At 70.4% G+C, this 223,149-nt stretch carries 227 protein-coding genes, 3 tRNA genes, 2 pseudogenes and 1 riboswitch (1 of these 233 only partly in view); of the genes and pseudogenes, 106 read left to right on the top strand and 126 right to left on the bottom strand.

The features are described 5' to 3' along the window. Both arfA and JOF43_RS04065 read left to right on the top strand, forming a co-directional pair. Window positions 1-1,482: the 3' portion of an arabinosylfuranosidase ArfA gene (gene arfA, locus JOF43_RS04070; protein WP_209899459.1), read on the top strand. It extends 57 nt beyond the left edge of the window; the window shows 1,482 of its 1,539 coding nt (coding positions 58-1,539); its start codon lies beyond the left edge, outside the window; the stop codon is at window positions 1,480-1,482. A 59-nt stretch (window positions 1,483-1,541) separates the two neighbouring features. Then, window positions 1,542-2,726, top strand: coding sequence for a sialidase family protein (locus JOF43_RS04065; protein WP_209899456.1), 1,185 nt, complete (start codon window positions 1,542-1,544; stop codon window positions 2,724-2,726). Window positions 2,727-2,744: 18 nt separating this feature from the next. Here JOF43_RS04065 and JOF43_RS04060 read toward each other — a convergent pair whose 3' ends face one another. Further along, window positions 2,745-3,506 (bottom strand): TSUP family transporter, encoded by a 762-nt coding sequence (locus JOF43_RS04060; protein ID WP_209899454.1) that lies wholly within the window; start codon window positions 3,504-3,506, stop codon window positions 2,745-2,747. Continuing rightward, a complete protein-coding gene (locus JOF43_RS04055) occupies window positions 3,506-4,741 on the bottom strand; it encodes an MFS transporter (RefSeq protein ID WP_209899451.1) in 1,236 nt (411 codons plus the stop codon). Before JOF43_RS04055 ends, JOF43_RS04060 begins: the two co-directional genes overlap by 1 nt. 50 nt (window positions 4,742-4,791) lie before the next feature. Between JOF43_RS04055 and JOF43_RS04050 the strand changes: the two genes are divergently transcribed. After that, on the top strand, window positions 4,792-5,370 hold the full coding sequence (locus JOF43_RS04050) for a sugar O-acetyltransferase (RefSeq protein WP_209899448.1): 579 nt from the start codon (window positions 4,792-4,794) through the stop codon (window positions 5,368-5,370). A 99-nt stretch (window positions 5,371-5,469) separates the two neighbouring features. Here the strand turns inward: JOF43_RS04050 and JOF43_RS04045 are convergent, their stop codons facing one another. Next, a complete protein-coding gene (locus JOF43_RS04045) occupies window positions 5,470-6,804 on the bottom strand; it encodes an aminotransferase class I/II-fold pyridoxal phosphate-dependent enzyme (protein WP_209899445.1) in 1,335 nt (444 codons plus the stop codon). A gap of 120 nt (window positions 6,805-6,924) precedes the next feature. Between JOF43_RS04045 and pdxS the strand changes: the two genes are divergently transcribed. Together pdxS and pdxT are read left to right on the top strand one after the other, a co-directional pair. Then, window positions 6,925-7,815 (top strand): pyridoxal 5'-phosphate synthase lyase subunit PdxS, encoded by an 891-nt coding sequence (gene pdxS / locus JOF43_RS04040; protein WP_209899442.1) that lies wholly within the window; start codon window positions 6,925-6,927, stop codon window positions 7,813-7,815. A 68-nt stretch (window positions 7,816-7,883) separates the two neighbouring features. Beyond that, on the top strand, window positions 7,884-8,414 hold the full coding sequence (gene pdxT / locus JOF43_RS04035; protein ID WP_245354236.1) for a pyridoxal 5'-phosphate synthase glutaminase subunit PdxT: 531 nt from the start codon (window positions 7,884-7,886) through the stop codon (window positions 8,412-8,414). On the opposite strand, the gene JOF43_RS04030 is transcribed toward pdxT, so the two are convergent. Beyond that, window positions 8,404-8,898 carry a flavodoxin domain-containing protein gene (locus tag JOF43_RS04030; protein ID WP_209899439.1) on the bottom strand — a complete coding sequence of 165 codons (495 nt, stop codon included), beginning with the start codon at window positions 8,896-8,898 and terminating at the stop codon, window positions 8,404-8,406. The genes pdxT and JOF43_RS04030 overlap by 11 nt on opposite strands. A 1,008-nt stretch (window positions 8,899-9,906) precedes the next feature. On the opposite strand from JOF43_RS04030, the gene JOF43_RS04025 reads away from it, so the two are divergent. Beyond that, a complete protein-coding gene (locus tag JOF43_RS04025) occupies window positions 9,907-11,256 on the top strand; it encodes an IS256 family transposase (protein WP_209898137.1) in 1,350 nt (449 codons plus the stop codon). A gap of 22 nt (window positions 11,257-11,278) precedes the next feature. Further along, the gene (locus JOF43_RS22905; RefSeq protein WP_209899436.1) at window positions 11,279-12,919 is read left to right on the top strand and encodes an HNH endonuclease signature motif containing protein; all 1,641 of its coding nucleotides are present in this window, start codon (window positions 11,279-11,281) and stop codon (window positions 12,917-12,919) included. Window positions 12,920-13,044: 125 nt separating this feature from the next. Here the strand turns inward: JOF43_RS22905 and JOF43_RS04015 are convergent, their stop codons facing one another. The 4 genes from JOF43_RS04015 to sigJ form a co-directional block, all read right to left on the bottom strand. After that, a complete protein-coding gene (locus JOF43_RS04015; RefSeq protein WP_209899433.1) occupies window positions 13,045-13,935 on the bottom strand; it encodes an SRPBCC family protein in 891 nt (296 codons plus the stop codon). Further along, complete coding sequence (locus tag JOF43_RS04010; RefSeq protein ID WP_209899430.1) at window positions 13,932-14,255, bottom strand: ArsR/SmtB family transcription factor; 324 nt, start codon at window positions 14,253-14,255, stop codon at window positions 13,932-13,934. The genes JOF43_RS04015 and JOF43_RS04010 overlap by 4 nt, the downstream gene beginning before the upstream one ends. Before the next feature lie 67 nt (window positions 14,256-14,322). After that, window positions 14,323-15,477: an NAD(P)/FAD-dependent oxidoreductase gene (locus JOF43_RS04005; RefSeq protein WP_209899427.1), complete on the bottom strand. Its 1,155-nt coding sequence runs from the start codon at window positions 15,475-15,477 to the stop codon at window positions 14,323-14,325. A gap of 81 nt (window positions 15,478-15,558) precedes the next feature. Beyond that, a complete protein-coding gene (sigJ, locus tag JOF43_RS04000; protein WP_209899424.1) occupies window positions 15,559-16,503 on the bottom strand; it encodes an RNA polymerase sigma factor SigJ in 945 nt (314 codons plus the stop codon). A 55-nt stretch (window positions 16,504-16,558) separates the two neighbouring features. Here sigJ and JOF43_RS03995 point away from each other — a divergent pair, with 55 nt between their 5' ends. Beyond that, window positions 16,559-17,284, top strand: coding sequence for an AraC family transcriptional regulator (locus JOF43_RS03995; protein ID WP_209899421.1), 726 nt, complete (start codon window positions 16,559-16,561; stop codon window positions 17,282-17,284). Window positions 17,285-17,294: 10 nt separating this feature from the next. Next, window positions 17,295-18,146: a hypothetical protein gene (locus tag JOF43_RS03990; protein ID WP_209899419.1), complete on the top strand. Its 852-nt coding sequence runs from the start codon at window positions 17,295-17,297 to the stop codon at window positions 18,144-18,146. A 2-nt stretch (window positions 18,147-18,148) separates the two neighbouring features. On the opposite strand, the gene JOF43_RS03985 is transcribed toward JOF43_RS03990, so the two are convergent. Together JOF43_RS03985 and soxR are read right to left on the bottom strand one after the other, a co-directional pair. Next, a complete protein-coding gene (locus tag JOF43_RS03985; protein ID WP_209899416.1) occupies window positions 18,149-18,778 on the bottom strand; it encodes a superoxide dismutase in 630 nt (209 codons plus the stop codon). Window positions 18,779-18,848: 70 nt separating this feature from the next. Next, window positions 18,849-19,319, bottom strand: a complete 471-nt coding sequence (gene soxR / locus JOF43_RS03980) for a redox-sensitive transcriptional activator SoxR (protein ID WP_209899413.1) — start codon at window positions 19,317-19,319, stop codon at window positions 18,849-18,851. A 77-nt stretch (window positions 19,320-19,396) separates the two neighbouring features. Between soxR and fdxA the strand changes: the two genes are divergently transcribed. Beyond that, entirely contained in the window at window positions 19,397-19,726 is a 330-nt protein-coding gene (fdxA, locus tag JOF43_RS03975) for a ferredoxin (RefSeq protein ID WP_209899410.1), read from the top strand. A 4-nt stretch (window positions 19,727-19,730) separates the two neighbouring features. On the opposite strand, the gene JOF43_RS03970 is transcribed toward fdxA, so the two are convergent. Next, the gene (locus JOF43_RS03970; protein ID WP_209899407.1) at window positions 19,731-21,218 is read right to left on the bottom strand and encodes an FAD-binding oxidoreductase; all 1,488 of its coding nucleotides are present in this window, start codon (window positions 21,216-21,218) and stop codon (window positions 19,731-19,733) included. Window positions 21,219-21,446: 228 nt separating this feature from the next. Here JOF43_RS03970 and JOF43_RS03965 point away from each other — a divergent pair, with 228 nt between their 5' ends. Beyond that, entirely contained in the window at window positions 21,447-21,836 is a 390-nt protein-coding gene (locus JOF43_RS03965) for a MerR family transcriptional regulator (RefSeq protein ID WP_209899404.1), read from the top strand. 8 nt (window positions 21,837-21,844) lie between these two features. Further along, window positions 21,845-22,123 (top strand): hypothetical protein, encoded by a 279-nt coding sequence (locus JOF43_RS03960; RefSeq protein ID WP_209899401.1) that lies wholly within the window; start codon window positions 21,845-21,847, stop codon window positions 22,121-22,123. A gap of 5 nt (window positions 22,124-22,128) precedes the next feature. Here JOF43_RS03960 and JOF43_RS03955 read toward each other — a convergent pair whose 3' ends face one another. Together JOF43_RS03955 and JOF43_RS03950 are read right to left on the bottom strand one after the other, a co-directional pair. Then, a complete protein-coding gene (locus JOF43_RS03955) occupies window positions 22,129-23,727 on the bottom strand; it encodes an ABC-F family ATP-binding cassette domain-containing protein (protein ID WP_209899398.1) in 1,599 nt (532 codons plus the stop codon). A 257-nt stretch (window positions 23,728-23,984) separates the two neighbouring features. Then, complete coding sequence (locus tag JOF43_RS03950) at window positions 23,985-24,380, bottom strand: hypothetical protein (protein WP_209899395.1); 396 nt, start codon at window positions 24,378-24,380, stop codon at window positions 23,985-23,987. A 230-nt stretch (window positions 24,381-24,610) separates the two neighbouring features. On the opposite strand from JOF43_RS03950, the gene JOF43_RS03945 reads away from it, so the two are divergent. Beyond that, the gene (locus JOF43_RS03945; protein WP_209899392.1) at window positions 24,611-25,480 is read left to right on the top strand and encodes a TolB family protein; all 870 of its coding nucleotides are present in this window, start codon (window positions 24,611-24,613) and stop codon (window positions 25,478-25,480) included. A 40-nt stretch (window positions 25,481-25,520) separates the two neighbouring features. Here the strand turns inward: JOF43_RS03945 and JOF43_RS03940 are convergent, their stop codons facing one another. Further along, window positions 25,521-26,660: a sensor histidine kinase gene (locus JOF43_RS03940; protein WP_209899389.1), complete on the bottom strand. Its 1,140-nt coding sequence runs from the start codon at window positions 26,658-26,660 to the stop codon at window positions 25,521-25,523. Next, complete coding sequence (locus JOF43_RS03935) at window positions 26,657-27,346, bottom strand: response regulator transcription factor (RefSeq protein ID WP_209899386.1); 690 nt, start codon at window positions 27,344-27,346, stop codon at window positions 26,657-26,659. Before JOF43_RS03935 ends, JOF43_RS03940 begins: the two co-directional genes overlap by 4 nt. A 156-nt stretch (window positions 27,347-27,502) precedes the next feature. Here JOF43_RS03935 and JOF43_RS03930 point away from each other — a divergent pair, with 156 nt between their 5' ends. From JOF43_RS03930 to JOF43_RS03905, 6 genes are all read left to right on the top strand, one after another. Next, window positions 27,503-28,126 (top strand): SipW-dependent-type signal peptide-containing protein, encoded by a 624-nt coding sequence (locus JOF43_RS03930; RefSeq protein ID WP_209899385.1) that lies wholly within the window; start codon window positions 27,503-27,505, stop codon window positions 28,124-28,126. After that, window positions 28,126-28,791, top strand: a complete 666-nt coding sequence (locus JOF43_RS03925) for a SipW-dependent-type signal peptide-containing protein (protein WP_209899382.1) — start codon at window positions 28,126-28,128, stop codon at window positions 28,789-28,791. The genes JOF43_RS03930 and JOF43_RS03925 overlap by 1 nt, the downstream gene beginning before the upstream one ends. 44 nt (window positions 28,792-28,835) lie before the next feature. Continuing rightward, window positions 28,836-29,402 carry a signal peptidase I gene (locus tag JOF43_RS03920; RefSeq protein WP_209899379.1) on the top strand — a complete coding sequence of 189 codons (567 nt, stop codon included), beginning with the start codon at window positions 28,836-28,838 and terminating at the stop codon, window positions 29,400-29,402. Beyond that, a complete protein-coding gene (locus tag JOF43_RS03915; RefSeq protein WP_209899376.1) occupies window positions 29,402-30,292 on the top strand; it encodes a hypothetical protein in 891 nt (296 codons plus the stop codon). Before JOF43_RS03920 ends, JOF43_RS03915 begins: the two co-directional genes overlap by 1 nt. Then, the gene (locus JOF43_RS03910; RefSeq protein ID WP_209899373.1) at window positions 30,289-30,846 is read left to right on the top strand and encodes a hypothetical protein; all 558 of its coding nucleotides are present in this window, start codon (window positions 30,289-30,291) and stop codon (window positions 30,844-30,846) included. Before JOF43_RS03915 ends, JOF43_RS03910 begins: the two co-directional genes overlap by 4 nt. 78 nt (window positions 30,847-30,924) lie before the next feature. Continuing rightward, window positions 30,925-31,254, top strand: a complete 330-nt coding sequence (locus JOF43_RS03905; RefSeq protein ID WP_209899370.1) for a nuclear transport factor 2 family protein — start codon at window positions 30,925-30,927, stop codon at window positions 31,252-31,254. Window positions 31,255-31,274: 20 nt separating this feature from the next. On the opposite strand, the gene JOF43_RS03900 is transcribed toward JOF43_RS03905, so the two are convergent. The 5 genes from JOF43_RS03900 to JOF43_RS03880 all read right to left on the bottom strand — a co-directional run bounded on the left by JOF43_RS03900 (window position 31,275) and on the right by JOF43_RS03880 (window position 33,312). Further along, window positions 31,275-31,994: a class F sortase gene (locus JOF43_RS03900; protein ID WP_209899367.1), complete on the bottom strand. Its 720-nt coding sequence runs from the start codon at window positions 31,992-31,994 to the stop codon at window positions 31,275-31,277. Between the two features lies 1 nt (window position 31,995). Further along, complete coding sequence (locus JOF43_RS03895) at window positions 31,996-32,766, bottom strand: CHRD domain-containing protein (RefSeq protein ID WP_245354008.1); 771 nt, start codon at window positions 32,764-32,766, stop codon at window positions 31,996-31,998. A 168-nt stretch (window positions 32,767-32,934) separates the two neighbouring features. Continuing rightward, window positions 32,935-33,007, bottom strand: a tRNA-Ala gene (locus JOF43_RS03890). A 52-nt stretch (window positions 33,008-33,059) separates the two neighbouring features. After that, window positions 33,060-33,218, bottom strand: coding sequence for a DLW-39 family protein (locus tag JOF43_RS03885; protein ID WP_209899364.1), 159 nt, complete (start codon window positions 33,216-33,218; stop codon window positions 33,060-33,062). Between the two features lie 20 nt (window positions 33,219-33,238). Then, a tRNA-Ile gene (locus JOF43_RS03880) sits at window positions 33,239-33,312 on the bottom strand. 207 nt (window positions 33,313-33,519) lie between these two features. Here JOF43_RS03880 and JOF43_RS03875 point away from each other — a divergent pair. The 4 genes from JOF43_RS03875 (at window position 33,520) to JOF43_RS03860 (ending at window position 37,288) form a co-directional block, all read left to right on the top strand. Next, window positions 33,520-34,182: a fasciclin domain-containing protein gene (locus JOF43_RS03875; protein ID WP_209899362.1), complete on the top strand. Its 663-nt coding sequence runs from the start codon at window positions 33,520-33,522 to the stop codon at window positions 34,180-34,182. 99 nt (window positions 34,183-34,281) lie between these two features. After that, window positions 34,282-34,887 (top strand): sigma-70 family RNA polymerase sigma factor, encoded by a 606-nt coding sequence (locus JOF43_RS03870; protein ID WP_245354007.1) that lies wholly within the window; start codon window positions 34,282-34,284, stop codon window positions 34,885-34,887. Then, window positions 34,884-35,753: an anti-sigma factor gene (locus JOF43_RS03865; RefSeq protein WP_209899359.1), complete on the top strand. Its 870-nt coding sequence runs from the start codon at window positions 34,884-34,886 to the stop codon at window positions 35,751-35,753. Before JOF43_RS03870 ends, JOF43_RS03865 begins: the two co-directional genes overlap by 4 nt. Further along, window positions 35,753-37,288 carry a molybdopterin-dependent oxidoreductase gene (locus JOF43_RS03860; RefSeq protein ID WP_209899356.1) on the top strand — a complete coding sequence of 512 codons (1,536 nt, stop codon included), beginning with the start codon at window positions 35,753-35,755 and terminating at the stop codon, window positions 37,286-37,288. The genes JOF43_RS03865 and JOF43_RS03860 overlap by 1 nt, the downstream gene beginning before the upstream one ends. Before the next feature lie 6 nt (window positions 37,289-37,294). Here JOF43_RS03860 and JOF43_RS03855 read toward each other — a convergent pair whose 3' ends face one another. Then, on the bottom strand, window positions 37,295-38,086 hold the full coding sequence (locus JOF43_RS03855) for a hypothetical protein (RefSeq protein WP_209899353.1): 792 nt from the start codon (window positions 38,084-38,086) through the stop codon (window positions 37,295-37,297). A 64-nt stretch (window positions 38,087-38,150) separates the two neighbouring features. Between JOF43_RS03855 and JOF43_RS03850 the strand changes: the two genes are divergently transcribed. Further along, a complete protein-coding gene (locus JOF43_RS03850) occupies window positions 38,151-38,627 on the top strand; it encodes an aminoacyl-tRNA deacylase (protein ID WP_209899350.1) in 477 nt (158 codons plus the stop codon). A gap of 115 nt (window positions 38,628-38,742) precedes the next feature. On the opposite strand, the gene JOF43_RS23115 is transcribed toward JOF43_RS03850, so the two are convergent. From JOF43_RS23115 to dnaA, 12 genes are all read right to left on the bottom strand, one after another. Beyond that, window positions 38,743-39,300, bottom strand: a complete 558-nt coding sequence (locus JOF43_RS23115; protein WP_209899347.1) for a DUF3566 domain-containing protein — start codon at window positions 39,298-39,300, stop codon at window positions 38,743-38,745. Between the two features lie 3 nt (window positions 39,301-39,303). Then, window positions 39,304-42,099: a DNA gyrase subunit A gene (gene gyrA, locus JOF43_RS03840; RefSeq protein ID WP_209899344.1), complete on the bottom strand. Its 2,796-nt coding sequence runs from the start codon at window positions 42,097-42,099 to the stop codon at window positions 39,304-39,306. A gap of 31 nt (window positions 42,100-42,130) precedes the next feature. After that, complete coding sequence (gene gyrB, locus JOF43_RS03835) at window positions 42,131-44,233, bottom strand: DNA topoisomerase (ATP-hydrolyzing) subunit B (protein ID WP_209899341.1); 2,103 nt, start codon at window positions 44,231-44,233, stop codon at window positions 42,131-42,133. 403 nt (window positions 44,234-44,636) lie between these two features. Then, window positions 44,637-45,113: a 6,7-dimethyl-8-ribityllumazine synthase gene (gene ribH, locus JOF43_RS03830; RefSeq protein ID WP_209899337.1), complete on the bottom strand. Its 477-nt coding sequence runs from the start codon at window positions 45,111-45,113 to the stop codon at window positions 44,637-44,639. After that, entirely contained in the window at window positions 45,110-46,351 is a 1,242-nt protein-coding gene (locus JOF43_RS03825; protein WP_209899334.1) for a bifunctional 3,4-dihydroxy-2-butanone-4-phosphate synthase/GTP cyclohydrolase II, read from the bottom strand. Before JOF43_RS03825 ends, ribH begins: the two co-directional genes overlap by 4 nt. Further along, on the bottom strand, window positions 46,348-46,962 hold the full coding sequence (locus JOF43_RS03820) for a riboflavin synthase (RefSeq protein ID WP_209899331.1): 615 nt from the start codon (window positions 46,960-46,962) through the stop codon (window positions 46,348-46,350). The genes JOF43_RS03825 and JOF43_RS03820 overlap by 4 nt, the downstream gene beginning before the upstream one ends. 15 nt (window positions 46,963-46,977) lie before the next feature. Further along, complete coding sequence (gene ribD, locus JOF43_RS03815) at window positions 46,978-48,003, bottom strand: bifunctional diaminohydroxyphosphoribosylaminopyrimidine deaminase/5-amino-6-(5-phosphoribosylamino)uracil reductase RibD (RefSeq protein ID WP_209899328.1); 1,026 nt, start codon at window positions 48,001-48,003, stop codon at window positions 46,978-46,980. A 99-nt stretch (window positions 48,004-48,102) separates the two neighbouring features. Beyond that, a riboswitch (FMN riboswitch) is annotated at window positions 48,103-48,232 on the bottom strand. Between the two features lie 111 nt (window positions 48,233-48,343). Further along, complete coding sequence (locus JOF43_RS03810; RefSeq protein WP_209899325.1) at window positions 48,344-49,285, bottom strand: phosphotransferase; 942 nt, start codon at window positions 49,283-49,285, stop codon at window positions 48,344-48,346. A gap of 10 nt (window positions 49,286-49,295) precedes the next feature. Continuing rightward, complete coding sequence (locus JOF43_RS03805; protein WP_209899322.1) at window positions 49,296-49,967, bottom strand: DciA family protein; 672 nt, start codon at window positions 49,965-49,967, stop codon at window positions 49,296-49,298. Next, the gene (gene recF / locus JOF43_RS03800) at window positions 49,964-51,223 is read right to left on the bottom strand and encodes a DNA replication/repair protein RecF (RefSeq protein WP_209899319.1); all 1,260 of its coding nucleotides are present in this window, start codon (window positions 51,221-51,223) and stop codon (window positions 49,964-49,966) included. The genes JOF43_RS03805 and recF overlap by 4 nt, the downstream gene beginning before the upstream one ends. Before the next feature lie 19 nt (window positions 51,224-51,242). Beyond that, window positions 51,243-52,367 (bottom strand): DNA polymerase III subunit beta, encoded by a 1,125-nt coding sequence (gene dnaN, locus JOF43_RS03795; RefSeq protein ID WP_209899316.1) that lies wholly within the window; start codon window positions 52,365-52,367, stop codon window positions 51,243-51,245. A 474-nt stretch (window positions 52,368-52,841) separates the two neighbouring features. Next, on the bottom strand, window positions 52,842-54,506 hold the full coding sequence (dnaA, locus tag JOF43_RS03790) for a chromosomal replication initiator protein DnaA (RefSeq protein WP_209899313.1): 1,665 nt from the start codon (window positions 54,504-54,506) through the stop codon (window positions 52,842-52,844). Between the two features lie 365 nt (window positions 54,507-54,871). Between dnaA and rpmH the strand changes: the two genes are divergently transcribed. The 8 genes from rpmH (at window position 54,872) to JOF43_RS03750 (ending at window position 61,224) form a co-directional block, all read left to right on the top strand. Next, window positions 54,872-55,009, top strand: a complete 138-nt coding sequence (gene rpmH, locus JOF43_RS03785; RefSeq protein ID WP_209899310.1) for a 50S ribosomal protein L34 — start codon at window positions 54,872-54,874, stop codon at window positions 55,007-55,009. Window positions 55,010-55,051: 42 nt separating this feature from the next. Beyond that, the gene (gene rnpA, locus JOF43_RS03780; RefSeq protein ID WP_209899308.1) at window positions 55,052-55,420 is read left to right on the top strand and encodes a ribonuclease P protein component; all 369 of its coding nucleotides are present in this window, start codon (window positions 55,052-55,054) and stop codon (window positions 55,418-55,420) included. Continuing rightward, window positions 55,417-55,713, top strand: a complete 297-nt coding sequence (yidD, locus tag JOF43_RS03775) for a membrane protein insertion efficiency factor YidD (protein ID WP_209899305.1) — start codon at window positions 55,417-55,419, stop codon at window positions 55,711-55,713. The genes rnpA and yidD overlap by 4 nt, the downstream gene beginning before the upstream one ends. An 85-nt stretch (window positions 55,714-55,798) precedes the next feature. Then, window positions 55,799-56,905, top strand: a complete 1,107-nt coding sequence (gene yidC, locus JOF43_RS03770; protein WP_209899302.1) for a membrane protein insertase YidC — start codon at window positions 55,799-55,801, stop codon at window positions 56,903-56,905. Window positions 56,906-56,978: 73 nt separating this feature from the next. Further along, complete coding sequence (locus tag JOF43_RS03765; protein ID WP_245354005.1) at window positions 56,979-57,650, top strand: Jag family protein; 672 nt, start codon at window positions 56,979-56,981, stop codon at window positions 57,648-57,650. 8 nt (window positions 57,651-57,658) lie between these two features. Then, window positions 57,659-58,324: a 16S rRNA (guanine(527)-N(7))-methyltransferase RsmG gene (rsmG, locus tag JOF43_RS03760; RefSeq protein WP_209899299.1), complete on the top strand. Its 666-nt coding sequence runs from the start codon at window positions 57,659-57,661 to the stop codon at window positions 58,322-58,324. 52 nt (window positions 58,325-58,376) lie between these two features. Beyond that, the gene (locus JOF43_RS03755; RefSeq protein WP_377784709.1) at window positions 58,377-59,240 is read left to right on the top strand and encodes a ParA family protein; all 864 of its coding nucleotides are present in this window, start codon (window positions 58,377-58,379) and stop codon (window positions 59,238-59,240) included. Between the two features lie 88 nt (window positions 59,241-59,328). Beyond that, window positions 59,329-61,224: a ParB/RepB/Spo0J family partition protein gene (locus tag JOF43_RS03750; protein ID WP_209899296.1), complete on the top strand. Its 1,896-nt coding sequence runs from the start codon at window positions 59,329-59,331 to the stop codon at window positions 61,222-61,224. A 2,973-nt stretch (window positions 61,225-64,197) separates the two neighbouring features. Here JOF43_RS03750 and JOF43_RS03745 read toward each other — a convergent pair. The 6 genes from JOF43_RS03745 to JOF43_RS03720 form a co-directional block, all read right to left on the bottom strand. Continuing rightward, window positions 64,198-64,611 carry a hypothetical protein gene (locus tag JOF43_RS03745; protein ID WP_209899293.1) on the bottom strand — a complete coding sequence of 138 codons (414 nt, stop codon included), beginning with the start codon at window positions 64,609-64,611 and terminating at the stop codon, window positions 64,198-64,200. Between the two features lie 29 nt (window positions 64,612-64,640). Continuing rightward, window positions 64,641-65,732, bottom strand: coding sequence for a thioredoxin-disulfide reductase (gene trxB, locus JOF43_RS03740; protein ID WP_209899290.1), 1,092 nt, complete (start codon window positions 65,730-65,732; stop codon window positions 64,641-64,643). A gap of 102 nt (window positions 65,733-65,834) precedes the next feature. Next, window positions 65,835-66,290, bottom strand: coding sequence for a hypothetical protein (locus JOF43_RS03735; protein WP_245354004.1), 456 nt, complete (start codon window positions 66,288-66,290; stop codon window positions 65,835-65,837). Window positions 66,291-66,463: 173 nt separating this feature from the next. Beyond that, window positions 66,464-68,965, bottom strand: coding sequence for a hypothetical protein (locus JOF43_RS03730; RefSeq protein ID WP_209899287.1), 2,502 nt, complete (start codon window positions 68,963-68,965; stop codon window positions 66,464-66,466). Between the two features lie 54 nt (window positions 68,966-69,019). Next, window positions 69,020-70,759 carry a murein biosynthesis integral membrane protein MurJ gene (gene murJ / locus JOF43_RS03725; RefSeq protein WP_209899285.1) on the bottom strand — a complete coding sequence of 580 codons (1,740 nt, stop codon included), beginning with the start codon at window positions 70,757-70,759 and terminating at the stop codon, window positions 69,020-69,022. After that, window positions 70,756-73,191: a DUF6049 family protein gene (locus tag JOF43_RS03720; RefSeq protein WP_209899282.1), complete on the bottom strand. Its 2,436-nt coding sequence runs from the start codon at window positions 73,189-73,191 to the stop codon at window positions 70,756-70,758. Before JOF43_RS03720 ends, murJ begins: the two co-directional genes overlap by 4 nt. A 93-nt stretch (window positions 73,192-73,284) precedes the next feature. Between JOF43_RS03720 and JOF43_RS03715 the strand changes: the two genes are divergently transcribed. The 3 genes from JOF43_RS03715 (at window position 73,285) to JOF43_RS03705 (ending at window position 80,079) form a co-directional block, all read left to right on the top strand. Continuing rightward, window positions 73,285-74,811, top strand: a complete 1,527-nt coding sequence (locus tag JOF43_RS03715; protein ID WP_209899279.1) for a CCA tRNA nucleotidyltransferase — start codon at window positions 73,285-73,287, stop codon at window positions 74,809-74,811. Between the two features lie 205 nt (window positions 74,812-75,016). Then, window positions 75,017-77,761 carry a transglycosylase domain-containing protein gene (locus JOF43_RS03710; RefSeq protein ID WP_209899276.1) on the top strand — a complete coding sequence of 915 codons (2,745 nt, stop codon included), beginning with the start codon at window positions 75,017-75,019 and terminating at the stop codon, window positions 77,759-77,761. Between the two features lie 98 nt (window positions 77,762-77,859). Next, entirely contained in the window at window positions 77,860-80,079 is a 2,220-nt protein-coding gene (locus JOF43_RS03705) for a catalase (RefSeq protein WP_209899273.1), read from the top strand. Here JOF43_RS03705 and JOF43_RS03700 read toward each other — a convergent pair. Beyond that, complete coding sequence (locus JOF43_RS03700; RefSeq protein ID WP_209899270.1) at window positions 80,006-80,677, bottom strand: TetR/AcrR family transcriptional regulator; 672 nt, start codon at window positions 80,675-80,677, stop codon at window positions 80,006-80,008. The two genes, JOF43_RS03705 and JOF43_RS03700, sit on opposite strands and share 74 nt — an antisense overlap. Window positions 80,678-80,713: 36 nt before the next feature. On the opposite strand from JOF43_RS03700, the gene JOF43_RS03695 reads away from it, so the two are divergent. The 14 genes from JOF43_RS03695 to JOF43_RS03630 all read left to right on the top strand — a co-directional run bounded on the left by JOF43_RS03695 (window position 80,714) and on the right by JOF43_RS03630 (window position 90,656). After that, complete coding sequence (locus tag JOF43_RS03695; RefSeq protein WP_209899267.1) at window positions 80,714-81,250, top strand: GNAT family N-acetyltransferase; 537 nt, start codon at window positions 80,714-80,716, stop codon at window positions 81,248-81,250. Window positions 81,251-81,448: 198 nt separating this feature from the next. Further along, on the top strand, window positions 81,449-82,498 hold the full coding sequence (locus JOF43_RS03690; protein WP_209899264.1) for an iron-siderophore ABC transporter substrate-binding protein: 1,050 nt from the start codon (window positions 81,449-81,451) through the stop codon (window positions 82,496-82,498). Window position 82,499: 1 nt separating this feature from the next. Further along, window positions 82,500-83,582, top strand: coding sequence for a FecCD family ABC transporter permease (locus tag JOF43_RS03685; RefSeq protein ID WP_342592079.1), 1,083 nt, complete (start codon window positions 82,500-82,502; stop codon window positions 83,580-83,582). Beyond that, entirely contained in the window at window positions 83,579-84,580 is a 1,002-nt protein-coding gene (locus tag JOF43_RS03680; protein WP_209899262.1) for a FecCD family ABC transporter permease, read from the top strand. The genes JOF43_RS03685 and JOF43_RS03680 overlap by 4 nt, the downstream gene beginning before the upstream one ends. Further along, window positions 84,577-85,377, top strand: a complete 801-nt coding sequence (locus JOF43_RS03675) for an ABC transporter ATP-binding protein (protein WP_209899259.1) — start codon at window positions 84,577-84,579, stop codon at window positions 85,375-85,377. The genes JOF43_RS03680 and JOF43_RS03675 overlap by 4 nt, the downstream gene beginning before the upstream one ends. A 341-nt stretch (window positions 85,378-85,718) precedes the next feature. Then, complete coding sequence (locus tag JOF43_RS03670; RefSeq protein ID WP_209899256.1) at window positions 85,719-86,021, top strand: putative quinol monooxygenase; 303 nt, start codon at window positions 85,719-85,721, stop codon at window positions 86,019-86,021. Window positions 86,022-86,249: 228 nt separating this feature from the next. Then, complete coding sequence (gene rpsF, locus JOF43_RS03665) at window positions 86,250-86,540, top strand: 30S ribosomal protein S6 (protein WP_209899253.1); 291 nt, start codon at window positions 86,250-86,252, stop codon at window positions 86,538-86,540. A gap of 56 nt (window positions 86,541-86,596) precedes the next feature. Further along, entirely contained in the window at window positions 86,597-87,148 is a 552-nt protein-coding gene (locus JOF43_RS03660) for a single-stranded DNA-binding protein (RefSeq protein ID WP_209899250.1), read from the top strand. 122 nt (window positions 87,149-87,270) lie between these two features. After that, the gene (gene rpsR, locus JOF43_RS03655; RefSeq protein ID WP_209899247.1) at window positions 87,271-87,507 is read left to right on the top strand and encodes a 30S ribosomal protein S18; all 237 of its coding nucleotides are present in this window, start codon (window positions 87,271-87,273) and stop codon (window positions 87,505-87,507) included. A 17-nt stretch (window positions 87,508-87,524) separates the two neighbouring features. Then, a complete protein-coding gene (rplI, locus tag JOF43_RS03650; protein ID WP_209899244.1) occupies window positions 87,525-87,995 on the top strand; it encodes a 50S ribosomal protein L9 in 471 nt (156 codons plus the stop codon). Window positions 87,996-88,271: 276 nt separating this feature from the next. Further along, window positions 88,272-88,556: a ribosomal protein L7/L12 gene (locus JOF43_RS03645; RefSeq protein ID WP_209899239.1), complete on the top strand. Its 285-nt coding sequence runs from the start codon at window positions 88,272-88,274 to the stop codon at window positions 88,554-88,556. 129 nt (window positions 88,557-88,685) lie between these two features. Continuing rightward, complete coding sequence (locus JOF43_RS03640) at window positions 88,686-88,922, top strand: hypothetical protein (protein WP_209899237.1); 237 nt, start codon at window positions 88,686-88,688, stop codon at window positions 88,920-88,922. A gap of 173 nt (window positions 88,923-89,095) precedes the next feature. Continuing rightward, window positions 89,096-90,454 carry an amino acid permease gene (locus JOF43_RS03635; RefSeq protein ID WP_209903057.1) on the top strand — a complete coding sequence of 453 codons (1,359 nt, stop codon included), beginning with the start codon at window positions 89,096-89,098 and terminating at the stop codon, window positions 90,452-90,454. Window positions 90,455-90,572: 118 nt separating this feature from the next. After that, a tRNA-Leu gene (locus JOF43_RS03630) sits at window positions 90,573-90,656 on the top strand. Window positions 90,657-90,805: 149 nt separating this feature from the next. Here the strand turns inward: JOF43_RS03630 and JOF43_RS03625 are convergent. After that, the gene (locus JOF43_RS03625) at window positions 90,806-91,258 is read right to left on the bottom strand and encodes a MarR family winged helix-turn-helix transcriptional regulator (RefSeq protein WP_209899235.1); all 453 of its coding nucleotides are present in this window, start codon (window positions 91,256-91,258) and stop codon (window positions 90,806-90,808) included. A gap of 103 nt (window positions 91,259-91,361) precedes the next feature. Here JOF43_RS03625 and JOF43_RS03620 point away from each other — a divergent pair, with 103 nt between their 5' ends. From JOF43_RS03620 to JOF43_RS03605, 4 genes are all read left to right on the top strand, one after another. Then, on the top strand, window positions 91,362-92,351 hold the full coding sequence (locus JOF43_RS03620; protein WP_209899232.1) for an SDR family NAD(P)-dependent oxidoreductase: 990 nt from the start codon (window positions 91,362-91,364) through the stop codon (window positions 92,349-92,351). Window positions 92,352-92,499: 148 nt separating this feature from the next. Then, a complete protein-coding gene (locus tag JOF43_RS03615) occupies window positions 92,500-92,736 on the top strand; it encodes a hypothetical protein (protein WP_209899229.1) in 237 nt (78 codons plus the stop codon). A gap of 5 nt (window positions 92,737-92,741) precedes the next feature. Continuing rightward, entirely contained in the window at window positions 92,742-92,975 is a 234-nt protein-coding gene (locus JOF43_RS03610) for a hypothetical protein (RefSeq protein WP_209899226.1), read from the top strand. Between the two features lie 88 nt (window positions 92,976-93,063). After that, on the top strand, window positions 93,064-93,888 hold the full coding sequence (locus JOF43_RS03605) for an alpha/beta fold hydrolase (RefSeq protein ID WP_209899223.1): 825 nt from the start codon (window positions 93,064-93,066) through the stop codon (window positions 93,886-93,888). Window positions 93,889-94,140: 252 nt separating this feature from the next. On the opposite strand, the gene JOF43_RS03600 is transcribed toward JOF43_RS03605, so the two are convergent. Continuing rightward, the gene (locus JOF43_RS03600; protein WP_209899220.1) at window positions 94,141-95,517 is read right to left on the bottom strand and encodes an NAD-dependent succinate-semialdehyde dehydrogenase; all 1,377 of its coding nucleotides are present in this window, start codon (window positions 95,515-95,517) and stop codon (window positions 94,141-94,143) included. A gap of 140 nt (window positions 95,518-95,657) precedes the next feature. Between JOF43_RS03600 and JOF43_RS03595 the strand changes: the two genes are divergently transcribed. Next, window positions 95,658-96,602 carry an NADP-dependent oxidoreductase gene (locus tag JOF43_RS03595; protein ID WP_209899217.1) on the top strand — a complete coding sequence of 315 codons (945 nt, stop codon included), beginning with the start codon at window positions 95,658-95,660 and terminating at the stop codon, window positions 96,600-96,602. 33 nt (window positions 96,603-96,635) lie between these two features. On the opposite strand, the gene JOF43_RS03590 is transcribed toward JOF43_RS03595, so the two are convergent. From JOF43_RS03590 to JOF43_RS03570, 5 genes are all read right to left on the bottom strand, one after another. Next, window positions 96,636-97,184 carry an NYN domain-containing protein gene (locus JOF43_RS03590; RefSeq protein ID WP_209899214.1) on the bottom strand — a complete coding sequence of 183 codons (549 nt, stop codon included), beginning with the start codon at window positions 97,182-97,184 and terminating at the stop codon, window positions 96,636-96,638. 212 nt (window positions 97,185-97,396) lie between these two features. Continuing rightward, entirely contained in the window at window positions 97,397-98,623 is a 1,227-nt protein-coding gene (gene fdhA / locus JOF43_RS03585; RefSeq protein ID WP_209899211.1) for a formaldehyde dehydrogenase, glutathione-independent, read from the bottom strand. A gap of 114 nt (window positions 98,624-98,737) precedes the next feature. After that, window positions 98,738-99,799 (bottom strand): Gfo/Idh/MocA family protein, encoded by a 1,062-nt coding sequence (locus tag JOF43_RS03580; protein WP_209899208.1) that lies wholly within the window; start codon window positions 99,797-99,799, stop codon window positions 98,738-98,740. 113 nt (window positions 99,800-99,912) lie between these two features. Continuing rightward, a complete protein-coding gene (locus JOF43_RS03575; protein WP_209899205.1) occupies window positions 99,913-100,809 on the bottom strand; it encodes a sugar phosphate isomerase/epimerase family protein in 897 nt (298 codons plus the stop codon). Window positions 100,810-100,876: 67 nt separating this feature from the next. Continuing rightward, window positions 100,877-102,073 carry an ROK family protein gene (locus JOF43_RS03570; RefSeq protein ID WP_209899203.1) on the bottom strand — a complete coding sequence of 399 codons (1,197 nt, stop codon included), beginning with the start codon at window positions 102,071-102,073 and terminating at the stop codon, window positions 100,877-100,879. Between the two features lie 146 nt (window positions 102,074-102,219). Between JOF43_RS03570 and JOF43_RS03565 the strand changes: the two genes are divergently transcribed. The 4 genes from JOF43_RS03565 to JOF43_RS03550 all read left to right on the top strand — a co-directional run bounded on the left by JOF43_RS03565 (window position 102,220) and on the right by JOF43_RS03550 (window position 106,716). Continuing rightward, complete coding sequence (locus tag JOF43_RS03565) at window positions 102,220-103,752, top strand: protein adenylyltransferase SelO (protein WP_209899200.1); 1,533 nt, start codon at window positions 102,220-102,222, stop codon at window positions 103,750-103,752. Window positions 103,753-103,955: 203 nt separating this feature from the next. Then, a complete protein-coding gene (locus JOF43_RS03560) occupies window positions 103,956-105,407 on the top strand; it encodes a mechanosensitive ion channel (RefSeq protein WP_342592077.1) in 1,452 nt (483 codons plus the stop codon). Between the two features lie 277 nt (window positions 105,408-105,684). Further along, entirely contained in the window at window positions 105,685-106,239 is a 555-nt protein-coding gene (locus tag JOF43_RS03555) for a type 1 glutamine amidotransferase domain-containing protein (RefSeq protein WP_209899197.1), read from the top strand. A 66-nt stretch (window positions 106,240-106,305) separates the two neighbouring features. Continuing rightward, window positions 106,306-106,716, top strand: coding sequence for a hypothetical protein (locus JOF43_RS03550; protein ID WP_209899194.1), 411 nt, complete (start codon window positions 106,306-106,308; stop codon window positions 106,714-106,716). A gap of 49 nt (window positions 106,717-106,765) precedes the next feature. Here JOF43_RS03550 and JOF43_RS03545 read toward each other — a convergent pair whose 3' ends face one another. Continuing rightward, window positions 106,766-108,493, bottom strand: coding sequence for a glycoside hydrolase domain-containing protein (locus JOF43_RS03545; protein WP_342592076.1), 1,728 nt, complete (start codon window positions 108,491-108,493; stop codon window positions 106,766-106,768). 445 nt (window positions 108,494-108,938) lie between these two features. Between JOF43_RS03545 and JOF43_RS03540 the strand changes: the two genes are divergently transcribed. The 6 genes from JOF43_RS03540 (at window position 108,939) to ppsA (ending at window position 116,650) form a co-directional block, all read left to right on the top strand. After that, window positions 108,939-109,634, top strand: a complete 696-nt coding sequence (locus JOF43_RS03540) for an alpha/beta hydrolase (RefSeq protein WP_209899188.1) — start codon at window positions 108,939-108,941, stop codon at window positions 109,632-109,634. A gap of 297 nt (window positions 109,635-109,931) precedes the next feature. Further along, complete coding sequence (locus JOF43_RS03535; protein WP_245354003.1) at window positions 109,932-111,398, top strand: hemolysin family protein; 1,467 nt, start codon at window positions 109,932-109,934, stop codon at window positions 111,396-111,398. Beyond that, the gene (locus JOF43_RS03530; RefSeq protein WP_209899185.1) at window positions 111,395-112,435 is read left to right on the top strand and encodes a hemolysin family protein; all 1,041 of its coding nucleotides are present in this window, start codon (window positions 111,395-111,397) and stop codon (window positions 112,433-112,435) included. Before JOF43_RS03535 ends, JOF43_RS03530 begins: the two co-directional genes overlap by 4 nt. A gap of 73 nt (window positions 112,436-112,508) precedes the next feature. Then, window positions 112,509-113,192 carry a class I SAM-dependent methyltransferase gene (locus tag JOF43_RS03525; protein WP_209899182.1) on the top strand — a complete coding sequence of 228 codons (684 nt, stop codon included), beginning with the start codon at window positions 112,509-112,511 and terminating at the stop codon, window positions 113,190-113,192. A 186-nt stretch (window positions 113,193-113,378) separates the two neighbouring features. Continuing rightward, a complete protein-coding gene (locus JOF43_RS03520; protein WP_209899179.1) occupies window positions 113,379-114,206 on the top strand; it encodes a pyruvate, water dikinase regulatory protein in 828 nt (275 codons plus the stop codon). A gap of 53 nt (window positions 114,207-114,259) precedes the next feature. Then, window positions 114,260-116,650, top strand: a complete 2,391-nt coding sequence (gene ppsA, locus JOF43_RS03515) for a phosphoenolpyruvate synthase (RefSeq protein ID WP_209899175.1) — start codon at window positions 114,260-114,262, stop codon at window positions 116,648-116,650. Window positions 116,651-116,778: 128 nt separating this feature from the next. Here ppsA and JOF43_RS03510 read toward each other — a convergent pair whose 3' ends face one another. Then, the gene (locus JOF43_RS03510) at window positions 116,779-117,237 is read right to left on the bottom strand and encodes a cupin domain-containing protein (protein ID WP_209899172.1); all 459 of its coding nucleotides are present in this window, start codon (window positions 117,235-117,237) and stop codon (window positions 116,779-116,781) included. Between the two features lie 43 nt (window positions 117,238-117,280). After that, on the bottom strand, window positions 117,281-118,996 hold the full coding sequence (gene larC / locus JOF43_RS03505) for a nickel pincer cofactor biosynthesis protein LarC (RefSeq protein WP_209899169.1): 1,716 nt from the start codon (window positions 118,994-118,996) through the stop codon (window positions 117,281-117,283). A gap of 82 nt (window positions 118,997-119,078) precedes the next feature. Between larC and JOF43_RS03500 the strand changes: the two genes are divergently transcribed. Then, window positions 119,079-119,861, top strand: a complete 783-nt coding sequence (locus tag JOF43_RS03500) for an SDR family oxidoreductase (protein WP_209899167.1) — start codon at window positions 119,079-119,081, stop codon at window positions 119,859-119,861. A gap of 93 nt (window positions 119,862-119,954) precedes the next feature. Continuing rightward, the gene (locus JOF43_RS03495; RefSeq protein WP_209899165.1) at window positions 119,955-120,953 is read left to right on the top strand and encodes an HD domain-containing protein; all 999 of its coding nucleotides are present in this window, start codon (window positions 119,955-119,957) and stop codon (window positions 120,951-120,953) included. 22 nt (window positions 120,954-120,975) lie between these two features. Here the strand turns inward: JOF43_RS03495 and JOF43_RS03490 are convergent, their stop codons facing one another. Continuing rightward, on the bottom strand, window positions 120,976-121,467 hold the full coding sequence (locus tag JOF43_RS03490; protein ID WP_209899163.1) for a GNAT family N-acetyltransferase: 492 nt from the start codon (window positions 121,465-121,467) through the stop codon (window positions 120,976-120,978). A 111-nt stretch (window positions 121,468-121,578) separates the two neighbouring features. Then, window positions 121,579-121,956 carry a TraR/DksA family transcriptional regulator gene (locus JOF43_RS03485; protein WP_209899160.1) on the bottom strand — a complete coding sequence of 126 codons (378 nt, stop codon included), beginning with the start codon at window positions 121,954-121,956 and terminating at the stop codon, window positions 121,579-121,581. A gap of 170 nt (window positions 121,957-122,126) precedes the next feature. Between JOF43_RS03485 and JOF43_RS03480 the strand changes: the two genes are divergently transcribed. Further along, entirely contained in the window at window positions 122,127-122,843 is a 717-nt protein-coding gene (locus JOF43_RS03480; protein ID WP_209899158.1) for a ribonuclease FAU-1 family protein, read from the top strand. Between the two features lie 12 nt (window positions 122,844-122,855). Here JOF43_RS03480 and JOF43_RS03475 read toward each other — a convergent pair whose 3' ends face one another. Continuing rightward, window positions 122,856-123,416: a GNAT family N-acetyltransferase gene (locus JOF43_RS03475; protein ID WP_209899155.1), complete on the bottom strand. Its 561-nt coding sequence runs from the start codon at window positions 123,414-123,416 to the stop codon at window positions 122,856-122,858. A 67-nt stretch (window positions 123,417-123,483) separates the two neighbouring features. Continuing rightward, entirely contained in the window at window positions 123,484-124,620 is a 1,137-nt protein-coding gene (locus JOF43_RS03470; protein WP_209899152.1) for an SGNH/GDSL hydrolase family protein, read from the bottom strand. 206 nt (window positions 124,621-124,826) lie between these two features. On the opposite strand from JOF43_RS03470, the gene JOF43_RS03465 reads away from it, so the two are divergent. Beyond that, window positions 124,827-125,249: an NUDIX domain-containing protein gene (locus tag JOF43_RS03465; protein ID WP_209899150.1), complete on the top strand. Its 423-nt coding sequence runs from the start codon at window positions 124,827-124,829 to the stop codon at window positions 125,247-125,249. Between the two features lie 42 nt (window positions 125,250-125,291). Here the strand turns inward: JOF43_RS03465 and JOF43_RS03460 are convergent, their stop codons facing one another. The 3 genes from JOF43_RS03460 to JOF43_RS03450 form a co-directional block, all read right to left on the bottom strand. Further along, entirely contained in the window at window positions 125,292-125,720 is a 429-nt protein-coding gene (locus JOF43_RS03460) for a VOC family protein (protein ID WP_209899147.1), read from the bottom strand. 113 nt (window positions 125,721-125,833) lie between these two features. Further along, window positions 125,834-126,505, bottom strand: coding sequence for a cation diffusion facilitator family transporter (locus JOF43_RS03455; protein WP_209899144.1), 672 nt, complete (start codon window positions 126,503-126,505; stop codon window positions 125,834-125,836). Beyond that, on the bottom strand, window positions 126,502-126,837 hold the full coding sequence (locus JOF43_RS03450; protein ID WP_209899141.1) for an ArsR/SmtB family transcription factor: 336 nt from the start codon (window positions 126,835-126,837) through the stop codon (window positions 126,502-126,504). The genes JOF43_RS03455 and JOF43_RS03450 overlap by 4 nt, the downstream gene beginning before the upstream one ends. Window positions 126,838-126,976: 139 nt before the next feature. Between JOF43_RS03450 and JOF43_RS03445 the strand changes: the two genes are divergently transcribed. Continuing rightward, window positions 126,977-127,966: a GNAT family N-acetyltransferase gene (locus JOF43_RS03445; RefSeq protein WP_209899137.1), complete on the top strand. Its 990-nt coding sequence runs from the start codon at window positions 126,977-126,979 to the stop codon at window positions 127,964-127,966. Window positions 127,967-128,000: 34 nt separating this feature from the next. Here the strand turns inward: JOF43_RS03445 and JOF43_RS03440 are convergent, their stop codons facing one another. After that, window positions 128,001-128,294, bottom strand: coding sequence for a hypothetical protein (locus JOF43_RS03440; protein ID WP_209899135.1), 294 nt, complete (start codon window positions 128,292-128,294; stop codon window positions 128,001-128,003). A 189-nt stretch (window positions 128,295-128,483) separates the two neighbouring features. On the opposite strand from JOF43_RS03440, the gene JOF43_RS03435 reads away from it, so the two are divergent. After that, window positions 128,484-128,894 carry a VOC family protein gene (locus JOF43_RS03435; protein ID WP_209899132.1) on the top strand — a complete coding sequence of 137 codons (411 nt, stop codon included), beginning with the start codon at window positions 128,484-128,486 and terminating at the stop codon, window positions 128,892-128,894. 103 nt (window positions 128,895-128,997) lie between these two features. Beyond that, a complete protein-coding gene (locus JOF43_RS03430) occupies window positions 128,998-129,639 on the top strand; it encodes an NADPH-dependent F420 reductase (protein WP_209899130.1) in 642 nt (213 codons plus the stop codon). Between the two features lie 102 nt (window positions 129,640-129,741). Here JOF43_RS03430 and JOF43_RS03425 read toward each other — a convergent pair whose 3' ends face one another. Then, window positions 129,742-130,752 (bottom strand): IS481 family transposase, encoded by a 1,011-nt coding sequence (locus JOF43_RS03425; RefSeq protein ID WP_209899127.1) that lies wholly within the window; start codon window positions 130,750-130,752, stop codon window positions 129,742-129,744. A gap of 124 nt (window positions 130,753-130,876) precedes the next feature. Between JOF43_RS03425 and JOF43_RS03420 the strand changes: the two genes are divergently transcribed. After that, the gene (locus tag JOF43_RS03420) at window positions 130,877-131,575 is read left to right on the top strand and encodes a DJ-1/PfpI family protein (protein ID WP_209899124.1); all 699 of its coding nucleotides are present in this window, start codon (window positions 130,877-130,879) and stop codon (window positions 131,573-131,575) included. Between the two features lie 91 nt (window positions 131,576-131,666). Here JOF43_RS03420 and JOF43_RS03415 read toward each other — a convergent pair whose 3' ends face one another. The 8 genes from JOF43_RS03415 to JOF43_RS03380 form a co-directional block, all read right to left on the bottom strand. Beyond that, window positions 131,667-132,629 (bottom strand): aldo/keto reductase, encoded by a 963-nt coding sequence (locus JOF43_RS03415; protein WP_209899121.1) that lies wholly within the window; start codon window positions 132,627-132,629, stop codon window positions 131,667-131,669. 219 nt (window positions 132,630-132,848) lie between these two features. Then, on the bottom strand, window positions 132,849-134,000 hold the full coding sequence (locus JOF43_RS03410) for a Gfo/Idh/MocA family protein (RefSeq protein WP_209899119.1): 1,152 nt from the start codon (window positions 133,998-134,000) through the stop codon (window positions 132,849-132,851). Beyond that, the gene (locus tag JOF43_RS03405; protein WP_209899116.1) at window positions 133,997-134,311 is read right to left on the bottom strand and encodes an EthD family reductase; all 315 of its coding nucleotides are present in this window, start codon (window positions 134,309-134,311) and stop codon (window positions 133,997-133,999) included. Before JOF43_RS03405 ends, JOF43_RS03410 begins: the two co-directional genes overlap by 4 nt. Window positions 134,312-134,315: 4 nt before the next feature. After that, window positions 134,316-135,179: a phosphoenolpyruvate hydrolase family protein gene (locus tag JOF43_RS03400; RefSeq protein ID WP_342592075.1), complete on the bottom strand. Its 864-nt coding sequence runs from the start codon at window positions 135,177-135,179 to the stop codon at window positions 134,316-134,318. Window positions 135,180-135,192: 13 nt separating this feature from the next. After that, window positions 135,193-136,413: a Tm-1-like ATP-binding domain-containing protein gene (locus JOF43_RS03395; protein WP_209899111.1), complete on the bottom strand. Its 1,221-nt coding sequence runs from the start codon at window positions 136,411-136,413 to the stop codon at window positions 135,193-135,195. 7 nt (window positions 136,414-136,420) lie between these two features. Continuing rightward, window positions 136,421-137,224, bottom strand: coding sequence for a carbohydrate ABC transporter permease (locus tag JOF43_RS22900; RefSeq protein ID WP_209899108.1), 804 nt, complete (start codon window positions 137,222-137,224; stop codon window positions 136,421-136,423). Between the two features lie 20 nt (window positions 137,225-137,244). Beyond that, window positions 137,245-138,174, bottom strand: a complete 930-nt coding sequence (locus JOF43_RS03385; RefSeq protein ID WP_209899105.1) for a carbohydrate ABC transporter permease — start codon at window positions 138,172-138,174, stop codon at window positions 137,245-137,247. Beyond that, window positions 138,168-139,430: an ABC transporter substrate-binding protein gene (locus tag JOF43_RS03380; RefSeq protein ID WP_209899101.1), complete on the bottom strand. Its 1,263-nt coding sequence runs from the start codon at window positions 139,428-139,430 to the stop codon at window positions 138,168-138,170. The genes JOF43_RS03385 and JOF43_RS03380 overlap by 7 nt, the downstream gene beginning before the upstream one ends. A gap of 203 nt (window positions 139,431-139,633) precedes the next feature. Here JOF43_RS03380 and JOF43_RS23260 point away from each other — a divergent pair. The 3 genes and pseudogenes from JOF43_RS23260 to JOF43_RS03370 all read left to right on the top strand — a co-directional run. Further along, window positions 139,634-139,813: pseudogene (locus JOF43_RS23260) on the top strand (helix-turn-helix domain-containing protein); the annotation flags it as partial. Between the two features lie 24 nt (window positions 139,814-139,837). After that, entirely contained in the window at window positions 139,838-140,863 is a 1,026-nt protein-coding gene (locus JOF43_RS03375) for an ROK family protein (protein ID WP_245354002.1), read from the top strand. A gap of 729 nt (window positions 140,864-141,592) precedes the next feature. Then, the gene (locus JOF43_RS03370) at window positions 141,593-142,273 is read left to right on the top strand and encodes a DUF2306 domain-containing protein (RefSeq protein ID WP_209899094.1); all 681 of its coding nucleotides are present in this window, start codon (window positions 141,593-141,595) and stop codon (window positions 142,271-142,273) included. Here the strand turns inward: JOF43_RS03370 and JOF43_RS03365 are convergent. Then, window positions 142,206-143,501 carry an AAA family ATPase gene (locus JOF43_RS03365; protein ID WP_209899091.1) on the bottom strand — a complete coding sequence of 432 codons (1,296 nt, stop codon included), beginning with the start codon at window positions 143,499-143,501 and terminating at the stop codon, window positions 142,206-142,208. The genes JOF43_RS03370 and JOF43_RS03365 overlap by 68 nt on opposite strands. Window positions 143,502-143,593: 92 nt before the next feature. Continuing rightward, entirely contained in the window at window positions 143,594-144,169 is a 576-nt protein-coding gene (locus tag JOF43_RS03360) for a HEAT repeat domain-containing protein (RefSeq protein WP_209899089.1), read from the bottom strand. Window positions 144,170-144,312: 143 nt separating this feature from the next. Here JOF43_RS03360 and JOF43_RS03355 point away from each other — a divergent pair, with 143 nt between their 5' ends. Beyond that, complete coding sequence (locus JOF43_RS03355; protein ID WP_209899085.1) at window positions 144,313-145,137, top strand: sugar phosphate isomerase/epimerase family protein; 825 nt, start codon at window positions 144,313-144,315, stop codon at window positions 145,135-145,137. A gap of 28 nt (window positions 145,138-145,165) precedes the next feature. On the opposite strand, the gene JOF43_RS03350 is transcribed toward JOF43_RS03355, so the two are convergent. Next, window positions 145,166-145,876, bottom strand: coding sequence for an ArsR/SmtB family transcription factor (locus tag JOF43_RS03350; RefSeq protein ID WP_209899082.1), 711 nt, complete (start codon window positions 145,874-145,876; stop codon window positions 145,166-145,168). A gap of 30 nt (window positions 145,877-145,906) precedes the next feature. Here JOF43_RS03350 and JOF43_RS03345 point away from each other — a divergent pair, with 30 nt between their 5' ends. Continuing rightward, window positions 145,907-147,172 (top strand): MFS transporter, encoded by a 1,266-nt coding sequence (locus tag JOF43_RS03345; protein ID WP_209899079.1) that lies wholly within the window; start codon window positions 145,907-145,909, stop codon window positions 147,170-147,172. A 37-nt stretch (window positions 147,173-147,209) separates the two neighbouring features. Here JOF43_RS03345 and JOF43_RS03340 read toward each other — a convergent pair whose 3' ends face one another. The 3 genes from JOF43_RS03340 to JOF43_RS03330 are packed head-to-tail and all read right to left on the bottom strand — an operon-like array spanning window position 147,210 to window position 149,071. After that, entirely contained in the window at window positions 147,210-147,944 is a 735-nt protein-coding gene (locus tag JOF43_RS03340; RefSeq protein WP_209899076.1) for a phosphotransferase enzyme family protein, read from the bottom strand. After that, a complete protein-coding gene (locus JOF43_RS03335) occupies window positions 147,937-148,590 on the bottom strand; it encodes an HAD family hydrolase (protein ID WP_209899073.1) in 654 nt (217 codons plus the stop codon). Before JOF43_RS03335 ends, JOF43_RS03340 begins: the two co-directional genes overlap by 8 nt. Before the next feature lie 10 nt (window positions 148,591-148,600). Then, window positions 148,601-149,071: a nuclear transport factor 2 family protein gene (locus tag JOF43_RS03330; RefSeq protein ID WP_209899070.1), complete on the bottom strand. Its 471-nt coding sequence runs from the start codon at window positions 149,069-149,071 to the stop codon at window positions 148,601-148,603. 161 nt (window positions 149,072-149,232) lie between these two features. On the opposite strand from JOF43_RS03330, the gene JOF43_RS03325 reads away from it, so the two are divergent. Continuing rightward, window positions 149,233-151,701 carry a family 78 glycoside hydrolase catalytic domain gene (locus JOF43_RS03325; RefSeq protein WP_209899067.1) on the top strand — a complete coding sequence of 823 codons (2,469 nt, stop codon included), beginning with the start codon at window positions 149,233-149,235 and terminating at the stop codon, window positions 151,699-151,701. 18 nt (window positions 151,702-151,719) lie between these two features. On the opposite strand, the gene JOF43_RS03320 is transcribed toward JOF43_RS03325, so the two are convergent. The 4 genes from JOF43_RS03320 to JOF43_RS03305 all read right to left on the bottom strand — a co-directional run bounded on the left by JOF43_RS03320 (window position 151,720) and on the right by JOF43_RS03305 (window position 155,141). Beyond that, window positions 151,720-152,514, bottom strand: a complete 795-nt coding sequence (locus tag JOF43_RS03320; protein ID WP_209899064.1) for an ABC transporter permease — start codon at window positions 152,512-152,514, stop codon at window positions 151,720-151,722. Beyond that, window positions 152,511-153,350, bottom strand: a complete 840-nt coding sequence (locus JOF43_RS03315) for an ABC transporter permease (RefSeq protein ID WP_209899061.1) — start codon at window positions 153,348-153,350, stop codon at window positions 152,511-152,513. Before JOF43_RS03315 ends, JOF43_RS03320 begins: the two co-directional genes overlap by 4 nt. Further along, entirely contained in the window at window positions 153,347-154,375 is a 1,029-nt protein-coding gene (locus tag JOF43_RS03310) for an ABC transporter ATP-binding protein (RefSeq protein ID WP_209899058.1), read from the bottom strand. Before JOF43_RS03310 ends, JOF43_RS03315 begins: the two co-directional genes overlap by 4 nt. 235 nt (window positions 154,376-154,610) lie before the next feature. Further along, window positions 154,611-155,141 (bottom strand): GNAT family N-acetyltransferase, encoded by a 531-nt coding sequence (locus tag JOF43_RS03305; protein WP_209899055.1) that lies wholly within the window; start codon window positions 155,139-155,141, stop codon window positions 154,611-154,613. A 154-nt stretch (window positions 155,142-155,295) separates the two neighbouring features. Between JOF43_RS03305 and JOF43_RS03300 the strand changes: the two genes are divergently transcribed. The 6 genes from JOF43_RS03300 to JOF43_RS03275 all read left to right on the top strand — a co-directional run bounded on the left by JOF43_RS03300 (window position 155,296) and on the right by JOF43_RS03275 (window position 162,284). Beyond that, window positions 155,296-156,561: a metal-dependent hydrolase family protein gene (locus JOF43_RS03300; protein WP_209899052.1), complete on the top strand. Its 1,266-nt coding sequence runs from the start codon at window positions 155,296-155,298 to the stop codon at window positions 156,559-156,561. A gap of 49 nt (window positions 156,562-156,610) precedes the next feature. Beyond that, on the top strand, window positions 156,611-157,342 hold the full coding sequence (locus JOF43_RS03295) for a phosphotransferase family protein (RefSeq protein WP_209899049.1): 732 nt from the start codon (window positions 156,611-156,613) through the stop codon (window positions 157,340-157,342). A 391-nt stretch (window positions 157,343-157,733) separates the two neighbouring features. Continuing rightward, complete coding sequence (locus JOF43_RS03290; protein ID WP_209903053.1) at window positions 157,734-158,870, top strand: Gfo/Idh/MocA family protein; 1,137 nt, start codon at window positions 157,734-157,736, stop codon at window positions 158,868-158,870. Window positions 158,871-159,112: 242 nt separating this feature from the next. After that, a complete protein-coding gene (locus tag JOF43_RS03285; protein WP_209899046.1) occupies window positions 159,113-160,453 on the top strand; it encodes an extracellular solute-binding protein in 1,341 nt (446 codons plus the stop codon). Next, entirely contained in the window at window positions 160,450-161,334 is an 885-nt protein-coding gene (locus JOF43_RS03280; RefSeq protein WP_209899043.1) for a carbohydrate ABC transporter permease, read from the top strand. Before JOF43_RS03285 ends, JOF43_RS03280 begins: the two co-directional genes overlap by 4 nt. Continuing rightward, the gene (locus tag JOF43_RS03275) at window positions 161,331-162,284 is read left to right on the top strand and encodes a carbohydrate ABC transporter permease (protein ID WP_209899040.1); all 954 of its coding nucleotides are present in this window, start codon (window positions 161,331-161,333) and stop codon (window positions 162,282-162,284) included. Before JOF43_RS03280 ends, JOF43_RS03275 begins: the two co-directional genes overlap by 4 nt. 46 nt (window positions 162,285-162,330) lie before the next feature. Here the strand turns inward: JOF43_RS03275 and JOF43_RS03270 are convergent, their stop codons facing one another. The 7 genes from JOF43_RS03270 to JOF43_RS03240 form a co-directional block, all read right to left on the bottom strand. Continuing rightward, a complete protein-coding gene (locus JOF43_RS03270; protein WP_209899037.1) occupies window positions 162,331-162,960 on the bottom strand; it encodes a hypothetical protein in 630 nt (209 codons plus the stop codon). 221 nt (window positions 162,961-163,181) lie between these two features. After that, window positions 163,182-163,523 (bottom strand): SPW repeat domain-containing protein, encoded by a 342-nt coding sequence (locus JOF43_RS03265; protein ID WP_209899035.1) that lies wholly within the window; start codon window positions 163,521-163,523, stop codon window positions 163,182-163,184. A gap of 19 nt (window positions 163,524-163,542) precedes the next feature. Further along, window positions 163,543-164,013, bottom strand: a complete 471-nt coding sequence (locus tag JOF43_RS03260; RefSeq protein WP_209899032.1) for a hypothetical protein — start codon at window positions 164,011-164,013, stop codon at window positions 163,543-163,545. Window positions 164,014-164,038: 25 nt separating this feature from the next. After that, on the bottom strand, window positions 164,039-165,970 hold the full coding sequence (locus JOF43_RS03255) for an MDR family MFS transporter (protein ID WP_209899029.1): 1,932 nt from the start codon (window positions 165,968-165,970) through the stop codon (window positions 164,039-164,041). Further along, a complete protein-coding gene (locus JOF43_RS03250; protein WP_209899026.1) occupies window positions 165,967-166,632 on the bottom strand; it encodes a TetR/AcrR family transcriptional regulator in 666 nt (221 codons plus the stop codon). Before JOF43_RS03250 ends, JOF43_RS03255 begins: the two co-directional genes overlap by 4 nt. Before the next feature lie 235 nt (window positions 166,633-166,867). Further along, a complete protein-coding gene (locus JOF43_RS03245) occupies window positions 166,868-168,142 on the bottom strand; it encodes an MFS transporter (RefSeq protein ID WP_209899023.1) in 1,275 nt (424 codons plus the stop codon). Next, window positions 168,139-168,810, bottom strand: coding sequence for a GntR family transcriptional regulator (locus JOF43_RS03240; protein WP_209899019.1), 672 nt, complete (start codon window positions 168,808-168,810; stop codon window positions 168,139-168,141). Before JOF43_RS03240 ends, JOF43_RS03245 begins: the two co-directional genes overlap by 4 nt. 262 nt (window positions 168,811-169,072) lie before the next feature. Here JOF43_RS03240 and JOF43_RS03235 point away from each other — a divergent pair, with 262 nt between their 5' ends. Further along, the gene (locus JOF43_RS03235; protein ID WP_209899016.1) at window positions 169,073-170,497 is read left to right on the top strand and encodes an Nramp family divalent metal transporter; all 1,425 of its coding nucleotides are present in this window, start codon (window positions 169,073-169,075) and stop codon (window positions 170,495-170,497) included. Here the strand turns inward: JOF43_RS03235 and JOF43_RS03230 are convergent. Genes JOF43_RS03230 through JOF43_RS03220 form a run of 3 tightly spaced genes read right to left on the bottom strand, consistent with a single transcriptional unit; the run spans window position 170,467 to window position 172,660 of the window. Continuing rightward, window positions 170,467-171,363 carry a DMT family transporter gene (locus JOF43_RS03230; protein WP_465251458.1) on the bottom strand — a complete coding sequence of 299 codons (897 nt, stop codon included), beginning with the start codon at window positions 171,361-171,363 and terminating at the stop codon, window positions 170,467-170,469. The genes JOF43_RS03235 and JOF43_RS03230 overlap by 31 nt on opposite strands. A 35-nt stretch (window positions 171,364-171,398) precedes the next feature. Continuing rightward, window positions 171,399-171,968 (bottom strand): TetR/AcrR family transcriptional regulator, encoded by a 570-nt coding sequence (locus JOF43_RS03225; protein WP_209899009.1) that lies wholly within the window; start codon window positions 171,966-171,968, stop codon window positions 171,399-171,401. Continuing rightward, entirely contained in the window at window positions 171,965-172,660 is a 696-nt protein-coding gene (locus JOF43_RS03220; protein WP_209899007.1) for an HAD-IA family hydrolase, read from the bottom strand. Before JOF43_RS03220 ends, JOF43_RS03225 begins: the two co-directional genes overlap by 4 nt. On the opposite strand from JOF43_RS03220, the pseudogene JOF43_RS23255 reads away from it, so the two are divergent. Together JOF43_RS23255 and JOF43_RS22435 are read left to right on the top strand one after the other, a co-directional pair. Next, window positions 172,580-173,257, top strand: a pseudogene (locus tag JOF43_RS23255) (alcohol dehydrogenase catalytic domain-containing protein); the annotation flags it as partial. The gene JOF43_RS03220 and the pseudogene JOF43_RS23255 sit on opposite strands and share 81 nt — an antisense overlap. Before the next feature lie 139 nt (window positions 173,258-173,396). Further along, on the top strand, window positions 173,397-173,885 hold the full coding sequence (locus JOF43_RS22435) for a zinc-binding dehydrogenase (protein WP_342592074.1): 489 nt from the start codon (window positions 173,397-173,399) through the stop codon (window positions 173,883-173,885). A 57-nt stretch (window positions 173,886-173,942) separates the two neighbouring features. Here the strand turns inward: JOF43_RS22435 and JOF43_RS03210 are convergent, their stop codons facing one another. The 4 genes from JOF43_RS03210 to JOF43_RS03195 form a co-directional block, all read right to left on the bottom strand. Next, window positions 173,943-174,119, bottom strand: coding sequence for a hypothetical protein (locus JOF43_RS03210; protein WP_209899005.1), 177 nt, complete (start codon window positions 174,117-174,119; stop codon window positions 173,943-173,945). Between the two features lie 371 nt (window positions 174,120-174,490). Next, the gene (locus JOF43_RS03205; RefSeq protein WP_209899002.1) at window positions 174,491-175,186 is read right to left on the bottom strand and encodes an alpha/beta fold hydrolase; all 696 of its coding nucleotides are present in this window, start codon (window positions 175,184-175,186) and stop codon (window positions 174,491-174,493) included. Then, the gene (locus JOF43_RS03200) at window positions 175,183-175,818 is read right to left on the bottom strand and encodes a LysR substrate-binding domain-containing protein (protein ID WP_209898999.1); all 636 of its coding nucleotides are present in this window, start codon (window positions 175,816-175,818) and stop codon (window positions 175,183-175,185) included. Before JOF43_RS03200 ends, JOF43_RS03205 begins: the two co-directional genes overlap by 4 nt. Further along, complete coding sequence (locus JOF43_RS03195; protein ID WP_209898997.1) at window positions 175,791-176,147, bottom strand: LysR family transcriptional regulator; 357 nt, start codon at window positions 176,145-176,147, stop codon at window positions 175,791-175,793. Before JOF43_RS03195 ends, JOF43_RS03200 begins: the two co-directional genes overlap by 28 nt. A gap of 82 nt (window positions 176,148-176,229) precedes the next feature. On the opposite strand from JOF43_RS03195, the gene JOF43_RS03190 reads away from it, so the two are divergent. Continuing rightward, window positions 176,230-176,784 carry a sugar O-acetyltransferase gene (locus JOF43_RS03190; protein ID WP_209898994.1) on the top strand — a complete coding sequence of 185 codons (555 nt, stop codon included), beginning with the start codon at window positions 176,230-176,232 and terminating at the stop codon, window positions 176,782-176,784. A 41-nt stretch (window positions 176,785-176,825) separates the two neighbouring features. Here the strand turns inward: JOF43_RS03190 and JOF43_RS03185 are convergent, their stop codons facing one another. Further along, complete coding sequence (locus JOF43_RS03185) at window positions 176,826-177,752, bottom strand: cation diffusion facilitator family transporter (protein ID WP_209898991.1); 927 nt, start codon at window positions 177,750-177,752, stop codon at window positions 176,826-176,828. Next, entirely contained in the window at window positions 177,752-178,126 is a 375-nt protein-coding gene (locus JOF43_RS03180; protein ID WP_209898988.1) for an ArsR/SmtB family transcription factor, read from the bottom strand. Before JOF43_RS03180 ends, JOF43_RS03185 begins: the two co-directional genes overlap by 1 nt. Before the next feature lie 131 nt (window positions 178,127-178,257). On the opposite strand from JOF43_RS03180, the gene JOF43_RS03175 reads away from it, so the two are divergent. Continuing rightward, window positions 178,258-180,486 (top strand): heavy metal translocating P-type ATPase, encoded by a 2,229-nt coding sequence (locus JOF43_RS03175; protein ID WP_245354001.1) that lies wholly within the window; start codon window positions 178,258-178,260, stop codon window positions 180,484-180,486. A gap of 21 nt (window positions 180,487-180,507) precedes the next feature. Here the strand turns inward: JOF43_RS03175 and JOF43_RS03170 are convergent, their stop codons facing one another. From JOF43_RS03170 to JOF43_RS03075, 20 genes are all read right to left on the bottom strand, one after another. Then, on the bottom strand, window positions 180,508-181,059 hold the full coding sequence (locus tag JOF43_RS03170; protein WP_209898986.1) for a hypothetical protein: 552 nt from the start codon (window positions 181,057-181,059) through the stop codon (window positions 180,508-180,510). 77 nt (window positions 181,060-181,136) lie between these two features. Then, the gene (locus JOF43_RS03165; RefSeq protein WP_209898983.1) at window positions 181,137-181,610 is read right to left on the bottom strand and encodes a prepilin peptidase; all 474 of its coding nucleotides are present in this window, start codon (window positions 181,608-181,610) and stop codon (window positions 181,137-181,139) included. A 112-nt stretch (window positions 181,611-181,722) separates the two neighbouring features. Then, entirely contained in the window at window positions 181,723-182,376 is a 654-nt protein-coding gene (locus tag JOF43_RS03160; RefSeq protein ID WP_209898980.1) for a hypothetical protein, read from the bottom strand. Between the two features lie 188 nt (window positions 182,377-182,564). Further along, entirely contained in the window at window positions 182,565-183,125 is a 561-nt protein-coding gene (locus tag JOF43_RS03155; protein WP_209898977.1) for a hypothetical protein, read from the bottom strand. 86 nt (window positions 183,126-183,211) lie between these two features. Then, window positions 183,212-184,141 carry a hypothetical protein gene (locus JOF43_RS03150; RefSeq protein ID WP_209898974.1) on the bottom strand — a complete coding sequence of 310 codons (930 nt, stop codon included), beginning with the start codon at window positions 184,139-184,141 and terminating at the stop codon, window positions 183,212-183,214. Between the two features lie 95 nt (window positions 184,142-184,236). Further along, entirely contained in the window at window positions 184,237-184,791 is a 555-nt protein-coding gene (locus tag JOF43_RS03145) for a hypothetical protein (RefSeq protein WP_209898971.1), read from the bottom strand. Between the two features lie 8 nt (window positions 184,792-184,799). Beyond that, window positions 184,800-188,072: a LysM peptidoglycan-binding domain-containing protein gene (locus JOF43_RS03140; RefSeq protein ID WP_209898968.1), complete on the bottom strand. Its 3,273-nt coding sequence runs from the start codon at window positions 188,070-188,072 to the stop codon at window positions 184,800-184,802. After that, the gene (locus tag JOF43_RS03135; protein ID WP_209898965.1) at window positions 188,069-188,494 is read right to left on the bottom strand and encodes a pilus assembly protein TadG-related protein; all 426 of its coding nucleotides are present in this window, start codon (window positions 188,492-188,494) and stop codon (window positions 188,069-188,071) included. Before JOF43_RS03135 ends, JOF43_RS03140 begins: the two co-directional genes overlap by 4 nt. Then, on the bottom strand, window positions 188,491-188,922 hold the full coding sequence (locus tag JOF43_RS03130) for a pilus assembly protein (RefSeq protein WP_209898962.1): 432 nt from the start codon (window positions 188,920-188,922) through the stop codon (window positions 188,491-188,493). The genes JOF43_RS03135 and JOF43_RS03130 overlap by 4 nt, the downstream gene beginning before the upstream one ends. Window positions 188,923-188,980: 58 nt before the next feature. After that, window positions 188,981-189,358, bottom strand: coding sequence for a TadE/TadG family type IV pilus assembly protein (locus tag JOF43_RS03125; RefSeq protein ID WP_209898959.1), 378 nt, complete (start codon window positions 189,356-189,358; stop codon window positions 188,981-188,983). Window positions 189,359-189,396: 38 nt separating this feature from the next. After that, a complete protein-coding gene (locus JOF43_RS03120; RefSeq protein ID WP_209898956.1) occupies window positions 189,397-189,594 on the bottom strand; it encodes a hypothetical protein in 198 nt (65 codons plus the stop codon). A gap of 110 nt (window positions 189,595-189,704) precedes the next feature. Next, window positions 189,705-190,595 carry a hypothetical protein gene (locus JOF43_RS03115; protein WP_209898953.1) on the bottom strand — a complete coding sequence of 297 codons (891 nt, stop codon included), beginning with the start codon at window positions 190,593-190,595 and terminating at the stop codon, window positions 189,705-189,707. Beyond that, on the bottom strand, window positions 190,595-191,440 hold the full coding sequence (locus JOF43_RS03110) for a type II secretion system F family protein (protein WP_209898950.1): 846 nt from the start codon (window positions 191,438-191,440) through the stop codon (window positions 190,595-190,597). The genes JOF43_RS03115 and JOF43_RS03110 overlap by 1 nt, the downstream gene beginning before the upstream one ends. 13 nt (window positions 191,441-191,453) lie before the next feature. Continuing rightward, entirely contained in the window at window positions 191,454-192,923 is a 1,470-nt protein-coding gene (locus JOF43_RS03105; protein WP_209898947.1) for a TadA family conjugal transfer-associated ATPase, read from the bottom strand. Then, window positions 192,920-193,705, bottom strand: a complete 786-nt coding sequence (locus tag JOF43_RS03100) for a MinD/ParA family ATP-binding protein (protein WP_209898944.1) — start codon at window positions 193,703-193,705, stop codon at window positions 192,920-192,922. Before JOF43_RS03100 ends, JOF43_RS03105 begins: the two co-directional genes overlap by 4 nt. A gap of 1 nt (window position 193,706) precedes the next feature. Next, window positions 193,707-194,399: an SAF domain-containing protein gene (locus tag JOF43_RS03095; RefSeq protein WP_209898941.1), complete on the bottom strand. Its 693-nt coding sequence runs from the start codon at window positions 194,397-194,399 to the stop codon at window positions 193,707-193,709. A gap of 420 nt (window positions 194,400-194,819) precedes the next feature. Next, entirely contained in the window at window positions 194,820-195,566 is a 747-nt protein-coding gene (locus JOF43_RS03090) for a hypothetical protein (protein ID WP_209898939.1), read from the bottom strand. Window positions 195,567-195,676: 110 nt separating this feature from the next. Further along, entirely contained in the window at window positions 195,677-195,982 is a 306-nt protein-coding gene (locus tag JOF43_RS03085) for a glutaredoxin family protein (RefSeq protein ID WP_209898936.1), read from the bottom strand. Window positions 195,983-196,132: 150 nt separating this feature from the next. Next, window positions 196,133-197,026 (bottom strand): hypothetical protein, encoded by an 894-nt coding sequence (locus JOF43_RS03080; protein ID WP_209898933.1) that lies wholly within the window; start codon window positions 197,024-197,026, stop codon window positions 196,133-196,135. A gap of 56 nt (window positions 197,027-197,082) precedes the next feature. Further along, window positions 197,083-198,051 carry a WXG100 family type VII secretion target gene (locus JOF43_RS03075; RefSeq protein ID WP_209898930.1) on the bottom strand — a complete coding sequence of 323 codons (969 nt, stop codon included), beginning with the start codon at window positions 198,049-198,051 and terminating at the stop codon, window positions 197,083-197,085. A 137-nt stretch (window positions 198,052-198,188) separates the two neighbouring features. Here JOF43_RS03075 and JOF43_RS22430 point away from each other — a divergent pair, with 137 nt between their 5' ends. Beyond that, window positions 198,189-198,593, top strand: coding sequence for a PH domain-containing protein (locus JOF43_RS22430; RefSeq protein WP_209898927.1), 405 nt, complete (start codon window positions 198,189-198,191; stop codon window positions 198,591-198,593). A gap of 55 nt (window positions 198,594-198,648) precedes the next feature. Then, on the top strand, window positions 198,649-199,050 hold the full coding sequence (locus tag JOF43_RS03065; RefSeq protein ID WP_209898924.1) for a PH domain-containing protein: 402 nt from the start codon (window positions 198,649-198,651) through the stop codon (window positions 199,048-199,050). A gap of 92 nt (window positions 199,051-199,142) precedes the next feature. Here the strand turns inward: JOF43_RS03065 and JOF43_RS03060 are convergent, their stop codons facing one another. Both JOF43_RS03060 and JOF43_RS03055 read right to left on the bottom strand, forming a co-directional pair. After that, a complete protein-coding gene (locus JOF43_RS03060; protein ID WP_209898921.1) occupies window positions 199,143-199,589 on the bottom strand; it encodes a hypothetical protein in 447 nt (148 codons plus the stop codon). 97 nt (window positions 199,590-199,686) lie between these two features. Beyond that, the gene (locus JOF43_RS03055) at window positions 199,687-200,253 is read right to left on the bottom strand and encodes a CGNR zinc finger domain-containing protein (RefSeq protein WP_209898918.1); all 567 of its coding nucleotides are present in this window, start codon (window positions 200,251-200,253) and stop codon (window positions 199,687-199,689) included. Between the two features lie 193 nt (window positions 200,254-200,446). Between JOF43_RS03055 and JOF43_RS03050 the strand changes: the two genes are divergently transcribed. After that, window positions 200,447-201,619 (top strand): epoxide hydrolase family protein, encoded by a 1,173-nt coding sequence (locus JOF43_RS03050; RefSeq protein WP_209898915.1) that lies wholly within the window; start codon window positions 200,447-200,449, stop codon window positions 201,617-201,619. Window positions 201,620-201,660: 41 nt separating this feature from the next. Then, complete coding sequence (locus JOF43_RS03045; protein ID WP_209898912.1) at window positions 201,661-202,245, top strand: phosphotransferase-like protein; 585 nt, start codon at window positions 201,661-201,663, stop codon at window positions 202,243-202,245. A 49-nt stretch (window positions 202,246-202,294) separates the two neighbouring features. Here JOF43_RS03045 and JOF43_RS03040 read toward each other — a convergent pair whose 3' ends face one another. Further along, complete coding sequence (locus tag JOF43_RS03040) at window positions 202,295-202,672, bottom strand: winged helix-turn-helix transcriptional regulator (RefSeq protein ID WP_209898909.1); 378 nt, start codon at window positions 202,670-202,672, stop codon at window positions 202,295-202,297. A gap of 78 nt (window positions 202,673-202,750) precedes the next feature. Between JOF43_RS03040 and JOF43_RS03035 the strand changes: the two genes are divergently transcribed. Next, entirely contained in the window at window positions 202,751-203,161 is a 411-nt protein-coding gene (locus tag JOF43_RS03035; protein WP_209898906.1) for a RidA family protein, read from the top strand. Window positions 203,162-203,302: 141 nt separating this feature from the next. On the opposite strand, the gene JOF43_RS03030 is transcribed toward JOF43_RS03035, so the two are convergent. From JOF43_RS03030 to JOF43_RS03015, 4 genes are all read right to left on the bottom strand, one after another. Beyond that, complete coding sequence (locus JOF43_RS03030) at window positions 203,303-204,223, bottom strand: class I SAM-dependent methyltransferase (protein WP_209898903.1); 921 nt, start codon at window positions 204,221-204,223, stop codon at window positions 203,303-203,305. Between the two features lie 116 nt (window positions 204,224-204,339). Further along, window positions 204,340-204,750, bottom strand: a complete 411-nt coding sequence (locus tag JOF43_RS03025; RefSeq protein WP_342592073.1) for a hypothetical protein — start codon at window positions 204,748-204,750, stop codon at window positions 204,340-204,342. A 4-nt stretch (window positions 204,751-204,754) separates the two neighbouring features. Next, window positions 204,755-205,840 (bottom strand): LacI family DNA-binding transcriptional regulator, encoded by a 1,086-nt coding sequence (locus tag JOF43_RS03020; RefSeq protein ID WP_209898898.1) that lies wholly within the window; start codon window positions 205,838-205,840, stop codon window positions 204,755-204,757. A 78-nt stretch (window positions 205,841-205,918) separates the two neighbouring features. After that, window positions 205,919-206,665 (bottom strand): phosphotransferase family protein, encoded by a 747-nt coding sequence (locus tag JOF43_RS03015; RefSeq protein WP_245353999.1) that lies wholly within the window; start codon window positions 206,663-206,665, stop codon window positions 205,919-205,921. 81 nt (window positions 206,666-206,746) lie between these two features. Here JOF43_RS03015 and JOF43_RS03010 point away from each other — a divergent pair, with 81 nt between their 5' ends. Both JOF43_RS03010 and JOF43_RS03005 read left to right on the top strand, forming a co-directional pair. Further along, window positions 206,747-207,331, top strand: coding sequence for a pyridoxamine 5'-phosphate oxidase family protein (locus JOF43_RS03010; protein WP_209898892.1), 585 nt, complete (start codon window positions 206,747-206,749; stop codon window positions 207,329-207,331). 280 nt (window positions 207,332-207,611) lie between these two features. Beyond that, a complete protein-coding gene (locus tag JOF43_RS03005) occupies window positions 207,612-208,112 on the top strand; it encodes a hypothetical protein (protein ID WP_245353998.1) in 501 nt (166 codons plus the stop codon). Window positions 208,113-208,206: 94 nt separating this feature from the next. Here JOF43_RS03005 and JOF43_RS03000 read toward each other — a convergent pair whose 3' ends face one another. Then, window positions 208,207-209,001 carry a helix-turn-helix transcriptional regulator gene (locus JOF43_RS03000; protein ID WP_209898889.1) on the bottom strand — a complete coding sequence of 265 codons (795 nt, stop codon included), beginning with the start codon at window positions 208,999-209,001 and terminating at the stop codon, window positions 208,207-208,209. A 478-nt stretch (window positions 209,002-209,479) separates the two neighbouring features. Between JOF43_RS03000 and JOF43_RS02995 the strand changes: the two genes are divergently transcribed. The 4 genes from JOF43_RS02995 (at window position 209,480) to larB (ending at window position 213,406) form a co-directional block, all read left to right on the top strand. Then, complete coding sequence (locus tag JOF43_RS02995; RefSeq protein WP_209898885.1) at window positions 209,480-210,262, top strand: GH25 family lysozyme; 783 nt, start codon at window positions 209,480-209,482, stop codon at window positions 210,260-210,262. A gap of 120 nt (window positions 210,263-210,382) precedes the next feature. Beyond that, window positions 210,383-211,717, top strand: a complete 1,335-nt coding sequence (locus JOF43_RS02990; RefSeq protein ID WP_209898882.1) for a lactate racemase domain-containing protein — start codon at window positions 210,383-210,385, stop codon at window positions 211,715-211,717. After that, complete coding sequence (gene larE / locus JOF43_RS02985) at window positions 211,714-212,697, top strand: ATP-dependent sacrificial sulfur transferase LarE (RefSeq protein ID WP_342592072.1); 984 nt, start codon at window positions 211,714-211,716, stop codon at window positions 212,695-212,697. The genes JOF43_RS02990 and larE overlap by 4 nt, the downstream gene beginning before the upstream one ends. Further along, window positions 212,690-213,406, top strand: a complete 717-nt coding sequence (gene larB / locus JOF43_RS02980; RefSeq protein WP_209898879.1) for a nickel pincer cofactor biosynthesis protein LarB — start codon at window positions 212,690-212,692, stop codon at window positions 213,404-213,406. The genes larE and larB overlap by 8 nt, the downstream gene beginning before the upstream one ends. A gap of 38 nt (window positions 213,407-213,444) precedes the next feature. Here the strand turns inward: larB and JOF43_RS02975 are convergent, their stop codons facing one another. Beyond that, a complete protein-coding gene (locus tag JOF43_RS02975) occupies window positions 213,445-213,594 on the bottom strand; it encodes a hypothetical protein (protein ID WP_245353997.1) in 150 nt (49 codons plus the stop codon). Window positions 213,595-213,656: 62 nt separating this feature from the next. Here JOF43_RS02975 and JOF43_RS02970 point away from each other — a divergent pair, with 62 nt between their 5' ends. The 6 genes from JOF43_RS02970 to JOF43_RS02945 all read left to right on the top strand — a co-directional run bounded on the left by JOF43_RS02970 (window position 213,657) and on the right by JOF43_RS02945 (window position 218,906). Next, window positions 213,657-214,247 (top strand): TetR family transcriptional regulator, encoded by a 591-nt coding sequence (locus JOF43_RS02970; RefSeq protein WP_209898875.1) that lies wholly within the window; start codon window positions 213,657-213,659, stop codon window positions 214,245-214,247. Continuing rightward, on the top strand, window positions 214,244-214,591 hold the full coding sequence (locus JOF43_RS02965) for a DMT family transporter (protein WP_209898872.1): 348 nt from the start codon (window positions 214,244-214,246) through the stop codon (window positions 214,589-214,591). The genes JOF43_RS02970 and JOF43_RS02965 overlap by 4 nt, the downstream gene beginning before the upstream one ends. Then, window positions 214,588-214,908 carry a DMT family transporter gene (locus tag JOF43_RS02960; RefSeq protein ID WP_209898869.1) on the top strand — a complete coding sequence of 107 codons (321 nt, stop codon included), beginning with the start codon at window positions 214,588-214,590 and terminating at the stop codon, window positions 214,906-214,908. The genes JOF43_RS02965 and JOF43_RS02960 overlap by 4 nt, the downstream gene beginning before the upstream one ends. 163 nt (window positions 214,909-215,071) lie before the next feature. Then, entirely contained in the window at window positions 215,072-216,073 is a 1,002-nt protein-coding gene (locus JOF43_RS02955) for a LacI family DNA-binding transcriptional regulator (RefSeq protein WP_209898866.1), read from the top strand. A 116-nt stretch (window positions 216,074-216,189) separates the two neighbouring features. Then, window positions 216,190-217,629 (top strand): glucuronate isomerase, encoded by a 1,440-nt coding sequence (gene uxaC / locus JOF43_RS02950; RefSeq protein WP_209898863.1) that lies wholly within the window; start codon window positions 216,190-216,192, stop codon window positions 217,627-217,629. Next, window positions 217,629-218,906 (top strand): mannitol dehydrogenase family protein, encoded by a 1,278-nt coding sequence (locus JOF43_RS02945; protein WP_209898860.1) that lies wholly within the window; start codon window positions 217,629-217,631, stop codon window positions 218,904-218,906. The genes uxaC and JOF43_RS02945 overlap by 1 nt, the downstream gene beginning before the upstream one ends. A gap of 39 nt (window positions 218,907-218,945) precedes the next feature. Here JOF43_RS02945 and JOF43_RS02940 read toward each other — a convergent pair whose 3' ends face one another. The 4 genes from JOF43_RS02940 to JOF43_RS02925 form a co-directional block, all read right to left on the bottom strand. Then, window positions 218,946-219,611 (bottom strand): response regulator, encoded by a 666-nt coding sequence (locus tag JOF43_RS02940; protein ID WP_209898857.1) that lies wholly within the window; start codon window positions 219,609-219,611, stop codon window positions 218,946-218,948. Further along, a complete protein-coding gene (locus tag JOF43_RS02935; RefSeq protein WP_209898854.1) occupies window positions 219,608-220,921 on the bottom strand; it encodes a sensor histidine kinase in 1,314 nt (437 codons plus the stop codon). Before JOF43_RS02935 ends, JOF43_RS02940 begins: the two co-directional genes overlap by 4 nt. Continuing rightward, window positions 220,918-221,952: a CPBP family glutamic-type intramembrane protease gene (locus JOF43_RS02930; RefSeq protein ID WP_209898851.1), complete on the bottom strand. Its 1,035-nt coding sequence runs from the start codon at window positions 221,950-221,952 to the stop codon at window positions 220,918-220,920. Before JOF43_RS02930 ends, JOF43_RS02935 begins: the two co-directional genes overlap by 4 nt. A gap of 197 nt (window positions 221,953-222,149) precedes the next feature. Continuing rightward, window positions 222,150-223,079, bottom strand: coding sequence for an alpha/beta fold hydrolase (locus tag JOF43_RS02925; protein ID WP_209898848.1), 930 nt, complete (start codon window positions 223,077-223,079; stop codon window positions 222,150-222,152). Window positions 223,080-223,149: the final 70 nt, after the last annotated feature.

Below are 223,149 nucleotides of genomic sequence, written 5' to 3'. Positions count from 1 at the left end.
CGTCGCACCTTCGGCAGCTTCGTCGAGCACATGGCGCGCTGCGTGTACACCGGGATCTACGAGCCCGGTCACCGCTTGGCCGATGCCGACGGCCTGCGCACCGACGTCCTCGCGCTGACCCGTGAGCTCGGCGTCAGCTCGGTGCGCTATCCCGGCGGCAACTTCGTCTCCGGCTACCGCTGGGAGGACGGCGTCGGCCCGCTCGAGGACCGGCCCCGACGCCCGGACCTCGCCTGGCACTCCACCGAGCCCAACACCTTCGGCCTCGATCAGTTCATGACCTGGGCCGAGCGTGCCGGCGTCGAGCCGATGTACGCCGTGAACCTCGGCACCCGGGGAGCGCAGGAGGCCCTCGACGTGCTCGAGTACGCGAACGCCGCCGTCGGCACCGAGCTCGCCGACCACCGGGCGGCGAACGGCCACGCCGCGCCGTACGACATCCGCATGTGGTGCCTGGGCAACGAGATGGACGGGCCCTGGCAGATCGGGCACCGCCCCGCCGAGGAGTACGGACGGCTCGCGGCGCGGACTGCGCGGGCGATGCGCCGGCAGGATCCCGATCTCGAGCTCGTGGCCTGCGGCTCCTCCCACTCGGCGATGCCCACCTTCGGCAGCTGGGAGCAGGCGGTGCTCGAGGCCGGGTACGACGCGATCGACATGCTCTCGGCCCATGTGTACTACCGCGAGGAGGACGGCGACTCGGCCTCCTACCTCGCCTCGGCCGAGGACATGGACGCCTACATCGACGCCGTCGTGGCCACCAGCGACCACGTGCGGACGCTCGGCGGCCACCGGAAGCGGATCATGATCAGCTTCGACGAGTGGAACGTCTCCGGCTCCGGAGGGGGCGACCCCGGGAAGGAGCCGACGGGGGACGACTGGCCCGAGGCGCCCCGCTTCGCCGAGGTCACCTACACCGCGCAGGACGCCGTGGTGGTGGGATCACTGCTGATCAGCCTGCTGCGGCACACCGACCGCGTGGCCTCGGCCTCCCAGGCGCAGCTGGTCAACGTGCTGGGCCCGATCCGCACCGAACCCGGGGGCCGGGCCTGGCGCCAGAGCATCTTCCACCCCTTCGCGCTGACCTCCGCCCATGCGCGGGGGCAGGTGCTGACCGCCGCGATCGACTCCCCCACCGTCGAGACCGCGAAGCACGGCCCCAGCACCGCGCTCGATGCCGTGGCCACCTGGGGCGAGGGGCCCGGGGACCTCACGGTGTTCGCGGTCAACCGAGCCCCGGACGAGCACCTCGAGCTCTCGGTCCCGCTCGAGGCGTTCGGGACCGCTGACGGGGCCGGGCGGTTCGAAGTCGTCGACGCCGTCCTCCTGCACGAGGAGGACCCCTACGCCGTCAACACCGCCGATGACCCCGACCGCGTCGTGCCGCGCCCCCTGACCGGGGTGCAGCTCGAGGCCGCCACCCTGGCCACCGCCCTCCCCCCGATCAGCTGGGCCATGATCCGCCTCCGGGCACGCTCCTGACACCGCTTCCGTCCACCCACCCTGCAGAAAGTGACGACACGACCATGCGACGACGCACGATGACCACCGCCCTGACCGCGGCCCTGACCGGCACCGCCGCCGCCGGCGTGACCGCTCCCTCCCTCGCCGACGGCGGCCCCGGTCGCCCGGGCGGAACCGGCCACGGCCGGGACCGCGAGGATCGGCCCCCGCAGCTGCTAGTCGACGGCACCGGCCTGTACCCGCGGGTGATCCGCTTGGCCCACCAGGGCGAGGCGGACGATCGACTGCTCGCCTCCGTGGTCTCCTTCGACGGCCCCTCGGGGTACGGCGCGATCTGGGAGTCCACCGACGGCGGCGCCACCTTTGCGCAGATCAGCAGCGTCTCCGACCAGGCCACCGAGACCGGGGAGGGACTGTGCTGCGCCACCCTGTACGAGCTGCCGCGCGCCGTCGGCGATCTCCCGGCGGGCACCCTGCTGTGGAGCGCCTCCGTCGGCGCCGACGTCGCGGAGCGCCGGATGTCGATCCGGATCTGGGCGAGCACGGACGTCGGCCGCAGCTGGGAGCGGATCGCGATCACCGCCGTCGCCGAGAACGACGGCGGCCTGTGGGAGCCGGAGTTCGCCGTCACCGATGACGACACCCTCGTGCTCTGGTTCTGCGATGAGACCGACGGGGACAATCACTCGCAGAAGATCGTCCAGCAGACCTCGACCGACGCCCTGACCTGGACGGACCGGGAGCCGATCGTCGAGCTCGAGGACCCGGCGGCGCGGCCCGGCATGCCGAACGTGCGCCGGCTGTGCACGGGGCAGTGGGCGATGAGCTACGAGATCTGCGGGCCGCAGGACCTCTGCCGCACCTACCTGCGCACCACCGACGATCCGCGTCGGTGGGGAGCGGTCACCTCGCGCGATCCGCTGATCCAGGCGGCCGACGGCACCGAGCCCCGCCACACGCCGACCCTCACGATCGACGAGGACGGCTCGGTGCTCCTCGGCTCCCAGATGCACTACACCGCCGACGGCGCGGTCGCGACCGACAACGGACAGGTGGTGCTGCGCACGCACGACCGTTCTCTGCAGGGGAAGGTCCACTGGGTCACGGAGCCCGCGCCGGTGCCGGTCGAAGACCCCTGGAACAACTACTGCCCCAACTACTCCCCGACCTTCGTGCGCACCGGCACCGGGCACCTGCTGGAGATCACCTCGGCCCCCACCCAGGACGACGTCTGCCGGCCCTGGTACGGGTCCCTCGCCTGAGTCCGGGGCCCGGGAAGTTCACGGGACGGAGGCGCCGAGCACCTGGCCGAGGCCGCGCACGAGGGTCGCCGTCGACCCGAGCACGACGACCACCACGGCAGCCCACCGGGCCGCCCGCGCCGGGACCCGGCGGGCGACGGCTCCACCGACCAGCACGCCCAGCGGGACGGAGCCGACGGCGGCGAGGATCAGCGGCCACGGCGGAGGCTGCGCGGCTCCGGCGCCGCCCACCAGCAGCTTCGTCACCACCGAGGTCACTCCCATGGCGAGGAAGATCGGCTGGAGGGTGGCGGCGAAGGGCTTCTGCTCCCAACGGGTCACCTGCGCGTAGGCGAGCATCGCGGCGGCCGCGACACCGACGGCGGTGTTCAGGAAGCCGCCCAGCAGCCCGGCGACCAGCCCTGCGCGCCGTGGCGGCACCTCGGTCAGCCGGTGCAGCAATGGGGTGGCCGCGAGGGAGAGCAGCAGGGTCGCGCCGATGATCACCTCGAGCCATCCGGATGCGGTCCGATGCACCAGGAGGGCAGCTGGCACCGAACCGAGCACGATGGCCGGCGCGACCCGGGCGTAGCGGCCCCAGTCGATGTCCGCCCGCACGGCGACGGTCAGGAAGATGGCCGAGACGACGGTCGTCATGTTGGTCAGCAGCACCCCGGCGACCGGGCCGATCGCCAGCACCAGCGTCGGCGAGAGCACGAGGCCGGTGCCCATACCGCTGGTGCGCTGGAGGGTCACGCCGAGCACGACCGCGCCGATCACGACCACGAGTGCGAGCTCCATCAGCTCCTCCCGCTCTCCAGCGACCGGGTGCGTCGCAGCAGCAGCGCCAGCACGACGACGATCCCGGTCAGCGTCAGGGTGAGCGTCATGACCCCGGACCACCCGCCGGCGGACCAGACGAGGCCGGCGAGGCTGCCGAACACGGAGGACCCCAGGTAGTAGGCGAACAGATACACCGAGGCCGCCGGCCCGGGGGCGAGACCCGCGGCGTGGGCGCGCACCGGGACCCAGCCACTGGCGACCCCGTGGACGGCGAAGAACCCGCCGGTCATCACGGCCACCCCGACCACCAGCACGAACAGGTTCTCCGGGATCGTCAGCGCCAGACCCGCGGCCAGCACCGCGCTCGCGATCGGGACCACCAGGCGGCGCGAGGAGGCGTCCGCGAGGCGGCCCGCCACGATCGAGCCGACGGTCCCGACCGGGTAGACCAGGAACACCAGTCCCGCGGCGCCGAGGCCGAGCGAGAAGGGTTCGGCCACCAGGCGGAAGCTCAGGGCGTTGTAGGCGGCGACGAACGCGCCCATCCCACATCCGCCGATCGCGTAGAGGGCCAGCAGCGCAGGGTCCCGCAGCGCGCCACCCATCATCCGCGCGAGCCGGAGCGGACGGGCGGGGGCGGGCACGAAGTTCCGCGACGCCGGCAGCAGCAGGCGGACGGCGAGGGCGCAGCCGAGGCCCACCAGGGCGATGGTGCCGAGGGCCCAGTGCCAGCCCAGACTCTCGCCGATCCCGGCGGTGATCAGTCGTCCGGTCATCCCGCCGAGGGCGGTGCCGCCGATGTAGAGGCCGGCTGCGCGGGCCGTCACCCGGGCGTGGATCTCCTCGCGCAGATAGGCCGTCGCCACCGCGGGCAGCCCCGCGAGCGCGATCCCCTGCAGCAGGCGCAGGCCGAGCAGCGTCTCCCAGGTGGGGGCGAGTGCGCAGGCCACGCCGACCAGGGCCGACGCGGTCAGCGAGAGGTGGATCAACCGGGTGCGCCCGTAGGCCTCGGACAGGGCGCCGGCGACGAGCAGGGCCGCCCCGAGGCCGATGGTCGCGACCGACAGCGAGAGCGTGGCCTGGCCGGGGGTGACGGCGAAGGCGGCGGCGAGCTCCGGCAGCAGAGCCTGGGTGCTGTACAGCGTGGCGAAGGTGGCGATCCCCGCGAAGAACAGGGCGAGCGTGATGCGGCGGTACTCCGGGTCGTCGGTGCGGTATCCCGGGAACGGGGTCGGGTCCGGCGGCGCACTCACCCCCTCAGTCTGCACCTCGCGGCCCCGGCGCCGCCCGCTAGGCTCGATCCATGCACAGCGTCCCGGACCCGGCCGATACCCGCACCCAGCGTGAGCGCATGCTCGCGGGCGACTGGTACGTCTCCGACGCGGAGCTCGGCGAGGCCCAGCATCGGGCCGCCCGGCTGACGGACCGCTACCACCGGGCGTGGCTCGCCGAGGCGGCCGAGGCCCGGGAGCTGCTCGCCGAGCTGCTGGGCGGCCTGGGGGCGGGGACCGTCGTGCGGCCCCCGCTGGCCCTGGACTACGGCAGCAACCTGGTCCTGGGTGAGCGCACCTACGTCAACTATCACCTCACGGCGGCCGACGTCGCGACCATCACGATCGGGGACGACTGCCAGATCGGCCCCAATGTCCAACTGCTGACCCCGATCCATCCCACCGAGCCGGGCCCCCGCCGCGACCAGTGGGAGCGGGCCGCGCCGATCACGATCGGCGACAACGTCTGGCTGGGCGGGGGCGCCACCGTGCTGCCAGGGGTCACGATCGGTGAGAACTCGGTGATCGGTGCGGCCTCGGTGGTCACGAAGGACGTGCCGGCGAACGTGGTCGCCGTCGGCACTCCGGCCCGGGTGATCCGGCAGCTCTGAGCACGGCGGCTCAGCAGGCCTCGTCCACCGCGGCGGCGAGGAACGTGGTCGCCGTCGGCACTCCGGCCCGGGTGATCCGGCAGCTCTGAGCACGGCGGCTCAGCAGGCCTCGTCCACCGCGGCGGCGAGGTCGGAGGCGAGGGTCCTCGCCGCCTGCTGGTCCAGGTCGTGCACGGTCAGGCGCAGGTGGCGAGAGGGCTCGTCGGTCGGCTCGAGCCGGAACTCGTCGCCGGTGCGGACCAGCCAGCCGCGGCGCATGAGGCGCTCGGCGACGTCCCGGGCGGGCACCGGCACCGGCACCCAGAGGCTCAGGCCGTCCCCGGGCGGGGCCTCGAGCCCGTGGTCGGCCAGGCGTTCGGCGAAGGCGGTGTTGCGCTCGGCGTAGTGCGCACCGGCCTGCTCGATGAGGGCGAGGGCGCCGGCGTCGGTCATCACCCCGTGCGTGAGCCGCTGCAGCAGGTGGCTGACCCAGGTGGTGCCGGGGCTGAGGCGCAGCGCCAAGCGGGCGGCGGTGTCGGGGTCGGAGGCGGTCACGGCCAGGCACATGTCGGGGCCGGCGAACTTGGACACGGAGCGGATCAGCGCCCAGCGCCGGTGCTCGGGGCCGATGATCGAGAAGAACGGCCGACGGGAGAGGAACGAGAAGTAGTCGTCCTGGACGACGAGCACGTAGGGGTGATCGGCCAGCACCTCGCGCAGCTGGGCGGCGCGCCGCGGCGTGAGCGATGCCCCGGTGGGGTTCTGGGCCCGCGGCGTGCTCACCACCGCGCGGACGCCCTGGTCGAGCGCATGGCGGAGTCCGTCGACGGTCATGCCCTCGGCGTCGACGGGCACGGGAACGGCCCGATAGCCGCCGATCCGGGAGAGATGGATGCTGGCCAGGAAGCACGGGTCCTCGAGGGCCACGGCGTCGTCGCGCAGGAGGGCCTGGGCCAGCAGGCGCTCGACGGCGTCGACGGCACCGCTGGTCAGCGTCAGACGCAGGTCGTCTGCATCCCCCGGCAGGTCGGACCCGACCCAGACCCGCGCCCAGCTCTCCAGGTCGCGGTCGATGACCGGTTCGCCGTAGAGCACGGGGCGCCCGACGGCCGCTGCGAGCGCGGGGCGCAGATCGGGGATCAGCGACGGATCGGGGTTGCCGGTCCCGACGTCGCGCAAGGAACCGGCGGCGGCGAAGCCCTCCTGCGGGACGCGGGAGCGCTGGGCGACGCGGGTGCCGGCGCGACCCTGGGAGACGACGACGCCGGAACGGGCGAGCGTGCGGTAGGCGGCCACGGCGGTGTTGCGGTTGACGCCGAGCTGCTCCGCCAGAGCGCGCACGGAGGGAAGGGGGCTCCCCGGGGCCAGGGCACCGCGCTCGACGAGGCCGCGCACGCTGTCGGCGATCTCCGCGGCGGTGCCGCCGCTGATCACCTGCTCCTGGTCCGTGCTCACGCCCTCGAGTCTAGGTGGCGCCGTCCCGGATCGCGGACCGGTCGGCGGCGGCCTCGAGTACTGGCATGCGCCATGCTAGTTTTTGGCATAGGTCAATATCAGAAGGATGGGACGAGAGCCATGAGCACAGCCACCACCGGAACCGGCACGGTCAAGCGCGGCCTGGCCGAGATGCTGAAGGGCGGCGTCATCATGGACGTCGTCACCGCCGAGCAGGCGCGGATCGCCGAGGACGCGGGCGCGGTCGCCGTCATGGCCCTCGAGCGCGTCCCCGCCGACATCCGGGCCCAGGGCGGCGTCGCCCGCATGAGCGACCCGGACCTCATCGACGCCATCACCGCCGAGGTCTCGATCCCGGTGATGGCCAAGGCCCGGATCGGCCACTTCGTCGAGGCGCAGGTGCTGCAGCAGCTGCGGGTCGACTACGTCGACGAGTCCGAGGTGCTCTCCCCCGCCGACTACGTCAACCACATCGACAAGCACGCCTTCACCGTGCCCTTCGTGTGCGGCGCGACCAACCTCGGCGAGGCCCTGCGGCGGATCACCGAGGGCGCGGCGATGATCCGCTCCAAGGGGGAGGCCGGCACCGGTGACGTCTCCGAGGCGACCCGGCACATCCGCACCATCACCGCGGAGATCCGGGCGCTGGCGGCCAAGAGCGAGGACGAGCTCTACGTCGCCGCCAAGGATCTGCAGGCCCCGTTCTCCCTGGTCAAGGAGGTCGCCGAACGCGGGTCCCTGCCGGTCGTGCTGTTCACCGCCGGTGGGGTCGCGACGCCGGCGGACGCCGCGATGATGATGCAGCTCGGGGCCGACGGGGTCTTCGTCGGCTCCGGCATCTTCACCTCCGGGGACCCTGCGGCGCGCGCCGCGGCGATCGTCAGGGCCACCACCTTCCACGACGACCCCTCCGTGGTCGCCGAGGTCTCGCGCGGGCTCGGCAAGGCGATGGTCGGGATCAGCGTCGCCGACGTCCCCGCACCGCACCGTCTGGCCGATCGCGGCTGGTGAGCGGCCCCGGCGCGAGACCTCGGGTCGGGATCCTCGCCCTCCAGGGCGACGTGCGCGAGCACGCACGGATGCTCGCGGAGCTCGGCGCCGAGGTGGTGCGGGTGCGCCGCGCCGAGGAGCTCGCGGGCGTCCACGCCCTGGTGCTGCCCGGCGGCGAATCGAGCGTGATCGACCACCTGGCCAGGGCCTTCGGGGTGCGTGACCCGCTGCGTGCGGCGATCGCGGAGGGGCTCCCGGTGTACGGGACGTGCGCCGGCATGATCCTGCTGGCGGACCGCCTCGAGGACGCGATCACCGGTCAGCTGACCCTCGGCGGTCTCGACGTCACGGTGCGGCGCAATGCCTTCGGTCGCCAGAACGAGTCCTGCGAGACCGACCTCGCCGTGCCGGCGCTCGGGGCACGACCGGTCGCGGCGAGCTTCATCCGCGCTCCGGAGGTGACGGACGTCGGCCCGTCCGCCGACGTGTTCGCCCGCCTGGGCGACGGCCGCATCGTCGCCGTCGAGCAGGGGAACCTGCTGGCCACGGCCTTCCACCCGGAGGTCACCGGAGAGGACCGCTTCCACCGTCGGCTGCTCGAGCGCGCCCTCAGCCGCTGAGCCCCGGTGCGATCTCCCGGGCCCAGGCGGCGACGGCCGGCAGGTCGCGGAAGTCGCCGGTAGGCGTGCGCATCGACTTCAGCAGCAGCTGCTCGTGCACCGGGATCCTGTCCATGAGAACCCACCCGGGAAAGTTCTTCACCGCGACCGGGGCGATGCCGGTGCGCTCGAGGAAGTCGTCGGTCGCCTTCTGCCGGCCGCCCTTGGCCGGATCAGCGGCGGAGCCGGAACAGGAGAACAATGCAACTGGGACCTCATCGATCCGCGCGCGATGCCTGGACACCCAGGTCACGAAGGACTTCTCGAAGGACTCGACGCGCACGGCGGACCCGAGGATCGCGGCGTCGTGGCCAGCGGGGTCCGGGTCCTCCGCAACGTCGGCGAGCACAGGGTCCAGGCCCTCCGCGCGCAATGTCTCGACGAGGGTCTCGGCCACGGTACGGGTGGCTCCGGAATGGGTCGCGTAGGCGACGAGCACGGTCATGGTGGACATCCTCGCAGAGCCGGGCAGTCAGCTCCCGGGACGGAGGTCACGGTCGGGTGTCGGGTCGAGTGTGTCGTTCGGAAAGGGGTTTGTGTGCCCGACGATGTTCGGGATGTCGATCTCGGTGGTTCTATTCTTCCTCCCCAGTGGGTGGTTATCCCCATTCATCTCGCCGCAGCGGGCAATCGTGGTCTTTCCTCCCCCATGGGCGCTTATCCACAATGGGCAGGTTGCGGCGTCTGGCGCGGCGCATGTCATGGTGCGCGGGGCATTGCGCGCCACTCCACCTCCGCACTCGGGAGGATCGCCGGCTCCGCCCGAGGGTGTGCCAGGCGCTGCGTGCGGCGCGCCGACCCCCTCTCGGGCAATCACAACGCAGCACACCACAGCGCAGCGCAGCGGGGCGGCGCGAAGTTTCACGGCCTGGGCTCGGGTGTCCAGCACCAGCACCAGCGCTGGCGCCGGCACCGGCGCGTGCTTCAGTGTCGAGCTCCAGGTATCGCGCGCCGGGCTCCAGACTTCGGGCTTCAGGGTCCGGGGGTATCTTTCCTCCACAGAGGGTGGTTATCCACATTCTCGCGTGATCGGCGGTGGGGTCTTTTATCGGCGTGTTCGATGTTCTAGAATGGAAGGAACACGCCGGTACTGATGCTGGTGATTTCGTCGGCATCGCGGCTGGCGTGATTCGTGGGATGGAGGGGATTGTGGTGGGTGACGAGCTGGACTCCAGCAGCACCCCGGGCCGGTCTCGCCCCGGCGGCGGCGACCAGTCCGCCCCCTCGCCCTCCAGTCAGAGGCCGCCAGGTGGCGCTGCCAGCACGTCCGCCAGCTCGCCCGGCCCCTCCCCCACGGCCAGCACCGCGGCCAGCTCCGCGGGCAGTGGCGCGGGTGGGGAGGTGCCGGGGGTGGCGTCTTGGCCGGTGTTGGCCCAGGCCCCGCTTACTGCGCAGCGGGCGTGTCAGATGGTCTGTGTAAGCCGTACCGAGAGGAACGGTAAGAATCATGACCATGACCGATGAGAAGCAGCAGCCGAGTGACGAGCCCTCGGGCCAGGACCTGGTCGAGCAGCTGAAGGCCTCGGGACAGCTCGATGCCCTGTTCGAGCAGATCGATGACGGAAATGTCGAACTCACTGGTGACGGTGGATTCGTGCCAGCACTGGTCAAGGCCGCGCTCGAGCGGGGCCTCCAGGCAGAGCTGACCAGCCATCTGGGTTATGAGAAGGGCTCCGCGCGGGCGTCGGAGCACGCCAACTCGCGCAATGGGAAGACACCGAAGACGGTCGCCTCCGAGGTCGGGCCGATCGAGTTGGACATCCCCCGCGACCGGGGCGGGTCGTTCATCCCGCGCCTGGTCCCCACGGGCCAGCGGCGCCTCGGTGGGCTCGATGACATGATCATCAGCCTCTACGCGGGTGGGATGACGATCCGCGATATCCAGCACCACCTTGCCTCCACGATCGGCACGGACCTGTCTCACGAGACGATCAGCAACATCACCGATGCCGTCAGCGAGGAGGTCCTGGCCTGGCAGTCACGGCCGTTGGAGGAGTTCTATCCGGTGATCTACCTCGACGCGATCCGGATCAAGATCCGGGAGAACAACCAGGTGATCAACCGCGCCGCCTACATCGCCGTCGGAGTGGATCTCGAGGGGATCAAGCACGTGCTGGGGATCTGGGTCCAGGACACCGAGGGATCGGCGTTCTGGGCCCACGTCTGCGCGGACCTCGCCAACCGGGGCGTGAGGGACGTGCTGATCGTGTGCTGCGACGGGCTGAAAGGCCTCCCCGAGGCGATCGAGGCGACCTGGCCGGACTCGATGGTCCAAACCTGCGTGGTCCACCTGATCCGAGCCTCGATGCGGTTCGTCGCCTACCAGGACCGCAAGAAAGTCGCCGCTGCGCTCAAGCCGATCTACACCGCGCCCAGCGAGGACGTCGCCCGGCAGGCGCTGGCCGAGTTCGAAGCCTCCGACCTCGGACAGAAGTACCCCTCAACCGCTGCGACCTGGGCAAACTCGTGGGAGCGGTTCATTCCGTTCCTGCAGTTCCCGCCGATGCTCCGCAAGGTCATCTACACGACCAACAGCATCGAGTCGCTGAACTTCCAACTACGGAAGGTGACCAAGAACCGCGGCCACTTCCCCTCCACGGACGCGGCGGTGAAGCTGCTCTGGCTAGCGATCTGCAACATCGAAGACAAACGCGCTGCCGAACGCGCTCGGGACCACGGCAAGCCCGCCGGCCAGCGCAAAGCCCAGGGCCGACTCGTCGAGGGCCAGATCGTCACGAACTGGAATCAAGCCCTCGCCCAACTCGCCGCGGCCTACCCCGACCGAATCAACCCCTACCTGTGACCACCCCGCTTACACAAACAAATTGACAGGCCCTGCGCAGCGGATCCTCGCCAAAGCCGACACCGCCCCTGGTAGTGACCAGGCCGAGCGGGTCCTCGCGTTGCACGAGACGATGCGTGAACGAGGTCTGCTCTACGCTCGCCAGCAGGAACTGTTGGTCGCGTTTTTCACCCACGACCCCGCGACCGACGGGTTGATCGACGAGGCCGACATCTCCGCGATGAAGATCGCCACCGGACTGCGGGTGACGACGAACCAGGCCGAACGCCTCCTGCGCGATGCCCACCGGTCCGTCGACCTCCTCCCGGCCACGTTCCAGGCCCTCACGACCGGGGTGATGCCCGAAGGATTCCACCACTACCTCCTGCGCCACATCCGCTCCCTGACCGATCAACAGGTCCGGGCTATCGATGAGCACGTCGCCGGATGGGACCTCGCCTCGATCTCCCGCCACAAATTCGAAACCCACCTCAAAACCCTGATCGTCCGCATCACCGCCAGGACCCTGCCCTCCCCACCGCGGACGCAGCGACGAGTGGATCTAGAGATCGCCGACCCCACCTGCGGGCTGGCCACCCTCTCAGTCACCGGGCCCATCCCCGAGATCAAAACCCTCGCCCACCGCCTGGATATCTCCGCCCGCACCGTGCAGAAAGCCCAACGCGCCGCCCTCCAGGACGACGATCACGCCGAGATCCCCTTCGACCTCGATCAGACCGTCCGCGACCACGGCCGCCCCCTGTCGCTGAAAGCCCTGCACTACGCGATCCTCACCCACACCCTCCTGGACACCGACCCCGTCCCCGACACCACCAAGGCGTACCGGATGCTGGTGACCGTCCCGGCCATGACCCTCCTCGGACTCGAAAACGCACCCGGCCTGATCGACGGCCTCACCCCGATCCCCGCCGACCAAGCCAGAGCCCTCGCGGCCGGGGAGGTGACGTGGCAGCGGATCCTGACCGACCCCACCACCGGTGCCTACCTCCCCGTGACCGCCGGCACCTACACCCCCTCCGCGCAGATGCGGCTCCAACTCCGCCTGCGCCACCCCGTCTGTGCCGCACCCGGCTGCACCCGCCCCACCGTCCTGGCCGCAGAGGACGACCACATCGAAGAGTTCAACCACCACGACCCCACCACCGGCGGCCCGACCGACCTGGCGAACCTGCACCGACTGTGCTGGCTACACCACAAAATCAAAACCGCCGGCCACATCGACCCCCAACGCCCCGACACCGAAGCCACCCCCGGGGCAGAGACCACGGCCGAGGCCGCGGCCGGCTCGTCGGAGAACAACCCCGACCCCGCTACCGGAACCCCGCCCCCACCGACCGGCACCGCTACCCCGGCGGTGGTCGAACCGACCGTGACCTGGTGGAGCATCGATGGTGACATCCACGCCACCACCCGAGAGAACGTCGACCTGCTGACCCCGCACCTCGCCCAAGCCCTCGACGCGGCCTGGAGCACCCACCAACACGCCCACGACGACGCCCTCCGCCTCCGCGAGACCGAAGCAGCCCGCCCGAAACGCGACCGCGTCCTCGAACAACGCCACCGCGAACACCAACGATTCACCCACCGCAACCGCCCTAGCCAGCACCCCCGCGACGACGCCCCACCACCCCGGCACAACTACGACCAACCCCCACCGTTCTGAGCAGCGCGAGGGCTCACGCAGGTGCCACAGCCACTGTTCGCGGCGTTCTTCTCGTCTCCGGCCAGCGGCCCGGTCACCCTGGCTTTGACCAATCTCGCCATCGGCACATGGCGGGGCAGGGCGACCTACGCCCCTACGCTCGCCTCGAGCGCTGCCTCGGCGATGGCGTCCACGGCGCCGAGTCCCCACTGCTCCAGTGCGGCCTCCTTCTGGGCCGGGTCGGCCCCGCGCACCGTCAGCAGAAGACGGGCGCCGTGCCCGGTCCCCTCGACCAGCTCCAGGCGCACGTGGTCGCCGGGTTCTCCGGGGCCGGTGTCGAAGGCGAGCAGCGTCGGCGCCTGCACCTCGGTGACGGTGCCGAGCACGACCTCGGGCGCCTGCGGGGCGCGGAGCTGTTCACCGATGGCCGGCACGGGGTGGACGATGTCGGGCTCCGCCGCGCCGCCCAGGAACAGCTCCCACGCGGTCCCCGCAGAGCAGACGAGCTGACGCTCGAAACGGGCGGACCAGCCCTCGGCAGCGGTGGTCACCGTAGGCCGGCCGAGTCGGAAGCGGCGGGCCAGCTCCTCGTGCCGCTCCCGGCGGGGGCCGGGATCGGGGACGTCCTCCTGTGCGATCACCGCGGTGAGGCCGACGAGGCAGGCTTCCCATCCCGTGGCGAAGCTCGCCGCCCCGGCAATGTCGTCGAAGGCGTGTGTGAGCACGAGGCGCGTCCCGTCGGCGTCCCCGGACAGCTCGAGCAGCAGTTCGTCGGTGTCCCAGCTGAAGCGGAGCCGATGCGGGATCTCGCACTCGAGGACGGTGCCGGATTCCGCGGGCCTGCCGGCGAAGTCGGGGAAGCGCACCGAGCCTCCCGCGTGGAGCTCGAACTCCGGGGATCCCGGGAACCAGTGGGCGAGATGCTCGGGCTGTGTGACGGCCTGCCACACGCGCTCGACGGGGTGGGGGAAGTGGCGTTCGACGACGACGGCACCACGTCCGCCGTCCTGGGTGAGCGTGGGATCAGGGGTGGTCATGTCTGCTCCTCGTCCTGCATCGTCTCGAGCCGGTCGCCGAGTCGGTCGAGCCGGTCCTCCCACAACCAGCGATACGGCTCCAGCCAGTCCGCGACCTCGGCGAACGCCTCGGGACGCAGTGAGTACCAGCGACGCTGGGCCTCCGCGCTGACCTGCACGAATCCGACCTCCCGCAGCACCCGTAGCTGCTTGGAGACGACGGCCTGGGGCAAGTCGGTCGCCTCCGCCAGGTCCCCCACGGTCGAGGGTCCCGGGCGGAGAGCATCGAGGAGATCACGTCGCAGGGGGGGCAGCGAGAGCGCGGTGTAGGCGGTGGGCACGACCCCTGTCTACCGCAGACGGTATATTCCAGTCAAGGGATATACAATCCGCGGCGCCGACAGGGCCTCATGCCGCGATCGCCAGGGCGCGGGCGGGCACCGGGAGGCCGAGCGTCGGGTTCGCGGCGCCCCACGCGGCACCTCGGCAGACCATCTCTTTGTCCCAGGCGCCGAGGCGACCCGTGAGCACCACGTCCAGCGGAGTGTCGTCGGGACGGACCACCTGGATCAGCCCGTCGCGCCGGCCCAGACTGATGCACCGGGTGACATAGGCGAGCGGGAACTTCGGCGCGGGCTTCCCCCGCAGATCCGCCAGCACGGCCTCGGCCGCCTGCCATCCCATCGCCGTGCCGGAGGCACAGGACATCCGCAGCGGCTTGTCCCCGTGACCGATCGCCCGGGCAGCGTCCCCGACCGCGTAGACGCCCGGATGGGACACCGAGCGCATGGCACGGTCGACGACGATGCGTCCGTCCTCGTGGGTCTCCAGCGCGCTCGCCTGAGCGAGCGGGTTGGTCACGTAGCCGGTCGTCCAGATCACGAGGTCCGCGGGGAGGCCAGCTCCGGTATCGGTGAGCACGGATCCAGGCGTGACCTGCTGCGCCCGCACCTGCTCCTGGACGGTGATCCCGAGACGTTCGAGCGCACGTCGCACGTGCCGAGCCCCGCGCGGGGAGAGATCGGCGCCGACCCGTCCTCCGTCCAGGAGGGACACGTCGAGGTCGGGCCGGGATTCCGCGATCTCGGTGGCGGTCTCGAGCCCGGTCAGGCCACCGCCGACGACGACGACGGATCTCCCGGGGCCGAGCCCGCGCAGCTCGTCCCGCAGGCGCAGGGCCTCCTCGCGGTCGGCGACGGTGCGGACCGTGCCGCCGGAGATCTCGGCGGCCGGCGGCGACTGGCTGCTGCCGAGCCCCACCACCAGGGAGTCGTACCCGAGCACGTCGCCCCCGGCGAGGGTCACCTGCTGGGAATCGACGTCGAGGGAGGTCACACGATCGATGACCACGTCCACGGCGGTCTTCGCGAACATCTCCCGCAGCGAGCGCTCGGGCACCGACTGGCCCACGGCGAGTTGGTGCAGGCGCACCCGCTCGACGAAGTGCGAGGCGGCATTGACGAGGGTGATCCGCGCGTCCGCGGCGCGGAGCCGGCGGGCGAGCATGCCGGCGGTGAGAGCACCGGAGTAGCCGGCGCCGAGGATGAGGATGCGGTGCGTCATGATGGACCTCCTGTGTCCGAGGGTGTACCTGTCTGACGACGCAGCCCGCCAGAACCTGACGTGATCCCAGGTACTGGCCCCTCACCAGGCACTGGAGAGCGGCTCCCCAGGGTTCGAGGCGCGCCAGCGCTGTTCCAGGCGCACGAGCTTGCCGGGGTTGGCCTGGATGCGGATGTCGCGGATCCGGCCGTCGGCCCTCTCCAGGACGATCACCCCGACCAGGCGGCCGCCGGAACTGGCGAGCAGGGCCGGGGATCCGTTGACGAGGTCGGCGTAGAGCTCGAGCGGGCCCCCGAGGAAGTTGCGCTTGGCGGGTGTGGGCCGGAAGGCACCACGCAGGAGGGTCGCGATCTTCTCGGCGCCGATGATCGGCCTGCGGGCCGCCGGCACCTTCCCGCCGCCGTCGGCGATGCTCACCGCGTTCTCGCTGAGCATCCCGACGAGCTGCTCGAGGTCGCCGCCCGCGGCGGCGTTCAGGAACGCCTCGACGACCTCCCGCGAGGACTCGGGGGTGGCCTCGGCGCGGGGCTCGCCCTCCCGCAGTCGGCGTCTCGCGCGCGCGAAGGCCTGCTGACTGCCGGCCACGGTGGTCCCGAGGGTCTCCGCGATCTCGGCATGCGGGTAGCCGAACGCCTCCTTGAGCACGAAGACGGCCCGCTCCTGCGGTGCCAGGTCCTCGAGCAGTCCGAGCATCGCGAGCGAGACGGAGTCGCGCTGCTCCACGGTCTCGGCGGGGCCCAGCAGCGGGTCCCCGTCCAGCAGAGGCTCGGGCAGCCACTGGCCGACGTACTCCTCGCGCCGGGCCCGAGCGGAGGTGAGCTGGTCGAGGCAATGGTGGGTGAGCACCCGGGTCAGCCAGGCTCTGGGAACCTCGATGTCGTCCCTGTTCGCGGCGGCCCAGCGCAGGTAGGTCTCCTGGACGGCGTCCTCGGCGTCAACGGGCGAGCCCAGCAACCGGTAGGCGACGGCACCCAGGTGGTACCTCGCAGCTTCGAAATGGTCGAGATCCTTCAGCGGAACCGTCACGCGGTGAGCGTAACCACGTCGTCAAGGCGCGGCGCGATGGGTCAGACTCGACGCCATGACCGGCTATCGCGAGATCGCCCCGCCGAGGGTGCTGCACCCGGTGGTCGCCTGTCTGTGGGAGCACCGGGGGCGCGCGTCGGAGCAGCGGGTCATCCCCGACGCGTGCGTCGACCTGATCTGGCGCGACGGTCGTCTCGTCGTCGTCGGCGCCGATACCGGACCGGTGATGTTCGCCCCCACCGGCGACGGGGAGCCCGTCACCGGCATCCGGCTCCGGCCCGGGGCGGCCGGGTCCGTGCTGGGGCTCCCGGCCTCGGAGGTGCGCGATGCCCGCGTGCCCGTGCTCGACCTCTGGTCCGAGGCGGCCTCGGTGCTGAGTGAAGAGCTCGGGTCGGCCACGCCGCAGCGCCGCCTCGAGCTGCTGGCGGGCGCCGTGGAACGTCGGCAGGGCGAGGCGGACGCCCTCGTCGTCGCCGCGTCTCACCGGCTGGCGGCGCCGGACGCGCGGGTCGCCCTCGTCGCCTCCGGCCTCGGGGTCAGCGAGCGCCATCTGCATCGCCGCACCGCCGCCGCGATCGGGTACGGGCCCAAGATGCTCGCGCGCGTCGCCCGACTGCGGCGTCTCATCGCTTTCTCGCAGCGGTCGGACGCGCTGCCCCTCGCCGAGCGTGCGGGCGCAGCGGGTTATGCGAGCCAGGCCCACATGTCCGATGAGGTGCGGCGGCTGACCGGCCTGACCCCGGTCCGATTCCTGGAAGACGCGACGCTCACCGCCGCCTAGTCTCGGCGCCATGAGCACCGACGTACGCGCCGCCCGCACCTTCCTCCTGACCGATGCCCGCCTGCTGGAACGGCACCTCGCCGCGGTGCTGTTCGACGACGCCCCGGTCTCCCGGGTCGTCACCGCTCTGCAGGGCTTCCGCACCGACGACGGCGGCTGGGGCCACGCCCTCGAGCCCGACCTGCGCGGCCCCGACAGCCAGGTCTCCGCCGCCATGACGGCGCTGGGAGTGCTAGCCCAGGTGGGCGCCTCGGGGCACGAGCTGATCGAGGAGACCCTCGACTGGCTGCGGACGGCGACCCTTCCCGACGGAAGCGTGCCGCAGGTGCTGGCCACTGCCGCCGAGCATCCCCGGGCCCCGTGGATGCAGCCGAACGACGCGGGCTTCCTCACCTATCTCACTGCGGCGCATCTCTGGAGTCTCGGGGTCGAGCATCCCTGGCTGGACTCCGCCACCGCGTGGTGCTGGACTCGGATCGAGGCCACGGAGCTGGTCGGATACGAGATCATCTTCGCCCTCCACTTCCTCGACGAGGTGCCGGACCCCGGACGGGTCGCCCGCGCGCTGGAGCGCTTCCGCTCGAGCCTCGCGCCCGACGGATCGCTCCCGATCCCGGGCGGGGTCGACGGGGAAAAGGCCACCGCGCTCCAGCTGTCCCCGCGGCCGGACGCGCCGAGCCGAGCGCTCTTCCCCGAGGAGGTCATCGCCGAGGGCCTGGACGCGCTGGAGGCCGAGCAGCTCGAGGACGGCGGCTGGGACTTCGATTTCCTGCACTGGTCCACCGGGCAGGTCGTCGAGTACCGCGGGATCGTCACCGTCGCGGCCCTGGACACCCTGCGCGCCCACGGGCGCCTCGCCTGAGGTCAGGCCTGGGGGATGACCAGCGAGGAGCCGGTCGCGCGAGCGGTCTCGAACCGCTTCTGGACGTCGGCCCAGTTCACGATGTTCCAGATCGCCTTGACGTAGTCCGCCTTCACGTTCTGGTAATCGAGGTAGAACGCGTGCTCCCACATGTCCAGCTGGAACAGCGGCACCGTGGCCACCGGGACACCGTTCTGCTGATCGTAGAACTGCTCGATCACGAGCTTTCCACCGATCGGCTCGTACGCCAGGATCGCCCAGCCCGAACCCTGGATACCCAGCGCCGCAGCCGTGAAGTGATCGCGGAACGCATCGAAGGACCCGAAGAACTCATCGATCGCCTGCGCCAGCTCACCGGTGGGCTTGTCCCCACCCTCCGGCGAGAGGTTCTTCCAGAAGATCGAGTGGTTCGTGTGCCCACCGAGGTTGAACGCCAGATCCTTCGAGAACTGGTTCACCGTGGCGAAATCACCGGCCTCCCGGGCCGCCGCCAGCTTCTCCAGCGCCGTGTTCGCACCCTTGACATAGGTCGCATGGTGCTTGGAGTGATGCAGCTCCATGATCTTCCCGGAGATCGAAGGATCGAGCGCCCCGTAGTCGTAGTCGAGATCCGGAAGCGTGTAGTCCGCCATGATCAGTCCTTTCGTCGTGTCGATGAGTCGACCCTAAAACCTCAAGCGCGCTTGAGGGCAAGGCGTCCCGTCATCCGTCGTCATCCGGGAGGTCCGCGAGCCGGCGCGGTCCGGCGCCGGTGGCGGCCAGGGCGTCGTCGGGGTTCAGCAGCGCACAAGCCTTCAGCGACAGGCAGCCGCAGCCGATGCAGCCGGTGAGCTCGGCCTCGAGGCGCTCGAGTCCGCGCCGGCGCTCCTCGAGCTGCGTCTTCCAGCGGCGGGAGGCGCGCTGCCAGTCGGCATGGGAGGGGGTGGAGTCCATCGGGACGTCCCCGAAGGCCTCGTGCACGTCCGCGAGCGGGACCCCCAGGCGCTTCGCGACCGAGATCAGGGAGACGCGGCGCAGCATGTGCCGGGCGTATCGACGCTGGTTGCCGCTGGTGCGCACCGACGCGATGAGGTGGAGGTCCTCGTAGTAGCGCAGCGCGGACGGGGCGACGCCGGTGCGTCGGCTCATCTCACCGATCGTCAGCAGCTCGTCGGGCTCGTGCGGCGCGTTCATCGGCGTTCCCTCCGCTTGACGTCAAGGGCACTTGAGATCTTACGGTCACAGCACGATCGATCGGGAAGGAACGCCTCGTGACCTATGTGATCGCCCTGCCGTGCGTGGACGTGAAGGATCGCGCCTGCATCGACGAGTGCCCCGTGGACTGCATCTACGAGGGCAACCGAATGCTGTACATCCAGCCCGACGAGTGCGTGGACTGCGGTGCCTGCGAACCCGTGTGCCCGGTCGAGGCGATCTTCTACGAGGACGACACCCCCGACCAGTGGGCCGAGTACTACGACGCCAACGTCGACTTCTTCGACGACCTGGGATCTCCCGGGGGCGCGGCGAAGATGGGCGTGATCGACAAGGACCATCCCCTCATCGAGGCACTGCCCCTGCAGCCGAACCCGCTGGAGTGACCTCTCAGCCGACGGCGGGCGGGATGTTGTGGGTCAGACGGAACATGTTCGAGCCGTCCACCGCGGTTTTGACGCCCACCAGGCGGTCATAGATCTCCGGGACGTACGCGTCGCGCACGTCCTCGGGGTCCGACTCGTCGCTGGAGAGGAAGTTGACATAGGCACCGCCGGTGCTCCACGCGACCATGGAGCCGATCAGCCGCTCCCCGTAGGAACGGACGTCCTCAACCTGCTCGGGCGGCGCCACGCCGATGGTGAAGAAGGTGTAGGCCGCCTCGCGATGGCCGACGGCGTTGCCCACCTCGGGCTCCCTCGCCAGCGCCCCGCCGAGCTGGCGCACTTCGACCAGGCTCATCGGCGACTCGGACTCCGCGCCGGCGAGGTTGATGATCGCCTGCAGCGCCTCGTCGGGCAGCTCCGCCAGCAGGGTGGTCCGCTCGTAGGCGGGGAGCGGGCCCTCCGGATCGTTGTGGATCGCGCCCCAGTCGGTGAACGGGATCTCGGCGACCGAGTCCACGAGGACGGGAGCGACCTCGCGCAGCGGATCGACGAGACGTCTCCCGTCGGCCGCATCCCCGTCATAGGAGACCCGCAGACTCACCACGCGCTTCCCGCGCACCGGCTCCGGGAGCGGTGCGTCCGGCGGCACCTGGACGAAGGCGGCCGACGTGGTGACCTCCTCCGGTGCCTCCGCGGCCCAGTCCCGCCAGGCCGGCAGCACGTCCTCGGCAGCCTCGGCGGAGAACATCAGCGCGCCGGCGTACAGCGTCGGCACCGCGAACAGGCCGAAGTCCATCGAGGTCACGATGCCGAAGTTGCCCTTGCCCCCACGGGCGGCCCAGAAGAGGTCCTCCTCGCACTCGGGGGTCGCCCGTCGCAGCTCTCCGTCGGCGGTGACGATGTCGAACCCTTCCACGTGATCGGCGGCGTAACCGTGGAGACGGCCGAGGGCGGGGCTCAGGCCGCCGCCGAGGGTGTAGCCGACCACGCCGACGCTGCCGGAGGACCCGGCCAGCCCGGCCAGACCGTGGTGGGCGGCCTTCTCGGCGACCTCGCTCCAGCGCACGCCGGGTCCGACGCCCGCCGTCGAGCGCCGCGGGTCGATCCGCACCCCGTCCATCCCCGCGGTGCTGACGAGGATCCCGTCGTCGAAGGGGACCGAGGCCTGGTGCCCGGTGGCCATCACGGCGACCGGCAGGTCCTGGCCGTCCGCATAGCGCACGGCCTCCTGGACGTGCGAGGAGTGCTGGGCGAGGACGACCGCCTCGGGCCGGTGGGTGATCGACACGTTGAACCGTGCCATGGACTCCTCGTATCCGGGATCACCGGGGCGGAGCCAGTGCGCGGGCGGTCCCTCGGCGAGCGCGGGCGCGGCGTGCAGCGCGGCGGCGCCGGCCGTGCCGGCGGCACCGAGGATCCCACCTGCTCGCAGCAGGGTCCTCCGTCTCAGGGCAGGGGTGGTGGGGCTGGTGGCGTACTCGTGCGACGTCATCGTGCGGTGCCTCTTCCTCGACGCGAGCGGTGGTGCTCGACTGCGCGCGACGGGGAAGACCTGCGCGCGGGGCCATGTGCTGCGCTCCGGCGGAGCGCAATTCGGGCGACGTTACAAGAAGCCCGCGTGGCTACCCAAGGGTCAGCTGGAGTCCTCTGACGTCGATCCGTACTTGACACCCGTGTGAGGTTCCCTCGGACGCGCGGCGACGCGTCATACACTGCGTCCATGTCCGTATCTGACATGCATGTGAGAGCTACGTCCGGACCCCTTCTCAGCATCGGGGATCTGGGCGGGGCCACCGGCGCGAGCGCGCGATCCCTGCGCTACTACGAGGAGCAGGGGCTGCTGAGCCCGCACCGCACCCGGGCCGGGCATCGCCGCTACGAGCGCGAGGCCGTCGACCGGGTGGCCCTGGTCCAGCGCCTGTTCGCCGCCGGGATGACGAGCGCCGAGATCCGGCCGGTCCTGCCCGGGATGATCGCCGAGGAGCACCGCACCGGGGATCTGGTGGAGTCGCTGCGCGGCTACCGCGAGCGTCTGCGGCAGGAGATCGCACGGCAGCTGGACACGATCGACATCCTGGAGGAGGTCATCGACGCGCACGTGGGGGCATGATGGGGCCCATGCGCGAGGAGCCGACGGGGCGACGCCGGTACACCGCCGGAGATTATGCACTGACCTTCGGTCTCGCGGCCGTGGCCTGCGTGCTCATCCCGGTGATCGGTGACGTCGTCGCCGCTCCGGTCGCCGTGCTCGCCGTCGTCTTCGGCGGCATCGGGATCAGCCGCTACGACACCGGCCGCGCCGCGAAGGTGCTGCCGGCCGCCCTCGGCACGGGCCTCGGCGCGCTCTCGCTCTTCCTGGTCGTGCTGATGCTGATCGTCACCGGCATCAGCCCCTGAAAGTTCTACTCCCGGGTCAGTCCGTCGGCCCCGAGCGCGATCCAGGTGTCGATGCGCAGCCGGTCCAGGAACGCATCGTCGTGGCTGACCACGAGCACGCCTCCGCGATAGGAGTCCAGGGCGTCGACCAGCTCGTCGATGCTGCGCAGGTCCAGGTTGTTGGTCGGCTCGTCCAGCAGGAGCAGCTGTCGGGGCGGCTGGGCGAGCAGCAGCGTGGCCAGGGCGGCCCGGAACCGCTCACCACCGGAGAGATCGCCGATCCGCCGGTGCACGGCGTCGGCGCGCAGCAGGAAACGGGCCAGCTGCGCCCGGATCTCGTGGGGCGAGGGCTGCGGCGCCGCGGCGCGCACGGCCTCCAGGACGCTCTCGTCGTCATCGAGGTGGTCGAGCCGCTGCGGGAGGTAGCCGAGGAGGTCGGTGTGCGCCACCCCGTGCACGGTTCCCCCGGGAGCCGGCGACGGAGTCAGGAGCGTCTCGAGCAGCCGGGTCTTCCCGATGCCGTTGGGGCCGGTCAGCGCTGCTCGCTCCGGGCCCTGGAGGATGACGGGGGCGCCGCGGCCGTCGTGCAGTTCTGCGAGGCGCCGGCCGGCGGGGACTCCCGGATCGGGCAGGTCGATGTGAATGCGGTCCTCGCGCCGCAGACGCCGCTCCTGCTCCTCGACCGCGTCGTGGGCGGTCTGGATCTTCTCGTCGAGCTCTACTCGCAGCTTTCCCGCGCTGACCTGTGCTTCCTGGGCCCTAAGTTTCATGATCACCTTGGGGCGGCGCGTGTTCTCGAAGTCGGTGCGGGCGTACCGCCGGCGGCGGGCGAGCTTGGTCTGCGCCTCGATCCGCTGGCGCTTCTCGATCTTCTCCGTCTGCTCGGCGCTGCGCAGGGCCTGCTCCGCGGCGGCCTGCTCGCGGGCCACGTGATGCTGGTAGGCGGTGTAGTTCCCGCCGTACACGGTCAGGTCGCCGCCTCGCAGCTCGGCCGTGTCGTCCATGAGGTCCAGGAGCGCGACGTCGTGGCTGACCACGATCAGGGTGCCGCGCCAGGCGGTGATCGTGTCGTAGAGCCGGTGGCGCGCCCCGCGGTCGAGGTTGTTGGTGGGCTCGTCCAGCAGGACGATCTCACGGCCCGCCCACCGCAGTCCCGTGAGGGCGAGCAGCACCGTCTCCCCGCCGGAGAGTGTGCCGACGGGGCGATCGAGATCGACCGTCGCGAGCCCCATCCCGTCGAGCGTCGCCCGCGCCCGGGACTCGACGTCCCAGTCGTCGGCGATCACGTCGAAAGTCTCGGCCGAGGCGTCGCCGGCCTCGAGGGCGCGCACGGCCGTGAGGCGCTCGGACACCCCGAGCAGCTCTGCGACGGTGGCGCCGGTGCGCAGGGAGAGCTGCTGAGGAAGGTATCCGACCAGGCCGTGCGCGGAGATCGTGCCGGTGGTGAGCACGAGCTCCCCGGCGATCACGCGCAGGAGGGTGGTCTTCCCGGTGCCATTCGCGCCGGTCAAGCCGGTGCGGCCGGTGCCGAACGCGGCGGTGAGCCCGGTGAGGGCTTCGGTGCCGTCGGGCCACGCGAAGGATGCGTCGGCGAGGACGACGGCAGGTTTCTGGGTGAGGGACATGAGGACTCCGATGCGGTCAGCGGGGCGCTGATACCGGAGCCCTGGGCAGGGCGGTCGACGGCGTCAGCGCAGAGCGAGTGCGCGGTGGCTCGAGTCGATCAGCACGATGCTCAGTCCTCACGTCGGGTCGGGGTGTTCGGCGAACGTACCAGTGCGCCGGGTCGAGGGGCGAGGGAATTGCCCCCGGAGCGATGCCTCGGAGGGTTGCCAGCGCGGCGCCGCCGGACGGCCGACGGCGCCGCGCTGCTCATGCCCGCTCAGGCGGCGAGCTTGACCGAGTTGAACCGGGTCAGATCCGGGAACTCCGTGGCCGGGGCGGGCCGCGGGTCGATGCAGTTCGTCCCATCGGCCCCCTCGCACAGCGTCATGGTCGCTCCCCCGGTCTGGTTGTTGACCAGCGCGTGTGTCCCGTACTCGTCGTAGAGCTTGTGCGGCCCGTACGACCAGTACATGTGCTCCGGCTGCTTGGCTTCCCAGGCGGCGTCGTCGTATATGCAGACCGCCCCGGACGGGCAGCCGTGGAGGGCCTTCGCCTCCGCATCGCTGGTTCCCGTCGCGGATGCGCTCGCTGCCATCCCGCCGACCGCGGTCGCCGACAGAGCGGCGGTCGCGACGGCGCACATCCCGGCCCGAAGGATTCTCTTCCTGGCCATTGTTCTCACTCCTCATCGAGGTGTTGGTGTCGCCGGATCTCCGGAGGACTCCGTGGAATCCCGATCCGGCCCGAGAGACGCTACGGCCGGTGCACAGGGCTACTGAAGGGTCACCGTCGGACCTCCCCCGAACGTACGGTCTTCCGGAGCGGAGGATTCCGGTTCTCCGCATACCCGGGCGCACAGCCCTCGTCATCGACGCCGACTGAGCGTGGTGACAGACTTCGCCCATGAGCGACAGCGTGCCGTGGCGACACCTTCTGCCGGACCAGAGCTCCCGGATCCGCGTCTGGGACCGGGCGAGCGGTGCCGTGACCACGGTGCACGAGTCCGCCGAGCGTCTCTACGAGGCGCCGAACTGGACGGACGACGGACGCCTGCTCGTCAACGGGGACGGGAAGCTCTGGTTCCTGCCGGCGGACGGCTCGGCCGATCCGGAGCTGCTGGATGTGCCGGGGCTGCCACCGGTGAACAACGACCACGTGCTCGCCCCGGACGGCAGCGGGGTGTTCGCCTCCGCGAGCGACCACCACATCTGGCACGTCAGCTTCGAGGGCGCCCCGCTGCGCCGCGTGACCCGCGAGGACGGTCCCCTCCACTTCCTGCACGGCGTGAGCCCGGACGGGAAGCAGCTGGCCTACGTGCGGCTGGAGGCGTCGGCCACGATCCACCTGCTGGATGTCGAGGGCGCGAACGACCGGGCGCTCACCACCGCTCCCGGCCCGGCCGACGGACCCGCGTGGACCCCCGACGGCAGCTGGATCCTGTTCAACACCGAGCAGTTCTCGGCCACGCCCGGGCATGCGCAGCTGGCGCGGATCCGCCCCGACGGCACCGGGCTCGAGCAGCTCACCGACGACGAGCGGGTCAACTGGTTCCCCCATGTCGCCCCCACCGGGGACGTCCTCGTCTACGTGAGCTTCCCGCCCGGCACCGTCGGCCACCCCGCGGACCGGCCCGTCGAGCTGCGCCTGGTGCGGTTCGGGGCGTGGCGGGAGCCGACGACGCTGGTCGCGCTGCACGGCGGTCAGGGGACGATGAACGTCCCCAGCTGGGCACCGGACGGTTCGGCTTTCGCCTTCGTCGACTACCCGGTGTAGGTCACCCCGGACGGCGGTCGTACGCCGACTTCCTCCAGCGTCATGCACCGACGACGGGGGTGAAGGGCAGCACCAGGTGCAGCCGGCCGCCGCCATCGGGAGCGTGCCCCAGCTCGAGCGACCCACCGCGGGCCTCGGCACGGGCCCGGTGCCGGGCGAGGCCCGACAGGGCAGGTTCCGCGGTCTGCGGGCCGTGACCGTCGTCGTCGATGACCACGTCCAGGACCCAGGGGGCCTCGGTGTGCTGCTCGACCTCGACCTGCACGGTGACGGTCTCGGCGCCGCCGTGCTTGATCGCATTGGTCACGGCCTCCTCGACCGTGTACACGACCACCAGTCGGTCCACCAGAGTCAGCGGCGCGTGGTGGGCGTGGACCAGCTCCTGCATCCGCGGCCCGAGCACCACCGAGGCCGCGACGCTCGCGGGCAGGCGGTCCAGCAGGGCCCGGATCGCCTCGTACGCGCCGAGATCCGCGCCGGAGGGGAAGAGGCTGTGGCTCAGCACCCGCACGTCCTCCTCCCGCAGCTCGTCGAGGTCCTGCGCCCAGTCGCGCAGGGTCGGCGCCCAGCGGGTGGCCGTCGGGCCGTCCAGCTCGGCGGCTGCCCGGTCCAGACCGCTCGCGATCACCACCAGCCGGTGTTGCACGGCCCCGTGCAGCTTGTCGGCGACCAGGCGTCGCACCCGCAGCTCCTCCCCCTCCAGGTCCGAGATCGCCTGGCGGGCCTTGCCCTGCTCGGCCTCGCGGCGGGCCCGCTCCCGGTCCTCGCGCGCCAGCAGGGCGACCACCAGGTATCCCGCTCCGAGGGCGACCGTGTAGCCGATCATCCCGGTGCCCCAGATGACGGCCACCCGGGGACTCGCGGATCCGGCCTCCGTGGCGGGCAGCAGCAGCGAGGTGCGCACCAGCGCCTGAACAGCGGTGAGGACCACGGCGAGGCCGACGCGCACCCACCAGATGCGGATCACCGCACCCAGGGCCGTCACGACCGCCACCAGCACGAGCCCGATCACCAGGGTGGTCCCGCCCACCCACCAGATCAGGGAGGCAGCGGTCCAGGAGCTGCTCCATTCGACGGCCTGCTCGGCCACGACCGCGGCGAAGCCCACCACGTTGACGGTCGCGACCAGAGCCGCGATGCGTGCCCTCCGCCACCAGATCGCGCGCTCGATGCCGGTCATCGCTGCCACGTGCGTCCGGTCTGCTCCAGGAAGACCAGCACCGCCCGCACCCGTCGGTTCGCGCCCTCGCCGTCGACGCCCAGGCGGCGGTAGATGGCCAGCAGGTGGCTCTCCACCGAGCGTTCGGAGAGATGCAGCCGCCCGGCGACCGCCTCATTCGACAGGCCCTCGGCCACCAGTCTCAGCACGTCGAACTGGGCCGTGGTGAGGCCGGCCACCGGGGTGCCGGCCCGGGGTCGGGAGCGCTGGACCAGGCTGGGATCGATGACGACCTCGCCGTCGGCGGTCGCCTCGATCGCCCCGAGCAGCACGTCGCGCGTGAACGAGGACCGCTTGGACAGGTAGCTCCACGGCTCGCTGACCTCGTCCTGGACGGACAGGAACAGGCCCATCACATCGAGGCTGGACAGCAGCATGATCGCGATCCGGGGGTCGGCGCGCTGCAGCTCGAGGCCGAGCTTGACCCCGTTGCCGTCGCCGAGGTTGACGTCGAGCAGGGCGACGTCGGTGCTGCGCGGCGAGATCGCGAGCCGCGCGGCCGCCGCACTGTCGAGCTCGTGGACGACCCGCATCCCCTCGGCCTCGTCGACCGTCCGGGCCAGCATCGAGCGCATCAGGGCCTCGTCCTCGACGACGCTCACGCGCAGCGGACGAGCGCGCCGCCGAGCAGCATCTGCGCTGCGCATGGCCTCTCCTCCCCGGTCCCGCGCGGTGCACGGGAGCTGGCACCACAGTATCTGCGTGTTTCCACGCATGGTCGCCGACGACCCGGCCGTTCCTGTCGCTTACTGGTCTCACCAGCATAAAGGGCCGGGCACAACCGGCAGGACGGAGCAGGGGCCATGAACACTCAGAACACCGAGAACACCCAGACCATGACCGAGGAGCGCGAGCCCTCCCAGCGTCGGCGCAAACTGCTGGCGATCACCGCCGGCGGGCTCGTGCTCGGGCTCGGCGGGGTCCTGACCCTCGCGTCGTGGACCGATCAGGAAGCCGCCCAGGGCAGCTTCGCCGCCGGCTCCTTCGCGCTCGAGAGCAGCACCGACGGCACGAACTTCAACGCCACCGCCCCGGAGTCCCCGCTGACGCTGAACTTCAGCGAGCTGGCGGGCAACCTCTCGCCCCACGACTCGGCCACCGCCGTGTACGCGGTGCGTCTGAACCAGACCTCCGACTACGCGGCGAGCGTGGACGGTGCCGTGTCGGCGACCGGCGACGCTGCGGACAACCTGACCTATCAGATCCAGCAGGTCAACGACATCAAAGGCACCGAAACGATCGACACGATGATCAGCTCGGAGTCCGTCACCTCGGGCGCCACCCACGACGGAATCTTCGAACTCGACGCGCTCGATGACGTGGTGTACATGAAGGTCACCGTCACCGCCGACTCCGAGCTCGACCAGGGCGAGAAGGCCGACGTCACCTGGACGCTGACCGGCACCTCGGGCAGCTCGCTGGCCTGATGTCCCCGCGCCAGGAGACCCGAGAGGGCACGGCCCGTCCCGCCAGGGTGCTCGGCATCCTGGCGGGCGGGCTCGCCCTCGGCATGGCGAGCGCCGTGACCGTGGCCGCCTGGCACGATCCGGAGGCGGCCACGGCCACGTTCACCGCCGGCACCTTCGAGACGCAGTCCCAAGCAGCCGGCACCGGCTGGGCCCACCACGGCCCCGGGGATCCCGCGACTCTCGCGGCGGACCTCACCGGACTCGCGCCGGGCGGGACCTACGAGGCCCCCACCGCGGGCGAGTCCCACTACGGCTGGCTCAACCTCCGTACCGCCTCGGGCTCCACCCGGGGCGGCCAGGTGCTGCTCGAGGACGTCTCCGCCGACGGCGCCCTCGCGGGGGTGCTCGAGTACCGGGTGGTCGCCCGGGAGGCCTCGACCGCCCAGTGCACCGCCACGGACTTCAGCGCCGGAGCGACCTACCTCGCCGGCGGGCCGGACTCCTACCTGGGGGTCGGCAGCGGAACGGACGGGGTGAGCACCGAGATCGGTGCGGACTCCCAGGACGCCCTGGGCCTCTGCCTGGACCTGCGGGTGGCCGCTCCCGGCGACGGCGACGCCGGCAAGGACGTGCAGGGCACAGGCTCACAGGTGGGCCTGTCCGTCTCGGCCTCCCAGCTCTGACCGACCATTCCCCGCCCATAGACTCACCCCGGAGAGGACTCGCCATGACACAGACCGTCACGACCGCCGAGAACATCGTCCTTCGTCCGCGTCGTCCGCGCACCCGAACCCGCGGTGCGGTGCGAGTCCTCGGCGATGTGCTCCTGTGGGCCGCCGCGGCGCTCGGTCTGCTGTGCGCCGTCGTCGCCGTGCTCACCTCGTTCCTCGGGTTCCAGGTGATGCTGTTCAGCTCGGGGTCGATGGAGCCGACGATCCCCGTGGGCTCCGCCGCCCTGGTGAGCTCGGTCGAGGCCGCCGACGTGGAGGTGGGCGACATCGTCACGGTGGAACGTGGGGCCGGCGAGCTGCCGGTCACGCACCGTGTGGTCGCAGTCGAGCCGGCCGACACCGCGGACGCACGGCTTCTCACCTTGCGCGGTGATGCCAACGACCAGGACGATCCCGCTCCGTACGAAGTCACCGAGGTCGGCCGCATGGTCTTCTCCGTGCCCGGCGTCGCTCCCCTGGTCGCGCAGCTGGGCACCTCCAGGATGTTGGCCCCCCTCGGTGTGGTCGCCGCCGCGTTCGTGATCTGGGGCCTGTGGCCCCGGTCGCCGGCGAGGAGCCGGTGATGACCGCGAACCGCCGGATCGCCGTCGTCCTCGGCGCCGCCCTCGTTCTCCTGCTCGCCATGTCCACGATCGCGCGCGCCGAGGGCACCGAGCAGGTCGTGCAGGGCCGCTACCTGGAACTGCTCTCGGTGACCTCCGACGGGGCGGAGAACCTCTCCCCCGGTGACACCATGCGCTGGGCCGTGAAGGTCTCGGCCCCGGACGTCGAGGACGGGACGATCTCGCGGGCCCTGGTGGTCGGCGGTGCCCTCGCCGAGCACGTCGAGGTGAGCGTCGAGGCCTGCGCGTCTCGGCCGACCTCCACGGAGTGTGCCGGCGGGAGGACCCTGCTCGAGGACCGCGGGGCCACCTCCGGTCAGTCCTACGACCTCGGTACCCAGGCGGCCACCGACCAGAAATGGCTGCTGGTGCAGGTGAGACTTCGCGCCGACGCGCCACAGAGCGCCCAGGCCCGGGCGGGGACGCTGAGCCTGCAGGCGCGGGGTGCGGGCGAGGGTCTCGGGGTCTCGCCGGGTGGGGGCACCGGCGGCGGGTCCGATGGGGGCTCGGCCGACGAGTCAGAGGGCTCGCCGGGGGCGACTGACGGCGCCGCCACGGGGTCCAACGGCTCTGCTGGTGGTTCCCCCAAGCCCACCGCCGGATCCGGCACGTCCACCGGCGGATCCACCGGGTCCGATGGCTCCACCGGCGGGTTCGACTCGAGCACCACCGGGGTTGCGGACAACACGACGGATGATCAGGTGCCACGCGGTTTTCTCGCCGCCACCGGTATGGCCGTGGCCGTCTGGCTGCTCGCCGCAGCGGCCTTCCTCCTGCTCGGCGCCGCGCTGCGTCGAGGACGGCTCGCACTGACCACGAAGGACGAGCACGACAAGGACTCCCGGCCATGACCACCACGAACTCTCGACGGACCGCACGCCGGCGCCTCGCGCTGGCCGCCTGTCTGGTGCTCGCCATCGCCACCGGCTTCGGCGTCGCGACCGCCGTTCCGCTCGACGTGGCGTCGCCCCGGCAGACCGACGCCGCCTGGGTGTCCGAGGAGACGGGCACGCTGACGGCGAGCGCCGGGACCGTGTCCCCCGCCGCGACCACGTGCGAGGGCCGCAATGGGGCCCCGAATCTGCTGCATCTGGCTGCGTCCGAGGACGGTCTTCCCGTCTCGGGGTATCTGGTGACCATCACTGTCGATCAGGCCGAGCCGAACGGCTGGGACAGCGGGCAGACTTCTGAGGGCTATCCGTTGATCCCCGCGAACACGCCGACCTACGTACCGGCCACAACGTCGACGGCAGCCTGGGGCATCACGGGTGGTTGGAACGCGACCTGGACGGGGGACGTGAGTGTCGAGGCGATCGGCCCCGGCGGGTGGACGTCCTCTGCCGTCAGCCACGACTGGTCGATAGGGTTCGACTTCCTCGGCGCCGGGTACGGCGCCTGCACCTGAAGCACGGGCCTGGCGTACTACTCAGCTGGCATGCCATGCTCGCACCCTGAGTGATCGCGAGCAGCAAGGAGATCCACCATGGCCCAGCCCGAGATTCCCGAGCCCGTCGCTTCCTTCGTCGAGGCCGTGAACCGGCACGACGAGCAGGCCTTCCTCGACGCCTTCACCGCCGACGGCGTGGTCGACGACTGGGGGCGGGTGTTCCCCGACCGCGACTCCATCAAGACCTGGAGCGACACCGAGTTCCTCGGTGCCCGGGGCGTGCTCACCCCGGAGGAGGTCACCGTCGACGGCACTCAGGTGACGGTGATCGGGGACTGGCGCAGCAACCACGCCAACGGCCGCAGCTCCTTCACCTTCGAGGTCGACGGGGGCCGTGTCGCGCGGATGACCATCCGCGAGGGGTGAGACGACCGGCCGCGACGGCGTCAGGTCGCGACGAGCCGGGCGAAGACGACGGTGTTGTCGAGGTGGTGGCCGTCCTCGCCGAGGTCGCCACCGCAGGTGATCAACCGCAGCTCGGGGCCCTGGGTGCGCCCGTACACGGCGAGGGTCGGGAACTCGTCCTTGGGATAGCGGGCCGAGTCGTAGACCTCGAAGGTCGCCGTGGTGCCGTCCTCCCGCTCGGCCTCGAGGCGATCACCGGTCTCGAGCCCGCCGAGCTCGAAGAACACGGACGGCTCCTCACCCCAGGTCACGTGACCCTCGATGACCGAGGGGCCGTTCTCACCGGGAGTCGGGGAGCCCTCGAACCAGGCCGGCTGGTGCGCACGATCCCCCCGTGGGGCGAGCAGCTCACCGTTCTCGCCGAGGCCGATCGGGAAGACACGCTCGTCGACGCCGAGCGAGGGGATCCGCAGACTCGTCGGCTCGGACGGCGCGAGTGGATCCGCGACGGCGGAGGTGGTCTCGTCCTCGGCCGTGGGCTGCTCGGTGGGCTCTGACGAGCTCGCGTCGTCCTCGGGAGCCGCACCCCCGCCATCGGAGGCGGCGGAACCGGCCGAGCGCAGCTCGGGCTCCGGGGGCGCCCCGACCTGACTGGTCAGCGAGAACACCAGCAGTGCCGCGCCGACCAGGGCGAGAACCGCCAAGACGGCGGCCGTCACGCGACGGCCGCCGCCCCGGCGGGATGACACCTTCGAGGTCATGTCACTTCTGGGCGTGGCGCTTGCGCAGTGCGAAGGCACCGGCGGCGGCAGCGGTCAGCAGGCCACCACCGGCGAGCAGGGCACCGGAGTTCTCGATGCCGGCCGTGGTGCCGTCACCGGTCTCGGCGCCGCCCTCGGGCATCGCCTCCATCTGACCCATCTCGAGCACGCCGCAGGCAGCGGGATCGGTCGCCTCGGACGGCAGGCTCGGATCCAGATCTGACATCTGGTCACCGTCGTAGGTGCCGTTGCCGTTGTGGTCGACGCCGTGCAGGACCGCGGAGCCGTCACCGTGGCGCAGGTTCTCGGCCACCTCGTCGCTCACCTCGAAGGTGCGCTCGTAGGACGCGTCACCGGTGGGGAACCGGTCCACGGCCAGCGCGCTGTCCGGGCTGGTGTCGCCGTCGTTGGTCAGGGACACCTGCACGGCGCCGTAGTCGCCCGCGGCGTCCATGGTGCGGATCGCGCCGTCGGCGCCCGTGCCCTCCATCGACGGATCGGGGCACTGGTTCTTGCCACCGATGTGGATGTGCTGGGCGTGAGGTGAGTCGGTCAGCATCCCCGAGCTATCGAGCTTGACGTGGACCTCATTGCCCTCGACCGTGACCCAGGCGGTACCGGAGGCTCCCGAGTCGTTCAGCTGGGTCAGGTTCGCCTCGAGGGTCGTGGTGTCCGGTCCCTCCGCCAGCGCAGCGCCGGAGGCACCGAACGTGCCGAGCATGGCGGTGGCCGCGAGGAGGGGCAGCATTCGCTTCGTCTTCGTGCGCATCATGACTCCTTCGTCGGACGCCGGACGGCCCTGCGGCCGTCGGGGGCGGCGATCCAGGAGTGGTTCGGAGCACACGGGGCATCGGATTGGGTGGAGTTCGACGATGTGAGGCAAACGGACGAGAAGAGACCCTCTCCCGTTTCGGGAAAGGGCCTCTGACCTGATGTTTCGTGGAGACTAGGGGGATCGAACCCCTGACCTGAAGCTTGCAAAGCTACCGCTCTACCAACTGAGCTAAGTCCCCGTATCGAGTTGTCACCCTCTGCGTGAGGCAGATGCGGGTGGGAGCGGCCGGGTCAGCCGCGGGCCTCGGTGGCGTCCTGTTCCTCGGAGATCCGCTCGGCCTCGGTCCACAGATCGTTGCGCGTGCGGTCCGATTCGACCTTCCGCCAGACGAGGAGACCGGCGACGGTCGAGCCGATCAGGACGGCGGCGTAGCTGACGAGCTTGTTCACGAGTCCTCCGATCCTCGAAGTGGGCCTAACTGGACTTGAACCAGTGACCTCTGTCTTATCAGGACAGCGCTCTAACCGACTGAGCTATAGGCCCATGGGGACTGATCTCCGGCCACGACCGGACTCATCCACCGACGAGCAACAGTACAGCGCCCCGGCCTACCGCGTCCAACCGCCCCGAGCGGTTGTACGGGAGGTCACAGCCCGTCCCCGGATCCGCTCCAATCCGGCTCGGCTCCCGTTCCGAACTCCTGGCGTGACGCCGCTCCGGTGTCAGCACAGGATCACGAAGGAGACTGTCATGACCACTCGCACGATGACGCTTCCGAAGCTCGGGGCGCTCGCGGCCACCGTCGCGTTGATGAGCGCCTGCTCGAGCGGCATGGGCGGAGAGGGCTCCACCGAGGAGGGCGGTCAGGCGTCCGACGGCGGGGGCGAGATGGCCATGGATCCGGCCGCGGACCTCGTCGGCCCCGGCTGCGCCGACTATGCGGAGATGGTGCCGGACGGCGCCGGCTCCGTGGAGGGCATGGCCCAGGACCCGCTGAGCGTCGCGGCCTCGAACAATCCGATGCTCACGAAGCTGACCTCGGCCGTCTCGGGCGAGCTGAATGCCGACGTGGACCTCACCGGAACTCTGGACGGTGACGAGTTCACCGTGTTCGCCCCGGTCGACGACGCCTTCGCGGAGATCCCCGAGGAAGACCTCGGCGCGCTGGCCGAGGACTCCGAGGCCCTCACGGACGTGCTCACCTACCACGTGGTGCCCGGACAGATCGGCCCCGACGAGATCGCCGGCACCCACACCACGGTGCAGGGCGAGGATGTCGAGGTCACCGGCGAAGGCGACGACCTCAAGGTGGGCGATGCCGCCGTGATCTGCGGCGGCGTGCAGACTCAGAACGCCACCGTCTACCTGGTCGATACCGTTCTGATGCCCCCGGCGATGGCGGACGCCGCCTGAACAGAGCACACTGCACTGAGGTGCCGAGCGGGCGGGCGGTGGGGACGATCGCGACCGCCATCGCCCGCTCTGCTCCCTCCCTCACCGAAGGAGCTGTGAATGCCTCCCGACACCTCGGGTGATCCCGGTATGAGGGCGGTCGGCGCGGCCGAGAGCGCCGACCCACCCCTCGCCGATCTGCTGCGCCGCGTCGCCCTCGGCGACGAAGGTGCGTTCTCCCGCCTCTACGACGAGACCTCCTCGCTGCTGTTCGCGCTCATCAAGCGCGTGGTGAGGGATGTGTCCATCAGCGAGGAGGTGCTGCAGGAAGTGTTCGTGGAGATCTGGAAGCAGGCCACCCGGTTCGACGGCCGACGCGGCTCGGCCCACGGGTGGATGTGCACCATCGCCCACCGTCGTGCGGTGGACACCGTCCGGAGCAGCGATGCCTCGCGGCGTCGCGACTCCGACGAAGGGCTGAGAATCATCGAGGAGAAGGTCGTCGACGTCCAGGAGGAAGGCATCGTGAGAGTGGAGGCACAGCGGGTGGAATCGGCGATGCGTTCGCTGACACCGCTGCAGTCCGACGCGATCCGACTGGCCTACTTCGGGGGCTACAGCCACCGCGAGGTGGCGACCCTGCTCGACATCCCCGTCGGGACCGCGAAGACTCGGATCCGAGACGGCATGATCGTCCTGCGGGACAGAATGGGGGTGACCTCGTGAACGAGCGGCAGTACGACATGACCGGTGCCTGGGCGCTGAACGCCCTGGACGAGAGCGAGCGCGCCCGGGTCGAGGGATATCTCGACCAGGATCCGGCGGCAGCCGACGAGGCCCGCTCCTTCGAGGAGACGGCCGGTGAGCTGGCCCGTGGGCTGGAGCCCGTCACACCGCGACCGGAGCTCAAGGACTCGCTGATGGCGCGGATCGCGCAGACCCGTCAGCTGCCCCCGGAGCCCGCACAGGACTCCCAGGACACTCCGCACGACGCCCCCCGACCGGTCCACACCCATCGTGCGGCGGAATCGCCCGCTGACCCGTCGTCCGAGGGCGTGCGGGACGGGGACGTCGTGTCCCTGGACCGTTATCGGTCCTCCGCGCGGCGCACGCGCTGGCTGGCCGTCGCCGCCGCCGCGCTGATGGTCACGACCGTCACCGGCGTCGGGCTGTGGAGCACGGAGCGAGCCGCCCAGGAGGACTCGCAGGCGACCATCGAGGCCATGGAGTCCGCGCAGGCGGAGGCCGAGCAGGAACAGCAGATGGTCTCGACGATCATGGCGGCCGACGACGCCGCGCACATGACGGTACCGGCCGAGACGGGCGGCGCCCTGAACCTGATGTACTCGCGGGCCGAGCAGGCAATGCTGGTCCAGCCCGCCGACCTGCCGGACCTTCCCAGCGACAGCACGTACCAGCTGTGGCTGATCGACGACGAGGGCGCACGGAGCGCTGGACTCGTCACCGGATCCGATCAGGCGGTGATGGTCAGCGATGAGATCCCGGCGGACGGGCAGCTCGGCCTCACCGTCGAACCGTCCGGGGGCTCTGAGCAGCCGACCCTCCCCGTGGTCGCGGCCGGAGACCTGTGATGGACGCCGGTGCCCGCCCGCTGCGCTGGTGGTCCGTGGTGGCCGGCGTGGTCGCGGGCCTCGTGCTGGTGGCCGTCGCGGAGCTCGTCTCCTTGGCCTTCAGCTCCTCCTCAGCGCCCTTCGTGGCCGTCGGCGGCGGCTTCATCGACATCATCCCGCCCTGGGTGAAGGACCTGGCCATCAGCCTGTTCGGCACGCGGGACAAACTGGTCCTGTTCGCCTCGATGGGCCTCGTGTACGTCCTGCTGACCGGTCTCACCGGCGCCCTCGGCGCCCGTCGGCCCCGGCTCGCCGCCGCCCTGCTGGCCGCGCTCGGGCTCTTCGCGACGATCATCGTGCTGACCCGGGCGGGCAACGGCGCGCCCGACGCGATCCCCACCGCGAGCGGGACCGTGATCGCGGTGCCGCTGCTGGTCGTGCTGCTCCGTGCCGTCAGCCCCGCGGCGGACGGGACGGCCTGGGGGCGCCGCCGCACGCTGGTCGGCGTGGGGGCGCTCGGCGTCGTCGCGGTGATCGGCGCGGCCATCGCCCGGGGCGCGAACGCGAGTCGCGAGATCACCCGTCGGGCGGCGCAGTACGTGCTGCCCGAGCCCGCGAGCACGGCGACGCCGATCCCGCAGGACGCCCAGGTGGACCTCGAGGGGATGCCGCCGTACGTCACCCCGAACGAGGACTTCTACCGGATCGACACGGCACTCGCCGTGCCGCGCGTGGACCCCACCAGCTGGCAGCTGAGGATCCACGGACTGGTGGATCGCGAGCTGACGCTGGACTTCGAGGAGCTGCTCGCCGAACCGATGATCGAGAAGCATGTGACGCTGGCCTGCGTGTCCAACTCCGTCGGCGGGGATCTCGCCGGGAACGCGACCTGGCTGGGCGTGCCCGTGCGCACCCTGCTCGAGCGGGTCGGGGTGAAGGACGGGGCCGACATGGTCCTCTCTCGCTCCGTCGACGGGTTCACCGCCTCCACGCCGCTCGAGGCGCTCACCGATGAGCGGGACTCGCTGATCGCCGTCGGGATGAACGGGCAGCCGCTGCCGCGCCAGCACGGCTACCCGGTGCGCATGGTCGTGCCCGGGCTGTACGGATACGTCTCGGCGACAAAATGGCTGACCGAGCTCACGGTGACCCGCTTCGCGGACGACACCGCCTACTGGTCCACGCGCGGCTGGTCCGAACGGGGCCCGATCAAGATCGCCTCCCGGATCGATGTGCCGCGCTCCTTCGCGACGCTCACGCCCGACGCGGAGGGCGCCGTGATGCTCGGCGGCACCGCCTGGGCGCAGCAGCGGGGCATCGCCCACGTCGAGGTGCGGATCGACGACGGGGACTGGCGGGAGGCGGAGCTGGGCGCCGAGGTCAGCGACGACACCTGGGTGCAATGGTCCCTGCGCTGGGAGGATGCGACCTCAGGCGATCACGCGGCCACGGTGCGCGCGAGAGACGGTGAGGGCGAGCTGCAGACCGACGAGGAGGCCCCTCCGGCACCGAACGGCGCGAGCGGCTGGCACCGGATCGACTTCACGGTGGGATGAGGCCGTTCAGGTGGGTCGGGGCAGTCCGTCGTCGGCCACCAGCGAGTGCTCGCGCACCAGGGTCCGGAGGGCCTCGGGGTTCGCCTCGAGCCGGCCGCAGATCTCCGCCGCGTCCCCTCGCAGCAGGTCGGACCCGGTGAGAGCCACCAGCTCGTCGAAGATCTCCTGCTGGCGGTGACGCAGCGGGATCGGCTGCTCATGGGCGAGGACGCCCCACCGCGAGGCGTAGACGTCGACGTGCTTCGGCCGCTCCCCCGTCGCGAGGGTCACCGGGAAGCTCTCCGCCTCGAGGCGGAGGCGGTCGTAGTTGGGCTCGGTCTCGTCGACGACGGCGAGCTGCCCCGGGTCGAACCAGGTGGCCACGAGCTCCATCCGCTCCCCCTCGGCGCGGTACGGCGCGGCGGGGACGTAGCCGCGCGCGGAGATGTGGGCGCAATGGCCGACGGCGAGATGATGCATGGTGCAGCGCACGAACGGCGTGGCCGGGTGGAGGTCCCGGCCGGAGCGGGCGTACTTGCGGGCGATGGTCGCCGGGGTCTGGTTGGAACCGACGGCCACCACCAGGGTGCGCTCGGCCAGCGGGGCCGCGCCGTCGGCGGCGAGCCCCGCGTCGAGTGCGGCGACGTCCACCAGCGGTCGCGCCTGCTGCTCGGCGGGGGCGTCCGCACCGCCGGGCGGATCGAGGTCCGCGATCCCCGTGCTGAGCAGCAGTGCGGAGCCCACCGCCCGCCCGGTCCAGGGGTAGTCCTCCGGGGCGTCCGGAACGGTGGGGGCGTGCAGTGTCGAGGAGGAGGACATGCCTTGACCATAGCGAGCACGCCGCCGAGGCGTCGCGCCCGGCCGACGCGCTTATCGTGGTGGAATGAGCGAGCAGCGCGCGATCGCGGCCCTGGAGGCCTCCGGACTGGACGTCGAGATCACCCGGCACGGCCGCGTGGGCTCCCTCGCGGAGGCGGCGGCCGCCCGCGGCATCGAGCCCCGCGACCTGGTCAAGACCCTGGTGGTCCGCCGCGGCGAGGGCGATTACCTCTTCGTGCTGGTACCGGGGGACCGGGAGATCTCCTGGCCGCGGCTGCGCGCACTGCTCGGGGTGAACCGACTGTCGATGCCGGACAAGGAGGTCGCCCGGGACGTCACCGGGTACGAGTGCGGCACCATCACCCCGTTCGGCGCCACCACCGCCTGGCCCGTGGTCGCCGATGCCTCGCTGGCCGGGGACGCGGCACGACGGATCTCGATCGGCGCCGGCGCCCACGGTGTGGCGGCCACGGTGAACGCCGAGGCCGCCCTCGCCCACCTCGACGCGCGGATCGCCGACGTCGCCGAGCTCCACGGCTGAGCGGCGCCAGACGCGTCCCTCCTCGCAGTAATGCACCGGCACGACCGGTGCGCGGGCGCAGATCGGTCGTGCCGGTGCATTACTCGAGGGCCGGGCGCCTCAGCGGCGCCTGCGGTCACTCGTCGGTGAAGGTCATCTTCAGTCCGCCCAGCAGCGCCGCCACCAGGTTGTAGAGGAAGGCCAGGAGCGTGCCCAGCGCCGTGATGATCACGACGTTCACCACCGCGACGATCGTGCCGTAGCTGACCATCTTGGAGAACTGGAAGAACTCCATGAACGGCAGCGGCTCCCCGCCGTTGAGATCACGACCGAGCTGGTCGACCTGGGACCACAGGCCGATCGCGTCCACCAGGTTCCACAGCAGCACCACGGCCACCACGGTCGCGATCCCGATGGCAATGGCCACCAGGAACGACAGCTTCATCACCGAGAACGGATCGAGCCGGGCCAGGGTCAGGCGCACCCGGCGCGGGCCGCGCTTCTCGGTCTCGGCCGGCCTGTCCGAGGACTGCTTCTTCGGGCTGCGGCTCGCGCCCTTGGCGGCGGAGCCCGTGCCGGAGCCGATCGACTGCTGCTCCGAGGCGGGCGACTCCTCCTGGAACGACGGGAGCTTGGTGGTCGATTCCGGAGGCGCGGACGTGCCGGTGGCCGTCCTCGAATCACTCGTGCTCACGGATCACTCCTCGTTCGGGTCGTCATCGCCGGACGGCGACGGGTCGGATGCGTCCGAGCCTAGATCATCCGACAGGACGGACCCTGGCTCCGACCCCTCGGCGTCGGCGATCTCCACATCTTCAGCGCCCTCGGTCAGCTCCGGCGCCGCGCCGTCCTCGGCGACGCTCTCCTCGTCCTCCTCGAGCTCGGACTCGGGGCTGGTGGTCACGAGCAGGATGCGGTCGCTCTTGCCGGGCTTGGCGAACACGACGCCCATCGTGGTGCGCCCCTTCGAGGGGACCTCGGCGACACGGGAGCGGACCACACGGCCCTTCTCCATCACCACCAGCAGCTCGTCGCTCTCGTCGACAGCAGCGGCACCGACAAGGTGGCCACGGTCGTCGGGCAGCTTCGCGACCCGGATACCCAGTCCGCCACGGCCCTGCACCCGGTACTCGTCGATCGTGGTGCGCTTGGCGTAGCCGCCGTCGGTCACGGTCACCACGTACTGCTCGGGACGGACCACGTCCATGGCCAGCAGCTCGTCGTCGTGCCGGAACTTCATGCCGGTCACGCCGCTGGTGGCGCGTCCCGTCGGGCGCAGCACGTCGTCGGCGGCGGGGAACCGCACCGACTGGCCGTTGCGGGAGACCAGCAGCAGGTGGTCGTCGGCGTCCACGGAGCGGGCCGCGATCACACGGTCCGGCTCCGGACCGTCCACGCCGTCGATGTCGCGCAGGTTGATCGCGATGATGCCGCCGGTGCGGTTGGAGTCGAAGGCCGTCATCGGGGTCTTCTTGACCAGGCCGGACCGCGTGGCGAGCACGAGGTACTGGGCGTCCTCGTAGGTGTCGATCGCGAGCACCGAGGCGATGTGCTCGTCGGGCTGGAACGCCATCAGGTTCGCCACGTGCTGACCCTTGGCGTCGCGCGGTGCCTCGGGCAGCTCATAGCCCTTCGCCCGATAGACGCGCCCCTGGTTGGTGAAGAACAGCAGCCAGCGGTGGGTGGTGGTGGTGAAGAAGTGCTCGACCACGTCGTCCGCGCGCAGGGAGGCCCCGCGCACGCCCTTGCCGCCGCGCTTTTGGGCGCGGTACTGATCGGCACGGGTGCGCTTGACGTACCCGCCGCGAGTGATGGTGACGACCACGTCCTGCTCGGGGATGAGGTCCTCCATCGACATGTCGCCGTCGAAGGGCATGATCTGCGTGCGGCGGTCGTCGCCGTACTTGTCGACGATCTCCTGCAGCTCCTCGGAGACGATCTCGCGCTGGCGCTCCGGCGAGGCCAGGATCGCGGTGTACTCCTCGATGAGGGCCTGGAGCCGGTCGTGCTCCTCGATGATCTTCTGGCGCTCCAGGGCGGCCAACCGGCGCAGCTGCATGGCCAGGATCGCATTGGCCTGGATCTCGTCGATCTCCAGCAGCTCGATCAGACCGTCGCGGGCCTGGTCGGCATCCGGGGAGCGCCGGATCAGCGCGATGACCTCGTCGAGCGCGTCGAGCGCCTTGAGGTAGCCGCGGTAGATGTGGATCTGCTCCTCGGCCTTGCGCAGGCGGTACCGGGTGCGGCGGACGATGACGTCGATCTGGTGCTTGGTCCACTCGCGCACGAAGGAGTCGATCGACAGCGTGCGCGGCACGTCGCCGGCCAGGGCCAGCATGTTGGCGGAGAAGTTCTCCTGCAGCTGGGTGTGCTTGTACAGGTTGTTCAGCACGACCTTGGCGACGGCGTCGCGCTTGAGCGTGATGACCAGGCGCTGACCGGTCCGTCCGGAGGTCTCGTCGGTGATGTCGGCGATGCCCTGGATCTTGCCGAGCTTGACCATCTCGGCGATCTTGCGCGCCAGGGTGTCGGGGTTGACCTGGTACGGGAGCTCCGTGACCACGAGGGACATGCGCCCGTTGATCTCCTCCATGGAGACGACGGCGCGCTGGGTGATGGAGCCGCGACCGGTGCGGTACGCGTCCTCGATGCCCCGGGTGCCGGCGATGGTGGCGCCGCTGGGGAAGTCGGGGCCCTTGATGAACTGCAGGCAGGCCTCGAGCAGCTCCGGCTTCGTGGCCTCATGGTTCTTCAGCAGCCACTGGACGGCGTCGGCCACCTCGCGCAGGTTGTGCGGCGGGATGTTGGTGGCCATGCCCACGGCGATGCCGGCGGAGCCGTTGACCAGCAGGTTCGGGAAGCGGGCGGGCAGCACGACGGGCTCGTCGACCGTGTTGTCGTAGTTGCCCTGCATATCGACCGTCTCCTGGTCGATGTCGCGCACCAGCTCGAGGGCCAGCGGGGCCATCTTGCACTCGGTGTATCGCGGGGCCGCGGCGCCGTCGTCGCCGGCGGAGCCGAAGTTGCCCTGGCCGAGGATCAGCGGGTAGCGCATCGACCACGGCTGCACGAGACGCACCATGGCGTCGTAGATCGCGCTGTCGCCGTGGGGGTGGTAGTTGCCCATGACCTCGCCGACGACCTTCGCGCACTTGGAGAAAGAGCGGTCGGGGCGGTAGCCGCCGTCGAACATCGCGTAGACGATGCGCCGGTGGACGGGCTTGAGGCCGTCGCGCACGTCGGGCAGCGCGCGGGCGACGATCACGCTCATCGCGTAGTCGAGGTAGGAGCGCTGCATCTCCTGGTTCAGGTCGACCTGGGTGATGCGGTCGACCTCGCCCTCGTCGAGGGGGTCGACGAGGGTGACGGTGCGCTCGGCCGCCTCGGCGCCGGAGATCTCCTGGCTGCCCTCGGGGGTGACCTGACCGGGGACGGCGTCGGGCAGCTCCGGGGTCTCGTCGGGGTTGTGGGGGTCCTGCGGGGTGTCGCTCATGGTGCGGAAGGCCTTTCGAAAGGGGCCGAGATCAGATGTCGAGGAAGCGGACGTCCTTGGCGTTCTCCTGGATGAAGCGGCGCCGGGACTCGACGTCGTCGCCCATCAGGACGGAGAAGATGGTGTCGGCGTCCGCGGCCTCGTCGACCGTGACCTGCTTCAGCGTGCGCGAGGCGGTGTCCATCGTGGTGGTCTGGAGTTCCTTCCAGTCCATCTCGCCCAGACCCTTGTAGCGCTGGATGCCGTTGTCCTTGGGGATGCGGCGACCGGCGGCGCGGCCGGCCTCGAGGCGCTCGTTGCGCTCGTCGTCGCTGAACACGTACTCGTGCGGGGCGTTGGACCACTTCAGGCGGTACAGCGGCGGCATCGCGATGAACACGTGGCCCAGCTCGATCAGCGGCCGCATGTAGCGGAACAGCAGCGTCAGCAGCAGGGTGCAGATGTGCTGGCCGTCGACGTCGGCATCGGCCATCAGGATGATCTTGTGGTACCGAAGCTTGGTGGCGTCGAAGTCGTCGCCGATGCCGGTGCCGAAGGCGGTGATCAGCGAGCGGACCTCCTGGTTGTCCAGGGCGCGGTCCAGCCGTGCCTTCTCCACGTTCAGGATCTTGCCGCGGATGGGCAGGATGGCCTGGGTGTGCGGGTCGCGGCCCTGCACGGCGGAGCCGCCGGCGGAATCGCCCTCGACGATGAAGATCTCGGACTCGGAGGGGTTGCGCGAGGAGCAGTCGCGCAGCTTGCCGGGCATGCCCCCCGTCTCCAGCGGCGACTTGCGCCGGGTGGCGTCACGGGCTTTGCGGGCCGCCTCGCGGGCGGCCGCGGCAGCCTGGCCCTTGAGCACGATCGACTTGGCCTCTGCCGGGTGGGACTCGAACCAGTCCTGCAGCTGGTCGGTCATCACCTTGACCATGAAGGTGCGGGCCACGGTGTTGCCCAGCTTGGTCTTGGTCTGGCCCTCGAACTGCGGCTCCCCGAGCTTCACTGAGATCACGGCGGTCAGGCCCTCACGGATGTCCTCGCCCGTGAGGTTGGCGTCCTTCTCCTTGATGAGGCCCTGGGAGCGCCCGTAACGGTTGACGATCGAGGTCAGCGACGAGCGGAAGCCCTCCTCGTGGGTGCCGCCCTCGTGGGTGTTGATCGTGTTGGCGTAGGTGTGCACCGATTCCGAGTACGCCCCGGTCCACTGCATGGCGACCTCGACGGAGATGTGCACCCCGGTGTCCTCGGACTCGAAGGAGATGATCTCGGGATGGATCACCTCGGCCCGCTTGGCCGTGTTGATGAACTCGACGAAGTCCTGCAGGCCTCGCTCGTACAGGTAGGAGACGGAGCGGGGACCGGAGTCCTGCTCCACGCCCTCGGCCTCGAGCTCGACGTCGACCAGATCCTCGTCCTCGGTCTCGTCCTCCTCCACCGGGCGCTCGTCGGTCAGCGTCAGGCGCAGCCCCTTGTTGAGGAACGCCATCTGCTGGAACCGCTTGCGCAACGTCTCGAAGTCGTAGACCGTCTCGTCGAAGATGTCCTCGTCGGCCCAGAAGCTGATCGTGGTGCCGGTCTCGTCGGTCTCCTCGCCCTGGGCGAGCGGGGCCTCGGGCACGCCGCGCGAGTAGGACTGGCGCCACACGTGGCCCTTCTGCCGGATCTCCACCTCCATGCGGATGGACAGCGCGTTGACCACGGAGGAGCCCACGCCGTGCAGGCCGCCCGAGACGGCGTAGCCGCCGCCGCCGAACTTGCCGCCCGCGTGCAGCACCGTGAGCACGAGCTCGACGGCGGGCTTGCCCTCGGTGGGGTGCATGTCCACGGGGATGCCGCGGGCGTGGTCGACGACGCGCACGCCGCCGTCGGCCAGCAGCGTCACCTCGATGGTCTCGCCGTGGCCGGCCATCGCCTCGTCCACGGAGTTGTCGACGATCTCCTGGACCATGTGGTGCAGGCCGCGCTCACCGGTGGAGCCGATGTACATGCCGGGGCGCTTGCGGACCGCTTCGAGGCCCTTGAGGACGGTGATGTCCGACGCCTCGTAGTGCTCCGGGGCGTGCGCCGCGCGCTCCCCGGCGGTCTCGCCGGGCGACGGGTCCGGGACGGCCGGAGGCGCGTCCTGGTCGGGAAGGGGTCGGTCGCTGTCGCTCACCTGATGTGGCTCCTCGCAGTCCTGGGGTCCCTCGGCCCGGAGAGCGCCGAGGGTGGTCCGGCCGGCCGCGGGGACGAATCCTCCGGCTCAGCACACATGCGGCCCACGGAGGCGCCTCGCGCGCGCACGCGCGAGCGGCACCCGTAGGCCACAGCGATCGAGCCGACGGCTTCGAAGTCCGCGAGGACGTCGGAAGACGTCGGTCGAACTGGCTCATATTCTAGCCGATGGAGGCCTCTGAACCTATTAACCTCGGCGATTCTGTGGACAACGCGACGCGGATCGGGCATCAGGCGGCTCGCAGCGGCCTCTGGAAGCCGTTCCCGGGGAGTCGGACGGGGCCCCGTACGCCTCCCCGGGTGATATCGCGCCACAGCGCCGTCTGGCGACCCCGGCTCCGCGCTCAGGACACGGGGAGACCGTTCAGCACCTCCACCGTCGTCAGCGCGGCCGCCGCGGCCTCGTGCCCCTTGTCCTCGACGGAGCCGGGAAGACCGGCCCGATCCAGCGCCTGTTGCTCGTCATCGCAGGTCAGAAGGCCGAATCCGAGGGGGACCCCGTGGTCCAGCGCGACCCGGCCGAGCCCTTCGGTGGCGGCCTCGCACACGTACTCGAAGTGCGGGGTGCCGCCACGGATGACGACGCCGAGGGCGATCACGGCGTCGTGGGTGCGGGCCAGGCGGTCCGCGATCACCGGCAGCTCGAAGGAGCCGGGGGCCCGCACCACGGTGGGCTCGTCGATGCCGGCCTCGGCGCAGCCGCGCAGCGCGCCGTCGAGCAGGCCGTCCATGACCTGCTGGTGCCAGCTGGCGGCGACGATCGCGACGCGCGCGGTGGGCAGGTGCGGGATCCGGGGGGTGGGGCTTCCGTGTCCGCTCATGAGGACTCTCCGTTCGGGTCGGTGGTGGGCAGGCCGACGAGGTGGTGTCCCAGTCGGTCCCGCTTGGTGGTGAGATAGGCGAGGTTCTCGGCGGTGGCGTGCGTGTCCAGCTCCACCGCGGAGACCACCTCGACGCCGCCGGCACGCAGGGCGCCGGTCTTGACGGGGTTGTGGGTCAGCAGGGAGATGGAGCCGACGCCGAGGTGGTCGAGGATCCGCGGGACGATCGCGAAGGAGCGGGCGTCGACAGGCAGGCCCAGGTCGAGATTGGCGTCGACCGTGTCGCGGCCCGTCTCCTGCAGGGCGTAGGTGCGCAGCTTCTCGACCAGTCCGATGCCGCGTCCCTCGTGGCCGCGCAGCAGGATCAGCACGCCCCTCCCGGCGGCGTCGATCCGGGCGAGGGCCTCCTGCAGCTGGGGGCCGCAGTCGCAGCGGCGGGACCCGAACACGTCGCCGGTCACGCACTCGGAGTGGATGCGGGTCAGGACCGGTTCGGCGGTGGTGACGTCCCCGCGCACCAGGACCAGGTGCTCCGCGGTGCCGTCGCGGACGGCCAGCGCGCCGAAGGTGCCGTGGGCGGTGGGCAGGGTGACCGGCGCGGTGATCTCCAGCGGCTCGGGATCGTGACGGTGCCGGTGGGCGGCGAGCTCCTCGATGGAGATCATCACCAGGTGGTGCTCGTCGGCGAAGGCGCGCAGCGCGGGTCCGCGCATCATGGTGCCGTCGTCGTGGATCAGCTCGACGATCATGCCCACCGCGGGCAGTCCGGCCAGGCGCGTGAGGTCGACGGCCGCCTCGGTGTGGCCGCGGCGCTCGAGCACCCCGCCGTCCCGGGCCCGCAGGGGGAGCACGTGTCCGGGGCGGATCAGGTCGGCGGGGGTCGACTGCTCGTCGGCGAGGACCCGCAGGGTGCGGGCGCGGTCGGCGGCGCTGATGCCGGTGGTCACGCCCGTGCTCGCGTCGACGCTCACGGTGTAGGCGGTGCGCAGGGGGTCGGCGTTCTCGGCCACCATCAGCGGCAGCTGCAGGGCGTCGGCGCGGGCGGCGGTCATCGGAGCGCACAGCAGCCCGCTGGAGTACCGCACGGCGAAGGCGAGCAGCTCGGGGGTCGCGGTGGACGCGGCGAGGATGAGGTCGCCCTCGTTCTCGCGGTCCTCGTCGTCGACGACGACCACCGGCTGACCGGCGGCGATCGCGGTGAGCGCCTCCTCGACGGGGTCAAGGCGCAGCGCGGTCATCGCCGGTCCTCCCGCCCGGGCAGCAGCGAGGCGCTGAGCTTCTCGACGTACTTGGCCAGCACGTCGACCTCGAGGTTCACCTCGTCGCCGACCCCCTTGGTCCCGAGGGTGGTGCGCTCGAGGGTCTCGGGGATCAGGCCGATGGTGGCGACCTCACCGTCGAGCCCGGCGACGGTGAGGCTGATCCCGTCCACGGCGAGGGAGCCCTTGTCGACGACGTAGCGCTCGAGCCCGGCGGGCAGGGCGAGACGCAGCAGCGTGGTGCCGGAGCTCTCCTCGCGACCGATGATCTCGGCGACGCCGTCGACGTGACCCTGGACGATGTGACCGTCCAGGCGCCCGTCGGCCCGCACGCAGCGTTCGAGGTTGACGCGGTCGCCCGGCTCCAGGGCACCCAGCGAGGTGGCCTCGAGGGTGGTGGTGATGACGTCGGCCGTCCAGCTCCGGGTGTCATGGGCGGTGACGGTGAGGCAGCACCCGCTGACCGCGATCGAGTCGCCGAGGGAGATGCCCTCCAGGACGCGCGGGGAGCGCAGGGTCAGTCGCGCGGAGCCGGCGCGGTGGTCGAGGGACTCGACGGTGCCGAGCTCCTCGATGATTCCGGTGAACATGAGGGTCCTTCCAGGTCAGGCGGTGCGGGGCCGCAGGGTGAGGCGGAGGTCGGGGGGCAGCGGCGCGACGTCGACGAGATCGAGGTCGAGGCGGTCGGCGATCGTGGTGATGCCGAGGTCGGCCAGGCCCGGGGGTCCGGCGCCGAGCAGGGTGGGGGCCAGATGGACGATCAGCTCGTCGATGCACCCGGCGCGCAGGAAGGCGGCGGCCAGGGTGGGTCCGCCCTCGAGCAGCACGTGCCGCAGGCCGCGCTCGAAGAGGGCTGCGAGGGCGTCCGACGGGTCGTGGGTGCGCAGGGTGAACGCCTCCCCGGCCCCCTCGGGGGAGGGCAGCTCGGGGACGGCCCCGGTGCCCATGGCGGCGCGCACGGGCTGGCGGGGGTGGAGGGTGCCGTCGTGGCGGCGCGCGGTGAGGGTGGGGGCGTCGAGACGGGCGGTGCCGGCGCCGACAAGGACGACGTCGCAGGTGGTGCGCATCGCGTGGACCTCGGCGCGGGCGGCCGGCCCGGTGATCCAGCGGCTGGTGCCGTCGGCCGCGGCGGCCCGTCCGTCGAGAGTGAGGGCGAGCTTCGCCGTGACCAGGGGCCGCTGGTGCCGCAGCCCGTGCTCCCACCCGCGATTCAGCTCCGCGGCCGCGGCGGCGAGGTGCTCGGGAACCGCGAGCTCGACGTCGACACCGGCGGTGCGCAGTCGTTCGAGGCCGCCGGTGGCGACGGGGTTCGGGTCCCGCCGGGCGATGATCACGCGGGAGATGCCGGCGGCGATCAGGGCGTCGGCGCAGGGCCCGGTGCGGCCGACGTGGGCGCAGGGCTCGAGGGTGACCACGGCGGTGGCACCGGAGAGGGGAGCCGTGGCGCGATCCAGGGCGTCGGCCTCGGCGTGCGCGGTGCCGGCGCCGCGGTGGTGGCCCTCGGCGAGGAAAACACCGGCGGGAGAGAGCAGCACGCAGCCCACGCGGGGGTTCGGCCCGAGAGGCACGGCGGGATCCGCCGCGATCTCCAGGGCTCGGCGCAGGGCGTCCTGCTCGATGCCGGTCAGCATTCTCTCTCCTCCGGTCCGCTGCTCGCGGTCCGGAGTGAGGGAGGGGTCGCGTCGGCTGCGCACGGGGTGCACGGCCGAGAGCCGTCCGGAGGACGACGTACGCGTGCGCTTCCCATCCGGACTCTGACCGTCGGTCCAGGAGTTCCACCTGGTCAGCCGAGGGCCAGAGGCCATCGGGTCGCGGACTGTCACCGCCGGCTCGGAATTTCACCGACCCCAGTACACGCGAGCTTGTCAGCTCGTCTGGGGTCAACGCTAGCAGTCGACCGGCGCCGGCGGCAGTTCGTGACGGGCGATGAACGGCGTCTCACAGCCGGTCGCCTCGGTGCCGCCCGTGCGGTCAGTCGCGGCCCTCGCGGTTCCATCGCGCCCTGACCATCGGGAACAGCTGGTCGCGGGTGGCTCGGCGATGCTCGTGGAGGGTCGGGAGGCTCGGGTCCGTGGGCAGCCGGGCCGCATCGACGAAGAACCCGAGGATGCCCGCCAGCAGGTCGGTCGCGACCTCGGTCGGGGTCCCGTGGCGCGCCATGACCGCGTCGATCCGGGCGGAGACCCCGAGAGTGCCGGAGCGGTCGTCCACCGAGGCGAGCAGCTGCAGCGCATCGGCGAAACGGGCGCCGCGGGCGGCCCACGCCCAATCGACGATCCTGACCTGTCCGTCGGCGGTGACCAGCAGATTGTCGGCGCGCAGATCGCTGTGGCACAGGATGTCACCGGCCAACGAGGCCACCCCGAGCTCCGCCGCCTCGCGCAGAGGATCGAGGCGTTCGCGGAGCCAGGGGTCGAGATCCGGCGGCGGATCCGCTGCCACCCGATCGAAGCCCTTGAGGTCCGGGCCCAGCAGCGTCTCCAGGGCAGGGACCTCGGGCAGCGGGGTCGGCGTCGCGACCTGCGCCAGGGTGTCCAGCGCCTCCAGCACGACGTCGAGTTCGCGGGGCTGCCAGGGCTGCTGCGGGAGCTCCCCGTCGGCGACCTCGATGAGCAGGACGAACCAGTCCCCTTCGCTGAAGGCGTCCAGCAGCCGAGGTGCGGGCACGTCGCGCGGCAGGTCGGCCAGCGTCGCGGCCTCGCGTCGGTTCAGCTCCTCGGAGGCCGCGTTGATCCGGGACGTGACGGCTTTGACGAAGGCGCGGCGACCGCCCGCGGTGGTCACGATCTCGGCGGAGCTCGAGGAGAACCCGCCAATGGCGGAGCGGGTCTCGAGGACCGGTGCGCCGAGCCGGGTCTCCACGCGGGTGCGCACCGGGAGGGGGAGATCCGCCCAGCGGAGGCGATGGGTCACATCGAGCAGGTTAGCCGTAGGTATCACGAGGGCCGCGCCAGGTGACGGTGCGCCGACCCTTCTTCCAGGAGCGTTCGGCCGCGGCGGGTCCGGTGACCTTGAGCTCGGAGACGACATGGGACCCGACGTGCTCCTCGATGGTGGTGACCAGGTGACCGGTGAGCATCCGCAGCTGGGAGGCCCAGGCGGAGGAGGAGGCGCTGACCACCAGCACGCCGTCCTCGAGGGAGACGGGGCGGCAGTGGGCGCTGACCTTCTCGCCCACGATCTGGTCCCATTCCTCGAGCACGCGGCCGGCGCTCATGCCGGCGTTCCACCCGAGATTGCCCAGCACCTTCTTCAGCACCAGGTCGATGCCCTGCGGGTCGCGGGGGTCGGGGCGGGAGCCGGAGTAGCCGGGGGCCTTCCCGGAACGGTCGCGGACGTCCCGGGCCTGCGTCTTCGCGGAGATCGGGAAGAGGCCGCGGTCCCGGGCGGCCGCGCGCGAGCGGTTCACGGTGCGACGGGCCAGCTCGAAGGGGTCCGACGGGACCGGCAGCTCCGGCGGATCGAAGAACTCACCTGCCGGCTCCGACTGCGGCGTCGGCTCGACCGGCTCCGGTGGTGCCTCTCCGGCGGCGGGGTTCCAGGTCGAGAGGTCGTAGGGGTTGGCGAGCCGGGGCCGGCGGGGAGCCGTGCTCATGACCAGCTGCCGCTCTCACGCGGCACCGCGGCGCCGAGGCTCACGTCGACCAGGTGGATCTCCCCGTCCAAGGAGTCCGGGATGTCGGTGTCGTTGGCGGTGGTGATCAGCACCTGCGAAGCGCCGGTGACGATGCCGCCGAGGCGCTCGCGGCGACGGGTGTCGAGCTCGCTGAACACGTCGTCGAGGATCAGGATCGGCTCGCCGTCGCCGAGGTCCCCCTCCTCGAGGCGCAGCAGGTCGTAGGAGGCCAGGCGCAGGGCGAGAGCGAAGGACCACGACTCGCCGTGGCTCGCGTAGCCCTTGGCCGGGAAGTCGTGCAGGCGGATCTCGAGGTCGTCGCGGTGGGGGCCGGTCAGGGTGATGCCGCGGTCGACCTCCTCGTCGTGGCGGCTCGCCAGCAGCCGCAGCAGGACGTCATGGATCTCGAGGGTCGAGGGCAGCTCGCCCGGGGCACTGCCGAGCTCGTCGAGGACCGTGGAGCGATAGGCGACGTCGGCCGGGGAGGAGAGGTTGCCACGCTGGTCGGGCGGGAGATCCAAGGACTCCTCGGCACCCTCGTCCGTCGAGACTCGCAGGTAGGAGTACCCCACGTGCGGGCGCAGGCGATTGACCAGGTGCAGCCGTGCACGCAGCAGTTCGGCGCCGAAACGGGCCAGCTGCTGGTCCCAGACCTCGACGGTGGAGGCGGCGGAGTCCGCGGGATCGAGTCCGCCGACGCTGCGCCCACCGCCCCCGCGACGCATCGACCGCATCTGCTTGAGCAGGTTGGAGCGCTGTTTGAGCACTCGGTCGTAGTCGGCCTTGACCGAGGCGTAGCGCGGGGCGATCTCGAACAGCAGCTCGTCGAGGAAACGGCGGCGGCCCTCGGGGTCGGCCTTGACCAGTCCCAGGTCCTCGGGGGCGAAGAGCACTGCCCGCACCTCGCCGAGCACGTCTCGCAGGCGGGCGACGTTCTGTCCCTGCAGCCGGGCGCGGTTCGACTTCCCCGGCGTGATCTCGAGGTCGACCTGCAGGGGCCGGTCGGCGCGGACGAAGCTCGCGCGGATGATCGCTGTCGATTCGCCCCGGTGGACGAGGGCGGCGTCGTGGGGGACGCGATGGCTGGACAGGGTCGCGAGGTACCACAGCGCCTCGACGATGTTGGTCTTGCCCTGCCCGTTCTGGCCGACCATCACGGTGATGCCCGGACGCACGGCCAGGGTCAGGCGCGGGTAGGAGCGGTAATCGGTGAGGTCGAGCGAGGTCAGCTGCACGGAGGGAGCTCTCCCTCCCTCAGATCCGCATCGGCATGATCAGGTACTTGTACGAGCTGTCCGGGGTCCCCTCGAGGGATTCCTGGCCGCTCATGACCGACGGCTTGATGGAGTCGGTGAAGGTCAGCCGCACGAACTCCGCCCCCAGGGCGCCGAGTCCGTCGAGCAGGAAGCCGGAGTTGAAGCCGACGACGAGGTCCTCGCCCTCGAGCTGGGCCTCGAGGACCTCGCTGGCCTGGGCCTCGTCACCGGCGCCGGCCTCGAGCGCGACCTGGCCCTCGGTGAAGGACAGCCGTACCGGGGTGTTGCGCTCGGCGACCAGGGAGACGCGCTTGACCGCGTCGATCAGGGGGCCGGTCGCGACGACGGCGGTGATCGCCGTGGTGTCGGGGAACAGTCGTCGCACGGGCGGGTACTCGCCGTCGACCAGGGTCGAGGTGGTGCGGCGACCGCCGGCCTCGAAGCCGATCAGCGTCGCGGAGTCGTCCTCGGACAGGGCGATGTCGACGCTGCCTCCGGTGGCCAGGGAGCGGGCGACCTCGTGCAGGGTACGGCCGCGCACGAGGGCGGTCTGCTCGGCGCCGGGGGTCGCGGGGTTCCAGGTCAGCTCGCGCAGGGCGAGGCGGTAGCGGTCGGTGGCCATGAGCGTCATGGTCTCGCCGGAGATCTCGACCTTCACACCTGTCAGCAGCGGGAGGGTGTCGTCCTTGGAGGCGGCGACCGTGACCTGGCCGATGGCCTCGGCGAACACGTCGGCCGGGACCGAGCCGGCGACCGGCGGCATCGCCGGCAGCTGCGGGTACTCCTCGACCGGGAGGGTGGCCAGGGCGAAGCGGGCGCTGCCGCAGCGGACCTGGAGCTTCGTGCCCTCGAGCGCGATGGAGACGTCCTTGTTGGGCAGGGCGCGCACGATGTCGGAGAGCATGCGTCCCTGGACCAGCACCTCGCCGGGCTGCTCGACCTCGGCATCGAGCCGGATCTGGGCGCTGACCTCGTAGTCGAACGTGGACAGCTGCAGTTCGCCGCTGGTGTCGGCGACGATCCGCACGCCCTGCAGGATCGGCATCGCCGGTCGCACGGGGAGGGTTCGGGTGGCCCAGGAGACGGCGTCGCCGAGGACGCCGCGGTCGAGGTGGAACTTCACCGTTGCCACTCCTTCGCAGTGGTCGATAGCCAGAACAGGCACGGACGGAGCACAGCGTATCGGTTTCCACGGGGTTCCGCCGACACACCGGCGCCGATCCTTGACACCGACCCCTCCTCGTCCGGGCTTCCTCCCGCGCCCCGGCACCCCGGATCACAGGATCCGAGCGGCCTTCCCCGCAGCCCGTCCCGTCCACATCCCCGTCGAGCAAAGAACTACAGTCCTCTTCATCACGGCTGTGGATTCCGTGGACAACCTCGATCCTCGCAGGTCAGTACGTATGACAGGGGCGTGGACGGATCGTTGATCGCGCTGTGACCGCAGGGGGTGGCCTGTGCACGCCTCGTCGCCCGAGAGGATTCGTGTCATTCACTCGTGCACATCGGCTCCTGCCCGGATGCCGAGCACTCCACATTGTCCACAGAGTTGTCCACATCTGGGGAGAACTGTCTTCTGACCAGGAGTGTCATTCCCTCACTGGCGGGCGGACGAGGAGTTGGAGCTCTTGATGCGGGCGGTGAGCTCCGTGACCTGGTTGAAGATCGCCCGGCGCTCCTTCATGAGCTCGCTGATCTTCTTGTTGGCGTGCATCACCGTGGTGTGGTCACGGCCGCCGAACTCCTCGCCGATGCGGATCAGCGGCATGTCCGTGAGCTCGCGGCACAGGTACATGCCGATCTGCCGGGCCGAGACCAGCCGCCGTGAGCGCCCGGTCCCCACGATCTCCTCGACGGAGATCCCGAAGTAGGTCGCCGTCTGGGCGATGATCGTCGACGCGGTGATCTGGGCGCCGTCGTCGTGGGAGAGCAGATCCTTCAGCACGCTCTCGGCGAGGGTGACGTCCATCGGCTGGCGGGACAGCGAGTGCAGCGCCTGCACGCGGATCAGCGCGCCCTCGAGCTCGCGGATGTTGGTGGCGATGTGGGAAGCGATGTACTCCAGCACGTCGTGCGGGACCTCGCCGGTGTTCTCCTGGGCGACCTTCTTGCGCAGGATCGCGATGCGGGTCTCGAGGTCCGGCGGCTGCACGTCCGTCATCAGGCCCATCTCGAAGCGGGAGCGCATGCGGTCCTCGAAGCCACCGAGCTCCTTGGGCGGCAGGTCCGAGGTGATCACGATCTGCTTGTCGGTGTTGTACAGCGTGTTGAACGTGTGGAAGAAGGCCTCCATCGTCTCCGGCGCGCGCTGCAGGAACTGGATGTCGTCGATGAGCAGGATGTCGATGTCGCGGTAGCGGCGCTGGAACTCCTGGGCCTTGCCGAACTGGCCGGACTGCACGGAGTTGATGAAGTCGTTGGTGAACTCCTCCGAGTTCACGTACCGCACCACCACGTCCGGGTAGAGACTCTGGGCGTAGTGGCCGACGGCGTGCAGCAGATGCGTCTTGCCCAGACCGGATCCGCCGTAGATGAACAGCGGGTTGTACGCCTTGGCCGGCGTCTCCGAGACGGCCGAGGCCGCGGCCTGCGCGAAGCGGTTCGAGGACCCGATCACGAAGGTGTCGAAGGTGTACTTGGCGTTCAGGCGGGAGTCCTCGCCGAGGGTGGGCCCGGGAGTGGCGGACGGACGCTGCGGGGCCGGACCGGGCGACGGAGCGGAGGAGCCGGTCAGTGCCGAGAAGCCCGCGAAGGCACCGGGATCCTCGGCAGCGGTGCCGCTGGAGAGGCGCTCCGCGGAGGCCGCGGAGGCGGAGGGGGAATCCGGCAGGGCGGCGTGGCCGGACTGCCCGCTCGGGGGCAGGACCGAGCCCTCGTCGCGGCGGAAGGGGGCGGTGTGGACGTCACGCACGCCACTGTCCACATCGTTGTCCACAGAATGTGCACTGTCGGTCCCCGACGTGGAGGTCACAGCGGGTTCGTCGGTGTCCTCCTCCAGCAGGAGCGACTCGTCGACCGTCACCGCGAAGCGCATCTCCCGTCCGACGGCCTCGCTGAGCGCGGCCTTCAACGAGCCCGCGACCCGGTGCTCGAACAGCTCCTTCGCCGAGGTCGAGGGGGCTGCGAGCAGGGCGGTGTCCGCGACGACCGCCATCAGACGGGACAGGGTCAGCAGGGCGATCACCCGCTGGGACACGGTGTCGTCACGGCGCAGGGTGGCCAGGGTGCGCTCCCAGATCGCAGCGACGTTCGCGTCAGGCATCAGGTCTCTCCGTACAGGCATGGTTCGGCGGTCCAGGTAGTTTTCCACAGTAGCCGCTGTATTGTGGATCCACGCTGTGGACAATCACCCATGAGAGGTCCCCCTCCTCGTCCACCGGGGCGGAGGCGAAACGCCGGGGAGCGGCGAGCATTCGTGAGAATCTGGCCACAACCAGCCCTGGCGGGCCTCTTCCCGTTGACCCCTCGCGACCGCACTTCTAAGATCGTGCAGTCAGCGCTGCGCGCCGTCCAGATCCGGACCCCGGCAGCCGCCCCGCCCCGCGGGTGCGCCCGGACAGTCCGTTCGTGCAGCAGACCACAGACCACCGCGAGGGGTACGCCCGTGCCCATGATCGAGGAGAACCGATGAGCAAGCGCACGTTCCAGCCGAACAACCGTCGTCACGCCAAGAAGCACGGCTTCCGCGCGCGGATGCGCACCCGCGCCGGCCGCGCCATCCTGAACGCCCGCCGCGCCAAGGGCCGCGCCGAGATCACCTCCTGACCCGGATCTCCGACGTGACCAGGGGCAGCGCGCAAGGGCTCCGTGAACTGGTCTAGTCGCCGGCTGCACACCGGTGACGAGTTCCGCGCCGTCACCCGCGGTGGCGTGCGCAGCGCCCGATCCCACGTGGTCGTGCACCTCTCCCTGCTGGGGCAGGAAGGGGACGCACCCCGCGTGGGATTCGTCGTGTCCAAGAAGGTCGGCAACGCCGTGGTCCGCAACCGCGTGACCCGTCGGCTGCGGGAGATCGTGCGTCCGCGTCTGGCCGAGCTGCCCGAGGGAGCCGCCGTCGTCGTGCGCTCCCTGCCGGGCATCGACCTCCAGCCGTTCGCGGAGCTCGAGTCCGAGGTCGCCTCTGCCCTCGGCTCGGCCACGACGAAGCTCGAGCGTCGCCGGCAGGCCGCGCGATGAGCAGGGTCGGGCTCCTGCGCTCGGCGCTGCGCCTACCGCGTCGGGCTCTGTCCGTCCTGGTGCGGGGCTATCAGGTGGGAATCTCGCCGTACACCCCTCCGGCCTGCCGCTACGACCCGGTGTGCTCCCAGTACGGCATGGACGCCCTGCGGGTGCACGGCGCGGTCAAGGGAACACTCCTGACCGCCGGACGGATCGTGCGCTGCAATCCGCTGAGCCGCGGAGGTCCCGACCCGGTGCCCGCGCCGGGCATGTGGAGGAATCCACGCCGACTGCGGCACCCAGCCCTCTAGGGCCTACCCTTGTCCAAGATTACCGACCAGAGCCGGCACCTCGTATGAACGTCATACGCATCCGTGCGGCAGGAAGACCAGGCCGATGAACCCCCTGTTTCCGATCGAATGGGCCGTCGCATGGCTCATGGTGAAGTTCCATGCGCTGCTATCGGTGTTCATGGAGCCGGACTCCGGCATCACCTGGGTGCTCTCGATCGTGGGCCTCACCGTCGTGGTGCGAACCCTGATCATCCCCTTGTTCGTGCGGCAGATCCGCGCCTCCCGCGCGATGCAGATGGTCTCGCCCGAGCTGCAGGCCGTGCAGAAGAAGTACAAGGGCAAGACCGACCAGGCCTCCCGCCAGAAGATGGCGGAGGAGACCATGGGGATCTACAAGGAGGCCGGGGCCAGCCCGTTCTCCTCGTGCCTGCCGGTGCTGCTGCAGATGCCGATCTTCTTCGGCCTGTTCCGGGTGCTGTACAACAAGCTGCCGGAGGCCACCGGGGGCACCCGATTCGGCCCGCTGACCCCCGAGCTGGCCAAGAGTGCCAGCCACTCCACGATCTTCGGCGACGTCACCATCGCCGACAGCTTCCTGAACTCGGGCGACGGTGGGATCACCACCAAGATCGTCGCCGGCATCATCATCGCCTGCATGTGTGCGGTCACCTTCTTCACCCAGAAGTCGCTGACCATGAAGAACATGCCCAAGGCGGCCCTCGAGGGCCCCATGGCCAGCACCCAGAAGATGATGCTGTACATGCTCCCGTTCATCTACGTGATCACGGGGCCCGGCATGCCGATCGGTGTGCTCATCTACTGGCTGACCACCAACGTGTGGACCTTCTGCCAGCAGTACATCGTCATCCGCGCCACCCCCACCCCGGGGTCGGATGCCGAGAAGGAGCGCCAGGCGCGCATCAACGACAAGCGCGAGAAGAAGGGCCTGGAGCCTCTCGACTTCACCCCGCCCAAGAAGGTCTCCGCCGAGCCGGAGCCTGAGCCGAACATCCGGGTGCAGCCGACGAGCAAGAACCGCGGTGGCAAGAAGATGACCGACCAGGAGAAGCTCGAGCGGGCCCGCGCGGCCCGTGAGAAGGCGGCCGAGGAGCGTCGCCAGGCGCAGGAGGAGGCCGGAGACTTCCCCGTGCCGCCGTCCTCGGGCTCCTCACCGCTGAACAAGGGCGCGAAGAAGAAGCGCAAGAAGTGACCCTGCCCCCGGGAGCGCCGACGCTCCCGGGGTGCCTCTGCCACATCCCGAGCATGTTCCCCGGAGGATCCCAATGAACGAGATCGACACCACCCCTGAGGCCCCCGCCGCTCAGGAGAGCGACGAGCAGCCCACGACGGATGCGACGGCGTCGCCCGAGACGGGCTCGACGGCCGAGGTCGCTGAGTCCGCCGAGCTCGCTGAGGCTGCCGATCCTGCAGAGGCGGGCGATTCCGCGGACGACGCCGAGGCCGCTGACGACGCGGAATCCGTGGGCGACCGCATGCAGCGCCTCGAGGAGGAGGGCGACATCGCCGCCGACTACCTCGAGGAGCTGCTGGACATCACGGACCTCGACGGCGACATCGACATCGACGTGGACGGCGACCGAGCCTCCGTGGAGATCGCCGGGGCCGACCGCCTGGCGACGCTCAACCGCCCCAAGGGAGAGCTGCTGGATGCCCTGCAGGAGCTCGCGCGTCTGGCCGTGCAGACCCGCACCGGCAATCGCTCGCGCCTGATGCTGGACATCGGTGGTTTCCGCGCCGAGCACAAGGACGGCCTGGAGGAGCTCGCAGAGAAGGCGGTGGCCGAGGCCAAGGACGGCGGCGAGCCGGTCCCGCTGCGTGCGATGAACCCCTTCGAGCGCAAGGTCGTCCATGACGTCGCCAAGCGTGAGGGTCTGCGATCCGAGTCCGACGGGGACGGCAAGAACCGTCACGTCGTCGTCTACCCGGAATCCTGAGGCTCTCCGTGCTGCCCCTGCCCGACTCCCTGCGCCCGTCGGCCGAGCGTCTGTTCGCTGACCGTCTCGAGCTGGCGGAGCGCTTCACCACCCTGCTCGCCGAGCAGGGCCCCGAGCGCGGTTTGATCGGCCCGCGCGAGGTGGAGCGGCTGTGGGAGCGGCACATCCTCAACTGCGCGCTGATGGTCGAGGCGGTCGATCCGGCCGCGACCACGCTCGCCGACGTCGGCTCCGGTGCCGGCCTGCCCGGTGTCGTCCTCGCGATCGCCCGACCGGACCTCGAGGTCACTCTCATCGAGACGATGCAGCGTCGGACCACGTGGCTCGAGGAGGTCGACGCCGAGCTCGGTCTGGGCCTGGAGGTGGTGCGCTCCCGCGCCGAGGAGCTGCACGGGGTGCGTACCTTCGACGTGGTGACCGCCCGGGCGGTGGCGGCGCTGGACAAGCTGGCGCGGTGGACTCTGCCGCTGGTCGCCGAGGACGGTCAGCTGCTGGCTCTGAAGGGCGGGTCCGCGGCGGACGAAGTGGACAAGGCGGGCACGGTGCTGGGGAAGCTCGGCGGCCGTGATCCTCGCATCGAGCAGTACGGGATCGGCGAGGTCGAGGTTCCCACTACAGTGGTCCAAGTGCGTCGCCGAGCACAGGCGACCAGGAAGGGAGAGACACGTGGCTGATCAGCGCGAAGATTCCTCCCGGGCGGGCAGTGCGATGGAAGACACTCCGCTGATGCGTGAGCTCACCCGGGACCACGCGCGACGCAAGCAGCTCGAGAAGGCCGATTTCCGCCCTCCCGAGACGACCCGGGTGATCACGGTGGCGAACCAGAAGGGCGGCGTCGGCAAGACGTCCACCGCCGTGAACCTGGCGGCCGCGTTGTCCATGGGCGGAATGAACGTGCTGGTGATCGACGCGGACCCGCAGGGCAACACCTCGACCGCGCTGAACATCGAGCATCACGCCGAGGTCCCCAGCATCTACGAGGTGCTGGTGGAGTCCGCGCCCCTGATCGACGTGGTCCAGGACGTCCCGGATCTCGAGCGGCTCTCCTGCGCGCCCGCCACGATCAATCTCTCCGGTGCCGAGATCGAGCTGGTCTCGCTGGTGGCCCGTGAGAATCGGCTGCGCAATGCGATCCGCGACTACCTCGAGGCACGCGACGAACAGGGGCTGCCGCGCCTGGATTACGTGCTGATCGACTGCCCGCCCTCGCTGGGCCTGCTGACCGTGAACGCACTGGTCGCGGCGCGCGAGGTGTTGATCCCCATCCAGGCCGAGTACTACGCGCTGGAAGGCCTGAGCCTGCTGCTGAACAACATCGATCTGATCCGCCAGCATCTGAACCCCGAGCTGGTGGTCTCTTCGATCATGCTGACCATGTACGACGCCAGAACCCGGCTCGCCGCACAGGTCGCGCAGGACGTCCGGGACCACTTCCCGGACCAGACCCTCGAGACGTCGATCCCGCGCTCCGTGAGGATCTCCGAGGCACCGAGCTACGGCCAGACGGTGCTGACCTACGATCCCGGTTCGAGCGGCGCGCTGGCCTACCGGGCCGCCGCCCACGAGCTCACCATCCGCCCCGCCCCTTGATCCCCGCCTGGAGCACCGCCGCGCCGACGCCTCGCGTGCTCCTGGTTTCTCCCCTGGTGGACCACATCTTTCCGGAAGGACAACGGCCATGACGCAGAAGCGAGGACTCGGACGAGGACTCGGTGCCCTGATCCCGGGCGCGGGGTCGAGCCCCGCTCCCGAGCAGGAGCTGCGCACTCGGGTGCGTCCGGAGTCCGCCGAGGAGGAGTCCGCTCCCAGCAATCGCCCGGTCGACATGTTCTTCTCCGGGGAGAAGGCCTCCTCGGAGGAGGACTGGCCCCAGCGCGAGCGCGGGAGCCGACCTGACCTCGCCGGTGACATGGCGCGTGCGGCGGCGCAGCGTCGGGGACGGGCCGCGTCCGCGCGTGCCGGCGCGGAGTCCGACGAGGCGGGAGCCGAGGTCGAGGAGTCGGACCAGAAGCCCGCACCGACGTCGAACCGGTCCCCCGCGAAGCGCTCGACCACCAGCTCCTCCTCGACGAAGCGCTCCGGTGGCGCGAAGAAGGCTTCGACGTCGTCGTCCTCGGCGAAGAAGTCCGCGCCTGCACAGCGGACCTCGGCCTCGAAGAGCGGGGCGACCTCCGGGCGCACGACCTCGGGAGCTAAGACCGCGGGAGCTAAGACCGCGGGAGCGAAGGCCACCACCTCGACGGCGACGAAGACCGGGAGCGGCGCGTCCACGACGCAGAGGAGGAAGTCGTCGAACGCGTCGTCGGCTCCGGCGAAGAGCACCTCGACCACCGGTGCGGCTCCCGCGGAGCCGGAGGAGATCACGTCCACGCCGGCCGCCGCGAGCGCGCCCTCGGTGGAGGTCCCCGTGGCGACCGCCGAGGAGAGTCCGACCGTCGAGGTCGAGGCCGTGGAGCGCACGCCGGTGGATGCCGAGCAGGCGACGTCGGCGCCCGCGGATGCCGCCGAGCCCGTGGTGAGGTCTGCCGCGGCGGCAGATGCCGCTGGCGGAGAAGAGACGGATGCGGAGCCGGTGCCGGAGACGGACCCCGAGCTAAAGACCGACCACGAGTGGGAGACCGAGCCGACTTCCACTGCGGTCGAGCCGGAGAACACTGCCCCGTCGGATGCCTCGCCCGACACCGACAACGCTCCTGACGAGGCGACCGATCGCAGCCGCGAGGGTCTCCTCAGCGTCCCGGGAGCCGAGTTCGCGGAGATCCCGATCCATGAGGTCCGCGAGAACCCGCGGAACCCGCGCACACTGTTCGACGACGACGAGCTCGACGAACTGGCTTTCTCGCTGCGCGAGGTCGGCGTGCTGCAGCCCGTCGTCGTCCGCCCCATCCCGGTCACCGAGGAGGGCGAGTCCTTCGAGCTCGTCATGGGCGAGCGCCGCTGGCGGGCAGCTCGCCGCGCCGGGCTCACCTCGATCCCCGCGATCATCCGCGAGACCAGCGATGACGATCTCCTGCGCGACGCCCTGCTGGAGAACCTTCACCGCACGCAGCTGAACCCGCTGGAAGAGGCCAACGCCTACCAGCAGCTGCTCGACGACTTCGGCTGCACCCAGGACGAGCTGGGAGATCGGATCGGCCGCTCGCGCCCCCAGATCACCAATACGCTCCGTCTGCTGCGCCTGCCCGCTCTCGTCCAGCGCCGACTTGCCAGTGGGGCCCTGAGCGCCGGACATGCCCGTGCCCTGCTCTCGCTCGACGACCCCACGCTGATGGAGGAGCTCGCCCAGCGCATCGTGTCCGAGGGACTGTCGGTCCGAGCCGTGGAACGGCTGGTGGCTCGTGGCGGGCAGCAGGCCCCCGCCCGCACGGCCCGCCGCAGCACGTACGACCCGCATGTCGTCGACCTGACCAGCCGCCTCTCCAATCGCTTGGAGACCCCGGTGCGCATCGACGTGGGGAAACGGAAGGGTCGCATCACCCTGGAGTTCACGAACCTCGAGGACCTCGACCGCGTCATCGAGTCCATGGGACTGGGCACCCCGGGTCCTGGTTCCGAGGACGAGCCCGAGGGCTGATCTCAGCACACCGCAGAGGAAGGGGCCGGCGTTCTCGCCGGCCCCTTCCTCGTCCCCGGTCCGTGCGGCATGTTGGGACGTGGGCGTGTTCCGGGTGTCCTCTCGGCCGCGCCGGGTGGTTCCCGCTGCACGAAGGTGCGTGTCGCGGGCGAGTCGTTCGGCCTGGACTCCGGCTCAGTTCGCTCCGGTGGCCCTTTTAACTCGCCCGGACCGCTGCTGTCTCCGTGGTGACCCGTCGTGGACTGTGCCGGCCCCTCTCTCCGGGCGCGAGGCTGGTGGAAGAGAAGCAGCGGATCGTGGGGCGCACTCGGCGCTCACGGCTGTACAAGGGTGAGCTGGCTCACACGCCGAGTCTGTTCCCGTATATGACAGGCGAGGCATGAAAGTCAGGTCGGTGTCCGGGCACGATTCTGAGGTCCTGTCATCGCTGTCGGTGCGATTCAGGTTGTCTGACGATGGTGCCGCCTCTCCTGCTCCAGTCTCGCCGCTTTTCCGTAGTTCAGGGACCTGTGCTCAGTTGTCCACCGTTGTGCATAGCGTTGTGGACGATCCACGTGGAACGCCGTGTGTGCTGGCGACTCTGGCTGCGTCGGGCCGGCCGAGACGTGCAGGGACGCAGATGAGTCGATGAGCGGAGCAGAGTCTGACGCAGGAAGCCCAGACGGCCCACGCGCGTCGGCGGGGAGTGGGTTGCCGCGGCCGACGGTGCGAGGTCCCGCTCCGCTCCTGTGGCGTGGGCAGCGACCTTCCCTTCCGCCGGATGCGACCTGGGCGGCTTGTGCTGGTGCGAATCGGCACCGCCTCACGGTTCGACGTGAAACCCGGCCACAAGGATTGGGGCGGGGAACGGCCATCAGGAAAGCGCTCTGACCTGGCCGGATGGTCGCTTTACGTAGAGTGGCTGGACTCTGTTTCCCGGAGTCGGCAGGATCGGTGTTCCTCGTGAAACCGCCATTGGCGTTGCTCATGCACGCGCTGATGAAGTCGCTTCACATGTAACGCTTGACGGTGGTGAGGAGTGACCGTACCGGGTGCCGAGGGAGCTGGATTGCGACGCGTGTAGTTTCCCGTGGAACGTTCACATGCATTACCGGAGAGCGATGGGAGAGGTGCTCGCTCCTGGTTGTGGGGGTGTACCGTCAAGTTTCCCGTGGAATACGGGGGGTGTCGGAGCTCTTCTGCGAGTCCGAGGCCGCCCTGCGTTGTCCGTGGGCGGCGCGAGGCCGGCGTCGGGGTGGCGATTCGAATGAATGCCCTCTGCTGCTATGCCAGCGACTGCCAGACTCTCTCTACTCTGTGCGGGGTCGATGTCGCTGGCTGATTGCATCTGGGCTCAAAGCGTCTTCACCAGAGACGCGTTCCTGAGCCTACTGAGCGGATGCAACGGTAGTTTCACGGGAAACTGCGGCACGATCCCGTTCGGTACTTCGTGGCGTTGTGACAAGTGCGTCTCTACAGTCGCCCCCTTACCAAGCGTAAGTCTCACTGGTGCGAGCTAGCAGCTACCTTCCGTGCCTCTGGCGCTTCACGTGAAACGGCCTCAACATACAGGGCGACGTCGCTTGCTCCGTCTACGCGGCAGCGTCAGTGCAGCCCGATCGTGAGGTGGTGACGCCGAGCGGGTTTCACGGGAAACTTTTGTCGTGGCGACCGCCGACGGGGTGGATCGCTCACGGGCTCCCCGGGAGCCACAGAGTGAGATCGCGCGTCGTATGCCGCGAATCAGGGGGCGTCGCTCCTGTCTCGCCGCCACTCAGCGTCCCGCCATATGCACTCCATTGAGTTGAGGTCCTCGAGTGGGAGGAGAGGTGGACGAGCGAGGCTGGGCTACTGTGCAGATCGTGTCTCTTGCGCGTCGCCGGGCGCAGATGCCCGCACACTTCAGGTCGCCGCGGGGTTTCACGGGAAACGCGAGATCCGACGCCTAGCCTGACGCCCACTACTGCTTGTGGGGCCCTTCGGTGAGGCGGAAGGCGTATGAAGGAGCTGCTCATGTTCAACGTGAAACTGCGAGTGACACCGTACGAGGCTCGCTGAAGCTGTGGCGCTCGGTGGAGCGCCGCCAAGTGCGTCGCGCAGAACCGGGACTCGTCTGCAGTGCTCGTGGCCGGCGAGTGGCTTGCCTACGAACTCCGGGGCGTGGGCGAGCGATGTTTCACGGGGAACATCGCACTCTGGTCGCGCGGTCACGCTCGTCCTGGCGGTCACGGACACTGGCTGAGTAGACGAGCTTACCGGCGTACTCTAGCCAGGCTGCTTCAGGGCGCTGCTGAGGGGACCTTCGGCGAGAGTTTCACGCGAAGCTGCGGCCTCGCCGCTCTGGCGGTCCATGAACGGTAGGTGGACGCGGAATGGCGGACTGCCCTCGACTCGGGCATGAAGGATCGTGTCGCTGCTACCCCGGGCCCCATCCTCCTCGCGGTGTTCCACGTGGACCGTGCTTCGCAAGCACCGGCCTCGAAAGGATCGCCATGCGCCATATGACCGCAGAGCCGGGAGACCGGAACCCCTCCGGTCACGTGGAGCGGCCACCGTTCTCCCCTCGCCCCTCCTGACGGGACGGTCGGCCGTGGCGGTAGGCCGGGCCCGTGAGGCGGAGCAGATCGCTTGTACACAGTGTGAGTAACTCTGTGGAAAACTCAAGTGCTGCCGAGTGAGTGACATCACACTCTCTGTGCAAGGGAAAGAAAGTCTCGCTCCGTGACATCATGGGCACGAGATTGTCAATGCTGGTCATGGGGTCGGTCCGCTCACGTGGGCGTGAGAGGGTCGGCAGGAGGCTATCCACAATCCGATGTGGATAAGACTGTGGATAGACGCGACGATTCGTGTGGACAACCATGTGGGGAGCGATGTGGACCGGGCGTCCGTCCACGTCAGCCGCGGCAGACCTATGTAACTTGACAGAGGTATCGCTGGGCCGCCCGGGTCGGCCGAGATCGAGCCATGCTGTGCCGATGCCCGAGGGGGCTGTCAGCCTGAGGCGGCGTCCTGCGGGCCGAACTCCTCCGCCACGATGTGCTTCGGCACCGCACCCGATCGGCGATGGGTGAGTTCCCAGGCACCGGGAAGGACGACGTCTTCTCCGGCGAGGTCCGCACCTCGAAGATCGCGGACGACTGGCGCGGAGGGATCCCGGGGCTCCCCCTCGGTCTCGACTCGTGTGAAGCGAAGCCACGTCGGGATGCTCGAGACATCCAGGGTCTCGAGGACGCCATCGTCCGCATCCTTGAGCACGAGGGCGCGAACCGCCGGCCCCCACCGTCGTGCGAGCTCCCGGAGCACAGTGGGCGCGGGTCGTGCCGGCGCTGACCAGTCGGCCGTCACCAGCACGACGGCGACCTCGGGCCCTGATGTGGGGTCGAGGTCGCCGTCTGCGGTGGACATCGGGGAACCAGAAACGTCGGTGAGGGCGGTCAGCGGGCCGCCGGTTCCGCGGCGGCCACGATCGGGGCTTCCGCCTTCGCCTGCTCGTCGGCGAGGGCCGCCTGGTCGGTCAGCCAGCGCTCCGCATCCAGCGCCGCCTGGCATCCGGTGCCCGCGGCGGTGATCGCCTGGCGGTAGGTGTGATCCACGACGTCGCCCGCGGCGAACACGCCCGGCACCGAGGTGTAGGTGGAACGACCCTGGACGACGATGTAGCCCTGCTCGTCGAGCTCGAGCTTGCCGCGCAGCAGGTCGGTGCGCGGGAGGTGCCCGATCGCCTCGAACACTGCGGTGGTCGGCATGACCCGCTCCTCCCCGGTGACGGTGTCGCGCAGGGTCACGGACTCGACCTTGTCGGCCCCGTTGATGCTCACGATCTCGCTGTTCCACGCGAACTGGAGCTTGGGATCGGCCTCGGCGCGGCGGGCCATGATCTTCGAGGCGCGCAGCTCGTCGCGGCGGTGGATGAGGGTGACCGACTTGCCGAAACGAGTCAGGAACGTCGCCTCCTCGACGGCGCTGTCGCCGCCTCCGACCACGATGATGTCCTGGTCCTTGAAGAAGAAGCCGTCGCAGGTCGCGCACCAGCTCACGCCCTTGCCCGAGAGCTGCCTCTCCCCGTCGACCCCGAGCTCGCGATACGCGGATCCGGTGGAGAGGATCAGCGTCTTCGCCCGGTACACGGTGCCGTCGTCGAGGGTGACGGTCTTGACGTCGCCCTCGAGCTGCAGGTCCGCCGCGTCCTCGTAGATCACCTCGGCACCGAAGCGCTCGGCCTGCTCCTGCATCTGCGTCATCAGTTCGGGGCCCTGGATGCCCTCGGGGAAGCCCGGGAAGTTCTCCACGTCGGTCGTGGTCATCAGAGCGCCGCCGGCGTCGAGCGCGCCCGCGATGACGATCGGCTTCATTTCGGCGCGGGCGCTGTAGATCGCCGCCGTGTACCCGGCGGGTCCGGAGCCGACGATGACGACCTCATGGACGGTGTCGTCGGCCGGTGTCGTCGGCGCCGCGGCGGTGGCGGTCGCGGCCGGCGGGGCCGAGGGCGCGCCGAGGATGTTGAGAGCCTGGATGGGCTGTGACATGTCGATGATGTCCTTCCGGAGTGGTCGTGGGTCAGGAGGTCCGAGGGAGGAGCGGGGCGGGCGGTGAGTGCGGTGCGGGAGGTGTCAGGGGGCGGGCAGCTGTCAGATGGAGCCGATCATCACCTCGCCGGACCACAGCCGGCTCTCGGTCGGGTCGCCGCCGGTGGTCGCGGGGCCGCAGTCCGGGCGCACCACCGTGGCCGAGACCGTGCCGCCGTTCGCGCGCAGGGTCTCGCGGTCCATGGGGCCGTGCACGAGCAGCCAGGACTGCGTCTCCTCGGCGCTCCATGCGACCTCCTCCATGATCAGTACCGAATCCTGCTCTCCCAACGCCCGCAGGCAGGCGGTGGCATCGAAGCTCGTCGGCGGCTGGATCATGCCGGAATCGACGAGCCGCTGCACCTCCGTGCCCAAGCTCGCCTCCGTCACAACGGGGAGACCGGAGGAATTCTTCCCGGCGCCCGAGGCCTGGTCCACGGACGAGGAGACGCTGTGGGAGCGGTTCCCCGTCGAGGCCTCCAGCGTGACCGAGAGCAGCAGACCGAGCAGCGCGGCCATCGCGAGGGCGGTGAGCAGCAGCGGGACAGGGACGCCGAGGACTGCGGAAGCCCCCGTGCGCGAGGAGGTACGGCGCCGCGGACGCCTGCGTCCCTGCCGCGTGGGCAGGGCGCGGAGACGACGCAGGACCGAAGTCGCTCTCGGTCGCTGCGGGTCACGAGGCGCCTCGGGGGTCATTCGACGCTGATCTCCGCGATCCGGGCGCGGAACCGCCCCGCCTCGTTGCTGTCCGGAGGCAGCTCAGGGATGTACAGCATGACCCGGCCGGTCTCCACCGGCTCATCGGGCTCCAGTCGCACCTGCCCGTCGCCCGCGAAGGCCCCGGAGGCGAGGACGTCGCCGGGCGAGCCGTCCTCGTTCACGGTCCGCAGCTCGAGGGTGCCGCCGGTGTTGCGGGCGGTGGTGACGGTCACTGCCGAGACCTTGGACTTCTCCGCGAGGTCCATGCGGAGACCGATGCCTTCCTTCAGCCCGCCGTAGTCCGGGCTCGCGTAGTGCTGGGTGGACCAGAAGGTCGCCGGGTCCTCGTCGGTGAGGCGGTCCTGCTGGTCGGTGTGGTCCGGGTCCCCGCCACCCTGGGAGGACAGCTCGACGCCGTCGATCTCCGGGGACGGCAGCTCGGGCTCCTCGGTGTTCTCCGGGGTCGGCTCCACGGGAGCGTCCCCGGTGTCCGTCTCCGTCGGGGCCGGCGCCGCAGCGGTGTCCAGAGGATCGGACATTCGGTCGCGCAGACCCGAGGTCGCGGTGGTCACGGCGAAGACGGCGGCGATCAGGGTCAGCAGCACGGCGCCGGCGATGATCCACTGCGATTGCCGCGAGCGCTCTTCGGGTTGTTGGGGGCCCCAGGCATAGCTGCCGGGATCGTCGTGGTCGGTGGCGACGCTGACCACGTCCCGCAGCAACGAGCTGCCGGAGGCGGGCACGGTGGTCTCCACGGGGTGGTCGTCGAGGGAGGATCGTCCGCGTCCGTGCACCACGATAGGACCGGTTCTCGTCGGTGCGAGGGACTCGGTGCGACCTGCGACCGCCACGGGGGCCGTCGCGGAGGCCACCTCGGGAGCCTCTGACGGAGTCTGCGCCTCGGTGGGTGTGTGCGTCGCAGCCGGGAACGGCCTCGCGGCAGCGGCCGCGGAGTCCGCGGACGACGGCGACGGGGCGAGCGGCCACTGGCTGCCCGATCCGCGGGACGGGGCCGCGGCGGCGTCGACCCCGGCGGCAGCCGCTCCTCCTGCGGCGGCTCCTCCCACTGCGGCCGGGAGCGTGGACGTCGGCTGCTCAGAGGCCGACGCCGACGAATCGTCTTCCGACGTCGCCCCGTCGGCCTGCGGTGATGGCTCGTCGCCGACCGCGGGCTGCTTGGATTCCGGCGCGGCGATGTCGAGGTGGCCCGGGAACGGACTGGTCCCGCGCTTCTCGTCGAGATGGAGATCGTGCACGATCGCCTCGGCATCGGCGGAGCGGCGAGCCGGCTCCTCCTCTGCTGCCCGGGTCGCGGCATCCGGGACGGAGGGGTCCCGCTCCGCGTCGGCCGGCTCCTCGGACTGCGCCGAGCCCGATCCCGCGGTGCGGTCCGGGTGGCCGGTGACCGCTTCGGTGGCCCCGACCGCTCCGAGGGCACCGGCCGCTCCGGCAGCCCCCGCGACCCCGGCTGCGGCGGCGGCTGACGGGTGCGTGGTCGTGTCCGCGTCCACCGCATCCGCCGAGGCTGTCGGGTCCACCGAGGCCGTCGAGCTCGCCGGGTCCGGTTCGGCGTCCGTCGTCCGTGCTCCTGCCGTCGCCTCGCCTGCCGCCGCCTCGCCCGTCGCCGCCTCGCCCGTCGTCGCAGCTGCGGGCTGTGTTCCTGCAGCGGGGCGGCGGTGCGGGGCCGGATTCGGATAGGCCTCGAGGGTGACGGGGATCGACTGCCACGGCTCGAGCGCGGCGATCAGTTCCCGGGTGGTCTCGGGGATGTCCTCGGCGGACCCGTTCAGGACCAGGTCGCACAGCAGATCCAGGTCCTGCGGGGTCTCGGTGTCCACGACAGTGCTCGGCCGGGGCACGGTGCCCGAGGCGTCGTGCTGGGGACTGCGACCGGTCAGCGTGCGGTACAGCAGGGCGACCAGCGCGGCGGTGTCCTGGAAGGAGGCGGTCTCCCGCGACCGGTCCAGGCCGACGTGCGCCGCCGCCTCGACGCCGACGCCGAGCACCACGACGGCGCCGGTGCGGGTGTCGACGAACAGGCGGTTGGAATCCAGCAGCTGGTGGCGCACACCACGACGGCGGGCCACCTCGAGCCCGGTCGCGGCCTCGCCGATGATCGAACGGGCCGTCTCCGGGTGCAGAGGCGCCTTGCTCAGCAGCGCCGCGAGCGGTGGGGCGGGCGGCAGCGCATATTCCACGATCGTCGTCGGCCCGTCGTCGGCGGGATCCTCCTCCCCGGTCTCACGGGGATCGTCGAGCACGACGATCTCGCGGACCGGCAGCAGGTGCGGGTCCTCGACCAGATAGGCGCGCCTGACGGCGTCGGCCGCCTCCAAGGCGGCCTCACCTCGCACGATGAACAGGATGACGGACTCACCGGTGGCCACCGTGCGGGCGCGGTGCCAGACCGCGTCGTCGGCGACGCCGGACAGGGGGATCTTCCCCTCCAGCGTCCACCGAGAACGCAGTGCGTCCTGATGCGGGATCGTGTTCACGGACCGTCCTTCTCCTCGTCCTGCCCTCCTGCGCCCCTCGCGAGCGTCCCCATGCTACGAGGTCACCCTGCGACGTCGACCGGTCACCCGGGTCACGACACGCTGGGCGTAGCCGATCAGCTGGTGCACCTCGCTCACCTTCAGCGCCCAGCCGACGGCGGCGAACACCGCCGCCATCACCACCGCGACGACGCCTCCCAGCAGGACGGCCGTCAGCCGGTGCCACCAGATCAGGTCACCGGCGAGGGCGACCAGAGCGGTGCCGACCGCCCAGCTGGCGACGGTCGCCACGAGCAGCTTCCCCGTGACGATCAGGCCCGTGGTGATGCTCGGCGGCGGCGTGTCCAGCGCGGCCGCGTGGCGGCGCAGCTGCCACATCCCGACCAGCCAGGCCACGAGATTGCCGAGGCTGGTGGAGCCGGCCGCGGCCATCGTCGCCCACATCGGATCGACCGTGTTCAGGATGATCGGGACCGCAGCGAGGCTGATCACGGTGATCGGGATCTGGGAGATGAACGGGGTGCGGGCGTCCTCGTAGGCGTAGAACACCCGTTTGATCAGGTACAGCGAGGCGAAGGGCACCAGTCCCAGCATGTAGGCGACCAGCACGGTGCCGTTGGCTCGGGCACCGATCTCGCCGGTGCCGCCGCCGATCGCCCACATGATCGGGCCCGCCAGGGCGATGAACACCGCGGTGCACAGCATCATCGGCACCGCCAGCATCCGGTTTGTCTCCGCGTAGCGGGCGAGGGCACCGGCGTGGTCCCCGTCGACCGCGCGCCGCGAGATCGCGGGGAAGACGGCCGTGACCACCGCGACCGCGATGATCCCCTGGGGGATCATGAACGCCATGTACGCCCAGTCCATGGTCAGCAGCGCCGGGTAGCGGGCGGCGAGCTCCGGCTGGTCGTGCAGCTGCTCGGTCATCCGCACCGCCCCGCCGGTCGCCCAGCGCGAGGCCCAGATGCCCAACTGCCCCAGCCCCAGCATCCCCAGGGTCCACAGGCCGATCCGGCTGAGCTTGCCCAGACCCAGGCCGCGGAAGCCCCAGCGGGGCCGCAGCCGCAGATCCAGCCGTCGGACGTACCAGGACAGGAACACGACCTGCGCGGCCGAGCCGCCGACGTTGATCGCCGCCATCGCGATGATCATCGGCAGCGTCCAGTCGGCCGGGGAGCCGACGCTGCCCCAGGCGGCCAGGAACATCGCGGCGCCGAGGATGCCGACGAGGTTGTTGAGCACCGGCGCCCACTGGTAGGGCCCGAAGGAGTCGTGGGCGTTCAGCAGCTGCCCGCACATCACGTACAGCGCCGAGAAGAAGACCTGCGGCATCATCCAGTAGCCCAGCTGCACCGCGAGCGCGTAGGTCCCGGGCGGCAGCACGCCGCTGGTGACGGTCAGCAGCACCGGGACGGCGAGCATGCACACGAGGGTGATGCCCAGGGAGACCGCCGCGACCAGGGTCATCAGGCGCGAGATGTAGTCGCTGCCGCGGTCCGGCCGCTTCACGGCCCGCACGATCGCGGGCACCAGGATGGCGTTCAGCGTGCCGCCGCCCACCAGCAGCCAGATCGTGTTGGGCAGGGTGTTCGCGGCGCTGAAGGCGCTGGCGGCCGACGACATGGACCCGGACAGGATCGCGCCGAACATGAAGTTGCGGACGAAGCCCAGCAGCCGGGAGACCATTGATCCCGCGGCCATCACCACGCTGGCCTGCATGAGCTTCGTGCGGCTGGAGGCCGCGCCGTGCCGGCGGTGGCGGGGGACGTGCTGGGCGCGGAGGGCGGTGCTCATGAGCGGTCCTCCTCGGGACGGTCGGCGTCGGGCTCGGGGCGGGGGTCGTCGGCGGTCGACGGGTCGTCGTCCGCGGGCGGGATCCGCTCTTCCTCCTCACCGGCCGCGTCCTCCGTGGCGTCCCGTGCGACCGTGCTGGCGGAGTCGTCCGCAACGTCCGAGACCGGGGCGGGCGTCGAGCGACCGGTCAGGGCCAGCTCCTCGGGGTCCTCCGGACCGCGGACCGCCGGGGCGCGGGTGGAGGCGCCCGTTCGGCGGGCCCGGGCCACGCCGACGACCACCAGCACGCCCATGGCGATGACCAGCACCAGCGTGGTCCAGTTCTCCCAGGCGGGGTTGACCGTCAGCGGCACCTCGACCGGCTCGGTCAGTGTCTTGCCGTCCTCCGTGGTCAGCACCGTGGTCAGGGTGACGGTGCCGTTGGCGACGGCGTCCACCGGGACGGTGGCGTCCACCTGGCCGCGGGCGGGGACCTCCACGGCGCCGTGCTCGCCGATCTGGACCAGGGGGCGGTCAGAGGAGACCTCGGTGTGCACCGTGATCGGGGAGTCCAGGCCGTTGGAGATGGTGATCGGCACGCCCACCGAGTCGGAGATGAGGTTGTACCCGGAGGCGGGCACCACCTCGATCTTCCCCTCCAGGTCCTCGGCGAGGGCGGCGGATCGCGCGGCGCGCTCGGAGGGGATCTCGGGCTGGCCGCGCCAGCGGGTCGAGACGGCGCCGAGCACCTCCAGGCGCGGCGGCTCCAGCGAGGAGTCGTCCTCCATCACGGTGGCCAGCGTGCCGAGCCGTCGCCAGGTGTCCTCGAGCGAGTCGATCGTCTCGGGGTCGAGGAGCTCGGGGTCCCGGGCGGCCTCGAGATGCTTCCAGCTCCCGTCCTCCTCGCGGGCCGAGGGCATCACGTCGGCACCGCCGAGGCGCCCGTGGGCGAAGAGCTCGCCCCCGTCGTCCTGGGCGTCCGTGGTGAGGTTCTCCTGCGCGGCGGCGTCCAGCAGGCTGCCGGTGCGCCCGCTGGAGACCCAGGGAGCCTGCGCGAGCGCATCGAGGGTCGCGCCGGCCGCGGCGGGGTCCAGCGCGGCGTCGGGATCCGGGGAGATCAGCAGGTGGCGCGGGGCGCTGCTGTACTCGGACGCGATGGTCGCGGTCTCGGCGAGCATTCGTTGGCGGGTCTGCTCGGTGTCGGAGTCGGCCGTGAGCTGGGAGAACTCGTCCGAGAGCACGGCGTCCGGTGCGAGCAGGGGCAACTGGTCCCCGTCGGCTGACTCGTACACGCCCACCGAGCTCGGGGTGACGCTCCCCTCCAGATCGGCGCGCAGGGAGACCGAGGGCAGGATCGCCGTGGACGCGCCGGCGTCGAGCAAGCCGTCCAGGGCCTCGCCCGAGGCCGTCGGCCCCTCGACGCGCATCGACGAGGCGCGTGGGTCGACACCGGACTCCTCCCAGGTCGCACTGCTCTTCTCGCGCACCACGTCGCGCAGGGTGCCGGCATCGGCCGCCTCGAGGCTCGCGACGTCCGCCCGGGCGTAGGGCGCGGACAGCACGGTGCGCTCCCCGGCCCCCTCCTCCAGGGCGGTCGCGAGGTCCTCGGACCGGGGATCGGGCGCGTACTGGCGCGGCGGCTGGACCGACTCCTCGTCCTGGGCGTCCTCACCGCTGCCCTCCTCGGTGTCGACGGGCAGCAGCGGCGGGTCCAGCAGGGCCGGGTCCAGCCACCAGTCGACGTCGTCGCGCAGGGCGAGCTCCTGCTGGGCGGCGAGCCGCCCGGAGGCGAGGGACTCCTGGTTGGCCTGGGGGTCGGTGACCGCGGCGGCGGGATCCGGGGAGGTCACGGGCAGAAGCACCGACTGGGTGATCGACGCGGTCGCGTCCTCCGGGCGCCACACGACGAAGGAACGCAGTCCCGAGAGCGGCTCGTCGCCCGCGACGGCGGTGAGGGAGATGCGGCGGGTCCCCCAGTAGTAGGAGGCCTCGTCGTAGTCGAGCTCCTCGGCGCTCGCCTCGACGGTCAGCGTGGTCGACGCGCCGGGGGCGAGCTCACCGACCTCGTCCGAGGTGGCGAGCGCCGCGCCGGAGGTGTCCGGGGAGGTGTCGGACTGCCAGTCGGTGAGCATCTCGCGATCGGTGACACGGGAAGTGCGGGTGCGCAGCTCCAGAGCGACGTCGGGCAGCGGCTCGGAGGAGGTGTTCGTCACCTCGATCTGGGCGGTCAGCGTGCCGCCCGGGGCCAGCGAGGTGGGGGTGAGGGAGACGAGGTCCATGCTCACCGGCGCGTCGGAGGCCGGTTCCGGAGGGGCGGCGGGGGTCTCGACGCCGGCGGCGCGCGCACCCGGGATCAGGGTCGCCGAGCCGCCCACCAGCACAGATGAGGCCATGAGCAGTGCCGTCAGCAGTGCCGCGAGCATCGGGCGCACGGGTAGCGGGGACGACGGCATGGTGACACTGTAAGCGGCCGCTACCGTAGAGGGGTCCCGGGTGCACGAGACCCTTACATCGCGTCCGTCTCACGCCCGAACGCCCCCCGATCCATGACAGGACCCTCCGTGCCCGACCCCCTCGACCCCGTCGACCCCGCTGATGAGACCGCCGGCACCACGGAGCGGCTCGCGGTAGCCCGCACCCGGTCCGCTTCCATGTTCCGGGCCCTGCCCGAGGAGATCCACGACCTGGGCCGACGCTTCGAGGCCGCCGGCTTCGAGCTCGCCCTGGTGGGCGGCCCGGTGCGCGATGCGGTGCTGGGCCGCTCCAGCGCGGACCTCGACTTCACCACCTCCGCGCGACCGGAGGAGACCGAGACGATCCTGCGGCAGTGGACGCACGACGGCGCGATCTGGGACATGGGGCGCGAATTCGGCACCTTGGGCGGGGTGCGCGACGGCGTGAGGGTGGAGATCACCACCTACCGCACGGAGTCCTACGACCCCACCAGCCGCAAGCCGCAGGTCGCGTACGGCGACACCCTCGAGGGCGACCTCTCCCGCCGCGACTTCACCGTCAACGCGATGGCCGTGCGGATCCCCTCCCTCGAGCTGGTCGACCCCTTCGACGGCCTCTCCGACCTGGCACGCACGGTGCTGCGCACCCCGGTGACGCCCGAGCAGTCCTTCGACGACGACCCCTTGCGCATGATGCGCGCGGTGCGCTTCGTGTCCCAGCTGGGCTTCCGGATCGAGGACGCCACGGCCGACGCGATCGAGGCGCTCGCCCAGCGGATCACCATCGTCTCCTCCGAGCGCGTGCGCGAGGAGCTCGTGAAGCTCATGCTCGGCGCCCACCCGCGCGGCGGGCTCGAGCTCCTGGTCGAGCTGGGCCTGGCCGCCCACGTGCTGCCCGAGCTGCCGGCGCTGAGCCTCGAGATCGACGAGCACCACCACCACAAGGACGTCTACCAGCACACCCTCACCGTGCTGGACCAGGCCGTCGATCTCGAGAGCGCGGCCGGGTCCGGCGGCCCCTGCGAGGGCCCGGACCTGGTGCTGCGCCTGGCCGCGCTGTTCCACGACATCGGCAAGCCCGCGACCCGCCGCTTCGAACCGGGCGGGGTGGTCACCTTCCGCTTCCACGAGACCGTGGGCGCGAAGCTGACGAAGAAGCGGATGAAGGCGCTGACCTTCGACAAGGACACCACCAGGAAAGTGGCGCGGCTGGTCGAGCTGCACCTGCGCTTCCACGGCTACGCCGACGAGCCGTGGACCGATTCGGCGGTGCGGCGGTACGTGACCGACGCCGGCGACCTCCTGCAGCACCTGCACCGGCTCACCCGGGCCGACGTCACCACCCGCAACCGTCGCAAGTCCCGTCAGCTGGCCCGCGCTTACGACGAGCTCGAGGCCCGCATCGATGAGCTCGCCGCGCAGGAGGAGATCGATCGGATCCGTCCCGACCTCGACGGGAACCGCATCATGGAGATCCTCCGGATCCCACCGGGCCGCGCCGTGGGCGAGGCGTACACGCACCTGCTCGAGCTGCGCATGGAGCACGGTCCCCTCGGTGAGGAACGGGCCATCGAGGAGCTGCTGACCTGGTGGGAGGCCCGCGAGCGGGAGAACCGCTGATCCTGGGAGGCGACGTCGAGGTCGGGTGTGACAATCGTGTGACCGTCCGAACGGTCCATGTGAGCGGCGCCGCACGAGACGTGCACACCCTGTGTGGTTCGACGCGGGGTCGTTCCGTCGGACGGGAGAGCGTGCTCATACTGGGAAGTCGTGCGCCCTCCCGGTGTGCGCACCCGTACGTCCCCTCGAAGGACCAGGAGCAGTCATGAGCGATTCCCGCCGCTCGTCCCATGGCTCGTCGGGCCGATCCGAGCGATCGAAGGCCTCGTCGAGCGGTGGCGCACGCCGCGCCGCCGGAGTGCGCCGCACCTCGTCCGGCAAGCCTGCGGGGAAGACCCCGGATCCGAAGGGCACCAGCCGCACCGGCACGGCGGCAGGAGCGGGCGCGGGAGCCGCGAACTCCTCCGGCAGGCCCACCTCCCCGAAGTCCACCTCGAGGACCGCCTCGCACGGTGCCGCCGCCGGCTCGGCCGCCGCGTCCGGCCCCTCCGCGTCGGCCTCGGACACCGCCGGCGGCCGCACCTCCGTCAACGCGCGCCACGCGCGGCCGGGTGCGAAGCGTGCCGGGGCCGCGACGGCCGCCGCGGGCGGGTCCCGGCGCGGCGCGACCAAGAAGGCGGCGGCGACCAATTTCCTGAACTATCCCCGCGCCGGGGCGAAGAACCCCTGGCGCTGGCTCCCGTCCTTCCGCCTGATCGCCGGCGTGATGGCGCTGCTGGTCCTGGCCGGTCTCGGCTTCGCCGTGTGGCTGTACAACGACACGGAGGTGCCCGAGCCCTCCGACATCGCCCTGGCCCAGACCAGCCGCGTCTACTTCTCCGACGGCACGACGGAGATGGGCTCGTTCAGCGACATCAACCGCACCGAGCTCGGATCCGACGAGATCCCCCAGAACATCAAGGACGCGGTCGTCGCGAGCGAGGACGACAGCTTCTACGAGAACCGCGGCGTCTCCCCGCGCGGCATCGTCCGCGCTCTGGTCAACAACCTCTCCGGCGGCTCCCGGCAGGGTGCCTCGACCATCACCCAGCAGTACGTCGAGCGGTACTACACCGGCACCACCACCTCCTACGTCGGCAAGGCGAAGGAGGCGATCATGGCGCTGAAGATCGACCAGGAGCTCAGCAAGGACGAGATCCTCTCCCGGTACCTCAACACCATCTACTTCGGTCGCGGCGCCTACGGCGTGCAGGAGGCCTCCCAGGCGTACTTCGGCAAGGACGCCTCCGAGATGACCGAGGAGGAGGCCGCCCTGCTGGTGGCCGTCATCCCCGGTCCTTCCGCCTACGACCCGGCCAACAACGAGGAGGACGCCGTCCGGCTCTGGGACCGCGTGATCTCCCGGCAGGTCAACCTCGGGCAGCTGACGCGCGAGGAGGCCGACGCGATGCAGTTCCCCGAGACCATCGAGCCCCGGACCGAGAACTCCTTGGGCGGCACCAACGGTTATCTCCTGATGCAGGTGCGCAGCGAGCTGCTCGAGCAGGGCTTCACCGAGGAGGAGATCAACACCGGCGGCTTCACGATCGTCTCCACGATCGACCCGTCCATCCAGGAGAACACCGTCCAGGCGATCGAGGACCTCCCCGATGACCGCCCCGAGCAGAACAAGGTCGGCACCGTGACGATCGACCCCTCCACGGGCGCGATCAAGGGCATGTACGGCGGCCCGGACTACGTCACCCAGCCGCGCAACGACGCCACCCAGTCGCGCATGCAGGCGGGGTCGATCTTCAAGACCTTCACCCTGATCGCGGCGCTCCAGGACGGCTACCCGCTCGATTCCCGCTGGGACGGCAACTCTCCGAAGACCTTCCCGGGCTGGACGGTGAAGAACTTCTCGGACGTCGACTACGGTCGCGTCTCGCTGGAGGAGGCGACCGCCCACTCGATCAACACGGCGTACGCCGAGGCGAACCTCGAGATCGGTCCGGAACGCACGGAGCAGACCGCCATCGAACTGGGCCTCCCGGAGACCACGCCGGGCCTGGACTCGGCGGCCTCCAACGTGCTGGGCACGGCGTCACCGACCGTCACCGAGATGGGTGAGGTCTACTCGACCATCGCCGCCGGCGGCGTGCACCACGGCTCGCACATCGTGAAGACGGTGACCCGTCCCGACGGGTCCACGCGATACGAGTTCGAGTCCGAGGAGCGGCGGGTGATGGACGAGGACGTCGCGACGAATGCGACCGTCGCCCTGCAGGGACCGCCGACGAAGGGCTCCGCCCGAGAGCTCCAGAACGTGATGAACGGGCGCCAGGTGGCCGGCAAGACCGGCACCTCGGAGAGCTTCCGCTCCGCCTGGTTCGTGGGCTTCACCCCGCAGCTGGTGACGGCGGTGGGGATGTTCCAGCCCTCGGAGGACGGCACCTCCGCGGAACAGTTGACAGCCTTCGGCGGCGAGGAGAGCATCACCGGCGGCACCTACCCCACCGACATCTGGGGGAACATCATGTCGCCCTCGCTGGAGGGACAGGAGATGCTGCAGTTCGACGAGGCGGTCACGCTGGACAACGAGACCCGGGAACGCAGCACCCCGGAGCAGCCCGTGCAGGAGGACCAACAGCCGTCCCAGAACGACGAGGAGCTCGGCGGCCAGCCGTCGGATGAGCCGGGCGATGAGCCCTCCGACGAGCCGTCGGATGAGCCGGGCGATGAGCCTTCGGACGAGCCGAGCGACGAGCCCTCGGACGAGCCCAGCGATGAGCCGTCGGACGAGCCGAGTGATCAGCCCTCCGATGAGCCCTCGGGTGATCTCAGCGAGGAACCGTCCAACGGCGGGGACCAGGACGCGGAGCAGCCGTCGGAGGAGACCTCCGAGGACGAGGCCCAGGGCGGTGACACCGGCCAGGGCGGCGGCCTCGGTGAGGGAGACGGCGGCGGGGCCGATGCACTGCTGCCCTCGACGCCGAGCTCGACGGGCCGGGAGGGTTACGGAGGGGACTGAGCGCGGACTGACCGGTCGGTCCTCATGGAGCCCTCACGCGGCACGGCCCTACGGTGAAGGGTGTCACCGACACCCGATCCCTCGAGGAGGGAACCGTCATGACATCCGCGAAGAACAGCCCCACCCCGGCCCCCGGTCGCCCGAGCAGCCGCCCGCCCTCGCTCGAGGAGCCGACGGAACCCACCGGCCCGCTGCCCCCGAAGCCCGACCAGGAGGGCGCCGAGCCCCGGACGCCGACGGGTGCCGAACCCGGCCCGGAGCGCTCCACCACCGCCCAGCAGGGAGAGCACCTCACCACCTCCCAGGGTGCGCGCCTGCGCGACACGGACCATTCGCTGAAGGCGGGACGGCGCGGCCCGGTGCTGCTGCAGGACCACCACCTGCGCGAGAAGATCACGCACTTCGACCACGAGCGCATCCCGGAGCGGGTGGTGCACGCGCGCGGCGCCGCCGCGCACGGGGTGTTCGAGGGCTACGGGTCCGCCGAGCCGATCTGCCGCGCCGGCTTCCTGGCCAAGGGCGCGCGCACCGAGGTGTTCACCCGGTTCTCCACGGTCGTCGGCTCCCGCGGGTCGATGGACACCGCCCGGGACACCCGCGGCTTCGCTACCAAGTTCTACACCGACGAGGGCACGTTCGACCTGGTGGCCAACAACATCCCGGTGTTCTTCATCCAGGACGGGATCAAGTTCCCCGACGTCGTCCATGCCGCCAAGCCCCACCCCGACCGGGAGATCCCGCAGGCCCAGAGCGCCCACGACACCTTCTGGGACTTCATGTCCCTGCACACCGAGGCGCAGCACCACACGCTGTGGTTCATGGGTGATCGTGGGATCCCGCGGTCGTTCCGGATGATGGAGGGCTTCGGGATCCACACCTTCCGGCTCAGCAATGCCGACGGGGAGACCTCGCTGGTGAAGTTCCACTGGAAGCCGACGCTCGGCGTGCACTCGCTGACCTGGGAGGAGGCCCAGCTCCTGGGAGGCGCCGACCCGGACTTCCACCGCCGCGACCTCTCCGACGCGATCGAGGCCGGCGCCCACCCGAGCTGGGAGCTCGGCCTCCAGGTGTTCCCGGACGAGCCGGAGCAGAGCTTCGAGGGCATCGACCTGCTGGACCCGACGAAGTTCGTGCCCGAGGAGCTCGCCCCGGTCCAGCCCGTCGGGCGCCTGACCCTGAACCGGAACCCCAGCAACTACTTCGCCGAGACCGAGCAGGTCGCGTTCAACCCCGGCCATCTGGTGCCCGGCATCGACGTCACCGACGACCCTTTGCTGCAGGTGCGGCTGTTCTCCTACGTCGACACGCAGCTGACCCGGCTGGGCGGACCGAACTTCGCCCAGCTGCCGATCAACCGCGCCCACGCCCCGATCAACGACATGCTGCGCGACGGCTACGGCCAGCAGGCCGACTACGCGGGGGTGGCGCCGTACCAGCCGAACTCGCTCGACGGCGGCTGCCCCGTCATGGCCGTAGCCGGGGCCGACGCCTTCACGGACCTGCCGGTGCGGGTGCCCGAGGGCGTCAAGGAGCGGGCGCTGTCGGCGACCTTCGAGGACCACTACAGCCAGGCCCGCCTGTTCTGGCGCAGCATGACCCCCGTGGAGCAGGACCATATCGTCGACGCCTACGCCTTCGAGCTGGGCAAGTGCTACGAGAACGTCATCCGTGAGCGCCAGCTGCAGTGCCTGGCGAACATCGACGGCGAGCTGTGCGCCCGCGTGGCCGCGGCGCTCGGGATGCCCGCTCCGGGCCCGACGGTCCCCGCCGACGACGAGGGCGACGGCCAGGTCATCACCAGCGGCCCCCTGTCCCAGCTCGGCGGGACCTGGCCCACCGACGGCCGGATGATCGGCATCGTCGTCGACCCCGACGGCGAGAACTCCGATCTGCTCGCGCTGCACGAGGAGATCGTCTCAGCGTCGATGACCCCTGTGGTCATCGCCCCGCGCGGCGGTGAAGTGGCCGGCGTGCCGGTGGGTCGCACCCTGGGCACCGCAGCCTCCGTCGAGTTCGACGCGCTGCTGCTGGCGGGCGCGCCGCTCAGCGCCCCGGACTCCAGGCCCTCGGTGGATCCGAAGGCGGGCGCACCGAGCTCCGGGGAGGTCGAACCGCGGGTCGGGAAGCTGATCGACGAATGCTGGCGCCACGCGAAGGCGCTGGGTGCCTGGGGCGCCGGGCGTCAGGCGCTCGAAGCGCACACGGCCCCAGGTGGCGCGGGACTCGTCCTCGGGGACGACCCGTTCACCGTGCTCGGCGAGATCCGGTCCCTGCTGGGCGCCCACCGCGTGTGGGAGCGGTTCCCGGCGGCGGTCTGAGCGGTGCGAGGAGGGTGGCCAGCGCGGAGCGCAGGACCGCCTCGGGGTCCGGCTCCTGATCGCGGTGCAGGCTCGCGTAGACCGGCGCCGCCTCCTCGTCGATCGCGGCCGCGAGCTCAGCCTCGGCGAGAGGCGCGGTGACGGCGCTGCCGATGACGAGGTTCGAGACCGCGTAGGACGTCCCCAGCGGTTCCGCGGCACCGGCCGTGACCAGCAGGTCGCACATCCGCTCGGACAGCTGCAGATGGTTCGGCCCGCGCGGCGGGCGCCGGGAGATCACCTCGCACGCCCACCGGTGCCGCAGCAGGTGCCGATACTGGGCGAGCAGGAGCCCCATGAGATCGGGGCCCCGCAGAGCAGCGGCGACCTCCTGGTCCTCGCCGAGGACGTGATCGAGCGCGAGATCGAAGAGGTCCTCCACACCGTGCACTCGCGAATAGACGCTCGACGGTGCCACCTGCAGCGCGCTCGCGACGGATCGCACGGTCAGGGCCCGCGGCCCGCCGTCGTCGAGCAGGATCGCCGACGCCCGGGCGAGGGCCTCGTGGTCCACGGAGCGCTCGCGCCGCACCTCCTTGCGATGGTTCCAGTAGCTCATCCCACGATCCTAAACGAACAAGGTTAGTTTAGGGCGATGCTCGACGCCGACCTGCTCCCGCTCTCCGACGACCGGGCTCGTCTGCGGCCACTGGCCCTGCATGACGCCGCCGCCTATGCCGAGGGGACCGAGGACCCCGCGGTGCGCACCCACGCGCATCTTCCCGAGCCCCGGTACACGCCCTCGAGCGTGCGCGCCATGATCCGGCGCGACGTGGAACCCGGCCTGCAGCGCGGTGACCTCGCCGTCCTGACCATCGCCGATCCCGCGACGGACTCCTTCGCCGGCAGCCTGGTGCTCTTCGGCGTCCGTGCCCCGGAGGTCGAGGTCGGCTTCTGGATCCATCCCGCGCACCGCGGGAAGGGCCTGACCGCCGCGGCACTCGAGCTCGGAGCCCGATTCGCGGCCGGTAGCGGACTCCGACGACTCACAGCGCGCACCTCCGGCCACAACGTGGCCTCGCAGCAGGTGCTCGCCACCTCGGCGTTCGAGCTGGTGGGGCACGCCGTGGAGACCGCCCCCGATGGGCAGCTCGTCGAGCTGCTGCGCTACGAGCGCCCGCTCGGGAGCTGACGGCGTCGTCGCCGGGCGGCGCTGCGGGGCCGTTCTCCGCACCCAGCTGCACCGCTCGCCAGGTCGGTGTCCTGCCCTGTTACCAGGATCACCGGGTGGTCCGCATGCCCTACGGTTCCCCGGCGAATTTCGTGAGGTTAGTCTTGCCTAAGTCTGTCGAGCCTGTTCGGCAGCCCGACCTTGACCCGCAGGAGAGCCATGACCGTCACGACCCGCTTCGCCCGCCGTACCTGGCTCGCCGGTGCGCTCGCCGCGCCGCTGGCGCTCGCCGCCTGCAGCGGGAACGGAGAGGGCGGGGGCCCCGGCACCTCCGACGACGGCGGAGCCGGGGCGGGCTTCACCCCCGTGACGCTCGAGCACGCCCTCGGCAGCGCCGAGATCACCGAGAAGCCGCAGCGGATCGTGACCCTCGGGCAGGGCTCGGCAGAGACGGCCGTCGCCCTGGGCCGCATCCCCGTGGGCATCGAGGAGTACCCCTGGGGCGCCGACGACACCGGTTACCTGCCGTGGATCCACGAGGCGGTCACCGAGGCCGGCGGCGAGCTGCCCGAGCAGTTCACCGGCGGCACTGAGCTCGACGTCGAGGCGGTCCTCGCCCTCGAGCCCGACGTCATCCTCGCCCCCTGGTCCGGCCTGACCCAGGAGCAGTTCGACATCCTCACCGACATCGCCCCCACCGTCGCCTACGCGGAGCAGCCCTGGGTGATCACCTGGCAGGAGCAGATCACCACGATCGGCAAGGCCCTGGGCGAGGACGAGGCGGCCGCCTCCCTGATCGAGGAGATCCACACGACCTTCGAGGACTCCGCGCGGCCCGAGTACGCCGACCACACCTTCTCCTTCATCTACAACTCCGGCCCCGGCACCCTCGGCGTCTTCTACGAGGACGAGCAGCGGGTGGCGATGGTCCGCGCACTCGGCCTCACCGTCGACCCGGTCAACCAGGAGCTGGGCGAGTGGGACGAGCCCGGCACGGACTCCGCCATGATCGGTCTGGAGAACGCCGACCTGCTGGCCGACTCGGACCTCATCTTCACCTTCTACTCCGACGAGTCGAACCGGGAGACCATCGAGGCCCAGGACCTCTACGCCTCCATCCCCGCCATCGAAGCGGGCGCGGTCGTGGCGCCGACGGACCAGTCCTTCGTCACCGGATCCTCGATCATCACCCCGCTCACCGTCCCGTGGGCCCTCGAGCGCTACGTGCCGATGATCGACGAGGCCATCGCGAAGGTCTCCGCGAGCTGAAGTGGGCAGGACCGCTCTCGCCCCGCACGGCCCGCCCGATGATCTGTCGGACGGGCCGTCGGCCGTCCCCGGAGACGCCTCGGCGGCTCCGACCGGGGCCCGCCTCCCGCCCTGGCTGGTGGTGGTGCTGGTCGCCCTGGTGCTCGTGCTCGCCGCCGTGGCCAGCCTCGCGCTGGGCGCACGCGCCGCGAGCCCGGCCGAGGTGTGGGCCGCATTGCGCGGCGGCGGTGAGGAGCACATGCGGCAGGTGGTCGCCGCCCGCGAGCCGCGCACGGTGCTCGGGGCCACCGTCGGTGCCGCCCTGGGCGTCTCCGGGCTGCTCATCCAGGGCGTGACCCGCAATCCCCTGGGTGAGCCGGGCCTGCTCGGCGTGACCAGCGGCGCCTCGGCGGCCGTGGTCACCGCCACCGCTTTCCTGGGAGTCACCGGCAGCGGTGCCGGAGTCTGGGTGGCCCTGCCCGGGGCGCTGCTCGCGGTGGTGGTGGTCTACCTGCTGGGACGCCCTGCCGGGTCCCACTCGGTGGTGCCGCTGATCCTGGCCGGCGCCGTGGTCTCCGCGGTGCTGTACGCCTACATCCAGGCCATGATCCTCACCCGCCCCGACGTCTTCGACTCCTATCGTCACTGGGTGGTGGGCTCGCTGTCGGGCTCCTCCTACGCCACCCTCGGCGCCGTCGCCCCCGCGCTCGTGCTCGGCCTGGTGCTGGCGATCGTGGTGGCGCCGGGACTGAACATGCTGGCGCTGGGCGACGACGTCGCCACCGCTCTCGGCACCCGGGTCGGCCTGCTGCGCGCCGGGGCGCTCCTCGCGGCGACCCTGCTCGCCGCGGCCGCCACGGCCGCCGTCGGGCCGATCGCGTTCGTCGGCCTCGCCGTCCCCCACCTGGTGCGAGGACTCGTGGGCAGCGACCACCGCTGGCAGCTGCCGATCTGCCTGCTGCTCGGTGCCGCACTGCTGCTCGGCTCCGACGTCCTCGCCCGGGTGATCGCCCGACCTCAGGAACTGATGGTCGGGGTGGTCACGGCCTTCCTCGGCGCCCCGTTCCTGCTGTGGTCGGTGCGTCGCGGGAAGGTGACGACATGACCGGGCGCGCGCTGTCCTCCCGCCCCCTGGGCATCGGGATCCTGCTGGTCGCGGCGATCCTCTCCGGAGCGGTGGCGACCCTCGCCTGGGGCGAGCTCGGGATCGGCCCCGGGGAGCTGGCCTCCGCCGCCCGCGGCGAGGCCGGCACGAAGGTCACCTTCGTCCTGGAGCGGCTGCGCGGGCCGCGGCTGCTGGTCGGCATCGGGGCGGGCATCGCCTTCGGTCTGGCCGGAGCGCTGTTCCAGACCGTCACCCGCAACCCCCTGGGCAGCCCCGACGTGATCGGTCTCGGGGCCGGCGCCGGGGCCGGGGTGGCGCTGGCGACCCTGCTCGCGCCGGGACTCGTGCCCGCCCCCGTCGGCGCCCTGCTCGGCGCCGCCGTCGCGATCGGCCTCGTGCACGTCTCCACCGGGCTCGGCTTCGCCTCCCCGGCGCGCGTGATCATCACCGGCATCGGGGTCTCCGCGATGGCGCTGGCCGTCACCCAGTACGTCGTGGCCGTCGCCCTGCGCGACAGCTCCTCGCAGCTGGCCGGTTACCTGGTCGGCACCCTGAACTCCCGCAGCCTCGGCCAGGCCGCGCTGATCGGCATCGCGCTGATGGTGCTGATCCCCGCGGTCGCCCTGCTCTCCCACGACCTGCGGATGATGGATCTGGGCGATGAGCTGGCCGACGCCCTCGGCGGCTCCGCGCTCCGTACCCGCACCGCGGCGATCCTGCTGGCCGTGCTGCTGGCCGCCGCGGCGGTCGCGGTCGCCGGCCCCATCGCCTTCGTGGCCCTGGCCGCCCCGCACATCGCTCGGCGGTCCGTCGGCGCCCCAGGCCCCCAGCTCGTGCTGTCGGCCCTGGTGGGCGCGTTGATCATGGTGCTCGCCGATTTCACCGTCCAGCACGTCGCCCCGGTCGAGGACCTCCCCGTCGGTGTCATCACCGCCGGGGTGGGCGGCGTCTACCTGGGCTATCTGCTGTTGTCCGAATGGAAGAGATCCGACGCATGAGCGCCTCCGATACCGCCTCCTCGCTGCGGCTGGCCGCGGCGACCGTCGCCTACGGGGAGAAGCCGGTCCTGGAGGGCCTCGACTTCACGGTGCCCCGGGGCTTGTTCACCGCCGTGATCGGCCCCAACGGCTGCGGGAAGTCGACGATGCTGAAGACGCTCGCCCGCACTCTGCGCCCGCGTGCCGGGGAGGCCCTGCTCGATGAGCGTCCGCTGGGGCGCTGGCGACCCAAGGCCGTCGCACGGCGCATCGCCCTGCTGCCGCAGGATCCCGTCGTCCCGGAGGGCATCACCGTGCGGGCGCTGGTGGGCAGGGGTCGCCACCCCTATCACTCGCCGCTGCGTCAGTGGCTGCCCGGGGACGACGAGGCGGTCGCCGCCGCGCTCGAGGCCACGGGCGTCCAGCGGATCGCGGAGCGGCCGGTGGCCGGGCTCTCCGGCGGTCAGCGCCAGCGGGTCTGGGTCGCGATGATCCTCGCGCAGGGCACGGAGTACGTGCTGCTCGATGAGCCGACCTCCTTCCTCGACGTCGCCCACCAGATCGACGTGCTGCACCTGTGCCAGGACATGCGTGAGGAGGGGCGCACCGTCGTCACCGTGCTGCACGACCTCAACCAGGCCGCCCGCTACGCCGATCACCTGGTGGTGATGGACTCCGGGAGGATCGTGGCCTCCGGGACGCCCGCCGACGTGCTCAGCGAGGAGCTGGTCGACGAGGTGTTCTCGCTGCGCGCCGTGGTCACCGCCGATCCCCAGAGCGGCACCCCCCTGGTCATCCCGCGTCGCCGCGAGGACTGATGCGCCCGGACCTGCCGTGAGCGGGGGCGTGAACTGCGGCGACCCGACCTCACATCGATGTCAGGTCCTCCTGTGCGACGATCGGGTATGGCCACACGATGCGAACAGTGCGGGAACCGGATCCGAGGCAGGATCCACACCTCGGTGACGGGTCGTCACCTGTGTCAGCGCTGCGGCACCCGGCTGCAGGGGCGCACGGCCGGGGCGGTCGCCGGGGGCGGGATCGCCGGAGGCCGCAGCACCGGCGGCTGGTACGCCCGGGTCAGGAAGGCGATGGGGCGCCCGCCGAGGCGCTGAGGATCCTGTGGCGCCGAGGGCGGGAGGGTGCAAGGATGATCGCCATGACCTTCGCGAACGTGGCCACCCTCGATTCGGCACCGGGCAGGCGTGACGACCTGGTGGCCCTCCTGACCCGGCCCAGCGACGCCCTCGAGGCGCTGGGGTGCCTGGCCTACGAGGTCGGGGTGAACGCCGAGGAACCGGACACGGTGTTCGTGCTCGAGCTGTGGACGAGTGCCGAGGCGCATCGGGCCTCGCTGCAGCGCCCTGAGGTCCGCGACTCCATCGCGGCGGCGCGCCCGCTGCTCTCGGGCGGATCCGGCGGCCTCCGGTTCGACGTGGTCGGGTCGCCCCTGCGCGAGTGACGGTGCCGGCTCCCTGCGTGGTGACGCCGCGCGCCCTCCGTTGTGATGCCGCGCGCCCTCCGTTGTGATGCCGCGCGCACGTCCCGGCCCGCTCTGGCCCTCACCGGAGGGGCCGGGTAGGATCGTGCGGTCCGTGTCGTGCGTCGCCGATGCCCGCGCGGATGGCATGAACCCTCCTGCCACGGAGAGACCGTGGCCGCTGAGACCACAGGAGGTGGGTACCAGAACATGCGTAAGTACGAAATGGTCGTGATCCTCGACCCGTCCGTCGATGAGCGGACTGTCACCGAGACCTTCGAGAAGCTCGTGCAGGTCATCCCCAATGAGGGTGGCACCATCGACAACGTCGACGTCTGGGGCAAGCGGAAGTTCGCCTACGAGATCGACAAGAAGACCGAGGGCATCTACATCGTCCTCAGCTTCACCGCGAAGACCGAGACCTCCCAGGAGCTGGACCGCCAGCTGGGGCTCAACGAGTCCGTCCTGCGCACCAAGGTCATGCGGCTCGACGCCAAGTGACCTGCGCTCACTGATCCCCGCACCACACCTACCGACCCCGGAGCAGAGGAGCATCCATGGCGAATGACACCGTCATCACGGTGATCGGCAACCTCACCGCTGATCCCGAGCTGCGTTTCACGCAGTCCGGCATCGCGGTCGCGTCCTTCACCATCGCGTCCACCCCGCGCAGCTTCGACCGTCAGACGAACGAGTGGAAGGACGGCGAGGCTCTGTTCCTGCGCTGTTCCATCTGGCGCGATGCCGCGGAGAACGTGGCCGAGTCGCTGGAGAAGGGTGCCCGCGTGATCGCGCAGGGTCGCCTCAAGCAGCGCTCCTTCACCGACCGTGAGGGCAACAACCGCACCAGCATCGAGCTGGACGTCGACGAGATCGGCCCCTCGCTGCGCTACGCGACCGCGAAGGCCAACAAGGTCCAGCGCGGCGGCGGACGCGGCGGCCAGGGCGGCTTCGGCGGCGGTGGCCCCCAGGGCGGTGCCCCGCAGGGCGGCGGCCAGGGTGGTTACGGCGGTCAGGGCGGTTACAACAATGCCCCGCAGGGCGCTCCCTCCGCCGACCCGTGGGCCGGCGGCGGCAATCAGGGCGGGTACGACGACCCTCCCTTCTGATCGTGACCGCTGACGCCGCACGGGCCTGAGCGCGTGAGGCGTCCGCACCGATCGCTGCAGTTCCAGATCCATTCCATCCCGGGTGCATGCCCGGGCTCCCCTCAGAAAGAAGGAGCACCACGATGGCCAAGCCTGTTCTTCGCAAGCCGAAGAAGAAGCAGAACCCGCTGAAGGCCGCCGGTCTCGAGACCGTCGACTACAAGGACGCCGCGCTGCTGCGCAAGTTCGTCTCCGACCGCGGCAAGATCCGCGCCCGTCGGGTCACCGGCGTCACCGTCCAGGAGCAGCGCAAGATCGCGAAGGCCGTGAAGAACGCCCGCGAGATCGCGCTGCTGCCGTACTCCACCTCCGGCCGCTGAGCGAGGAAGGGAAGCACATGACCAGCAAGCTCATCCTCACCCATGAGGTCACGGGTCTCGGCACCGCCGGGGACATCGTCGATGTCCGCGACGGCTACGCCCGCAACTTCCTGCTGCCTCGCGGCCTCGCCACCCCGTGGACCAAGGGCGGTCAGCGTCAGCTCGACCAGATCCGTGCGGCCCGCGGCAAGCGCGCGATCGCCAGCCTCGAGGAGGCGCAGTCCCTCAAGGCGACCCTCGAGTCCAAGCCCGTCGTCATCGCCGAGCGCGCCGGCGACAACGGCCGCCTCTTCGGTGCCGTGGCCTCCAAGGAGGTCGCCGAGGGCGTGAAGGCGATGTTCGACAAGGACATCGACCGTCGCACCGTCGAGTTCCCCACGCCGATCCGCTCGCTCGGTGAGCACAAGGCCACCGTGCGCCTGCACGAGGACGTCTTCGCGAACCTCGTCATCCAGGTCGTCGCCGCCAAGAGCGCCGTCAAGGCCTGATCGACGTACTGCGAGGTACGAGCGGTAGGAGATCGGGCAGTTCGGTAGGGCCTGATCGACGTACTGCGAGGTACGAGCGGTAGGAGGTCAGGAGAGTCGGAGAGTTCCTGATCGCCCGGATTGATCGCGTATGTCCTGAGGAGCCCCTGCACCACGTCGGTGCAGGGGTTTCTTCGCGTGGATCTCGCCCAGGCCCGTTTCTGCTCTCGGGCCGATCAGGCACGTCCACCGCGGGCACCCCGGATACAGGATCCGGAGGAGCAGTAGGCTCAGCGCATGTTCGGACGAAGCAGGCAGCAGCAGGTGCACATCGACAGCCTGCAGGCACAGATCCGAGATCTGGAAGGGCTGGTCGACGTGCTGGCCGCACGCGCGGACATCGGCCAGGAGGAGCTCCTCCGCCTGCGCGGTGAGGTGGGGCCGAACATCCCGGCCGAGTCCCGTCGGCTCGTCGCCGAGGGCAAGGACATCGCGGCCATCAAGGTGTACCGCGAACACACCGGGGCGGGCCTCAAGGAGGCCAAGGACGCGATCGACCAGTATCGGGCGGGCCTTGCCTGAGGGCGTTCCCAGCGCGCTTCGGTGGCCGAGCGGCCTCCGACCTTCGTCGACCGCAGCATCGACCATCTCCGATCTGGGTTCCTCCCCTCGCATGATGTCCCCCGTTCCGGGGTCGGGCAGAGTCGGGACATGACGATCACCGAACAGACCACGAAGACCGAGCCTCCCCCGACCCGCCGCAGGCCCCGCCGTGGCCACACCGTGCCCCTCATCGCGATTGCCATCGTCCTGGGATCGATCGGCTACGGCCTCACTCTCCTTCCCGCCGTCGGCCTCGCCGGGCTGTTGGTCCTCGTGCCCGCCGCGATCCTGCTCCTGGTGGGATTGAACGAGTCCGTCCGGGAGGAGTTGCGCAAGGAGTACTGAGCCGCCCGGTAGGGCAGGTGAGGACACCGCTCGCGCACACCCGGCCCGTCTCTCGTATCCTCGTGCGGGTGAACACCCCGTCTCCCTCCTCCGCGTCCTCAGCGCCCACCGACCCGGGCCGGCCCGCTGAGGGCGGTCACCAGGGCCTCGCCCGTTCCCTCGGTCACGGCCAGATGGCGATGATCGCCATGGGCTCCGCTCTCGGTACCGGGCTGTTCCTCGGCTCGGGCCAGGCGATCGGCATCGCCGGCCCCGCCGTGATCATCTCCTTCGCCCTGGGCTCCCTGATCGCCGCTTCCGTGGCGCTGGCGATGGGGGAGATGGCCTCCCGCCACCCCGTGCGCGGCGGCTTCGGCACCCTCGCCGCCCGCTACCTCTCCCCGTTCTGGGGCTACCTCTCCCGCTGGCTGTACTGGATCGTCACCGTCTCGGTGACCGGTGCCGAGCTCGTGGCCTGCGCCGCCTACCTCTCCTACTGGGTGCCCGCGATCCCCATCTGGGCCGGGATCATCCTGTTCGCCGCGGTGATCCTCGGGATCAACCTCTCCAGCGTCGGCTCCTTCGGGGCGGTGGAGTTCGTGCTGTCCTCGATCAAGGTGATCGCGGTGTTCGTGTTCATCGTGATCGGCCTCGTGCTGGTGTTCTTCGGGATGCCGAGCGCACCGGCCCTCGGGCTCGTCGAGCTCACGGCCGACGGAGGCTTCGCCCCGATGGGCTGGGCCCCGGTGTGGATCGCGCTGTCGGTGGTGATGTTCTCTTTCGGCGGCATCGAGCTGCTCTCGATCACCGCCGCCGAGGCCAAGGACCCCGCCCGGTCCATCCGCACCGCCGCGCGGACCACCATCGTGCGTCTGGCGTTCTTCTATGTGTTCTGCATCGGCATCGTGCTGTGCCTGGTGCCGTGGCGGGAGGCCGCCGACATCGAAGACGACGTCGCGACCTCCCCGTTCGTCATGGTCTTCGACCGGATCGGGATCCCCGGCGCCGCCGACATCACCAACCTGCTGGTGCTCATCGCCGCACTGTCGGCAGCCAATGCGAACCTCTACGCCGGCAGCCGCATGATCCACTCCCTGGCCTCCGACGGCCTCGCCCCACGCTTCGCCGCCTACACCACGGCCCGCCGCGTGCCGGTGGTCGGCATCGCCCTGAGCTGCATCGGCCTGGTGGGGGCGGCACTGCTCGCCTTCAGCGGTGTCGGCGGCGTGTTCGGCTACATGATGAGCCTGGTGGTGTTCGCCGTGATCATGGTGTGGGCGCTGATCCTGGCCACCTACATCCGTTTCCGCCGCAGCGGGATCACGGGCGGGACCTTCCGGATGCCCGGCGGGATCCTCGCCGCGGCACTGGGCATGGTGGGCCTGCTCGCGGTGTTCGCCACCATCGCGGTGCGACCGAGCATGCAGATCGCCGCGCTGGTCGGGGTCCCGGCCGTGCTGGCCGCGACGGTGTTGTACGTCGTCGTCGGCCGCCGTCGAATCGACCCGGGCGATATCCAGGACGCCTTCGACGAGGCCGAGAGCATGCGCTGAGAGAGATGGACGTGGTGTTCGTTACTGTCGAGCGAGCCGGTTTTGGCTGAGGGACCGGCAGGGGTAACCTAGGGGAACCTTCGGCCTCGGCGCCTCCATGACCCGGTGTCGAAGATATGCGCGAGTGGCGGAATTGGTAGACGCGCACGGTTCAGGTCCGTGTGCTCGAAAGGGCGTGGGGGTTCAAGTCCCCCCTCGCGCACCGCAGGAATTCCCCGGCCCACCTTGGTGGGCCGGGGTTTTTCATTGTCCGGTGGGATGGTCGCCCGGAACGGATTCTGGAGTCCTTCCCCCCGGGGGAGGATTCCCGGCTCTGGATTCCGGTCGGTGCGCTCCGTCGGCCGGACGGGGTCAGTCGGGGAGCCGCCGCAGTTCGCGATCGACCGCATCCAGAGCGATCTTTAGCGCCTCCAGCTCCTCCGTGTCCAGGCCGGCCACCACGTCATCCCCCAGGCGCGGGTCCGGGGAGATGATCTCCGCGACCACCGAGCGCCCGAGCGCCGTCAGCCGCAGCCGCCTGATCCGTTGGTCCGCGGCGTCGGCGGTGCGCTCGAGGAGATCGCGCTGGACGAGCTTGTCCACCAGGCCGGACATCGTCGCCAGCGAGACCCCGAACTCGCCGGCGAGGTCACTGAGGGTGCGGGACTCGTCGCCTGTGAGCGCTGAGAGCACCTTGAGCTGCTTCACGGTGAGGTGAGCATCCAGCAGGGAGCCCACGAGGCGGGGCAGCGACCGGACGGAGATCGCGACCAGCAGTCGCTCGATCCGCTGCATCGCCCGGGTGCGGTCCTGGTCCTCGCTCACCGGCTCAGGATAGGTGCTCCCAGGCCTTGCCCAGTGATCATGCTTAGCGTGAGGCTAAGCAGATTCGTGGACGCGACCACCTCTCTCCCCGAAGGAGCCCCTCATGCCCGCTCTGACCTCCGCCTCCACCCTCCGCCAGTGGCTCGCCCACCCTGAGGGGCGACCGCTGCTCGAAGGGCTGCTCGATCGGGCCGAGGTCCCCGCCGACGTCCGCTCCCAGATCGCCTCGCTACCGCTGCAGCAGCTGGTCGATCAGAGCCGGGGGAAGCTCCCGCAGTCGGTCGTCGACGACCTCGTGCGCCAGGTCAACGGGGGCGAGCTGCCCGCCGAGGAGCCACCTGCGGCGGGCGCTGCTCGCTTCACGGGCAGGACCGTCATCGTCACGGGCGCCGCTGGTGGGATCGGCGCCGCCACCGTGAGCCGCCTCGCCCGCGAGGGAGGCCGCGTCATCGCCGTGGACCTCTCCGAGGAGAGGCTGGCCGAGTTCGCCGCCTCCCGGCAGGGCCTGGACATCATCCCGGTCGCCGGGAACATCACCGACCAGGAGTCGATCGAGAGGATCATCGACGCCGCCGGGGACACGATCCACGGCCTGGCGAACGTGGCCGGCATCAACGACGACTTCTCCCCGCTGCACGAGACCAGCGACGAGATGTGGGACCGGGTGCTCGACGTCAACGTCACGGGCACCTTCAAGCTCACCCGCGCCGTGCTGCCCGCGATGATGGCCGCCTCCGGCGGTGCGATCGTGAACGTCGCCAGCGAAGCGGCTCTGCGCGGCGGCGCCTCCGGCAACGCCTACACCGTCTCCAAGCACGCGGTCGTCGGCCTCACGCGGTCCGCGGCCTTCATGTACGGCCCTCATGGCATCCGCGTGAACGCCGTGGCCCCTGGCGGTGTCGCCACCGGGATCCCGTTCCCGTCGTCGGTGTCCGAGGCCGGTTCGGAGCGGCTGAAGCCGTTCCAGGCCCAGATCCCCACCGTCGTTCCCGCTGACGACATCGCCGCCTCGATCACCTTCCTGCTCTCCGATGACGGCGTGAACCTCAACGGGGTCGTGCTGCCCAGCGACGGTGGCTGGTCGGTGCAGTGAGCCGGCCCGGGCCCCGAGCGCGGGGCCGCCGCACCCGACGGATACCGTCCGATCGGTCGCCGGTCCCCTGTACGACGCCGACGGCACCTGACTAGCCTCGGACGTGATGTGGCGGACGCCACATGCCACGCAGAGGAAGGAGCCTGTCATGACGCATCCGACCGACGGCGGAGAGGTCACCGGGACTAAGGACAAGAACTACAACCTGGTCTGGTTCACCGAACAGTGCCTGGCCAACGCTCTCCGGCTGGAGGGCTACAAGGCCGACGCCGAGCGTGACGGCGACACCGAGCTCGCCGAGCTGTTCAGCAAGGCGCAGCACGAGAGCACCAAGGGAGCCGAGACGGCGAAGGCCCTGCTCGCCCAACGGCTCAGCAGGGCGTGAGTGCGATGGCCACCTGCGATGTGTGCGGCAACGAGTACGACAAGCCGTTCACGGTGGCTCAGGGTGAACGGACCGGTGTCTTCGACAGCTTCGAATGCGCCATCCACGCCATGGCCCCCGAGTGCAGCCACTGCGGCTGCCGGATCATCGGCCACGGGGTCGAGAACGGCAGCGCGATGTATTGCTGCGCGCACTGCGCACGTCACGCGGGCGCCGGCGAAGCGACCGACCGGGTCTGACCCCGGCACTGCGAGCGGCCCCGAGGCTCGCGCGCCGCGTCCGGGCACGGCGTCGGCAGGGGCATCGGCGAGCGGGCATCATGGCGTCATGAGCAACGACGCACCGTCCACGGACTTCACCCTCAGCGGCCACGGCGGCGACCTCGTCGGACGAGCCTGGGACCTCGCCGACGCGCGCTGGATCGCGGTGCTCGCCCACGGCTACGGGGAGCACGTCGGCCGCTATGCGTGGGTCGCCGCCCGGCTCCGCGACGCCGGTGCCGCGGTCTACGCCGCGGACCACGTCGGGCACGGTCGCAGCGACGGTGAACGCGTTCTGATCGAGGACTTCGAACCCGTCGTCGCGGACCTCGACCTCGTCGTGGGTCACGCCCGTGATCAGCACCCGGAGCTGCCGATCGTGCTCATCGGCCATTCACTGGGCGGGATGATCGCCGCGCGCTACACCCAGGTCCACCCCGAATCCCTGGTGGCGACAGTCCTGTCCGGACCGGTGCTCGGCTCCTGGGCGATCGTGGACGAGCTGCTCGCGCTGGAGGAGATCCCGCCGACCCCGATCGACCCGGCCGTCCTCTCCCGTGATCCCATGGTCGGCAGCACCTACGCCGAGGACGACCTGGTCTGGCACGGAGATTTCAAGCGCCCCACCCTCGAGGCCATCCAGCGGTCGCTGCGGATGATCACCGCCGCGGGCACGGTCGGGGACCATCCGCTGCTGTACCTGCACGGCGAGGGCGACGAGCTGGTGCCGCTGCCGGCGAGCCGAGCCGGGCTGTCGGCTCTCGAGGGCGCCGCCACGCGCGTGCGGACCTACCCCGGCGCGCGCCACGAGATCTTCCAGGAGACCAACCGCGACGAGGTGCTCGCGGACGTGACCGCCTTCGTGGACGAGGTGCTCGAGGCACGCGGCTGAGTGCTGCCGGGATGGTCGTGGACCTCGTCGATCGGCTCGGCCGGATCGTGGTGGGCGCCGGTGAGCAGCGGGGTGCAGGCCCAGATCTCCCTTCGGCGCTCCGGGGCGAGGTCGCTGAGCTCCTCGCCGAGCACCCCGAAGGGATGGACGTTCCCTCCGGGAGCAGGCCGGGCCGGGGCCCCTCGAACAGGAGCGTCCCGGCCGGTGATCCCGCAGGGGGCGCGCCGCGATCCGCTCCTGCCCGTGAGCGGTTCAGGCCACAGCGGTGCGGCGGAGGCGGACGTTGACGAACTCGCCCATGCCCCAGCGGCCCAGCTCCCGGCCGAACCCGGAGCGCTTCACCCCGCCGAAGGGCAGACCCGGCAGCGTCGTGCCGTGCTCGTTGACGTAGGCCATCCCGACGTCCAGGCGATCGGCGACCTCCTGCGCCCGGGAGAGGTCCGTGCCCCACACGGAGCCGCTGAGCCCGAAGGGGACGTCGTTGGCCAGCTCCACGGCCTCGTCGACCGAGCCGACGCCGTGGATCACCGCGACCGGACCGAAGATCTCCTCGGCATAGGCATCCATCTCCTGCGTCACCCCGGTCAGCACCGCGGGCCGCATGAAGGCCCCGTCCCCCTCGAGCGCTTCCCCGCCGGTGTGGAGCGTCGCCCCCTGGTCCACGGCCCGCTCGACCTGCTCGACGACGCCGTCGCGGGCGCCGACGGAGGACAGCGGCCCGACGTCGACCTGCTCATCGAGCGGATCGCCGAGCGTCGCGTTCTCGAAGACCTCGACGACGGTCGCGACGAACGCGTCCAGCATCTCGTGGGGAACGATCAGACGTTTGGGGGAGTTGCAGGCCTGCCCCGCGTTCGACAGTCGCGCCGTGGCGACGATCCGGGCGACCTCCTCGAGGCGGGCGTCCTCGAGCACGATCAGCGGGTCCGAGCCGCCGAGCTCGAGCACGGACTTCTTCAGGTGCCGTCCGGCGTTCTCGGCGACCGCGGCACCGGCCTTCTCGCTGCCGGTGAGCGAGACGCCGCGGATCCGCGGGTCGGCGATCATGTCGGCGAGCTGGTCGTGGGAGACGAAGAGATTGACGTAGGCGTCCTCGGGGACGCCGGCGGTGTAGAGGATCTGCGCCATGACCTCGGAGGAAGCGGCGCAGATGCCCGCGTGCTTGAGGAGGATGGTGTTGCCGGCCATCAGGTTCGGCGCGACGAACCGTGCCACCTGGTAGTAGGGGTAGTTCCAGGGCATCACGCCGATGAGCGGTCCGATCGGCTCGGTCTGCACGAGCGATTCCTGGGCGCCCTGCGGGTCCAGCTGCTCGGGCTGCAGCAGGTCGGGTCCGTGGGTGGCGTACCACCGGTAGATCGAGCCGGCGAGCTCGACCTCGCCCAGGGCCTGCTGCAGCGGCTTGCCCATTTCCGTGGCGATGAGCTCCGCGAGTTCCTGGCGGCGGTCGTCGTAGGCGTCGGCGGCCCGCTCCAGGACCGCCGCGCGCTCCTGCACCGGGGTGCCGCGCCAGTGGGGGTGGGCCGCGTGGGCCCGGGAGAGTGCGTCCTGGACTCCGGCGTCGTCGAGTCCGGCGAACTCCTCGTCGGTCCGTCCCGTGGTCGGGTTGGTCGTCGTGTATCCAGCCATGCCGCCACCCTCGGGCCCCGCGGCCCGGCCTGTACAGGGGACCGTCCGATCGGTCGCCGGTTCAGGAGTCGCGTCGGCCGGCGGCGACCAGGTGGTCCGTGTCTGTTGCCCGGCCTCGGCGGCGGTGCTAGGCAGGAGATATGCGAGCCATCGGAGTGACACGGTACGGAGGCCCTGAGGCCCTGCACGAGATCGACGTCCCCGGCGAGGAGCTCGAGCCCGGGACCCTCCGGGTACGGGTGAGCGCTGCAGCGGTGAGCCCCACCGACATCGGGGTGCGAAGCGGAGCTCGCGCGACCACGACGCAGGCGGAGGGGCCCGGAGACGTCCCCGGCATGGACGTCGCCGGGATCGTCGCGGAGCTCGGGGCGGACGGCGAGGCCGGTCTGGCCGTCGGCGACCGCGTGGTCGGCATCGTCACGCCCTCCGGCGCCCACGGCGCCTACCGCGAGGAGATCGTGCTGCCGGTGGGATCGGTGGTCCGGGCCCCATCGGGTGCCTCGGACGCGGAGGCTGCGACGCTGCCGATGAACGCGCTCACCGCACGACACGCTCTGGACCTGCTCGCCCTGGAGGCGGGGCAGACCCTGGCCGTGACCGGCGCGGCGGGCACCCTCGGCGGGTACCTGATCCAGCTGGCGCGGGCCGACGGGCTCACGGTGGTCGCCGATGCGGCGGAGCAGGACGAGGAGCTGGTCCGCACCCTCGGGGCCGACGTCGTCGTGCGCCGCGGGGAGGACGTCGCCGAGCGGATCCGCGAGGTCGTGCCGCAGGGTGTCGACGCATTGGCCGACGCGTCCATCCAGTCCGCGCAGGTGCTGCCGGCCGTCGCCGACGGCAGTGCGGTGGCCACCTTCCGCGGTTACCGGGGCGAGGGCGAGCGTGGACTGCGCGTCGAACCCGTCATGGTCCACGACGTCGCGGAGGAACGCGAGATGCTCGCCTCCCTGCGCGACCTCGCCGAGCAGGGAGTGCTCACCCTGCGCGTGGCCGACGTGCTGCCTGCGGCCGAGGCCTCCGAGGCGCACCGCCGGCTCGAGGCCGGAGGCGTCCGTGGGCGGCTCGTGCTGGACCTCACGGCCTGAGGTGTTGCGGCGGCGGGCGACCCCGCAGCGGCCTCAGATGAACTCGAGCGGATCGAACTCGTCGATGTCGATGATCCGCACCCGCGGCAGCCGACTGGTGAACGCCGCGACGTCGTACTCGAGGTCGTGGAACTCGATCCCCGGGATCTCCTGCAGGTCCGTGGCCATGAACTCGCGGAAGCCGACCACGGCGGTGCGGCGGTCGACCTCCGCGGCCAGGTCCTCCATCTGCGGGACGAAGTCGCGGTCGTGGCTGACCAGCATGACGTCGGCCGGACGGGACGCGAGCGCCTCGGCGGTGCGCTGGATGGCGATGTCGACGACCTTGCCCTCGCCGCGCAGCGGGATGGTCTTGTACCCGAGGGCGATCAGCGCCTGCACGAAGCCGGAGGGCAGGCTGTCGCCGACGGCGAGGAAGAACAGACCCCGGACGGGCTGGTCCCACGTGACCTCCGCGTGATGGAGCAGCTTGTTCCAGCGGGGCCGCTCCTCCGGCTGGGGGCGGCGCCCGAGGACGGAGATGCCGAGCGTGGCGTCGATGTTCTCGCCGTCCACCAGGAGGTACGTGGTGCGATCTGTCATGGCTCGACACTACGCGCTCGCGCGGGGCCGACGTGCCGCCGGCGGTCGCCTGTGCTGTTCCCGACCGGGGTCCGGCCTGCGTCGGGCCTGGCATGCAGGATCGCCGCCTGGGGACCGATGTTCCCGTGCACATCGGTCCCCAGGCGGCGATCCTTCTCGGGCCGTCCCCGCCGTTTACGCCGCGAGCCCCGGGTCGGGCTCCGGCGTCGGCCTCATGCCGCCTGGACCTTCCCGGTCATGCCGTGCGGGTCGATGACGTACTTCTTCGCCACGCCCGCATCGAAGGCGGCATAGCCCTGCGGGGCGTCGTCCAGGGAGATCGCGGTCGCGTTCACGGCGTCGGCGATCCGCACCTTGTCGTGCAGGATCGCCTCCATCAGCCGGCGGTGGTAGGTCATCACGGGGCACTGTCCGGTGGTGAACGACAGCGCCTTTGCCCAGCCCAGGCCGAGGCGCAGCGACAGTGAGCCCTGCTGGGCCGCCTCGTCCACCCCGCCCGGGTCGCCGGTGACGTACAGGCCGGGGATGCCGAGCGCACCTCCCGCCGCCGTGACGTCCATGAGCGTGTTCAGCACCGTGGCCGGAGCCTCCTGAGCTTCCTTGCCGTGGCCGCGTGCCTCGAAGCCGACGGCGTCGACGCCGGCGTCGACCTCCTCGCGGCCCAGGATGCGGGCGATGCCTTCGCGCGGGTCCTCCTGGGAGACGTCGATCGTCTCGCAGCCGAACCGCTCGGCGTTGGCGAGGCGATCGGCGTTCATGTCCGCCACGATGACCACCGCGGCACCGAGCAGCTGGGCACCCACGGCCGCCGCGGTGCCCACCGGACCGGCACCGGCGATGTACACGGAGGAGCCGGGGCCCACGCCCGCCGTGTACGCCCCGTGGAACCCGGTGGGGAAGATGTCCGAGAGCATGGTCAGATCGAGGATCTTCTCCATGGCCCGGTCCTTGTCGGGGAACTTCAGCAGGTTCCAGTCGGCGTAGGGGACCAGCACGTACTCGGCCTGGCCGCCGACCCAGCCGCCCATGTCCACGTAGCCGTAGGCGCTGCCGGGGCGGTCGGGATTGACGTTCAGGCAGATCTCGGTGCGCTGCGTCTTGCACATGACGCAGCGTCCGCAGGAGATGTTGAAGGGCACCGAGACGAGGTCGCCCTCGACGATGAACTCGACGCCGGGACCGGTCTCGACCACCTCGCCGGTGATCTCGTGGCCGAGCACGAGACCCTCGGGTGCCGTGGTCCGGCCGCGCACCATGTGCTGGTCCGACCCGCAGATGTTGGTGGTGACCACCTTGAGGATCGCAGCGTGCGGCAGCTTCCTGCCGACGTTGTCCGGGTTGACCCCCGGCCCGTCCTTCAGCTCGTAGCCGGGGTAGTCGATGTCGATGACCTCGACCTTCCCCGGGCCCTGATAGGCGACGGCGCGATTGCTGGACATGATGAGGCCTCCTTGCCCGCTCGGGGGGTCATCCCGCCGCCGGGGGTCCCGGTGCGGTGACCTCCACGCCCCCAGCCTCGGCGGCGCGCCCCGCGAAGTCAATGGGGCCGCAGGTCAGGCGATCGCGACCTCTCTCCCCAGCTCGGCCGATTCGTAGATCGCCTCCAGGATCCGCACGATCTCCACGCCGTGCCAGGCCGGCGCGACCGACTCGGCCCGCCCGAGCCCGGCGTCCACGAAGTTCTGGATCTCGTTCGCGAAGCCGAGCCCGAACTCGAAGGTCCGCGAGGCGATCTGCGGTTCGATGTTGACCACCGAGTCGTGCATCTCGGTGGCGATGTGCAGGGCCGGCTCGAGCTCCGCGCCGCCCTTCTCGCCGTAGACGGACACGTCGATCGAATCCTTCGTGGCGTGCAGCGAGTAGGAGCAGTCCAGCAGCAGCGAGGCCCCGTTCTCGAAGCGGATCACGGCATTGGCCAGGTCCTCGACGGTGTTGCGGCTGGGATCGTAATCGGCGGCCTTGTAGCGCGGCATGGTGGTGACGTTCGCGCGGTTGCCCAGCTTGTCGTAGGTGTTGCCGCTGACCGAGACCACCTTCGGGGACCCCATGAGGTACCAGCACAGGTCCAGCACGTGGATGCCGATGTCCAGCAGCGGGCCGCCGCCGGCGATGTCCTTGTCGGCGAACCAGCCACCGGGGTTGCCCACCCGGCGCAGGCAGCTGGCCTTGGCGTAGTAGATCTCGCCCAGCTCGTCGGCGTCGATGAAGGACTTCAGCACCTGGCAGTTGGGGGAGTGACGGCGTACGAACCCGACCTGCACCACCCGGTCACGAGCCTCGGCGGTCTTCTGGATCTCGAGCGCCTCAGCCAGGGTGCGGGCGATCGGCTTCTCGACCAGCACGTGCTTGTCGGCCTCGATCGCGGCGATCGCCCAGGTGGCGTGGGAGTTGTTCCAGGTGCAGATGCTCACCGCGTCGATCTCGGCGTCGGCCAGCAGCTCGTGGGGGTCGGCATAGGCCCGCTTCGCGCCGAAGCGGTCGGCCACGGACTGCGCCCGGTCGAGGTTCATGTCGGCGACGGCGATGAGCTCGACATCGGGATTCTCGGCGTAGGCGGTCAGGTGGGACTGGGCGATGCTTCCGGCGCCGATGACGCCGACTCGGAACTTCGTCATGAGTGGGGTGTCCTTCCGGCCGTGAGGCCGATCGTTCGGGGTGAGGGTGGTCTCGCAGGTGCGGGTGGCTCAGGGGGTGTGGGCGGTGCGGGCGGGCCCGCAGGTGCGGAGGATCAGAGGCCGAGCAGACGGCGGGCGTTCGCGAGGCCGCGCTCGCAGCCCAGCAGGCAGTCCTCCCAGCCCTCGAACTCGATCGAGACGAATCCGGTGTAGCCGGAGTCGGTGATCGAACGGGCCACCGAGCGCAGGTCGATGTCGCCGTTGCCGACCACCGCGCCGCGCAGGTGCTTGCCGCCGCGGCTTCGGAACCAGCCCTCGCCGGGATCGGCGTCGGCCGGTCGGATGTAGAAGTCCTTGAGGTGGACGACCATCGCGTAGGGCAGGTTCTGCGGGACCGAGACGGTGGGATCCTCGTCGACGCACACGAAGTTGCCCACGTCCAGCGTGGTGCGGAAGTTCGGCTCGTCGACGGCCTGGACGATCCGGCGCACGCGGTCCGCGGCCTGCACGAAGAAGCCGTGGTTCTCGAGGCTGGTGGTGACCCCCTTGGTCGCGGCGTACTGCGCGATCTCCGTGCTCGCCGCGACGATCGGAGCCAGCGCCTGCTCGAACAGCGGGGTGTCGTCGCCGGAGAGCCCGGCGTGGGCGACCACGTCGTGCCGCATCTGGCGGATCCCGAGGCGGTCGGCGAGGTCCACGTGGGCCTTCACGCGGTCGATCTGCGCGGCGAGCTCCTCGGTGTCGTCGGTGAAGAAGTTCGCGCCGATCGCCAGGGTGGACAGCGTCACCCCCGCCCTCTCCGCGGCTGCGCGGATCTGGTCGACGTAGGCCGGATCGGAGGCGATGTTCGGGATCGTGGCGTCCGGGCTGTCGCCGAGGGAGGCGAGCTCGAGGTGTTCGCCGTCGTGGGCCGCCACCCAGTCGATCACCTGCGGAAGGGTCATCGCGCCGGTGGAGATCTGGGAATGGAAGCTGTAGGAGCTGAAGCCGAGGCTGATGCCGGTGGTCATGAGGATCCTTCGCGATCGTGGTCGGTGGGTTCTGGTCGGTGGTCGAATGCGGGGACGGCCGCGGCGGTCAGGGAGCGGCGGCCGACGGCTCCGCGGCGTCGGGCGGTGCGGGGAGGGTGAGGAAGCGCTGCCACGGCGCGGGCACCCCCGGCACCCCGGCGACGTGGCCGGAGCCGTGCTCGAAGGCCCGGCCGAGCGCGCCGACGAGAGACCCGTCCCGGCGCAGCCTGGCGGCCACCACCTGGGGCTTCTCGGGGGTCATCAGCAGATGGTGGAGGCTGCTGCGCAGCGGAGCGAGCAGGGTCTCGCCCTCCCGCGACAGGCCGCCGCCGACGACCACCAGCTCGGGATCGACCGTCAGCAGCACGGTGGCCAGCCGCGGCGCGATCTCGGCGCAGAACTCCTCGATCTCGTCCCTCGCGGCATCCTCCCCGGCCGCCGCCCGTTCCAGCAGGGGCTTCGCCTCGTCCCCGGTGGACCAGGTCAGCCGTCCGCGATACGAGGTGCTGGTCCAGCGCATCCCGCGCTGGCTGCCGAGCTCGCCGGCCAGCCGGTGGCTGCCCTGCAGAATCACCCCGTCCACGATGAGGGCCACCGAGAGGCGATGGCCGATCTGCAGGTAGGCGATGGAGTCGGCGGGCGGGCCCAGATGGCGCTCGGCGAGCGCGGCGAGCTTGATGTCGTTCTCGACCACGGCCGGGCAGTCCAGGCGTCGGGCCACGTCTGCGGCGAGGTCGCGGCCGACGAGATCCTCCAGCGCGAGGCTGCGCGCGAGGCGCCCGTCCGCGGCGAGGATGCCCGGCACCGCGAGGCCGATCACGTCGGGTCGGTGGCCCGTGCGCCCGAGGGCCTGCTCGATCGCGGTGAGGTGGTCACCGGCCTCGACCCCCACCGTGCTTCGGGTGAGCACGTCGCCGAGGGCGTCGGTGACCAGGCAGCTCACGGTGCGCTCGCCGAGGTCGAGGGCCGCGACGGTCGCCGCCGAGGGATCGAGGGCGAAGCGGCGGGCGGGGCGCCCGGGCCGGCCGGAGCGGTCCTCGGCCAGGGGTGCACGGAAGATCGTGCCGACCGCGAGGAGGTCGTGCAGGACGTTCTCGACCGTGGGGCGGGAGAGGGTGGTGCGGGCGGCGATCTCGCCGATGGTCAGGGCGGAGGTGGCCTCGCGCAGTGCGAGCACGCAGTCCCGGGCATTGCCCTGGCGCACCGCCGTCCCGGGTCGCGGGTCGGGGCGCGCAGCGGGTGCGCCGTCGTCGGCCGTCCTCATCGAGCTCCCTCGCCCTCGTGGTCCCGGCAGCCGGCGCGCTGTTATGAAACCCGGTTGCACAATAGAGGTCCAGTCTTCGCCCGTCCTCGAGCGGTGTCAAGGGCCCACGCGCAGCGCGCGGTAGCGTGGAGGACAGGAAGCGAGGGATGCCCATGAATGGTCCGGTGCTTCACCAGAGCTATGCCGCCGCGGTCCCGGAGCTGTCCGTCCCCTGGCAGGCCGAGGCCGCCCCGCACCCCGAGCTGGCCTGGCTGAACGAGGACCTCGCCGCCGAACTCGGCTACGACGCCGACCACCTGCGCAGCGCCGAAGGTCTCGCCCTGCTGAGCGGGCGGCTCGACGGCCAGGGGCGTCCGCTGCCCGCCGGCGCCGACGCCCCCGTCCATCCCTTCACCACCGCGCAGGCCTACGCCGGTCACCAGTTCGGCAGCGCCAACCCGCAGCTCGGCGACGGCCGGGCCGTCCTGTTGGGCGACCTCGTCGACACCCTCGGACGCCGGCGCGACCTGCACCTCAAGGGTGCTGGGGCGACCCCCTTCGCCCGAGCCGGTGACGGCAAGGCGCCGCTGGGCCCGATGCTGCGCGAGGCAGTGGTCGGCGAGTCCCTCCACGCTCTCGGGATCCCCACCACCCGTGCCCTCGCGGTCCTGACCACGGGGGAGCAGATCGCTCCCCGCCAGGGCGTGACCGCGGAACCGGGCGCGATGCTGGTGCGGGTCGCGGCGAGTCATCTGCGGGTCGGCACCTTCGAGCACGCCACCTGGCACCACGACCTCGAGGTGCGCAGAGCGCTGGCCGAGCACACGATCTCCCGCCATCACCCGGCCGCCGGGGAGGCGGCGAACCCGCCGCTGGCCCTGCTCGAGGCGGTGATGCGCGGCCAGGCCGAGCTGGTGGCGCAGTGGATGCTGGTGGGGTTCGTCCACGGCGTCATGAACACCGACAACATGGCGCTGTCCGGAGAGGGCATCGACTACGGGCCCTGCGCCTTCCTCGATGTCCATCGCGGTGGCGCCGTGTTCAGCTCGATCGACCGCGGCGGCCGCTACGCCTACGCCAACCAGCCCGGCATCGCGCTGTGGAACCTCTCCCGCTTCGCCGAGACGCTGCTCGAGCTGCTCGACGAGGAGGATCCGAACGCGGCGGTCGAGCAGGCCACCGCGGTGCTCGAAGGGTTCGAGCAGCACGTGCTCGACGCTCACACCCGGGGCCTGGCCGCCAAGCTCGGCATCCCCTGGGCGGCCGATTCCCACGAGGCCGGACCGCCCGCGGAGCGTGCGGCCGCGATCCGCGCCCTCGGCACCGACCTCTTCGCCCTCCTCGAGGAGCAGGGCATCGACCACACCGGCTTCTTCCGGGCCCTTACCGACGCCGACCCGGCCGCCCTGTGCACCGACCCCGCTGCCTTCGAGGCCTGGCACGCGCGCCTGCTCGCACTGCGCGGCACCGGGGCGCGGGCCGACGCCGCCCGGGAGGCCATGGCGTGCACGAACCCCGTCCACATCCCGCGCAACGTGCACCTTGAGGCCGCGTTGCGCGCCGCGCACCTCGGCGATCTCGCTCCGGTGCGGACCCTGCTGGACGCCGTGCGACGGCCCTTCGCCCACCGTGAGGAGCATGCGCACCTCGACGGGCCGGGCGACGGGGGCGAGCACTTCATGACTTTCTGCGGGACCTGAGGAAATCGGCAGGTTTCGGACACCGACTTTGCCGTGAAGTATCGACTTTCCACGTCTCACCAGGAACTCTGGACGTGATCTGCGTCATAGTCCATGCTCTTCGTGAAGGAACCGTGAAGGTTGCTTGGTCGATTGCTGATCGTGCCTCTCAGGCTCGTTGGTGATCGGCGACCATCCCGTACCTCGACTTTCCGGAGGATCCCGTGGACTCCCTATCGAACTTCGACTGGGCGGGGCTGGGACTGAAAGTCCTCGCCGCCGTCGTCATCCTCATCATCACCGCGATTCTGGCGATGGTGGTCAAGAAGGGCGTGGCCGGTCTGACGCAGAAGGTGCCCGCTCTGCGGCGCCCCGGAGTGGACGGAGCTGCGCTCGGCAATTCGATCGGCACCATCGCCTCGATGATCGTGTGGTTGCTGGGCCTGATCATCATCCTCGGGATCTTCCAGCTCTCCCAGGTGCTCTCGCCCGTGATCACGATGCTCGAGCAGGCTCTCGGGTTCATCCCCAACATCATCGGCGCCGTCTTCGTCTTCATCATCGGCCTGACGATCGCGAAGATCGTGCGGGCCCTGATCGTGACCGCGCTGAACGCCGTGGACTTCGGGAAACTGCTGGGAACGGCGCAGTCCGGCTTCGACAAGGCCACCGGGGGCGTCACCTCCGCCGGTCGTCCCGCCGCTGCGGCCCAGGGCGCTGTGCAGAGCACCCAGTCCCACGCCGCGCCGCAGGGCCAGCAGCACGCCGGCCCGCAGGGCCAGCCCGGCCACCCGGGTCAGCAGGCCCCGCAGGGCCGTCAGGAATCGAAAGTCCCCGAGATCCTCGGCTCCGTCGTGTTCGCCCTGATCATGATCGTCGTGTCCATCGCGGCGCTCCAGATCCTGGGCATCGCCTCGATCTCGGACCCCGCCTCCGCGATGCTCACCGCGGTGTTCACCGCGATCCCGAACATCATCGCCGCGGTGGTCCTGGTGGCCATCGGCGTGCTCATCGCCCGGTTCGTCTCCGGACTGTTCCGCCCGATCCTGGAGAGCTCCGGCATCGACGCCTGGCTGACCAAGCAGGACATCCTCCCGGAGGGCTCCTCGGCCACCCCGACCGTGCTGCGCGTGGTCGAGATCGCCGTGGTGCTGTTCTTCGCCGTGATGGGCGCCCAGGCGCTGGGCTTCCCGCAGATCACCGCGATCCTCACCGAGATACTCGCCCTGGGCGGCAACGTCCTGTTCGGCGGCGCGATCATCGCGGCGGGCTTCTTCATCGCGATGATCGTCGGCAAGGTGCTCTCGGGCACCGCCGGCACCGTCGTGAAGTGGGCCGTGATCATCCTGTTCACCGCCATGGGCCTGCAGTCCATGGGAGTGGCCGACTCGATCATCCAGATGGCCTTCGGCGCCCTGGTGATCGGTGCCGCCGCCGCGGCGATGCTGGCGTTCGGTCTGGGCGGACGCGACGCCGCGGCCCGCCAGCTCGCGAAGTTCGAGAAGGCGCAGGCCGCGAAGCCCGCTCCGTCGACCGCCCCGGGCACGGGCGGTCCCGCCTCCTCGGGTCCAGGGTCCTCGGGTCCGGCTGCGTCAGGTCCGCCCTCCTCGGGTCCGCCCGATGCGGGCCCGACCCCGTCGGCCGGCCCCGCGATTCCCCCGCGACCGGAAGGCTGATCCGCGTTCCGGGCCGCAGAGCCCGGCTCCTCCAGCAGTGACCGCCGAGGCCGCCATGGACGCTCCATGGCGGCCTCGTCGCGGGAGAAGGACCTGCCCCCCGGGTATCGCCCCGGCGCGAGCAGTCGCCGCGCCGGAGGTGCTGCCAACGGTCGACACCGATCGGTCGGGGGCCACCGGGCAGGCGGTGCTACGGTCAGGACCACAGGCGGGACGGGGCCGACGTCACTGCACGCCGGGGCCCCGCCGTCGACCCGCACGACGGAAGGAGAAAGCCATGACCAGCACTCTCGAAGGCCGCACGATTCTCCTGGTGACCAGCAACTTCGGCACGGAGACCGACGAGATCCAGCGCCCCATCGCCACCCTCCGCGAAGCGGGCGCGAGCGTCACCGTCGCCGCCACGGAGACAGGGACCGTCCGCACTCTCGTGCTCGACCACGACCTCGGCCCGGAAGTCCCCGTCGACACCACCTACGACGCCGTGCAGGCGAGCGACTTCGACGCCCTCGTCCTCCCCGGCGGCACCCTGAACGCCGACTCCCTGCGCACCGACGAGACCGTCCAGGCCCTGGTGAAGGGATTCGCCGACGCCGGCAAGCCGGTGGCGGCGATCTGCCACGCCCCCTGGGTGCTCATCGAGTCCGAGCTCGTCGAGGGGCGGCAGCTGACCTCGGTCCCCACCATCAGCACCGACCTCCGCAATGCGGGTGCACAGTGGAAGGACCAGGAGGTCGTCCTCGACGAGTCCGCCGGGTTCCTCCTGATCACCTCTCGCTCCCCGGACGACCTCGAGGCATTCACCACGGCGATCATCGACGCCCTGAGCTGAGCAGCGCCGCGCCGCGCGGCCGTGGACCGACCCGATCCCGCCGACCAGCCCTCCAGGAGGAACGCCATGACCGAGCCCTTCGACCCCGAGACCGCCGCTCTGCAGGACGAGGCGGCAGGTCCAGGAGAGGCCCAGGGCCCCGCCCCGGCCCAGGACCCGGACCTCGAGCAGCTCGCCGAGACCAGCGAGGACGAGTACTCGCGTCCGGCCGACGACGAGCCGGGCGAGGTGAGCATCGACGACGCCCTGGAGACCGACCGGGTGGTCGCCGAGGGCGCTGACTCCCGCAACACCGACGGCTACGGCTTCGACGACGACCGCGAGCGCGGCGCCGACGACGCTTCCGCCGCCGAGCAGGGCAACCGTGACCAGGACCGGATGGAGATCGACGCCGACGACGAGGAGCTCGATCACCTCGCCGGGACCGAGGGCGACGCGCTCGGCACCGAGCGGGACCTCGCCGACCCCGAGGCCTGAGCGGCGGGGCCCGAGCGGCGGATCCGCCCCGCCGCCGGCCGGGCCGACCTCAGTGCGCTTCGAGCGCGGCCAGGATCCTCTCGTCGGCCGCGTGCCGGGAGCGCAGGTGCGCGCCCACGTCGTAGGAGAACGAGGAATAGGTCAGCGTGCCGCCCTCGTCGATCAGGGCCTTCGCGCTCGGGCGGTCGGTGAGCTCCGCGAGCCAGGTCAGTGCGCGATGGTCGGCCATGGCCTGGGCGAACACGCGGTGACGGAGGGACGGCCAGGCCGTGCCGTCGGGCCCCGGGTAGACCGCGAAGGGGTCGCCGCCGAAGAAGGGCCCGCCCGCGCAGGTGTCCTGGAACGGGTCGATCCGCTGCAGCGAGAACTGCGAGAACCAGAAGTTGTAGCCCCAGTGCAGGAACCCGGGGGCGTCGAAGGCGAACAGCTGACGGCCCAGCACCCGATTGCGCACCGAGGGCAGGGCGATGTACCGGTTGGCCACGTCGCGGTTCTGGGAGACGCAGTAGTACACCCACGGCGTCCGACCGGCCTCGAGGAAGGGGCCGACGTGGTCGGTCGCCACGATCGGGGTCTCGACCACACCCTGGGCGGCGAAGTCGTAGGAGCTCAGCGCGTCGACCACGCGCACCCCCTCGAGCAGGTCGGCGACCTGGCCCTTCGCGGCGCGGTACTCCTCGAGATGGTCCTGGCTCGGCTCATCGCTGATGTGCCACAGCACCTGGCCCTCCCAGTGGTCCGCGAGATGCTCGCGCAGCGCCGGGATCAGGGCCTCGAGCAGTCGGCGGTAGCCGGGGGAGGTCGCCGGGACGTGCCAGCCGAAGCGGTCCTCCGTCCCGGTGGGGGTCTCCACCTGGATCGCGGGCGTGAAGCGGGCGCCCCACTGGGTGAACAGGTGCGCGACCTCGATCCCCGTGAACCCCAGGTCGCGGCAGATCCCCAGCCAGCGGTCCAGCCGGTGGAAGTCGAAGCCGTACTCGCCGTCGTGATCATGGATCCCCACCAGCTGCACGGTCGGGCGGGTATGGCCCTCCGCGGTGTCCAGCGGCGGGGTCCAGGTGGGGGTGAGCACCGAGTTCACGCCCATCTCCCGAGCCGAGGCGAGGAAGGCCTCCAGGAGCTCCCAGTGCCGCTGCGAGAACACGTCGACGTCGTAGTGACTGGCGAGGCAATCGGCATGGAACCAGTGGGTGTTGGTCAGTGCCAGCGGTGGCAGCTGATGGGGATGGATGCGCAGATGCGCCGTGTGCTCGGCCAGCAGCTCCCCGTCGGCGGTGGTGAGGGCGATGGTGAGCTCGTGCGCGCCGGCCTCGGCCGTCTCGTGCGGGGCCACCTCGACCCACAGCGCCTCCCAGATCCCGGTCTGCAGGCGCGCGATGCGATCGGGGAGCGGCTCGAGGAGGTCCGGGTACTCTCCCGGCTCGGTGACCAGGTAGTGCTCGTCGGCGTCCTCGGGGGCGGGAGTGGAGACCGGTACCCGGCGCACCGCATGGACGCGCGCCCGGTCGGCGAGGCTTCCGGTGAGGTGGACTCCCACCTCGGCCGAGCCGTCCGTGAGGTCGTGCGGCGCACGGGCGAGGCGGCCGGAGGGAACGGTGTCCGGGACCGAACCGGGGGCCTCGCTCGTAGCCTCCTGTTCCTCGAGCAGCAGGGCCACCTGCACGGACAGCACCTCGCCCAGGAAACCGGAGGCGTGGGCGCCCCCGATCAGCTCGGCAGGCCGCGGGGCGGAGTCCCCGAGCACCTTCTCCAGGGAATCGGTCAGGACGGACTGCACGGGTGCGCTCCTCGTCGGGGACGACGTCGATGTCGGCTTCGCCAGCGGGCCGAGGACCATCCAAGCACGGTGGGGCCGACGGGGACAGGGGTCGCGGCGCGCTCACCGATCTCGCCGCAGACTTCGCCCTCGGATAAATCCGTTGCACCCTCTGCCGGGCCGGTCCTACCGTGGAGGGACACAGGAAGGGAGGTGATCCGAGAAGTGATTTCTTATCGGACATGTGAGGTGGCTCGCCGCTGAGGCGACCCTCGACCTGACCCGCTGACAGCGGGCCCCCAGATCGACGGACGTGCAGCGAATACCACCGAGCTGCCGGGACCCGCGGGGGTCGGACATCGTCCATCCGACCAGCGCAGAAGCGCAACCCGCGGGTTCTTCCCTGCCCGGACGCCTCCGATGGCCCGTGGCCCGCCCTCCGCGGCGTGCGCAGTACGCTCGGACCATGACGAACGCGCCCCAGTACCCGCCGGTCGAGCTGATCGCGCCGAGCATCGACGACACCGCCGTCGTGCGCGCGGACCCGCCCGGCGCCGAGGCGGAGGGTGCCGCCCGCAAGCCGGTGGTGATGCTGCTGCACGGACTGGGCAGCCACGAGGGTGACCTCGCCGGCCTCGTCCCGTTCCTCCCGACGGCTTTCACCTACGCCTCCCTGCGGGGCATCTTCCGCTACGTCCAGGGCTACGCCTGGTTCGAGATGCCGGTGGACCCGTCACGGACCGAGGCGCTGGAGACCTCGGCCGCCGCCGTCGAGGCCTGGGTCGCCGACCAGGCCGACCGCGGGATCCGCGTCACCGGCGCCCTCGGCTTTTCCCAGGGCGGGACCCTCGCCCTGCAGCTGCTGCGCCGGAACCCCGGGGCGCTGGACTGGGTGGTCCAGCTCTCCGGTCGCCCCTTCCCCGCGCCCATGCCCGGGGACGCCGCGCTCGCCGCAGCCCGCCCGCCCGCGCTGTGGGGCCATGGCGGCCTGGACCCTCTGTTCGCCGCCGAGGACGAGGACGCGGTGCGCGAGTTCATGAGTGCGCACACCCGGCTCGAGGAGGAGCGCCGGCCCGACCTCGCCCACGCGGTCGACGAGGTCGAGCTGCGGGCCGTGGCGAGCTTCCTCCAGCGCCGCGCCGCTGAGCGGACCACCGGCTGACCGTGCCCGTCGACGTCGCGGGCGGCCCCTGCGCACGCGTCCCGCGCAGACGCAACCGCCTGCCGGACAGGTCCGGAGGATACGGCGGCGCGGCCGCGGGGCAGGTGCGTCGGACCTCGCATCCACAACCCCTCCCGCACCCAGGGTTCGAGTTGTAGCATTCCCTCATTCCTCTCCGAGAGACGGAGCGGATCATGAGGAGCACCAGGAGACCATGAGCGCCGCCAGCGACGCCCCCAGTGACAGTCGAAGGCCTTCGGGCCTGAACACACTCACTTCCCGCGGGGGGACCCGTCCATGGACCTGATCGGTCCCCTCATATCCCTGGGCGTCGGCCTGCTGCTGGTCGCCGCCTGCGGCGGATTCGTCGCCGCCGAGTTCTCCCTCATCACCGCCAACCGCAATGACGTCGAGGCGGCGGTCGACCGTGGCGACAAGCGCGCCGGCGGCGTGCTGGAGGGGATGAAGACCCTCTCCACCCAGCTCTCCGGAGCACAGCTCGGCATCACCGTCACCAACCTGGGCATCGGCTTCCTCGCGGAGCCGGCGATCGCCGCCCTGGTCGGACCGGTCCTGGTGGACATGGGACTCGGGACGGTCGCCGCCCGGTCGGTGTCCGTCACCATCGCCCTGCTGCTCGCGACCGGGGCGACCATGATCTTCGGCGAGCTGGTCCCCAAGAACATGGCGATCGCGCAGCCTCTGCGCACCGCGAAGATGGTCGTCGGCTTCCAGCGGATCTTCACGAAGATCTTCGGCCTGCCGATCCGCCTGTTCAACGGCAACGCGAATGCCGTGGTGCGCGCCCTCGGGGTCGAGCCGCAGGAGGAGCTCAGCTCCGCCCGCAGCGCCGATGAGCTCTCCGCGCTGGTCAAGCGCTCGGCCGACGAAGGAGCGCTCGCGGAGGAGACCGCCTCGCTGGTCCAGCGCACCCTCGCCTTCGGCGACCGTCGCGCCCACGATGCGATGGTCCCGCGCGGTCGCATGGACTCCCTCGACGTGGACGACACCGTCGAGGACCTGCTGGAGCTGGCCCGCACCACGGGTCACTCCCGCTTCCCGGTGCTGACCGACGAGAACGAGATCGCCGGTGTCGCACACATCCGACACGGCCTGGCCGTCCCCTTCGACGAGCGACCCACCACCCGGGTCGACGCCGTGATGGGCACCGCCACCTTCGTGCCGGACACCGTGCCGCTGGACGACCTCATGGACACCCTGCGCGGCGGCGGGCTGCAGATGGCCGTGGTGGTCGACGAGTTCGGCGACCACGCCGGGCTGATCACGCTCGAGGACCTGGTCGAGGAGATCGTCGGCGAGGTGCGCGACGAGCACGACGAGGAGATGGACGACACCCCCGAGCCCGACGGCTCCTGGGACCTCGACGCGCGGATGCGTCCCGACGAGGCCACCGAGCGCCTCGGCGTGACCGTGCCCGAGCACGAGGACTACGACACCCTCGCCGGCCTGGTCACCCTCGAGCTGGGACGCCTCGCGGAGGTCGGGGACGAGATCGTCGTGGACACCGATCCCGCCCCCGGTGAGGAGCCGGCGCAGCTGCGCCTCCAGGTCACCGAGGTCGACGGCATGCGCATCGAGACCGTCCACGTGAAGGTCGAGCCCGCGGCCGACGAGCACGAGGACGGCGACGCGGAGAACGGCTCCGGTGACCGTGCCGGGGCCGCCGAGCGCGCTCGCCACGGCGAGGGGGCGGTCGCGGATCGGACGCCCGCCGGACGCGATACGAGCGGGGTGAGCCGATGAGCACCGGACTCGGCCTCGGCCTGACCCTTCTCCTGCTGCTGCTGAACGCCTTCTTCGTCGGCGCGGAGTTCTCGCTGATCTCCGCCCGACGCTCCGTGATCGAGCCCAAGGCCCTCGAGGGCCGGTGGGCCGCGAAGGTCACGATCAATGCCATGGAGCACGTCTCACTGATGATGGCTGGCGCCCAGATGGGCATCACCGTGTGCTCGCTGGCACTCGGCGCCATCAGCGAACCCGCCATCGCCCACCTGCTCGAGGCACCCTTCGAGATGCTCGGCGTGCCCGGGGCGCTGGTCCATCCGATCTCCTTCGTGATCGCCCTGGCCCTGGTCACCTACCTGCACGTCGTCTTCGGTGAGATGGTGCCCAAGAACATCGCCCTGGCCGGTCCCGAGCGGATGGCGCTGATCCTCGCCCCGCTGCTGATGGGCATCGTCACGGTGCTGCGCCCGCTGCTGTGGCTGCTCAACGCCAGCGGGAACCTGGTGCTGCGGATCATCGGGGTCACCCCGAAGGACGAGGTGACCAGTGTGTTCACCCGCAACGAGGTGGCGGCGATGGTCAGCGAGTCCCGTGAGGGCGGGCTGCTGGAGGACAACGACGAGGCGCTGCTGCTCGGTGCGCTGCGCTTCGAGGCCCGCAGCGTGGCCAACCTGGTGATCCCGCTGGAGCGGATCTCGAGCCTGCCCGAGGGTGTCACCGCCGCCGAGGCGGAGACCGCCGCCGTCGAGGGCTTCTCCCGATTCCCGGTGCGGACCGCCGCGGGGCAGCTGACCGGCTACGTCCACATCAAGGACCTGCTGGACTCCGTGCAGGAGCACCGCGACGACCCGATCCCGGCGGCGCGCATCCGCGTCCTGCCCGAGATCGGTGCGGACGAACCCCTGCGTCAGGCCCTGACCACGATGCAGGGCAGCGGAGCGCACCTGGGCGCCGCCACCGACGAGCACGGCGCGGTGGTCGGCATCGTCACCCTGGAGGACATGCTCGAGGAGCTCGTGGGCCAGATCCGCGACGACTCCCGCGTGGCCGCCTGACGGGGCGCGGCCGGGCCGGGGCGACCCGTCCTCCGGCCGCGCTCCGCCCCGGGCCATGCGGCACGATGGGGAGATGAGCATCCCTCTCGGCGGCGCGCGGCCGCAGTCGTCCTCAGATCCCCTCGGCGCCTCCTCGCAGGACGCCGCGACCGGCGGCCCGGCCGAGAACCTCTGGACCGCGGCCGTGCGCCGCAACCCCGAGCACGCCCACGGCTACGCCGAGCGCTGGCGCCGGATCGAGGCCTCCGGCCAGGACATCTACGGCGAGGCCCGGCTGCTCGACGCGATGGCCCCGCGCGGAGCCCGGATCCTCGACGCCGGATGCGGCAGCGGCCGCCTCGGGGGTCACCTCGCCCGCGCCGGCCATCACGTGATCGGCGTCGACCTGGATCCGCACCTGATCGACGTCGCCCGACAGGACCATCCCGAGGCTCGCTGGGAGGTCGCGAACCTCGCCGAGCTCGACCTGCGGGATGAGGAGGGCCGTCGCGTGCAGTTCGACCTGGCCCTCAGCGCCGGCAACGTGTTCACCTTCCTCGCCGGCACCGAGCGCCGTCCGGCCCTGGCCCACCTCGCCCAGCACCTCCGTCCCGAGGGGCGCCTGGTGGCCGGCTTCGGCCTCGACCGCGGCTACGACCTGCCGGCTTTCGAGGCCGATGCGGCCGCGGGCGGGCTGCGCCTCACCCAGCGCTTCTCCACCTGGGACCTGCGCCCCGCCTCCGAGGACTTCCTGGTCGGGATCCTCGAGCTCGCCTGATCCCGCCGCCGGAATCGGCCGGCGCCCGGTCGTGACTGATCGCGCGCCGATCCGCAAGGGTTCGCGCAGACCACGGCCCCTGAGGGGTGAACTGGGACACGGACACGCCGGATGCCCTGGTCCTCGCGGGATCCGCCGATACGGTGTGGCAATCCAGGCGACGCCGCCCGCGAGGGGAGGAGAACGATGAACGCTCCGCTGCCCGTGCCCGTCTACTTCCTCTCCGATTCCACCGGCATCAGCGCCGAGTCGATGGGCAACGCCCTGCTGCTGCAGTTCCCCTCGATCCCCTTCGAACGCCACCGGATCCCGTTCCTGCGCACCGTCGCGGAGGCCGAGGAGGTGCGCGAGCGCCTTGACGTCGCGGTCGACGGCGCGACGCCCCCGATCGTGTTCCTCACCGCTGTCGACGAGGCGGTCCGCGAGGTGCTGCTGCGTACCCGCGCGACCGTGGTGGACTTCGTCTCCGGGCCGCTCGCCCAGCTCGAGGCGCAGCTCGGCGTCAGCGGCGACCACGCCCCGGCCCGACTGCACGGGGTGGGCGACATGAGCCGGTACAACCGCCGCATGCAGGCCGTCGAGTTCACCGTCGAGCACGACGACGGCCAGTCCGTGCGGGCCCTCGAGAAGGCCGACGTCATCCTCATCGCCCCCTCCCGCTGCGGCAAGACGCCGACCAGCATGTACCTCGCGCTGCTGCACGGCCTGTTCGTCGCGAACTATCCGCTGGTCGACGAGGACTTCGAGGACGATCGCCTGCCCGGAGCGATCGCCGACCTCGCCGACCGCTGCTTCGGCCTGGAGACCTCTGCGCAGCGGCTCTCGGAGGTGCGCGGCGAACGTCGCGGGAACTCCCGCTACGCCTCCCTCGAGCAGACCCGTTGGGAGCTGGAGGGGGCTCGACGTCTCTATCGTCGCTACGCCATCCCCTCCGTCGACTCCTCGGCGACCTCCGTCGAGGAGATGTCCACCCGCATCCTCCAATCCCTCACCGCCCGTCGACCCCGCCGCTGAGCAGCCCCTCCACCCCCGCACCACGGCAGCGCAGCCGCCGGAAGGAGCACGACATGACCCCCACGATCCGCTGGTACTCCGACCTCGGGATGGCCGACCTCGAGCAGGTCGGCGGCAAGAACGCCTCGCTCGGGGAGATGGTCTCGAACCTCGCCCGGCTCGGGGTCCGGGTCCCCGACGGGTTCGCCACCACGGCCGACGCCTATCGCGAGTTCCTCAGCGGCACCGGCCTCGCCGAGCGGATCGATCAGCAGCTGACCGGCCTCGACACCGAGGACACGGTGGCGCTGGCCGCGGCGGGCCGGGAGATCCGCGAGATGGTCATCGCCCAGCCGTTCCCGCCGCAGCTCGAGGCCGACATCCGCGACGCCTACGAGCACCTCGCCGCCGGCAGCGGCGCCGAGGCATCCTTCGCCGTGCGCTCCTCGGCCACCGCCGAGGACCTGCCCGACGCCTCCTTCGCCGGCCAGCAGGAGACCTTCCTGAACGTGCGCGGCATCGACGCGGTGCTCACCGCGATCCGTGAGGTCTTCGCCTCCCTGTACAACGACCGCGCGATCGCCTACCGCGTCCACCACTCCTTCGAGCACGCCGCCGTGGCCCTGAGCGCCGGGGTGCAGAAGATGGTCCGCTCCGATCTCGGTTCCAGCGGCGTGCTGTTCACCGTCGACACCGAATCCGGCTACGACCAGGCAGTGTTCATCACCTCCGCCTTCGGCCTGGGTGAGGGTGTGGTGCAGGGGGCGGTCAACCCCGACGAGTTCTACGTCTACAAGCCCGGGCTGCGCGAGGACCGCCCCGCGATCCTCAAGCGCGCCGTCGGCGAGAAGGCCACCAAGATGGTCTACACCGAGGACCCCACCGTCGGCCGCACCACCGAGTTCGTCCCCGTCGACCCCGCCGAGCGGGCCCGGTTGTCGCTGACCGACGAGCAGGTCACCGCGCTCGCCCGTCAGGCGTTGATCATCGAGGAGCACTACGGGCGGCCGATGGACGTCGAATGGGGGCTCGACGGCGCCGACGGCGGCCTGTACATCCTCCAGGCTCGCCCCGAGACCGTGCAGTCCCGGGCCGGCAGCACCGTGGAGAAGTACCACCTGACCTCCCGCGGCAGCGTCCGCGTCGAGGGCCGTGCGATCGGCGCGAAGATCGGCGCGGGCCCCGTGCGGGTGCTGACGTCGATCGATCGCATGCACGACTTCCAGCCCGGTGAGGTGCTGGTGGCAGACATGACCGACCCCGACTGGGAGCCGATCATGAAGCGCGCGAGCGCCATCGTCACCGATCGCGGCGGCCGCACCTGCCACGCCGCGATCATCGCCCGGGAGCTGGGGATCCCTGCCGTGGTCGGCACCGGCAGCGCCACCCGTGAGCTGACGGACGGCGAGGAGGTCACCGTCTCCGCCGCCGAGGGCGACACCGGCTTCGTCTACGACGGGACGCTCGACTACTCCGTCGCCACCAGCGAGGTGGACTCGATGCCGCCGCTGGACGTGAAGATCATGATGAACGTCGGCACCCCGGCGCAGGCCTTCGCCTTCTCCCGGTTGCCGCACGCCGGCGTCGGCCTCGCGCGGCTGGAGTTCATCGTCAACCGCCAGATCGGTGTCCACCCCCGCGCCCTGCTCGAGCTGGACCGCCTGCAGGCCGAGGAGCCCGAGCTCGCCGCCGAGGTGGCCGCGCAGGTCGCCGCCTACCCCTCGCCGCGCGAGTACTTCGTCCAGCGCGTCGCCGAGGGGGTGGCGACGATCGCCGCGGCGTTCGCGCCGGAGCCCGTGATCGTGCGGATGAGCGACTTCAAGTCCAACGAGTACGCGAACCTGCTGGGCGGGACGCTGTTCGAGCCGCACGAGGAGAACCCGATGATCGGGTACCGCGGGGCGAGTCGCTACCTCTCGGAGAACTTCGCGGACTGCTTCGCGATGGAGTGCGAGGCGCTGCGGTACGTGCGCGAGGAGATGGGGCTGAGCAATGTGAAGCTCATGATCCCGTTCGTCCGCACCCCTGCCGAGGGCAAGGGCGTCATCGACCTGCTGGCCACCCACGGGCTGGTGCGCGGCCAGAACGACCTCGAGGTGATCATGATGTGCGAGATCCCCTCGAACGCCGCGATCCCCGAGCAGTTCCTCGAGCATTTCGACGGCTACTCCATCGGCTCGAACGACATGACCCAGCTGACACTCGGTCTGGACCGGGACTCCGGCCTGGTCGCGGACTCGTTCGACGAGCGCGACGACGCCGTGCTGTTCATGCTCTCCCGCGCCATCGAGGCCTGCCGCACCACCGGCAAGTACGTCGGGATCTGCGGGCAGGGCCCCTCCGACCACCCCGACTTCGCCCAATGGCTCATGGACCAGGGCATCACGTCCATGTCGCTGAATCCCGACACGGTGGTGGACACCTGGCTGCGCCTGGCCGGACAGGGCGAGGACGCAGCCGCCTGAGCCTCGGCCCCGGCGGACGGGGCCGGACGCGCGCGGACGGCGGGGACCGTGCCACGGTGCTCCGCCGTCCGCGTGTCCGCCGGGTTCGCCTCGCCCCGCGCGCGCCGTCGGCGTCGCCTGTCGACGGGTCAGTCGTCGATGCGACCGCCGCCGGTCTGCTGGTCGGCCTCGCGCCACGCAGTGGCCTGCTCGGCCTCGTCCAGCTCCTCGGCACGCACGGACGGCATCTCCCCGGTGGTGACGACGTGCCCTCCGTGGCTCTCGGCGCCGGGCACGGAGGTGACCGTGGTCAGCAGGAACACGGAGTCCTCGAGCGCCTCGACGGCGTGCCGGTGATGGGTCAGGGCCTCGACGTGGCCGGTCTCGAGGACGGCCTCCTCCTCGCCGGTGATCTTCACGACGCCGCGGATCACCTGCACCGAGGCGGCGGGCGGGGAGTTGTGCTCGTTCAGCCGCACCCCCTGCTGGAGCGCGATGACGGTCTGCCGCAGCGGCCCGTCGTTGATCAGCAGCTCCGCGTGTCGACCGTTGTCGGCGTCGCGGGCCAGATCGATGGCCTTGGTCATCGCATCGGACAGGGCAGCCATGGAAACCTCCAGGTGAGCGTCGGCGGTCCCTGCCCAGTATCCGTCAGTTCCCCGGATTCGTCAGGCCGCTCACGGAATCCTTCGCCAGGTCGAGCATCGCGCGCTCGCTGATCCCCAGCACCCGGGCCGCCGCCGCGACGTCGCGGAACTCCGGTTCGCGCCGCACCACGGTGCCGTCCCGGTCGCGGGCCACCTTCACCGCGATCCGCTGCCCGCGCACCTCGACCTCGGTGAACTCACGGGTCCGGATCAGGCGCTCGACCCGGTGCATCCGCACCCCGAGGGTGCCGGTGCGATCCATCAGCAGTGCCGCCGTACTGCCCCCGAGATCCTCCCTGACCAGGGCATGAACGGTGACAGCCGGGCGTCCGTGCTTCATCGTGATCGGCGTCAGCCAGGCATCCAACGCGCCGTGGGCGAAGAGCTCCTCGAGCACGCCGGGCCACAGCCGCGGGTCGAGATCGTCGACGTTCGCCTCGAGCTGCAGGGCCGACGTCGGGGTGTCATGGGCATCGGCCAGCGGGTCGCTCGGCGTGGTCGGGAGCTCGGAGGCCGCCACCGCGGAGGGATCCGCCGACGCCGTCCCGACAGGGTGGTCGATCCGGTCCTCGGCCGGGCCGCCGTAGCCGGGCCGGCCGAGGACGAGTCGCACCACGTTGGGACGGCCGGGGGTGTCCTTGGTGCCGGCACCGACGCCGACTGCCTCGGTCCTCAGCATCGGCTGCGGCCCCGCCGAGACGGCCAGGCCGCGCATCAGGGCGACGCCGGTGGGGGTGGCGAGCTCCCCGATCCCGGGGGCGACGCCCGGCGGGACCCGTCGGCCGCCGTGCTCGTGCGGACCACCGGCCACGTGCGCGGGCACGGCGACGTCGGAGTCGGGGACGGCGAGATCGGCAGAGGAATGGTCGGGGGTGCGGGCGTGCTCGGGAGCGCTCGCAGTGCCGGGCCCCTCGTGCGAGTGCGGCGGACGGTCGCCGTCGCCGTGCGCGGGGTCGTGGTGGTGAGAGTCGTGGTGGTGGTGAGGGGCGTGGCCGTCTGTTGCCCCGTGCTCGTGCGCAGGGCCGTGTCCGTGCACGTGGCCCTGCTGGTGCATGTGCTCGCGCGCGGGCAGGAGCTCGCCGGCGACCGTCGGCCAGCCCTGCGCGAGGCGCACCACGGCCGGGACCGGCACCGGGATGTCTCCGTGCGCGGCCCGGATGCGGCCGCTGCCCACCGCGATCACGCTGCCCACCCCCTGGGTGATGCCGAGCTGGCGCCAGGCCTCGCAGGCCCCGATCACGTCGGCCAGCGAGTCCAGCGCCCCCACCTCGTGGAAATGGACCTCGTCGGCAGGGAGCCCGTGGGTCGCGCCCTCGGCCTCGGCCAGCCGGGCGAACACCGCCAGTGCCAGGTCGATCGTGCGCGCCGGCACCGCGTCGAGCGCCCTGGCCCGTTCGAGCATCGCCCGGATCGAGGACCAGGTGCGATGCGGCGGATCCTCGACCAGCACCTCCACCTCGACCTTGAGGGCGCGCTGGCCGGCACGGTCCACGTCGCGGCGCACCAGACGTACCGAGGCCGGGACCAGCGCATCGAGCACCCGCTGGATCTCCTCGAGGTCCGCGCCGGCGTCGACCAGCGCGCCGAGCAGCATGTCCCCGGCGATGCCCGCGGTCGCATCGATGTAGGCGAGGCGGGGCGGGATATGTCCGCGCGCCGTCGACCCCTCGAGCGCGGGGGAGTTCTCGGCGGGCGGGACGGGGATGGGGGTCGGCACCATGGATCGATCGTAGGCCTCCGGGCGGGGACATCGCCGCGATGAGCGGCTGTTGCCATTGCCGCCCGGGGGCAGGGGGAGGAGCATGGCAGGCATGATCATCACGGTGCTCGGAGCACGGGGAACGATCGGCTCTCGCCTGGCCGACCAGCTCGAGGAACGCGCCCACGACGTGCGCCGGGTGAGCCGTCGCAGCGGCGTCGATGCACGCACCGGCGTCGGGCTCCGTGAGGCACTGCGCGGGGCCGACGTCGCCGTCGACTGCCTGAACCACATGGCACTGCGCGCCGCGACCGCCGAGGACTTCTTCCGGGGCACCGCGCAGCACGTCGTCCGCTCGGCCCGCAGCGAGGGCGTGCGGCGACTGGTGTGCGTCTCGATCGCGGGCGCCGCAGATCCCGCCGTGAACCGCCTGTTGGGCTACTACCGGGGTAAGGCCGCGCAGGAGCAGGTGTACTCGACCAGCCGCGAGGCGGTGACGATCGTCCGCTCCACCCAGTGGTACGAGCTGATGGACGATGTGCTCCGACGCGCCTCGATCGGCCCGGTGTCGGTGCTGCCCACCATGACCGTGGCCGCGCTGTCGGCCGACCGCGCGGCCCGTCATATCGCTGACGAGATCGACGCCTCCGTGGAGGATCTGCAGGACCGCACCCTGACACTGCGGGGTCCGCAGACCGCCACCATCCGCGAGATCGCCCGGACGATCCTCGCTGCCCGCGGCAGCATCGGCGGACGCCGCCCCCGGGCCCTGGTGCAGCTGCCATACCTGGGCCAGGGGATCGCCGGCGGCGGCCTCGTCCCCGCTGACGGGATCGTCGACGACCTGACGCTGGAGGACTGGCTCGCCGCCGGCCCGAGCAGCTGACCGCGCTCGTCACTCGGCCTCCGGCCCTGCCCTGTCGGCACGCTCCGCGCGTCCCGACCCGGGCGGCGCCAGGACGCATTAGCGTGGTTCGTCGTGGAGGAGACGACGAATGCGGCCGATGCCGCCGACACCCTGGGCCTGGGCGGCCGATGGTTCGACCCGTTGTGGCGCCTCGAGGTGCGGCTCAGCCCGCTGGAACAACAGCTGCTGGGCACCTCGCGGGTGCGCCGCCTCGCCCATATCGCCCACGCCGGTGCCGCGGCGCTGACGACGACGCAGACCTACACGCGGCTCGAGCACTCCCTCGGTCTGCTCGCCCTGGTGGCGCACTTCGCGCCCGGGGACGACGCCGCCCGGGCCGCCGCCCTGCTGCACGACGTGGGCCACCTGCCCTACAGCCACACCCTCGAGGGCCTCGAGGGTCTTGACCACCACGACCTCTCCCACCAGCGGATCCTCACCCTGCGCCCACTCCTGGAACCCCACGGCATCACCCCCGAGCAGATCATCGCGATCGACGAGGGAGAGGTCCCCTCACCGCTGACCGCCCGAGCGGGCACGATGAAACTCGATCACCTCGACTCCTTCCTGCGCAGCGGCCAGGCCCACGGGCGCACGCGCACCATGCCCTCGCGGATCCTTCCGCGTCTGCGGCTGGACGGCGGCACGGTCGACACCGATCTCGAGACCGCCGTCGAGCTCGCGCGCCTGGTCGCCGCCGAGGCGCGTGCCCAGCGCTCTCCGGCCGACGTCCTGCCCGTCGCGGTGCTGCGCGACCTGGTCTCCACCGCGTTGGCCGCCCCGGAGCAGGCGCTGTCGCGCGAGCAGCTGGTCGAGATGACCGATGCCGAGCTGTGGACAGCCCTCGTCGCCTGCCCCGCCACGAGGGACGGCGCCCGGCGGCTGCGGGAGGACCCCGCGGGCTGGGAGGTCCTGCGCGACAGCGAGGCCCCGGCGGGAGGGACCCACCTGACGCACCGCATCAGTCGCGGTTACCTGGACCTGCCGACCGTCGACGGCGAGGTCCTGCGGAACCAGGAGATCGAGGCGCTGACGGCGCAGCTGCCGCTGGAGTTCGTGATCCGGCGCTGAGGCGGAGCGCGGGCGGCTCGTCTCAGAGGCGGCGACGCATCTCTCCATTGGGGACGACGACACCGCGGACGGTGTTCTTCGGTCGATGCGCGACGAGAGTGAAGCCGAGACGCTCGAAGGCGGGTTGGGCGCTCCGGCTCGCGAAGGTGTGCAGCTCGGGGATATGACGCTCGCGCGCTTCGCGCATGATGGCGGTCAGCAGTGCCCGCGCGATGCCGCGCCCTCCGGCGCGAGGGTGGACGAACAGCATGTCGACGAGGCCATCCGGCAGCAGATCGGTGAAGCCCACGACGGTGTCGTCGACCTCGGCCACGAGAGTGAGGGCTCTTCTCCGGCGGGCATCCCAGTCCTTCAGGTCGGTGGAACGCGGGCCTGCCCACGCCTCCACCTGGTCGGGCCCGTAGACCCTGGCCGCGGTCCCGCGGATGGCCTCCTGGTACACCGTGAAGGTCGGTTCGATGTCGTCAGGGCTCGCGTAGCGCCGGAGGTCGGGGTGCGATCGGGTCGTCGTCACCGACTCACCGTACCCATGCCGACCCCGTGGGTCACGGGCGAACGTCGACCTCGCTGACGCCGTGAGCACCTGGATCACCGGGCAGAGGTTCGGTGACGCCGCGGGCGTGAATCATCGAGGGGCCCGGTCCGCGCAGGCGACGCAGGTGCGGGCGGTCGGCCGGGCCAGGAGCCGCGCGCGGGGGATCGCCTCGTCGCAGCCCTCGCAGCGACCGTAGGTGCCGGTGGAGAGTCGCTCCTGGGCGCTGTCCACCTCGGTCAGCTGGCGGCGGGCGGAGTCCAGGAGCGCACTCGTCCGCGAGCGATCGACGGCGGTCGTGGACCCCTCGGGATCGTGTTCGTCATCGGTGGAGCTCAGCTCCATCCCCTGCACGATGGCCTCGTAGTCCCTGTCCAGAGCGGAGATCCGTGCGCTCGTGCGCTCGGCTTCCGCGGCGAGCAGGTCGCGGAGCTCAGAGAGTTCGGCATCCAGCGGGTCCGGGGAAGTCATGCGCAGGCCGAGCCGTTCTCGTGTGACTGGCCGGCCCGAGGATCCTGCAGGAAGGAGGCCGGGCCGGGGTCGCCGGAATCGGTCAGCGCGATGTCCACCATGGGCCTATGAAATCAGACGGGTGTGCCCGGGGAGACTCGAGGTGACCGTGGCGTGGGTAGGGTCCGGGCGTGACCTTCTCCGCGCGAGTCCCCGTTCCCGCCCCCGATCCACCGGTCCCGCCCTTCGCTCCCGGGGCGGGCGTGGTGCTGCGCAGCATCAGGAACCGGCCGTCGGCATCCCCCACCCCGAGCTTCGCCGTCGCCGGGATCGTCGTGGCCGACTCCGAGGATCTCTCCGTGGTCGCCACCGCGGCGGGATCTGGAATGGCCCGACGAGCGGGCCGTGCCGAGGGACCTGGAGGGCGCCAGGTCGCGCCGCTGGACTGGGACGGCTCCCACGAGGTGACCTCCTGGCGCGGTCCGACGGTGATCCGCGTCCACCGCAGCGGGGAGAGCTGGTCGATCTGGCGCTGGCACGACGGAGAGTCCTGGGTCGGCGACTGGTACGGGAACCTCGAATGCCCCTGGCAGCGTTCCCCGATCGGCTTCGACACCCAGGACTGGGACCTCGACGTGGTCGGCATCGGTGCTCCCGGCACGGACTCCTGGCGCGTCGAGTACAAGGACGACGACGAGCTGGAATTCATCGTGCAGATCGGCGCGGCTCCCGCGGTCGAGGCCGAGCGCATCCGGGAGCAGGGTCGCCTGCTGCACGCCGAGTTCACGCGGGGAAGCTGGCCCTTCGACGCGGTCTGGGAGAAGTGGCTGCCGCGGTCCGGTGTCGAACCCACGCCACTGCCGCGGGGCTGGCGGGAGCTCGATCCGCGCGCGACGCATGGGGGCTGAGGCGGGCCGCGCTCAGCGGCGAGCAGCCCGCAGCTCGGCGTCGTCCAGGTCCCGGTCCGCGAAGACCAGCCGGATCGCCTCGGGATCGGGGTTCCCGGCGTCGGGTCCTCGATCGACGAGGTGGAGCCCGAGCTTGCGGGCCACCGCGGCGGAGGCGGTGTTGTGCTCGAGCAGGTAGGCGATGACGGCCCGCTCGGGCGCCACCTCCCGCGCCCGGTCCAGAGCGTGACGGCTGAGCTCCGTCGCGAATCCGTGGCCCTGCGCTGTCGCGGCGAAGCGGTAACCGAGATTCCAGGCGATGCCGCCGAGATCGGAGACCCCGCCGTAACCGATGATCGGTTCCGCACCGCGTTCGCGCACCACCCACGTCCCGATGCCGTCCGTCCGCCAGGCGGCGATCCAGTTCTCCACAGAGCGGGCCGTCCACTCGGGGTCGGTGTGCCGCCCGGAGGGCAGATGCGTCCACACCCGGGGATCGGACAGGATCTCGAACAGGGCGGGCACGTCCTCGAGCGTGGGCCTGCGGAGGTCCAATCGGGCCGTCTCCTCGGCGGACAGGTCACGGGCGGTCATGGAGTCTCCTCGGGTGATGCAGCAGCTCGCGGGGTGCGGGATGGCGCGGGGTGGGCGCCCCGCCCCCTCATTCCTCCGCACCGAACACCTGTGCCGCGAAGCGCTCGCCGATCAGCCGATGGGTCTCCGTGTCCGGGTGCAGGCCGTCCGGCAGCGGATGCTCGGCCGCATCGGCCTCGCCGTACAGTGCGAGGCCATCGACGTGGTGCAGGTTCGCATCCTCCCGTCGGTCCATGACGTCCTCGAGCGCTTCTCGGAACACCTCGAGCGTGAGCCGACCCAGCTCCGTGTCGCCCTCGGTGCCCGAGGCGGCGAACCGCACCTGATCGGTGCCGATCGAGGCGGGGTCGACCATCCCGGGCCCCGGGGTGCGTTCATGGATGCCGCAGAAGAGCGGGGAGATCAGGTGGATCGGGGTGTGAGGGTGACCCTCGCGGATCGTGTCGAGGAACCCGTGGACGGCGGGGACGAGCGTGCGTCGGCGGAAGCCGTCGAGATTCACGATGTTGATCCCGAGTTCCAGCGAGATGACGTCGGCCGGGGCGTCGCGGATCGTGCGGGCCACGAACGGGTCCAGCAGCGCGCCGCCACCCAGCCCCAGGTTCCGCAGCTGCCTCCCGGCCGCCCGGGCGGCGACGACGGGCCAGATCCGAGTGGGGGAGGCGGCATTGGAGCCCTGGCTGATGGAACTGCCGTAGTGGACCCATGCCTGCTGGCCGCCCGGGTCGAGCGGCAGTACCGGCTCGTCCGTACGAAGCGCGACCAGCTCGATCCCCTCGTTGTGCGGGAGCCAGAGCTCGATCTCCTTCTCCTCCGCGCCCACATCCTGCAGGACGGTGCGATGCGTCGGCCCCGACTCCAGGACGGACTCGCCCGTAGCCAGGTCGACCTCGAGCGCGTCTCCGCCCGTGAGCGGATCGCTGAGCACGAGCTCGCCGTCGATCACCACATCGACTCGGCCACGGGGTCGCTCCGCGCCGCGAAAGGCCACCCGCGTCGCGTGCAGCTCGAGCTCCAGTTGCGACGCACCCGTGCGCAGGGAGAGGCGGCCACCGGAGGGCTGCTGCTCCATGGACAGCACCTGCGGATCCGGGAACTGCGCACGGGCCCAGGCGGGCAGGCGGTGGGTGCGCAGCCCGCGGGCTGTCGGTTCGAGCTCGGCGAGCCCTCGCACGAGATCGGGGGCGAGGGGCGTGGAGTGCATGGAAGGAACCTATCGCTGGCCGGATCGGCGTGGGTCGGCGAACAGGTGCGCCGTCGAGCGGCGGTGCCTGCTCCGGGCCGTCTCGGTGGCGTCCCGAGGAGGCCTCCTCACCCTCCGTGCGCGGCGGCACAGAGGGCCGAGATCTTCGCGGCCTCCTCCGCTTCTTCTCGTTCGAGGAACCAGAATCGGCGCGCTAGCGTGAGGTCATGCGCATCCGGGCTGTCGCCGTCGCGATCCAGGAGGGTCATCTCCTCGTGATGCATCGACGGAAGGACGGCCGGACCTACTGTGTCCTGCCCGGTGGCGGGATCGAGCCCGGCGAGAACCCGCAGGAGGCGTGCCTGCGGGAACTCGCCGAGGAAACCGGCCTGGACGGGACGATCGAGGCTCTGTTGCCGGTCGCGCTCTGCCCCGAGGCCCCTGCCCTGTACTTCGCGGTGCGCACCGCCTTCGACCCTCCGAGCCTGGGCGGGCCGGAGGCGGAGCGCAGCAGCGGGGCGAACACCTATCAGCCCGCCTGGGTCCCGCTGGGCCGGTTCGAGGAATCGAGACTGGTTCCTCACGGCGCGCGGGAGGCGGTGGGGATCGCTGTCGCCAGGCACGACGGCGCTCCAGGCGGGGGGAGCTGACCCGAGGCCGGCGTATCCCACGGGATCGGGCCGACCGGCCCGTCAGCTGCCGGCGCCGCTGATGTTCACCTGCCAGTGGATCCCGAAGCGGTCCGTGAAGGCGCCGTACTCGTCGCCCCACACCTGCTTCTCCAGCGGCATCGTGATGGTCCCGCCCTCGGAGAGCTTCTCGAAGGCGCTGCGCTGCACGGCCTCGTCATCACCCATGAGGGCCAGGGTCACGTTGTTGCCCTGCACGAATCCTTCGGGCGTCATGCCCTCGACGACATCGGAGACGTACAGGCGGATGAGGTCGGTGACCTCGAGGCTGCCGTGCATGATCTTGTCGGAGTGGGGGTCGCCTTCCGGGACGGCCCCGAACTCGCCGAAGGTGGCGAACTGGGGCGTCGCCCCGAGGGCCTGGCCGTAGAACTCGAAGGCCTCGCGGGCGTTCCCGTCGAAGTTGAGATAGGGGTGAAGGGCTGCAGGCATGGCGTCCTCCTCGACGTCCGCGCCGGCACCGTGCCGGGCGCTCAGGAGTGATCGTAAGCGCGAGGGCCGACGAGCCTAACCGCCCGGCGGCCAGTTCTCGTCCTCTGGCCTCCTCAGCAGCAGTCGTCGGGTCCGTCGTGCTCGCCGACGAGCGCAGAGACCGGCTGTTTGCAGGCGTCCCCGCGCCACGCCTCGCTGCCCTCGCGGAGCGCGAAGGCGGCGATGACGAGGGCCGCGACCGAGTCCGCCCAGGCCCATCCCAGCAGACTATTGGCCACCAGCCCGAGCAGCACGGCTGCGGACAGGTACGAGCAGATCAGGGTCTGCTTCGAATCGGCGATGGCGCTGGCCGACCCGAGCTCCCGCCCGGTGCGACGCTCGAACCAGGAGAACGCGGGCATGATCACCACGCTCACCGCGGCCAGCGCGATGCCCACCGGGGAGTGGTCGGCCTCGGCAGCGCCGAACAGCGACCGCAGCGCATCGACCGTCACGAAGGCGGCGAGGGCGAAGAACGAGACCGCGATGACCTTCAGCGCGGCCTTCTCGCGGCGGTGGGGGTCCGGGCCGGCGAACTGCCAGGCCACTGCCGCGGCGGAGAGGACCTCGACGATCGAGTCGAGCCCGAAGCCGATCAGGGCGGCGGAGGATGCCTCGCGGCCCGCGGCCAGGGCGATCACGGCCTCGAGCACGTTGTAGGTGATCGTCGCGGCGACGATCCAGCGGATACGGCGCTGCAGCACACCCCGGCGAGCAGGGGTCAGCGGGGTCTCGACCGGGCTCATGCGCACGTGCACTCCTCGCCCGAGCAGCAGTCGGGGTCGACCACCAGCACGAGCTGCACCAGATCGCTCAGGGCGCCGGCGAGATGCGGGTCGCTCAGGCGGTACCAGGTGTTGCGTCCCTCCTTCACCCCCTCGACCAGCCCACATCCGCGCAGGCACGACAGGTGGTTCGACAGCTTCTGGCGCGAGACGCCGAGCGCGTCGGCGAGGTCCGACGGAAAGGCCGGGGCCTCACGGAGCGCCAGGAGGACGCGAGCCCTGGTCTCGTCGGACAGGGCGTGCCCCAGTCGGGCGAGGGACGCGGTGTGGCTGAGGGTCACGGTCTCGTGCATGCTCGGACAATACAGCAATTGCTGTACCGTCCGTGACCGCCGTCGGCTGCGGAGACGGTCCGAACTGCCGTGTCGGCACGCGACCGGAGGGCCCTGGAAATCGGTGGAGCCCGACGTCCTTCCGTGGTCCGATAACCTCATGAGCACCGTGCGCATCACTGACGTGGACCCCACCCGCGGCGACGAGCTGCTGGCCTGGAACTCCCTGCTCGGGGAGGGGTTCAATGCCGGGCGCGAGGCCGCCTGGTGGGCGAGCGACGAGACCACCTCGGCCCGCTACGGCGACCCGAAGCCAGATCGCACCTCGGTGCTGCTGCTGGCCACGCGCGAGGGCCTGCCCGTCGGGGCCGCGGGGGCCGATATGGATCCCGGGGAGGCGGCCGAGGTCGAGATCTCCGTGCTGCCGGCGCACCGCCGGCAAGGGGTCGGCACCGCGCTGGCCGAGGCGGTCCGGGACCGTCTGCGGGGCGCGGCCGAGATCATGCAGGCCGAGACGTACAGCGAGGCCGGCGTGGCCTTCGCGACCACGCTCGGACTGCGTGCCGGCCACCGCGAGCACCGCCTCCTGCTCGATGTGCCCGTGGATCTGGAGGCGTTGCGCGCCCAGCATGCCCGGCCCGCGGGGGCCCCGTCGGCCCCAAAGATCCAGGTGCGGTCATGGACCGGTGCCTGCCCGGAGGGTGTGATCGAGGAGTGGGCGCGGCTGACCACCCAGATGGAGGAGGACGTCCCGCTCGGTGACCTCACCCGTCCCGCCGCTCGCAGCGATGTGGCCGGCGTGCGCCGCAGCGAGCAGCGGATGGCCGATCAGGGCTGGATCCTGGTGCGCAGCCTGGCCCGCCTCGACGGGGCGGCCGTCGGGTACACCGAGATGTTCGTCAACCGGCACGACCCGGAGATCATCACCCAGGACGACACCCTCGTGGACCCTGGCCACCGCGGCCACGGCGTGGGCCGTGCCCTGAAGCTCGCCAACCTCGAGAACCTCCGCGGGGTCGACGAGGCGCGCGAGGCCCGCTGGGTCCAGACGTACACGGCGCCGGACAACACCGCGATGCTCACCCTGAACCGTGCCTTCGGGTTCCGGGACGCCGATCAGCTGACGATCCTCGAAGGGACCGTCGGCTGAGCGACATCGGCCGTCCGGCAGCGGCCGCGGCGGCTCAGCCGCCGAACAGGGTGCCCAGGTCGCCGTGGAAGATGCCCAGGCCGACGCCGGTCACGGCGAGAAGGACGACCGCGATGATCCACCCGACCATCGCCAGGATGTTCAGGACGACGCCCCATCCTGCCCGGCCGCGCGCCGCCGGCTCGCTGCCCAGGGACATGAGGCCGAAGATCAGGCCGGCGACGGGGGCGATCAGCACCCATCCGGCCAGAAGTGAACAGATGCCGAGGAGGAGGCTGGCCGTGCCCTTGCCGGTCTCGTGGTGGGTGATGGTGCCGTAGGTCGCCACGGAAGATTCCTTCGTCTCGAGTGCGGTCCAGCCCGGTGTTCAGGGCGGATGTCTGCATCGTAGGAAGCGGTCGTGGCCGCCCGGATCCGACCGCGGGATGGGCCGGGTCCCCCTGCGGGTGGATTCCCGTCGGGACCTTCCTGGCTGCGCGGGCCGAGAGTACGCTGGCGCCGGAGCGAGGAGGCCCCTATGACGTTCCCCGTGCTCAGCTGCACCGCGATCGACGCCCGCGACGCCCGGTCGCTCGCCGAGTTCTACTCCGCCCTGCTCGGGCTCCACTGCCGCCCGGGCGATGAGCCACCGCCGCCGCCCGAGCCGGACGACACCGACTGGATCGTGCTGCTGGACACCGCTGAGCGCCGCGTCCTCGCCGTCCAGGCGAAGCCCGACCTGCGGCCCTCGACCTGGCCCAGCGAGGAGATCCCGATGCAGATGCACATGGACTTCCGCGTCCCCGACGCCCAGGAGCTCGAGGTCCAGCGGGAGCGGGCCGAGCAGCTCGGCGCGCGCCTGCTGATGGACCGTTCGGAGGACCCCGACGAACCGCTGTACGTCATGGGCGACCCGGAGGGCCATCCGTTCTGCCTGCTCGTCGGCTGATCCCGCAGGTGACCCGGGAGCCGCGCCGCCGACTCCGCGACGCGATCGTGTCATCCCCCGGTCATCCGGGAAGCATCGCCGGACGTGCCGCGTTGCGAGAGGCATGACAACACTGGGAATCATCGGAGCAGGCAATATCGGCAGCCAGGTCGCCCGGGCCGCGATCACGGCGGGCTACGACGTGGTCATCGCGAACTCGCGGGGCCCGGAGACGCTCGCCGACCTCGTCGCGGAGCTGGGGCCGAGGGCCCGTGCGGCCACGGCCGCTGAGGCCGGGCAGGCGGGTGACGTCGTCGTGGTGACGGTGCCGCTGCACGCCCTGACGGCGATCCCCGTCGAACCGCTCGCCGGGAAGATCGTGCTGGACACCAACAACTACTACTTCGAGCGCGACGGACACATCGCGGCGCTCGATACGGGGGAGACCACGACCTCGCAGATGCTCAAGGAGCATCTGCCCACCTCCAAGGTGGTCAAGGCCTTCAACCACATCCGTTCCGGAGACATCACCACGGACACCGCGCCCGCAGGCGCGGAGGGCAGGCGGGCGCTCGCCGTCTCGAGCGATGATCCCGCGGCGGTCGAGTTCGCGACCCGGTTCTACGACGAGATCGGCTTCGACGCGGTCGACGTCAGCCCGCTCAGCGAGTCCTGGCGCGTCGAGCGCGACCGCCCCGCCTACGTCGTGCGGCAGACGGCCGCGGAACTGCGCGAGAACCTCGCGGCGGCGAACCGCCTGCCCTGAAGACGGAGGCGAGTGCCGTCCACGACCGGGCGACATCCTGGTCGTGGAGGCTTCCTGAGGCGCGGGGCGGCCCGCGGCGCTGTTCGCGGTCGCGCGGGGCCTCTAGATGTAGTTGGTCATGACGTTGTCGACGCCGGTGTGAAGTCGTGAGGCCGGGGGCTGGTCGCCGCAGGCGGTGTGGGGTCGGTGGAAATTGTAGTGATGGACCCAGATCGCGATCGCTTCGCGCCGCTCGGTCTCGGAGCCGTAGGGGCGGGCGTAGAGGCACTCCTCGGCCAGGATCCGCTGGTAGCGCTCGATCTTGCCGTTGTGGCGAGGTGTGTAGATCCTCGTACGCTGGTGCCGGGAGATGAAAGCGCAGGTCGATCGCCGAAACGCTGAGGCGGTGTAGTTGCTGCCGTTGTCGGTGACCAGCCGCGTGATCCAGGTGATGCCGTGCGCGGCGAAGAACACGCGGGCGCGATGGAAGAACCCGATGGTCGTGATCGCTTTCTCGTCCTCGAGCGACTCGGTGTAGGACAGGCGGGAGAAGCCGTCCTCCATGGAGTGGAGGTAGGTGTAGCCGACCTTTTGCTTGTGGGCGCGCTTGCCGGCGAGGGCCAGTTCGCTGCCACGACCATGGGCCCGCCAGCCGCCGCCGTCGGGAATCTGACCGACCTTCTTGACGTCCATGTGGACTATGTGGCCGGGGTAGCGGGCGGTGATCTTCCCTGGTGAACGCAGGTTCTCACCGTCTGGGGTGATATCGCGGATCCGGTTCAAGCCGAGGCGGTCCAGCCACCTCGTCACCGTCCTCACGCAGCACGCGAACCCGTGGCCGTCGGCGAGCTCGCGGGCGATCCGGCGCGCGGACCACTTCCTCTTCCGCCGCCAGGACTCGATCAGCTCGAGCACCCAGATCGGGAGGCGGGTGGGGCGGTTCGCCGGCGCGCTGGAGTGGTCTTGCAGGCCTGGGTCGCCGTGCTCGCGGTAGCGGCCGACCCATTTCGAGAGCGTGGTGCGAGCGATGTGAAACTCGGCCGCGACGTGGGCGATCGGGCGACCGGAGTCGATGACCTGCGCGACAGCTCGCTGCCTTCCAACGACGGTCAGCGGCGCATTACGGTGGTGCATGGAACGGGCCTCTTCCTGCGAGACGGTTGCTTAGACACCACCCATCGTGCAGTCCAGGGGCCCGTTCCTTCATCCCATACGCCGTGACCACAACGTCATGACCCGCAACATCTAGAGTCGCTCCATGAGCGAGGTACAGGTCGTCGCGCCGCTTTTCCCGGACGTCACGCAGTTGGATCTCACGGGCCCGATCCAGGTCCTCTCTCGACTGCCGGGAGCTCGGATCTCGCTGGCCTGGCACGAGGTCGCCCCTGTCGGCACGGATTCGGGATTCTCGATCCTTCCCACCACCACCTTCGAGGACGCGCCCCAGGCAGACATCCTCCTGGTCCCCGGGGGACAGGGCGCGTTCGCGCTGATGGACGACGCGGCGGCGCTGGACGCCCTGCGCCGGCAGGCAGCCGGTGCCCGCCTCGTCACCAGCGTCTGCACGGGCTCCTTCGTCCTCGGGGCGGCCGGCCTGCTGCGCGGCAAGCGCGCCACAACGCACTGGGCCTCCCTCCCGCTGCTCGAGATCCTGGGGGCGATCCCGGTCCAGGAGCGCGTGGTCCGGGACGGCCACCTCCTGACCGGCGGCGGCGTCACCAGCGGCATCGATCTGGCGCTGACCGTGGCCGCGCAGTGGTACGGGGCGGACACCGCCCGACGCATCCAGCTGGGGATCGAGTACGACCCGCATCCGCCGTTCGACGCCGGGACCCCGGAGAGTCCCGGCGCCGACCCGGACCAGGTCGCGCGCACGCTCGAGAAGGTCCGACGGGGTCGCGGGCCGATCGTCGAGCGCGCCGCGGCGCGGCTGCCGGGGGCGCCGGACAGATACTGACCCGGGAATGCACCTGCCTCGCGTCAGCAGTCCCGGGCGCTGAACCGGACCTCAGCGCCGGACGCGGCCGGCCCCGTGACCGAGCACGTGGTCACCAGGCGTACGCCTCCGGAGCCGGGCCGCCCGGGCCCGGGAAGATCTCGTCGAGCACGGCGAGGTCCTCGTCCGACAGTGAGATGTCGACGGCGGCGATCGCGGAGTCGAGCTGATCCATCGTGCGCGGACCGATGATCGGTCCCAGCACACCGGGGCGATGCAGCAACCACGCGAGGGCGGCCTGACCGGGGGCGAGGTCCCGCTCATTGCAGAAGGTCTCCCAGCGGTCCAGCTGCTCCGTGAGGTCCGCGGGATCGTGGCGACGATCGGCGGTGCCGCGGCGCACGCCCTTCTCGGAGCGGCCACCGAGCTTGCCGCCCGAAAGAGGCGACCAGGCGATGACGCCCATCCCGTAGTGCTCGGCGGCGGGGAGCACCTCCAGCTCGACGTCCCGGGAGAACAAGTTGTACAGCGACTGCTCGGAGACGAGTCCCAGCGAGTGGCGGGCGCGGGCGGATTCGTTCGCCTGGGCGAGGTGCCAGCCGGCGAAGTTCGAGGAGCCCACGTAACTGATCTTCCCCTGCGCGACCAGCAGCTCCATGGCCTGCCAGATCTCCTCCCAGGGGGCGGAGCGGTCCACGTGGTGCATCTGGTAGAGGTCGATGTGATCGGTCTGCAGGCGGCGCAGGGACTCGTCCACGGCGCGACGGATGTTCAGGGCCGACAGCCCGCGATCGTTGGCGCCTGGCCCCATCTCACCGAACACCTTGGTGGCCAGCACGATCTCGTCCCGTCGGCCGGACCGCGAGAGCCAGCGGCCCACGATCTCCTCGGTCCAGCCCCGGTGCTCCTTCCCGCCGTACACGTTCGCGGTGTCGAAGAAGGTGACGCCCTGTTCGAGTGCGCGGTCCATGATCGCGAAGGCGTCCTCCTCCGCGGTGTGGGGGCCGAAGTTCATGGTGCCGAGGACGAGCCGGGAGACGGTCGCTCCGGTGCGTCCGAGCTGGGAGTACTGCATCTCTGATCACTCCTCGTGGTCGGCGGTGTCGCGGGAGGGCGACCGGGGCCCGCCGCGGGAAAGCGTACGTCCAGGATCAGGCGGCGGCCAGGGGGCCTGCGGCGCCGGGATCGGCTCCTCGTCCACCATGTCGGCGACGAGCATTCCGAACACTGGCCCCATGACGACACCGAGGACACCGAAGAAGCCTGGTTGCTCATCCTTGTCGTCGGTTGGTCCTCAGCAGAGACGCGGCACGTCGATGCGCGCTCCATCACTCATCGCTGACTCGTGCGCGCACATGCCCGGGAGGGTCCACTCGGCGGCGCGCACACTGTCGATCCGGGAACGTCGGCCCTCTGTGATCGCAGTGACGAACTCGTCGACCAGGTACGGGTGGGATCCGCCGTGCCCGGCGCCGACACTCACTGGTTCGGCCATGCCGGGAAGCTGGATCACGGTGTCGTGGACGAACGTGTGAAGCTCTTCGGTGAGTTGGTCCAGCTTGTCGGGGGGCTCGACCTCGCTGACCTCCGTCCGATTTCCGCGTCCGCCTTCGACGGGGCCGCTCATCGTGTGCACGAGCATCGGTCCCTCCTGTTCGGTGGGCCATTCGAGACCCATGCGGCTGCCGTAGAGCCAGAACCCCTCGAGGTACTCGCGTGCCGTGCGGAAGAAGGACATCTGCACGTCGGCGATGACGTCGCTGTTCCTCAGGCGAAAGGCGCCGACCTCCGTCGGAAAGGGATTGTCGAAGCCGCCGGCGGCGCGCGTCGCCTCGTCGAGGTGACCCGACCCGTGAGCGGTAACGCTCTCCACGCTGGTGCCGAGCAGGGCGAGGGCCGGGGAGAGCGCGTGCGTGAGGTAGTGCATCGGGGGAAAGCCCTGCCAGTAGCTCGGGAAGCCGTCGAGATTCTGGATGTGCACACCGCGATAGAAGGTCACGTCCCCGAGGGCTCCCTCGCGGTACAGAGCGTCTGCCCAGCGGAACTCGCGCCCGTAGACCGATGTCTCCATCATCATGTAGCGCATGCCGGTGCGCCGTTCGGTCTCGATCAGGCGCTCCAGATCCTCCCGCGTGGTCGCGGCGGGCACCGCGCAGGCGCAGTGCTTGCCAGCCTCCAGGACCCGGATGGCGTACTCGGCGTGGAACGGCACCGGAGCGAGGATGTGGACGGCGTCGATCTGGTCGTCCAGGAGTGCCTCATCGATGCCGCGGTACCCCTGCGTCACGCCGTACCTGGCGGCGACCTCGGCGCGTCGCGCGTCGTCCGGCTCCACGAGGACGACGCGGGACACCGCCGGGTGGCTGAGGTAGATCGGCACGAACTTCTGGCCGAAGCCGAGTCCGAGCACCGCGATGCACAGCCCGTTGTCGGGAGGTGTGGTCATGAGGGATCGACCTCCTGCTCTTCTCCACGGAGGAACTGGACGGGCTGCGTCGCGAACGACGCGACATCCGCGCGGGCGGCCGCGCCCTCGGGCGAGGAGAGCATCCTGTTCATCGCGGCCTCGTCCTCGGTGCACAGATCCGCGACCAGGATCCACGGCGAGGGATCGCCGGGCTCGTCGTCGAGCCAGTGCAGTCTCCACCGGCGAAGTTCCTTCATCTTCTTCGCCAGGGGGACGTGGTGCTCCAGGTAATGCTGTCTGAAGGCCGTGGGATCCGGGGGCATCGGGTAGAGAATGGTCATTCTGTACATGGGGTCAGCTCCTGGTCCCGGGATCGGTGCTCTCCGGACCGTCCGGGAGCGGAATGTGGGTGAACCGGCGCATGTGCTCGACCATCGAGCGCTCCGTGGGGAGGCGTTCCATGCTCGAGGCGCCGAGGAAGCCGTCGATGCCGGGAACATCGTGCAGGATCTCCTCGGCCTCGTCGGGCCCGTGGATCGGGCCGCCATGGCAGATCACGAGCGCGTCCGGGCGCTCGAGCCGGGCCGCTCGGGCGATGTCGGCGATCGCTGCCTTGCAGTCGGCCATGCTCCGAGCCGTCTGGGCCCCGATCATCCCCGCTGTCGTCAGACCCATGTGTGCCACGAGGACGTCCGCACCCGCCTGCGCCATCGTGCGGGCCTCGTGGGGGTCGGAGACGTAGGTCGCGGTGAAGAGGTCCAGCTCTCGAGCCGCCGCGATCATCGAGGCCTCCTTGGGAAAGCCCAGTCCTGTCTCCTCCAGGTTCGCGCGGATCGCTCCCTCGAACAGGCAGACCGTCGGATAGTTCTGCACGCCGGCGAATCCCGCGTCCTTGATCTCGCGGAGGAAGCGAGGCATGGATCTGAAGGGGTCCGTGCCGCAGACTCCTGCGACTACGGGGATCGTCTCGACCACGGGCAGGATCTCGGCTCCCATGTCCATCACGATCTGGTTCGCGTCCCCGTAGGGCATGAGGCCCGCCATCGAGCTCCGCCCCGCCATGCGGAACTTCCCCGAGTTGTAGACGACGATGAAATCCAGTCCCGCGGCCTCCGAACACTTGGCGCTGAGACCGATTCCTGCACCGCCTCCGATGATGGGGCGACCTGACGACACTTTCGCGCGCAACTGATCGATGATGTCTGTCCGAGTATTCACGGATGACTGCCTTTCACTGTGAGGTGATGTCTGCGAAGGAGGTGGCGAGAAGCTCCGCGAAGCGGGAGTCCTCGATAGCGAGGTCGTGGACATGCAGGTGCGCCGGCTCGCGCAGCTCGGCACGCAAGGTGTCGATGAAAGCGGCGTCCGCTGCGGGATCGTGGAAGGGGCCGCCCGGCTCGGAGATCTGGGAGAACCCGCGGGCTGGGATCTCTATCGAGACCGCGCCGAGCGAGGAATTGACCCGGGCGGCCATTCTCCGACCGAGCTCCGCGTTCTCGTCGGGGCTGGTGCGTACGAGCGTGACGTTCGGGTTGTGCGCCATCATCTGCCGGTCGGCCAGACGCTCCGGGATCGTGTCCATCGGGCCGAAGTTCACGACGTCGAGCGCGCCCGAGCTCATCACCTGCGCGATCCCGCGCCGACCGGCCGCGGTCAGACGGTCCGCGCCCGCGGAGCAGACGCCGCCGACGAGGTCGTCCGCGAGCTCTGTGGTGGTCACATCGATGGTCGCGCCGATCACTCCGTCGTCGATCATCGCCTCCATACCGGCACCGCCAACACCTGTCGCGTGGAAGACCAGAGCTTCCCAGCCCTCGGCTTCGACCTGCGCCCGGACGGCGGCCACGCACCGGGTGGTGATCCCGAACATGCTGAGCGCGACGCGGCGCCTGTGGGTCTGGCCCGCGGCCACGGGTGTTCCTCGGACCATGCCCGCCATCGCGTCGACGGCTCGTGCGAGCATCCCGCTCGAGACCGTGTTGAGCCCCTCGATGTCGACCACGGGGTACATCATCGTCAGATCCCGCGCGACGACGTACGGGCGCGTGTCCCCCGCCGCGATGGTGCTGACCAGCATTTTCGGGACCCCGACGGGAAGGTTCTCCGTGATCCTCGCCATCACATACCCGGCGTTGGAGCCGCCGACCATCAGCACGCCCGAGACGCGCTTCGTCCGGACGAGCTCCGCGATGAGTCGGCTGGCCCCGTCGGCCATCGTCTGGATCGCCGCATTGCGATCGTGGGAGGAGACGAGTTCCGCGATGGTCGCACCTGCGGAGCGCGCAACGGCATCCCGCGGGACGTCCGGTGCGATCCCTGGTTCTCCGAGCACACCGACGTCGATCAGGAGGGAACGGACTCCCGTGGCCTCGAGCCGCGCGCACATCGCGCCGTACTCGGCGGGCTTGGTGTCGAGTGACCCCACGAGGGCCACTGTGGGAGCAGGTGTCATGTCATCCTCATTTCACGGCGCCCAGGGAGAGCCCGTTGATCAGTCGCCGCTGCGTGAAGAGGAAGACGACGAGAAGCGGCAGCGCGGTGAGGACCGCGAGCGCCATCAACGAGTTCCAGTTCGCGGAGTATTGGGAGTTCTGCTGAGCGAGCAGCCCACTGACCGGAAGCACAGTGCCTTCAGGCAGGAAGTTGATCGCATACACGAACTCTCCCCAGGCTGTGATGAAGATGATGGCGCCCACAGTGAATATTCCGTTGGTCAACATCGGGATCGTCAACCGGAAGAACGTCTGCACCGAGCTCGCCCCGTCGATGCGCGCCGCCTCGTACAGGACGTTCGGAATCGCGAGGACGAAGGGCCGCAAGACGATGATCGCGTAGGGCAACAAGAGAGCGAGATCGGCAAGGATCAGGCCTGATAGCGTCCCTATGACATGCCAGTTCGCGAGGACGCTGAACAGAGGGATGACGGTCATCGGCTGCGGCACCATCTGAAGTATCAGGAGGAGGGCCAGGCCGATGGTCGCCACCCTGTTCCACACCGGATCTGCATGGCGGGAGAGCGCATATGCCGCGGGGACACCGATGACGAGCACCAGCACGGTGACGCCGACGGTGATCTGCAGCGACGTGAGGATCGCGCCGAACCCATCGCCGATGACCGCCTGAAAGGTCTCGAGGGTGGGCCGGAAGAAGATCGAGTTCGGATTCTTGAGGACGGCATTGTTCGTCTTGAACGCTGTCAGGATGACCCAGACGAGCGGGAGAAGGTAGGCCAGGCCGAGAGCGGCCGCGAGGACCGTGAACACACGCTTGAGCGGGCGAGAGATCATGATGTCTCCTCGTTCTTCACGGTGCGAACATAGGGGACTGCGAAGACGAGGACGACCATCATCGAGACCACCGCAATCGTCGCTCCGGTGGACATGTCGAAGTTCGTGAACGCCGTGTAGTAAGCGAGCACCGGCAGCGTGTTCGTCGACGTCCCGGGCCCCCCTTGGGTCATCACGTAGAAGAAGTCGAAGGACCGGAATGCGTACAGCACCGTGATGACGGCGAGGATCCACAACGTGGGCCGCAACAGGGGCAGGACTATTCTCCAGCGCGTCGTCCAGAAGCCCGCCCCATCGATCGCTGCGGCTTCGATGAGTTCTGGGTTCACTGCCAAGAGGCCGCCGCGCATGATCAGGATCGAGAACGGGAGGGACGCCCAAGCCACCACTGCTGAGACGCTCCACAGTGCGAGGGCCGGGTCACTCAGCCAGTTCACGGGCGAAAGTCCGAACAGGCCGAGTATGGCGTTGATCGTGCCGGTGTCATCGAGGAGGAAGCGCCATACGCTGCCGCTGACGAGCGGTGGCAACGCCCATACGAAGACGAGGATGCCGAGGACGACGGTCGCCGTGCGCCCGGCCGTCGAGAGCACGGTGGCTGCGATGAATCCGAGCACCAGGTTGGATACCACGAGGATCGCGCACAGCGCTATCGTGCGAAGCATCGCCTTCCAGGTCTCGGTGTCCCCGAGGACGTCGACGAAGTTACGGAGCCCGGCGAAGGACCAGTGCCCAACGATCTCTGCCGGCCCGACTTCGCTGAGAGACATCTGCACGAGGACGACGAGGGGCCAGAGGGCGAACGCTGCCAGGATCAGCACCGCGGGCAGGAGGTACCCGATCGGCTGGGAACGGAGCAGTGGCAATAGTCGTCGTCCGGCTGCTCGGCGGGTGCCGCCGTGGCGATGGGGCGTGTCCGTCAGCACGAGCCGCCCCCGTCCGCCCGCGCGGCGGCGATCTCGTCGACCGCGCTGCGTGCGCCCTCGTCACTTGATAGCTGGCCGGAGACCACGCCGCTCACGGCTTCGCCGAGGGCTCGCTGCATGTCGGCAGTGCGTTCGTTGTCCGGCCACCGGGCTTGGTGTCGGGAGGCCTCGACGAAGGGTGCGACGTCGGCATCCCCTGCGAGCTGCTCGGAGGAGGCGACATCGGCGCGCACGGGGATGGACCCGGCGATCTTGTTGACGGCGCGCGCTCCGCGCGCGGAGAGGAAGGCGGATTCGATGAAGCTCCACGCGATGTCGGGGTACTTCGTCTGGGCGCCGATGGCGATTCCCTCTCCTCCGGGGTACACCTGGCTCGTTCCCCCGTCCGGCGCGGGATACCGAGCGGTCTCGAACGTGAAGCCCGATTCACGAGCGTTACCCAGATTCCAGTTGCCGTTCAGGGCGAAGGCGTACCGCCCCGTCATGAATTGCTGCCAAGCATCGGTCTGCGACCAGGTGGCGGTAGCCTGCGGTAGCCAACCCTCGTCCCGCCATCGGGCAAGACGACGGAAGGCGTCCTCTACGGCGGGCCCGCGAAAGTTGCAGTAGTCGATCCCGAGGCCGAGAAGCTGGGGAGCGAACAGCCATGCCCCTTCCATGTCCGGTGAGCCGGCCATGGCGAGCGGATCGAAGGTACCCCTATCCGCCACCTTCTGCATCGCGCTCTCGAGGGCGGAGAGCGTTTTGGGCACCGCCTCCACTCCCGCATCCTCGAGGGCATCAGTGTGGGCGTACATGCCGATGAGATTCGTGTAGGGAAGCAGGTTGTAGACGCGGCCGTCGTTGCGCCAGGCCGTGGCCTCGGGGAACTGGCTACTATCCGAAAACGTCTCCCACTCCTCGGTGATGTCCTTCATGACGCCTGCGGCGCGCAGGACGGGAAAGTCCACCACGATGTTGTTCATGAGCAGGTCGGGTCCGTTGCCGATCGAGACTGATGCCAACAGTTTCTGCGCTTGCTGCTCGCCCACCACGTCGATGAGTGCGATCCGCGTCCGCGGGTTCGCCTTCTCGAAGCGTGCGACCTCGTCCTCGAGCCACGCCTTCTGCTGGCCTTGGTAGTAGTGCCACATCCGCAGAGTCGTCACGCCGTTGCCATCTGTGCCAGCCGGCACGCTCTGCAGGGCGCAGCTGCTGCTCCCGAGGGCGAGCAGTGAGCTCGCCGCCACGCCCTGGAGTGCCGTGCGTCGCCGCATGGGAGCTCACCTTCCTTGCGATCGCTGTCCGGGTGGCTAGAGCTTCTGGGCTCCGGGCGTCGAGTGACCCGGATCATAATGGCGATCGTAGGCACCATTATGGCGAGCGTCAACAGAAAGCGGCCGGGGCGCTAGGCTTGGCGCCTCGGCGTCGTCGCGAGGCACGACGATGACGATCCGCCAGCCGTACCGGGGGGAGTTCGATGTCCATGGGTCACGTTGCGCCGGCGCAGCAGCCCCGGCCACCCGCCACGATGGAGCGCAGCGGTGAGGTGCTCGCGCACCTTCGTGCAGGAGGCGGCAGCACGATCAGTCGGCTTGCCGCGGACCTGGGCATCGCGCGCTCGACCGTCCGCCAACGGCTCCTCCACCTCGCTGCCGAGGGACTGGTCGAGGACGGCCCGGCGATGTCGGGTCACCGTGGCCGCCCGGCCCAGCTCGTCAGCTTCGCGTCGGGCCGGCACGTGGTGCTCGCGATGCATGTGGGGCTCACCGGGTCACGGGTGGCGGTGGCGAGCCTGGAAGGGGTGATCATCGACGAGTGCCTGGTCGAGACCCCCGTTTCAGCGGGGCCATCGGCGGTTCTGGACGAGCTCTTCCGCACGCTGGAGGGGATGCGCGCGAGAGCCATGCCGCGCTCGATCGTCGCGGGCGTGGGTTTGGCGTTGCCGAGCCCGAGCGAGCTCATGGACTTCGGGCCGACGGGGAGTATCTCAGGAGCCCCGTGGGACGAGGAGTCCGTGCTCCAGCAGGTGAGAGACAGGTTTCAGGCCCCCGCGCTGCTCGACCGCGATGTGAGCGTCATGGCCCGCGCCGAGTACGCGCGCCTGGATCCGGCGCCGGATGTCTTCGCGTGCGTCAAACTTGGGACCTTGATCGACGCGGCCATCCTCGTCGACGGTCACCCCCTGCGCGGCGCCGGCAACCTGGCAGGGCAGATCGGACACCTCAAGATCGCGGGATCCGATGCCATGTGCAGCTGTGGCGGGAGAGGGTGCCTCAACGCGGTCGCCTCCGGCGATGCGCTGGTGCGACAGATGCGTGCCGCCGGAGTCGCGGTGGATCACGTGCGCGATCTCGTGGCACTCGTAGATCAGGGTCACGGGCAGGCCGTCGGCGCGATACGGGAGGCCGGGGTCCACATCGGTCAGGCCCTCGCGTCCTTGGTGACGCTCTTGGGGCCGGGGTCCATCATGACGTGGGGCTACCTCTCGGATACGGGGAGCTCGCTGTCCGCGGGAATTCGTGCGGGGCTCTATGCGGACGCCCTCCCGCGCTCCAGCGCGCAGGTCAGGATCGACCAGGCGACGCTCGGAGACCTGACGGGCGTCCAGGGAGCTGTGTCGATGGCGACCGAAGAGCTGCTCAGGCCGACCGTTGTGGATCGGTATCTCACGAGCGGCTCCTGGCTGGCGGCCCTTCCCGATGGGTGAGCCACCTGGGGCCGACGTCACGCTCCCTCTCGATGGCACGAATTACGCGCTCCTCACCAGCGCCCTCAGCAAGCGCGCAGCCAGAAGGGATCTCACGACCGCGCCGCAGTCCCCATCGAGGGCAACAAGTGTCCTTCAGAGAATTCACACGGCCAGTTCGACCGTGTTCCCGGTTGGTCGCTGCCCCGTTCCGGATTCCCGCCCTGGCCGTCGTGGGGCACCTGACTCGACACGCGGTGAGACAGACGGCTGCTCGTGGTCTTGGCGACCGCTCTGCCGAGCTAGTTCCGCGTGTCGTCAATATCCTGGCGGTGGGTGGTTCGGCGCCCATCGGGACGGGACGGGCCTGACGCACCGGTCCTCTGGAACGTTGGCGAGCATCGGCAACGCGACGGTCGCGCGGATCTGGCGCGGGCGCGGGACCCAGTGCTGGCGGCCCGAGGGGGCTCGGATCTTCGCTAGGGGCCGGCCCGGTGGCGGTTGCTCTGCCGGTAAGTCGCTGCGGCTCCTGTGACGCGCAAGCGGCCCGGGCGAGGTCGACCTCGAGCGCGGGACGTTCGCGCGACGCCCTACGCGGCGCGACGTACCCTCCCCGTCGCTGTCTGCGACAGCCTGCGTACGGGACTCTCAGCCTCCTGCACGACGCGCGACATCGCTGTTCGGCGAAGACTTGCCGGGACCGTCGGCGCCGTGGGCGTCGACCGCCGCTCGTCGACACAGGAGGCCGGAATGCGAAGCCGGACCGGATGGCTGCTGCTCGTGGTCGCGATCGGATTCAGCGTCGGGCTCGCATTCCCGTATCTGGGCCTGGATCGTGCGGACAGCCGGCTCGAAGTGCAGGCCGCCGTGGAGTACGCCCTCCTGGTGGTGCACATCGCCACGGCGGCGTTGGCGCTCGTGCTCGGACCCTTGCAGTTCATCCCGAGGATTCGACGACGCCGACGGATCCACCGCACGATCGGGCGCGCCTATCTCCTCCTCGGCGTCGCGCCGTCGGCCCTCTGCGCGATACCGGTCGCGATCTGGTCGGGCCGCCTGCTCACCCAGATCGGACTGACCACCGCGGCCGTGCTGTGGGTGATCACAGGAGTGCTCGCGTACCGCGCGGCCCGCCGGAGGGATTTCGCCGCGCACCGGGCCTGGATGATGCGTAACTACGCGCTGACGTTCCTCGCCGTCACGTCGCGCCTGCTCACTCCGCTGCTCCTGTTGGCGCAGATTCCTCTCACCGACGCCGACCCGGCGAGTCTCGGTGACCGCGCGGCCTCGATGATCCCGGTGGGCCAGACTCTGGGCTGGATCCTCAACCTGATCATCGTCGAGATCGTCCTGCGACGCGGGCTCAGTACTGGTCGTACAGCGCGAGCTCCTCGGCCGTCGGCACCTGCAGCTTCGTCCGGTACTCGGTGAAGTGCTCGCGGAGCATCGGGGGCTCCTCCCGCCGCCGCGCACTCGCACGGCGCAGCAGCTCCTCGTCATCGGCATCCAGGAAGCGCAGGGCGACCCGCGCGCCGAGCGCTCGCGCCTCGGTCCGCAGCTGGTCGCGCTCCTCGCGCCCCCAGGTGCCCCATTCGACGACCACGGACACTCCCTGAGCGAGTAGCTCCCGGCCGATCTGCCACTGCAGCTGCTCGATGCGGTCGCGCAGTTCCTCCTGCCAGAGCGAGACGTCCAGCAGCTCCAGCCAGTCGTCGGGGCTGAGACGGAAAGCCCCGGTGGCCTCGACGATCCGGTCCGCCTCGGTGGTCTTCCCGCTGCCGGGCAGGCCGCAGAGGATCGTGAGGGTGGGCCGCGGCGCATCAGGCCTGCGGCGATGGGTCATGAGAGCCCGGACCTGCTGCAGCCAGCCGATCCCCAGCAGCTTCCCCTCGGGCAGATCGTCCTCGCGGTCCCAGCGCCAGGTCGTCGCGAGCGCCCGAGTGAGGATCCGGCAGTCCTCGAGCAGTGCGGCGTCGACAGCCGGGTAGTGCGCTGCGACCTGCGCGGGGGCGTGGGCGAGATCGAACTCGACCGGGCCGATGCAGCACGTCTCGAGGTCGATGAACAGCGGACCGTCGGCTGTTTCGAGCACGTTGCCGGGGTGGGGCTCGCCGTGCAGGAACTGTTGCCCGCCCCGCCCGGCGATCTCCGCCGAGAGGTCGGCGATGGTCTCGCGGAGGAAGGTGCGGTCGGGGCCGGCCAGGCCCGGGGTGAGCCCCGGGTCGTCCAGCAGGGCGAGCGCGGAGGCGACACGTTCGGTGAAGTGAGGCAACTCGAGGTCCACCGCGCGCATCCCGGCGTGCAGCTGCGTCAGGGCCGCGGCGTACTCGGCCGCGGGCAGGACCCGGTACTCGTCGGGCGCGTGGTGGGTCCACAGCGTGATCTCGAAGCCGTCGCGCCTCTGCACCTGAGGTGGGGTGCGGGGGTCGAGCGCGCCGACGGGTGCTCCGACCTCCGCGAGGCACAGGGCCCGCTCGACCTCGGCCTGAGCGCCTCCCTGGGCGGCAGGCCCGATGCGAGCGACCAGGTCGCAGGGCAGCAGGTGCACGGTGAGCTTGTTGGAGTCGTGGAGGTCGATGACCCGCTCCACCTCGAGGCCGAAGGACCTCACGAGGTCCGCGGCGGCTCGACGGGCACGGGTGGCCGCAGTGGTGTGCACGCGTCGACAGTAGGGCCGACCGTCGGGGCGTGCAACGCAGTTCCCGGCGACCGACTGTGCTCGGCGCGGGGGTGCCCGGCCGGGCCGCGAGATCACGTCACGGGCCGGTCCAGCCGTGCCTCCATCCGTTCGAGCGCTCGCTCCGCAGCGCGTACGACCGTGGGATCCTCGTGGTGGACAGCGGTGAGGACCGACGGGGCGTGCTCGATCTCGCCGACGGCGCCGAGGGCACGCAGGGACTCCACCCGGACACGCGGCACCGCATCGCCCTCCGCGCAGCGGGCGCACTCCGGTGCGGCAGAACCCACCTCATAGCGGGCGACGACCTTCGCGCACATCTCCCGCACCCTCCAGGCCTCATCGGCCAGCCCTTGCTCGACGGCGAGGGTCGCGACCGGGTCCCACGAGTGCAGCAGCGTGCGGGCCGCCCAGACACGGGGCCAATGGTCGAGTCCTCGGCCGGACCAGGAGTCAGGGTCGCCCCAGCCCGTCCAGGCCTTCCCGGCGATCCATCGGGCATCATGGCGATCCTGGTCGGTGAGGTCGAGCGCGCCGACGAGGATCTCGGCGCACCAGCTTGCGAGCTCTCTCACGCCGAGGGCTCGTGCCGCTGCGTGGGCCCTGACGGGTGGTGTCGCAGCAGCGACATCGGCCGCGTCGGGGGTCATGGGGCGAGGGTACGCGGGCCCGTCCCGCCCCACGGAGTCACCGTAGCGGGGGTGTCGGATGGTTTCCCGCGCCACCCCGTCACGACATGATGGAGGTCTGTCGCGCGGGGTTCGTTCCCGGCACCTCGATCACAGGAGATCCCATGGCTCATGCCCTCGACCCCGCCAAGGCCCTGCACACCTGGTCGCTGTTCAGGACGATGGGCCGTTACGTCGCGCCGGGCTCCGCGCCGTCGGGCGTCCTGACCGAGCACGACAGCGCTGACGGCCTGCCCCTGCTCGAGCTGCCCGGACAGCTCGCCGCGCACGGCTTCGTCAGCGCCCAGCTGTGCCACTTCTACCTGCCCCGCACTGAGGCCTCCTATCTCGCGGAGCTGCGCGACGCTTTCGACACCGCGGGAGTGGACCTCGAATGCTTCCTCGTCGACGACGGGGACGTGATCCACCCCGAGCAGGGGGAGGAGCAGCAGCGGTGGCTGTCGGGCTGGATCGACGTCGCCGAGCAGCTCGGCGCGCCGAGGGTGCGGGTGCCCGCCGGCGACCAGGAGCCGACGGACGAGACGCTCGCACTGAGCGCCCGTCGGTTGCGTGCGCTCGCGACGTCCCACCCGGACATCCGAGTGATCACCGAGAACTGGAAGTCACTCCTCGTGGACGCAGCCACCACGCGACGGCTGCTCGACCAGGTCGACGGCGAGGTCGGGCTCCTGATCGACACCGGGAACTGGGGCGGGGACGACAAGTACGAGCAGATCGCTGCCGTCGCGGGCGAGGCGGAGTGCTCCCAGGTCAAGGCGCGCGAGATCTCACCCGGCGTGCTCGACGAGGAGGACCTCACCCGCTCGCTGAGCGTGCTGCAGGATGTCGGGTACGCGGGCCGGATCTCCCTGGTCTACGCCGGCACGGACGACGACGAATGGGCTCGGCTCGACCAGATGCACGAGATCGCGCGGGACGTCACCGGATGAGCGGCGCACGTCGAAGCTCATTGGATCATCACTCGTCGGAAAGGGGGAGTACGGCCCCCATGACGAGATAGGGAGCCCGAGGGCCGGCGGAGTGCTCCGAGTCGTCCGCGCTGAGCGCGGCCTCGAGCGCCTCGTGGACATGACGTTGAGCGATCTCGGCCTGACGGCGATCGAGCCAGAGCACGGAGTCCGCGAAGACGAGCGGCTCTCCACGTCGGGTCTTCGTCGGGAGCAGATCGGTGGTCCAGACCTCTCCGGCGCTGTTGCGGGCGATGATGCGGTCGTGGTGCGGGGCGTCGCGTAGAGCCGTCGTGTATGCGCGTGCGAGATCGTCCAGCAGCGGGCGTCCGTAGGCGTCGACGCGGTGACGCAGATCGTCGTATTGCATTGCAGACATCGGCACCCGGTAGCCGTCGTAGCTCGAGCGGTACACCTTGATGGCACGCCCCGTGCGGGGTCGTTCCTCGACCACGCGCAACAGGCCGGCGTCAGTCATCCGCCGCACTCGGTACAGCAGGGAGTTCGCCGTGACCCCCAATTCCCCGGCGACCTCGCTCACTGTCGCTTCGCGCGCCAGGAACGGCCGGATGAACCGCACACGACGCGGATCGGCGAGGATCGCGACCTGGGCAGGATCCGTCACCGTGTGCAGGGATTCGACATCGATGTCGTCCCACGGGGCGCGGCCCGGACGTACTGACTCGTCCGCAGGCCGGCTAGGTGAATTCTGCTCTCCCATTTCACCCAGGGTAGGCGTGAAGGTCTCACCATGCCCAGACCTCCGCGGCAGTCGCCCCACGAATATCGTCCCCGAAGCCTCTTGTGGGACGGGCGCATCGCCCTGGTCTGGGGAGCTGGTCTCGTAGCCTGGCTCGGGAACCACGCCCTCTTCGTGGTGCTCCCCTTCGTCGTCTTCGACAGCACGGGATCACCGGCCGCGACTGCGCTCACGGTGCTCTCCGCCGCCCTACCCCCTGTCCTGCTCGGGCAGGTGGCCGGTGTGGTCAGTGACAGGTGGGACCGGCGCCGGATCCTTCTCGGAGCGAACCTCGCCCTGATGATCCTTACGCTCGGGTATCTCGCGGTCGAGGCGTGGCCGTGGATCGCCGCGCTGTCGTTCGTGCGCAACTGTTTCGGCCAGCTGGTCGGCCCCTCCGAGCATGCTCTCCTGCCGGAGCTCGCGCCCACGGACCGCCTCGGAGAGATTGCAAGCCTCAACACGCTCAACAACTCTCTCGCCCGGTTGGTGGGGCCGGCGGTAGGCGGCACGATGCTCGCCATGGCCGGCTTCCCTGCCGCGATCTGGACCGTGGCGGTGTGCCATGGCCTCTCCGCCTTGCTGGTCGCCGCGGTCGATCACCGGCGTCCATCGACGGAGAGCTGTGCTGCTCGACCGGGCATGATCGCGCAATGGCGAGATGGCGCGGCATTGGTGAGCCGTCATCCGGCTCTCCGTGCGCTGGTGCCGGTCGTCGCGTTGATGGCATTGGGAGAAGGCTTTGTCTCCGCCCTACTGGCGCCTTTCGCCCGCGAGCTTCTGAATGCCGGACCGGACGCCCTGGGCTGGATCCTGTCGGCCCAGGCCGTTGGCGGGGTCCTCGGCTCCCTCTGGGCGACCTGGGTCGCCGACCGGCGCGATGCGTTCCCATTGCTCGTGTCCGCGGCATTCACCGCGGGGGTCCTGCTGCTCGCAGTTTTCACCTACCCGCATGTGCATCCGGTCCTCTGGCCGGCCGTGGTGCTCACGGCGCTCGCCGGAGCGCCGTTCGCGGTGGTCGCCGCGATGCAGGGGACACTGCTGCAGACTCAGAGTCCATCGGTGCTGAGGGGTCGGGTGTTCAGCGTGTTCTGGGGGATTGCGTCGGTGGTTCAGATCGCCGCGATCGGCCTGGCCGGGGTGCTTGCCGAGCGCGTCGGCAGTGGGGTCATCGTGGCCGATGCGATCGCGTACCTCGCCGCGGGAGTGGTAGGCATCATGGCAGTGCGTCGACTCCGCGATGACCCTCGTCGTCGGGACCTGAACGACATGTCGTGACTGCTTCTCGTCGTCGATGTCATCGATGAGATCGAGGTCAGTCTATGAAGGCGCTGCGTGCTGCCACGCGCATGGTCGGCAGCAGGTCTCGCCAGCGACCTGGCCAACCTTGTGCTACCCAGCTCGCATGGGGCTCGTGGCCCCGCTCGCCGAGCCACTCCACCTCGTCGATTGCCAGCTCGTGGCGGCGCACGGCCACGTCGACGATGTCGAGCGGACCGGACCAGCCGTAACCTTCCAGCAGGGCGGCGGCGCGCTCGCGACGAAGAGCTGCCTCCACTGCCGTGACCTGCAGCCCTGTCGGGTCGACATCGATGGGTGTCGTCCAGAGGAGAGCGTAGGCGAGGTCGGCGACCGGGGCGCCTGGTCTGGCGGCGTCCCAGTCGAACAGCCCGACCGCCCGCCCATCGATCCACGCGACATTGCCGGGCTTCGGGTCGCCGTGGCAGATAGTCGATGCCGAACCGTGGGGGACAGACCACTGCGCGTCGGCGGGCGGGGTCCACCCACGTGTTGCGTCGTGGATCCTGCGTAGGAGCCGGCCCAGAGATCGTGCACCGTCGGCGGAGACCCCGTCGGGCCAGGCCCCGTCTCCGCCGAGTCCTGGAACCAGGCTCACGTATTCGAAGCGGTCGTCGATGCCCCGAGGCTCCGGCACCGGGAGGTCCTGCTCGCGGAGGTGCCTCAGGAGGGCATGCACCGTCTCGGTCCATGGCTTCCGTGGGCGGCGGACCGTGTCTCCGTCGATCCGGACCTCCCGCGGCTCAGGCATGGTCGGCTCCGTCGAGCTCTGCGATCAGGTCGAGCACCTCGACGGTCGTCGGGGCGGATGCCGTCGGGCGTTCCCCGCCCGTCCAGTCCCGGCCGTGGTCGACCCATCCGGTGCGTAGGCCTGCGGAGCGACCGCCGGCGATGCAGGCCTCGGCCTGGTCGCCGACAATCCAGGGCACGCGGTCGGTCGAGAAACCCTGCACGGCGACGGCGAAGATCTCGGGCGCAGGCTTCTTCACGCCGACCGCCTGCGAGATCACGACCCGATCGGTCGCAGCGTCCAGCCCGTTCAGCTCCACTTTTCGGGTCTGCTGCTCGACGGTGCCGTTGGTGAGGATCACGAGCGTGTGGCCGGCGGATCGAAGGTCCCGCAGGCGGTCCATGACACCGTCGTAGCAGCGCACGAAAGGGACATGGTCCAGCAGGAGGGTCTGTACAAGATCGTCCCGGGTGGTCGCGAGGCCGAGGCGGTCGATGAGGCCGTCGGCGAGCACCGCCCGGTGCGTGTAGCCGTGCGCATCGGTCTCGAGCAACCACTCCAGGTCTGTCCTGTCGCCCCGGTGCTGAGCGACGAACGGCTCCGCCCACCGGGAAAAGGCGCGGTCACGATCGACCAGAGTGTTGTCGAGGTCGAGGAGGAGCAGCATGGGCTCGAGCCTAGTGATGGCCCTCGTCGACACCGCGCGTGAGCAGGTGCGCGTTCTCCTGGTAGGTGGCGGTGAGCGTGACGTGGCTGAACCGCCAGCCGACCTCGGTGCGCACCGCGCGATTGTCGTAGAAGCCGACGACCAGCCAACGGTTCGACTCGTCGCCGACGTTCTCGTTCGCCGTCCAGTGCTCGGCGCGCACGTGGGCGTGCGCCGTCGCGTGGTCGCCGTCGATGTCGACGACATGGCCCGTGATGGCGTGGTGCGTCGCGAGGAATGGCTCGAAGGACACCCGGAGGACCTCGACGTAGTCATCCAGCGGGGCCTGCATGGGAGGGATCCCGGCGACGGACTCGAAGTCGAGGGTGATGGGGTCGGTGTGGACGAGGCGGGGCAGCTCCTCGAAACTCTTCATGTCTGCGATATCGGCGTACCTGCCGAAGAGTTCGATGATCTCCGCGCGATCGGTCTCTGAGCTCATAGGAGCCTCCTTCGTCGGGCGTGTGCTCGAGGATGACAACGGAAAACCAATGTAGACATCGCCAACAGTGTTGTCAATGACTACATGTGTGAGCAGGGCGGGAGGCGGCCGCCTGCTAGCCTTCCTGAGTCGTTTCATGACGAGCGAAGGGGCGGCGCCCGATGCCGGTGAGGACACGCCCGAGTGGTCTTCTGCTGAACCTCCAGGAGCGCGCGTCGGGCGTCCGCGGGGAGGCGGCACGGTTCTCCTGGATCGTGCCGATGGTCGGGGACGCCCTGCAGCGCAGCTACCGCCTGCAGATCGCCGATGCCCCTGCGTTCGATGCCCCGCTGTGGGACTCGGGCGTGGTCCTCTCCGCGGAATCGACCGGGGTGCTGGTGGAGGGGCTGCCCCTGGGCCCCTCCACCCCGTACTGGTGGCGCGTGCAGGTCAGCACCACAGAACCCGGGGACTGGTCCCGTCCGTCGTCCTTCATGAGCGCCCCGGACCGGTGGGATGCCACGCCGATATGGGCCGACGTCTCCGCACCCTGGGCCCTGCTGCGCACGGAGGTCGCGCTTCCCCGTGCCCCGATCCGGGCGGCCTTCGTCGAGGCGCTCGGTCTCTCGCCCGAGGGCGGTCCTGGTGGAGCGGCCGGCCCGCGCGGCGGGCGCCAGCACGTCTACAAGCTGTGGGTCAACGGGCAGGTCACCGGCCACGGGAGCGTGCGCAGCCCGGATCACCGGCCTCGTCTGCACACTCATGACGTCACCTCTGCGTTGCGGCCCGGTCCCAACGCCCTCGCGGCCCTCGCCTGGGCTCAGGAGGGTCGTCAGTTCGCGGCCCGTCTCGTCGTGATCCTCGAGGACGGCACTCGGCTCGAGCACGTCACCGTTCCGGAGACCTGGCGCGCCCTCCCGGGAGATCGGCTCCTGCCGGGGGATCGGAACATCGGCGGCGGGTGGTACTTCGCCCCCGCCGAGGACTGGGACCTGCGCGAAGAGCCCGTCGGATGGACGCTGCCAGGGTTCGACGATTCCAGCTGGGCCCCGGCGAGCGCCGCCCCGCCCCTGCCCGACCCGCCGGCTGCTGCGACCGTGAACCTCGAGCAGGTGCATGGCGAGAAAGTGGATCTGTTCGAGCTCGAGTACGGGATCTGGTCCTTCGACCTGGGACGAGAGATCGTCGGCGGTCTGCGCGTGGAGTGCGCCGGCCGCAGCGGGACCCGGGTCGAGGTGCGCCTGGGCGAGCAGCGCGATGCGGGTGGGCGGGTGATCTCCTCGCTGCCCACCGGGAACGTGTACGAGGAGACCTGGACCCTCCGCGAGGGCGCCCAGACGGTCGAGCACTGGGGATATCGCGCCTTCCGCTACGGCGAGCTGTGCCTGCTCGATGGGCAGGTCGAGGAGCTGCAGGTCACCCCCGTGATCCTGCGCAGCGCCCCGCAGCACACGGGGAGGTTCTACTCGTCCGAGCCGGATCTGGATCGCGTCCACGAGCTGTGCCGGTACTCGATCGAGGCCACCTCCCTGGACCTCTATCTCGACACCCCCGCCCGCGAGCGCGGGCCCTACGAGGGTGACGCCTATGTCAACCAGCGCTCCCAGTACGCTTGCGAGCGCAGCTATGCGCTGGCCCGCGCCTCCACCGAGTTCCTCACCCGCCGGCCCACCTGGCCCGCCGAGTACCACCTCATGCCCGTGCTGACCGCCTGGGAGGACTACCTCGCCACCGGGGACGACGCCCAGCTGCGCTCCGATCTCGACCTGTGGCGGCGCGCGAACTACGACCGACACCTGCGGGCCGACGGACTGATCCACAAGGAGCCCGGCCCGTCGAGCGCCTGGGACGCCGACCTCGTGGACTGGCCGCAGAGCTGCCGCGACGACTTCGAGTTCACCTCCGCCAACACCGTGCTGAATGCCTTCCAGGCCGCCGCGCACGAGACCCTCGCGAAGATCTGCACGGTGCTGGGTCGTCGCAGCGAGGCCGACCACCACGCCGCGCTCGGGGCACGGATGCGCGAGGGGATCGAGACCCTCCTGGTGCGCGAGGACGGCACCTACCGCGACGGCCTCGGCACCGAGCACGCCTCCCAGCACGCGAGCGCGATCCCCGTCGCCCTGGGCCTGGCACCCCCGGATCGCCACGACGAGCTCGGGGACTTCCTGGCCGGGCGCGGCATGCGCATGAGCGTGTACGGCGCTCAGTTCCTGTTGGATGCACTGTTCACCCTGGGCCGCGCCGAGGAGGCGCATGCACTGATGACGTCTCGCGTGGGGCGGGGCTGGTTGCATCTCCTCGACGATCTGGGCGCGAGCATCGTCCCGGAGGCCTGGGATCCCTCCCTCAAACCGAACATGACCTGCTCCCACGCCTGGGGCACGGCGCCCGTGAACGTCATCGCCCGCTGGGTGCTCGGCGTGCGCGCCGTCGCTCCGGGTGCCGCCCGGCTCGAGATCACCCCGCAGCCCGGTCCGCTCACCTACATGGACGGCACGGTCCCGACGATCCGCGGGGACGTCCGGATTCGCTACGACCAGGGGGAGCAGCTGCTCGAGGTGCGGATCCCCGCGAACACCTCCGCCCGGGTCCGGTGCGGATCCGTGGAGCGGGAGATCGGTCCGGGAGCCTCCCGCTTCGAGGTGTGAGACGGCTGCGTCGCGACCTCAGCTGCTCGCGCTGTCGTAGCGCCGGATCACGAGTCGCCAGTGCACGGCCGTGAGTGCGCTCCCGATCCCCGCCACCATCGACCCGCCGAGCACAGGACCGCCCAGGTCACCACCCAGCAGCACCTGCGCCGGCAGGGTGGCCAGCAGCAGTGAGGGCACCAGCGTCGTGAAGCCGAGCAGCGGCAGGCGCCGGAACGCCGCCCGCGGGTACTGCCCGGACTCGCGCAGGGCACCGATGATGTCCTGCACGGGCTCGGCCGAAGCCCACCAGAAGGACAGGAAGCTCGCGTTGACCCAGAACAGCGACCACGCGACGACGCCGAGGACCATGAGCACCAGGCTGCCGAGGACGCCGCCGATCGACGGCACCTCGCCGGCCGTCCCCAGCGCACCGAGCACCAGCGCCACTCCCACCAGCAGCCGCGTCGCCTCCGCGGGGCGCACCCAGCGCAGGGTCAGGGCGAGGAACGCGGGGATCGGCCGGATCAGCAGGAGGTCGAGCTCCCCGGTGCGCACTGCCGCGTCCAGGCGCAGCAGATTCGGGCCGAGCACGGTGTCCAGTGCGGCGGTCGCGATCGTGAACAGGCCCACCACCAGCACGGCCGTGGATTCGTCCCACCCGCTGGCTGTGGTCCGGGCGGTCTGGGCGAGGACCAGCGCGGGCACCAGGGAGATCGCCACGTCCACCAGGGCGCCGAGCGCGATGAGGACCGTCTGGGTGCGGAACTGCAGGTCGCGGCTGATCGCTTGGCGCCAGCACGCCAGCCACCACGACGCGAGGCGGCCGATCATGCCCCGGCCGCCTCGTAGCGTCGCACGCCCCGCGACCACACCAGGGCGAGCACCGCGAGCGCGGCACCGGTCCATCCCAGCAGCGCGAGCCAGTCCGCGAGCTCGGCGGTGCCGGAGCCGGTGAGGACCTCGAGCGGGTACGCGAGGGTGAAACGGAAGGGCTGGAAACGCACGGCGTCCTGCACCCCGGCCGGCAGCAGCATCAGCGGGACGACCGCCCCGGACAGCAGCCGCTGGGCGAGGGTCACGATCCCCTGCACGCCCTCGACGTCCTCGAACCAGAACGCCAGGCAGCCGACGAGCACATCGAGCACGAAGCCGAGGACCGCCGCGCAGATCACGGCGGCCAGCGCCGCGGCCCAGAGGGCCGGATCCGCCGGCAGGCGCACCTGCCGATGGACCACGAGCCCGAGCGCGGCGACCATCGGCAGCAGGACGAGGAGCTTCACCGCCTTCTCCGCCAGATTGTTGGCCACGAGATGGGCGAGGGCCGGGCACGGCCGCACCAGCCAGATCGAGAGGCCGCCGGTGCGGATGTCCTCGGCGAGGAAGGACGCCGTCCAGCTCGAGGTGACCATGGAGACCACCGCGACCAGCACGAACCAGGTGACGATCCGGTCCGCAGGCACCGGCGGGGTCGCACCGCGGGCGATCGCGCCGGTCCACACCAGAAGGGAGACGACGGGCGGGGCGACCGCCCCGAGCTGGAGCAGCACCACCCAGGCCCGATTCGTCAGCGTCACCGTGAGGTCCCGCCCGAACAGCGCCAGGCCGGTGGCCAACAGCGTGCGAGAGGACCCGACCGGGCGCGGCGACGCGGCGGTCATCGAGCTCATCGCTGCCCCCGCTCCGCGCCCGCACCGGCCTGCTCGGAGTACGCGCGAGCCATCACCGCCTCCAGGTCGACCTCCTGCACGCTCAGGTCTCGGAGGCCGCCGAGGGCGAGGACCGAGGCCACGGCGTCCTCGAGCTCCTCCTCCGACGCCTCGAGGCCGATGGTGCGCGGATCGAGCAGCCGCGCCCCCGCCGGCAGATCCTCGGGTCGCAGCGGATTCTCGACCACAGCGCGGATCAGCCGCCGGGGAGCGATCCGCGCCCGCAGCCCGGCGACGTCCCCGTCGAACGTGAGATGCCCGCCGGAGACGAGCAGGATCCGGCGGCACAGCGCTTCCACGTCGTCCATGTCATGGCTGGTCAGCACCACCGTGGTGCCGAGCGCTTCATTGGTGCGCGCGAGCATCCCCCGCAGCGCCTGCTTCGCGGTGACGTCGAGCCCGATGGTCGGCTCGTCGGCGAACAGCAGGCGAGGAGAATGCAGCAGCGACAGGGCGAGCTCGCACCGCATGCGCTCGCCGAGGCTGAGGCGACGCACGGGGACGTCGAGCACCTCGGACAGCGACAGGACCTCGGTGAGCTCGCCGACGCGGCGGCGGTACGTCGGCCCGTCCAGGGCGTACATCGCCTTGTGCACGAGCATCGAGTCGACCGTGGGAACGTCCCACCACAGCATCGACTTCTGCCCGAACACCACGGCGATCGACTGCAGGAACTCGGCGCGGCGCCGCGCGGGCTCGTGCCCGAGCACACTCACCGTGCCGGCGGTGGGGCGGACGAGACCGCAGCACAGCTTGACCACGGTGGTCTTGCCGGCACCGTTGGGCCCCAGCAGTCCCACGAACTCGCCGGGGGCGACCTCGAGATCGAGCGGGGCCAGCGCCAGGCGTTCTTCGGTGCGGCGGTGCGCGAAGGCTCTCAGCGCACCGTGAATACCAGGATCCTGGTGGTGGCGGCGGTAGGACTTCGACAGGGACTCGGCCCGGATGACGGGTTCGGACGTGACGGGATGACGAGCAGGGGGCATGATGCGCCTTTGATCTCTGAGCGCGCGGCAGTGCCGCGATGACCGGGAGAAATGCCAGCGTTGCCGCCGGCCGGCGCATCATCCGGCCCCCCGCACGTCTCCGTGGGCAGGGGGTGGGACGGGGCGGACCTAGCGGCCCGCGTTACTTCGCGTCATCAGATGCACGGGGTCGATGCTACGTCGGTCCCCGGTGCGAGTCCACGGACTTTCCGCGCTCAGCGCTCGAGGTGGCCCCTCAGAGACGACCGGCCTCGAGCCGGCCGCCGGTGAGCGGCTTCATCATCCACCGGGCCCGATCGGCGACGTGATGCTCCTCGTGGTGCTCGTCGATCCAGGTATAGCGGTCGAGGTAGTCCTGACCGGTGTCCACGTAGCCGAGCCGCAGGTAGAGCCGCTTCGGCCGCGGGTCACCGACGCCCAGACCGAGCGTGTGATGACCGCGCTCCCGGGCCCCGTGCTCGAGCAGGCCGAGCATCTGCGTCCCGATCCCGTGGGACTGGAGCACTGGGGGCCACACCTGGAGCCCGTTCGCCTCCGGGCATCGGGGTACCTCGCTCGCCGCGCACCCGTCCCAGCGGAGCTCGCAGGTGCCGACGATGGCGCCCGGCTCCTGCCGGCAGGCGGCCAGGTAGTACGTGCTGGTCCCGGCCTCCTGGTGAGAGAACCTCATCGCATGGGTCCGACTGTTGCCGGTGGGTGCCCAGGCCTCCAGCACGGCCAGGTCGGCGCCCGTGCACGGGCGGAGGAACACGTCGCAGTTCTGCACGCCACTCATCCTCCGCGACCGCGCGGAGCGGGGCCAGGGATTTTGCCGGCAACCTGGGGGAGGGCGACCGGGCCCGGGTCGCCGGCGCCGGCGACCCTGACTGATTACTCGGGAGTAGAGTGCCGGACGCAGTGTCACGAGACGGGAGTTCACAGTGAGCGGCACGATCAGGATCGAGAACGTCACAGTCTTCGACAGCCGGGCGGGGCAGAACACCGGACCGTACGACGTCGAGATCGCCGAGGGCACGATCCGTTCGCTCGAGTCACCGGGCGATGCACGGCCGACGGGCCCCGCTGCGGCGACAGTGATCGACGGGACCGGCAGAACCTTGATCCCGGGCCTGATCGACGCCCACTGGCATGCCGCCTTCGCCTCGATCGCGCCGGGCGCGGCGATGTCGGGCGATGCCGGGTACTTGTTCGCCACGGCCGTCGTGGGCGCCCGGAGTGCTCTCCAGCGCGGATTCACGACGGTCCGCGATCTGGGCGGGCCGACGCACGGGCTGAAGAAGGCGATCGACGACGGCATCACGCCCGGCCCCCGCATCCACCCCTCGGGAGCGTTCATCTCGCAGAGCGGCGGGCACGGTGACTTCCGCATGCCGCACGAGGTGCCCCGAGGCGTGTCCGGCCACCTCAGCCACAGTGAGACGGCCGGTGCGGCCGTGATCGCCGATGGTGAGGCCGAGGTGCTGCGCGCTTCCCGGGAAGTGCTCCGACAGGGCGCCTCGCAGCTGAAGCTCATGGCAGGCGGCGGGGTGGCCTCCCACTACGACCCGCTGGACGTCTCGCAGTACACGGTCACCGAAATGCGAGCAGCGGTCTCGGCCGCAGAGAACTGGGGGACCTACGTGACCGTGCACGCGTACACGCCCCGGGCGATCCGGACGGCGGTGGAGGCCGGGGTGCGATGCATCGAGCACGGTCATCTCATCGACGAGGAGACCGCCGCGCTCCTGGCCGAGCACGACGTGTGGTGGTGCCTGCAGCCCTTCCTGGACGACGAGGACGCGGTGCCGATGACCGGGCCCAACAAGCGCAAGCAGCTGGCGATGGTCGCCGGCACCGACCGTGCTTACCAGCTCGCCATCGACCACGGCATCAAGGTCGCGTTCGGCACCGACACCCTCTTCGACGCGAAACTGGCCACGCGGCAGGGCGCTCAGCTGGCGAAGCTCACCCGCTGGTACACCCCGGCGCAGGCGCTCCAGCAGGCGACGCTGCACAACGCGGAGCTGCTCCAGCTCTCCGGTGAGCGGAACCCCTATCCCGGGACGTTCGGCGTCGTCGAGGAGGGGGCGGTCGCCGACCTCGTGCTCGTCGACGGCGACCCCCTCGCGGACATCTCGCTGCTGTCCCGCCCCGACGAAGCCTTCACGACGATCCTGAAGGGCGGGTGCCCCGTCGAGCGCGATTGAGACCGGAAAAGCCGTAGCGTGGGGGCGTGCGGGTGGGCAGGATGGCCCCATGGACGTGCCGCTGGAAGGTGGGAACACGACGGTGGGGGTGGTCCGTGTCGGGGGAACCGTGCGGCGCCCCAGAGGATCGAGGTCCGAGTTCGCCGCCGCCGCGGTGACCTGGTTGAACGCTCATGATTTCCCGTATGTCGCGCGCTACTTCGGGATCGATGCCCAGAGGCGTGACACCTTCGAGTACATCGAGGGGGAGACCACGGAGCATCCCGTGCAGCGCGACGAGCGGTCGTACGCCGCGATGGGCGGAATCCTCCGCGAGCTCCATGACCTCACGACGCGCCGTGATGCCTCGGGTTCCGCCACGGCCCTGCTCCACGGCGACCCCGGCCCCTTCAATGTGGTCTGCCGCGACGGGATGCCCGTCGCCCTCATCGACTGGGACTCCTCCCGCGTGGGTGAGCCCCTCGACGACTTCGGCTACGCCGCCTGGACCTGGTGCGCCGGGGACCACGGCGGGACCACCGCTGCCGAGCAGGCCGCGCGGCTGCGTGCCTTCCGCGACGCCTACGACCCGACGATGACGGCTGACGGCGTGCTCGGTGCCATCGGGAGGGCGCAGCAGAGCATCATCACTGCCGAGACGGCGGTTCTCGACGACCCCCGACGGGAGGCCGGACGCCGTGGCCACGCCGAGCGCGCCATCGGCTGGGCGGAGTCGGACCGTCGCTACCTCACCCGGCACCTGCGCGAGTTCGCGGACGCGTTGGGGGGCCCGAGAGAGTGACAGGTCCGGGTCCCTCGGACTTCGTCGACCAAAAGCCGACGTGTGCATTCCACCGGGGCGACTGCGAGCCCGTCTCCATCCAGGTATCCCGTCCCCGATCCGGGGCTTGACCTGCGATCACGTGGAGCGCTTCGGGGGCTGCTCGCCGCCCAGGTTCTCGGTCGGTGTCACCCTTTTGACATCACCTCTACGACGTGGGAATAATCTCCGAACCGATTAAGCGCCCACGGTGCTCATCGGCTCTTCGCGGCGTCCACGGCGCTCCCGTCGCCCTCTGAGCTTCGCGCCGGAGCGGTCAGGACGGACGTCGACGAAGCCCTCGTCGGGGTGCCTACGTGCCGAGGCAGACCCCGTCGTCGATCGTCCAGTCCGTCCTCACGAGGAGATTCTCCTGTATACGTCAGCTCCCGCTCGTCCTGTCGGTGTCGGCCTCATCGGTGCCGGCACGATCTCTGCCGAGTACCTCAAGAACCTGACTTCGTTCCCGGATGTGGTCGTCCACATCGTCGGTGACCTGTTTCCCGAGGCCGCCGCGCAGCGCGCCGAGGAGTTCGGTGTCCCCGCGTCCGGCACTGCGCAGGACGTGCTGGATCATCCCGGGGTGGAGATCGTCATCAACCTGACGATCCCCACCGCCCACGCCGAGGTCTCCCGTTCGATCGTGGCGGCGGGTAAGCATGTGTGGACGGAGAAGCCGATCACCACCGAGCCCGCCGACGCGAAGGCTCTGTTGGAGGCGGCTGACGCGGCGGGCGTGCGCGTGGGCGGCGCCCCGGACACGGTGCTCGGCGCGGGGATCCAGACCGCGCTGCGGACCCTGCGGGACGGCTCGATCGGGGCCCCGGCCAGCGCGCTGACCCTGTTCCAGACCCCGGGCCCGGAGGACTGGCATCCCAATCCCGCGTTCCTGTTCCAGGAGGGGGCGGGGCCGTTGTATGACATCGCCCCGTATTACGCGACCACCCTGGTCCTCGCCCTCGGCCCCGTCACGCGCGTGTCCGCGGTCGGCTCCCGGGCGCGTCAGCAGCGCACCATCGGTTCGGGTCCCAAGGCTGGTGAGGTCTTCGACGTCACGGTGCCCACTCAGGTGGCGGCGCTGTTGAGCTTCGCCTCGGGGCAGAACGCGACGGTGCTGCTGAGTTTCGACTCCCCGCACAAGCGGGCCGGGTTCGTCGAGGTCTACGGCACCGAGGCGACTCTCGCGTTCCCCGACCCCAACGTGTTCGAGGGTGATTCGGCGCTGACCGCTTATCGCGGGGAGTCGGCGTCCCCGGTGCCGGCCACGGGGGCGACCACCGGGCGGGGGCTGGGTGTGTTGGAGATGGCCCGCGCGATCCGTGCCGGTGTTCCCCACCGCGCTCAGGGAGAGATCGCCGCCCACGTCCTGGACGTCATGGTCGCCATCGAGACCGCCATCTCCGAGGGGTCGATCATCGACGTCGACTCCACCTTCACCGAGGTCGAACCCATGCCCGCCGACTTCGACCCCCACGCCATCACCCTCACCGACGTACCTGCGACGGCCTGACCCGGGCCGCGGGCGTCGGGGTACGGCGCGCCACCGCGCATCGAGTGCGACGTCCCGCCGGATCCGGCGCTCGCAGATCCGTCTGGACGTCGCACTCGCTCGGTATCAAGGCATCCCAGTGCCAGGGTGATCCGCCGCAGCACCGGGGCAGGTCCGGTCAAGAATCCGTCGACGCAGAGACGGAGAAGTTTCCCGACCACACTGTGGTCGCGTCCCTCGACGAGGAGGATTGACAAGCACCGATGTCACGCCTGACACGACGTTCCGCGCTGGCGGGAACCGGGGCGGCCTTGACGGCCTCTGCCCTGGCCGCGTGCGCGCCGCCCGCCCAGAACGGGGTGAACGTCGAACCCACGATTCCTGCGTCCGACGCCCCCGTGACCCTGACGTACTGGTCCTGGTACAAGGATCTGCAGAAGGTCTGCGACATCTTCAACGGGTTCCAGGATCGGATCCAGGTCGAGGTGACGTGGATTCCGGGCGGTGATGGCGGCGGCTACGCCAAGATGCTCTCCGCGGTCGCGGCCGGTGGCGGCCCCGACATCGGCCACGTCGACATGCGGTCGGTGCCCGAGTTCGCCCTCGCCGGGGCGCTCACGGACCTGGCACGCTATGGCTTCGCGGAGCAGGAGGACCAGTTCGAGCCGAGCGCGATCAACCAGGTGAAGGTCGCGGATGGCATCTGGGCGGTGCCGCAGGACTACGGCCCGGTCGCGACCTTCTACAACCGGGAGGTGCTCGAGGAGGAGCTGGGGCTGCGCCCGCCGGCCACCTGGGAGGAGTTCCACGAGACTGCGGGAATCGTCTCCGAGGCCGGCAAGAGCTTCCTGACCTTGGACCCCTCCGACGGGTACGCCCCGATCGCCTGGGTCATGCAGTCCGGCGCCACCTGGTTCCGCCCCGAGGGCGACGGGTGGATCGTGGACATGACCGACGAGCCCTCGATGCGCGTCGCGGAGTTCTGGGACCAGATCTTCGCGGAGAAGATCATCAACACCAACTACGGTCCGCAGACGACCCCGTGGTACGCCGCCGCCGCGGAAGGAAACGTGCTCGCCTCCATCAGCGGTTCCTGGGCCGACGCCCTGATCGAATCGGTGCCCGGTGGCTCCGGGAAATGGGCGGTGGCGCCCATGCCCGTGTGGGGGAGCGGGGTCGGCTACGCCTCCGGGGTCTCCGGCAGCTCGTCCGCCGTGGTCCTGGCCAACAGCAAGCATCCGGCCGAGGCGGTCGAGTTCCTGACCTGGATGTGCACGGAGCCGGAAGGGATCGACGCGATGATCGAGTACTCCGGCATCGGCTGGTCGACGGCCAAGGACTACATCGGAGAGGCCCGGAAGCAGCCGTCCGAGTTCTTCTCGGGCCAGAGCTACAACGAAGAGGTGATCGTGCCGATGGCGGAGGGACAGAATCTCGACTGGACCTGGGCGCCGCTCATGCAGCGGGTCAGCACGATCATCGGTGACGGGATGACGGGCGCCGCCAACGGCACGGTGTCGCTGACGGACATGTTCGCGAACTCGCAGCGGGAGATCGTGCAGATCATGCGGGATATGGGTTTGGATGCGGAGGAGGCGCGATGAGGTCGAGGAGTGCTCCGTGGGTGTTGTTGGCTCCGTTTCTGGTGGTTTTCATCGGGACGATGATCGTGCCGATCGTGATGGCGATCGGGTATTCGTTCAGTTCGGTGGAGCGGTCGGGGTTGTTGGGTGAGGGTGGTCTCACGAATAGTTTCGCGGGGTTCGAGAACTACGTGAAGGCGTTGTCGAATGCGAACTTCGTGGAGTCGATCGGGCGGATGGTCCTGTTCGGTATCGTGCAGGTCACGGTGATGATCGTGGCGGCGACGGTGTTGGCGTTGTTGTTGGAGACGGCGAACGCGAAGTGGCCGGGCTTTTTCCGGGCGACGTATTTCTTGCCGTACGGGATCCCGGGGGTGATCGCGACGATCTTGTGGTCGTTCCTGTACATCCCGGGGTTGTCGCCGATCGTGGACGTGCTGGGCTGGGTGGGGTTGGAGATCGACTTCCTGGGCCCGAACATGGTGTTGTGGTCGATCGCGAACATCGTGACCTGGACGTATACGGGGTACAACATGTTGATCATCATTGCGCAGCTGAAGGCGATCCCGGGTGAGTTGTACGAGGCGGCGAAGATCGACGGTGCCAGCGGGTTCAAGGTGGCGATGGCGATCCAGCTGCCGTTGATCCGGCCGGCGTTGATGTTGACGATCATCTTCTCGATCATCGGGACGCTGCAGCTGTTCGCCGAGCCGCGGTTGATGCAGACGATGAGTGCGGGGATCACCTCGGAGTACACCCCGAATATGTCCGCTTATGCCTTCGCGTTCCAGTACAACGATGTGGGTATGGCGGCCGCGCAGGCCGTGATCATCGCGGTCTCCGCGTTCCTCCTCTCAGCGGTCGCGCTGGGAATCTCCTCGTGGACGGAGAAGCGTCGATGACCACCTCGAACGATACGCAGCACAGGCAGGATCCCGTGGCGGGGCGGCGGAAGGCGTCCCCGGCGCGTGCGCGGGAGGGGGATGGTCGGGCCGGGACTCGTGATGCGGGGCGGAAGCCGACGACGACGATCCTGGTCACCGCGATCTTGGCGGTGGTGGCGATCTATTTCCTGGTCCCGGTGTACTGGGTGGTCATCAATGCCACCAAGTCGACGGAGGATCTGTTCGGCACCAGTGGGTTCTGGTTCGGGGAGAGCTTCCAGCTGTGGGAGAACATCAAGGCGGTGCTGTCGGCCAACGGCGGTATCTTCCCCCGCTGGGCGGTGAACTCGGTGCTGTATGCCGGGGTGGGGTCGGTGCTGGCGACGTATTTCGCGGTCGCCGCGGGGTACGCGCTGGCGAAGTACCGTTTCCCGGGGCGACGTTTCGTCTATGTCCTGGTGCTGGGTGGGGTGCTGGTGCCCGGTACGGCGGTGGCGTTGCCGTTGTTCTTCTTGTTCAGCTCGATCGGGATCACGAACACGTACTGGTCGGTGTTGATCCCGTCGCTGGTGAGCCCGTTCGGGTTGTTCCTGGCCTCGATCTACGCCAGTGCGGCGGTGCCTGATGAGTTGTTGGAGGCGGGCCGGATCGATGGGGTGGGGGAGCTGGGGTTGTTCCACCGTCTCGCGTTGCCGCAGTTGACGCCGGCGATCGTGACGATCGTGTTGTTCCAGTTCGTGGCGATCTGGAACAACTACATGCTGCCGTTGGTGATGCTGGCGGACGAGAAGTTGTATCCGATCACGCTGGGGCTGGACAACTGGCGGGCCCAGACCGACCGGCTGCCGGAGTTCTACCAGCTCACAACCGGCGGTGCCCTGTTGTCGGTGATCCCGCTGGCGATCCTCATCCTGGTACTGCAACGCTTCTGGCGCGGCGGCCTCACCGAAGGCTCCATCAAAGGCTGAAACCCCTCACCGCGCCCGCAGGCGGTGGGCCAGGGCGAGCCGGTCGTCACTCAAGGAGGTGCCTGTCGTCGTCGGACTCCACCTGGTCGGCATCGGCCCGGGGCGGTTCGAGTGCGGCGCGGTCGCTCCTGGTCAGGTGGGAGTGGACGGCGGTGGCGGTCTCGGGCAGCGGTCGCGGTGGGAGGTACGCGGTGGCTCCCGCTTCGAGCATCCGGGTGACGGGCCCGGCGTAGTGGACGCCGAGCTCCTCGTCCTCGATCTCCGTGATCAGCACCCGGGCGCGGGGGAACTGCCGGCACAGCGCCCCGAGCAGCTGCGGGCTGAGCGGCGGGACGAGCAGGACGTCCGTGCTGGCCGGCGCCTCGTGGAGGTCCAGGACGACGTACTCGCTCCCGAGCTCGTCGGAGAGCCGACCGCGCGCGGTCTCTGAGAGCTGCATCGCCGTCGCGACCACGGTGACTCCCTCCGGAGCCGGAGCCTGATCCTCAGGGTGATCAGGCTCGGCGAGGACCGTGCCCTCCAGGGTCGAGGAGCGGAACCCGAGAGTGCCGAGCGCGTCACCGGACCTGGTGAGCGTGACCTCCTCGCCGCGCATCGCCGCGTCGAGAGCGGTGGCGACGGCAGGCGGCAGGGAGTCCAGCTCCAGCCGGTGACCGGCTCGGCGGCGGTGTCTCACAGCGTCTCCTCACCCGGTGCTTACGGCCCGGCGCGGACTCGGGGCCGGCGCGCCGGCCCTCGTCGGACACCACTATGCGCGACATGCCGGCCGGGCACCAGTGTTTCGACGCGGCGCCGTGCCGAGATCGACCGCGGCACGAGAGCGGCCGCAGCCTCCCGGGGAGGGACGCTGCGGCCGTCTGGTCGTACGGGGCGGCTCGGCCCCCGGTGGAGGGGGCTTCAGGCGTCCTCGTGGGCGGCCCGCTGCTGCGCCGTGCGCGCGACGGCGGCGAGTCCGCCGCCGAGGACGGTCACCACGGCGGCCAGGGACAGCACGGCGAGCACGAGGCCGACGACGAAGTCGTTGGTCGTGCTGGCCGTCCAGTCGGCGCCGCGGTTCTGGAAACCGACGAGGAACGGGGCGAGCATCATCCACAGCCCGCTCAGTCCGAGCAGGCTCAGGATGCCCATCCCGACCTTGTCGAGCACGTTGAGGGGCTCGGCGACGCGGGCGGCGGCCCGCCCCTCGGAGGGCGTAGCAGTGGGAGCGGATGCAGCGGTGTTCTGCAGGTTCTCAGTCATGGCAGTGTCTCCTTCGCGATCAGCGGTCGGCGGCGACGGCAGCCTGGGCGCCGGTGTCGGTGCCCACGGCGCTGCGGCCGTACTCGCGGTGGGTGGTGGCCTCCGGGGCGGAGGAGGTCGGGTCGGTGCTCTCACGGTCGAGGTCGCGGGCCAGGGCCGCGATCAGCGGCTCGAGCATGGCGTCCATCTCGCGGGAGCTGTCAGAGGTGGCGGCGGGCGCGACCGGCTGGACCGGGGCGGGCGCCGGCGCAGGGCGCGGCGTGATGTAGCCGGCCTGCACCATGTGGGTGCGCAGGGAGCTGGCGAAGACGATCAGGCCCACGAGGCCCACGAGTGCCAGCGGCAGGCCGGTCCACACATCGGTCAGGGTCGCGTCGGTCCAGTCGGCATCTTCCGGCTGGAAGCCGAGGGCGAAGGGCGAGAGCGTGAGCCAGAGTCCGGCCATCAGGGCGAGGAGCGAGGCGATCGCTCCGACGAATCGACGAGTCACGAGGTAGGTCCTTTCGAGAGGCTGCTCAGGACTGGGCAGCGAGCTGAGGGGTCATGAGGGCGGGCTCCGAGGCGGTGTCGGTGCCCTGGGCGTCCTGGGCGCGGTGACGCCCGGGGCGCTCCGTGCCGGGGTCGCCGTCGGCGCCGTCCAGGAGGGCGAGCGCCGCCGGGGTGATCAGCGTGCGCACCGCATGCTCGGCGCGCTCCGAGGTGCTGCCCGGGTGGTCGCCGGCGAGGCGGGCCAGGGCGATGGTCAGCTCGGAGTCCGAATCCGCCGTGCGGGCACGCTGGACGATCAGGGAGAGCACCAGGCCCAGGCGCAGGTCCTCCTCGTTCCGACCCGGCAGCGGGGCGAGGGCCCCGGTGGCCGTGGCGGCTGCGGTGGGAGCGGTGGCCGCGTCGGTCGAGCCCGAGGCGTCGACCGTGGTGGCCAGCGGGACCTCCTTGATGAACAGCACGATCACGAAGGCCGCGCCCAGCAGCGGGACCAGCCACAGGAAGACCGGGGTCAGCGCGTCGGTGTAGGCGCCGACGACGACGTCCTGGATCTTCTCGGGCAGGTACTGCACGAGCTCCGGGGTGAGCGAGTTGGTGTCCCCGCCGCCGCCCATCTGGGCCGCGGCCTGGGCGGGCATGCGCTCGCTCAGCAGGTCGGTGAGGCGGCTGGTGAACACCGAGCCGACGACCGCCGACCCGAGCGAGGCACCGATCTGGCGGAAGAAGTTGTTCGACGCGGTCGCGGTGCCGACCTCGGAGCTCGGGAAGGTGTTCTGCACGATGAGCACCAGGTTCTGCATGCCGATGCCCAGCCCGGCGCCGAGCACGAACATGTGCGCCATGATCACCCAGGTGGCCGTGTCGGCCTGCATCGTGGACAGCAGGAACACGCCGAGCGCGGCGATCAGCATCGACAGGATCGGTGCCCACTTGTAGCGGCCCGTCCGCGAGACGATCTGGCCCGAGGCGATCGAGGTGATGAGCAGGCCCGCCACCATCGGCAGCAGCATCAGACCGGACTCGGTCGCGCTGACGCCCGTGGACATCTGCAGATAGGTGGGCATGTAGCCGATGGCGCCGAACATGGCGATGGCGATCACGAGGGCAGCGACCGTCGTGAGCACGAAGTTGCGCTTGCGGAACAGGTGCAGCGGGATGATCGGCTCGGCGGCGAAGCGCTCGGCCAGCACGAACAGGGCGCCGAACACGGCTGTGGCCACGAACAGCCCGATGATCTGCCAGGAGCCCCACTCGTAGGTGTTGCCACCCCAGGAGGTCGCGAGGATCAGCGAGGTCACGGCGATCGCCATGGTGGCGATGCCGAGGACGTCCAGGCGGGCGCGCTGCGAGGTCTTGGGCAGCTTCAGGAAGAACACCGCGGCGAGGATCGCGAGGATCCCCAGCGGCACGTTCAGCCAGAAGCCCCAGCGCCAGCTCAGGCTCTCGGTGAACCAGCCGCCCAGCAGCGGGCCGATCACCGAGGACAGTCCGAACACGGCGCCCATGACGCCCATGTACTTTCCGCGCTCACGGGCGGGGACGACGTCGGCGATGATCGCCTGCGCCAGCAGCATCAGCCCGCCGCCGCCGATGCCCTGGACGGCACGACCGATGATGAGCACGCTCATGTTCCCGGCGAGCGCCCCGACGAGCGATCCGGCGACGAACACGCTGAGTGCGAAGAGCAGCAGGGGCTTGCGGCCGATGAGGTCGCCGAGCTTGCCGTAGATGGGCATCATGATCGTCGAGGCGAGCAGGTAGGCCGTGGTCACCCACAGCATCTGGTCGACCCCGTCGAGATCGCCCACGATCGTGGGCAGGGCGGTGGAGAAGATGGTCTGGTCCAGCGCCGCGAGGAACATCGCGACGAGGAGCCCGGCGAACAGCGGGACCAGGCGGGTGCCGCTGCCGCTCTCCCGGCGCGCGGCGGGCGCGGGAGCAGCAGTCTGGAGGGTGGTCATAGCTCTGCTTCCTGGATGAGGGTGAAGGTGTCGAGGAGGGACTCGATGAGCTCCTCGGTGCTGGTCTCGGGGTTCTCGACCGAGGTCTGGATGGCGTAGCGGGCGATGCCCCACCACATGGCGACGATGAACCCGGTCTGGCGGGCGATCAGCACCTCGGCGGTCTCGGCCGTCCCCGGGGTCATCCCGGAGGCGGCGTATCGCGTGCGGATGCGCCGGGAGACGAGGGCCTCGAGGTCGTCGTTCTTGGCGGCGACCTGGTCGGCCAGCGCCTTGGCGAGCGTCGGATCGCTGCGGATGAGCTCGAGGCGGGCGCGCCAGGTCTCCGGGGAGATGTGACGGGGCCGCTCCTCGAGGGCGGCGAGGAGCATGTGGGCGAGGTCGGCGAGGATGCTGCCGCGGGGTCCGTGGACGAAGGCCTCCTGCACGTCCTCCGGGATCGGGCCGGGGTCGTGGCCGATGACCACGGCCTCCTTCGAGCCGAAGTAGTTGAAGAAGGTGCGGCGAGAGACCTGTGCGGTCTCGCAGATCATCTCGACCGTGACGTCCTGGTACCCGTGGCGGGTCATGAGGTCGAGGGCCGCCTGCTCGATCGTCGCGTGCAGCTGCTCGCGTTTGCGTTCGCGCAGGCCTGGCGTCCTCGGTGTGTCCGTCCGGGACATGGCAACCCTCCTCGTCGTACGTCCGTCGGGGTCGCCGGCGCGGGTTCCGGTCGACGACGAGACCCAGAATATTGCACTGGGTGCATGTTTGCATACAGTGCAAGTTTGTCTCGTCGGTCACGCCTGAGTGGTCCGGACAGGCAGAGGCGGCTCACCCCCGTAGGGGTGAGCGGCGAGGTGGGGGCGGCCGGGAGCGCTGTCACCGACCGACGATGGGGTGCGGCCGGGGGCGCCCTCAGCGACCGACGGTGAGATCCTCCGGGGCCGGCAGCGGGTCGCGGGCCTCGAGCTCCGTCCCGTCGGCCGCCCCTGCACCCGGTGGGCGGCGCAGTCCCCAGCCCACCAGCGTCAGGCAGAGAGCGCAGATCACGGCAACGACGACGAGCCCGCCGGTGTACGGCAGGACGGGGGTGAGTGCAGCGAGGATCGTGGGCAGCAGGAAGCCGAGGTAGGACAGCGAGTAGTACACCCCGGTGATCCCGGCCAGGTCGCGCGGGGTCGCGAGCGATTGGGCGATGATCAGCCCGGCGACCACGCACACCCCGTAGGACGCCCCGAGCAGGGCGGCCACGGCGACGACGAACACGGGGCTGCCCAGGTCGCTCGCCACGGCGGCCAGGATCATCCCGGCGGTCATGCCGCTCATCCCCACCAGCAGAGCGCGCCCGCGGGTGAGGCGGTTCAGCAGGCCGACGGTGCCCTGCGCGAGGGCGCCGATGCCGAGGGTGAGCACTGTCAGTCCGGTGGCGTAGATCGTCGCGGCGCTGCCGATCCGGTCCTCGACGGTGCTGGGGAGGATCGCGTAGGCGACGCCGGCGGCGGCGAACACCCAGGGTGCGGCCGGCAGCACCAGGCGCCGGAACGTGGGGTGGCCCGTGGAGGGGACCCGCAGGTCGTCGCGGAGCGCGCCGCGGGCACGCAGCTCGCGGGGCAGGCTCTCCGGGGCGCTGACCAGCGCAGCCGACGCCAGCAGGCACAGTAGGAGGTGGGCGAGGTAGGGCAACTGCCCCGGCAGCGGCGCCCACTGGGCGAGCGAACCGGTCACGCCGGCGCCGATCGCGAAGCCGAGGGTGAGGGTCATCGAGGAGCGGCGGGCCCCGGCTGTCGCGGTGGCGGCGCGGTCGTGCGGCGCGGCGGAGAGCTCCTTGATCCAGCTGGAGCCGACGGACATGCCGACGCCCACCCCGATGCCCGCCAGGACGCGGCCGACGCACAGCTCCACGAAGCTCTCCATCCCCACCGCGAGCAGGACGGAGGCGAGAGCGGCGCTGGCCAGGCCGGCGATGGCCAGGGGCTTGCGCCCGTGGCGGTCCGAGAGCGCGGCGGCGAGCAGCATGCCGGGGACCAGGCCCACCACGTACATCCCCAGCAGCAGGTTCGCCTGCCACGGCGCGTAGCCGCCCAGCGACTCGTACACGTGCAGCAGCGGGGTGAAGTGATTGCCGCCCCAGGCGAGCACGAAACCGGTCGGGGCGACTCGCAGCCAGTCGGGGACCTGCGGTCGGCTCACTTCCCGACCTCGTAGTGCTCGTGTCCGGAGGTGAGATGGCGGTCGATGAGGTCGCGGAACGCCGCGACGTCCTGGCGCCGCACGGCGTCGGTCAGCTCGACGTGCTCGCGATGGAGGGCGGTGAGGTCGGCCGTCGCCGCGGTGACCGCGAGGCGGGAGAGACGGTAGAGGCGCGGGGCGAGGGACGCGATGATCTCCTCGACGACGCTGTTCCGCTCGTGGCGGATGATCCGCAGGTGGAAGGCGTGGTCGTGGACGGCGAACTCCGCCGGGCGGCCGACGCTGTCGGCCTGGTCCGCCAGGATCGGCTCGAGCGCCTCGAGCAGGCTCATGCGCATCTCGTCGTCCCCGACGATGCGGGCGATGGCATGGCCCTCGAGCATCGAGCGCACCGACAGCAGTTCCTGACGCTCTCGCGCGGTGGGGCTCGTGACCAGTGCGCCCTTCTTCGGGACCAGCCGCACCAGGCCCCATGCCGAGAGCTTCAGCATCGCCTCGCGGGCAGGGGTCCTGCTCGCGCCGTGCTCCGCAGCGACGTCGACCTCGGTGAGCAGATCGCCTGGGTCGATGTCCCCGTCGGCGATCGAGCGGGCGACGGAGGCGGCGATGCGGTCGGCGAGCGGTCGACGCTCGGACGCATCCAGCCACGGCAGTTCCAGGGACTCCATGCCTTCCACCCTAATGCATGCATCAATGGATGCATGATGCGATGTGACTGGAGGATCAGGTGACCGGGGCCGTGTTCTCACCGAGTGCTGATGCCACCGCGAGCCCTCAGCCGGAGCAGGCCCGTCCAGCGGCCGGATGTCTCTTTGCCTCCTCCGACCGGGCCTGGAAAACTCGGGAGGTCCCTCGGCGGGGGCCGTCGGTCCTGTCGCCGGAGGATTCCCGGCGCACCGCTGCGCATTCCCCCGTGACCAGGAGACGTCGATGACCGCGTCCATCCCCGCCCCCGACCGCGAGGGCACCCCTCCCGAACGATTCGTCAGCGGCGACCCGTACGCCCTGGACCCCTCGGCGGTGAAGGATCCTCCGATCGGGTGGCGAGCCTCCTCGAAGTTCTTCGGCCCGGGCCTGATCGTCTCCGCCTCCGTGGTCGGGGCCGGTGAGCTCATCACCGCCACCTCGCTCGGTGCCCAGGCCGGCTTCGTGCTGCTGTGGCTCGTGTTCGTCTCCACCATCGTCAAGGTCGCGGTCCAGACGGAGATGGCCCGCTACTCCATCGTCACCGGCGAGGGGGCGATGGAGGGCTACAACCGGGTCCCGCCCCGGGTGGGCCCCGTCAGCTGGGTCTTCCTGATGTGGGCGCTGATGGCGGTGAGCAAGCTGGTCCAGACCGGTGGCCTGATCGGCGGGATGGCCGGGGCGCTGTCGATCCTCATGCCCCTGGGGTTCGGCCCGCTGTCGCCGACCTCGATGACCATCTGGGGAGTCGTGGTCACGCTGGCCGCGATCGCGACGCTGATCTCGAACCGGTACGGGCTCATCGAGAACGTGGCCACCGTCTTGACCATGACCTTCGTGGTGGTCACCGTCCTCGTCGTCATCGCACTGCCGTTCAGCGAGTACGCCTATTCCGGCGCCGAGCTGGCCTCGGGGGTCAGCTTCCAGCTCCCGATCGGGGCGATCGGCGTGGCGCTGACGATGTTCGGGCTGACGGGCGTGGCCTCCGAGGAGATCACCGCGTACACGTACTGGTGCCTGGAGAAGGGGTATGCCCGCTGGTCGGGGCCGAACGACGGCTCGGAGGAGTACCGTCGGCGCGCCCGCGGGTGGATCGCGGTCATGCAGAAGGACGCGATGGTCTCCTGGGTCATCTACACGGTCTCGACCGCCGCTTTCTACATCCTCGGCGCCGCCGTCCTGCACCCGCAGGGACTGTTCCCTGAGGGCAATGAGATGATCCGGACCCTCTCGGAGACCTTCGCCGGGGTGTTCGGCGAGCCCGGACGCATCATCTTCCTGCTGGGCGCGCTCGCCGCGCTCGGCTCCACGATCTGGGCGGCGATCCCGTCCTGGTCGCGATCCTGGGCCAACGCGCTGTCCATCGTCGGGGTCTACGACTGGGCCGACGGCCGGCGCCGCAATCGGTGGATGCAGTTCTTCATCGTCGTCCTGCCCCTGATCTGGCTGCTGACCTTCCTATGGATCAACTCGCCGTTGGTGATGATCATGGTCGGCGGCATCGCGGGCGGGATCTTCCTGGCCGCGGTGGCCGTCTCCGCGCTCTACCTGCGCGGGCGGATCGATCCGGAGCTGCGGGGCGGACGTTTCCTCCACGTCGCCCTGCTCATCAGCGCGATCGCCATCATCGGGCTGGGGATCTACTCGGCCGCCACCACGGTGATCGGCTGATCCTGGGGAGTGTTCCGGCCGCGGCGTCGAGGAAGCGAGAGCACGACGAGGCCTCCTCCGATGATCGCGAGGCCGATCCACCCGGCGACGGGTAGCCGCTCACCGACCACGAGCACCGCCAACAGTGCGGCCACGGCAGGCTCGCTGAGAGTCACGGTGGTCGCCGTGCGCGCCGGCACGACGGTCAGGGCGTAGCCGAACAGCACGTACCCGAGGAACATCGGCACCAGCGCCATGTAGGCGCCCACGGCGAGCGTCCGCCCGTCCGTCAGCAGCGGTGCACCGGTCACCAGCAGCACGGGCACGAGCAATGCTCCGCCGAGTCCGAACACCGACCCCATCGCGGCGGCACGGGGCACCTCGCGGCGCATGAGGTGACCGACCGCCCAGGAGTACGTCGCGTACGACGTGCCTGCGACCAGACCGAGCGCGACCCCGAGACCCACGGAGGCGGCCCCGATGTCGCCGCCCGGAGCGTCGGTGAGGCACAGAAGTGTGCCGCCGGTGATGCCGAGGGCGGCGGCGAGCACCCATCGGCGATCGGGAAGGGTGCGGTCGACCAGCACCTCCAGCACGCCGGAGGCGATGGGGGCCGAAGCCAGGGAGACCACGGTGCCGATCGCGACGCCCGCCGTGTGCATCGAGGAGTAGAAGGCCAGCGGGTACACCATCACCGCGAGGCCACCGAGGACCCAGGGAACCGTCTGGGAACGGATCGCCGGCGTGGCCCTGCGCACGGAGCGCGCCGCGATGGCCGCCTGGAGCAGCCCTCCGACGCCGAGCGCCGCCGCGCCGATGGCGAGCGGGCCGACCTCCGGAGCAAAGGTCGCGGCGGTGCCCGTTGTCCCCCACAGCACGGAGGTCACCAGGAGGGCAAGGATCGGGCGTGGTGCTGCCCTCTTCACCTCGCGGCCACCAGGCTTTCGGCGATCGCGCGGGCGCGACGCAGCCGCTCCGCGGTGCCCTCGAGGCCGGCCCGGGAGACCGCGCCCTCCAGCAGGAACGACAGGTGTTCGGCGAGCTGCCGGGCCTCCGCCTCGCCCCGCGTCTCGGTGAGCATGCCGCACAGCAGGTCCTCGACCTCCTCCTTGTGGCGACGCACTGTCGAGCGCCCGAGGGAGCCGGCCGGCAGCTCCGCGGCGGCGTTGAGCAGGCCGCAGCCGCGGAATCCCCCCAGGTGCTCGGCCTCGGCGTGGTCGATGTAGGCGTCGAACACGGCGAGCACCTGCTCGCGGGGCGTCGAGGCCTCCCGCCGACGGGCTGCGAACCTGGTGAGCCACAGCTGGTGGCGGTCCTCGAGATACGCGGAGACGAGGTCGTCCTTCGAGGCGAAGTTGTTGTACAGGCTCTTGCGGGCCACCCCGGCGTGGGCGGTGATCGTGTCGATGCCCGTCGCGGCGATGCCATGGGCGTAGAACAGCTCGTGCGCGGCCTCCAGCAGCCGGTCGCGGGCGGGAGCCACCGGGCTCATGCCGCTCCTCCCGTCACCAGGGCGAGGAGCTCCTCGAGGGACGCGACCGTCGCGTCGAAGTCGTCCTCGGGCTCCGGGCCGTCGGCGTGCGGCCGGGGCAGGTAGACGGAGCGGTAACCAGTCTCCGCGGCGCCACGGAGGTCCCAGGGGTGGGCGGCGACGAACCAGCTGCGGGCCGGGTTGATCCCGAGCCGGCGCTCGGGCTGCAGGTACGCCTCGGGGCGCGGCTTGAGGGTGCGCTCCGAGTCGGTCGACAGCAGGGCGTGCCAGCGCAGGCCGGTTCCGGCGCAGGAGGCGCTGGAGGCCGCGAGGTCCGTGTTGGTCAGCCCGATCACCTGCGCGTGCTCGGCCAGGGAGGCCAGGCCCGCGGCCGCATCGGGGAATGCCTGCGACCGTGATCCCGCGCCATTCAGCGCCTCGTACTGGACCCCGCCGACCTCCAGGTCGTAGCGGGGGAGCAGTCCGGCGAGCCCTTCGTGCTGCAGTCGCTCGGAGGGAGCCCAGGGCGCCTGGCCGGCGACGATCTCGGCGGTGCGTGCCTCGACCCGGTGCTGCCACGCCGCGGCGAACTCGGCCGCCGCGGTCGTGCCGAGCACGGGGGAGAGCACGGCATGGCACTCGGCCTGCACGGTGCCGGTGCTGTCCAGGAGCGTGCCCCCGATGTCGAAGACGACGGCAGGTCTGTGGGTCATGAGGTCTCCTCCGAAGATCTAGACGGTCAGTTCCGACGAGTAGGTAGACTAGTCTACCTACTCACGGGGTGTGCGCGCCGTCGGTCAGCGATACGACGGACGCGCTGTCACCGCCGGCTGCGACGGCGGACCGCCCGCGCGAGATCTGACGTGCACGAAGCTCCAGGAGGTCGACCCATGAACATTCCCCGGACCATGACCGCGGTGCGGATCACCGCGCACGGAGGCACGGAGACGATGGAGGTCGCCCACGTGCCCGTTCCGACCCCGTCGGCATCGGAAGCCCTGGTCCAGGTGCGATCCGTCGCGGTGAACAACACCGATCTGTGGACCAGGCAGGGCGCTTACGGGCTGCCCGGGGACCCGGACGCACGGGCCGGATGGCGCGGGCCGCTCGAGTTCCCCCGGATCCAGGGCGCCGACGTCGCCGGCGTCGTCGTCGCGGTGGGAGCCGGCGGCGACGCCACCACGATCGGACGGCGCGTCGTCGTCGACCCGGCGCTCTACGACTCCTCGCGGCCGGACGCCCATCCCGTCGGCCTCCTGGGCAGCGAGCGGGACGGCGGTTACGCCCAGTACGTGACCGCCCCGCTCGAGCGACTCCACGACGTGACCGGCTCCGAGCTGTCCGACGACCAGCTGGCCGCGCTCCCCACCGCCTACGGCACCGCCTTGGGCATGATCGAGCGCGGGCGGGTCCGAGCCGGGGACGTCGTCCTCGTGACAGGAGCCTCCGGTGGCGTCGGCCTGGCCGCGGTGCAGCTCGCGCGCTCGGGGTGCCACTGTCCTGGCCGTCAGCAGCGGGCCGAAGCGTGCGGGTGTCCGCGAGGCGGGTGCGCACGAGGTCATCGACCGTGCGGAGAGCATCCCCGCACAGTTGCAGGCCCTGGCGCCCGACGGCGTCGACGTGGTCCTGGATGTCGTCGCCGGGGACCTCGTCGCCGAGGCGATCCCGCTGGTGCGCGAGGGCGGCCGCTGGGTCGTCGCCGGGGCCCTCGGCGGGCACGAGGTCGCACTCGACGTACGGCGCCTCTACCTGCACAACATTCAGCTGATCGGCTCCAGCATGCACACGCCCGAGCACTTCGACCTGCTGATGGACCTCGCACGCCGCGGCACGATCCGCCCGGTGATCGCGGCAGCGTTCCCGCTGGAACGTGCGGCCGACGCCCAGGAGGAGCTCGGCCAAAGGAGCCATGTCGGGAAGATCGTGCTGCACCCGTGACCCGCAGTCCCCCGCGTCAGCCCGCCGGGCAGCGTGCCCGGCGGGCGCCCTGGTCGCTCAGGGCGCCATGGTGGGTTCCTCGTGAGCCTGGGCTTCGTGGACGACCGGGCCGGCCGGCAGAGCGGTCGGCCCTCCGTGCCGGTACGTCTTCGGGGGGAGCCCGTGCCTGATGGCGTGACCCGTGTCGATCGCCCGCGCGACCTCGAGCACCCCGTGTCCGATGTTCCTGATCATCTCCCGCTCACCTTTCATACGGCCCGAACGTCGTCCGGGACACCGCAGGCAGGCGGGGAACGGCACGCCCTGGATGCGCCGATTCCCTGCCTGAACAGGCCTGTTGCGGATAATTCTGGACCCCGCGGAAGGCGCCGCGCAAGGGGTGTCGAGACCCCAATTCGCGGTGTCGTGGCAGCCCGTCCGCGGGTGGGGTCCGGGCGTCGTTCTCGGAGCGTTTCTCGACGGAGTCGAGCGCTCGCCTCCTGGACGAAGAGGTGCGCCTCGTGGCTGCATCGTCACAGGTCACGAATGGGTCTGCTGTGTTTCGACGTGTCGGGTTCCGCGCCGGGGCAGATGCGAGGAGCGATGCGATGCGGTCCAGGCGCGGTTCACAGGCCGAGAACGATGTCTGCGATGTCGTCCGGACGGGAGATGTACGGGGAGTGGCCCGCCGTGATGACCTGACTGCTGGTGCAGCGGCGCGCCAGCTGACGTTGGAGCTCCGGACTCATCGCGCGGTCCTCTGTGGACCCGACGTAGTGGCTTCGGACGTACCTCCATGCGGCGCGCTGGACGACGCCTCGTCCGTGGCCGGAGGCCTGGGGCACGAGCAGCGATGTCGCGCGTTCCGCCGCACGTGGGTGGCAGTCCGCATAGAACAGGTCGGTCGCGACGTCCGGCGGGATGAACGTGCCGCCCCTCGGATGAGGACGCACCCAGGCATTGACCGGCGCATCAGGTCCGCCGAGAACGGCGCAGCTCTCGCCGGCGTCCGGGACGAAGGCGGCCAGGTAGAGGAGCGCGCCCGCCCCGTTCACACCGGAGATCACGGCCCCTCCATAGCTGTGGCCCACGACGACGGGTGTGGTCACGGAGAGGTCGATCGCCCGTTGAACGGCGGCGGTGTCCGCGGCGAGCGAGCCTCGGTGCAGTCGCGGCGAGCGAACGCTCGCGCCCCGTCGCCGCAACGCCTCGGCGAGCGGCTGGAAGTGCGCGGGCTGGTGATAGAGACCATGCACCAGCACGACGTCGGGGGAGTCCATGGCAGTGAGCACACCACAGATCCGCCGAGCGGTCTCGCTCACCCCGGGTCGAGGATGTCGGTGTCGGCCGCGCCCCAGTCCGGCTCCCAGGTGTCGGTCGGCCTCGCATGGGCGCGCCGCGCGCCGGAGAGGTGCGCCCGTAGTGCGGATAGCCCGGGATGCGGGTTGCCCGTCCGCCAGAGCAGGGCGTGGGGGTAGATCGGCGTGGGGTCGCGCAGGGGGATACGGCGGAGGTCGTAGTGCGCGGGCCACAGGTAGCGGTCCCGGCGCCCGACGATCGTGGCCAGGTCGCGGGAGGTGGAGAGCTGGTCGAGCAGTGCCTCGTCGCCGAAATGGGGGCCCAGGTTGTCGATCGAGAGGCCGAAGGCTGCGCCGAGGTCGTCGTAGAAGCGCGCCCACTCGGTGCCGGCGACGATCCCGGGGATCCAGAGGCGATGGCCGGCCAGGCGGGACGGCGCGAGAGAGGATTCCTGGGCCAGCGGGTGGCGGGGGCCGACGAGGACCTCCAGCTCGTGGTCCACTGCTCGGGCGGTGCTGATCCCGGCGGGCATCTCCGCTCGCGGAATCGTCACGGCGCGGAACGAGGCATCCAGAGACCCGGCACGGACGCCGTCCACGGCGTCCTCGAGGCGCCCGGTGGGGAGGGTCACGACGTCCAGTTCGAGATCGGGCACGCCCGATGGAAGTCCTCGACGGCGACGGCCGGGGCGATCCGACGGTTGGTCACGTCGACCCGGATCGCTCGATCGACGGAGCCCACCGAGCGGACTGCCCGATCGGCGGCCAGCACGAGTTCCCGTGCGTGCGGCGCGAATGCTTGTCCGTCGACCGTCAGTCGCAACCCGCGCGGTGTGCGGGTGAACAGCGTGGCTCCGAGGCGCCGCTCGAGAGACCGGAGGCGTTTGGAGGCTGCTTGTTGAGTGATGCCCAGCTCCGGGGCGGCGTCCTGGAGCCGTCCCAGCTCTGCGACGAGCAGGAACGTGCGCACTCCGTCGAGGTCCATCGATTCTCCTCAACTCCTGGTTGTGCGCTCCGGATCTTGGAGTTGTTTGATACCAGGTCCACGGCCCTGATGGGATCATGGCATGCCTGCTGCCACAACCACACGTGTCGACGTCCCGTCCGAAGAGTTCTCCCGGTACGCGGAGCGGATCCACCACGTCATGGGGCTCACCTCCCGCCTGAACGTCCTTCCGTTCGAGGACGAGACCGGGCGCGCGGCCCTGCTCGCCGAGATCTTCGGCCGACCTCTTCCACCGTCCGTGCGGATCTACCCGCCCTTCTACAGCGACTACGGACTGAACATCGAGCTGGGTGAGGACACCTTCGTGAACCAGGGGTGCACGTTCGGAGGTTATGGAGGCGTCCAGATCGGAGCCCGCGTGATGATCGGCTTCGCCACGAACCTCATCAGCTCAGGGCACCCGGTGCCGCGGGCGGAGCGCCGTGAGCACCTCACGGCCTCTGCGATCACGATCGAGGACGACGTGTGGCTCGGGGCCTGCGTGACTGTGCTCCCCGGCGTCACGATCGGGGAGGGGGCCGTGGTCGGGGCGGGCGCGATCGTCACGAAGGACGTCGCCGCCGACACGCTCGCGACCGGGCCAGCGGCGACGCCCCGGAGAGCTCTGGGCGGGTGAGACAGCGGCACTGACACGGAGGAGCCCCGCAGGGCCGAGGACTACGCGTGCAGGTTGCGTGCGGACTCCTGCTGGTGGATGCCGGGGCTCTCGAGCTGGATGGTGGCGTGCTCGAAGGCCACCGGGAAGTGCGTCCCCACGCAGGTCTGGACCTCCTCGAGGATGCGCAGGGCGTGCGCCGATTCGAAGCATTCCTCGCCGACCACCACGTATGCCGAGATGATCGGTAGACCGGAGCCGATCGCGGAGGCGTGCAGATCGTGCACGTCCTGGACGTGCTCGAGGGAGAGCAGGTGGTCGCGGACCTCGTCGAGGTCGACACCCTTCGGGGTGTATTCCATCAGGATGCGCAGCGTCTCGCGCAGGATGCGGACGGCGCGGGGGACGATCAGCGCCGCGATGAACAGCCCGGCCAGGGCATCGGCCTGGAGGAAGCCCGTGACCTGGATGACGATCGCGGCGATGATCACGCCGAGCGAGCCGAGGGCGTCGTTGAGGACCTCGAGGAAGGCGGCGCGCAGGTTCAGGCTCGCATTCCTGCCGCCGACCAGCACGCTGATCGCGATGACGTTGGCCAGCAGGCCGATCACGCCGAACACCAGCAGCTCCCCGGAGGGGACCTCTGGCGGGTCCGCCAGGCGGGAGATGCCCTCGACGGCGGTGTAGGTGCCGACGACGATCAGCAGCGCGGCCTGGGCCAGCGCCGCGAGCACCTCGATGCGGGCGAAGCCCCAGGTGCGCGCACTGCTGGCCGGGCGCTGCATCATGGTCGCCGCGAGCAGGGCGACCAGCAGTCCCGAGGCGTCCACGAGGGCATGTGCGGTGTCGGTCAGCAGCGCGAGGCTGCCGGTGACGACGCTGCCGACCGCCTGGGCCAGCACGATCAGTGCGGTGATACCGAAGGCGATCGCCAGTCGCGTGCGGGCGGTGCCGTCCGCGCCGTGGGAGTGGTCGTGACCCGCGCCCATCAGAGCCCACCGCCCAGGCCGTCGTCGTGGTCACGGTGATCACGCAGGGACAGCGAGGCGCCGGCGGCGTCGAGCAGTGCGTCGGCCGAGGAGAGCACGCCGGTGAGGTGGACCAGGTCCGTCAGGGCGAACCACGACGCCCGACCCTCGCTGCGCACGGTGACCAGGCCGCAGTCGCGCAGGCACGCCAGGTGCTTGCTCACCGTGGACTGCGCGAGATGCATGTGATCGACGAGGTCACGCACCCGATGCTCACCCGTGGAGAGGTGCTGGAGGAGCGCCAGGCGCGTGGGCTCGGCCAGGGCGTGGAACAGCGCTGCCTGTGCGTCGCTGATCTCGAACCGGGGCTCGCTCGTGATCTCTGTGATCGTCATGGGGCGATCATATCGCTGGGAAGCGATGAAAGTAAGGCGGGTGATGGCGTCGTCGGGGTCGCCGGAGGGGCGTCGCCCCCGGAGGGTCGCCACCCCTGGACACATACCCCTAGGGGGTATAGCGTGCGGGCATGGCTTCCGATCGCATGTCCCCTCCCCCCGATGGCCGGCGTGACGACGGGCATGGGGCTGATGAGGCGCACCCCGGGAACGAGGCACGGGACGAGCACGAGGGCCTTGCCGGGCACGGCGGGCAGGAGGGTCGGGACGGCCATGCCGGGCACGACGACCATGACGGGCATGCCGGTCAGGAGGGTCATGGCGGTCCTGCCGGCCACGGCGAGCATGCGGGTCACGGCGGGCATGCCGGGCACGGCGACCACGTCGCGCAGTTCCGGCGGCTGTTCTGGATCAACCTGCTGATCGCGGTGCCCGTGGTGGCGTTCTCGCCGATGTTCGCGATGCTGCTGGGCTATACCGTCCCCGAGTTCCCGGGGGCGGGGTGGATCGCGCCGTTACTCGGCACAGTGATGTACGTCTGGGGCGGTCGGCCGTTCCTCACCGGCGGCATCGCGGAGATCCGCTCCCGCCGGCCGGGGATGATGCTGCTGATCGGCCTGGCGATCACGGTCGCCTTCCTCGCCTCGTGGGGCGCGACCGTCGGCCTCCTGGATCATCAGCTGGAGTTCTGGTGGGAGCTCGCACTGCTGATCGTGATCATGCTGTTGGGGCACTGGATCGAGATGCGCTCCCTGGCCCAGACCACTTCCGCGCTGGACTCCCTGGCCGCGCTGCTGCCCGATGAGGCCGAACGGATCGAGGGCGATCAGCTCGTCACCGTCGCCCCCGCGCAGCTGCAGCAAGGTGACCGGGTGCTGGTCAGGCCCGGGTCGAGCGTCCCGGCCGACGGCACGATCCTCGAGGGCCGCGCCGACGTCGACGAATCCATGGTCACCGGCGAGTCCCGCCCCATCCCCCGCGGCGTCGGCGACCAGGTCGTGGCCGGTACCGTCGCCACCGATTCGAGCCTGCGCCTCGAGGTCACCGCCATCGGCGAGGACACCGCCCTGGCCGGTATCCAGCGCCTGGTCAGCGAGGCGCAGAACTCCTCGTCCCGCGCGCAGCGGATCGCGGACCGGGCCGCGGCCTGGCTGTTCTGGTTCGCCCTCGGCGCCGCGGTGCTCACCGCGCTCATCTGGTCCCTGATCGGCCTTCCGGACGAAGCCGTGGTGCGCAGCGTGACCGTGCTGGTCATCGCCTGCCCCCACGCCCTGGGCCTCGCGATCCCGCTGGTGGTCTCGATCGCCACGGAGCGAGCCGCCCGCGGCGGCGTCCTGGTGAAGGACCGCCTGGCGCTGGAGGCGATGCGCACCGTCGACGCCGTCCTGTTCGACAAGACCGGCACCCTGACCAAGGGACGGCCCGCCCTCGCCGAGATCGCGGCCGGGAACCCCCAGCAGGTCCTCGCCCTGGCCGCCGCGGCCGAGTCCGAGAGCGAGCACCCCCTGGCCCGCGCCATCGTCGAGAAGGCACAGGCTGACGGGGTGGCTGTTCCTGCCGCCTCGGACGCCTCCTCCACCCCGGCCCTCGGCGTCAGTGCGCGAGTGGACGGCCGCGACATCCGGGTCGGCGGCCCCCGGCTGCTCGAGGAGACCGGCCGGGCAGAGCATGCTGACGCCGCCACCTGGCGACAGGAGGGAGCGATCATCCTGCACGTGCTGCGCGACGGCGAGGTGATCGGCGCCCTGAAACTGACCGACGAGGTCCGCCCCGAGTCCCGCGAGACCGTCGAGGCGCTGCATGCGCTCGGGGTCGAGGTCGTGATGATCACCGGAGACGCCGAGGCAGTGGCTCACAGCGTCGGCGAGGAGTTGGGGATCGACCGCGTCTTCGCGGAGGTGCGTCCGGAGGACAAGTCCGCCAAGGTCGCGCAGCTCCAACAGGAGGGCTCGAAGGTCGCGATGGTCGGCGACGGCGTCAACGACGCCCCCGCCTTGGCCCAGGCCGACGTCGGCATCGCGATCGGTGCGGGCACCGACGTCGCGATCGCCTCGGCCGGTGTGGTGCTGGCCAGCTCCGACCCGCGCTCGGTGCTGTCGGTCCTCGAGCTCTCGCGCGCCGCGTATCGCAAGATGAAGCAGAACCTGTGGTGGGCTGCCGGCTACAACCTGCTGTCCGTGCCGCTCGCCGCCGGGATCCTCGCCCCGATCGGGTTCGTCCTGCCGATGTCCGTCGGCGCGATCCTCATGTCCGCCTCCACCGTCGTCGTCGCCCTCAACGCCCAGCTGCTGCGCCGCCTGGACCTGCGCCCCGAATCGGCTGTCGCCGCTGTGCAGGGGCAGGCCAGCGGGAGAGTGTGAAGCTCGGAAGGGCCTCGACGCTCAGTCGCCGAAGTGATCAGCGCATGTCGTTCCTTCTGGATGGAATTCCTTTGCCGCGATGAGCCATGGTTCGTCAGTCGAGTCGCGAGTCAGCGTGAACCGGCCAACGTCTCGACCTTCGGCCTCTCCTTGATCATGGCCGTCTCGCATCACCCGTTGGTTCGAGGTGTCCTGACAGAACTCGACCACGACTGTCGCTTCGTCCTGTTCGCGCACGGTCCACTCGGAGAGCTCTCGCTCCCCTTCGAAAGTCGCCCCGCTGTCGCGGTTCTGGGCATCGACGGTGTCTGCTTGCTCGGCCAGTTCCGGGGTGAGGTACTCGGTGTTGTAACTCGTCTCCAGCCAGCCCTCGGCTGCAGCGGTGTCGAACGCGTCGAAATACCCCTGAATCCGCTCCTGCGGCGCCGCGTCGGCCGGATCCTGGGACGTTGATGGATCGTGTGTCACGGCCTCGGAAGGGCCTCCTCCGGTCTCGTTGCCACAGGCCGTGAGAGGGAGGGCGACGAGGCTTGCCATCGCGAGGGCTGTCATTGCTCGGTGTCGGGTGCGCATGGGCTCCTCGGGTCGTTAAGCGGTGCAGTCGTGGACGTGACGGCCGAGCCTTCAGGCGACACGGCGTGGGACATAGATCAGGTGAGGCCGGGGACGGGGACCACGAGCACCAGTGCCGTCCCGAGGATCAATCCGGGGCCGAAGGGGACGGACCCGCGCACTCCCCGTCGCTTGCGCAGCACTGCCCAGATCAGAGTTCCGAGGCATCCGATCCACAGGCCGGCGAGGAGGGCGAGGGGTGAGACGAAGCCTCCGTAGAGGCCAAGACCTGTTCCGAGGATGACGTCGCCGAACCCGAGCCCGCCGCGAGCGAGGATGAACAGCCCCAGCAGCAGCACAGTCACGACGCCGCCAGTGATCGCGGCGGTGAGCAGCGGTCCAGCGCCGGTCCAGATCGAGGCGATGGGAAGCAACACGAGAGCGGAGCCCAGGAGGCCGAGATTCAGGGGCAGTGGAAGGCGGAACTCGCGTGCGTCTTTGATCGCCAATGGGGTGGCGAGAGCGAGGAATGCCAGCAGGGCGGGCCAGAGTGCGGGCGTGAAGAGAAACATCAGCACCGACTCCAGGGGCACGCGGAGGAGTGATCGCTAGGGGTACGCCCCGTGGGGCCCGACAATGATTCCTGGCGCTGAGACACGGACAATGTCCTGACACAGTGCGGGGTCACGAAACACCGGTCACAACGGATTCGTACTGCCCGATGCGCAACTGCTTGGAGGTCGGTAGGTCCACTGAGATTGTGCCGCTCTCACCGGTTGTCGCCTCCCAGGTGATACTCCAGTGCGCCGTGATCTCGACGTCGAAGAGCCCTGCGGGTTGGTGGTCACTCATCTGCTCGTACGTGTGACCACAGTCGGGGGATTCGTAGACTCCTGTGCCGGGATACTCGGTCCCGGGGCCGTTGCATTCGACAGTCGTGCCGTCGCCCGTGGCGATCGTCATCCCGGAGAACGCCCCCGCCGCCGTCACCGTCACGGAGCCAGCGGTAGCGCTGGTGGTAGTAGGTCCGGTGGTCGACTCGCTCGGATCGTAGACCCAGAACCAGACAGGCAGTCCCACAGCGCCGAGCGTCTCTGGCCCGTTGGGCGTGGAACTGATCTCCGGAGCCTGGAGGGTCATTCGGGACACTGCCGTCTCAATGGCTTGGCTGCGGGAAGCCTCGACGTCCTCCTGGTCATCGCCAGCGGGATCAGCGTCCTCGACGGTCTCGATGATGTAACTCCCCGGAGTGCAACGGGAATCAATTGACACCTCGTCCCCGCCCTCGTAATCAACGTCGGCACACGTCTCAGCCTGTTCGGCTCGAAGGTGTCGCATAAGTTCCCCATGATTGGATTCACTGCTTTTGTCAGCTCTGCCACCGTTATCGCTCTTGCCTTGAGATGACGCCCCGGTCTGGCTCGTCGATGAACGTCCGTCTCCGCCGGCAGTCGTCCAGCCTTTGTATTCGGCAAGCGCTGTGGGCGCTGTTGCGATCAGCAGCGCAAGCGTAGCTATTTGGACTGTTAGTCCTCGGGCTGGGCGAAGTGATCCGCGCACGTTGTGCCCTCCGGATAGAACTCCATTTCCGAGATGTACCAGGCTTCGGTGGGTGAGCTCCGCGTGAGGGCAAATTTTCCGACGTCAGCTGCTTCCGTCTCGCCTACATCCTTTCCGCCCTGTATAACGCGTTGCTTCGAGGTGTCCTGGCAGAACTCGACCACAGTGCTCGTGTCGGCTTCCTTGACGGTAGTCCACTGTGACAGCCCTCTTTTGCCCTCAAACGTGACGCCGCTGTCCTTGTTCTTTGCGTCGTCTGCGTCGGGTTTTTTCGCCAGTTCAGGCGAGAGGTACTCGGCGTTATAGCTGGTGTCGGGCCAACCGTGTGCTGCTGCCGCGTCAAAGGAGTCGAGGTACGCCTCGACCCGCTCTTGCGGCGTCGCGTCTGCAGGGTCCTGGGACGGCGGTGCTTCCTGGGTGGCGGCTTCGGTGGGGTTCTCCTCATCCCCGGCGCTGCAGGCGGCGAGGAGGAGAGCGACGAGGCTGGCCATGGCGAGGGCGGAAAGTGCTCGGTGGCGGGTGCGCATGGGGCTCCTCAGAGTGCGATCCGGTGGGGCGCAGGGGCGGTGGGCATCAGGGGTGAGTGGCATTTTGGCTGGCGCTAGTGTGGAGTTCAGGAGACGTCGGTGACGACGCTTTGGTAGGAGCCGATTCGGAGTTGTTTGTCGGTGGTGAGGTCGAGGGGGATCTGGCCGTCTTCGCCGGTGTTGGATGCCCAGTCGACGGTCCAGTGGGCGGTGATGTTGAGGGTGTAGAGCCCGTTGGGCTGGTCGTCGCTCATCTGTTCGTAGACGTGTCCGCAGTCGGGGGATTCCTCGATACCGGTGCCGGGGTACTCGGTGCCGGGTCCGGTGCATTCGATCGTGGTGCCATCGCCCATGTCGATGCTCATCCCGGAGAACTTCGCGGTCGCGGTCACGGTGACGTCGCCGGCTGTGGCGCTGGTGGAGTTCGGGCCTGTGGTCGTCGGCCCAGGGTTTGCAACCCACAGCCACACCGGAAGGCCGACCGCCCCGAGAGTGTCCGAATCATTCGGAGTTGATTCGACCCGTGGGGCCCGGAGATGCATCTTGGAAACTGCTGTTTGTGCCACCGCAGCGGGAGAGACTGGGGTGCCTGTTCCCGCAGAGGTATTAGGATCCTCTGTCGCTTCTGAGGCATCCTCTCCGGTCGGAGGGAAGTACATGCAATTCTGTCGGAGGTTGAGCTGCAAAAAAATGCAGTTATCCCTCGTCTCCTTGAGATCTGCTTGCTCGGCGATAAACGTCCAGGAGTCGTCGAAGCCTTTCACCGCTATCGAGTCCAAATTGACTGTATCGTATTCGTGGACGCTACTACGATCCCCTTCTTTTGCGGAAAGGGCAGGCTGCGCGGTCTTACTGGCTGGAAGCCCATCGCTCCCTTCGGGGGATGCGGCGCTTCCTTTCCCGCCGCTGCTATCGCCGCTGTCGTCGTCGGCGCCTTCTTCGTCGCTGCTGCTTGGGGGGTCTTTCGCTTCGACGGTCGGGTTGGCATCCCCGCCGTTTTCGTTCTCGTTGAGCACAAAAGGGGTCGCGGGCGGAGGTTCGTCGCTGCTATCGTCGGAGTAGCTCGTGGCCGCTAGAAGGCTCAAGGTTATTGCTGCGCATACGCAGACAGTCAGTCTGTGAAGTGTTCGGCGCATGCGGTCCCCTCGTACTTATACTCTTTCAGAGCGATCATCCACGGGTCTGACTCTGAATCCCTGGAGAGTGTAAAAGTCGCTACGCTTTCATTGTTGTTTGGAATTCTGGCGGGTTCGCCGCCAACTGAAGCTTCTTGCGCGCTGGGGTCATTGCAGAACTCGATGATGACGGTGTTCCCTGAGTCGTTGACAGAGGTCCAGTCGGAAAGTTTCCGCTCACCGGTGATGATTGCTTGGGAGTCAGCCCGCTTGGCGTCGTCAGCTTTCTGCGTTTCCGCGAGTTCGGGCGCAAGGTACTCGTCGGCATAGTTTGAGTCCTTCCAGCCTTCCGCTGCTGCCGCGTCGAACGCGTCGAAGTACGCTTCGACCCGCTCTTGCGGCGTCGCGTCAGCAGGGTCCTGGGATGGCGGTGCTTCCTGCGTGGCGGCCTCGGTGGGGTTCTCCTCGGACCCGTCGCTGCAGGCGGCGAGCGGGAGGGCGACGAGGCTGGCCATCGCGAGGGCGGTGAGTGCTCGGTGGCGGGTGCGCATGGGGCTCCTCAGAGTGCGATCCGGTGGGACGCGGGGGTGGTGGACATCAGGGATTCGGTCTCGGGCAGAAGATCGTAGCCGTCGTCGACTTCTTCGATCAGGGCTTCCAGCTGGTGGGTGATGCGGCGATGGAGGCCCTGGTCGCAGGAGGCTGCGCGGAGGCGATCGCGCCAGAGCTGCTCGTGGAGCGGCTCGACGCGCAGGCCGCGCTCGGTCGCCCACAGCACGGTCTCCGTGTCTCCGGCCTCGAACGCCCGCTGGGCGAGCTCGTGGGCGAGATCGAGGATGGTATCGGTCATGCGGTACTGGAGAGGGATCGCCCAGCGATACCGGGAGCGACCGGCATCCTCGAAGGGGCGGCTCCGCACCAGTTTCAGCGCCTCGGCAAGCTCGTCGTCGGAGGCGGCGCGATGATCGCGGGCGACCTCCTGGACCAGCGCCCAGTCGGAGCTGAGGTGCTCGCTGAAGGCGTAGGAGCCGTCGGCGCCTCGCGCGCGCGGCAGGTACGGCTCACCGTTCTCCCGGGCGCCCAGCCAGGTGCGCAGCCGTGAGATGCGCTGGTGACGGGTGCTGTCGGCGATGCGCTTGCCGGGCCAGAGGTCGGCGCGGAAGTCGGCGTCGGGCATCCCGGGGTGCAGGTGGATGTAGGCGACGGTCTCGGTCAGCTCGGCGAGGCGCTTCTCCTCCAGCGGCCCGGTGGCACCGAGCACCTCGAGCGGGCCCAGCACACGGAGGAAGGGCGTGGAATCCGGCAGCTCCGGCGTGCGGTCGCGCAGGTCCGCTGTGAGCAGGGTGCCCGTCGGCTCCGGGAGGACCGATAGGGGCCGCAGCACTGCCCCGGCGGGTTCCTTCTCGGGCTCGACCACTTCGGGGGTTCCGGCGGCGGAGAAGGCTCGCAGGAGGCGACCGAAGTCGGCCGAGGTCAGCAGCTGCGGGGCGAAGTCCAGGCCGAACGGGTCGAGGTGGGCAGTCTCCAGCGATTCGACCGTGAGCAGACCATCGCTCTGGAGGTCCTGCTGCCCGGCCGCGACGACTGCGAGGCCGAGCCGCGGGCGCGCCTCGAGAACCTCGCGCAGCCGTGCCTGTTCGGACGGACTCATGTCGGTGCCCAGGAGCAGGATCTGCGGAGCCCAGAGATCGCCGGCGTCCCCGGAGCGCCTGGCATGCTGGGCGGAGTCCTGCCCCTGGTCTGCCAGGGCAGTCTGCTCGGCGGCACGGCCGGCCTCGAGCTCCTTGAGCGCCTCGTGGACGCTCGTGCGGCTCGTGATCCGCCCGGAGTCCAGGGCGGCCTCGAGCTCGGGGCCGACGCCGACCGTGGTGATCGAGAGGTCGTCGGCCCAGGGAGAGGTGGCGAGGAAGACCGCCAATGCCCGCAGCACCGCTCGCGCGCTCGCTGCGTCCGCGTCGAGGCCGACAGCGGCGAGATGCTCGAGGTCGACCAGTACCTCGCTGCCCTCGGCAGTGGTTCCGAGCGGGACCAGCGCCGGGTACGGGGCGATGACCTCCCCGACCGAGGCGTCGTCGGCGAGCTCAGCGGTGCGGGCCAGCAGCCAGCGCTCCGGATCCTCGGTCGCCTCGAACGGTGCAGGCAGCTGCTGGGACCCGGCCGTGCGCAGCTCGAGGTGCGTCTCCCCGAGCAGGATCAGGCGGAGGTCCGGGATCGCGGTGCCCTCGCGGAGGCAGAGGGCCGCCAGAGTGCGCAACGAGCGATCGACGAGCTCGAGGGCGGCGGGGTCCTCGCGCCGGGCCAGGTGGACCTGGTCGAGATCGACCGCGGGCCCACCGGCGACCCGCTCTCCCGCGCGACGGGTGCGCTGGACGTCGTGGCGCCTGGTGAGCAGAGAACTGAGGACGCTCGCCGCGAGGACTGAGCCGACACCCGCCCACGGCACGGCGGCAGCATCCACTGTCGGCGCGGCGAAGAAGGAGGTGCGCGAGGCGCCGGAAGCCCGGGCAGCGCCGGATGCAGGCTCCTCCGTGTCCGTGTCCGTGTCCGTGTCCGTGTCCGTGTCCGTGTCCGTGTCCGTGTTCGTGGCCGCGGCGGCCGTACCGTGATCCGGGGCCTCCCCGGCCTCGGCTCGGGCCTGGGCGGCGCGCTCGGCGAGCACGTCGGCCTCCGCCTGGGCGGCCTGGGCGGCCCCGACCAGGGAGGCGCCCTCCGGATTCCCGGTGGCCTTCGCTTCCGCCACCGCGGCCCATGCGGCGTCGGCCTCGAGCGCGGCGGCCTCCGCTCGGGTCCCGGCCGTCGCGGCCGCCTTCTGCTCCTCGGCCGCTGCGGCGAGCGAGGCGCGGGCGACGTCCGCGCGCAGGGCGTCCGTCGGATCCTGCGTGGTGGTGCCGGGGGTGCTCCGTGCCTGCTCGGAGACACCAGCGGAGCCCGGGGCGGCCGGGACGGGCACGCGCAGCATCCATCCGGCGCGGATCTCGTCGGCGTCGAGGAGGGCGGCGCTGTCTGGCTGCTCGAGGCCCCGGGAGGCGTCGAGGATCTCCGGCCAGCGGTCCGCATCGCCGAGGTGCGCGGCGGCGAGCGAGGACAGCGTGTCCCCGGGCTGGACGGAGACCGTCTCATAGGGCTGTTCCCCACCCGCGTCGCCGCCGGCGGTGGTCGCGGGCACTCCGGGGATCGTCAGGGTCCAGCCCGGCTCCAGGATCGGGTCCTGGCCCGCCCGCAGCGAGTGGCCGTCGGGCTGGAGGCGGCCGTCGTTCGCGGAGACGATCTCCCGCCACCGGTGTCCGTCGCCGAGGTGCTCCTCGGCCAGGTCCCAGGCGGTGTCGCCGGGCTGGACGGTGATGACGAGATCGGGTTCGCCGTGCGGGGTCGAGGTGGCCTCGGCCGCCGCCTCCTCGACCCCGCTGCTGCTCGGGGCGGGCACGGACGGGGCGGTGTTCTCCGACTGCCCGGAGGGCTCGACAGGGGCCGTCTCCGCCAGGGCCGCGGGCGCCCCGACCCCGCCGGCGATCGCGGTGATCAGCAGCGCGGCCGCCCCCTGCTGGGCGCCCAGGCCGCGGAGCTGCGGCGGACGGACATGCCGGGCTCGTGCAGCGAGCTCGAGGATGACGGACAGCGCGAACGTCGCCCAGGCGAACCAGCCGATCCAGACCAGGACGAACAGCAGGAACCCGACGGTGTCCCGGCTCGTCAGGAGGGTCAGGACGTTCTGTCCCGAGGGCAGCGCCGACGGGATCGGGTTGCCGTAGAAGACCAGCAGACCGGCCGGGATCCCTGCCAGCAGGGCGATCAGGACGAGGAGGGCGGTTGCCGCCCGCAGTGTGCGGGTCACGGGGTCACCTCCGCCTGCCCGTGGATGAGGTCCACGCTCGCGGTGCGCGTGGCGGAGACCGTGGTGATGCCGATGAGGCCGAGGAAGACGGTGTCCGCAGTGCGGGTCACGGTGACCTCGACGGTGGTTTCGTCGACCACCCGCACCGACCCCGAGGCGCCGGCACCGGCAAGATACTCCTCGGCGGCGGCCGCAGACCCGTCGGCCGACAGCTGCGCGGTGCCGCCCTCGGTGGGCAGGGCGTCCAGCGGCTGGGCGCCCGCGCGGGCGGCCTGCTGGGCGAGCGAGGAGGCCTCGCTGGAGGCGGTCATCTTGGCTCCGCCGTCGACGACGAGGCCGATGACGAGGACCAGGGCGAGGAAGACCACCACCACCATCTCGGAGACCTCGCCGCGCTCGAGCTGCCTGCGGACTCTCGTCATGACCGCTCCCGGAAGGTGTCCAGGGGACTGGTGCTCTCCACCGTCACCGTGCGGGTGCCGGGCAGCCCGGGGATCGGCATCAGCTGTGCGTAGGGGACGGTGCAGCTGATGGTGCTGTGCACCACGGCGACCTCCCCGGGCGGGGTGGAGAAGGCGCTCGCGTCGACGTTCACCGAGAGATCCGTGCACGACTTCCCCTGTTGCGCGAGTTGCCAGGTGAAGGAGTCCTCGACCCGGTCCACGGCGTCCTGTCGGCTGGTGGCGAGCGAGGCGGCGCGGGCGGCGGAATGCGCGGTGGTGGTGACGTTCTGCTCCCCGAGAGCGACGCTGCCGACGGCTGCGACCAGCGCCACCAGCAGGAGCAGGGTGGGCGCGAGGACCACGGCCTCGGTGCTCGCGGCACCGCGTTCGAGCGCTCGACGGGTCATGGCCGTCGCCCTCCTCTCTCCTCGTCGTTCTCGTGCATGCGGGGTGCGTTCTGCCCGGTCAGGGGACGTACTGCTCCACCGGGACGGTGATGGACTGCTCGATGGGCGGCAGCTCGACCAGCGGGACCAGGGACAGGGCGCTGCCGCGGACCGTGACGGTGACCGCGTCGGCGCTGCGGGTGGAGCTCACCGAGTACTCGCGCAGGACGCCGTCGGCGTTCTCCTCCAGCGAGGTGCGCGTGGCGGCGTCCGCCGGTTGCGTGGACTGGTGCGCGGCGGCCGCCGTCGCACCCTCCCGGGCCGAGTGCACCGCGACGTTTCGGGCGTACGCCCAGATCCCCACCTGGATGACCACGAACACCAGCCCCAGGACCAGCGGGAAGATGAGGACGGCCTCGCTGGTCTGGCCGCGCTCGAAGCGACGCACAGCGCTCATCGAGGTTCCTCCTGCAGTGGTCGTCGGCCGGGGTGGGCTCAGCCCAGTTCGCCGGTCTTGGTCGTGACCCAGGTCTTCACAGCCACGACGACGATCCCGGCGATCAGGATCCCGCCGAGGGCGATGAGGATGTACTCGACGGTGCTGGCGCCGACGGTCGCGGACTGCCGGGCTCGCTGGGCGTGATCGCGCACGAAGCCGACCAGGATTGTGAGGAGGATCTTCAGGGATTCCATGGGGTGTCCTTCGGTGTGTCGGTGTACTGAGAGGGGTACCGCGGAACCGGAACCGTTCTGTGACCGGATCCGCGGATATTCTGACAGGCGTCCACTCGGCGTCGGGGTCGTCATGACGAGACCAGGGTGAGCAGGGACGGGGTGATCAGCAGCCCGATGAAGGCGAAGGCCAGCACTGCCAGCGGCAGCGACATGGTCTCCGACCGGGCGTTGGCCGAGCCCTGCTCGGACCGCAGCTGGGCATTGCGCATCGAATGCGCGTGGGAGCGGAGGTTCTCCCAGATCGAGGCCCCCTCCTCCCCCGAGAGCCGCACGATGTCGGCGATCTCGTGCAGTTCGTTGACGTCGAGCTCGTCGCCGAGCTCGCGCAGGTCGTTCCAGGCGGAGGTCCCCCGCAGCCGCGAACGTTCGATCATCTGACGGATCCGTACGAACAGCTCGTTGTCCCCGATCACCGCGGCATCCTTCATCGCCTGGGTGGCGGAGGCGCCGCCGATGCGGGCGAGCGCGACGAAGTCGACGTAGGCGGCGATGATGCGCCGGTAGTGGTTGCGCCGCTTCGCGGCCCGCTGGCGCACCTCGAGGTCGGGGAGGAAGAAGAAGGCCACGGCCAGCACCAGCATGACGCCGACGGTCATCGGGATCGGGAACGTGAGGCCGGCGATGTACGCGATGACCGTCATGAGCGCCGGGAAGAGGAGTCCGGCCAGAGCGGCGATCCCCTTCTGCCCGTAGAACTTGCGCACGGACCAGTCGATGAGCGCCAGATCGCGCTCCGGGGTCACGACCAGTGGGAGCTGGGACGTCGCCCGCTCCGCCCAGGCACCCAGGCGCTCTTCGAGCCCGCGGGGAGGCGGAGTCGCCTCCTGCGCCGACGGGGTCGAGGAGCCGAGGCGTTCGAGGGCGGCCGGCAGCGCGGGCGGCGCAGGGACCAGAGCGCGAAGGATCAGGAGGACGCCGACGCCGATCCCTCCGCCGAGCAGCAGGATCACGGGGACCATCAGGCACCTCCCGACGGTCGGAGCAGCCGCTGGGACCGGGGCTCACGGGAGACCAGGTTCATCCACCACAGGGCGAGGAGGAAGATCGCCACCAGGACGACGAGCACGATCTGTCCCATGGGTGTCTGGTACGGCTCGACGTAATCGGGATTGAGGACGAACTGGCCGACGACCACCACGAGGGAGATCACCGTGATCAGGCGGGCGTTCGCCCGGGGCTTGGCGCGATCGGCCTCGATCTGGCGGCGGGCCGCGACGTCGTCGGAGATGGTCTGGGCGGTGCCCTCGAGGATCCGCGTGAGCCCGGCACCCCGGCGCCTGGTGCCCAGGATGAGCGAGCCCGTCAGGAGGTCTCCCGTGGGATCGTCGAGGTCGTCGCCGAAGTTCTCCAGTGCCCGTTCGACGGGGATGCCCGCCTGGAGCCTGGCCGCGAGCATCCCGATCTCCTCCTTGAGGGCTTCGGGGGCGGAGCTTCGCGAGGCGACGATGGCCTGCTCGATGCTGGCGGCAGCGCCGAGCAGACCGGTCAGGGAGCGGGCCCACTCCTCCATGGCGTTGAGCCGATCGATGGTCGACTTCCCGGTCGAGTGGGGGATCAGTTGGGGCGCGAGCAGCGCGAGCACCGGCACGGCGAGGACCGCCACGAAGTACCCGGTCAGCAGCCACAGCAGCAGCCCGATCACGACGCCGACCAGCACCCGGCGCAACTGGGTGCGGCGTCCGCGCGAGAGCTGCCGGGCGCGGGGCCGCTTCACGGGCTCGGCGGTGCGCCGGGCCCCGGCGATGGTCAGCCAGAGACCTGCCCCGGCCAGCAGGGCGAGCAGGGCGGCGGTCAGAGGGAGCATGGGTCCTCCGTCATCAGGCGGCCTCCTCGTCGTCGAGATGAGGGCGGAGGTCCTCGATCCACTCCGGGGAGAGGTGCGGGACGAGACGATCATCCTCGAGGCTCCACAGCTGGGTGGACGCCACGCGGCCGCCCTCGCCCGGCTGGTAGGTGGTCACATCGGTGATGCGACGGGTCAGCGATGACTCCCCGGTCCAGGGATTGCGGGTCTTGACGACGTCGACGTAGACGGCGAGGTCGATGTTCTCGGCCACCTGCCGGCGGGCGAAGTCCTCGGTGACGCGGCCGTCCTTGCGGGCGAGGGTCACGATGCGCTCCGGGATCGCCGCGCTGGACTTGGCGTGGATCGTGGAGAGGCTGCCGGCACCGGTCTGCATCGCCTCGAACATCGCGATCACCTCGGGGCCGAGGATCTCGCCGACAATCAGTCGGTCCAGGTTCATGCGGAAGGTGTCGCGCGCCCAGTCGTCCATGGTGATCTCGCCGATCGGGCGGCCGTTGGCGTCCTTCTCGTCGCTGCCGGGCACGGCCTCGAGTGCGATCAGGCGACGGTGGCGCTCCTTGCCGAGCTGGTCGAGGTGCAGCTCGTAGGTCGACTCGAGGGTCGCGAGCTTCTCCCAGGCGTCGATCTCGTTGATCAGTCCTCGCAGCAGCGTGGTCTTTCCGGCACCCTGGGCACCGCCGATCATGATCGACTTGCGGGCTCGCACCGCCGCGCGGAGGAACCGGGCGAGCTCGGTGGGCATCATCCCCAGGTCCACCAGGTCGTTCAGGGAGATGTCGACGAGGCGGTGGATGCGGATCGTGGCGACGGGTCGGTCGATGACCCAGCCGGTGGCCTGGAGACGGGCCGTCGGCCCCAGGCTCATGTGGAGCCGGGGGTGGGCGGGGTCGAAGGAGCGGCCGATCTTCGCCGCGTAGAACGAGAGGGTGGACAGCAGGTCCTCGTCGCTCTCGGCGACGGGCTCCGCCTCGGAGAAGGCGTTGTCGGTGTGCTGGACGAGGATGTCGTCGTACCCGTAGATCTCGATGTTCTCGATGCTGGTGTCGTCCAGCAGCGGCTGGAGGCGGCCGAAGCCGAAGAGAGATTCGAGGACGGCCTGGGTGATCGCGCGGCGCTCGGCATTGCTCCACTGCACGAGCCCCTGGTCCAGGCGACGGTTCTCCTCGTCGTCGATGTAGTGCCCGATGAGGGAGATCGCGCGGGCTCGACGGTCCTCGTCATCGGTGCCCGGCGAGTCTTCCTCGGCCAGCGCGTCGGCGACCTCGCCGCGGATCAGGTCCACGACGGTCCAGTCCCGGAAACCCTGGTCCGCCTCTGCCGGAGAGGCGGCCGGTGCGGTGGCAGGGCGCCGCACCGTGGTGTCATCCTTCGTGGCCGACGGCGCGAGCGGGGCCGGGGCCAGGAGGTCGTCGTCGAGGTCGACGAGGGCCAGGCCCTCGAAGTCGGGGAGGTCCTGTGCCTGGGGCTGCTGCGGGGTCATCGGGTGGCACCTCGGAGGGTCTGGATCGCGGTGCGGCGCTTCTGCCCGGCGGCCGAGATCGCATCCGCGAGCGAGCGCAGGTTGCGCGCGTAGGAGCTGGTGTCGAAGCCGCGTGGCCGGGGGCGGCCGTGGGCGAGCGCCGCGGCGTGCTTGGGGGCCCAGGGGAGCGAGCCCACCGTCGGATGGTGCAGCGCCCGGCTGGTCTCGGAGGGGGAGTAGGTGTCGGGCGCCGAGACGGTCAGCAGGTGGAAGGCAGGGGCGGAGAGCCCGTCGTCCTCGGCGAGGCGACGGTGCTTGATCGTGGTGCGTGCGGTCAGGGTCGAGGTGATCGTCGGTCGCAGCGTCAGCACCGAGACGTCGGAGGCCTGCAGGATCGGCGCGGCCAGGTACGGGGAGTGGATCCGGCCGATGTCGGTGATCACGTCGATCCCGGCCCGGTCCAGGTCGTACAGCGCCAGGGCCAAGGCGTCCCAACGGGTCGACAGCGCCTTGCCGTGCAGAGGATTGCTGATCCCAGGGACCAGACGGCGCAGCGGGGACTGCTCCTCGGTGAGGGGGAGGGACCGCCTCATGAGCTGTTCCTCGAAGTCCGCGCCCGGCACCAGGTCCAGAACCGTGGATTTCGGCGGCACGCTGCCTGCGAAGAACCCGGCCAGTGTGGGGGAGGCGCCGACGGTGTCGGCCTCCAGCAGGATCACGTCGCGGGGCCACATCAGGGCCAGGCCCACGGCGGTGGTGGACACGCCCGGGGATCCGGAGACGGAGGTCAGGGAGATCAGCATGTCACTGCTCCTCGGGCAGGAGCACGACACCGATCCTGCCGGTGGCGGACAGCGAGGTGAGCGTCGCGGCCCGCTCCTCCTCGACCAGCACGTCGACCACGATCACGCCTTCGGAGGTGGGGGAAGCGACAGCATGGACGGTGCCGTTGACGACGGGGGCATCGCCCGTGGGCGGGTCGTCGCCCTCCCGGGGCGTGCCGACGATCTGGACGGAGTCCCCGGGCTCGACGTCGTTCGCCGGGATCTGACCGGCCGTGACCCGGATGCCGACCACGGCCGTGCCGGGGGCGGGGAAGTTCTCCTCGCTGACCTGCCCGGGGGAGAGCAGCGCCCCTTCGTGCAGCGGGGAGGCGGCGCGCTGACCGACCAGCGACTCGAGATCGCTTCCCGAGACGACGGAGGTGCCGGCCGGGACGTTCACCTCTGTCGTGGTGAGGTCATCGGCGCTCAGGACCTGGCCCTCGGGGACGTCCGCGGCCGCGACGACGACCTGGCTGGTCGTCGACAGCCGGTCCACGACCCAGTAGGTCCCCAGGCCGCAGACCACGATCAGGGCGATGCCCAGCGCGATCAGGGCCGGTCGGCGCCGTCTGCGCAGCAAGGAGCCGGAGGGTGCCACGGGGACGGGAGTGTGCTCAGCGTCCTCCGGGCCGGTTTCGGCGTCCTTCGGCGTGCTCGTGGACAGCAGGGGCATGGCAGTTTTCCTTTCGGAGTTCAGCCCTCGGCGTTCCGCAGGCGGGGGTGTTCGCCCCGTGCGGTCACGACGGGAAGGGATGCCTCGGGCGCGCGGACGCGTTGACGCGGCGAGAGGGCCTCGCACATGGACTGCTCCTGGTGTGCTCTCGGAGGATGACGATCGTGGGCAGCAGGTCCACCCCGGACTGCTGGACGTCACGGCCCGCCGCGCGCGACGGTGCTCTGGCGGGCGGTGGTGACGATGTCGACCTCATCGTAAATGCCGTCGGTGACCGGTCGGTCATCGGCGTGGAAGGCGCGGCATCGTGTGCGTGGCCCGGCGACCGGTCCGCACCCTCGCCGCGGCGCCCCAAGACGGCCCGAACCATCGATTGGGAGGGGCACGACACGGTGAGGCGTGACCTGCAGAGGAAGGGGGTCATGCGGCCGCGTCCACCATGCCCGCGCGAAGCTCGTCGTCGTGCGAGACGGCTTCGGCGAGGCGTCGCACCAGACGGGAGGAGCGCTTGCGAACCGCGGCGGGCGAAAGGCCTCCCAGACGGCAATCTGTGACGAGATCCAAGCCGGTTCCGGGCGAGTGCACGGCGAGCAGGAAGCGCGCCTCGTCCTGCGAGATGACCTGGCGTTCTCGTGCCTGCGCGAGACCCTCGAGAAGGGCCATCTGGCTTTCGTGGGCACTCGATCCACCTGGGGGAGACTGCCGTGAGTGCGTGACATCGAGCACGTGCGGCGGGTAGGCGGTGCGCGAGGCCCGTTCCTCCGCGATCAGTCGGGCGAGCTCCGTGCGCGTCTGGCCCGTGATCCGAGCGGCCACCCGGGTGGTCTTCGCCTGGACGGACGGGGTTGCCAGGGCGTCGTAGAACGCCTCCACGACGGTGCAGAACGCGTCGGTGGGACTCTTCGTGCCGTGGCAGTAACGGGTGTGCTTGCGGGCGAGGGCGCGGAGCGCCGGTCCCATGATGTGCAGGAGCAGCTCCCGTGCCTGCGGGTCCGAGCCGACGCGGGACAGCAGGGCGTGCAGGACCTGGTCGGTGAGGTCGTCGTCGCGCAACGCCAGCATCTCCAGCAGCTCGGCGACCGTGCGCGCCGCCCCGACGGACTCGGTCAGCTCGTCGGCGAGCATCGTCTCGAGAGCGGCGTCGAGGGCCGTGGTGAGGGTGTTCATGGTGATTCCTCCGCAGGGGATCCGAGGTGGTGCCGCCATGCTGTCGAGAGGACCTTGCCCTGGACCTTGCCCGCAGAGGACGGAGCCGCCCAGGAATCTTGCCCTGCGCATCAGTGCAGGTCAGAAGGATGGCCGTGGAGGGGGTGAGGAGTTGCAGGATGGGCCAAGGCGTCGACGAGGTCGTACCTGACCCCGCTGAACCGCACTTCGCCGACCTCGCCGACGGGCAGCTCGTCGAGTCCGAGCGTGCGGACGTGGGCTCTGGCCCCGGCGTCGCGCTCGAGGTCGACGTAGCGGTAGGGCACGCCGCGGCGGATGGCTCGCCGGACCAGGGCGTCGCAGCCCCGGCAGTCGGATCTGCCGTAGATGGTCAGCACGGCGGCCATGAGGCGCCCTTCGTCGAGGGGAGTGGTCACCTCTGTACCGTGCTCGAAGGCCCCGCCTGTGACGGGGCGGGGCGGCGTTCGCTCGTCGGGCAGGAAGCCTTCGCCGGCGCCACCTTGTCCATGGGAATCGAGCTCTCGCGCCAGAAGCGACAGAGGGCGCGCGGGGAGAACCGGTAGTCGTCAGGCCTCTACGTCGCCGGGACCGCTGTCGGGCTCGTCGGCGGGCAGCTCCGGCAGGAGTGTCTCGAGGATCTCGCGCAGGGAGTCCGGCGAGACGTCGCTGATAGCCAGCGCGGTCTCAGGTGATGGGTCGGCCCCCTCGTCATCGGCCGGTCCGTTGTCGACCACACGCAGACGGTCCGACAGGGCGAAGATCGTGGCGCGCGAGGCGTCTTCGTCGCCGATGCTCGTGATGGTGGAGAGTGCACGGGTGTCCTCGAGGCCCTCGAGGGAGGTCACCTCCGCCACGGTGATCTCCTCGACCTCGCCGTCGGTCGCTGCGCAGTCGTGCGGGTCGACGAACTGGGCGAGCCGCGCGGCGAGTCCGGCGCGCGTGGGGACGGTGAAATGGTGGAAGCCGTCCGAGGCCGTGAATTCCTCGAGCACACCGTCGTCGGGGAAGAAGTACAGGCCGAGGGTGGTGCGGACCTCGGAGGCCATGCGCTCGATGATGACCATGGCTTCGGGGATCCGACGCAGAGCCAGCAGCCCGGCCAGCCCGCGCTCGAGTTGGATCATGCGCGAGGTGGGATCGCCCTCTCCGATGAGCAGGTCACCTTCGTCCTCGCGGGCCTGGTCCGTGGGGTTGACGATGCGTCGGGCGATGAGCCCACGCAGGGCGGTCGCGGCCGCGGTGTCCCGGTCGACACCGTCCTGGTCGAGGTAGGGGCTGCCGAGCACGCGCAGGGCATCCGGGCCGTCGAGGGCGAGGAGCTCCTCGTCCGAGAGCACGTACTGGACCTCGGCCTCCTCGTCGGCGAGGGCCAGGAGCTGCAGGGCGCCGAGCATGTCGCGCTCGGTGACGGTGAATGTGGGGGCGTCCGGGTCGGCGGTCTCGGGCGTGGTGGTGGTCATCGGCGGTCCTCACGGTCTGTGGGTGGGGTAAGGGCGAGGTTACGCGGTGTGCAGACTCAGAACCCGAGGGCGTTCTTCACGCCACCGGCGGCGTCCTTGAGACCGTCCACGGCGTCGCTCGCAGCGTCCGTCGCACCGTCCCAGGCGTCGCTCGCGGCTTCCGTGGTGGCATCCCAGGCGTCTCCTGCGAACTCCGTGGTGGCATCCCAGGCTTTGCTCGCGTTCTCGGAGATGGTGTCCCAGTTGTCCACGGCCCATTTCACGCCATCGGCGATCATCGCGCCACCCACGAGGACTCCCCCGATCACCTGGAGGGGCACGCCGACGACGGCGCCGACACCGGTCATGTCGCAGATCGTGCCGGCGGTGATGAGGATGCCGCCCACGGCGGTCACTACGCCCGTGATCGCGTGGAAGGTGTCGCCGCTTTTGATCGAGTCGATCATCTGCCAGCCGCCGGCGAGGATGTCCAGGCCGGGGAGGAGCTTGCCGAGGACCTTTCCGCCCTTCAGCAGCCAGGGGGCCTTCTTCATGAGCTCATCGAAGCTGCCGAGCTTGTCCAGGATCTTGTCGAAGACTTTGCCGTTGAGCCCTCGAAGCTTCTTCAAGAGCTCGTCTGGGTTCTTCATGTTCGACAGAACATCCCAGATTTTCTTGCCGCCGAGTACAGTGCCCTTGACCGCATCGACGAGCCCCTTCGCGAAGGGGAAGGCGTCCTTGAGGAAGTCCAGGAACCCGCCGGAACCCTCACCCTCCGCGGTAGAGGCCTCGTCCTGCTGCTCGGCGTGCGTCTCGAGGTCGCTGCTTCGGTCCGTCAGTCCTTCGCCGATCTGGTCAAACTGACCTGCAGTCTGGCCGCGCCACTGCTCGCGGAAGGACTCCGCGTCGGCACCCATCCACGCCGATTCGTCCATCACCAGGGGATCCAGGCGTTCGCGGAGATCCTTGAGCGTGCTCGCCCGATCCTTCAACAGTTGTGCATGCGATCGCAGCTGTTCGGTGTCCGCCCCGTAGAACCCGCTCATCCCTGTTTCCCCCCGTCGACGTCCGGTACATCGCGGAACCCTACCCAGCATGCGAGGGAGCGACCATGGGGAGAACTACCCACGGAGCCCGATCGATATGTCAGAGGCGGACATGCAGGGGTCGGTAGACTCGTCAGGTGCCCAGTACTGCAGATCCTCAGCACTCCCTGTTCACCGCAATCGATCGTCTCTACGACCGGCCACAGCCGCACGGGCCCTATAAGACGATCCTGACGAAGTATCTCGCTCCGGATGAGATCGTGCATCTGGCGTTCCGTGGCAACGGGTGGACTTTCATGGATCCGATGCTGATTATCACGGATCGGCGGATCCTGCGGCTCCGCGACCTAGGGTTCGGCAAGTGGAGTAAACGCGGAGAGGTCGCTGCTCGCGACGTGCTCGGAGCCTCTGTGAACCGCAGGTTCCTGTTCGGGACGGTCGAGATCCACCTGCGGAACGGACAGGCGCTCCGGGTGCAGTACACGACGGACACCGAAGCGGACACCTTTGTGGACGGCCTCAACCGTCTCATCGGCCGGTGAGCGGCTGGTTGCCCAGCTTCCGTCGAAGATGCCGATGGCGCACTACGCTGAGTTCGTGAATAACACACCCGATCAGCACTCCCTGTTCCTCGCGCTCGATCGAATCTCCGAGAAGCCGGTGCCACGAGGCGCTTACGAAGTCATCCTGAGGAAGTTCCTCGTTCCAGACGAGTTCGTCCACCTGGCCTTCGACGGCAACGGATGGACCTTCCTGGATCCGCTACTGCTTGTGACCGACCGTAGGATCCTGCGTCTGCGCGAGGGCGTGTTCGGCGGGTGGGCGAAGCGAGGGGAGGTCCCTGCAGCAGATGTCATGGGGGCCTCCGTCACCCGTTGGATCTTGTTCGGTGCCGTCAATGTTCATGCGAGGAACGGCCAGTCCTTTCGAGTGCACTACAACCTCGAGGACGAAGCCCAGGTTTTCGTGGAGGGCCTCAACCGTCTCATCGGCCGGTGAACGCCGCGGCACCGGTACCGGCTCCTCGTCTGCCTGGCGGTCTCCCTGAGCCGTCCACCGGGGCAGATTGCCTACAGTGACGGTCGCTGACGTCAGCTCAGTCGCTTCAGGGGAACGGCTATCGCATCGAGATCCGACTCGCGCAAGATGTGGATGCTGACTGTCCGCCAGCCGAGGACGTCTGCTTTCAAGAGTCGGTGCACTCCGTCGAGCACGGTGACTCGTCCATGTGGGTCGAGATAGCAGTCGAGCGGGTAGGCGAGGTCGCACGTCATCGTTCGACTCCACTGTTCGGCGTACCGATCCGGGTAGGCACGCACCTCCGCAGGTGAGACCTGGAACGGCTGGCCACGGTCCGCCCAGAACGGCAGTTCGAGGTGCCAGGCCAGGTCGTTGGTCGCCATCGTTCGCATCGTGCGGTCGGGCAGATCCAGGGCGTGCAAGTGCTCGAGGTTCCAGTGGAAGTCCAAGATCACCCCACGGAGGGCGTCAGGGAGCTCGTCAAGTAGGGGGAATGGGAGCCGTTCCGCTCGGGTCACGATCGCAGTGTCTCAGGGGCTTCTCGCGGTCGCGCTCAGCGTTGCGGGGGCGCCAGGATGTCGGCGACGTCGACGGCTCTACCTGCGACCACCGGGTTCACCGCGGGTCCTTGCGGCGCCCGGCATGGAAGCGCGCCTTCTTCTCGCGATTGCCGCAGGTGTTCATGTCGCACCAGCGGCGGGTGCGACTGCGACTGGTGTCGAAAAAGGCTGCCTGGCAGGTCGGCGAGGCGCACAGCGCCAGCCGTCCGTCCCGTTCACCCGCGATGATGCTGATCGCGTCGGCGGCGATGACGCCGAGGGCGTCGTCCACGGAGGAGGTCGCGCTGAGCCTCCAGTGTCGGTTTCCTTCGGAGGTCAGGTTTGCCGCGGCCCGACTCCGGGTGCTGCAGTCATTGATGATCTCGACAGCTGGGGCAGGTAGGCCTGAGTGACGCGCAGCCGCGGTCGCCGTGGTGTGAATCGCTTCCCTCAGCTCGCGCGCGCGCTCGAGCTCAGCCGAGGTGCAGGACTTGACGGCGAGGCCGCTCACCGCCAGCCACTCGGCAAGCCGGTTCGGGGTGGGGATCCGCTCCACGGGATCGCCGCAACGCTCCGTCAGCGTCGCCGTGAAGCTGGTCGCGAGCACTGTGCCGAGGCGGAAGTCGGGGAAGCCGGAACTCATGGAACCACCATAGCTGGTTGTGCGCTCACCCCGACCCCTGATAGAACCGTCTAAGCCGGTTCTTTCCCGGCCCGAACCGAATCCACTCATGACCAGGAGTTGTCATGTCCCAGCACCGGAGCACCACCGACGCCGCGGCCACCCGTGGCCGTCACCTCCTCGCCATGGCGACTCTTCCTGGAGGGGGCATCTCATGAACCACCACTCCCGGGACGTGCACGCCTTCGAGTCCCACGCCACCGACGCCGACCTCGAGGACCTGCGAGCGCGGCTGGCCGCCGCACGACTGCCGGAAGCCGAGACGATCCATGGCGCTGCACCCGGCCCCGGCCGATGGGACCAGGGCGTGCCCCTCGCCGACCTCGCGGACGTCGTGAACTACTGGCGCACCGAGTACGACTGGCGGTCATTCGAGAGGCGTCTGGACCGGATCGGCCAGTTCCGCACCGTCATCGACGGTCTGGAGATCCACTTCCTGCATCGCCGATCCTCCCGCCCTGATGCGACCCCTCTGATCCTCACCCACGGCTGGCCGGGGAGTATCGCCGAGTTCACCCAGGTCATTGCCGAACTGGCTGAACCGGAGGCCGCTGACGCGCCGGCGTTCCACGTCGTGGCCCCCTCACTGCCGGGCTTCGGCTACAGCGACAAGCCGTCCACCACCGGATGGGGGATCGAGAAGATCGCGGCCACCTGGGTGCAGCTGATGGACAGGCTCGGGTACACCGAGTTCCTCGCCCACGGCGGCGACTGGGGAGGCGTGATCACCACGATCCTCGGCGGCAGATTCCCGGAGCACGTCCTCGGCATCCACACCACCGTCGCGCAGCCACCGCCCGGATTGCCGATGGACGGGCTGTCTACGCAGGAGCGTGCGTGGGTCACGGAATCTCGTGACTTCTGGGGCCTCCATGCGGCGTATGCGAAGCAGCAGGCGACGGGACCGCAGACCATCGGCTACTCGCTCGTCGACTCACCCGTCGGGCTCCTCGCCTGGATTCTCGACAAGTTCGCCGAGTGGACGGACACCGCGGACAGCCCGTTCGAGACGATCCCCAGAGACCGCGTTCTCGACGACGTCACGCTGTACTGGCTGACGCGCACAGGAGCGTCCTCCGCCCGTATCTACTCCGAGAGCCATGACTCGCTCGACCCCGCGCTCCGGGTCGACGTCCCGTCGGCCATCACGATCTACCCCCGCGACATCGAGCGGTGGCCGCGCGTCTGGGCGCAGGAGCGGTTCCGACAGATCGTCCGGTGGAGAACGCCGGATACCGGAGGGCACTTCCCGTCGCTGGAGGTTCCGGAATACTTCGTCGATGATCTGCGCGAGGGGCTCGCCGCGGTGCTGGAGGTTCACCGGTGACCGCGGAGGGCGCATCGGCACCGGCGGGCTACGCTCAGTGCATGGTCGGTCGGGTCATCGCCCTCGCGGGCACGTCGAGCGTGGGGAAGTCGTCCGTGGCCGCACGACTCCAGGAGATCCTGCCCGAGCCGCATCTGGTGGTGGGCATCGACCACTTCTTCAGCATGTTCCCCCAGCACTGGGAGGACCACCCGCGGGGCCCGGGGCCCGGATTCTGGTACGAGGAGAGCGCCGACCCGGACGGCTCGCCACGCTCGAGGATCCGGTACGGAGTGGCAGGTGAGCGGCTTCTCGCCGGGATGCGCGCCTCGGTGCGGGCGATGCTCGACTGCGGCAACAACGTGATCCTGGACGAGATGCCTGTGGACTCATCGATCATCCCCGCGTGGAAGCGGGAGCTTGCCTCCTTCCACGCGTACTGGGTGCACCTGAAGGCCCCGCTCAGCGTCGTCGAGCAGCGCGAGGCCGGACGCACCCGGGGGCGGCAATGGGGGAACGCCCGCGGACACTTCGGGATCGCCGACCGCGAGGACTTCGACCTGGTGCTCGATGCCTCATCTGCTGCGCCTGGGGATATTGCCGCGGAGATCAAGCGCGCGTCGTCGGCGGTCGCTCCTCACCGCTGAACCTCTTCCCGCGAGAGAGCGCGTGATTCTCGGCGAGCGTCCGCAGGAGTCAGGCAGGGCCACCGTCGTCGAAGCGAGCACGAGCATGACGGACTGATTCCATGTTCCCCGACGCCCATCTCAGCAGGGCGTCGATGAGGTCCTGCAGCGTCGCGCCCAACTCCGTGAGGTGGTACTCCACGGCGACAGGTCGTGTCCCCACGACGACACGGTCGACCATGCCATTGCGCTCGAGTCGTCGGAGAGTCGAGGTGAGGGATTTCTGCGTCACCACAGTTATCGCGCGACGCAGCTCATTGAAGCGGTGCGGACGCTCGCAGAGCTTGTCGAGCACCTGCAGCGACCATCTGTCCAATACCTGGTCCAGCAGTTCGCGCTGCTCGGCGGTGATCTGGGCCGGGACAGGTGCGGAGGCGGTGTCGTCCATGACACCTAGTCTCGTTGAAGTCCCCTTGGGATACCAGGTAGACATGAGATACCAATGTTGACCTCGGAAAGGATTCCCGTGACTGTGCAGCTTCAGACCCCCGAGGGCATGTTCCAGCCCGTCCCGTACCACCACGTCTCCATCGCCACGGGATCTCGCCAGGTCCAGGTGGCCGGGCAGATCGCTCGCGATGGTGAGGGCCGCCCGGTCGCTCCCGGTGATCTGGGCGGCCAGCTCGCCCACGCACTGCGCAACACCGCGCGAGGACTGGCGGGGGCCGGGGCGACGTTCTCCGACGTCGTGCGCCTGAGATTCTTCGTCACCGACTGGCGGCCCGAGAAGTACACCGATTTCATGGCGGGTATCGAGGGCGTCACGGAGGAGTTGGGCCTGCCTACCCCGCTGCCACCTGTGTCGGTGATCGGTGTCGATTATCTGTTCGAGCCCGACGTGCTGATCGAGGTAGAGGCCGACGCTGTTCTCGACTGAGCTCATCACCGATCCCGCCCGGTGCTCGGGGTGGGGAGGTCATCGACTCATTCCGGTGAAAGACGTGGAGGAGACGAGTCGACGCAGTGTCCTCATGTCGCACCCGGAGCCCGCCCTACCTGGTGAACACCGCGCGGCCCGTCAGACGTCGGGCCGCAGCTCGAACTCCCAGGCGACGACCGCCGCCTGCCCGGCTTTGGCCGCGTTGGTGGCCTCGGGAATCCACGGGTGCAACTCCCAGATGTTCGGCGGACCGGGGGTCAGCGGCGCGGCCGTCTCCTCGGGCCCGACCGTGCCCTCGCCGAGGTAGGTCTCCTGGCAGGCGCGCACCACGAAACCATGCGGCAGGGCTGCGCGCAGGTAGTCGCCGAGACCGTGACTGTGGCCCGTGATGTGACCGGTGCGACCGTCGGGCGACTGTTTGACCAGCGGGTAACGCGGTGAGCCGGTGAAGTGGCCGCGGGTGTCGAGCACGAGCAGGTGGCCACCGGGTCGCATGACCCGCGCGGCTTCGGCGAAGAACGGGCCCAGGTCACTGAGGTGGGTGAGCGCCAGGCTGCACACCAGGTGGTCGACGTCAGCGTCGGGCAGCGGCAGATCGGTGAGGTCGCCCTCCAGGAACCTGGCCTCGGGCACCGCCGTGCGGGCGCGCGACAGCATGGCCTTGGAGAAGTCGACGCCGACGACGTCGTGCCCTCGGTCCACCAGCTGCTGGGTGACCGCACCGGTCCCGCAACCGGCGTCGAGCACGCGACCGGGCGCCAGGGCATCGAGCAGCGGGGTGAGTACGTCGTCGCGCATCGGGAAGCAGCCGTTGTCCTCGCCGTCGTAGGTCGCCGCCCAGCCGTCATAGCCGTCGGCCACCGGCAGGGGAGGGACGTCGACCCCGGGGCCGAGCTCGGCGGCGCGCTCGAGCAGTTCGCGCACCTCGGCGATTCTGGCCTCGGTGAACGCGCGGTCGTACTCGCCGGCGAAGGCGCGCATCAGGGCGACGCCTTCGAGCCCCAGGAGATAAGCCAGAGGGTGCTGGTGGATGGTCCCGTCGTTCGGCTGGTCCGGCATGGGTTCAGTTTTCGGGGCCGGTCCGCCCCTGGCAATCGAGTTCTTCCGTCGGAGGCGTCGGGTGAGAGCGCGCTGGACGGTCCGGTGCCGTCGGGCGGTGTCAGCGACCGGGACCCTCAGTCAGAGGTCTCCCGCAGTGGCCAGTGCTCCTCGAAGGTGTAGGGAACCGCCACCACCTGCACTGCGTCCTCATAGACGGTGCGGCCCGGATCCGACATGCAGAGCTCGATCCACGGCACGTCGTGCCGGTCGAGCAATCTCGTGTAGAGGCGCGCCATCTGCAGGAGCTCCGTCGCGTCGTCCTTGAACCAGGAACGCGCGCCTGGATTGAGCGACGCGTCGTAGCAGGCTGCCGCCACGGTGCTGGGGTCGGTGTAGGTGCGCTCGGCGTATGCGTTCTGTGTGCGCACCCACGCGGCATCAGTCATGCTGAGCAGGCCGGAGTCGCGAAGCCCGTTCGTCATCGCGAAGATCCCGGGGAACGACCCACGGCGATTCGGCACCGCACTCTGGAATCTCGTGAACACGCTCTCAGGGTAGATGGACGGTCGGCGGCGAGCTCTCCCGCACGATCAAGTAATGCGGGACGGTGACGGTGCGTGGCGGCCCGTCGAATCCTCGAACCCTTTCGGTCAGCATCGACAGCGATTCACGGGCGATCTGCAGCACGTCCGGCCGGATCGACGTCAGAGCTGGGCTGGTGAATTGGGCGTCAGGGATGTCGTCGTAGCTGACCACCGCCACGTCGTCGGGCACGCGCCGGCCGCGGTCGCGCAGGCCTGCCAGAACCCCCAGCGCGAGCTCGTCGTTGCCGCACACGATCGCGTCGATCCCGCCGTCGGAATCCAGCAGTCGATTCACCGCGCGGCGAGCATCGAGGCGGTGCCAATGGTCGACCGCGACCACGGGCGCGTCCTGCACCGATAGGCCGTGCGTGGCGACCGAGGTGCGGAAACCGTCCAGACGCAGTCGCATCGAGCCATGCGGTTGGTTGGCACTCGGCGCCGGCAAGGACCCGAGGAACGCAGGACGACGGCGCCCGCGAGAGATGACGTGATCGGTGAGCTCCACGAACGCACGGGTGTTGTCGATCCGCACGTAGTCCGACCCCGCCGGGAGCCGGTCGGTGGGCACGTGCTCGCCGATGAACACCGTGGGCTGGCGGACCTCCTCCAGATCGGCGATGAACTGCTCGCCGACCAGGAGCGGATTGAAGATGAACCCGTCACCGAGGCGATGGTCGAACCCGGTCAGGACCTTCATCTCCTCCTCCCGGCCGGCGGAGTTGTTGCGCAGCACGATGGTGAGGTCCTGACGCGCTGCTTCATCCACGATCTCCTGGGCCAGGCCCGAGAAGTAGCTGAAGGCCAGCGACGGGAACGAGAGCGTGAAGATGTTGCTCGCCCCGGTCCTCAACTGCCGGGCGGCGTTCTGGGGGATGTAGCCGAGCTCGGCGATCGATCGCTTGACCTTCGCGCGCGTCGTCTCGCTCACGTACTCGTAGTCGTTGATGACGTTGGAGACCGTCTTGAAGGACACCCCGGCATGCTCCGCCACGTCACGGAGCGTGGGAGCCCGCTTGCTGGCCGGCCGCTTCGCCGGAGATCCCTCGATCATGTGTCCATCCTGCCAGCGTCGACGTCCCGCCAGGAGATTCCCCTCTGCTGCCGCCGGTACCTACCCGCCGAGTAGTCGCTACGTCTCCCGCATCCGTGCCCTGAGGACGTCGAACTCGCATCCCGGCGCGTCCGGGTCGAAGCCGTGGGTGATCAGCCAGCGTGACGCCATGAGGCTGCGCAGTGACCACCAGGCACGGATCACCTGGGGGTCCGCGCCTTCGCCGTAGCCGTCGAGCAGGTCGTCCAGATGCTCCTCGTGCCCGAGGGTCACGGTGGCCAGATCGAACATGGCATCCCCGGGGGCGGCCTCGGACCAGTCGATGATGCCGACGACCTCGTCGTCCTCGATAAAGACGTGCGTGATCTGCAGGTCGCCATGGATGAACGCCGGTCGCCGCGGCCGGAGCGCCGCCTCCGCGATCTCGCGGTTGTGACGGATGACCTCGGCGGGCAGGACGTCGTGCTCGAGCAGCCACGAGCACTCGCGATCGAGTTCCTCTGTGGTGTCCTCGAGCGTGTGTCCCTCCCACGGCGGCAGCGGCGCATCGTGCAGAGTCCGTATCGCAGCGCCTGCTGCAGACCATGCCGCCGGCGATGCGGGGGAGGGCTCGCCGAGAACGCCGAGCGCTCTGCCGGGCACGGCGGCGATCGCGAGGACCGGTGGCCGGCGCCAGAGGATCCTCGGCGTGGGCACGGGAGCCAGAGCCATGGCGCGTTCCTCGACGTCGGCATGCGCCGCGTCGACGTCCACCTTCAGGAACACGTCGCCGACGCGCAGCGTCGCGCGCTGACTGTGCGCGACGACGACTTCGACCTCATCCATGGCGGCCATCCTGGCAAGATTCCTCGCCGACGTCGCGTCGTTTTCTGCGCTCACGCCTCGTGGGAGGTCTACGCTCCGAGCATGGGCAAAGTCTTCGACGCGATAGATCCGAACCTGCGTTCATGGATCGAGGAACAGCCCCTGTGGTTCGTCGCCACGGCACCCCTCGGCGCCGACGGGCACGTGAACGTCTCGCCGCGCGGGCACGACACCTTCTCCGTCCTGGACCCCCACCGGGTCGCCTGGGTCGACTACACCGGCAGCGGAGTCGAGACCATCGCGCACATACGCGAGAACGGCCGCGTGTGCCTCATGTTCGCCTCCTACGGCAAGCGGCCCCGCATCGTTCGCCTGCACGGCACGGGCGAGGTGTTCCTGCCCGGCGAGGCCACGTTCGAGGACGTCGTCGCACGGCACCCCGAGCATCCGAGCACCCGAGCGGTGATCACCGTGGACGTGACCCGGATCAGTGACTCGTGCGGCTGGGGCGTTCCGATCATGGAGAAGACCGGTGAGCGTGACCTCCTCCGCCTGCGGGCCGAGAAGAAGGGTGCGGACGGCATGGCGCAGTACCGCGCCGAGCGGAACGCGCGGAGCATCGACGGCCTGCCCGGGCTGCCGCTCGAGAGTGCGGAGTCATCGGGTCGGAGGGCCGAGACAGATTGAGGACGCCGGGCGCCTTCGTCGAGCACCCGGAAGGACATGGGTCGCTGTCGTCCCGGCGATCGGGTCGATTCACTCCAGATGCGGTACCGAAGTGCTCGGCGCCGGGGGACCGTACCACTGCGCCCGCGGCCGTGGCAGTCTGCCCGACTCTCGCGGGGATGCGTTGGTCGATCGACCAACGTCAGCGGTGAGGGCTGGTGTTCTGACCGCCTCCACCCACAGGCTGAGGGTGTTCGAGCAGGACGACCACCACTGGTCACGTCGAAGAGAAAGAGAGCGCATGATGAACGCCTTTACCTCGAAGACCGCCAAGCTGCTGGCCGGCACCGTCGTCGCCGGCGCATCGATCACCGCTGTTGCCCTCCCCGCCCAGGCGGCCCAGGCTGCCGCTCCCGCACCGTCCTCGGCGGCTGCGGACGTCGGTGGCGACGTGAGCGTCAACCTCGACCCGGTCGCCATCGGCAACGCGATCGCGGACGCCGTCAACGATCAGGACGACCGCGGCGGCGCCGTCAGGGCGGCGCTGGATGTCGGCTACCTCAACGATGGCAACCCCGACCGCCTCACTGTCGCGGTCGTGAACAAGAACCAGGACATCAGCGTCGAGGGTGAGGTGGCGCATGCGGAGCCGATCGACATCAAGGGCGGCAGCTACGTCATCTACTGGTTCAGCGGCCCCGGGAAGGTCACGAACAATGGTGACGGCGGCTGGATCAACTGGGGCGTGCGCGGCAACATGGAGCGCACCAGCGACGACGTCATCAGCGTGAACGGCGGCTGACGCGCCGAACGACGAGATGCCGCGTGCCGGGATCCCGCACGTCAGGGACCCGCAAGTCGGTCGAACTCCCGGAGAGCAGGTGCTCTCCGGGAGTTCACTCGTTGTCGCTGGCCTCGAGAGCGCGCGATCGTGAACGCCGTCGGGAACGTGCGGGGCGCGGCCGGAGCCACCCCTTGGCGAAGGCAAAGGACACCAGCGCGGTCCGGTTCGGAGCCTTCCACACCTTCATCAGCCGCCCGAGTCGCCATGCCACCGCCTGTTTGCTGTACGAGGTCTCCTGTGAGATCTCCTGGTTCGAGAAGCCGTGCGCGGCCAGGGCGAGCATGCGCTCATCGCTCTCCTCCAGATCGGGAGTGCGGGGGACCAGATCGATGTCCTCGGCTGTCAGGTTCTCCGCGACGGGGGATAGGGATGCGAGCTCGCTGTCGCGACTCCACCACGCTTCGACCCAGCAGGTGGACAGCTCGTGGGCGATGAGCGACGCGCGGCTCATCGCCAGCAACGTGCGCGCGCCGGGCTCCTGCGCGAAAGCCTGCATCACCAGTGCGAACACTCGGAGGGCGGGGATCGCACCCCGGAGGACGACCGACAGATCGCCGCGGGGATGTTCGGCGGCGCACTCCGCAGCGAGTCGGCGGAATGCGCCGAGAGCCGTCGGATCCAGGGGTGCACCGTGCTCGACGGCCCGCAGGGCGGTCGGCAGGATCAGCGGGACGAACTCCCGGTATCGCTGCCTTAACCAGTTGTGACCATCGACGTGGATGTCGTCCAGCGGTGCCTTGACCAGCAGTCGGGAGATCTCCTCGACCCGACCGTCCAGGCCCAGCCCCACGCTCTGGCCAGGGAAAAACAGTGCTGCAGGTCGATGACTCTCGTCCTGATCGTCCACCCACGATCTCCGATCCTCCGCCCGATACCGCCGTGACGGGGTCAGCGTATGACGCCGCCCCCGGGCGCGCCGAAGGCTGTCCGAGGGGAGGCCGATGCACCCGGATTTGCGGCCACCTGCCCAGGAAATCTGCCATGACCTCGGAGGTCGTTGCCGGTCTCCATTTCGGCGAGTTCGTCGTCCGTGCGCGCGCCGTAGCGGGCTCGCGGTGGGGGAGGCAGGGATCTTCCCCTCGGCACGGCGCGTCCGCCCGGGGTTCGGTATCGCCGTCTCCCGAGGTCCTGGGGTACGGATCACGTTCCGTCGGGAACGTCGGGGACTCTCCTTAACGACTGTCGCTACCTGGGGTGATGCGGAGAACCGGGCGAGGGGTGTGTTCGTCGTCACCGGAATTCGATAGCGTCGCAGGGACCGCCCGGCAGGGGATCGGGCGGCGAGCAAGCGCGAAACCGCCCCGACGAGGAGAGAAGGATCCGAGATGAACACCGTGTCAGCCCGACCCGCTCACCGAATCGATCGCCGCACCGTCCTGCGTTCCGCGCTGCTCGGCACCGCAGGAGCCGTCGCTCTCGGCGGTACTGCTGCCGCCCTGGCGCCCGCCCGGGCCCGGGCGGAGGATGCCGGGATCCGCGGCCAGGACGTCTCCTCGCATCAGGGGGAGGTCGACTGGGCCGCTCAGAAGGAGCTCGGCTCGAGGTTCGCCTACTGCAAGACCACCCAGGGGAACTGGTACACCAACGAGTTCTTCTCGCAGCAGTACGGAGGGTCCTACGACGCGGGCCTCGTGCACGGCGCCTACCACTGGGCTGAGCCCGGCAACAGCGACCCGGTCGAGGAGTGCGAATTCTTCCTGAAGAACGACGGCGGCTGGACCGACGACGGCCGCACCATGCCCGGGATGCTCGATGTCGAGGACAACCCCGGGGGCCTCAGCCAGGCGGAACTCCAGGCCTGGGTGACGGAGTGGATCGATCACTACCGGAAGGAGACGGGCCGCACCCCGGTGGTCTACACCGGTGCCTGGTTCTGGGATGACCAGGTCGGCCCGCAGTGGTCTCCGGAGAACGCGCCGCTGCACGTGGCGCATTACAAGCCGGATCCGCCCGTGGGGGTCGAGATCCCCGGCACCTGGAACGCGTGGGAGATCTGGCAGTACTCGGATTCCGGCCCCTTCGCGGGTGATTCGAACCTCTTCCACGGCAGCGAGGCACAGTTCGAGTCGTTCGTGACGGACGCGGACTACGACCCCGTCAGCAACTGAACACAGGGGCTGAGGGCAGCGCATCCCTGCGTCCCGAGCCGCTTCGCCCTGTCGGCCGAGGACCATGGCAACAGCCGAGCATCCTTGGCTTTCCCTGGTCAGACGGCGCATCATGGAGCGATGAGCGAGCCGACCGCGACGACGCCCACCATCGACCCGATCCCCGAGGGCCTCGCCGAGCAAGCCGCCCTCCTCGGCGGCGCCGACGGCCTCCTCACCGAGGAGCAGATCCGCGGCTTCGTCACCGAACAGCTCGCCGGTGCCGACTACGACGGCAAGAGCGTCTGCCTGATCATCCCCGACGGCACCCGCTCCGTCCCGCTGCCCAAGGTGCTGCCCGCGATCCATGACGCCCTCGCCGGCCGTGCCTCCTCCGTGACCGTGCTGATCGCGCTGGGCACGCATGCAGCGATGAGCGAGGAGGCGATCGACAAGCTCCTGGGCTCCACCGAGCGCGGCGCACAGGCGACGTATCCCGAGTGGAGCGTCGTCAACCACGCCTGGGACGATCCGGAGCAGATCGCAGACCTCGGTGAGATCTCCGCCGAGCGCATCGCCGAGCTCACCGGCGGCCTGCTCACCGATATCCCGATGCGGGTGCAGATCAACCGGCTGTGCGTCGAATCCGACGTGAACCTGATCGTCGGCCCCGTGTTCCCGCACGAAGTGGTCGGCTTCTCCGGCGGCAACAAGTACTTCTTCCCCGGATGTTCCGTGCACGACGTCATCGACATCTCCCACTGGGTCGGAGCGCTCATCACCGCCAGCCGCATCATCGGCACCCTCGGCATCACCCCGGTGCGTCAGCTCGTCGATGCTGCCAGCGAGCTCGTCGACGCCGAGAAGCAATGCTTCACCATGGACGTCGTCTCCGGCGGGCAGGACCTCAACGCGATCGCCTACGGCGACCCGCAGGCCGCCTGGGCCGCGATGGCGAAGATCTCCGCGCTCACCCACATCACCTACGTCGAGCGGCCCTACCAGCGGATCGTGGCGCTGGTGCCGGAGATGTACGAGGACATCTGGACCGGCGCCAAGGGCTTCTACAAGTCCGAGCCCGTGTGCGCCGACGGCGGCGAGGTCATCCTCTACGCCCCGCACATCACCGAGGTGGCCGTCATGCACCCCGGTCTGCGCGATATCGGATACCACAACATTGAGTACTTCACGAAGCAGTGGGACCGCTTCCAGGACCATCCCTGGGGCGAGCTCGCCCACTCCACGCACGTGACGGGACTGGGCACCTACGATCCCGAGACCGGGGAGGAGACCCAGCGGGTGCGCCGATCCTTCGCCACCTCCATCCCACCCGAGGTGTGCGCCGAGTACAACGTCCCCTACATCGACCCCGCGAGCCTGGACCTCGAGGCCCTGCGTCAGGACCCCGACACCCTCGTCATCGACCATGCCGGAGAGGTCCTGTTCCGTCTCGCCGAGGAGCGTCAGTCCCTGTGACCGCGAACCCCCAGCACACCGCCCGCCCGCTCGATCCGTCGGCCGCCCGCCCGAGCGCCGACGCGTCGGCGCCCACCTCGCTGTTCCATCCCGGTCACACGGGATTCGAGGCGCAGTCCATGACTCCCGAGGCGCTCGAAGGGGAGACCCTCGCGCTCGCCGACTCGGTCGCCGCCCAGCTCAGCACCGTCCAGCGGCTCGGCGTCGCCTATTCCGGCGGAGTCGACTCCGCGACCCTGCTGGCGCTCGCCGTGCGCGCCCTCGGCACCGAGAACGTGGTCGCGCTGCTCGGCGTCTCCCCGTCGCTCGCCCGTCGTGAACGTCGCCTGGCCCACCGGGTCGCCGCCGTGATCGGGATCGACGTGGTCGAGGTCCCCACCCGCGAGGGCGAGAACCCCGACTACCAGAAGAACGACGGCTCCCGCTGCTTCCACTGCAAGGACGAGCTGTTCACCCGCATCGACGACGACATCGTCGGCGAGTACCACGTGGACGCCGTCGCCTACGGCGAGAACGCCGACGACGCCACGAAGCACGACCGTCCTGGTGCCGGCGCCGCCACCCGCCACCGGGTGCTGCGCCCGCTCTCGAGCGCCGGGATGACGAAGCAGCAGGTCCGCGACGTCGCCCGCGCCCTCTCGCTCCCGGTCGCGGACAAACCCGCCGCACCCTGCCTGGCCTCCCGCGTCCCCTTCGGTCAGAGCGTCACCCCGGAGAAGCTGCGCCAGATCGACGACCTCGAGGACGCCGTCTACGAACAGGGCTTCAGCGACTGCCGGGTGCGCCACCACGGCGACGTCGGCCGCATCGAGCTGCCCACCGACGAACTGGCCCGCGCCATGGAACCGCAGATCCGCGCCGCGCTCGCGACCGCCGGCAAGGAGGCGGGCTTCGCGCACGTGACGATCGACCTCGACGGCATCCGCTCGGGGCTGTTCTCCCTGCAGATCATCGGCAAGGGCGCCGCCGCGCATGGCTGAGAAGACCCCCGCCGACGGGCTGATCGACGGTGTCCTCGAGCTCGACCTCGACCGCTCCCGCCGTCGCGGCGCACCCGAGGCCGTGCTGTGCGACGCCAAGAGCGTCGAGCAGGTGCGCACCATCGCCGCCGAGTACGCGCGGCTGCATGCCGCCGGCCACGAGGATCTCGGCCCGGTCCTGTTCACCCGCGCCGACGACGCTCGGGCCGCCGCGATCCTCGAGGCCCTGCCCGAGGCCCTCCACCACGCTGACGCCCACCTGCTCGCCTGGCCCGCCGCGCCGCCCGCACCGAGCGGGGGAGAGGTGATCATCGCCTGCGCCGGCACCAGCGACCTCCCCGTGGCCCGCGAGGCCGAGCTCACCGCCCGCTACCTCGGCCGCCCCACCCGGCTCATCGCCGACATCGGCATCGCCGGGCTCCACCGCCTGCTCTCCCGCCTGCCCGAGCTGCGCGAAGCGGCCTGCGTGGTGGTCGCCGCCGGCATGGACGGCGCCCTGCCCACCGTGGTCGCCGGGCAGATCAGCGCCCCCGTCGTCGCCCTGCCCACGTCCGTCGGCTACGGCGTCGCCGCCGGCGGCCACGCCGCAGCGCTCACCATGCTCTCGGCCTGCGCGCCCGGGATCGGTGTGGTCAACATCGACAACGGCTACGGCGCCGGGCATCTCGCCGCGCAGATCGCTCGCTGGGCCCCGGCGCCGGGGGAGTGACTCGGCCGGGGGCGCCCCGGCCATCAGGTGACAGGTCCTCACCGCCAGTCGGAGAGGGCGGAAGCGATCTCGTCGATGCCCGCTCGGCCCGTGGCCACGGCGATGACCAGGTCGTAGGCGTCGTCACCGCGCGCCTCGAGGTCGATCCCGTTCAACCCGTAGAACACCACGACCGCCAACCAGCCCATTGTTAGTTGACCATTCGGGCAGTAAAGTAGAGGCATCGTCGTCGTAGGAGGAAGGGATGCCCATGGCGCCTGCAGATATCCCGCCTCGCCCCGCTCATCGGCCGTCGGCCCGGGCGGCGATGCTGGACGCCGCCGAGGCCCACCTCGGCGTCGACGGCACCTTGACCCTGGACTCGGCCGCGCGCGCCGCCGGGGTCACCAAGACCGGGCTCATGTACCACTTCTCCACCAAGGAAGCCCTGCTGCGCGGCGTCCTCGACCACATCGCCGATCGCTACGAGCGGGAGGTGCTCGCCCAGATCGACGCCGTCCATCCCGAAGGCGTCGAGGACCTCGCCTCCGTGCCCGCCCGCCGCCGGTTCCTCGCTTACCTCGACTGGGCCTGCTGGGCGCGGCTCTCCCCGGCCGACCTCGTGATCTTCGCCGACCCGCGGCTGCGCGTGACCCTCACCGCGCGCTGGCAGGAGCAGCTCGCCGGCTGGCTGTCGATCCCCGCCGGGACCCCGGCCGGCGAGCGACAGCGCCTGCTCGCGGTGCGCCTGATGGCCGACGGGCTCTGGTTCGACCGTGCCACCGGGCAGCTCGACGTGCCCGCCGAGGACGCCCGTGCCATCCACGCCCTCGCCCGGGACCTGCTCGGCGGCGAGACATGACCGCCTGGCTGTTCCTGGTCGGAGCGATCCTCAGCGAGGTCACCGCGACCCTCGCCCTGCGGGGCGCCCTCGACCGCCCCCTGCTCTACGTCGTGGTGGTCCTCGGCTACGCCCTCTCCTTCGGGCTCCTCGCCCTCGTGCTGCGACGCGGGATGGCGCTCGGGGTCGCCTACGGGATGTGGGCGGCCTGCGGCGTCGTGCTCACCGCGGTGCTCTCCGCCGTGCTGTTCGGGGAGCCCTTCACCGCCCTGAAGATCAGCGGCATCGTGCTGATCGCCGCTGGGGTGGCGGTGGTCGAGATCGGCTCCCACCGGGCGGCGACCCGCGAGGCGGCGGCGTCATGAGCTGGCTGCTGCTGATCGTCGCGGTGGTCAGCGAGGTCGCCGCGACCCTCTCGCTGCGGGTGGCTGCGGGCGGTCGCCGCGCCTGGTACCTGCTGGTGGCGCTCGGCTACGTCGTCGCCTTCACCTTCCTGTCCGGCTCCCTCGCGACCGGCATGCCGCTCGGCATCGCCTACGGCGTCTGGGCGGCGGCCGGCATCGTGCTGACCGCCCTGCTCTCGCGGCTCCTGTTCCGCGAGGCGCTGACGCCGCTGATGCTCGGGGGCATGGGGCTGATCGTCGCGGGGGTGCTGCTCGTCGAGCTGGGTGGAGCGCACTGAGGAACCTGCGCGGGGCGGTGCACGCCTCGGTTGCCGCCGGTTGCCGTCTCCACGGGGTAGAGTTCCTCCCCAGGAACGGGCGCGAACCACCGTACTCCGTGCAGCATCGGGGCCGCGCCGCGACGACAGGACATCGCCGATCAGGCGAGGACGGAGCGACTGAGTGGCGGACAAGCGCGTGACGATCTACGACGTCGCCAAGACCGCCGGGGTCGCCCCGTCGACCGTCTCCCGCGCGTTCTCCCGTCCCGGTCGTGTCAGCGCCGCCACCCACTCCAAGGTGATGGCTGCGGCCAAGCAGCTCGACTACCGCACCTCCGCCCCGGACTCCCAGGAGCGTGGGCAGCGCCACCACCGCCTCGGCATCGAGATCGCCGACCTCACCAACCCCTACTTCGCCGAGCTGGTCTCCGGCATGCAGGAGAGCGCGCACGAGCAGGACTTCCTGCTGCTCCTGCTGGACACGGTCGAGGACGAGGTGCGCGAGCGTTCGAGCCTCGAGAGCGCCATCAACGTCGTCGACGGGATCGTGCTCTCGGGCACCCGGCTCTCCGACGCGACGCTGAACCACCTCACCAAGCGCATCCCGGTCGTGGTCCTCAATCGGCGCGTCGCGGGCCTGGATTCCGTGACCCCGGACTACGAGCACGGGATGCAGCAGGCCATGGCGCACCTGGGCGAGAACGGCATCCGCACGGTCACCTACGTCGCCGGCCCCGTGAACTCCTGGTCCGACGGCGAACGCTGGCGGGCCGCCCGTGCCGCCGCCCGCGCCAACGGTCTGGCGGTCCAGCGCCACGGGCCCTTCCCGCCCACCACGGTCGGCGGGGAGCAGGCCTTCGAGGAGCTGCGCGACTCCCTTCCCCATGCTGTGATCTGCTACAACGACCTGGTCGCCTTCGGGTTCCTGGTCTCCGCGCTGCGCGCCGGGGTGCGCGTGCCCGCCGAGCTGTCGGTGATGGGGCACGACGACATCCCGCTGTCGCGCTTCATCGGCGGCGGGCTGACCACGGTGGTCACCCCGAAGCGGGCCCAGGGGCGCGCCGCCGTCGAACGGCTCGTGCGCCGGATCGAGAATCCCTCGGCGCATCGCACCCCGGTCGAGGGCTCGCTGCCCGTGCGCCTCGTTCCGCGCGGCACCACCGGGCCGCGGAGTGCACGCTGAGCTCTTCGGCACCTTCCCGCCCCGGATCCGGGAAAGCGCTATGCTCGGCCCTGACCTGGGCGGCAACCGATGACAACCGGAGGACCCATGAGGCGTCCCCGCGCGAGGATGGCTCCATGACCGACGATGCGTACGTGCCCCACCCCGACCGCCTGCTGCCCGCGGACCCCGCCGTCCGTGACATCGCGCGCGACCTCTACCGCGGGATGAAGGACCAGCCCATCGTCTCGCCGCACGGCCACGTCGACCCCCGCCTGCTGCTCGATGACCAGCCGTTCCGCGACCCGACCTCGCTGTTCATCACGCCCGACCACTACGTCAACCGTCTGCTGCACGCCCGCGGCGTCGACCTCGCCGACCTCGGCGTCGGCCGCGGCCCGTTGGAGGAGAAGGACTCCCGCGCCGCATGGCGACTGCTGGCCGAGCACTGGCACGCCTTCGCCGGCACCCCCTCGCGCTACTGGATGGAGCACGAGTTCTACGAGGTCTTCGGCCTGGAGACCGTGCTGAGCCCGCGCACCGCCGACGCGATGTACGACGCGCTCGCCGAGAAGATCGCCCAGCCCGCGTTCCGCCCCCGCGCCCTCTTCGAGCGCTTCGGCATCCAGGTCATGGCCACCACCGACGATCCGGTCGACGACCTCGCACCGCACGCCGCCCTCGCAGCCGATGCCGCCTTCACCGGGCGCGTCATCCCCACCTTCCGGCCCGACAAGTACCTCGAGGCAGGTCGGAGCGACTTCCCGTCGCTCACCGACGCGCTCGGCGAGGCCGCCGGCATCGACACCGGGACGTACGACGGCTACCACGAGGCGATGCGCGCCCGTCGCCTGTACTTCCGCGACCACGGCGCCGTCTCCTCGGACCACGCCCACATCGACCCGGGCACCGCCCGCCTGAGCGAGGAGGACGCCCGCCGCCTGTACGGCGCCGCCCGCGCCGGCGAGATCGGCGCCGACGAGGCCGTCACCCTGCGCCGTCATCTGCTGGGCGATCAGGCCCGCCTGGCGGCCGAGGACGGCCTGGTCATGACCCTTCACCCCGCGGTGTACCGCAATCACAGCGAGAGGATGTTCCAGCAGTTCGGGCCCGACGTCGGCTTCGACATCCCCGTCGCCGTCGACTTCGTCCACCACCTCGCGCCGATGCTGGGCGACGTCGGCCACGAGCCGAACTTCCGCACCGTGCTGTTCACCATCGACGAGACCGTCTTCTCGCGCGAGATCGCCCCGCTGGCCGGCGTGTACCCCTCGGTGTACGCGGGGGCGCCGTGGTGGTTCATCGACGCGCCCGATGCGATCCTGCGCTATCGCCGTGCCGTCTCCGAGACCATCGGATACTCCCGCACCAGTGGTTTCATCGACGACACCCGGGCGTTCTGCTCGATCCCGGCGCGTCACGACATGTCCCGTCGTCTCGATGCGACGCACCTCGCAGGTCTGGTCGCCGAGCACCGGATGCGTCTCGAGGACGCCGTCGAGCTCGCCGCCACCCTGCCCGATCAGCAGCCTCGCGAGGTCTTCCGCCTCGACGACGTTGCAGGAGAGAAGCACTGATGAGCACCCCCTCGCCCTCCGACGTGGGCCGCCTGGTCCACCTCGGCATCGGCAACTTCGCCCGCGCCCACACCCTGGTCGCCACCCAGCGCGCCGGCGGCTGGTCCGTCAGCGCCTTCACCGGCCGCACCGCCGCGATGGCCGACGCGCTGAACGCCCAGCGGGGCCAGTACGGCCTGATCGTGCGCGGGGCCGAGGGTGACGAGGTCAGCGTCGTCGACGTCATCGACGAAGTGCATCCGGCCGACGACGTCGACGCCCTCGTGCGTCTGATCGCCGACCCCTTCACGGCCGTGGTCACCCTGACCATCACCGAGAAGGGCTACGCGGCCGGCTCCGACCCGGCAGTCTCCGCGCCGGCGCGGCTGGCGCTGGGCCTCCAGGCCCGCCGCGACGCCGGGGTCGAGGACCCGATCGCCCTGGTCTCCTGCGACAACCTCAGCGGCAACGGGGACGCGCTCCGTGCGGCCGTGCTGGAGAACCTGCCCGCCGACGAGCAGGCTCGCGCCTGGTTCGAGGACCACGTCGACGTCATCTCCACCATGGTCGACCGCATCACCCCCTCGGCCGGCGACGGCGCCGCCGCGCTGGTCACCGAGCGCACCGGGCTGGTGGACGCCGTCCCGGTGGTCACCGAGCCCTTCACCGAGTGGGTCATCGAGGATCGCTTCCGCGGCCGCCGCCCCGAGTGGGAGCGCGCCGGAGTGCAGTTCACCGACGACCTCGGGATCCACGAGCTGCGCAAGCTGCGCCTGCTCAACGGCGCCCACACCCTCATGGCCTACGCCGGGCAGGTCGCGGGGCTCGAGCGGGTCGACGAGGCGATCGGCCACCGCGAGGTGCGCGCCCTGGTCGAGCAGCTGTGGTCCGAGGCCCGCTCCACGCTGGACCTGCCGGCCGCTGACCTCGACGCCTACACCGCGGCCCTCGAGGATCGCTTCCGCAACCCTCGCCTGGCGGACAACCTGATCCGCATCGCCGCCGACGGCTCCGCGAAGCTGCCCGTGCGCGCCCTGCCGGTGATCGCCGAGCTCGGCGGGCCGGAGAACGCGCCCGGCGAGGTCGCGGCCGTCGCCGCCTGGACCGCCTGGGTCACCGATCGGGTCCGCGCCGGGGGCGAGGTGAAGGATCCTCGGGCCGAGGCGATCGCGGCCGCGGCAGTGCTCGAGGACACCACCGAGCGGGTCAGCGCGCTGTTGGACCTGCTCGACGTCCCCGCCGTCGATTCCCTGGTCGACGCCGTGATCGCCGAAGAGACGCGCCTCCCGCGTCCCTGACGCACGGGGTGCCGGGGAGAGGTCGCCGAGGCGACGTGCTCAGAGCTCCCTGGGCACCTCGACGACGCGGTTCTGGTAGGCCCACACCACGGCCTGCAGGCGGGAGCGCACGCCGAGCTTGGGCAGCATGCGCGCCACGTGCGATTTCACCGTGGTGATCTCCACGACCAGCTCCCGGGCGATCTCCTCGTTGGACATGCCCTGCGCGAGCAGCCCCAGGATGTCGAGCTCGCGGGGCGTGAGCAGGCGCTCGCCGCCCTGCGCCGTGACCGGTTGCAGGCTGCGACGCCGGGTGAACTCCGCCAGGATGCGGCGGGTGAGCGACTGGTCGAGGGTGCCCTGACCGGCGGCGACCTGATGCACGGCGTCGATGATCACCTCGGGTTCGGCGTCCTTGAGCAGGAACCCGGCCGCTCCCGCCTCGAGGGCGCCGAACACGTAGTCGTCGAGATCGAAGGTGGTCAGGATGAGCACCGGGATCGGGGGCTCCTCGGCGCAGAGGGCACGTGTGGTCTCGATGCCGTCCAGACCGGGCATCCGGATGTCCAGGCACGCGATGTCGGGGCGCAGCTCCCGGGCGAGGGCGAGCGCCTCGCGCCCGTCGACCGCGGCACCGACCACCTCGAGGTCCGCCTCGGCCTCGAGCAGGCCGGTCAGCCCGGCGCGCACCAACGGCTGGTCGTCGGCGAGGAGCACGCGGATCATCGGGCTCCCTCCTGGATCCCGGGGGCCGAGGGGAGACCGGTCAGGTCGCGCGGGATCCTCAATCGCACCTGCCAGCCGCCGTCGGCTGTCGGCCCGTGCTCGAGCGGTGCGTCGATCAGCCCGGCGCGCTCGCGCATGCCGACCAGCCCGTAGCCGCCGGTGCCTTCGGCGCTGATCCGCGCAGGATCTGCCCCCTCGTCGCGCACCGTGAGCACGAGCTCGTCCGGGTCGGTCTCATCGACGGTGACCAGGCACGGCGCCCCCGGGGCGTGCTCGGCGGCGTTGGTCAGGGACTCCTGGACCATCCGATAGGCGACCAGTTGGGCGAGCGGGCCGATGCCCTCCCCGGGCTCCTGGTCGCCCGACGGGGCGCGCTGGATGAGCCGTACCGGCATGCCGGCCGCAGCCCGGGCCTCGACCAGGGCCGGGATCGTCGCGAGGGTCTCGACGGACCGTTCGGCCTGCCCGCCCTGCTCGCCTCGACCGCTGTCCCGCAGCAGGCCCACCACTCGGCGGATGTCGTCGAGCACGGCGCGGGTCTGCGCGCGCACCTGACGGACGGATTCGTGCGCTGCGTGCGGGTCCGTGTCGATCTGACGGTCCGCGGCGCCCGCCACCAGGGCGATGCCCGAGAGGTGGTGGGCGGCGATGTCGTGCAGCTCGCGGGCCATCGCCGCCCGCTCCTCGGAGGCCGTGGCGCGGATCAGCGCCTCCCGCTCGCGCTCCAGGGCGTCCCGCTCGCGGGCCAGGGCCTGACCCTCCTTGCGCTGAGCCTCGCGCGCGGTGCGGATCGAGGCCAGGGACAGCGAGACCAGGGCGGTGATGCCCACGATGCCGACGCCCTGCACGAGGGCCTCGCCGAGCACGCCCGGCATCGTGCTGAGACCGCTGCGCAGGCCGTTCGCCAGCGTCCCCGCTGCGACAGCCAGCGCCGTCAGCGCCAGCACTGGTCGCATCTCCTGCCACGGCCGACGCGGCGCCGCGAGGAACACGGCCACCAGCACACCGAGATGGGACAGGGTGTACTCGACGCCGGGGGCGAGGAGCCCCAGGAGCAGGGCGAGCCCGGTGACGGCCGACAGCGCCGCCCGGGGCCGACTGCGGACGCCGAGCAGGGCGGCGGACTGGAGGGTGAGGGTCACCGCGGTGCACCACCAGAGCGCCGAACCCGGCGGCGTCGCGATCACCGCGCCGCCGGCCTCCGCCGCCGCGAGGGACGGAAGGGCGACCAGCAGGGCGAGGGTGAACGCCCAGCACGCCAGGGCGGTCGCGAGGGCGACCGCCCAGCGGGCTCGGGCCTCGGACGTCATGGACGAGAGCCTAGTTCGCCGCTGCGCGGGGCCGACGACCCGTGGTGCTCCCCGTGGTGCTCGCCGTCCACAGGGCCCGGGAAGCCGAGCCTGCCGCGGGTGGCGACCAGCAGGCCTGCCGCCGCGACCACGGCGACCGCGGTCATCGACAACAGGGACCGTTCGGCGTCGAGGGACGGGAACATGTCGATCGCGATCGAGGAGGCGAAGGTGTTCACGCCGGCGTGCATCAGCATCGACAACGGCAGCGACTCCCCGGTGCGGTTGAAGACCCAGCTCATCACGACGTTGAAGGCGATGCAGAAGAGGACGAACACGACCGGTCGGGTCCAGCTCGACTCCGGCCAGCCGCCCCACTCGGTGAGGAACAGCGGCAGGTGCCACAGCCCCCACAGCGGGCCGAGGACGAACGCCGAGCGCAGCGGCCCGATCCGGTGCTGCATCCGGGCCAGCGCGAAGTCCCGCCAGCCGGGCTCCTCCGCGAGACCCGTCGTGACCATCTGGAACATGAGCAACGGGACGTACGCCGCCAGCACCGCGGCCGACGGGGCGTGCACCGCCCCGCCCGAGAACACGACGCCGGCGATGATCATGCCGATCGGCACCGTGAGCAGCGTGACGGCGTACCAGCGCCAGGTCACACGCCAGCGCATCAGGCGTCCGGCCCAACGGCGCAGGCCGGGCCGCCCGTCGACGATCGCGGTGACCAGCAGGGCGGACCCGATGGGGCCGAGGTACGCACCGGGCAGGACGCCGAGCAGCTGGCCGGTGCCCAGGATCGCGGGGAACTCGAAGCCCCACAGGCCGAGGCCGTTCAGCGACAGGATGTAGGGGAGCCAGGCCAGCCAGCTGAGCCCGTTGGCCAGGAGGAAGAAGGTCAGCAGGGGCCCGCGGCGGATGACGCCGAGCAGCCCGCCGCCGCGATGCCCGCCGGGGAGATGAGTGCTGGGGGCAGATGCCGGGGACGGCGTGGAGGCCCGGGAGGCGCCGGGTCGCGGATGCGGGCCCGGGGGCCGGTCGGTGGTGGTCACGGGAGATCCTCTCGTCGAGTCGATGCCCGGGTGATGGGCACGCCTCAACGCTAGATATCCGTGCTGGTGACGGCGAGATCACCAGGGATGAACCCGGCGGCCTCCTCCGAAAGGTGCACGCGTGGGCCGAAGGTCGGGCCGCCGCTGCGCGGCCCGCGACTCCTCCGGAGATGGGGGCGAGAATCGGCGGCCCCGCCCTACGAGCGGGTCCCGGCGGCGGTGCGGCGCGGGGACGTCGTGTCGGCGTGCGCGGGGTGTTCGTCGGCCGGAAGGTTCGCCAGGAAGTCGCGCACGAGACCGGCGACCCGGTCCAGGGTGCTCTCGAGCAGGAAGTGCCCACCGGGCAGGAGGTGGACCTGCGCGTCGGGCAGGTCCCGATGGAAGGCCCGGGCACCGTCGGGTCCGAAGATCTCGTCGTTCTCGCCCCAGACGGCCAGCAGCGGCACCTGGGCGGCGCGGAAGTACTCGTGCAGGCGCGGGTACATGGCGACGTTCGTGGCGTAGTCGCGCAAGAGCGCCAGCTGGATGCGGTCGTTGCCGGGGCGGGAGATCAAAGCGTGGTCGTGACGCCAGGTCTCCGGGTCCACCAGGCTCGGGGTGTCGACGCCGTGGAGGTACTGCCAGCGGATCGCCTCGAGGCCGAGAGCCTCGCGGATCGCCGCCTCCGTTGTCGCGTTCTGCGTGTCCTGGTACTCGCGCACGGGCTGCCAGAAGCTGTCGACGAAACCGTCCTCGTAGGCGTTGCCGTTCTGGCTGATGATCGCCGTGATCGCTTCCGGTCGGCGCAGGGCGAGCCGCCAGCCGATCGGGGCGCCGTAGTCCTGGACGTACAGGGCGTACCGCTCCAGGCCGAGGTCGGCCAGCAGTGCCTCGGTGAGGTCGGCCAGGGTGTCGAAGGTGTAGTCGACCTCGTCGGCGCTCGGTGCGGCGGAGAGGCCGAAGCCCAGATGGTCCGGAGCGATGAGGTGGAAGCGGTCGGCCAGCAGCGGCATCAGGTTGCGGAACATGAAGGAGCTGGTCGGGTAGCCGTGCAGCAGCACGAGCGTGGGCGTGCCGGGATCGCCGGCCTCGCGGTAGAAGAGCTCGTGCCCGTCGATGACTCGGTGGCGGTGGTGGATGTCGACCATGTTCTAACCCCTCAGATCGCGTGATGTGGTGAGGGAGACGCTATGGCTTGCTGGCTAACCTGTCAATATC

The organism is Brachybacterium sacelli (genome assembly GCF_017876545.1).
Classification (GTDB): Bacteria; Actinomycetota; Actinomycetes; order Actinomycetales; family Dermabacteraceae; genus Brachybacterium; species Brachybacterium sacelli.
The sequence above is the reverse complement of the archived record's forward strand: the minus strand, read 5'-3'. Positions and strand labels throughout refer to the sequence as shown.

Coding starts and splice junctions, on each gene's coding strand:
- JOF43_RS04065 (WP_209899456.1), top strand. CDS start 1,542: ATGACCACCGCCCTGACCGCGGCCCTGACCGGCACCGCCGCCGCCGGC.
- JOF43_RS04060 (WP_209899454.1), bottom strand. CDS start 3,506: ATGGAGCTCGCACTCGTGGTCGTGATCGGCGCGGTCGTGCTCGGCGTG.
- JOF43_RS04050 (WP_209899448.1), top strand. CDS start 4,792: ATGCACAGCGTCCCGGACCCGGCCGATACCCGCACCCAGCGTGAGCGC.
- pdxS (WP_209899442.1), top strand. CDS start 6,925: ATGAGCACAGCCACCACCGGAACCGGCACGGTCAAGCGCGGCCTGGCC.
- pdxT (WP_245354236.1), top strand. CDS start 7,884: ATGCTCGCGGAGCTCGGCGCCGAGGTGGTGCGGGTGCGCCGCGCCGAG.
- JOF43_RS04030 (WP_209899439.1), bottom strand. CDS start 8,898: ATGACCGTGCTCGTCGCCTACGCGACCCATTCCGGAGCCACCCGTACC.
- JOF43_RS04025 (WP_209898137.1), top strand. CDS start 9,907: ATGACCGATGAGAAGCAGCAGCCGAGTGACGAGCCCTCGGGCCAGGAC.
- JOF43_RS04015 (WP_209899433.1), bottom strand. CDS start 13,935: ATGACCACCCCTGATCCCACGCTCACCCAGGACGGCGGACGTGGTGCC.
- JOF43_RS04005 (WP_209899427.1), bottom strand. CDS start 15,477: ATGACGCACCGCATCCTCATCCTCGGCGCCGGCTACTCCGGTGCTCTC.
- JOF43_RS03995 (WP_209899421.1), top strand. CDS start 16,559: ATGACCGGCTATCGCGAGATCGCCCCGCCGAGGGTGCTGCACCCGGTG.
- JOF43_RS03990 (WP_209899419.1), top strand. CDS start 17,295: ATGAGCACCGACGTACGCGCCGCCCGCACCTTCCTCCTGACCGATGCC.
- JOF43_RS03985 (WP_209899416.1), bottom strand. CDS start 18,778: ATGGCGGACTACACGCTTCCGGATCTCGACTACGACTACGGGGCGCTC.
- soxR (WP_209899413.1), bottom strand. CDS start 19,319: ATGAACGCGCCGCACGAGCCCGACGAGCTGCTGACGATCGGTGAGATG.
- JOF43_RS03970 (WP_209899407.1), bottom strand. CDS start 21,218: ATGACGTCGCACGAGTACGCCACCAGCCCCACCACCCCTGCCCTGAGA.
- JOF43_RS03965 (WP_209899404.1), top strand. CDS start 21,447: ATGTCCGTATCTGACATGCATGTGAGAGCTACGTCCGGACCCCTTCTC.
- JOF43_RS03960 (WP_209899401.1), top strand. CDS start 21,845: ATGCGCGAGGAGCCGACGGGGCGACGCCGGTACACCGCCGGAGATTAT.
- JOF43_RS03955 (WP_209899398.1), bottom strand. CDS start 23,727: ATGTCCCTCACCCAGAAACCTGCCGTCGTCCTCGCCGACGCATCCTTC.
- JOF43_RS03950 (WP_209899395.1), bottom strand. CDS start 24,380: ATGGCCAGGAAGAGAATCCTTCGGGCCGGGATGTGCGCCGTCGCGACC.
- JOF43_RS03945 (WP_209899392.1), top strand. CDS start 24,611: ATGAGCGACAGCGTGCCGTGGCGACACCTTCTGCCGGACCAGAGCTCC.
- JOF43_RS03940 (WP_209899389.1), bottom strand. CDS start 26,660: ATGACCGGCATCGAGCGCGCGATCTGGTGGCGGAGGGCACGCATCGCG.
- JOF43_RS03935 (WP_209899386.1), bottom strand. CDS start 27,346: ATGCGCAGCGCAGATGCTGCTCGGCGGCGCGCTCGTCCGCTGCGCGTG.
- JOF43_RS03930 (WP_209899385.1), top strand. CDS start 27,503: ATGAACACTCAGAACACCGAGAACACCCAGACCATGACCGAGGAGCGC.
- JOF43_RS03925 (WP_209899382.1), top strand. CDS start 28,126: ATGTCCCCGCGCCAGGAGACCCGAGAGGGCACGGCCCGTCCCGCCAGG.
- JOF43_RS03920 (WP_209899379.1), top strand. CDS start 28,836: ATGACACAGACCGTCACGACCGCCGAGAACATCGTCCTTCGTCCGCGT.
- JOF43_RS03915 (WP_209899376.1), top strand. CDS start 29,402: ATGACCGCGAACCGCCGGATCGCCGTCGTCCTCGGCGCCGCCCTCGTT.
- JOF43_RS03910 (WP_209899373.1), top strand. CDS start 30,289: ATGACCACCACGAACTCTCGACGGACCGCACGCCGGCGCCTCGCGCTG.
- JOF43_RS03905 (WP_209899370.1), top strand. CDS start 30,925: ATGGCCCAGCCCGAGATTCCCGAGCCCGTCGCTTCCTTCGTCGAGGCC.
- JOF43_RS03900 (WP_209899367.1), bottom strand. CDS start 31,994: ATGACCTCGAAGGTGTCATCCCGCCGGGGCGGCGGCCGTCGCGTGACG.
- JOF43_RS03895 (WP_245354008.1), bottom strand. CDS start 32,766: ATGATGCGCACGAAGACGAAGCGAATGCTGCCCCTCCTCGCGGCCACC.
- JOF43_RS03875 (WP_209899362.1), top strand. CDS start 33,520: ATGACCACTCGCACGATGACGCTTCCGAAGCTCGGGGCGCTCGCGGCC.
- JOF43_RS03870 (WP_245354007.1), top strand. CDS start 34,282: ATGCCTCCCGACACCTCGGGTGATCCCGGTATGAGGGCGGTCGGCGCG.
- JOF43_RS03860 (WP_209899356.1), top strand. CDS start 35,753: ATGGACGCCGGTGCCCGCCCGCTGCGCTGGTGGTCCGTGGTGGCCGGC.
- JOF43_RS03855 (WP_209899353.1), bottom strand. CDS start 38,086: ATGTCCTCCTCCTCGACACTGCACGCCCCCACCGTTCCGGACGCCCCG.
- JOF43_RS03850 (WP_209899350.1), top strand. CDS start 38,151: ATGAGCGAGCAGCGCGCGATCGCGGCCCTGGAGGCCTCCGGACTGGAC.
- gyrA (WP_209899344.1), bottom strand. CDS start 42,099: ATGAGCGACACCCCGCAGGACCCCCACAACCCCGACGAGACCCCGGAG.
- ribH (WP_209899337.1), bottom strand. CDS start 45,113: ATGAGCGGACACGGAAGCCCCACCCCCCGGATCCCGCACCTGCCCACC.
- JOF43_RS03825 (WP_209899334.1), bottom strand. CDS start 46,351: ATGACCGCGCTGCGCCTTGACCCCGTCGAGGAGGCGCTCACCGCGATC.
- JOF43_RS03820 (WP_209899331.1), bottom strand. CDS start 46,962: ATGTTCACCGGAATCATCGAGGAGCTCGGCACCGTCGAGTCCCTCGAC.
- ribD (WP_209899328.1), bottom strand. CDS start 48,003: ATGCTGACCGGCATCGAGCAGGACGCCCTGCGCCGAGCCCTGGAGATC.
- JOF43_RS03805 (WP_209899322.1), bottom strand. CDS start 49,967: ATGAGCACGGCTCCCCGCCGGCCCCGGCTCGCCAACCCCTACGACCTC.
- dnaA (WP_209899313.1), bottom strand. CDS start 54,506: ATGCCTGACGCGAACGTCGCTGCGATCTGGGAGCGCACCCTGGCCACC.
- rpmH (WP_209899310.1), top strand. CDS start 54,872: ATGAGCAAGCGCACGTTCCAGCCGAACAACCGTCGTCACGCCAAGAAG.
- yidD (WP_209899305.1), top strand. CDS start 55,417: ATGAGCAGGGTCGGGCTCCTGCGCTCGGCGCTGCGCCTACCGCGTCGG.
- yidC (WP_209899302.1), top strand. CDS start 55,799: ATGAACCCCCTGTTTCCGATCGAATGGGCCGTCGCATGGCTCATGGTG.
- JOF43_RS03765 (WP_245354005.1), top strand. CDS start 56,979: ATGAACGAGATCGACACCACCCCTGAGGCCCCCGCCGCTCAGGAGAGC.
- JOF43_RS03755 (WP_377784709.1), top strand. CDS start 58,377: ATGCGTGAGCTCACCCGGGACCACGCGCGACGCAAGCAGCTCGAGAAG.
- JOF43_RS03750 (WP_209899296.1), top strand. CDS start 59,329: ATGACGCAGAAGCGAGGACTCGGACGAGGACTCGGTGCCCTGATCCCG.
- JOF43_RS03745 (WP_209899293.1), bottom strand. CDS start 64,611: ATGTCCACCGCAGACGGCGACCTCGACCCCACATCAGGGCCCGAGGTC.
- trxB (WP_209899290.1), bottom strand. CDS start 65,732: ATGTCACAGCCCATCCAGGCTCTCAACATCCTCGGCGCGCCCTCGGCC.
- JOF43_RS03735 (WP_245354004.1), bottom strand. CDS start 66,290: ATGGCCGCGCTGCTCGGTCTGCTGCTCTCGGTCACGCTGGAGGCCTCG.
- murJ (WP_209899285.1), bottom strand. CDS start 70,759: ATGAGCACCGCCCTCCGCGCCCAGCACGTCCCCCGCCACCGCCGGCAC.
- JOF43_RS03720 (WP_209899282.1), bottom strand. CDS start 73,191: ATGCCGTCGTCCCCGCTACCCGTGCGCCCGATGCTCGCGGCACTGCTG.
- JOF43_RS03715 (WP_209899279.1), top strand. CDS start 73,285: ATGACAGGACCCTCCGTGCCCGACCCCCTCGACCCCGTCGACCCCGCT.
- JOF43_RS03710 (WP_209899276.1), top strand. CDS start 75,017: ATGAGCGATTCCCGCCGCTCGTCCCATGGCTCGTCGGGCCGATCCGAG.
- JOF43_RS03705 (WP_209899273.1), top strand. CDS start 77,860: ATGACATCCGCGAAGAACAGCCCCACCCCGGCCCCCGGTCGCCCGAGC.
- JOF43_RS03700 (WP_209899270.1), bottom strand. CDS start 80,677: ATGAGCTACTGGAACCATCGCAAGGAGGTGCGGCGCGAGCGCTCCGTG.
- JOF43_RS03695 (WP_209899267.1), top strand. CDS start 80,714: ATGCTCGACGCCGACCTGCTCCCGCTCTCCGACGACCGGGCTCGTCTG.
- JOF43_RS03690 (WP_209899264.1), top strand. CDS start 81,449: ATGACCGTCACGACCCGCTTCGCCCGCCGTACCTGGCTCGCCGGTGCG.
- JOF43_RS03680 (WP_209899262.1), top strand. CDS start 83,579: ATGACCGGGCGCGCGCTGTCCTCCCGCCCCCTGGGCATCGGGATCCTG.
- JOF43_RS03675 (WP_209899259.1), top strand. CDS start 84,577: ATGAGCGCCTCCGATACCGCCTCCTCGCTGCGGCTGGCCGCGGCGACC.
- JOF43_RS03670 (WP_209899256.1), top strand. CDS start 85,719: ATGACCTTCGCGAACGTGGCCACCCTCGATTCGGCACCGGGCAGGCGT.
- rpsF (WP_209899253.1), top strand. CDS start 86,250: ATGCGTAAGTACGAAATGGTCGTGATCCTCGACCCGTCCGTCGATGAG.
- JOF43_RS03660 (WP_209899250.1), top strand. CDS start 86,597: ATGGCGAATGACACCGTCATCACGGTGATCGGCAACCTCACCGCTGAT.
- rpsR (WP_209899247.1), top strand. CDS start 87,271: ATGGCCAAGCCTGTTCTTCGCAAGCCGAAGAAGAAGCAGAACCCGCTG.
- rplI (WP_209899244.1), top strand. CDS start 87,525: ATGACCAGCAAGCTCATCCTCACCCATGAGGTCACGGGTCTCGGCACC.
- JOF43_RS03645 (WP_209899239.1), top strand. CDS start 88,272: ATGTTCGGACGAAGCAGGCAGCAGCAGGTGCACATCGACAGCCTGCAG.
- JOF43_RS03640 (WP_209899237.1), top strand. CDS start 88,686: ATGACGATCACCGAACAGACCACGAAGACCGAGCCTCCCCCGACCCGC.
- JOF43_RS03635 (WP_209903057.1), top strand. CDS start 89,096: ATGGCGATGATCGCCATGGGCTCCGCTCTCGGTACCGGGCTGTTCCTC.
- JOF43_RS03620 (WP_209899232.1), top strand. CDS start 91,362: ATGCCCGCTCTGACCTCCGCCTCCACCCTCCGCCAGTGGCTCGCCCAC.
- JOF43_RS03615 (WP_209899229.1), top strand. CDS start 92,500: ATGACGCATCCGACCGACGGCGGAGAGGTCACCGGGACTAAGGACAAG.
- JOF43_RS03610 (WP_209899226.1), top strand. CDS start 92,742: ATGGCCACCTGCGATGTGTGCGGCAACGAGTACGACAAGCCGTTCACG.
- JOF43_RS03605 (WP_209899223.1), top strand. CDS start 93,064: ATGAGCAACGACGCACCGTCCACGGACTTCACCCTCAGCGGCCACGGC.
- JOF43_RS03600 (WP_209899220.1), bottom strand. CDS start 95,517: ATGGCTGGATACACGACGACCAACCCGACCACGGGACGGACCGACGAG.
- JOF43_RS03595 (WP_209899217.1), top strand. CDS start 95,658: ATGCGAGCCATCGGAGTGACACGGTACGGAGGCCCTGAGGCCCTGCAC.
- JOF43_RS03590 (WP_209899214.1), bottom strand. CDS start 97,184: ATGACAGATCGCACCACGTACCTCCTGGTGGACGGCGAGAACATCGAC.
- fdhA (WP_209899211.1), bottom strand. CDS start 98,623: ATGTCCAGCAATCGCGCCGTCGCCTATCAGGGCCCGGGGAAGGTCGAG.
- JOF43_RS03580 (WP_209899208.1), bottom strand. CDS start 99,799: ATGACGAAGTTCCGAGTCGGCGTCATCGGCGCCGGAAGCATCGCCCAG.
- JOF43_RS03575 (WP_209899205.1), bottom strand. CDS start 100,809: ATGACCACCGGCATCAGCCTCGGCTTCAGCTCCTACAGCTTCCATTCC.
- JOF43_RS03570 (WP_209899203.1), bottom strand. CDS start 102,073: ATGAGGACGGCCGACGACGGCGCACCCGCTGCGCGCCCCGACCCGCGA.
- JOF43_RS03565 (WP_209899200.1), top strand. CDS start 102,220: ATGCCCATGAATGGTCCGGTGCTTCACCAGAGCTATGCCGCCGCGGTC.
- JOF43_RS03555 (WP_209899197.1), top strand. CDS start 105,685: ATGACCAGCACTCTCGAAGGCCGCACGATTCTCCTGGTGACCAGCAAC.
- JOF43_RS03550 (WP_209899194.1), top strand. CDS start 106,306: ATGACCGAGCCCTTCGACCCCGAGACCGCCGCTCTGCAGGACGAGGCG.
- JOF43_RS03540 (WP_209899188.1), top strand. CDS start 108,939: ATGACGAACGCGCCCCAGTACCCGCCGGTCGAGCTGATCGCGCCGAGC.
- JOF43_RS03535 (WP_245354003.1), top strand. CDS start 109,932: ATGGACCTGATCGGTCCCCTCATATCCCTGGGCGTCGGCCTGCTGCTG.
- JOF43_RS03530 (WP_209899185.1), top strand. CDS start 111,395: ATGAGCACCGGACTCGGCCTCGGCCTGACCCTTCTCCTGCTGCTGCTG.
- JOF43_RS03525 (WP_209899182.1), top strand. CDS start 112,509: ATGAGCATCCCTCTCGGCGGCGCGCGGCCGCAGTCGTCCTCAGATCCC.
- JOF43_RS03520 (WP_209899179.1), top strand. CDS start 113,379: ATGAACGCTCCGCTGCCCGTGCCCGTCTACTTCCTCTCCGATTCCACC.
- ppsA (WP_209899175.1), top strand. CDS start 114,260: ATGACCCCCACGATCCGCTGGTACTCCGACCTCGGGATGGCCGACCTC.
- JOF43_RS03510 (WP_209899172.1), bottom strand. CDS start 117,237: ATGGCTGCCCTGTCCGATGCGATGACCAAGGCCATCGATCTGGCCCGC.
- larC (WP_209899169.1), bottom strand. CDS start 118,996: ATGGTGCCGACCCCCATCCCCGTCCCGCCCGCCGAGAACTCCCCCGCG.
- JOF43_RS03500 (WP_209899167.1), top strand. CDS start 119,079: ATGGCAGGCATGATCATCACGGTGCTCGGAGCACGGGGAACGATCGGC.
- JOF43_RS03485 (WP_209899160.1), bottom strand. CDS start 121,956: ATGACTTCCCCGGACCCGCTGGATGCCGAACTCTCTGAGCTCCGCGAC.
- JOF43_RS03475 (WP_209899155.1), bottom strand. CDS start 123,416: ATGACCGCCCGTGACCTGTCCGCCGAGGAGACGGCCCGATTGGACCTC.
- JOF43_RS03470 (WP_209899152.1), bottom strand. CDS start 124,620: ATGCACTCCACGCCCCTCGCCCCCGATCTCGTGCGAGGGCTCGCCGAG.
- JOF43_RS03465 (WP_209899150.1), top strand. CDS start 124,827: ATGCGCATCCGGGCTGTCGCCGTCGCGATCCAGGAGGGTCATCTCCTC.
- JOF43_RS03460 (WP_209899147.1), bottom strand. CDS start 125,720: ATGCCTGCAGCCCTTCACCCCTATCTCAACTTCGACGGGAACGCCCGC.
- JOF43_RS03455 (WP_209899144.1), bottom strand. CDS start 126,505: ATGAGCCCGGTCGAGACCCCGCTGACCCCTGCTCGCCGGGGTGTGCTG.
- JOF43_RS03450 (WP_209899141.1), bottom strand. CDS start 126,837: ATGCACGAGACCGTGACCCTCAGCCACACCGCGTCCCTCGCCCGACTG.
- JOF43_RS03445 (WP_209899137.1), top strand. CDS start 126,977: ATGAGCACCGTGCGCATCACTGACGTGGACCCCACCCGCGGCGACGAG.
- JOF43_RS03435 (WP_209899132.1), top strand. CDS start 128,484: ATGACGTTCCCCGTGCTCAGCTGCACCGCGATCGACGCCCGCGACGCC.
- JOF43_RS03430 (WP_209899130.1), top strand. CDS start 128,998: ATGACAACACTGGGAATCATCGGAGCAGGCAATATCGGCAGCCAGGTC.
- JOF43_RS03425 (WP_209899127.1), bottom strand. CDS start 130,752: ATGCACCACCGTAATGCGCCGCTGACCGTCGTTGGAAGGCAGCGAGCT.
- JOF43_RS03420 (WP_209899124.1), top strand. CDS start 130,877: ATGAGCGAGGTACAGGTCGTCGCGCCGCTTTTCCCGGACGTCACGCAG.
- JOF43_RS03415 (WP_209899121.1), bottom strand. CDS start 132,629: ATGCAGTACTCCCAGCTCGGACGCACCGGAGCGACCGTCTCCCGGCTC.
- JOF43_RS03410 (WP_209899119.1), bottom strand. CDS start 134,000: ATGACCACACCTCCCGACAACGGGCTGTGCATCGCGGTGCTCGGACTC.
- JOF43_RS03405 (WP_209899116.1), bottom strand. CDS start 134,311: ATGTACAGAATGACCATTCTCTACCCGATGCCCCCGGATCCCACGGCC.
- JOF43_RS03395 (WP_209899111.1), bottom strand. CDS start 136,413: ATGACACCTGCTCCCACAGTGGCCCTCGTGGGGTCACTCGACACCAAG.
- JOF43_RS03380 (WP_209899101.1), bottom strand. CDS start 139,430: ATGCGGCGACGCACGGCACTCCAGGGCGTGGCGGCGAGCTCACTGCTC.
- JOF43_RS03375 (WP_245354002.1), top strand. CDS start 139,838: ATGTCGGGTCACCGTGGCCGCCCGGCCCAGCTCGTCAGCTTCGCGTCG.
- JOF43_RS03370 (WP_209899094.1), top strand. CDS start 141,593: ATGCGAAGCCGGACCGGATGGCTGCTGCTCGTGGTCGCGATCGGATTC.
- JOF43_RS03360 (WP_209899089.1), bottom strand. CDS start 144,169: ATGACCCCCGACGCGGCCGATGTCGCTGCTGCGACACCACCCGTCAGG.
- JOF43_RS03355 (WP_209899085.1), top strand. CDS start 144,313: ATGGCTCATGCCCTCGACCCCGCCAAGGCCCTGCACACCTGGTCGCTG.
- JOF43_RS03350 (WP_209899082.1), bottom strand. CDS start 145,876: ATGGGAGAGCAGAATTCACCTAGCCGGCCTGCGGACGAGTCAGTACGT.
- JOF43_RS03345 (WP_209899079.1), top strand. CDS start 145,907: ATGCCCAGACCTCCGCGGCAGTCGCCCCACGAATATCGTCCCCGAAGC.
- JOF43_RS03340 (WP_209899076.1), bottom strand. CDS start 147,944: ATGCCTGAGCCGCGGGAGGTCCGGATCGACGGAGACACGGTCCGCCGC.
- JOF43_RS03335 (WP_209899073.1), bottom strand. CDS start 148,590: ATGCTGCTCCTCCTCGACCTCGACAACACTCTGGTCGATCGTGACCGC.
- JOF43_RS03330 (WP_209899070.1), bottom strand. CDS start 149,071: ATGAGCTCAGAGACCGATCGCGCGGAGATCATCGAACTCTTCGGCAGG.
- JOF43_RS03325 (WP_209899067.1), top strand. CDS start 149,233: ATGCCGGTGAGGACACGCCCGAGTGGTCTTCTGCTGAACCTCCAGGAG.
- JOF43_RS03320 (WP_209899064.1), bottom strand. CDS start 152,514: ATGATCGGCCGCCTCGCGTCGTGGTGGCTGGCGTGCTGGCGCCAAGCG.
- JOF43_RS03315 (WP_209899061.1), bottom strand. CDS start 153,350: ATGAGCTCGATGACCGCCGCGTCGCCGCGCCCGGTCGGGTCCTCTCGC.
- JOF43_RS03310 (WP_209899058.1), bottom strand. CDS start 154,375: ATGCCCCCTGCTCGTCATCCCGTCACGTCCGAACCCGTCATCCGGGCC.
- JOF43_RS03295 (WP_209899049.1), top strand. CDS start 156,611: ATGGACGTGCCGCTGGAAGGTGGGAACACGACGGTGGGGGTGGTCCGT.
- JOF43_RS03285 (WP_209899046.1), top strand. CDS start 159,113: ATGTCACGCCTGACACGACGTTCCGCGCTGGCGGGAACCGGGGCGGCC.
- JOF43_RS03280 (WP_209899043.1), top strand. CDS start 160,450: ATGAGGTCGAGGAGTGCTCCGTGGGTGTTGTTGGCTCCGTTTCTGGTG.
- JOF43_RS03275 (WP_209899040.1), top strand. CDS start 161,331: ATGACCACCTCGAACGATACGCAGCACAGGCAGGATCCCGTGGCGGGG.
- JOF43_RS03265 (WP_209899035.1), bottom strand. CDS start 163,523: ATGACTGAGAACCTGCAGAACACCGCTGCATCCGCTCCCACTGCTACG.
- JOF43_RS03255 (WP_209899029.1), bottom strand. CDS start 165,970: ATGACCACCCTCCAGACTGCTGCTCCCGCGCCCGCCGCGCGCCGGGAG.
- JOF43_RS03250 (WP_209899026.1), bottom strand. CDS start 166,632: ATGTCCCGGACGGACACACCGAGGACGCCAGGCCTGCGCGAACGCAAA.
- JOF43_RS03240 (WP_209899019.1), bottom strand. CDS start 168,810: ATGGAGTCCCTGGAACTGCCGTGGCTGGATGCGTCCGAGCGTCGACCG.
- JOF43_RS03235 (WP_209899016.1), top strand. CDS start 169,073: ATGACCGCGTCCATCCCCGCCCCCGACCGCGAGGGCACCCCTCCCGAA.
- JOF43_RS03225 (WP_209899009.1), bottom strand. CDS start 171,968: ATGAGCCCGGTGGCTCCCGCCCGCGACCGGCTGCTGGAGGCCGCGCAC.
- JOF43_RS03220 (WP_209899007.1), bottom strand. CDS start 172,660: ATGACCCACAGACCTGCCGTCGTCTTCGACATCGGGGGCACGCTCCTG.
- JOF43_RS03210 (WP_209899005.1), bottom strand. CDS start 174,119: ATGATCAGGAACATCGGACACGGGGTGCTCGAGGTCGCGCGGGCGATC.
- JOF43_RS03195 (WP_209898997.1), bottom strand. CDS start 176,147: ATGGACCTCGACGGAGTGCGCACGTTCCTGCTCGTCGCAGAGCTGGGA.
- JOF43_RS03190 (WP_209898994.1), top strand. CDS start 176,230: ATGCCTGCTGCCACAACCACACGTGTCGACGTCCCGTCCGAAGAGTTC.
- JOF43_RS03185 (WP_209898991.1), bottom strand. CDS start 177,752: ATGGGCGCGGGTCACGACCACTCCCACGGCGCGGACGGCACCGCCCGC.
- JOF43_RS03180 (WP_209898988.1), bottom strand. CDS start 178,126: ATGACGATCACAGAGATCACGAGCGAGCCCCGGTTCGAGATCAGCGAC.
- JOF43_RS03175 (WP_245354001.1), top strand. CDS start 178,258: ATGGCTTCCGATCGCATGTCCCCTCCCCCCGATGGCCGGCGTGACGAC.
- JOF43_RS03170 (WP_209898986.1), bottom strand. CDS start 181,059: ATGCGCACCCGACACCGAGCAATGACAGCCCTCGCGATGGCAAGCCTC.
- JOF43_RS03165 (WP_209898983.1), bottom strand. CDS start 181,610: ATGTTTCTCTTCACGCCCGCACTCTGGCCCGCCCTGCTGGCATTCCTC.
- JOF43_RS03160 (WP_209898980.1), bottom strand. CDS start 182,376: ATGCGACACCTTCGAGCCGAACAGGCTGAGACGTGTGCCGACGTTGAT.
- JOF43_RS03155 (WP_209898977.1), bottom strand. CDS start 183,125: ATGCGCACCCGCCACCGAGCACTTTCCGCCCTCGCCATGGCCAGCCTC.
- JOF43_RS03145 (WP_209898971.1), bottom strand. CDS start 184,791: ATGCGCACCCGCCACCGAGCACTCACCGCCCTCGCGATGGCCAGCCTC.
- JOF43_RS03135 (WP_209898965.1), bottom strand. CDS start 188,494: ATGACGAGAGTCCGCAGGCAGCTCGAGCGCGGCGAGGTCTCCGAGATG.
- JOF43_RS03130 (WP_209898962.1), bottom strand. CDS start 188,922: ATGACCCGTCGAGCGCTCGAACGCGGTGCCGCGAGCACCGAGGCCGTG.
- JOF43_RS03125 (WP_209898959.1), bottom strand. CDS start 189,358: ATGAGCGCTGTGCGTCGCTTCGAGCGCGGCCAGACCAGCGAGGCCGTC.
- JOF43_RS03120 (WP_209898956.1), bottom strand. CDS start 189,594: ATGGAATCCCTGAAGATCCTCCTCACAATCCTGGTCGGCTTCGTGCGC.
- JOF43_RS03115 (WP_209898953.1), bottom strand. CDS start 190,595: ATGGTCCCCGTGATCCTGCTGCTCGGCGGAGGGATCGGCGTCGGCGTC.
- JOF43_RS03110 (WP_209898950.1), bottom strand. CDS start 191,440: ATGCTCCCTCTGACCGCCGCCCTGCTCGCCCTGCTGGCCGGGGCAGGT.
- JOF43_RS03105 (WP_209898947.1), bottom strand. CDS start 192,923: ATGACCCCGCAGCAGCCCCAGGCACAGGACCTCCCCGACTTCGAGGGC.
- JOF43_RS03100 (WP_209898944.1), bottom strand. CDS start 193,705: ATGCTGATCTCCCTGACCTCCGTCTCCGGATCCCCGGGCGTGTCCACC.
- JOF43_RS03095 (WP_209898941.1), bottom strand. CDS start 194,399: ATGCCCCTGCTGTCCACGAGCACGCCGAAGGACGCCGAAACCGGCCCG.
- JOF43_RS03090 (WP_209898939.1), bottom strand. CDS start 195,566: ATGAACACCCTCACCACGGCCCTCGACGCCGCTCTCGAGACGATGCTC.
- JOF43_RS03080 (WP_209898933.1), bottom strand. CDS start 197,026: ATGACCACCACCACGCCCGAGACCGCCGACCCGGACGCCCCCACATTC.
- JOF43_RS03075 (WP_209898930.1), bottom strand. CDS start 198,051: ATGAGCGGGTTCTACGGGGCGGACACCGAACAGCTGCGATCGCATGCA.
- JOF43_RS03055 (WP_209898918.1), bottom strand. CDS start 200,253: ATGAGTTCCGGCTTCCCCGACTTCCGCCTCGGCACAGTGCTCGCGACC.
- JOF43_RS03050 (WP_209898915.1), top strand. CDS start 200,447: ATGAACCACCACTCCCGGGACGTGCACGCCTTCGAGTCCCACGCCACC.
- JOF43_RS03045 (WP_209898912.1), top strand. CDS start 201,661: ATGGTCGGTCGGGTCATCGCCCTCGCGGGCACGTCGAGCGTGGGGAAG.
- JOF43_RS03040 (WP_209898909.1), bottom strand. CDS start 202,672: ATGGACGACACCGCCTCCGCACCTGTCCCGGCCCAGATCACCGCCGAG.
- JOF43_RS03030 (WP_209898903.1), bottom strand. CDS start 204,223: ATGCCGGACCAGCCGAACGACGGGACCATCCACCAGCACCCTCTGGCT.
- JOF43_RS03020 (WP_209898898.1), bottom strand. CDS start 205,840: ATGATCGAGGGATCTCCGGCGAAGCGGCCGGCCAGCAAGCGGGCTCCC.
- JOF43_RS03015 (WP_245353999.1), bottom strand. CDS start 206,665: ATGGATGAGGTCGAAGTCGTCGTCGCGCACAGTCAGCGCGCGACGCTG.
- JOF43_RS03010 (WP_209898892.1), top strand. CDS start 206,747: ATGGGCAAAGTCTTCGACGCGATAGATCCGAACCTGCGTTCATGGATC.
- JOF43_RS03005 (WP_245353998.1), top strand. CDS start 207,612: ATGATGAACGCCTTTACCTCGAAGACCGCCAAGCTGCTGGCCGGCACC.
- JOF43_RS02995 (WP_209898885.1), top strand. CDS start 209,480: ATGAACACCGTGTCAGCCCGACCCGCTCACCGAATCGATCGCCGCACC.
- JOF43_RS02990 (WP_209898882.1), top strand. CDS start 210,383: ATGAGCGAGCCGACCGCGACGACGCCCACCATCGACCCGATCCCCGAG.
- larB (WP_209898879.1), top strand. CDS start 212,690: ATGGCTGAGAAGACCCCCGCCGACGGGCTGATCGACGGTGTCCTCGAG.
- JOF43_RS02975 (WP_245353997.1), bottom strand. CDS start 213,594: ATGGGCTGGTTGGCGGTCGTGGTGTTCTACGGGTTGAACGGGATCGAC.
- JOF43_RS02970 (WP_209898875.1), top strand. CDS start 213,657: ATGGCGCCTGCAGATATCCCGCCTCGCCCCGCTCATCGGCCGTCGGCC.
- JOF43_RS02965 (WP_209898872.1), top strand. CDS start 214,244: ATGACCGCCTGGCTGTTCCTGGTCGGAGCGATCCTCAGCGAGGTCACC.
- JOF43_RS02960 (WP_209898869.1), top strand. CDS start 214,588: ATGAGCTGGCTGCTGCTGATCGTCGCGGTGGTCAGCGAGGTCGCCGCG.
- uxaC (WP_209898863.1), top strand. CDS start 216,190: ATGACCGACGATGCGTACGTGCCCCACCCCGACCGCCTGCTGCCCGCG.
- JOF43_RS02945 (WP_209898860.1), top strand. CDS start 217,629: ATGAGCACCCCCTCGCCCTCCGACGTGGGCCGCCTGGTCCACCTCGGC.
- JOF43_RS02940 (WP_209898857.1), bottom strand. CDS start 219,611: ATGATCCGCGTGCTCCTCGCCGACGACCAGCCGTTGGTGCGCGCCGGG.
- JOF43_RS02935 (WP_209898854.1), bottom strand. CDS start 220,921: ATGACGTCCGAGGCCCGAGCCCGCTGGGCGGTCGCCCTCGCGACCGCC.
- JOF43_RS02925 (WP_209898848.1), bottom strand. CDS start 223,079: ATGGTCGACATCCACCACCGCCACCGAGTCATCGACGGGCACGAGCTC.